Source organism: Massilia rhizosphaerae (assembly GCF_016093545.1).
GTDB classification, from domain to species: domain Bacteria; phylum Pseudomonadota; class Gammaproteobacteria; order Burkholderiales; family Burkholderiaceae_D; genus Telluria; species Telluria rhizosphaerae.
The window spans coordinates 227696-458381 of the sequence record NZ_JADKYX010000001.1 but is presented as its reverse complement, the minus strand read 5'-3'; the positions used below and the strand labels follow the sequence as shown (position 1 = coordinate 458381).

Sequence of the window (230686 nt, the reverse complement as noted above, 5' to 3'; positions counted from 1 at the left end):
CGATGCCGCGGCCAGCAAGTCTTCGTAGCACAGCAAGTTGGCGATCTTGCCGTCCGCGGGCAGGTGGGCCCGGTCGCTCATCAGCACGAAGGCCTTCACCGACGGGCAGCGCGGCGCGATGGCCTCGACCAGCGGCAGGAAGGTCAGGTCGAAGAACAGCAGCTGGTCTTGCGCGTGATCGACGATGTAGGCGATCTGGTCCGGGTGCAGGCGCGGATTGATCGTGTGCAGCACGGCGCCCGAACCGGACACGGCATAGTACAGCTCCAGGTGCCGGTAACCGTTCCAGGCCAGCGTGCCGACGCGTTCGCCCATCGCGACGCCCTGCGCCCCCAGCACGTTGGCGAGCCTGCGCGCCCGCGCGGCGCAGTCGCGGACCGTGTAGCGGTGCACGTCGCCTTCGACGCGGCGCGACACGATCTCGCTGCCGCCGTAGTGGCGCGCGGCGAACCGGAGGATGCTCGAAATGAGCAGTGGCTGATCCATCATGCCGCCCATGAGCGGCGGCGCTGCGTTCGTCATGGTGTTCTCGAAAACTTGTCGGAATGCCCAGTTTCGAACGAGCGTGCGGATAAGGTCAACGACATTCGATGCTGCGGCGCAGCAAGCGGTCCGGTTCCGCATTACAGAACCGTTACGGAATGTAACCCGGATAGGCCACGCACGGCCCTCGCCCATAGAATCCGCGCGTGTGGGGTAAAATCCGCGCACCGAGAACCAATGCAACCAAGGAAGCGTTATCAGCACCCGCACCGCCGACGACCTGCCATTCGACAATTCCTTTGCCGAATTGCCGCCCGCGTTCTACACGCGCCTGATGCCGACGCCCCTGCCCGCGCCGTACTTCGTCGCGGCCAGCGGTCCGGCCGCGCGGCTCGTCGGTCTCGATCCGGTCGACCTCGCGCACGACGATTTCGTCGCCGTCTTCACGGGCAACCAGGTGCCGCCCCGCGCGCAGCCGCTGGCCGCCGTCTATTCCGGCCACCAGTTCGGCCACTGGGCGGGCCAGCTGGGCGACGGCCGCGCGATCCTGCTGGGCGACGTCGCCGGCCTTGACGGCAGGATCGAGCTGCAGCTCAAGGGCGCCGGCATGACGCCGTACTCTCGCATGGGCGACGGCCGCGCCGTGCTGCGCTCGTCGATCCGCGAATTCCTGTGTTCGGAGGCGATGGCCGCCCTCGGCATCCCGACGACGCGCGCGCTCATGGTGACGGGCTCGAACCAGCGGGTCGTCCGCGAAACCGTGGAGACGGCCGCCGTCGTCACCCGCATGGCGCCCAGCTTCGTGCGTTTCGGTTCCTTCGAACACTGGCGCTACCGCGACAAGCCGGACGAATTGCGCACCTTGGCGGACTACGTCATCGAGACGTTCTATCCGGAGCTGGCCGGCACCCCGAATCCCTACCTTGCCCTGCTCGAGGAAGCGACGCGCCGCACGGCGCGGCTGATCGCGCACTGGCAGGCCGTCGGTTTCATGCATGGCGTCATGAATACGGACAATATGTCGATCCTGGGCATCACCCTGGATTATGGCCCGTTCGGGTTCATGGAAGCGTTCGACGTCGACCACATCTGCAACCACACGGACCAGGGCGGCCGCTACTCGTACGCGAACCAGGTGCCCGTGGGCCACTGGAACTGCTATGCGCTCGCCAACGCCCTGCTGCCGCTGATCGAAGACCAGGACGCGGCGCAGGCCGCGCTCGACGTCTATGTCGATGCCTACGGCGAAAAGTTCGATGAACTTGTCCATGCCAAGCTCGGGCTCAAATCCGTGCAGGAGAACGACCGCGCGCTGGCCGACGATATGTTCAAGCTCATGCAGGAGAACCACGTCGACTTCACACTGTTCTTCCGCCGCCTGGGCGAGTTGCAGGTGGACGTGCCCGATGCCGGGCGCGACGCGGCCGACGCGCCGCTGCGCGACCTGTTCCTCGACCGCCCGGCGTTCGACGCCTGGGCGGCAAGCTACCGCGCGCGGCTGCGCCAGGAAGGAAGCGTCGATGCGACGCGCCGGGTTGCGATGCACGCCGCCAACCCCAAGTATGTTCTGCGCAACTATCTCGCCCAGGTCGCGATCGAAAAAGCGCAGAATGGCGACTACTCGGAAGTGCACAGGCTGCTGTCCGTGCTCGAGCACCCGTTCGACGACCAGCCGGAGCACGACGACTATGCGGCACTGCCGCCGGACTGGGCCGCCCAACTCGAAGTGAGCTGCTCTTCCTGATTCCAAGACGACAGAGACATCATGACCGAAAAAGTGACAAAAGTGACCAAGGCGGACGCCGAATGGCGCGCCCAGCTGGATCCGATGGAATACCAGGTGACGCGCCACGCGGCCACCGAACGCGCGTTCACGGGCAAGTACTGGGACCACCACGAGCACGGCATCTACCGCTGCGTGTGCTGCGGCACGCCGCTGTTCGAGTCGGACGCCAAGTTCGAGTCCGGCTGCGGCTGGCCCAGCTATTTCCGCGCCCTCGATCCGGACAACGTGATCGAGAAGACCGACCGCAGCCACGGCATGGTGCGCACGGAAATCATCTGCGCCGTCTGCGACGCCCACCTGGGCCACGTGTTCCCGGACGGCCCGCCGCCGACCGGCCTGCGCTATTGCATCAACTCCGCCGCGCTACGCTTCGAACCGATCTGAACGAAACCGAGTCCCCCATGAAATTCCTGTTCGACCTGTTCCCGGTCATCCTCTTCTTTCTCGTCTACAAATTCGCGGACGGCCACCAGGACGCGGCGCACGCGCTCGCCGTGCAATATATGGGCGGCCTGATCTCGGGCGGCAACGTCACGCCCGAACAATCGCCGATCATGCTGGCCTCGGCCGTCGGTATCGTCGCGACGATCCTGCAGATCCTCTACCTGCTGGCCCGCGGCCGCAAGGTCGACGGCATGCTGTGGCTGTCGCTGGGCGTCATCATCGTGACGGGCGGCGCCACCATCTACTTCCACGACGAGAGCTTCATCAAATGGAAGCCGACGATCCTGTACTGGGCGTTCGCGCTGGCGCTGTTCGTCGCGCAGGTCGGATTCCGCAACAACCTGATGCGCAAGGTGATGGAAGCGCAGATCAAGCTGCCGGACGCCGTCTGGGCCAAGGTCGGCTATGCGTGGATGACGTTCTTCGCCGCCATCGGCGTGCTGAACCTCGTCATGGCCTTCATCGTCTTCAAGGGCAATACGGGCGCCTGGGTGAACTTCAAGCTGTTCGGCATCACAGGCATATTCTTCGCCTTCATCGTCGTGCAGACGCTGATGCTCTCGAAGTACATCGACGAGCACGAACAACCCGATCACGGCAAGGGGGACGCATGAACGCGCCGGCACCGCGGGACGACCGCGTGGAACGCATCCGCCAGCTTCTCGCGGCCGCATTGAACCCGTCCGTACTGGAAGTCGGCGACGACTCGCACCTGCACGCCGGCCATGCCGGCGCGGCCTCCGGCGGGGGGCACTACAGAGTGAAAATCGTTTCTGAACGCTTCGAAGGACTGAGGCTGGTCATGCGTCATCGACTGGTATATGATGCCGTGCAAGGTATGATGCACCTCGATATACATGCCCTGGCGATCACCGCCATCGCACCGTCCGAATTGTCGTAACGGCGCGATTTTCAGGTAGGTTTAAGTTAGCTGTCCCAAAATCCGCTACGCATCACAATAATTAATCCAATCTTCGTCCAAGCAACCCCCTCACAGGAATCGAAATGACTTTTAAGCCAGCGCGGCTGCTGTTAGCCCTGATCGCCATCGCCGCATCCTTTGCATACTCGCCTTCGTTCGCACAGAACCTTGCCGTGGTCAATGGCAAGGCGATCCCGTCCTCGCGCGCCGACGCCATCGTCAAGCAGGTCGTGGCGCAAGGCCAGGGCACGGACAGCCCGCAACTGCGTGAGGCGATCAAGAAGGACCTGATCTCGCGCGAAGTGTTGATGCAGCAGGCGATCAAGGAAGGCTACGACAAGAAGCCCGAGGTCAAGGCGGCGCTGGAAAACGCCCGCCAGACCATCGTGATCAACGCCCTCGCGCGCGACTACATCACGAAGCACCCGGTCACCGACGCCGACATCAAGGCCGAGTACGACCGCTACGCGAAGCAGACGGGCGACAAGGAATACCACGTCCGTCATATCCTGTTCGCGACGGAAGACGAAGCGAAGGCCGCCATCGCCAAGCTGAAGGCCGGCGCCAAGTTCGAAGACCTGGCCAAGCAGTCGAAAGACACCGGCACCGCCAACAACGGCGGCGACCTGGATTGGGCGAGCCCGTCGTCGTTCCCGCCGGAATTTGCCGCCGGCTTCACCAATCTGCAGAAAGGCGCGATCACCGACACCCCGGTCAAGACTCAAGTCGGTTACCACGTGATCAAGCTGGACGACGTCCGCCCGGCCAAGCTGCCGAGCCTGGACCAGGTCAAGCCGCAGATCTCGGAAGCGCTGACCCAGCAAAAGCTGGCCGCGTACCAGCAAGAAATGGTCAAGAAGGCAAAGGTACAGTAACATTGCAGCGCCGGCGGCCCTGGCCGCCGGATTTCGTCGCCGCGGCGACTTTTCGTGTTGACCACCGGCACCACCACCGGTTTTAGATAGGATCGAATAAATGATTGTGAAGCCAGCCAGCCTGTTGTTAGCCATGACCGCGATGGTAGCCCTGCCGTCGTTCGCGCAGAACGTTGCGACCGTCAATGGCAAGCCCATCCCCGCGGCCAAGGTTGACCAGGTGGTCAAGCAGGTCGTCGCCCAGGGCAAGGCAACCGATTCCCCGCAATTGCGCGAGGCAATCAAGAAGGACCTGATCGGCCGCGAAGTCCTGATCCAGGAAGCCGACAAGCAAGGTATCGGCACCCGTCCGGACGTCAAGAACGCAATCGACAACGCCCGCCAGAGCATCATCATCAATGCGATGCTGGCCGATTACATCAAGAAGAACCCGGTCAAGGATGCCGATATCAAGGCCGAGTACGACAAGGTCAAGGCACAGGCCGGCGACAAGGAATACCACGCCCGCCACATCCTCGTCGGCACGGAAGACGAAGCCAAGCAGATCATCGCGAAGCTGAAGGGCGGCGCCAAGTTCGAAGACCTGGCCAAGCAGTCGAAAGACCCGGGCTCGGCGCCGAACGGTGGCGACCTGGACTGGGCAAGCCCGGCCTCGTTCGTGCCTGAGTTCTCGAAGGCCATGACCTCGCTGCAAAAAGGCCAAATCACCGAAACCCCGGTGCACACCCAGTTCGGCTGGCACGTGATCAAGCTGGAAGACGTGCGCCCCAGCAAGTTCCCGAAGCTGGAAGAAGTCAAGCAGCAAGTCGCGGAACAACTGCAGCAGCGCAAGCTGGCCGCATACCGCGAAGAACTGATGAAGAAAGCCAAGATCCAGTAAGCTGGTTCTACAAACGAAAGCGCTCCGTCGGGGCGCTTTTTTTTGACGAATTTGTTCGACCAAACAACGAAATAAGAGACGCCATGACCCTCCGCCATTCTACCGCCCTGATCCTGTCCGCCCTCGCCGCGACGAGCGCGACGGCCGCCATGGCCGCGCCGGCCGCGCCCACCCTGCCCCTGTACGTGGGCCAGCCCCTCGCGGGCGCCCGCGTGATGTTCGGCGACTTCGACGTCCAGCAACCGTTGACGGCAGAAAGTGGCCGCATGGACCATGACGCCAAGCAGCCGAAAGCCGTCGTCGAAGCCCGCCGCACGCGCAAGGACGCCGACGGCGACGCGCTCGAACTGACATGGAAAGACGCCTGGTTCTCGACCGCGCGCCTGGAAACCGCCCCGCTCGACCTGCGCCCCTATATGGCGAAGGGCACGGTATCGTTCGACCTGAAGGTCAACGAACTGGCCAAGGGCGGCCTCTCCTACCGCCTCAATTGCGGCCATGACTGCGAGCGCAAGGTCACCGACGTGATCGACGCGCGGGCCGCCCAGGGCAAGGGCTGGCGCCACCTGAGCTATGCGCTGTCGTGCTTCTACCGCAAGGGCGACGACTTCAGCGCCGTGACGACGCCGTTCGCGCTGGACGGCACGGGCGAAGGCGACGTCGAGATCGCCAACATCCGCATCGACAAGGCCGGCAAGCCGAACGCGACGTGCCCGGACTACCGCACCGTCAGCGTGACGCCGTCGCCGCTGAACGAATCGTGGTCGCTCGACTGGTGGATGCCGCGCCACAAGGAAAAACTGGCGGAGATCGCGCGCCGCAAGGCCGCCGGCGAGCCGACCGACCTGGTGTTCATCGGCGACTCCATCACCCATAACTGGGAAAAGGACGACAAGGCGCTGTGGGACCAGTTCTGGGGCAAGTACCATGCGTTGAACCTGGGCTATGGCGGCGACCGCACGGAAAACGTCCTGTGGCGCCTGCAGCATGGCGAGATCGACGGCATCGCGCCGAAAGTCGCCGTCATGATGATCGGCACGAACAATACCGGCCTGCGCCAGGACGCACCCGAGACGATCTATGCCGGCATCAAGCGCGACATCCAGGAAATCGAGAAGCACCTGCCGCACACCAAGATCCTGCTCCTGGCGATCTTCCCGCGCGGCGAAAAGCCTGACGATGCCCTGCGTCTGAACAACGAAAAGGTCAATGCGATGCTGCCCAAGCTGGCCGACGGCAAGCACGTGTTCTTCCTCAACATCGGCAAGGCGTTCCTGGCGCCGGACGGCACGCTGTCGAAGACCATCTTCCCCGACCTGCTGCACCCGAACGGGGACGGCTACAAGATCTGGCAGCGTGAAATGCAGCCGGAGCTGGACAAGCTGATGCGCTGACGGCATGCCTGGAGCCAACGGGCCGTCGGCCGGCCGCAGGGCCCTCTTGTGCGCGGGCCATGCCGCGGCAACGCTCGGCAGGCCGTGCTTCGCCCTGGCGCTGACCGCGGCGCCGCGCCAGCGGGTCATCGTCGACAACGATTTCTCCGGGGATCCCGACGGCCTGTTCCAGCTGGCCCATCACCTGGCCTCGCCGTCGGTCGAGATTCCGTTCGTGATCGGCTCCCACATCCACCCGGGCGACTTCCTCGACAGGTCGGCGCGCCAGCCGGACAACGCCGTGGCGAAGGTGCGTGCGCTCTATGCGGCGATGAACCTGGCGCGCCGACCGCCCGTCGTACCGGGCCGCAACGGCGCGTTGTCGAAGGGTGAAGCGCCCGCGATGAACGAGGCGGCTCGCCGCATCGTCGCCGAGGCGTTGCGGACGGATACCCGCCTGCCGCTCTACTATGCCGCCGGCGCGGGCCTGACGGACCTTGCCGCGGCGTTGATGCTCGAGCCCCGCATCGGCGGCAGGCTGAAGCTCGTGTGGATCGGCGGACGGGAACACGACGACATGCTGCCGGGCGTGCCGCCGCGCCGCGACGCGGAATACAACTTCACGATCGACCCGGTGGCTGCGCAGTGGATCTTCAACCGCAGCGACGTCGAGATCTGGCAGGTGCCGCGCAATGTCTACCGCCAACTCATCGTCAGCCACGCCGAACTCGCGGCCGGCCTGCGCGGCGCCGGCCGGCTCGGCACCTTCCTGTTGCGGCAACTGGCGCGCGTCGACGCACTCATGCGGGGTGGCTTGGGTGAAACCTATATCCTTGGCGACAGCCCGCTCGTCACCCTCACGGCGCTGCAGTCCTCGTTCGACCCGGACAGCGCGTCGAGCGCCTACGACGTCCGCCCCACCCCGCGCATCGCGGACGACGGCAGCTACGAGCCGCGTCCGGACGGACGGCCGATGCGCGTGTACCGGACGATCGATACCCGGTTGACCTTTGCCGACATGAACGCGAAGTTCGCGCGCGTCGGCGGGCACTCGGAGTCCCACAGGCGCGCCCGGATACGGTAGAGTACATTCATCGTACTTTCTGGAATGTCCATGCTGCTGATCGCCACCGTCCTCACCGCCGTCGTCATCGCCATCCACGTCTACATCGTGCTGATCGAAACCGTCCTGTTCCGCACCCGCGGCAGGAAGGTGTTCGGCATCAAGGAAGGCCAGGTGGACGCGCTGGCCGCGCTGATGTCCAACCAGGGCTGCTACAACGGCTTCCTGGTGGCGATGCTGGCGGTGGGATTGCTGCATCCGGACGCGCACATCGGTCGCGCCTTCGTCATCTTCGGGCTCGTCTGCGTCGCGATCGCGGGCGTGTGGGGCGCCGCGACCGCGTCGCGGCGCATCCTGTTCGTGCAGACCGTGCCGGCGGGGCTGGCGCTCGCCGCCTGGCTGGCCGCGTGATCCTCAGAGCTTGCGCTGGAGCTGCTTGCCGGGGTAGCTGTTCGCTTCGCGATACAGGTCGTCCACGCCGATCGTGACCGGCGACATCTCGTCGCGGCACGCGAACCAGTGCAGGTCGCACGGCTGGGCGAGCGAATCGGCGATGCACGACAGGCGTGCATACCACGCGTCTTCGGAGCGTTCCTTGACGGCGTAGAAGCCGCCATCGTGCATATTGGCGCCGATATAGGCCGGCGCCTTGATCGGGTGCATTTCCTTGAAGTTGGCGGTCGAGCTGATGCCGCCGGGATAGGTCAGCCAATAATCGATGCAACGCTCGCCCGGCCGGCATACCTGGTGAACATAGTCGCGGTGCACGGGCTCCTGCCCCTCCTTCAGCGGCCATTCCCAGCTGCTGTCGAACTTCTTCTGGTGCTTGCAATAAAAGTGGATCGTGACGCCGGCCGGGACCGTGAACCAGCCTTCCTGCGTGTTCCAGGCCCCATGACCCACGAGATAAATATTCATATATGTCTCCTCATAAACATTGCGTCAATGCAACTTGATGATGGTAGACATGTAATTACCGCAAGTCAAATACCTTTCGTACTCTCTTGACGCGGCGCACGCGAGCGAAACACGGTCCAAGGTGCTATCGGTGACTGCGGACAACATGGCGAAACAACGATAACCGAAAGCGCCCGGGCCTCCAAGCGCCACGAGCACGCGGCCGCGGTTTCAAAAAAAAGCGCCCCCTCGGGAGCGCTTCAGGCAGACCGACGAATTGGACTCAGCCCACCCACTTCCGCGCATTCTGGAACATCCGCGCCCACGGCGACTCCTCGCCCCAGCCATCCGGATGCCACGACATGGTCACCGTACGCGCCACCCGCTCCGCGTGCGGCATCATGACGGTGAAGCGTCCGTCCGGCGTCGTCACGGCCGTCAGGCCTTCCGGCGAGCCGTTCGGGTTGAACGGATACACCTCGGTCGCGGCGCCGCGATTGTCGATGTAGCGCAGCGCCTTGACGACCTTGGACAAATCGCCCGTCTGCGAGAAGTCCGCGAAGCCTTCGCCGTGCGCGATCGCCAGCGGCGCGTGCGTGCCCGCGAGGTCCTGGAAGAAGATCGACGGCGAATCCATCACCTCGACCATGCCGAAGCGGGCTTCGAACTGTTCCGACTTGTTGCGGGTGAACTTCGGCCACGCCTCGGCACCCGGGATGATGGACTTCAGGTTGCTCATCATCTGGCAGCCGTTGCAGACGCCCAGGCCGAACGTGTCGCCGCGGCCGAAGAATTGCGCGAACGCGGCCTTCAGCTCGGCGTTGAACAGGATCGTCTTGGCCCAGCCTTCGCCGGCGCCCAGCACGTCGCCGTACGAGAAGCCGCCGACGGCGATCAAGCCCTGGAAGTCGCCCAGCGTCGCGCGGCCGGCGATCAGGTCGCTCATGTGCACGTCGACGGCGTCGAAGCCCGCCTGGTGCATCGCCCATGCCGTCTCGATGTGCGAGTTGACGCCCTGCTCGCGCAGGATCGCCACGGCCGGACGCGCGCCCGTCGCGATGAACGGCGCCGCGATGTTGACGGTCGTGTCGTGCACCAGCTTGGGCGTGAAGCCCGGGTCCTGCTCGTCCAGCAGGCGGTCGTATTCCTGGTCCGCGCAAGCCGGATTGTCGCGCAGGCGCGCGATGCGCCAGCTCGTCTCGCTCCACAGGCGGTGCAATTCGCTGCGGCGCTTGCTGTAGATGACCTTCGTGTCGCGCGTGAATTCGACGACGCCGCGGTCGTTCACCTTGCCGATGATATGGCTGCAGGCGCCCAGGTCGAACGAGCGCAGCACGTTCATGACGTCCGACTTCTCGGCCGTCTTCACCTGCACGACGGCGCCCAGCTCTTCGTTGAACAGCGCGCGCAAGGTCAGGTCGTTGCGGCGCTCGCCCACCTGGCTCGCCCAGTTCTTGGCGTCGCCGTGGTCGGACGCGTGCTCGCCTTCCATCGTCAGGATGTCGAGGTTGACGGAGACGCCGGCGCGGCCCGCGAACGCCATCTCGCACAGCGTGGCGTACAGGCCGCCGTCCGAGCGGTCGTGGTAGGCCAGCAGCTTGCCGTCGCCGTTGAGCTTCTGGATCGCACCGAAGAAGGCCTTCAGGTCGGCCGCGTTGTCGACGTCCGGCGTGTCGTTGCCCAGCTGCTGCGTGACCTGCGCGAGGCTCGATGCGCCGAGGCGGTTCTTGCCGCGGCCCAGGTCGATGAGGATCAGCGACGTGTCGCCCAGGTCCGTGCGCAGCTGCGGCGTGAGCGTCTTGCGTACGTCGGTGACGGGCGCGAAGCTCGACACGATCAGCGACACCGGCGACACCACCGCCTTGCCCTCGCCGTCGTCGTTCCCGCCGTCTTTCCATGTTGTGCGCATCGACAGGGAGTCCTTGCCAACAGGGATCGACACGCCCAGCGCCGGGCACAGCTCCATGCCGACGGCTTTCACCGTGTCGTACAGCGCCGCGTCCTGGCCCGGCTGGCCGCACGCGGCCATCCAGTTGGCGGACAGCTTGATGGCCGAGATGTCGGCGATCGGGGCGGCCGCGATGTTCGTGATGGCCTCGCCGACGGCCATGCGGCCCGACGCGGCGGCGTCGATGACGGCGACCGGCGTGCGCTCGCCCATCGCCATCGCTTCCCCCTTGTAGCCTTCGAAGCTCAGCGTCGTGACGGCGCAGTCGGCCACCGGCACCTGCCACGGGCCGACCATCTGGTCGCGCACGCTCATGCCGCCGACGGTGCGGTCGCCGATGGTGATCAGGAACGACTTGTCGGCCACGGTCGGCAGCAGCAGCACGCGGCGCGCCACTTCTTCCAGGTCGAGGCCCGTCACGTCGACAGGCTTGAACGCGTTGGTCACGTGCTCGACGTTGCGGTGCATCTTCGGCGGCTTGCCGAGCAGGACGTCCATCGGCATGTCGACCGGCGACGTGTTTGTAATGGGGTCGATGAGGCGCAGCTGGCGCTCTTCCGTCGCGACGCCCACGGCCGCGAACGGGCAGCGCTCGCGTTCGCAGATGGCGGCGAAGCGCGCCAGGTCGTCCGGCGCGATGGCCAGCACGTAGCGCTCCTGCGACTCGTTGCTCCAGATTTCCTTGGGCGACATGCCGCTTTCTTCCAGCGGCACCTTGCGCAGGTCGAACGTGGCGCCGCGCTTGGCGTCGTTCGTGATTTCCGGGAAGGCGTTCGAGATGCCGCCCGCGCCCACGTCGTGGATCGAGATGATCGGGTTCGCGGCGCCCAGCTGCCAGCAGCTGTTGATGACTTCCTGCGCGCGGCGTTCCATCTCCGGGTTGCCGCGCTGGACCGAGTCGAAGTCCAGGTCGGCCGTGTTGGTACCGGTCGCCATCGACGACGCGGCCGCGCCGGCCATGCCGATGCGCATGCCCGGTCCGCCCAGCTGCAGCAGCAGGCTGCCCACCGGGATGTCGTTCTTGTGCGTGTGCTCGTTCGAGATATTGCCGATGCCGCCCGCGATCATGATCGGCTTATGGTAGCCGTACACCGTGTTCGCGCCGATGGCGGTCGGTCCCACGTTCTGCTCGTAGACGCGGAAATAGCCGCCGAGGTTGGGACGGCCGAATTCATTGTTGAACGCGGCGCCGCCCAGCGGGCCCTCGACCATGATCTGCAGCGGCGACGCGATGCGTTCCGGCTTGCCGTAGACCTTGTCGGCGCCCGCCTTGTCGGCGGAATTCACGTCGGCCGCGTTTTCCCACGGCTGCACGGCATCCGGCAAATACAGGTTCGACACGGTGAAGCCGGTGAGGCCCGCCTTCGGCTTGGCGCCGCGGCCCGTCGCGCCCTCGTCGCGGATCTCGCCGCCGGCGCCCGTCGAGGCGCCCGGGAACGGGGAGATCGCCGTCGGGTGGTTGTGGGTCTCGACCTTCATCAGCGTGTGCGTCAGCTGCGTCACCGGCGCATAGGCCTGGCTGCCGGCCTGCGGGAAGAAGCGCATCGCCTCGGCGCCTTCCATGATCGCCGAGTTGTCGCTGTACGCGACGATCGTGCCCTTCGGCTGCAGCTGGTGCGTGTTCTTGATCATCTGGAACAGGGACTTGTCCTGTTTCGCGCCGTCGATGGTCCACTCGGCGTTGAAGATCTTGTGGCGGCAGTGCTCCGAGTTCGCCTGTGCGAACATCATCAGCTCGACGTCCGTCGGGTTGCGCTGGGCGCGCGAGAATGCGTCGAACAGATAGTCGATCTCGTCCTCGGCCAGCGCCAGGCCCATCGTGCCGTTCGCCTCCACGAGGGCGGCGCGGCCCCGGCCCAGCACGTCGATCTGGTCCAACGGGCGGCTCTCCAGGTCCGTGAACAGGGCCTGCGCCTGGTCCGCGCTGCGCAGCACCGTTTCCGTCATGCGGTCGTGCAGCAACGCGGCGACGGCCGCCACTTCGTTCCCGGCCAGCTTCTTCGGCGCGCCGAAGCCCGTGCCGAGGATCCCGCCCTTCAGGACGACCTGGAAGGCGACGCCGCGCTCGACGCGGTGGATGTGCGCCATGCCGCAGTTGTGGGCGATGTCGGTGGCCTTCGACGCCCACGGGGAAATCGTCCCCAGGCGCGGGATCACGAAGAATTCCTCGGTCACGCCCTCGTACTGCGTTGCCGGCACGGGCTCGCCATAGGTGAGCATGGCCGTCAGGCGCTCGGTGTCCTCCGTGGTGAGGGGCACACTGGCGTCGATGAAGTGGTAGTAGCGCGCCGACACGCCGGCAATCGTCGGGGCGACGGCTTGCAGTTGCGCGAGGAGGCGTTGGCTACGGAAGGCGGAAAGGGCGTTGGAACCCGGCAGAATCAACATGGCTTGAAAGTCGGTTGATGCAGCGTGGCTGCGGGTGAAAGAAGCCCGGTATTATACAGCGTCGGCCCCCTCCTGGTCTCCCGCCCGCCACGCACCGGTGGCGAAAAGTTGCCGACCTTTCAGCTTACCGGTATCGTAGTGCTGAAATAGGGCCCGACGGATACCGACACGCATGCCAGAAAATAGCTCATCCAGCCAGACCGGCACCTTGCCGAACAATCAGTTGGGCGCTCAGCTGAGCGTACTGATCGTCGACCCCAACCCCGGCGTGCGCGCGAACCTGCAGAACATGCTCGCCCAATCCGGCGTCACGCGCGTCGAATCGGCGGTGAACGCGAGCACCGCGATCAAGGCGCTCGGCCGCAAGTCCTTCGACATCATCCTGTGCGAGTATGAACTCGGCAGCGGGACGACGAGCGGCGAAGGCCAGGACGGCCAGCAACTGCTCGAGGACCTGCGCCACCACCGCATCATCCCGCCCTGGGCCATCTTCATCATGCTGACGGCGGAAGGCACGTACGGCAAGGTCGTCAGCGCGGCCGAACTGACGCCGACGGACTACATCCTGAAACCCTTCACGGTCCAGGTCCTGCACGAACGCATCCAGAAGGCCGTCGCGCGCCGCGCCGCGCTGCTCCCCGTCTACCAGCTGATCGCCCAGGCGCGGCCGCGCGAAGCGATCGACGCCGCCATCGAATCGGCCCGCACGCGCCCGGGGTACGCCCTCGACTTCGCCCGGCTGCGCGCCGAACTGCACGCGTCGCTGAAGGAATACGAACTGGCCGAAACCGTGTACCGCGACGTGCTGGCCGCGAAACCCGTGGGCTGGGCGCGGCTCGGGCTCGCGCGCGCCGTCGCCGCCCTGGGCCGCATGGACGAGGCGATTCCCCTGCTCGAACGCATCGTCGCGGACAACCCGCGGCTGATGGCCGCCTACGACCTGCTCGCCCGATGCCAGCAGGAGATGGGCGACGCGGCCCTGGCCAAGAAGACGCTGGAAAACGCCGTCGCGATCTCGCCCTACGTGGTGCGCCGCCTGCGCCGGCTCGGCGAAGTGGCGCTGGAGACGGGCGACGCGGACGGCGCCGAAAAATCGTTCCGCCAGGTCGTCACGCGCTCGCGCTACTCGGAATTCCGCAATCCCGAGGACCACGTCAACCTCGTCCGGGCGCTCGTCGTCAAGGGCGATCCGGCCGCCGCGTCGACCGTCGTGCGCGACCTCGAACGTTCGCTACGCGGCACGCCGGCGGCGGATGCCTGCCGGTCGATCTCGGTGGCGCTGCTGCACGACGCGGCCGGCGACGGCGCGGCCGCCGTCAAGGAACTCAAGCAGGCCGTGGGCGCCGTGCGCGCGGGCGGCGCGCTGTCGCCGACCATGCGCGTCGGCCTCGCGCAATCCTGCCTCGCGCACCGCCTGGACGACGAGGCGGCCGAAGTCGTGCTGGGCGCGCTGAACGGCGACGACGCGCTTTCCGCCCAGCAGGCGCTGAACGTGTTCGTGCGTGCCGGCCGGCCCGACCTGGCGGACGGCATGGGCAAGCAGTTGCGCGCCCAGGCCCAGATCCTGCTCGGCGTGGCGGACGAGAAGCGCAACATGGGGGACGTGCGCGGCGCCGTCCAGACCCTGCTGGAAGCGCTGCACATGGCGCCGAACAACCTGCAGGTGATGATCGCCGTCGTCGGCGGCGTGCTCCGCCAGATCATGGAGATGGGCTGGGACCACCCGCTCGCCGCGCTGTCGGAAGAACAGCTGGAACACATCCGGGCGCTCGACCCGGCGCACCCGCGCCTGGCCGCGCTGGACGCGGAGATGGCGGCGGCCAAGCGCAAGTACGGCATCTCCACGTAAGCGCCGCGGTCACGGGGGGCCGTACCCGCCCCCGCCCGGCGTCTCGATCACGAACACGTCGCCGGCCCCCATCTCCACCTTGCCGATGTGGCCCAGTTCCTCGACGCGCCCGTCGGCCCGCTCGACGGTGTTGCGCCCGCGCGCGCCCGGCGCGCCGCCGGCCATGCCGAACGGCGCGTGCACGCGGTTGTTGGACAGGATCGCGGCCGTCATCGGCTCCAGGAAGCGGATCCGGCGCACGCCGCCGTTGCCCCCGTGCCAGCGCCCGGCCCCGCCGGAACCGGGACGGATCGCATAGCTGTCCAGCCGCACCGGGAAGCGGAATTCCAGGATTTCCGGGTCCGTGAGGCGCGAGTTCGTCATGTTCGTCTGCACGACGTCCGTGCCGTCGAAACCGGGTCCCGCGCCGGAGCCGCCGGAGATCGTCTCGTAGTACTGGTAGCGCGCGCTCCCGAACGTGAAGTTGTTCATCGTGCCCTGCGCCGCCGCCATCACCCCGAGCGCCCCGTACAGCGCGTTCGTGATGCACGTCGACGTCTCCACGTTGCCGGAGACGACGGACGCCGGATAATGCGGATTGAGCATCGATCCCGGCGGAATGATCACCTTCAGCGGCTTCAGGCAGCCAGCGTTCAGCGGGATCTCGTCGTCGACGAGCGTGCGGAACACGTACAGTACGGCCGCCATGCACACGGCGGACGGCGCGTTGAAGTTGTTCGGGAGCTGGGCGGAGGTGCCCGTAAAATCGATCTCCGCGCTGCGCGCCGCGCGGTCGACGCGGATGGCGACCTCGATGCGCGCGCCGTTGTCGAGTTCATTGACGAAATGCCCGTCCGACAGGGCCGTGATCACGCGTCGCACCGCTTCCTCGGCATTGTCCTGCACATGCCCCATGTACGCTCGCACGACGGGCAGGCCGAAGTGCGCGACCATCTTGCGCAATTCCTCGACGCCCTTCTGGTTCGCCGCCACCTGGGCGCGCAGGTCCGCCAGGTTCTGGTCCGGATTGCGCGCCGGCCAGCGCGCGCCGGCCAGCAGCGCCCGTGCGTCGACCTCGCGCAGCACGCCGACCGCGCCCTCCACGAGCTTGAAGTTGTCGATCAGGACGCCCTCTTCCTCGATGTGCGCGGAATCCGGCGGCATCGAGCCCGGCGTCGTGCCGCCGATGTCCGCGTGGTGGCCGCGCGATCCCACGTAGAACAGGATCGTGCCGCCGGCCGCGTCGAACACGGGCGAGATCACCGTCACGTCCGGCAAGTGCGTGCCGCCGTTGTACGGGTCGTTCAGCACGTAGACGTCGCCGGGCTGCATCGTGCCCGCGTTCTTGCGCATCACGGCCTTGATGCTTTCCCCCATCGACCCCAGGTGCACGGGCATGTGCGGCGCGTTGGCGACGAGGTTGCCGTCCGCGTCGAAGATCGCGCAGGAGAAGTCGAGACGCTCCTTGATGTTGACGGAGTACGCCGTGTTCTGCAGGCGCAGGCCCATCTGCTCGGCGATGGACATGAACAGGTTGTTGAAGATCTCCAGCATCACCGGATCGACAGTCGTGCCGATCGCATGCCGCGGCGGCGGCGCCGTGACGCGGCGCAGCACGAGGTGGTTGTGCGGCGTGACCTCGGCCTGCCAGCCCGGTTCGACGACCGTCGTCGCATTCGCTTCCGCGATGATGGCCGGGCCGGCGACGACGTGGCCCGGCGCGATGTCCTGGCGCCGGAACAGGCCCGTGTCGCGCCAGGCGCCGTCGGCGTACATCGGGACAATCTCGAACGGCGCCGGCGTCCCCGTGCGGGGCGTGCCCGCCGCCGGCTGCCCGGGCGGCGCGTCGGCGCGCCCCAGCGCCTCCACCGACACGGCCTCCACGACGAGCGCCTTGCCCGGCATGAGGAAGGAAAAGCGCCGCCGGTACGCCTCTTCGAACCGGGCCCGCAGCTGCGCGCGGTCGCCGTCCGTCACGACGATGGCGGCGTCCGTGCCCTCGTAGCGCAGGTGCACGCGGCGCAGCAAGTCGATGCGCTCGGGCGGCACGCCCTGCGCCAGCAGCTCGTCCCGCGCCGCGGCGGCCAGCGCGTCGAGTTCGGCCGCCAGCGCGCCGGCGTCGAGGTCGTCGAGCCGGCGCTCGACGGCCCGCTCGCGCAACGCACCCTGGTCCGCGAGGCCCATGCCGTACGCGGACAGCACGCCCGCCAGCGAATGGATGAACACCGTCTTCATGCCCAGCGCGTCCGCCACGAGGCAGGCGTGCTGCCCTCCGGCGCCGCCGAAGCTCGTGAGCGTGTAATCCGTCACGTCGTGGCCGCGCTGCACCGAGATCTGCTTGATCGCGTTGGCCATATTGCCCACGGCGATGCGGATGAACCCCTCGGCCACCGCTTCCGGCGCGGGCCGCGTGCCGGTCGCGCGTTCGACGTCGCCGGCCAGCGCCGCGAAGCCGGCGCGCACGGCGTCGGCGTCGAGCGGCTGGTCCCCGCCCGGGCCGAACAGGTGCGGGAAGTGCCGGGGCTGGATCTTGCCCAGCATGACGTTGCAGTCGGTGACGGCCAGCGGCCCGCCGCGCCGGTAGCTCGCCGGCCCCGGGTTCGCGCCGGCGCTGTCCGGCCCGACGCGGTAGCGGCTGCCGTCGAAGTGCAGGATGGAGCCGCCGCCCGCCGCGACGGTGTGGATGCTCATCATCGGCGAGCGCATGCGCACGCCCGCCACCTGGGTCTCGAACGCGCGCTCGAATTCGCCGGCGAAGTGCGAGACGTCCGTCGACGTGCCCCCCATGTCGAAGCCGATGATGCGCTCGAAGCCGGCCAGGCGGCTCGCGCGCACCATACCGACGATGCCCCCCGCGGGGCCGGACAGGATGCTGTCCTTGCCCTGGAACGCGCGCGCGTCCGTCAGCGCGCCGCTGGACTGCATGAACTGCAGGTGCACACCAGGCAGTTCGGCCGCCACCTGGTCGACGTAGCGGCGCAGGATCGGCGACAGGTAGGCGTCGACGACGGTCGTGTCGCCGCGCGCCACGAGCTTCATCAGCGGGCTCGCTTCGTGCGAGACCGAGACTTGCGTAAAGCCGATGTCGCGCGCGATGCGCGCCACCGCGTCCTCGTGCGCGTGGTGACGGTAGCCGTGCATGAACACGATGGCCAACGCGCGGATGCCGGCATCGTACGCGGCCTGCAGGTCGCGCCGCGCGGCCGCCTCGTCCAGCGGCGTGACGACGTCGCCGTGCGCGCCCATGCGTTCGTCGATCTCGACGACGCGTCCGTACAGCAGCTCCGGCAGCACGATGTGGCGGTCGAACAGGCGCGGCCGGTTCTGGTAGGCGATGCGCAGGGCGTCGCGGAAGCCTTTCGTGATGGCGAGCACGGTCGGCTCGCCCTTGCGCTCGAGCAGCGCGTTCGTCGCGACCGTCGTGCCCATCTTGACGGCGTCCACCTGTCCGGCCGGGATCGCGGCGCCCGGCGCCAGCCCGAGCAGGTGGCGGATACCGGCGACGGCCGCGTCGCGGTATTGCTCCGGATTTTCCGACAGCAGCTTGTGCGTGACGAGGTTGCCGTCCGGCCGGCGGGCCACGATGTCCGTGAAGGTGCCGCCGCGGTCGATCCAGAACTGCCAATCCATCGGTTTTCCTCGTATAGTCAAGCCAGCGGCTATTGTAGTCGCGCCCCGCCGTGAATTTGGCAAAATGCACGCTTTTGGAACACCCTCGTCTTTGGAGCCCGCATGGACAAACCCCTCTACAGCGTCGCGCAGATCCGCGCCATCGAACAGGCCGCGCAAGCGCAGCTTCCGCCCGGCGCGTTGATGCAGCGCGCGGGCGAGGCCGCCTCCACCTATGCGCTCGAAGTGCTGGGCGGCCTGCCGACGGGGCGCATCCTCGTGCTGGCCGGGCCCGGCAACAATGGCGGCGACGCGCTCGAAGTCGCGGCAAACCTGGCCAACCTGGGTGCCTGTGTCGACGTCGTGCACCTGGCGGGCGCGGCGCCGTCGCCGGAGGCGCAACGCGCGCTCGAGCGCGCGCAGGCCAGCCGCGCCCGCTTCGTGGAAGGCATCGACGACGCCCATGGCTGCTGCCTCGTCGTCGACGGCCTGTTCGGCATCGGCCTCGCGCGAGCGCTCGCGGGACGCGCGCGCGAGCTGGTCGAACGCTCGCACGGCATAGCATGCCCCGTGCTGGCGCTGGACGTGCCGAGCGGCCTCGATGCCGACACCGGCGGCGTCGTCGGCCCGGACGGCGTCGCCGTGCGCGCCACGCACACGATCACCTTCCTCGGCAACAAGCCGGGCCTGCACACGGGCGACGGCTGCGACCACGCGGGCCGCGTCCACGTCAACCGCCTCGGCACCGCCACCCTGCACATGGAGGTGGCGCACGCGCGGCTCAACGCGCCCGCGCTGTTCGCCGGTCTGCTGGCGCCGCGCCGCCGCAATTCGCACAAGGGCAGCTTCGGCGACGTGGCCGTGCTGGGCGGCGCGCGCGGGATGGCCGGCGCGGGCATCCTGGCCGCGCGCGCCGCGCTGTATGCCGGTGCGGGCCGCGTGTTCGTGGCCGCCGTCGATCCGGGGCCGGGCCTCGATCCCCTGCAGCCCGAGATCATGTTCCGCGACGGCGCCGGCTTCGCGTTCGACGGCCGCACCGTCGTCGCCGGCCCGGGCATGGGCGAATCGGCGGGCGCCACGCATTTGCTGTCGAAGGTCGTCGACGGCACGGGGCCGCTGCTGGTCGATGCGGACGCGCTGAACCTGTGCGCGGCCAGCCCCGACCTGGCCGCGCGCCTGACCGCCCACGACGGCGCCACCGTGCTGACCCCGCACCCGCTGGAAGCGGCGCGCCTGCTGGGCGTGACGGCCGCCGTCGTCCAGGCCGACCGCCTGGAGAATGCGCGCGAGCTGGCGCAGCGCCTGGATGCCGTCGTCCTGCTGAAGGGCGCGGGCAGCGTCATCGCGCGTCCGGACGGCGAAGTGGCGATCAATACGACCGGCAATCCCGGCCTCGCCACCGGCGGCACGGGCGACGTGCTCGCGGGCTTGATCGGCACCTTGCTGAGCCAGGGCTGGCCCGCGTGGGAAGCGGCGCTGGCGGGCGTCTGGCTGCACGGCGCGGCCGCGGACCGGCTGGTCGCGAGCGGCGCCGGGCCCGTCGGGCTGACGGCAGGCGAGCTGCCGCGCGCGATCCGCGCCGAGCTCAATGCCCTCGTCGAGGACGCCTGTCGCACCTGAGCGTCCGCACGCGGCACCGGCCCGGCGCCGCCGCGCTTAGCGGCCCCGCCGCCGGCGTGCCAGGGTGCCGGTCATGAGCACGCAACCGGACAACAGCAGCAGCACCGAGCCCGGCTCGGGCACCGTCCGGATCCGGCCGTCGAAGAAGACGAACTCGTAGAGCTGGTCGTGCGGCACGGCCAGCGAACCGTCCGCCGCGTGGATCGCGAGGACGTTGGTGCCGTTGCGCAGCAGGCTCGTGAAGTCGGCCAGCAGCGGGTTCGGCTGGCCATTGGCGCGCTTGTTGTCGGACAGCGCCGTCGAGCGCCCGAAGTCGTACCGGATGCCGTTCACGAACATCTCGAACTCGTCGTCGGCGATGACGAGCGCCTGCGCGAGCACCGGCAGCGCGTCCGGCGTCAGCGCGAGATCGAACGTGTAGCGGAACCAGGCCTCGTTCGGACCGTTCTGGCCGTCCGGCACGCCCGGGCGGGGCCAATCCCACATCAGCTGGGCCGCCGTCGGCCCGCCGACGATGTCGGCAGGCGTGGTGACGCCGTTCGGATATGGCGCGTACGCGTGGTCCCACGCGCTGTCGTCGAAATTGATGGCGGTCCAGTCGCCCGGCGCGACGCTGGTGCTGCGCCAGGTGCTGTCGCTGACGATGGGCAGGTTGATGGGAGCGGCCTGCGCATGGGTCACGCACAGGAATGCGGCGGCTGCGGCGAGTTGTTGCACGCGATTGCGGAATCGCTTGGTCATGTCGACATCCTCCAGAAGGTTGCTACGGCAACACGCCCCATCGTCGGGGCGAACGGGAGTCCATTGTCAAATTTGCAAACGAATCCGGCTTGAGAAGAGTCAGTCGAGCGCAGAAATGCGGCGTGCATCGGCACGCGCACACCGGACAACGCAATCAGGCGACGAGCCGGCCGGCCGAAATGGTGAGGATGCGGCCGCAGCGCGCGGCCATGGCGGGGTCGTGGGTGACGAGCACGAGCGTGGAACCCCGCTCGCGGTTCAGGTCGAACATCAGGCGGATGACGGCTTCGCCGGTGGCGGCGTCGAGGCTGCCGGTGGGCTCGTCGGCGAACAGCAGCGGCGGTTCCGTGACGAAGGCGCGGGCGAGCGCGACGCGCTGCTGTTCCCCGCCCGACAGGTACTTGGGATAGTGGCGCAGGCGGCTGCCCAGTCCCACGCGGCCGAGCATCGCCTCGGCCTTCGCGCGCGCGTCGCCGTCGCCGCGCAACTCCAGCGGCAGCATCACGTTTTCCAGCGCGTTCAGGTGCGCGAGCAGCTGGAACGACTGGAACACGAAACCCAGCCTGGCCTTGCGGAACGCGGCGCGGCCGTCCTCGTCGAGGGCGAAGATGTCCGTGCCGTCGAGCACGACCTTGCCCGAGGACGGCGTGTCGAGACCCGCCAGCAGGCCCAGCAAGGTGGACTTGCCGGACCCGGAGGCGCCGACGAGGGCGAGCGTCTCGGCCGGTTGCACGGTAAAATCCACGTCGTGCAGGATGGTAAGCTCGCCGCTGGCATCCGCCACGCGCTTGGACAGGCCGGCGACTTCGATCGCGGGCCTGCCCGTGCCGCCTTGTCCTGCACCGCCTTTTGACGCCTCGGGAATATCACGCATGCTTGCTCTACTCAGGAAATGGACGATCGTGGCCATCGCGGTCCTTGCGATCGCCGCGCCGGGAAGCGCCTATTCTGCCCCAAAAACCGTGCTCGTGGTGGGCGACAGCCTGTCGGCCGAATACGGCCTCGCGCGCGGCACGGGCTGGGTCGCCCTGCTCGAACAGCGCCTGAAGCGCGAGAACATCGACGCCCGCGTCGTCAACGCCAGCATCAGCGGCGAGACGACGAGCGGCGGCCGCACCCGCCTGCCCGCGCTGCTGCGGCAGCACAAGCCGGACGTCGTCGTGCTGGAACTGGGCGCCAACGACGGCTTGCGCGGCCTGCCGGTGCCGGCCGCGGAAGACAATCTGCGCACGATGATCCGGCTGGCGCAGCAGAACCGCGCGAAAGTCCTGCTCGTCGGCATGCGCATGCCGCCCAACTACGGCCGCGCCTACACGGAGCGCTTCGCCCGCATGTACAAGGAACTCGCCGGCACGTACAAGGTGCCGCTGGTGCCGTTCATGCTGGACGGCGTCGCGCAGAACATGGCCAACTTCCAGGCCGACCGCCTGCACCCGCTGGCGGCGGCGCACCCGACCATCCTCAACAACATCTGGCCGCAATTCGCGCCCCTCGTAAAACGATAATGAAATACCCCGCAGTCCTCGGCGTCGACGACGTCCTGCCCATGCTCGACCAGTTCGACACCATCATCGACGCGCGCAGCGAGTCCGAGTTCGCGCTCGACCGCATCCCGGGCGCCATCAATTGCCCCACCCTGGACGACGCCCAGCGCATCCTCGTCGGCACGACCTACAAGCAGGTGGGCGCGTTCGAGGCCAAGAAGATCGGCGCCCCGCTCGTCGCGCGCAACATCGCGCACTACGTCGAGACGCTGTTCGCCGACAAACCGAAGGACTGGAAGCCCCTCGTGTACTGCTGGCGCGGCGGCAACCGCAGCGGCTCGATGGCGCTGATCTTCGCCAAGATCGGCTGGCCCGTCGTGCAGCTGGACGGCGGCTACAAGGCATATCGCGCCTACGTCGCGGCCGCGCTGGACGCGCCGCCGCCGCTCGGGTTCCGCGTCGTCTGCGGCACGACGGGCAGCGGCAAGAGCCGCCTGCTGGAGACGCTGGCGTCCGTCGGCGCGCAGGTGCTCGACCTGGAACGCCTCGCGGCGCACCGCGGCTCCGTGCTGGGCCACTTGCCGGGCGAACCGCAGCCGAGCCAGAAGATGTTCGAGACGCGCATCTGGGATACGCTGCGGCGCTTCGACCCGGCCCGGCCCGTGTTCGTCGAATCGGAAAGCAAGAAGGTGGGCAACCTGCGTGTGCCGGACGCGGTCATGGAACGCATGCGCGCCTCGCCCTGCATCGCGCTGCAGCTGGAGCGCCCGCTGCGCGTGCAGCTGCTGATGGAAGACTACGACCACTTCTGCGCCGATCCGGCCCTGCTGAACGCCCAGCTGGATCATCTCGTGCAACTGCACGGCCGCGCGCGCATCGATGCCTGGCACGAACTCGCGAACACGGGGCGGATGCCGGAGCTGGTGGACCAGCTGCTCGTGGAGCATTACGATCCCGCCTACCTGCGCTCGATCGACCGCAACTTCGCGCAGTATCCGGATGCGCAGGTGCTGACGCTGCCGGGCATCTCGAAGGACGACTTCCTCGCGGCCGCGCAGCGCCTGCACGCGCCGTCGGCCATTTAGAGCCTGTTCCAGTAGGGTGGGCACCCCTGTGCCCACCATGCGTTACTGCGGCGCATACGGTTGGTGGGCGGGGGCCGCCCACCCTACGAGTTCGAGACTACCGAGATAGGTTATCAAAACGGTTCAAGATAGCCGCGCGCCACGGCCTTGTCCGGGTCCGCGAACACGGCCATCGCCGTCGTCATGCGCCGGAAGCCGTGGCGCGCATAAAAGCCTTCCTTGCCGGGCACCGCGTACAGGATGATCTTCGCGTGCCCGCGCGACAGCTCGACCAGTTGCGCAATAAGGTCGTTGCCGAGACCGCGCCCCTGGTGGCTCGGCAGGATCGCGACGTCGCAGATATACGAGCAGTCGTAGCCGTCGGCCAGCGCGCGGCCTGCGGCGACCAGCACCCCGTCCTCGTACGCGAAGCGGCGGAACATGCTGTTCGAGAACACGGTCCGGAGGCGCTCCGGCGGTTTGTCGCCCAGCGGCGCCTTGCGGTACAGCTCGGAAAGTTCATTCCAGTCGACGGTGTCGAGCGCATCGGTCCAGACCAGGGCCATGGCATCCCCAAACGTGATTGATCGAAGGGCGATTGTAACGGCCGCTCGGCCCAAACAAAAAGCCCGGTCCGCTCGCGCGGCCGGGCTTTTTGTCGTGACGCGTCGGCTTATTCGGACCTGGCGCCCAGGTCCGCCGCCTTGACGTTGATCTTGGCCTTCGCCTTGTGCTTCAGCGCTTCGACGAAGCCATAGGTCTCGCCATTGCCGATGGCGCGGCCGATCTGTTCCGCCTCCTGCTTGCGGCGCGCCACGTCCGGCTGTGCCGGCTGGCCCACCTTGACGATGCGGTAGATGCCATAGCCCTGGCCCGGGATGTCGACGCCCACATACGCCGGCAGCTTGCTCACGTCGGCCTTCAGCACGGCGATGGCGGCCGTCTCGTTGATCGGCGGCTGCTTCGTACGCGTGACGGTCTTCGCCTCGCCGAAGCCGGCCGCGTCGCCCGACGCCTTGACGGCCGCCAGCTTCGCTTCGCCGGCCTGGCGTGCCAGCTTGGCCGCCTCTTCCTGCGTGACGCGCTGACGGATCTGCGCTTCGACGTCGGCCAGCGGACGCTTCGACGCCGGTTTGTATTGCACGACGCGGCCGGACACCAGCACACTCGGCGCCACTTCGACGGCTTCCGTGTTGTGCTTGTTCTTCACGGCGTCGTCGGAGAAGATCGCCTTCAGGAATTTCGGGTTGTTGACCGGCGAATTACCGAGCGCGGGGTTCGGCGTCGGGGTCAGGCCGTCGGCGGTCTGGATGGTCAGGCCCAGCTTGTCCGCCACCGGCTTCAGGCTGTCCGACTGCTCGTACACGGTGTTCGTGAACGTCTCGGCCAGTTCCGAATACTTGGCCGACATCTTGGCCTTCTTCAGCTCGGCGACGATTTCCGGCTTGGCGTCTTCCAGCGACTTCTGGCTCTCCGGCACGACCTTGGTGATCTTGATGATGTGGTAGCCGAATTCCGAGCGCACGAGGCCGCTGACTTCGCCTTCCTTCAGGCCATAGATCGCATCTTCGACGGGCTTGACGAACACGCCCTTCTGCACGACGCCCAGGTCGCCGCCCAGCTCGGCCGAGCCCGGGTCCTGCGACTGCGCCTTGGCGATCTTGGCGAAGTCGTTCGGGTTCTTGCGCACTTCGTCGAGGATGGCTTGCGCCTTGGCCTTCGCGGCGGCGTCTTCGGCGGCCGAGGCACCCTTCTTCACATTGATCAGGATGTGGCTGGCAGTACGCTTTTCCGGCGTGGTGAAGCGCGCCTTGTTCTTGTTGTACGCGTCGGCGACTTCGGCATCCGTCACGTTGACCTGTTTTTCGACGGCGGACGGGTCGAAGACGACGTATTCGGCCTTGATCGTCGCCGGCACCTGGAACTGGGCGGCGTTCTTGTCGTAGTACGCCTTGATCATGTCATCCGTAACCTTGACCTGCGACACGTAGTTCGCCGCCGGGAACAACATTTCCTGGACCTCGCGCTCCTCGGAGTTGATGTCCGACAGGCGGTTGGCGACGGTACGCGGCGCGAACGCGGTCTGCTCGACGGAGCCGACGAGCTGCTGCACCGCCAAGTCGTGGCGCATGCGGGCGTCGAACATCTCCGGCGTCATGCCCTGGGCGGCAAGCGCGGCCTTGTAGCGGTCCATGTCGAACGAGCCGTCTTCCTTGCGGAACGCCTGGATGTCGAGGATCGCCTTTTGCAGCGCGGCGTCGCCCACGGTCAGGTGGTTGCGCACGATCTCGGCATTGATGGCGCGCTCGGCCACGAGCTGGTCGAGCACGGCCTGCTTCGCTTCCGGCGTATCGAACAGCTTCTGGTCGAAGCGGTCGCCCATCATCTGGCGGGCCTGGTCGAGCTGGCGGCGCTGGGCGGCCTCCCACTCCTGCTGGGTAATCGCTTTCCCGTCCACGGTCGCCACGCCATCATTGCCGCCGCTGCCGCGATTGTTGTAGCTGCTCACCCCCACCAGCACGAACGACGGCACGATCAGCAACAGCAGCAGGAACTGCATCAGGCGCTGGTGAGTACGGATAAATTCAAACATGGTCAGCCAATCAAGGTTGAAAATGCGTTATCGAAAACTTAAAAAAAAAGGCGAACCGAGGTTCGCCTGTTTTTCTATATCTGGCGGAGCGGACGGGGCTCGAACCCGCGACCCCCGGCGTGACAGGCCGGTATTCTAACCAACTGAACTACCGCTCCAAATTCGTGTATTTCGCAACCTCGAAATCGAAGCCGACAAGGCTGGCGATTCGTGGCGGAGCGGACGGGACTCGAACCCGCGACCCCCGGCGTGACAGGCCGGTATTCTAACCAACTGAACTACCGCTCCACGAAATACTGGGTACTGCGTCAACTGGACAGGCTCGCCGAAAGGCCCGCCGCCAGATGCTTCCTGCTGCGTGTCAGCGCAGCGGAGGCATTAGTTTACTGCATCTTTCAATGCTTTACCAGCCTTAAATTTCGGGACCTTGGCCGCCTTGATCTTGATGGCTTCCTTCGTGCGCGGATCGCGGCCCGTGCGCGCGGCGCGCTCGCCGACGGTGAAGGTGCCGAAGCCGACCAGGGTCACGCTGTCGTTGTTCTTCAACGTGGCCGTCACGGCATTGATCATGGCATCGAGGGCGCGCGCCGCAGAAGCTTTGGTCAGGTCCGCGGACTTCGCGATTTCTTCGATCAGTTCAGTTTTGTTCACTTTCTTCCCTCGTTGTACGTCGGCAAAAAAACCGCAAGGGCGTATTAAACAAGCCGACAATGCGTTGTGTCAAGTAACGCACGAGCAATAGCCGGCAATAAAAAACGGCACCCGAGGTGCCGTTTTCGTGGTGCGCGTCAGGCTCAGTGCTTGACGACGCCGCCCTGCCCTTCGGTCGTCGCGGCGGCCACCGAGGAGGTCACCGCCGGCACGTCGACGATCGCCTCCGGCTGACGCTCCAGCGCCACTTCCAGGACCTTCTCGATCCAGCGCACCGGCACGATCTCGAGCTTGTTCTTGACGTTGTCCGGGATGTCGGCGAGATCCTTCACGTTCTGCTCGGGGATCAGGACGGTCTTGATGCCGCCGCGCTGGGCCGCCAGCAGTTTTTCCTTCAGGCCGCCGATCGGCAGGACTTCGCCGCGCAACGTGATCTCGCCCGTCATCGCCACGTCGGCGCGAACCGGGATGCCGGTGAACACCGACACCAGCGCCGTCGTCATCGCGATACCGGCGGACGGGCCGTCCTTCGGCGTCGCGCCTTCCGGCACGTGGATGTGGATGTCGGTCTTCTCGAACACCTCGCCCTTGATGCCCAGGCGCGACGCGCGGCTGCGCACGACGGTGCGGGCGGCTTCGATCGATTCCTTCATCACGTCGCCCAGCGTACCGGTGCGGATGACGGCACCCTTGCCCGGCACCTGCACGGCTTCGATCGTCAGCAAGTCGCCGCCGACTTCCGTCCACGCGAGACCCACGACCTGGCCGACCTGGTTTTCCTTCTCGGCCACGCCGAAGTCGTAGCGGCGCACGCCCAGGAATTTATCCAGGTTCTTCGACGACACGATGACGCGCTTGTTGTCCTTCTTGAGCAGCAGCATCTTGACGACCTTGCGGCAGATCTTCGAGATTTCGCGCTCGAGCGAACGCACACCGGCTTCCCGGGTGTAGTAGCGGATGATGTCGCGGATCGCGGCCTCTTCGACCTTGATCTCTTCGTCCTTCAGGCCGTTCGCCTTGATCTGCTTCGGCAGCAGGTAGCGCTGCGCGATGCTCGTCTTCTCGTCTTCCGTGTAACCCGCCAGGCGGATCACTTCCATCCGGTCCAGCAGCGCCGGCGGAATGTTGAACGAGTTCGACGTGGCGACGAACATCACGTCCGACAGGTCGAAGTCCACCTCGACGTAGTGGTCCGAGAACGTGTGGTTCTGGGCCGGATCCAGCACTTCGAGCAGCGCCGACGACGGGTCGCCGCGGAAATCCGCGCCCATCTTGTCGATCTCGTCCAGCAGGAACAGCGGATTGCGCACACCGACCTTGGCCAGCGACTGCAGCACCTTGCCCGGCATCGAGCCGATGTAGGTACGGCGGTGGCCGCGGATCTCGGCCTCGTCGCGCACGCCGCCCAGCGCCATGCGGACGTACTTGCGGTTCGTCGCGCGGGCGATCGATTCGCCCAGCGACGTTTTACCGACGCCCGGAGGACCCACGAAGCACAGGATCGGCGCTTTCAGCTTGTCGACGCGCTGTTGCACTGCGAGGTATTCCAGGATGCGTTCCTTGATCTTGTCGAGGCCGTAGTGGTCGGCTTCCAGCACTTCCTGGGCCTTTTCCAGGTCGATCGTGACCTTGGATTTCTTTTTCCACGGCAGCGAAACGAGCGTGTCGATGTAGTTGCGCACGACGGTGGCTTCGGCCGACATCGGCGACATCAGCTTGAGCTTCTTGATCTCGGCCTGGGCCTTTTCCATCGCTTCCTTCGGCATCTTGGCGGCGATGACTTTCTTCTCGAGCTCCTCGATGTCCGCGCCCTCTTCGCCTTCGCCCAATTCCTTCTGGATGGCCTTGACCTGTTCGTTCAGGTAATACTCGCGCTGCGATTTCTCCATCTGGCGCTTGACGCGGCCGCGGATGCGCTTTTCGACCTGCAGGATATCCAGTTCGCCTTCCAGCTGGCCGAGCAGATGCTCCAGGCGCTTGGCGACGTTGAAGATCTCCAGGATGACTTGCTTCTGCTCGAGTTTCAGCGGCAGGTGCGCGGCGACGGTGTCGGCCAGGCGGCCGGCGTCGTCGATACCGGCCAGCGATGCGAGAATCTCGGGCGGAATCTTCTTGTTCAGTTTGACGTATTGGTCGAACTGCTGGACGATCGCGCGGCGCATCGCCTCGACTTCGGAATCGTCGCCGATTTCCGAATTGATCGGGGTCAGATCGGCGATGAAATGGCTGGGATCGTCGTTGATGTGGTCGATGCGTGCACGCTGCGCGCCTTCGACCAGCACCTTCACGGTGCCATCGGGCAGCTTCAGCATTTGCAGAATATTTGCCACGCAGCCGATCTCGTAGATGTCTGCGGCGGAGGGTTCGTCCTTGGCAGCAGCCTTTTGGGCTGCGAGCATGATGCTCTTACCCTGTTCCATGGCGGCCTCGAGCGCCTTGATGGATTTCGGGCGGCCGACGAACAGCGGTATCACCATATGCGGAAACACCACCACGTCGCGCAGGGGCAGCAGGGGCAGCGTCATTTGCTCGGTCAATTTGGAAGTTGTCATGGCATACCTTATAGAAAGCGTGTTGACGATGTGGGAGCACACCTTCGAATCACAAGACCGGCCCAATAAAAATTTTCTACAAGTAAAAAAACTTTAACTTGATACGAATACTAGCCGTTTCTACAAAAGCGGCCGATTCAAATAAAAAAGCCACTTCACAGCATCGGCCGCGAGTGGCTTTTCGATTGAAGCCGTCTTTTGTTGAGATTGATTGTACCGCCTCAACTCAGCGATTCAATAGCTTTGTTGTGTTTGCGCCCGGAAATTTTTCAGTTTTCGCCCGCTGCCTTCGGCGATTCACTGTAAATCAGCAAAGGTTTGGCGCCATTCGTGATCGTATTTTCATCGATGACGACTTTCACGACATTTTGCTGGCTCGGCAATTCATACATGACGTCGAGCAGAGCGTGCTCCAGGATGGAACGCAGGCCGCGCGCGCCGGTCTTGCGCGCCAATGCCTTCTTGGCAATCGCGTGCAGGGCCGCCGGGCGGATTTCCAATTCGGCGCCTTCCATGTCCAGCAGTTTCGAATACTGCTTGATGAGGGCGTTTTTCGGCTCGACCAGGATCTGGATCAGGGCTTCTTCCGTGAGTTCGCTCAGCGTAGCTACGACCGGCAGACGGCCGACAAGTTCCGGAATGAGGCCGAATTTGATCAGGTCTTCCGGTTCCGCTTCCAGCAGGATGTCGCTGACGGAGCGCTGGGTCTGGCTCTTGACGCTGGCCGCGAAGCCGATGCCGCTCTTTTCGGAACGGTTCTGGATGATCTTGTCCAGGCCGTCGAATGCGCCGCCGCAGATGAACATGATGTTCGTGGTGTCGATCTGCACGAAATCCTGGTTCGGATGTTTGCGGCCGCCCTGCGGCGGCACGGAAGCCATCGTGCCTTCGATCAGCTTCAGCAGCGCCTGCTGGACGCCCTCGCCCGACACGTCGCGCGTGATGGACGGGTTGTCGGACTTGCGCGAGATCTTGTCGATCTCGTCGATGTAGACGATGCCGCGCTGGGCCTTCTCGACTTCGTAATTGCAGCTCTGCAGCAGCTTCTGGATGATGTTCTCGACGTCCTCGCCGACATAGCCGGCTTCCGTCAACGTGGTCGCGTCGGCGATCACGAACGGGACGTTCAGCATGCGCGCCAGCGTCTGCGCGAGCAAGGTCTTGCCGGAACCGGTGGGACCCACGAGCAGGATATTGCTCTTGGCCAGTTCAACGTCGTCCTTCTTGCCCAGGTGCTTCAGGCGCTTGTAATGGTTGTACACCGCCACCGACAGGATGCGCTTCGCGGTCTGCTGGCCGATGACGTATTGATCGAGCAGTTCGGCGATCTCGTGCGGCGTCGGCAGGTCGGACTTGGCGCCCGCCACCGATTCCACGTTCGAGGTCTCATCGCGGATGATGTCGTTGCACAAGTCGATGCACTCGTCGCAGATGAAGACCGAAGGTCCCGCGATGAGCTTCTTGACCTCGTGCTGGCTCTTGCCGCAGAACGAGCAGTACAGGAGTTTTTCGCCGCTAGAGGATTTTTTGTCAGACATGGGGCAGGTTTCTGTTGAATTGCTATGAATATAACGCTAATACGAGGGCGCAACAAGTGCGCACGACACCATGCTACCCGATTTGAAAACAAAACGCCCGAAGCGCTGTCGCGTCCGGGCGTATTTGAGCAACAGTTGTCGGGTATCCCGCGCGCAGTCGAAAATCGCGCGGACGTGCCTCAACCGCGGTTCGTGAGAACCTTGTCGATCAGGCCATACTCCACGGCCTCGTCGCTCGACATGAAACGGTCGCGATCGGTATCCTTGTGGATCTGCTCGATCGTCTGGCCCGTGTTGTCCGCCATGATGCGGGCCAGGCGTTCGCGCAGGTACAGGATTTCCTTGGCCTGGATCTCGATGTCCGACGCCATGCCCTGGGAGCCACCGGACGGCTGGTGGATCATGACACGGGAGTTCGGCAGCGAGAAACGCTTGCCCTTGGCGCCGGCGGCCAGCAGGAACGCGCCCATCGAGGCGGCCAGGCCGGTGCACAGCGTCGACACGTCGGGTTTGATGAAGTTCATCGTGTCGAAGATGGCGAGGCCGGCCGACACGGAACCACCCGGCGAGTTGATGTACAGCGAGATGTCCTTGTCCGGATTCTCGCTTTCCAGGAACAGCAGCTGGGCCACGATGAGGTTGGCCATCTGGTCGTTGACAGGACCGACCAGGAAAATCACGCGCTCCTTCAGCAGGCGCGAGTAGATGTCGTAGGCGCGCTCGCCGCGGCCACTCTGCTCGATCACCATCGGCACGAGGCCGAGGGCTTGGGTATCCAATGCCGGATTACGATTCATACCTGTCAATTCCTTTCGAGAAGTTTCGAAGCCGTACTATCTCAGATTTCCCACGAGAATGTCGTTCGGCTTCATCAAGGATTACGCCTGAGCGACGCTACCCATCAGCTCGTCAAAGGCGATGTCCTTGGTCGTCACCTTTGCCTTGCCGAGCACATAGTTAACGACGTTTTCTTCCAATACAAGAGCTTCGACTTCACCCAGGCGGCGGCGATCGCTGTAGTAGTACTTCAGCACTTCGCGCGGATCTTCGTAGCTCTGCGAGAAGTCTTCGATCTGCGCCTTCACCTGCTCTTGCGTCGCTTGCAGACTATTTTCCTGCACCAGTTGCGACAGGATCAGGCCCAGGCGCACGCGGCGCTCGGCCTTGGTGGCGAACAGGTCGGCCGGGAACGGCAGGCTCTTGACGTCCATGCCGCGCTGGGCCATGTCCTGGCGGGTCTGCTCGGCCAGGCGCTGCGAATCCTGCTCGATCATGACCTTCGGCACGTCCATCTCGGTGTGCTTGACCAGCGCGTCCATCACGGCTTCCTTGTTGCGGGCCTTGATGCGGGCGCCGACTTCGCGCTCCAGGTTGACCTTGATGTCGTCGCGCATCTTCTCGATGCTGCCGTCTTCGATGCCCAGCGACTTCGCGAACTCGGCGTCGACTTCCGGCAGGTGCGCCCACTCCAGCTTCTTCAAGGTGATGGTGAACTCGGCCGTTTTACCGGCCACGTCCTTGCCATGGTAGTCTTCCGGGAACGCCAGCGGGAAGGTCTTCGACTCGCCCACTTTCAGGCCGACGGTCGCGGCTTCGAATTCCGGCAGCATGCGGCCTTCGCCCAGCACGAACGCGTAGTCTTCCGCTTTACCGCCCGCGAATTCGACGCCGTCGATGACGCCGACGAAGTCCACGGTCACGCGGTCGCCGTTGGCCGCGACCGGCTCGCCGCCATCGCCATGCTCACCGGCTTCGCCCTTGGTGTGGTAGTGCACGCGCTGCTTGCGCAGGATGTCGATGGTCTTGTCGATCTCGGCGTCGGTGACGTCGGTCTTGACGGTCTCGATCTCGATGTCGGCCAGGCTCGGCAACGACACTTCCGGATAGACTTCGAACGTCGCGTCGAAGGACAGCATGCCTTCCGGCGCGTCCTGCTTCGGCTCGATTTTCGGCATGCCGGCCACGCGCAGCTGGGCTTCGTTGGCGGCGTCGTTGAAGGCCCGGCCCACTTTGTCGTTCAGCACGTCGGATTCGATCTGGTAGCCGTACTGGGCGGCGACCATCTTCAGCGGCACCTTGCCCGGACGGAAGCCCGGAGCGCGAGCGGTCTTGGCCTGCTTCTTGAGGCGCTTTTCAACTTCCGTACGTACGTCGCTCAGCGGAAAAGAGAGAGTCAAGCGACGCTCGAGTTTACCCAGGTTTTCGACAGCAGTTGCCATTGTAAAAATCGTCCAAAAAAATGAATTGTTCGTGGTGCGAGGAAGGGGACTCGAACCCCTACACCATTGCTGGCGTCAGGACCTAAACCTGGTGCGTCTACCAATTTCGCCATCCTCGCGCTGGATTGCTGATCTTGCCACAAAAACAAAGGGCGCCCGACAATGAAACCGGCCGCCCTGCATCCAATGTCTAGGGGCTACAACTTCAACCCGATATTTTACTGGATTTTCTGACACGATTGGGCACATTTTAATTCGTACGTACCCACAAAGGATTCAATTCGTAGGGTGGGCGCCCCGCGCCCACCATAACGTCAGCGTATCGCACGCGTAGACGCGTGGAACGCAAGTTCATACGACGGTCGAACGCGTGGACGGCAAGCCGTCCACCCTACCGCGCACCGGCCGCTTGACGCGGAACCACGCCGCGTACAGCGCCGGCAGGAACAGCAAGGTCAGCGCAGTCGCGACGAGCAGGCCGCCCATGATCGCCACCGCCATCGGCCCCCAGAACACGGAGCGCGACAGCGGGATCATCGCCAGCGCCGCCGCAGCCGCCGTCAGCAGGATCGGGCGGCAGCGCCGCACGGCGCTTTCGACGATGGCGTCCCACGCGGAATGGCCCGCCGCGATGTCCTTCTCGATCTGGTCGACGAGGATCACGGAGTTGCGCACCACCATGCCGAACAGCGCGATCACGCCCAGGTTCGCGACGAAGCCGAACGGCTGGTGGAACAACAGCAGCGCCATCGCCGCGCCGGCGATGCCCAGCGGTCCCGTCAGGAACACCATCACGGATCGCGAAAAGCTGTGCAGCTGCAGCATCAGCAAGGTGAACACGATGAACAGCACCAGCGGCACGTTGGCCGAGATCGAGTCTTCCGCCGTCGAGCTGTTGGCGGCCGCGCCTTCCAGCTTGATGCGGTAGCCGGCCGGCAGCTTCGCACGCAGCGCCGCCAGCTTAGCGTTGACCTGGTCGGACACGGTCGGCCCCTGCACGCCGTCGACGACGTCCGACTGGACCATGATCGCCCACTCGCGCCCGTAGCGCTGCACGACACCAGGCTCCCACACGAATTCGATGCGCGCGAGCTGCGACAATGGCACGGCCTTGCCCGACGGCGTCGCCACGTTCGTGTTGGCGAGCACGGACATGTTCGAGCGCTCGTCCAGCGGCTGGCGCACGACGATGTCGATCAGCCGGTTGCTTTCGCGGAACTGGCCCACCGTCGTCCCCGACAGCACGGTCGCGACCGTGCGGCGCACCGCCTGCGACGTGACACCCAGCGCGCGCAGCTTGTCCTGGTCGAGGTCGAGGCGCAGCACCTTGATCGACTCGTTCCAGTTGTCGTTGACGCCCACCGTGTTCGGGTTGGCGATCATGATCTCCTTCACCTGGTCGGCGAACTTGCGCACGACGCCGATGTCCGGCCCCATCACCTGGAACTGGACCGGATACGGCACGGGCGGCCCGTTCGGCAGCAGTTTCACACGGCCGCGCACTTCCGGGAAGTCAGTCTTGAACACGTTCTCGATCTTGCGGCGCAAGGCGTCGCGCTGGTGCACGTCCTTCGGCAGCACGACGAATTGCGACACGTTAGACGCCGGGAAGATCTGGTCCAGCGGCAGGTAGAAGCGCGGGCTGCCGGTGCCGATGTACGACGTCACGCTGTCCGTCTCCGGCTGCGCGCGCGCGAAGGCTTCGAACTTCTTCGCCAGTGCCTCGTTGACGGCGAAGCTCGTGCCTTCCGGCGTCCACATCTCGACCATCAGTTCGGGGCGGCTCGAATCGGGGAAGAACTGCTTCTCGATGAACTTGAAGCCGAACACGCCGAGGAAGAACACCGCGAGGGACAGCGCGATCGTCGTCTTGCGCCATTCCACGCAGCGGTCGACGAGGCGGCGGAAGCGCATGTACGCCGGCGTGTCGTAGACGTCGTGGTGGCCGTCGCCATGCGGTTTGACGCGCAGGAGGATGAAGCCGATGTACGGCGTGAACGTGACGGCCACGACCCACGACACGATCAGCGCGATCGCGTTCACCGAAAACATCGCGAACGTGTATTCGCCGGCCGCGGATTTCGCGAGCCCGATCGGCAGGAAGCCCGCCGCCGTGATCAAGGTGCCGGTCAGCATCGGGAATGCCGTCGACGTGTACGCGAACGTGGCCGCGTCGAAGCGCGACATGCCCTCCTCCATCTTGCGCACCATCATTTCGACGGCGATGATGGCGTCGTCGACGAGGAGACCCAGCGCGATGATCAGGGCGCCCAGCGAGATCTTGTGCAGCGAGATGTCGAACACGCGCATGAACAGGAAGGTGATGGCAAGCACCAGCGGGATCGTCAGCGCGACGACGAGGCCCGGCCGCACGTCCAGCCGCAACTTCGGCTTGCGATGCAGGCCCAGAGCGACGAACGACACGCCGAGCACGATGACGATCGCCTCGATCAGGCTGTCCATGAATTCGCTGACGGACGCCTTGACGGCCGCCGGCTGGTTCGACACGCGCTCCAGTTCGATGCCGACCGGGAGCTGGCTCTTGATGCGATCCACCGTCTTTTCCAGGCCCTTGCCGAGCTGGATGATGTTGCCGCCCTTTTCCATCGACACGCCCAGGCCGATGACTTCCTTGCCGTTGTAGCGCATCTTGTCGTGCGGCGGGTCGGCGTACGCGCGCTGCACGGTGGCGAAGTCGCCGAGGCGGAACGTCGTGTTCCCCGCGCGCAGGCTCAGGTCTTCCAGCTGCTTGATGGTCTTCAGGCCGCCCGTCACGCGCACCTGCAGGTTTTCCTGCGGCGTGACGAGGACGCCGGCTGATTCGATGCCGTTCTGCGTGGCGATCTGGTTCACGATCTGCTCGAACGGGATCCCCAGCTGGGCGAACTTCTGCTGCGAGAACAGGATGTTGATCTTCTCTTCCTGCACGCCGAACTCCTCAACCTTCGCGACGAGCGGCACGGCGAGCAGTTGCTGGCGCACGAAATCGGCGTAGTCGCGCATCTCGGCGTAGGTGAAACCGTCTCCGGACAGCGCGAAGATGGAGCCGTAGGTGTCGCCGAATTCGTCGTTGAAGAACGGCCCGACGACGCCAGGCGGCAACGTGCCCGCGATGTCGCCGACCTTCTTGCGCACCTGGTACCAGATGCCCGGCACGTCCTTGGGCGGGGCCGATTCGCGCAGTTCCAGGATGATGGTGGTCTCGCCCGGCTTGGAAAAGCTGCGCAGCTTGTCGACGTACGGCGTCTCCTGCAGCTTGCGCTCCAGCTTGTCGGCCACCTGCTGGGCCATCTGCACGGCGGTGGCGCCGGGCCAGTACGCGGTGATCACCATCGCGCGGAACGTGAACGGCGGGTCTTCGTCCTGGCCCAGCTTGCCGTAGCTGACGATGCCGCCGATGAGCAGCGCGGCGATCAGGTAGCGGGTCAGCGGGATGTTCTCCAGCGCCCAGCGCGACAGGTTGAACCCCTTCATTTGGCCGCCCCGCTCGCCGGCACGGGCTTACCGCTCGCTTCGGCCTCCGCGTCGCCGCGGCGCGCCACGTCGGCCGTCAGCACTTTCACTTTCTGGCCCGGCTTGAGCAGGTTGACGCCGGCCGTCACGATGGTCTGGCCGGGCTTGACGCCGCCCGCCAGCAGCACGTCGTTGCCGGACACGCCGCCCACCTGCACGGGCACGAGGCGCACGGCGCCGTTCTCGATCACCCAGACCGACGTCACGCCCTTGTCATGGTACAGCGCGGACAGCGGCACCTTGAGCGCCGCGCCGCCTTTTGCATGGGCCAGCTGGACGACGGCCGTCATGCCGAGGCGGATGTCGTCGCGGGGCGGAATCGACACCTTCACCGTGTACGTGCGCGTGGCCGGATCGGCCACCGGCGCGATCTCGCGGATCTTGCCCGGAATGCTCTGGTTCGGATCGGCCCACAGTTTTACCTTCACGTCGCTCACGTCGCGCAGCTCGTCGACCTGGTCTTCCGGCACGCCGATCACGACTTCCTTCTCGTCGGTCCGGGCCACGCGCACGACCGGCGTGCCGGCTTGCACGACTTGCCCCACTTCGGCGTCGATGCCGGTGACGACACCGTCCGCGTCCGACTCCAGCGTCGCATAGCCCGTCTGGTTGGCCTGCTCGCGCAGCGCGGCGCGGGCCGCCTCCACGGTCGCCAGGGCGGAGTGCGCGGCCGCCGTTTTCTGGTCGAGCACGGCCTGGCTGACGAAGTTCTGGCTGCGCAGGTCCTGGTAGCGCTTGAGGTCCGCGCGCGCCAGCTCGTAATTCGTCTGCGCCGCGCGCAGGTTCGCCTGGGCCTGGGCCTGGCCGAGCCGCAGGTCCTGCGGGTCCAGCTGCATCAGCACCTGGCCGCGCTTGACGACCGTGCCCACGTCGACCTTGCGCGCGCTGATCTTGCCGCCCACGCGAAAGCCCAGGCGCGATTCGTAGCGCGGGCGGACGTCGCCGGAGAATTCCGTCGTCGAACCGACGGCGCCCGTCGCCAGGGTGAGCGCGCGCACGGGACGCACGTCCGCGGGCGGCGCTTCGTTGCGCGAACAGCCGGCCAACAGCGCCGCGACGAGGGTCAGGGGGAGGACGAACGGTGCGGCGCCGCGCGGCCGCAGGGACATCGAGAGAAAAGCAGGCATTGGTTTCCTACTGTCGTGGATTTAACCTACCAATTATAATCATGCAATTATCGCCAGTAAATGACTTTAGAGTCAGCAATCGAAAGCGTGGCCGTCGACCATTACGAAAACTTTCCTGTCGCCTCGATCCTCCTGCCGCGCCGGCTCGTGCCCGCGGTGGAGGCGATCTATGCGTTCGCCCGCAGCGCCGACGACCTCGCGGACGAAGGCGACGCCACGCCGTCCGAACGCCTGGCCGCGCTGCAGGCCTACGAGGCCGCGCTGGACGGCATCGCGGCCGGCACGCCGCCCGACGATCCGATGTTCCGGCGCCTGGCCGCGGTGCTCGCGCAATTCGCGCTGCCGCTGCAACCGCTGCGCGACCTCCTCTCCGCATTCAAGCAGGACGTCGTCACGACGCGCTACCCGGATTTTGCGCGCCTCCTCGATTATTGCCGACGTTCCGCCGATCCCGTCGGACGGTTGATGCTCGGGCTGTACGGCGTCGGCGACGCGGCGAGCCTGCGCGAATCGGACGCGATCTGCACGTCCCTGCAACTCATCAACTTCTGGCAGGACGTGGCAGTCGACATCGCCAAGGGCCGCATCTACCTGCCGCTGGACGACCTGGCCCGCTTCGGCGTCACGCAGGACGCCATCGAACAGGGGCGAACTAGCCCCGACTGGCGCGCGCTGATGCGCTTCGAGGTGGACCGGGCGCGCGCACTGATGCTGGAAGGCGCGCCGCTGGCGACGCGGCTGCCGGGGCGCATCGGCTGGGAATTGCGGATGGTCGTGCAGGGCGGCCTGCGCATCCTGGAAGCGATCGAACGCGTGGATTTCGATGTGTTCCGGCGCCGCCCGCGCCTCAAACGCCTCGACTGGCTCGCCGTCGGTTGGCGCGCAGTACGAATGTGATGCGGTATGTAACGCCCCATCGGCTAAGATAGCGGACTTGGTCCGCGCGATAACAACACTTCATATGTCCCCCGACGAATACTGCCAACAAAAGACCGCGCAAAGCGGCTCCAGCTTCTACTACAGCTTCCTCTTCCTGCCGCCGGAGCGCCGGCGCGCGATCACGGCGCTGTACGCGTTCTGCCGGGAAGTCGACGACACCGTGGACGAGGCGACCGACCAATCCGTCGCCCGCATCAAGCTCGCGTGGTGGCGCGGCGAGGTCGCGCAGATGTATGCGGGCACGCCGACGCATCCCGTGATGCTCGCGCTGCAGCCGCACATCCAGCCGTACGACCTGAAACAGGAACACCTGCAGGCCATCATCGACGGCATGGAGATGGACCTCGACCAGTCGCGCTACCTCGACTATCCGAACCTCAGGAAATACTGCTGGCACGTGGCGGGCGTGGTCGGGATCCTGTCGGCCAGCATCTTCGGCGTGACCAACCCGCGCACGCTGCAATACGCGGAAACGCTGGGCCTCGCGTTCCAGCTCACGAACATCATCCGCGACGTCGGCGAGGATGCGCGCAAGGGCCGCATCTACCTGCCGATCGACGAACTGCAGAAATTCAACGTGACGGCGGCAGACCTCCTGAACGCGCGTCACAGCGAGAAGTTCGAAGCCCTCATGCAGTTCCAGGCCGCGCGCGCCCAGCAACTGTACGACGACGCCTTCGCGCTGCTGCCGAAGGAAGACCGGCGCGCGCAGCGTCCGGGCCTCATGATGGCTGCCATCTACCGCACCTTGCTCGACGAGATCGAGCGCGACGGCTTCCACGTCCTCGGCCAGAAGATCTCCCTGACGCCGCTGCGCAAGCTGTGGCTGGCCTGGAAGACGTATGTCCGCGGCTGACAAGCGGCGCGTCGCGGTCGTCGGCGGCGGCTGGGCCGGTTGCGCGGCGGCCGTCGCGCTGCTGGACGCCGGCGCCGACGTCACGCTGTTCGAAGCCGCACGCATGCTGGGCGGCCGCGCCCGCGCCATCGAGACGAACGGCCGCATGCTCGACAACGGCCAGCACATCATGCTGGGCGCCTATGCCGCCACCTTGCGCCTGATGCGCCGCGTCGGCGTCGCCCCGAGCCGCGCCCTGCTGCGGCTGCCGCTGCAGATGCGCTACCCGGCGGGCGACGACGGCATGGACTTCGTCGCGCCGCGCCTGCCAGCGCCGCTGCACATGCTTGTCGCGCTGCTGCGCGCGCGCGGGCTCGCGCGGGCCGACAAGATCGCGCTGGCCCGGTTCACGACGAGCGCCCGCTGGATGGGCTGGCAGTTGTACACGGATTGCAGCGTGGCGGAACTGCTGGTCCGCTTCGACCAGACCGAACGTCTGGTGCGGCTGATGTGGCGCCCCTTGTGCCTGGCCGCCCTGAACACCCCGCCGGAGCGGGCGTCGGCGCAAGTCTTCCTCGCCGTGCTGCGCGACAGCCTGGGTGCGCGCCGTGCCGCGTCCGACATGCTGATCCCGCGCGTGCTGCTCGACGCGCTGTTCCCGGAAGCGGCGCGCCGCCACCTGGACAGCCGCGGCGCGGCCGTCCGCACGGGCTGCCGCGTCGATGCGCTGGACCTCGAGGACGGCACCTGGCGCCTGCGCGCGGGCGCCGACGCGCAGTCATTCGACGCCGTCGTGCTCGCGACACCGCCATGGCAGACGGCCGCGCTGCTGCGGCCCCTGGACGGCGCCGCCGCCACCGTCGCCCAGCTGGACGCGCTCGCCTACGAGCCCATCGCCACCGTCTACCTGCAATACGCGGCCGGCACGCGGCTGCCGCTGCCGTTCTGCGCGCTCGCCGATGCGCCCGCGGACGGGCGCTGGGGCCAGTTCGTGTTCGACCGCGGCCAGCTGGACCCTGGGCAGGATGGGCTGTTGGCCGTCGTGATCAGCGGCGCGGATCCGGCTGGCGACGTCGGCCAGGACGCGCTGGCGGCGGCCGTCGCGGCCCAGCTGGCGGCCGCGTTCGGGCAGCCGGCCCTCGCCGCCCCGCTGTGGAGCCGCACGATCACGGAAAAGCGCGCCACGTTCGCCTGCACGCCCGCCCTCGACCGGCCCGCCAACGACGCCAAACTGCCCGGCCTCGCCCTCGCGGGCGACTACACGGCCGGCGACTACCCCGCCACCCTGGAGGCGGCCGTGCGCAGCGGGGTGGCCGCCGCGGCCGTCATTACGGGAGCACGGCCGCGATGACGGCCCGCCGGTCGTCGCGCCGGGCTGCGCCCTGCCCCGCGAAATCCGCAGCCTGTCGCACGCCGGTGGCGCGCGCCGGCCGGGTTCCGTACAGTGTCAACATCAAAACGAGTGTTGACGGAAATGCAAATGAACATCCATCTCGGCGTACGCACCCTTGCCCTGCTGGCCGTCGTGGCGGCGGCGACGTTCATCCTGGTCCACTCCGGCGTGGCGTCCGATCCGGCCATGAACGCGATGCTGTTGCTCAGCCACAACTGATGGCGCCCAGGAAGGAATCGTGATGGGCAAACTGGAATACCTCGACGCGCTCAAGCGGGCCATGCTGGGCCTGCCGCCGGACGTCCAGGCCAAGACGCTGGCCTATTACGAGCAGCGCTTCGTCGACGGCGTCGCCGCCGGCCGGGGCGAGCCGGACGTGGCGCGCGAGCTCGACGATCCGACCCGGATCGCCATGACCCTGCGCGCCAGCGCGCACCTGAATTCGTTCAACGAAAAAAAGAACCCGGCCAACCTGCTGCGCCTGATGGTGTCGGCCGTCGGACTGGCCATCTTCAACCTGTTCATGATCGTCCCGGCGCTCGTCTATGCGGCGCTGGTGCTGTGCCTGTACGCGAGCGCGCTGACGTTCTACCTGGCCGGCATCGCCACGACCGCCAGCGGCCTGGCCGGCGCCAACGAGCTCGTGCTGGACTGGCCGAGCCGCTTCGTCACGATCGACGACGACGGCCGCGGACGCCAGATGCGCGTCGACATCGGCAGCAACGGCATCATCGTCACGCAGGAGCGCCCGCAGGTCGCGGACCCGCTGCCGCCCGCGGACAAGGCCGACCCGGACGGCGATGCCGGACGGATCGAACGCTCGCGCGCCCTGCGCGGCGCCGAGGCGCTGGCCGACAGCACGCTGCGCATCCGCACCGACATGGACGCGGAATCGCGCACGACGCAGACGCTGTTCGGCGGCGGCCTCGTGCTGGGCGGGATCGCGCTGTTCCTGCTGTCGCTCGTCGTCACGCGCTACACCTTCATCGGCGCCAGACGCTATTTCCAGATGAACCGTTCCCTGCTGAAAGGCAGCTGAGGCCACCATGCGCGCGTTACTCAAAGTGGCGTTCAGCCTCCTGGTCCTGGCCGTCGTGCTGATCGGCGTCTCGTACAGCATGCTGCGGGCGCACGGCACGGACGGCCCGTCCAGTCCGGGCAGCCGCCTGATCGCCACCGAACGCCGGCCGCTCGACAAGGCGGTCGCCAAGATCGACCTCTCCGGGCCCGTCAACCTCACCCTGCGCCAAGGGCCGACCCCGACGCTCGAAGTGCGCGGCGAACAGCGGCTGCTGGCCAACATCGACACCAGCATCGACGGCGACATGCTGCGCATCGGCCCGCGCGGCATCCTGCTGCGCCACCGCACGCCGCTCGAGGTCACCGTCACCTTGCCGGCGCTGGAATCGCTTGCCGTCAACGGCAGCGGCGCACACACGGTCAGCGGCTTCGCCGGCGACCACCTCGACGTGGCGCTGGACGGATCCGGCAGCATGCGCTTCAACGGCCGCTACCGCGACATCACGGCGGCCCTGCACGGCAGCGGCGACCTGGAACTGACGGGCGGCATGAGCGACACCGTCGACGCCGCCGTCGTCGGCACCGGCCGCCTCACCCTGGTCGGGTCGACCCGCCAGCTGCACGCCGAGATGCGCGGCTCGGGCGACCTGGACGCGCGCCACCTGCGCGCCGACGACGTCGACCTGTCGCAGCGGGGCTCCGGCGAAAGCGCCGTCTACGCCGGCAAGCGCCTGCACGCCGACATCTCCGGCAGCGGCGAGGCGCGCGTGTTCGGCAATCCGGACGAGCGCTCCGTCAGCCGCAGCGGTAGCGGCAGCGTCAGTTTCGACGACAAGAATTGACGAGCCACTCCAGGGCCGCGCGCCCCGCCACGCGGCCGCCGCCGAAACAGGCCGTCAGCAGGTAGCCGCCGGTCGGCGCTTCCCAATCGACCATCTCGCCGGCGACGAACACGCCGGGCAGGCCGCGCAGCATCGTCCCGCCGGCCAGCGCTTCGAAGCGCACGCCGCCCGCGCTGCTGATCGCCTCATCGATCGGACGCGGGCACCGCAACACGAGCGGCAAGGCTTTCAACGCCCGCGCCAGCTTGACCGGGTCGGCGTAGTCCGCCTTGCCCAGGCACTCGTGCAGCAGCCCCGATTTCACGCCCTTGATGCCGAGACGGCTCTGCAAATGGCTGGACATCGAACGCGTGCCGCGCGGCCGCGTCACTTCCTCCAGGACGCGCCGCGGGTCGTGATCCGGCAGCAAGTCCACGCGGACGTTCGCCCGGCCGTCGCGCGCGATGCGGTCGCGGATGGGCGCGGACAGCGCGTACACGAGGCTGCCCTCGATGCCCGTCCGCGTAACGACGAACTGGCCCTTGCGGAAAGTGTCGCCCTCGAGCGCCAGCGCGACCGTCGTCAGCGGCGCGCCGGCGTGGCGGTCCGCGAAGTGGGCGCTCCAGTCGGCATCGAAGCCGCAGTTCGCCGGCGCGAGCGGCGCCACGTCGACGCCGCGCTCCGCCAGCAGCGGCACCCAGGCGCCGTCGGAACCGAGCCGCGCCCAGCTCGCGCCGCCCAGCGCCAGCACGGTGGCGGCACCCGCCGGATCCACCTCGATCTCCCCGTCCGGCGTGGCGAAGACGAGCGCGCCGGCGCGCCAGCCCAGCCAGCGGTGCCGCATGTGGAACGTGACGCCCGCCTCGCGCAACCGGTGCAGCCACGCGCGCAGCAGCGGCGCGGCCTTCATGTCGGCCGGGAACACGCGGCCCGACGTGCCGACGAAGGTGTCGATGCCGAGGCCGTGGATCCACGCCCGCACCTGCTGCGGCGGGAATGCGTCCAGCCACGCCTTCACGGCATCGGCGCGGGCGCCGTAGCGGGCCACGAACGCGTCGTAGTCTTCCGCATGCGTGATGTTCATCCCGCCCTTGCCGGCCAGGAGGAATTTGCGCCCGACCGACGGCATCGCATCGTACAGGTCGACCCGCGCGCCGCCCGCGGCCAGCACTTCGGCCGCCATCAGGCCGGCGGGGCCGCCGCCGATGACGATGGCGTGGCGGGGACGGACTGTGGCGGGGGACTCGGACATGGCGCGCTCAAGGAAAACGGAGGCGTGCATTGTAGTCGAACGCGCGCCGGAACAGGATGTAAAGGGTGCTTGACATCGGCGCCCGGCCGACCTACGATGTAAAGCATCCTTTACATGATTCCCTTTGACTGGAGGTGTGCAATGCACGAGAAACGCGTCGCGCGGGCCTACCGCTTCGAACTGTGGACGGCCATCGCCGCCTATGTCGTCCTGCTGGTGGCGTCGATCCGCTACGGCCGGCCGCTTCCGGACGGGCTGCCGCGCACGGTCGTCCTGCTGTCGCCGATGATCGGCTTCGGCCTGATGATCCGCGCCGGCGCGCGCCACATCGCCCGCATCGACGAATACCAGCGGCTGCGCCTGCTGGAAAGCCTGGCCCTCGCCTTCGCCATCACGGCCGCCGTCACGTTCAGCTACGGCTTCCTCGAGACGGCCGGATTCGCCAGGCTGTCGATGTTCAGCGTGTGGATGGTGATGTGCGCCAGCTGGGGCATCGCGAACGTCGTGCTCGCGCTGCGCGCCCGCCGCGCCGCCGGATCATGAAGAACGCCATCCGCGAACTGCGCGCGGCGCGCGGCTGGAGCCAGGCCCACCTGGCCGAGCTGCTGGACGTGTCGCGCCAGACCGTCATCGCCATCGAGACGGGCCGCTACGACCCGAGCCTGCCGCTGGCGTTCGCGCTCGCCAGGCTGTTCGAACAACGCATCGAAACCATCTTCTTTCCCGACCAGGAGACTGCATGAACATCCTTCGCAACAAGGCCGCACTCGCCGGCATTTTCGTCGCTCTCGTCCTCTGCGGACATCATGACAGCCGCGCGGCCGACGCCGCGCCCGAACCGAACCGCTACGCCGCCGCCATCGCGCCAGCCGAGCGCTTCGAGGTGGGCGGCGTGCTCGTCGAACGCCACGGCAGCGGCGGCCGTCCGCTGATCCTCATCCCGGGGCTGGCCAGCGGCAGCTGGGTATGGCAGGAGACGATCCGCGCGTTCGCGCCCGACCACGCCGTCTACGTGCTCACGCTGCCCGGCTTCGACGGCCGTCCGCCGGCCGGGCCGGCGCCGTTCGCCGCCGCGCGCGCCGCCGTGGAAGAACTGATCGCCAAGCGTCATCTCGACAAGCCGGTCATCGTGGGCCACAGCCTGGGCGGCATCCTGGCCCTCGCGGTCGCCGAGGACAAACCGTCGGCGCCCGGCGGCATCGTCAGCATCGACGGCCTGCCCGTCATGCCGGGCACGGAGGACATGACGCCGATGCAGCGGGCGCAGTTCGCCGACAAGATGCGGCTCCAGGTCGGTAGCCAGCCGCCGGACCGCTTCGCGCAACAGCAGCAGGCCTATATGCGGACGATCGGCGTGATGGACATGTCGCAAGCCGACGCGCTGGCCCGGCTGACGGCGAAAAGCGACCCGAAATCCGTCGGTGCGTGGGCGGCGGACGTGCTGACGCTGGACCTGCGCCCCGGCCTGAAGACGATCCAGGCGCCGGTCCTGGCCATCGTGCCCTACCTCGACCTGGACAGCGCCCAGCAAGGCCTCACGCCCGCCGCCAAGGCCGACTACTACCGCGCGCTGATGGAAGGCACGCCGAAACTGCAGGTCGTCACGGTAGCCCCGTCGCGCCACTTCGCGATGTTCGACCAGCCGCAGGCCGTCGTCGCGGCGATCCGGACCTTCCTCGGCACGCTGTGACGCCTGCCCGGCCGGCGGCGTAAAGCTTCCCGACCCCGCCGCCGTCAGGTACAGTGCATGCGGCGGCGGCCGCCGCGCATCCCAAGGAGTCCCATGCCCCCCGTTTCCAAGACCCTCCTCCCCATCCTGCTGCTGGCCGCCGCCGGCGCCGGCGCGCACGCCGCGCCGCTCGCCGATACTGCGCTGCCCGCGCGCCAGGCCGAGATCGACGCCATCGTGCGCGAGATCTCGCCGGCGCGGATCGGGGCCTACGTCGACAAACTGGCGAGCTTCGGCACGCGCCACACGATGTCCGAGACCGAGTCGGACACGCGCGGCATCGGCGCCGCGCGGCGCTGGATCAAGTCCGAGCTGGAACGGTGCGGCGGCGGCAGGCTGGACGTGCAATTCCAGAGCCACGTCCACCCGGTCGCGCCCCGCATCTCGCGGCCGACGGAGATCGTCAACGTGGTGGCGACGCTGCCCGGCACGCAGGCGGCGTCCAGGGACCGCTACTACATCGTCAGCGGCCATTACGATTCGCGCGTGACGGACGTGATGAACGCGACGGCCGACGCGCCGGGCGCCGACGACGACGCCTCCGGCACCGCCGCCGTCATCGAACTGGCCTGCGTGATGGCGCGCCACAAGTTCGACGCGTCGCTCGTGTTCATGACGGTGGCGGCGGAGGAGCAAGGCCTGTACGGCTCCGGCGACTATGCGGCGAAGGCGAAAGCGGCCGGCATGAACATCGGCGGCATGCTGAACAACGACATCATCGGCAGTTCGCACGACGAACACGGCAAGGTGGACAACGCGGAAGTGCGCCTGTTCGCGGAAGGCGTGCCGCCCGTGCAGGAGACGACGCCGGCGCTACGGACCTTGATCCGGACCGGCGGCGAAAACGACTCCATCACGCGCCAGCTCGCGCGCCACGTCAAGGAGACGGGCGAGCGCTACGTCCCCGGCTTCAAGGTGAACATCGTCTACCGGCGCGATCGCTACCTGCGCGGCGGCGACCACAGCCCGTTCCTCGACGCCGGCTACGCGGCCGTGCGCTTCACGGAGCCGCACGAGAACTTCGACCACCAGCACCAGGACCTGCGCACGGAACACGGCAAGAAGATCGGCGACCTGCCCGAATTCGTGGATCCGGAGTACGCGGCGCAGGTCGCGCGCGTGAACGCGGCGTCGCTCGCGTCGCTGGCGCTGGCCCCGGCCGCGCCGCGCGACGTCAAGATCGTGACGGCCAACCTGGACAACGGCACGGACCTCGCGTGGAAGGCGAATGCCGAGCCGGACCTGGCCGGCTACCGCGTCGTCTGGCGCGAGACCACCGCCCCGCAATGGCAGGGCAGCCGGTTCGTCGGCAACGTGACGCACTACCGTCTCGACCTGTCGAAGGACGACCTGCTGTTCGGCGTGCAGGCCGTCGACAAGGACGGCAACGTCAGCCCCGCCACCTATCCCGTCCCCGCCCGCTGACGCCTCCCATCCTGCATCGTCTGTCGAAAAACGCCGGCGGCGCAGCAAGCAACGGGGTTCGCATTCGCGGCGGCGCAGCAAGCGCCGGCCGCGCGCACTTCAGATCCAGCGCAACAAGCGTCGACTTCGACGCGCGATACTGCAACCCTGCCCGCTCGATGCATCCCGCATTTTTTATGCTGCGACGCATCGTTTTTTATTGCAATAATTTCTTGACAAGCCCACAGCTGGGCCTATTCTTATACGCACAATAAATGGGGACCTCGAAAAACCGTTAGCGAGCGGCCGCAGTTGCGGTTGAGAAGCGCAGCTGTACGAGGAGTACAGCGAGCATCGCAAACCGCAAATGCAACGCGCAGCAGGTTTTTCGAGCTTCCCAAATGTTAAATGCACGAACGATGTACGCCTCGAGCGTCGTCCAGAGGGGTCCACGATTCGTCCGGAAGTCCGCAATATCATCTTGGAGGATGTTTATGTCGGTTTTGACGCGTAGGACGTTGCTGGTCGGGATCGCGGCCAGTCCGCTGTTGCTGCATGCTGCATGGGCCCAGCCCACGAACCTCAAGATTTCCCATCAATTCCCCGGCGGCAGTGTCGCCGAAGGCGATTTCCGCGACCGCCTGTGCCGCATGTTCGCGGCCGAGGCCGAGCGGCGGACCAAGGGACGCATCAAGTTCTCGATCTACCCCCATTCCTCGCTGATGGCGAGCGAGGCCCAGATCCCGGCGCTGGCCAAGGGCGCGCTGGACATCTCGCTGGTCCCGCTGTCCTACGCCGGCGCCGACCTGCCCGAAGTGAACATCGGCCTGATGCCGGGCCTCGTCACGTCGTACGATCAGGGCTATGCCTGGAAAAACGAGGAGATCGGCAAGGAATTCAACCGCGTGCTGGCCGAGAAAGGCCTCGTCCTGCTCAGCTGGATCTGGCAGGCCGGCGGCATGGCGTCGCGCGGCAAGCCGATCGTCGACCCGGAAGACGTGGCCGGCCTCAAGGTGCGCGGCGGCTCGCCCGAAATGGACATGATCCTCAAGGAAGCGGGCGCCAACGTCGTTTCGATGCCGTCGAACGACATCCGGGGCGCGATGGAAAAGGGACAGCTCGACGCGGCCATGACGTCGTCGTCGTCGCTGATCTCGTTCCGCCTCGACGAAGTGAGCAAGTCCGTCACGACGGCGCGCGGCGGCACGTACTGGTTCATGCTGGAGCCGCTGATCATGTCGCGCGCCGCCTTCGACCGCCTGCCGCGCGACCAGCAGGCCGTGCTGCTGTCGGTGGGGGCTGACCTGGAAGCGTTCGCACGCAAATCGGCCCAGATGGACGATGCGGCCGTGGCCGCGCTGTTCCAGGGTGCCGGCGGCCGCACCGTGGATCTCAACGGCGACTCGCTGCGCAAGTGGCAGGACGTCGCACGCCAGACCGCGTGGCGCGAGTACGGCGAGCGCAATGCCAATTGCGCGAAGCTGCTGGAACTGGCGGAAAAGACGATCGTCTGACCGTCCCGGCGGGCGGCGTCAGCCGCCCGTCACCGGCGGGAAGAACGCCACTTCGCCGCCTTCGGCGATGGCCGTTCCCGGCTCGCACATCACGTGGTTGAACGCCATGCGCAGCGCGCGCTCGTGCGCCAGGGCTTCGGCCCAGGCGCCGCCGCGCGCGATCAGGAAGTCGCGCACGGCGCCCACGGTCGCCACGTCGGCCGGCAAGTCGACGGACTCGCCCGAACTGCCCACGGCTTCGCGCACGCTGGCAAAGAATCGCAGATTGATTTTCATGGTTGTCTCAGTACTGCAGCGCGGCGAACGGGATGAAGCGCACGATGTCGCCCCGCGCGATCGCCTGGCCCGGCGGATTGTCGATGAGGCCGTCCGCCCACACGGTCGACGTGAGCACGCCGGAGCCCTGGTTGGGGAACAGGTCGAGGCCGCCGGCGTCGTTGATGCGGGCGCGCAGGAATTCGTTGCGGCGGTCCGGCCTGATCCAGTCGAAATCCGCGCGCAGCGGGAGCGCGCGCGCCTCCACCGTCCCGGTCACGCCCTGCAGACGCAGCAGGAACGGCCGCACGAACAGCAGGAAGGTGATGAAGCTCGACACCGGATTACCCGGCAGGCCGAGAAAGAACGCGCTGCCCTGCCCCGCGGCCCGGTCGACTGCGCCGAACGCGAGCGGCTTGCCCGGCTTGACGGCGATCTGCCACATGTTCAGGCGCCCTTCCGCTTCCACGGCCGGCTTGATGTGGTCTTCCTCGCCGACGGACACGCCGCCCGACGTGATGATCAGGTCGTGGTTTGCGGCGGCGGCGCGCAGGGTGTCGCGCGTGGCCTGCAGCGAGTCGGGCACGATGCCGTAGTCGCTGATCTCGCAGCCGAGGTTTTCCAGGAGGCCGCGCAGGGTGAAGCGGTTCGAGTTGTAGATGGCGCCCGGCGCCAGCGGCTCGCCCGGCATCGCCAGTTCGTCGCCGGTGAAGAACACGGCCACGCGCACGCGCCGGCGCACGGGCAGGCGCGCGAGGCCGACAGAGGCCGCGAGCCCCAGCTCCTGCGCGCGCAGCCGCGTGCCGGCCGGCACGATCACGCTGCCCGCGACGATGTCCTCGCCGGCGCGGCGGATCCACTCGCCCGGCTGGGGTGCGTGCCTGACGGTGACCTGGTCGCCGTTCGCCTCGCACTGCTCCTGCATGACGACGGCGTCCGCGCCTTCCGGAATCAGCGCGCCGGTGAAGATGCGCGCGGCGGTGCCCGAGGCCAAAGGCTGGCCGACCGTGCCGGCCGGGATGCGCTGGGCGATGCGCAGCGTGGCCGCTCCGCTCGCGCAATCGGCCGCGCGCACGGCATAGCCGTCCATCTGCGTGTTGTCGGCGGCCGGCACGCTCAAGCCCGATACCTGGTCGGCCGCGAGCACGCGGCCGTTGGCGGCCAGCGTGTCGACGTCCTCGACGCCGTCGACGACGCGCGCCGCGGCCAGGAGGAAGTCGAGCGCCTCGCGCACCGGCATCAAGGGCTTGCGCGCAGGCTGGTTCACTTGGCCAGCCCCGTGTGCGCCGCGATGAATTCCTTCATCTGGTCGACGTTCGCATGCATGACGACGAAGCGCTGCGGCAGCGTTTCGATGTCCTCGAAACCGGCCGGACGCGCCGCGTCGGTGCCCAGCGCTTCCAGGATGGTCTCGTTGAACTTGGCGGCCAACGCCGTCTCCAGCACGATCATCGGAATGCCCGGCTCGACGTGCTCGCGCGCGACCTTGATGCCGTCCGCGGTATGCGTGTCGATGGTGATGCCGTAATCGTCGAACACGTCGCGGATCGTCGCGAGGCGGTCGTCGTGCGTCGAGCAGCCCGACTGGAAGCCGTAGTTCGCGACGAGCTTGAATTCGTCGCCGTCGCTGCCCGGCGCACCCGACAGGTCGAAGCCGCCGTGCGTGTCGACCTTGCGGAACAGCGCGTGCGTGCGGTCGGCGTCGCGGCCCACGAGGTCGTACACGAAGCGTTCGAAGTTCGACGCTTTCGAGATGTCCATCGACGGGCTCGACGTGTGATAGGTCTCGGACGATTTGCGGACGCGGTAGACGCCGGTACGGAAGAATTCGTCCAGCACATTGTTTTCGTTCGTCGCGACGACCAGCTTCGCGATCGGCAGACCCATCATGCGCGCGATATGGCCGGCGCAGATATTGCCGAAGTTGCCCGACGGGACCGTGAACGACACTTTCTGGTCGTTCGACGTGGTCGCCTTCAGATAGCCGCGGAAGTAGTACACGACCTGGGCCACGACGCGCGCCCAGTTGATCGAATTGACGGTGCCGATCTTGTGGCGGGCCTTGAATTCGAGGTCGTTCGACACGGCCTTGACCATGTCCTGGCAATCGTCGAACACGCCTTCCACGGCGATGTTGAAGATGTTCGGGTCCTGCAGGCTGAACATCTGCGCGGTCTGGAACGCGCTCATCTTCTTGTGCGGCGACAGCATGAACACGCGGATGCCGCGCTTGCCGCGCATCGCGTATTCGGCCGCGCTGCCGGTGTCGCCGGACGTGGCGCCGAAGATGTTCAGCTCGTCGCCGTTCTTCGCCAGCGCGTATTCGAACAGATTGCCCAGCAACTGCATCGCCATGTCCTTGAACGCGAGCGTCGGGCCGTTCGACAGGCCTTGCAGGATCAGGGTGCGCTCGGGCGACTGCTCCAGCACGCGCAGCGGCGTGATCTCGACAGCAAGCTCGTCGGCGCGGGCGTTCTTGTAGACCTCGGGCGTGTACGTTTTCGCGGTCAGCGCCTTCAGGTCGGCGTCCGGGATGTCGGTGGCGAACTTGCGCAGGATTTCGTAGGCCAGCTCGGCATACGACAGCGTGCGCCATGCGTCGAGCTCGGCACCGGTCACCTGCGGGTAGTCGGCCGGGAGATACAGGCCGCCGTCCGGCGCCAGGCCGCCCAGCAGGATGTCGGAAAATTGTTGGGGATTACGTGCTGCGGACGCGCTCGTCGCGCGGGTGGACACATATTGCATACGGTAGAAAAGATCGGAGTTGGCTGGCGTTGGATATTTATTATAGTCTGGACCGGGCAATATTGTCTTTTTGCCGAATATTGTTCAGCAAATATGGGCGTTCGTGGTGGGTTTGTGGTTTGGTGGGCACGGGGTGCCCACCCTACGCCCGAAAATACCGTTCCAGGTCAAATATCGTAGGGTGGGCGGCCCTCCGCCCACCGCGCGGCACCCGCTCAACACGCGGCGTGATTCACCGTCACGACGTGGATCGCCAACCCGCCCAACGACGTTTCCTTGTACTTGGCCTGCATGTCGAACCCGGTCTGGCGCATCGTCTCGATGACGTCGTCCAGGCTGACGAAGTGCGTGCCGTCGCCCTTCATCGCCAGCGACGCCGCCGTGATGGCCTTGATGGCGCCCATGCCGTTGCGCTCGATGCATGGGATCTGCACGAGGCCGCCGATCGGGTCGCACGTCATGCCCAGGTGGTGCTCGATGCCGATCTCGGCCGCGTTCTCGATCTGGCCGTTCGACCCGCCCAGCGCCGCGACGAGGCCCGCCGCCGCCATCGCGCACGCGACGCCGACCTCGCCCTGGCACCCGATCTCCGCGCCGGAAATCGACGCGTTTTTCTTGCACAGCATGCCGATCGCGGCGGCCGTCAGCAGGAAGTCGTGGATGCCCTGCCGGGCGTCGCTCGGACGGCAATCCTCGGCGTAGTAGCGCAGCACGGCCGGGATGATGCCGGCCGCGCCGTTCGTCGGCGCCGTCACGACTCTTCCGCCGGCCGCGTTCTCTTCGTTCACCGCCATCGCGTACAGGCTGACCTGGTTGACGGCGTCGTGCGGCAGGTGGTTCGTCGCGTTGCGCGCGGCCTGCTCCTGGCGCCACAGTTTCGCCGCGCGGCGCTTGACGTTCAGCCCGCCGGGCAATTCGCCCTCGGTGACGAGGCCGTGCGCGATACAGCCGCGCATCACGTCCCAGATGCGGTCCAGGCCGGCATCCAGTTCCTCGTTCGTCATGCGCGCGCACTCGTTGGCGCGCAGCATGGCGGGAATCGTCAGGGCGGCGCGCTCGCCATGGTCCAGCAGCTCGCGCATGGTCTTGAACGGGAACGGCACGGGGACCGCCGCGCGCGCCGCCTGGGTTTCGCCCGGGGCCGTGATGAAGCCGCCGCCGACCGAATAATAGATGCGCTCGACGACGCTGCCGTCCGCCAGTTTCAGCACGAAGCGCATGCCGTTCGGGTGTTCCGGCAACGTGGACTGCTTGTGCCACACGAGGCCCGTGCGCGCGCTGAACGGCACCGGCCGGGCGCCGAGCAGCGCCAGGACGCCGTCCAGTTCCGCCTCGGCGAGCTTGTCCTCGACCGCGTCCGGGTCGACGCCGTGCGGCGTCTCGCCCATCAAGCCGAGGATCACGGCCTTGTCGGTGGCGTGGCCGACGCCCGTCAACGCCAGCGAGCCGTACAGGTGGGCTTCCACGCCCACGGCGGCGTCGAGCGGGCCGCATTCGACGAGGAAGCGGCGCGCGGCCACCATCGGGCCGACCGTGTGGGAACTCGACGGGCCGATGCCGATCTTGAATAAGTCGAATACGCTCATGTCCATGCGCTGTCTCCTAGGCGGCCTTGCTCATGGCCGGGTCGACGTTGGCCAGCATGTCGTCGACCATCTCGTCGAGCGTCACGCGCGCCTTCCAGCCCCAGTCGGCGGCGGCGCGGCTGTCGTCCAGGCTCTGCGGCCAGGAATCGGCGATCTGCTGGCGCGCGTCCGGCTTGTACGCGATGCGGAAGGCCGGCAGCCTGTTCTGGATCGCAGCGGCCAGCTCGCGCGGGTTGAACGACACGCCCGCCACGTTGTACGACGAGCGGACGACGACCTGGTCGGCCGGCGCGTCCATCAGTTCGACGGTGGCGCGGATCGCGTCCGGCATGTAGATCATCGGCAGCGTGGTGTCCGGACCGAGGAAGCATTCGTAGGTGTCGCCGGCGCGCGCCGCGTGGAAGATCGCGATCGCGTAGTCCGTCGTGCCGCCGCCCGGCGGCGACTTGTAGCTGATGATGCCCGGGTAGCGGATGCTGCGCACGTCCACGCCGTACTTCGCGTGGTAGTACTCGCACAGGCGCTCGCCGGCCAGCTTGCTGATGCCGTAGATCGACGTCGGATCCATGATCGTCGTCTGCGGCGTGTTTTCCGCCGGCGTATTCGGGCCGAACGCGGCGATCGACGACGGCCAGAACACCTTCAGCGGCTTGCCTGTCTCGCCCCGCTCGCGCGCGATCTCGAGGATGTTCAACAGGCCGTCCATGTTCAGCGTCCATGCCTTCAAGGGCGCCTTCTCGCCCGTGGCCGACAGCAGCGCCGCCAGCTGATACACCTGGGTGACGCCGTCGGCTTCGATGAGCTGCGCCACGGCGTCCTTGTCGAGCACGTCGAGGCGGACGTAGCGCGCCGCGCCGTACAGGTTTTCCGGGCCGATGTCGGCGGCGATCACGTTCGCCGCGCCGTGCTGCTGCGCGAGGGCGGTCACCAGTTCACTGCCGATCTGGCCGTTGGCGCCGATGATGAGGATGCGTTCCATGCTTGTTTTCCTTGCTTTGTCCGGCTTGGTGAGCCTGCTTCCGGCGGCGCGCTTCGTGGGCGGCGCCAACCGCCGATCGATGTTCCGGCGCCGTGTCAGGCGGCCTGGATGATGCCCAGTTCGCGCCCGGCCTGCTCGAAGGCGGCGAGGACCTTGTCCAGCTGTTCGCGGGTATGCGCCGCCGACAGTTGCACGCGCACGCGCGCCTGCCCCATCGGCACCACCGGATAGAAGAAGCCCGACAGCAGCACGCCCAGCTCGAACATGCGCGCCGCGAATTTCTGCGCGACCGGCGCGTCGAACAGCATCACCGGCACCACCGGGTGCGTGCCCGGCTTGATGGTGAAGCCGATGCGCTCGATCTCGCGGCGGAAATAGGCGGTGTTCTCGTGCAGGCGGTCGCGCAGTTCCGTCGATTTGCTGATGCGGTCGAGCACCGCCAGCGACGCGCCGGCGATCATCGGCGCCAGCGTGTTCGAGAACAGGTACGGACGCGATTTCTGGCGCAGCGTCTCGATCACCTCCTTGCGGCCGGACGTGAAACCGCCCATCGCGCCGCCCAGCGCCTTGCCGAGGGTGCCCGTGATGATGTCGATCTTGCCGATCACGCCGCAGTGCTCGTGCGTGCCGCGGCCGGTCTTGCCCATGAAGCCGGACGCGTGCGATTCGTCGATCATCGTCAGCGCGCCGTATTTCTCGGCCAGCGCGACGATCCTGTCCAGCTGCGCGATCGTGCCGTCCATCGAGAACACGCCGTCCGTGACGATGATCTTGTGGCGCTTGCCGGCATCCGTCGCGGCTTGCAGTTGCTGTTCCAGGTCCGCCATGTCGTTGTTGGCATAGCGGTAGCGCGCAGCCTTGCACAGGCGGATGCCGTCGATGATCGACGCGTGGTTCAGGGCGTCCGAGATGATGGCGTCGTTTTCGTCGAACAGCGGCTCGAACAGGCCGCCGTTGGCGTCGAAGGCGGCGGCGTACAGGATCGTGTCTTCCGTACCGAGGAATGCGGACAGCTTGCGCTCCAGCTCCTTGTGCACGGTCTGCGTGCCGCAGATGAAGCGCACGGACGACAGGCCGTAGCCGTATTTCTGCAGCGCCGCTTCGGCCGCCTTCTGCGTTTCCAGGTCGCCCGACAGGCCGAGGTAGTTGTTGGCGCACATATTGATCAGGGTGCGGCCGTCGTCGGCGACCACTTCGGCACCCTGGCGCGACGCGAGCACGCGTTCGGGCTTGAACAGGCCTTCGGTCTTGAGCGTGTCGAGTTTCTGCCGGAGGCCGCTATAGAATGCTGGGTCGCTCATGTTTCCTCGTCCTTGTCGGTTGGCGAATGATATAGTGTGGATGCGTTCGATGTATGGAACTTGTTCTCTATGTCGAACAGAAATTCGATATATTGAATATTACTCCCCGCTATTGAACTTGGCAAGCTAGCTCCATGAACAATACCAGTGCTCCGCCGGAAGTCGGCGCCACCCTGCAGCGCCTCCGTCTCGCACGCGGCCTGACCCTGGAAGACCTGTCGCGCATCGCCGGCGTCTCGAAGTCGATGTTGTCGCAAATCGAACGCGAAAAGGCCAACCCCACCATCGCCATCACGTGGCGCCTGGCCAATGCGCTCGGCGTGCAGATCGGCGAGCTGCTGTCGTCCGGGGTGCGTGCGGTCGACCTGATCCGCGTCGTCGACGCCCACGAAATCCCCACCTTGCCCGGCAACCACGCGGGTTATTCGCTGCGCATCCTGGGACCGATGGACCTTGCCGGCAAGTACGAGTGGTATGAGTTGACGTTGCAGCCGGGCGGCGAACTGGCGTCGCAGGCCCACGATCCCGGTACCAACGAGCACTTGACCGTGGTAACTGGGACGGTGGAACTAGAGGTCGGGGCCGAGAAGCGAAAAATCAAGCACGGCGCGACGGCGCGTTATCCGGCCGACCAGGATCATGCCATCCGGAATTCGGGGAAGACGGAGGCGAAGGCGTTGCTGGTCGTCGTGCACCGGTAGGCCAGGCGCAAAAACAAAACCCCCGCTCGAGGCGGGGGTCGTTCGTGGTGGCTGCTGCGCTGCGCTTACAGCGGCGTCAGCGGGCCATTCCGGTAAGAAGCGCCGACGAGCTCGATGGCGCGGAAGGCTTCCCGGCAAAACGCGCGGAACAGGCGGCCCAGCGTGCCGTCGGTGGTCTTGCGGGACGAGATCGTGGTATAGGCGTTCATGGCAACTCCGTTCTTCATGTCGTTCAGTGATGAAGGAAGTTTACGCCCGCCGCAGATATTAATCCAATTTCGGTTCCAAATCCCCCCGATACGTTTTCATGATTTCTCAGCGATCGGCGCACACCGACGCATGTTGACGGCAATCACGGCGGCTTATATCACGCGGCGCGCCGCTCCGGCCCCGCGTACAGCCGGGCATCCCGGCCCCGGCGCCGCATGTCGATGGCGCTCTCGATCTGCGGCCGCGACAGCCGGCGCGCCACGGCGGACTTGCCGGCGGCGTGATCGCCGGCGTCCGCCGCCAGCAACATCCACATGTACGACCGCACCGTGTCGCGCGCGACGCCGCGGCCGCTGTTGTACATGCCGCCAAGATTGTACTGGGCCAGCGCATGGCCCTGCTCGGCCGCCAGGCGATACCAGTGCACGGCGAGCTCGTCGTCCTGCGGCACGCCCTGGCCGTTCGCGTACATGATCCCGAGATTGTTCTGCGCGCTCGCATCGCCCTGCTCGGCCGCGCGGCGATACCATTCGGCCGCCACCACCTCGTCGCGGCACACGCCCTGCCCGTTCGCATACATGACGCCCAGCGTGAACTGGGCCTTGGCGGCGTCCTGCTCGGCCGCGCGCCGATACCAGTGCAGCGCCCGCTCGGGATCGCGCGCGACGCCTCGTCCATGCGCGTAGCGGTGCGCGAGATTGACCTGGGCCAGCACGTGGCCCTGCTCGGCCGCCGCCAGGGTCCAGGCGAGCGCCGCGCCGCCGCAATGCACGGACGCATCAGCACCGTCGTCCGCACCGCCGCGGGCGCCCGCATGCACATCGACATCGGCCGCGCCCAGCAACTGGGCGAGGCTGAACTGGGCTTCCGCGTCGCCCTGCTCGGCGGCGCATTCCAGCCACGCCCGGGCGCCCATCGCGTCGGCCGGCGCGCCGTGGCCCGCCAGGTAGGTCAGCCCCAGCAAGCGCTGCGCGGGCGCGTGGCCGCGCGCCGCCGCGCGCCGGAACCAGTACATCGCCTCCGCCTCGCTGGGCGCCACGCCCTGGCCGCGCCGGTACATCAGGCCGAGACAGACTTCCGCCTCGGCATCGTCGAGCAGCGCCGCCTTGCGGAACCAGGCCATGGCGAGCGGATGGCTGCGTCCGACGCCCGCGCCGTCCAGGTAGCAGGCGCCGAGCAGGCGCTGGGCGCTGGGCAGGCCCTGCTCGGCCGCCTTGTAGTACCAGGCGACGGACAGGGCCGGATCGCACGGGACGCCGCGCCCGGTCCGGTACAGGTCGCCCAGGTTCTGCTGCGCCGAGGCATCACCCTGGGCCGCGGCCAGGCGAAACCAGTACGCCGCCTCGTCGTCCGACTGCGCCACGCCCCGTCCCTGGAAATACATGCCGCCCAGGTGATTCTGGGCAAACACGATGCCCTTGCGGGCGGCTCGCTCCAGCCAGCGGCAGGCCAGGACGTCGTTTTGCGGCGCACCATCGCCCTCCTTGTACATCATGCCGAGGTTGAACTGCGCATACGGATTGCCGCGCGCGGCGGCGCGGGCGAACCAGGCGAGCGCGCCGGCGCGGGGGATGGATTCGTGACTATGCATGCTGTGCTCCTGAGGGCAAGCGTGGCCGGCTCCGCGCGTGCGCCGCAACAATCCGGGCGGCCGCGCATGGAGTCAAAGAATTGCCAAAAGTGTAATGATGCGATGCATCATGGATTTGACTTGCGCCAACGTGAAGGGGATGGACTGGCGCGAAATCGATGTCGGCGCGACGGATCGGACGACGGGGCCTGCGTCATGCGACGAAGTGAGGCGGACCCGGCCTCTTGCTTACATGCAGGGAAACATGTACGTACGCCGGATCTCGACAGGCCGCTGCTTTTGGGCCACAAGCGGTCATCCACCTCAGAAAAGTTCGTTGGTTTAAGCGAGCGGACAAGTGATTCGAAAAGCAGTCTGCTTTATCCTGAAGCAAGATGGATGGCTTATTCCATTCATTGCGCTTCTCGTGTGTATTTCTGAGATGGGTCGAAAGTTGCCGTACACTGGACGGCAATACCCAGCCAGAAGCAGACCTACCCCAAAAAGAAACATGTGATCTTAGGTTCGGCGAAAGTGCTCTGTAGCGCGATTTCGAAGATGAGACATCGATATCGCCAGGCAGTTCGTCCAACATGACACTGCTGGCGCTGAATTGGGTGCTTTTTTCTGGCCGATAGCCGATCAGTGAATGCCGAACGCCTTCCTTAATTCAGCTTGATCTGGCTGGTAGATCAGAAATTGAGCATTGACCCTGATCGCTTCCTCTCTGGCCTCAAGCAGGGCGCCGCCTACCGCGGCGCCCAGTCCCGCCCCAATCCCTGCTTGAACCGGTGACAGGCCAGGCGTCGTGGCAACAGTATTGAGCGCGGCCGTATTAGCGTTGTCGTACGATGAAGGCTTACCGGCAATTAGATGCTCCGGCTGACCAGGAATATGAGTCGTCGTACCGAGGTTGTAGTAATAAACCTTTGCCGAACCCGTGGTTTTGGGCACATAGATGCCGCACCGCTGTGTCCACGTCGAGCCCACGATCCAGCCGTCAATATTGGTCGACGCTACTTTTTTCACCAGACAGTTTCCTGCCCCCTCGTAAAAAACACCGCCGGCATCTTCGCGGCTGCCCGTGTAGTTCCCCGCTGCCATCGTGTACTCGAATGTCAGCTTGCGACCAAAAGCCGAGGAGACATCAACCCAAGTATATGGCTGTGTTAGCACGATGCTCTCGGGTTTAGCAACCGCGACAGTAGCACTCTGGGGCACGCCCGTACAGCCGACAAGAGCGGACACAACGAAAGCGATAGCACTTGTCCTGAATAGCAAAGCTGCAGGCAACATATTATATTTACGTTTCGTAAACGAGTGAGCGGACGAGAAGGACGGTCGCTTTTTCGGTCGAGCGTTAGCAGGAACACGTGAAAATCAATCGACGGCCAGAATACCGTCCAATCTACGGCGAGTATTTCCTAAAAGGAAGTCCTCGCTGTTCTAACGCTGGGCCGTACACTGATCCTTGCGAACGGCCGAGATCGCCCAGGAGCAGTCATTCGGGTTCAGCACAATTGAGGAGTAAATGGACGCACCAGACGCGAAGATTGCATGTAGGGAAGTCATTGATGCTTGGTCAAACCTTGTTCAGTTAGTTGACTTCGCTGAGCAACGGCATGGATTCGGCGATAGCAATGGCGGATTCGGTGCTATCTACCCTGACGACGTAGATGAATACATGGCGGAGGTAGAGGGCGTCCGTGTCCCCGATGGGTCGGTTCTACTATACGGCTATGCGTTTGCCATCCCGCCAGGGTACGAAATTCTGATTGAAGAGCCGGTCTACCTCCGCAATCTAGTAGACGTATTGCGAGAGCATGGACTGACCGCTGAGGCCAAGCGAGTTACTGTTCTGCTGAACACCCTATCGCCTACGTCCAGTTGAGACTTCGCGACCGTCTGCTTCGGCTCGATTCCGGACGGCTGCGAAAAGACCGACCACGACGCCAGCCGTCAGGCCGGCACGCGCCGTCCCGCCGCGTACACACCCATGAACGCCTCGACCTTGGCCGCCGCCACCCGGTTGAGCGCCACGAGCAGGTCCGGATCGACCCCCGCCAGGCCATAGGCCTCGCCCAGGTGACGTCCGATGTGCATGAGCAATTGCGCCGCGACTTCCGCGTCGGCCTCGGCCCGGTGGGCGCGGCTGTTGAACCGGATGCCGAGCCCGCGCGACAACTCTCCCAGCTTGTAGCTCGGCAGCCCCGGAAACACCCGGCGCGACAGTTTCAACGAGCACACGAGGCCGCCATGCCGGCAGGCATGGCCCAGCCGCGCGCCCTCGGCCTTGAGGAATTTTTCGTCGAAGCTGGCATTGTGCGCGGCCAGCACGTCGTCGCCGATGAAGTCGATCAGCGCCGGCACAACGTCGGCCGCGGGCGGCGCGCCGTCGACCATCGCCTGCGTGATGCCCGTCAGCTGCGTGATGAACGACGGCACGCGCACGCCGCAGTTCACGAGCGACACGTAGCGCTCGACGACCCGGCCGTCCGCGATGCGCAGCGCCGCCACTTCCGTGATGCGGTCGCCGGCGTCGGGCGACAGGCCGGTGGTCTCGAAGTCGAGCATGACGATGGGACGTTCGAACACGGGGTTTCCTTTCTAACCGAATTTACGGGCGGCGTCGATGGCCAGGCCGGCCCCGATGCTGCCGAACAGGTCGCCCTCGACACGGCGGGCGTCGGGGACGATGGCGGCGATCCGTTCGCGCAGGCTCGCCACGCCGCTGGAACCGCCCGTGAAGAACACGGTGTCGACGCGCTCCGGCGCGATGCCGGCGTCGCCCAGCAGGCGCTGCACGGTCGCGCCGACGTTGTCGACCAGCCCGGCGATCGACGTCGTGAACATTTCGCGTCCCACGCGCAGCGACTCGGGCGGGTCGAGACGGTCGAGATCCAACGCCACCTCGGGCGCGTCGGACAGGGCGATCTTCGCCTCTTCCACCTGCATGGCGAGCCAGTGGCCGGCGCGCTCGTCGATCAGGCGCTGCAGGCGCTTGAGCTTGTCCGGCTCGGCCGCGTCGCGCACGAGGTCGGCCAGCTGCGCGATGCTCTTGCGCGTGTAGGCCTGGTTGATCGTGTGCCACGTCGCCAGGTTGAAATAATAGCTCGACGGCACCGCGGCGCCCGACAGCAGCGCGCTGCCGTGGCCCAGCAGCGGCATGACGGAAACGAGGCTCAGGTATTTGTCGAAGTCGGTGCCGCCGATGTGCACGCCGCCGGTGGCGAGGATGTCGTCGCGCCGGTCCGCGCGGTCGGTCCGCCCGGGACCCAGCCGTACGAGCGAAAAGTCGGACGTACCGCCGCCGATGTCGGCGATCAGCACCAGCTCTTCGCGGTCGATGCGCGATTCGTAGTCGAACGCGGCGGCGATCGGCTCGTACTGGAAGCCGATCTCGCAAAAGCCGACGGAGCGGGCGACCTCGGCCAGCGTGTCCTCGGCCAGCCGGTCCGCTTCCGCGTCGTCGTCGACGAAGTACACGGGACGGCCGAACACGGCGCGGTCGAAGGTCCGGCCCGCCTCGCGCTCGGCGCGGCGCTTGACTTCGCCGATGAAGTGCGCCAGCAGTTGCCGGAACGGCAACGCGCGCCCCGCGACCTCCGTCTGCCCTTCCATCAGGCTCGTGCCCAGGAGACTCTTCAGCGAGCGCATCAGGCGCCCCTCGTAGCCTTCCAGGTAATCCGCCAGCGCGGCGCGGCCGTAGCGCACCTGGTCGTCGTCCGCGTTGAAGAAGACGACGGACGGCAGGGTCGGCTTGCCGTCCTCGAGGGGCAGCAAGGCGGGTTGGCCGGGCCGCACCCAGCCGACGGTGGAGTTCGACGTGCCGAAATCGACGCCGCAAGCGTTCGCCATGGAAGTCTTTCGATGAAAAGGGGCGAAATGTTACCAGATTACGGGCACGGAACCAACGCCGGGCCGGCTTGTCTCATGGTGACAACGCCACACCAAGAACCTATCCCGGTAGGGTGGGCACCCCTGTGCCCACCAAACGCAGGCCGTTCGGCGAACGCATGGTGGGCACGCATTTCATGCCCTCGGCATGAAATGCCCCACCCTACCCGTTCGCGCCTACTAGAATAGGTTCGAAGAGCCACGGAGAGCATATGTCGACGACGGCAGGCAGTTCCGATTTCGCACCCGGCGGCAGCCACGCGGGCGCGGGCGCGCACGCCCACCCGCACGGCTGGCGGCGCTGGCTGTTCGCCACCAACCACAAGGACATCGGCACCCTGTACCTGTGGTTTTCGCTCGTCATGTTCATGACCGGCGGTGTGCTGGCCCTGCTGATCCGGCTCGAATTGTTCCAGCCCGGCCTGCAATTCTTCCGGCCCGAGGTGTACAACGAATTCGTCAGCCTGCACGGCCTCGTGATGATCTTCGGCGCCATCATGCCGGCCTTCGTCGGCTTCGCCAACTGGATGATCCCGCTGCAGGTGGGCGCGGCCGACATGGCGTTCGCCCGCATGAACAATTTCTCGTTCTGGCTGCTGCCGCCCGCCGCCCTGCTGCTGCTCGGCTCCTTCTTCAGCGCCGGCGGCGCCACCGCGGCCGGGTGGACGATGTACCCGCCGCTGTCGGTGCAGATGGGTCCCGGCATGGACATGACGATCTTCGCCGTCCACCTGATGGGCGTGTCGTCCATCATGGGCGCCATCAACATCGTCACGACGATCCTGAACCTGCGCGCCCCCGGGATGTCGCTGATGAAGATGCCGATGTTCTGCTGGACGTGGCTGATCACGGCCTACCTGCTGATCGCGGTGATGCCCGTGCTGGCGACGGCCGTCACGATGATCCTCACCGACCGCCATTTCGGCACCACTTTCTTCAACGCGGCCGGCGGCGGCGATCCCGTCATGTTCCAGCACATCTTCTGGTTCTTCGGCCATCCGGAGGTCTACATCATGATCCTGCCCGGGTTCGGCATCATCTCGCAGGTGATCCCCGCGTTCGCGCGCAAGCCCCTGTTCGGCTATGCGTCGATGGTCTACGCAACGGCGTCCATCGCCATCATCTCCTTCATCGTGTGGGCGCACCACATGTTCACGACGGGCATGCCGGTCACGGGCCAGCTGTTCTTCATGTACGCGACAATGCTCGTGGCCGTCCCGACCGGCGTCAAGGTGTTCAACTGGGTGGCGACGATGTGGAAAGGCTCGCTCAGCTTCGAGACGCCGATGCTGTTCGCCGTCGGCTTCATCTGGGTGTTCACCATCGGCGGCTTCACCGGACTCATCCTCTCCGTGGCGCCCATCGACGTCCAGGTGCAGGATACTTACTACGTGGTCGCGCACTTCCATTACGTGCTGGTGGCGGGGTCGCTGTTCGCCCTGTTCGCCGGCTATTACTACTGGGCGCCGAAATGGACGGGACACCTAATCGACGAGCGGCGGGGCAGATTCCATTTCTGGAACTCGCTCGTCTGGGTCAACGTGACGTTCTTTCCCATGCATTTCCTCGGGCTGGCGGGCATGCCACGCCGCTACGCCGACTATCCCGTCCAGTTCACCGACTTCCACGTCCTCACGTCGGTCGGCGCCTTCCTGTTCGGCCTGTCCCAGGTGTACTGGCTGTTCCGCGTCGTGATCCCGAACATCCGCGGCGGCCCGCCCGCGCCGGCCAAGCCCTGGGACGGGGCGGAAGGACTCGAATGGACCGTACCGAGTCCGGCGCCTTTCCACACGTTCGAGACGCCGCCGCTGGTCAAGTGACCCCGCGAGGGCCGCCATGACGCGCGAATGGACATTGCGGCGCAACTGCTCCCTGTCCCCGCGCCAGCTCGCGCACGCCTACGCGATCCTGTGCATCGGCTCGCTGGCCGTCGCCGTGGGCTTCCTGTTCCACGGCATCTGGTTCGTGCTCGGGTTTTCCCTCCTCGAACTGGCGCTCGTCGGGCTCGCCCTCATCGTCTATGCACGCCACGCGACCGATCACGAGCGCATCGCCCTGTCCGAATCCGGCCTGCTGGTCACCTGCGTGCAGGCCGAAAAGCGGGAATCGATCCGGCTCGACCCGCTGTGGACCCGCGTCGTCGTGCCGGACGAGCGTCCGCGCACCCTCATCCAGCTGGAATCCCGCGGCGTGAAGATCGAGATCGGCCGTTTCGTCGACGAGTCCCGGCGCCGCCAGGTGGCGCGCGAGCTGCGGCAGGCGCTGCGCGGGGTGTCCGTCATGCGCTAGCGATGCCTGACTGAGCCGTGTAAGCCGCGTCCGACAGCCACACGGCCAGCGAACCGATGTTTCTCCTCATTTATGCTTTGCATAATGCGGTATCTGCCTTGCCGCGCGGGCTTGATGCGCGCAGGGCAAAAGTATTGCAAGGAGAAAAGAAAAAGATGAGCGTGACGCAAGGATATGCAATCGTCGTGCACGGCGGCGCCGGGAGCCCGCGCGCGTACGACGACGGCTGCGAGCGCGCGGCGCGGCGGGCGGTCGAGGAACTGGCCGTCAGCGCGGATGCGCTCGACGCCGCCAACGCCGCCGTCGTCTCGATGGAAGACGACGGCCGCTTCAATGCCGGCAGCGGGTCCGTGCTATGCCTGGACGGCGCGACGGTCGAAATGGACGCCGCCGTCATGGACACCCGCGGCCGCCTCGGCGCCGTCGCCTGCGTGCAGGGCGTCAGGAATCCCGTTCTGCTGGCGCGGGCCGTCGCGGACACGCCGCACTGGCTGCTGGCGGGCGAAGGCGCCGGCCGCTTCGCCGCCGCCATCGGCCATCCGGCCCACGCGACGATTTCAGACCACCAGCGCGCGGCCCACGAGAAAGTCGTGCGCGAGCTGGCCGGCAGCGTGCCCGCGATGCCGGGGATCGCGCCGGAAGCGAAGGCGTTCCTCCGTTTCTGGAATTACCAGACGCCCCTCGACCTGCCCGCGCACGCAGCCTGCGACACGGTCGGCGCCGTCGTGCGCGGCCCGGACGGCCATGTCGGCGTGGCGCTGTCCACGGGCGGCTCGGCGCCGTCGCTGCTGGGCCGCGTGGGCGACACCCCGATCGTCGGCAGCGGCTTCTACGCCGGGCCGGCCGGCGCCGTCGCCGCCACCGGCATCGGCGAACAGATCGTGCGCCACCTGCTGGCGCGCACCGTGTACGGCTGGATCGAGGACGGCATGCCGCTCGAACGCGCCCTCGAGCGCGGCGTCGACCTGTTCGACCCCAGGGTGCCCATCGGCCTGATCGCCGTGAGCCGCACGGAAGCGGCCGCGCGCAGCAACCAGGACATGCCCCACGCCCGGATCGTCGCCCCATGACCGCCCAGGGCGAACAAGTGGCGGCGAGCCACGGCCACCTCGTGATCATCGGCGGCAGCGAAGACAAGCAGCGCGACATGACGATCCTCAGGCGCTTCGTCGAACTGTGCGGCGGCCCGGCCGCCAAGATCGTCGTCATCACGGCCGCCAGCGCCGCCACGGACCACATGTGGGAGACGTACGACCGCGCGTTCGCCGACCTCGGCGTCACGCGCCACTTGCACCTGCATCTGCACAGCCGCGGCGACGCCAACGACGCGGACCACATCCGCGACGTGCGCGACGCCGACGGCATCTTCATGACGGGCGGCGACCAGAAACGCCTGCTCGCCCTCATCGGCGGCACGCTGCTCGACACGGCGATGCACGCGGCCCTCAAGCTGCGCGGTGCGTGCATCGGCGGCACGAGCGCGGGGGCGTCGGCCATGTCCGGCCACATGCTGGCGCAGGGGCGCGCCGAACTGCATCCCGAGAAGGGCTCCGTGAGCCTGGGCGCGGGCCTGGGCTTCCTGCACAAGATCGTCATCGACCAGCACTTCTCGGAACGCCAGCGCCTGTCGCGGCTGTTGTCCGTCGTCGCCCAGAACCCGTACCTGCAGGGCGTCGGCATCGACGAGGACACGGCGCTCGTCGTCGAGCGCGGCGTCGGCATCGAGGTGCTGGGCGAAGGCGCCGTCACCGTCGTCGACGGCCGCACCATGTCGACGAACGTCGCCGAGATCGCCGACCACGCGACGCCGGAACTGATCGACGTGCGCCTGCACCTGCTGCCCGCCGGGAGCAAATACACGTTGCCCGGCGCCGGCCGCGGCGACGCGGCGCGCATTCCCCCCCCGCTGCTCGAATTCCTGGAACACATCACGAAACGGAATCCCATCTCATGAACATCGCCGAACAACGCTTCCTGCGCGGTCCGAACCTGTATGCCGCGACGCCCTGCCTGCTGGCCGTCCTCGACATCGGAGGCGGGCACGACGCCGCCGGCCTCGGCGCCCGTCTGCTCGCGCTGTTGCCCGCCATGTCCGCGGAAGGCGCGGCGCGGCTGTCCGACTGCCAGGCGGAGCACGAAGCCCTCGAACCCGTCGTGATGGAGCTGCAGCGCCTGGCCGGCGCGCCCGCCGCGTTCAGCATGACCCGGCTCGACACGTCCCGCCCGCGGCGCGCGCGCGTCGTGTGCGGCTACACGGTCGAACAGGTGGCCGCGCAAGCCCTGCGCACGGCCACCGCATTGATCGCGGCATGCGCGCGCCACGAGGCGTTCGACCTGGACGCGGCGCTCGCCGAGCTGCGCGAGACGGCCCGCCGCCACGCCATCGGCACGAGCACGGCGGCCGTGCTGGCGGCCGCGCACCGGCGCGGCATCCCGAGCCTGCGCCTGACCGAGGAAGCGAACTTGTTCCAGCTGGGCTGGGGCAGCCGCCAGAAGCGCCTGCAGGCGACCATCACGGGCGCGACGAACCACGTGGCGGTCGGCATCGCCGGCGACAAGCAGCTGACGAAGACCCTGCTCGACCAGGCCGGCGTACCCGTGCCCGCCGGCGCCACCGTGACGACGCTGGAACAGGCGCTGCGCGCGGCGCGCCGTCTCAAGGGCCCCGTCACCGTGAAGCCGCTGGACGCCAACCAGGGCAAGGGCGTCACCGTCGCATGCGCGACACCGGCGGACGTCGAGCGCGCGTTCGACTTCGCCCGCCAGTACGGGTCCCACGTCATCGTCGAGGAACACCTGCGGGGCCGCGACTACCGCGTGCTCGTCACGGGCCGCAAGGTGGCCGCGGCGTCGTGGCGGCGGCCGCCGCACGTGACGGGCGACGGCGTATCCACGGTCCGCGCGCTCGTCGAGACCGAGAACAGCAACCCCGCGCGCGGCGACGGCCACGCCAACATCCTCACGAAGATCCCGCTGGACGACCTCGCGCTGCAGGTGCTCGCGCGCCAGGGCTACGACCTCGACGCGGTGCCGCCGGAAGGCAGCCTGGTCGACCTGCGCGGCAACGCCAACCTGTCGACGGGCGGCACCGCCGAAGACGTGACGGACCTGCTGCCGGAAGAAACGCGCGACATCTGCATCCGTGCCGCGCGCACGATCGGGCTGGACGTCGCCGGCATCGACATCGTCTGCGAAGACATCGCCCGGCCGCTGCGCGACCAGAAAGGCGGCATCATCGAAGTCAACGCGGCGCCGGGCATCCGCATGCACCAGTACCCGAGCCGGGGCACGCCGCGCGACGCCGGCGCGGCCATCGTCGACGCGCTGTTCGGCGCGGACGACGGCCGCATCCCCGTCGTCGCGGTGACGGGCACGAACGGCAAGACGACGACCAGCCTCCTGATCGCCCACGCGACCCGCCTCGCGGGCCTGCGCACGGGCGTGACGACGACGGAAGGCGTGTACATCGACGGCGAGCGCATCGTCAAGGGCGACTGCACGGGCTACCGTTCCGCCCGCACCGTGCTCGCGGCGCCCGACGTCGACTTCGCCGTGCTGGAGACGGCGCGCGGCGGCATCCTCGAGCGCGGCCTCGCCTTCGACCACTGCGACGTCGCCGTCGTGCTGAACGTGTCGGCCGACCACCTGGGCCTGGACGGCATCGACACCGTGGAGGAGCTGGCGCGTGTGAAATGCGTCATCGCCGGGCGGGCGCGCCGCGCGGTCGTGCTCAATGCGGAGGACGACCATTGCGTCGCGATGTGCGCGGAACTACGGCAACACGTGGAGATCCTGTACTTCGCGCTGGACGCCGACAACCCTATCCTGCTGCGCCACCTGGAAAACGGCGGCCGCGCCATCTACCTGGAAGACAACATGATCGTGCTGGCGAACGGCGCGCGCCACGAGGCGCTGGTGGACGTGCGCGCGATGCCGTGCACGCTGCAGGGCGCCGCGCGCTACAACATCGCCAACGCGCTGGCGGCGGCCGCCGCGCTCACCGCGACCGGGTTCGGCAACGCGGAGATCGCGGCCGGGCTGCGCACCTTCGTCTCCGACTGGAAGCACAATCCGCTGCGCACGAACGTGTTCGACGTGGACGGCGTGACCGTGATCTTCGACTACGGGCACAACGCGCCCGCCTACGCCGCGCTGGCCGAGACGGCGCGCGCGCTGACGCCGGGCCGGCTCGTGGGCGTCGTCGCGGCACCGGGCGACCGGCGCGACGACGACCTCGTCGCCATCGGCGAGACGTGCGCGGCCGGTTTCGACGAGCTGGTCGTGTACGAGACGGCGAACCGGGGCCGCGCGCCGGGCGACGTGGCGGCGCTGCTCGTGCGCGGGGCGCGCCTCGGCAAGTTCGAGGTGGACCACCTGCGCGTCGAACTGGACGTGCACGAGGCGATCCGCGCCGGCCTCGCGCGTTGCGAACCGGGCGACGTGCTGGTCTTCGGCTGCGGGTCGTCGATCACGGAACTGACCGAGGCGATCCGCCCGACGTCGCCCGCGACGGCGAGCCGGATCGAGGCGCAAGCCGTGTAGGGTCCGCGGTCGCGTCAGCCGCCCGCCTGCGCCGCGATCCACGCGGCACTCTCGGGATCCATCTGCCGGATCGCCTCCACGAACACGTCCAGCGACGAGCCGCACGCGAACACGAGCACGTCCCCGCGCCGGCACAGCGACAGCCCCAGGCGGATCGCCTCGCCCACGTCCGGTTCGCGGTGCAGCGTGTCCGTCTTGCCGACGACGTCCTCGGCGCCCCGCAGGATCAGGTCGACGGCGCCGCCGTAGGGACGGCCGCGGCTGGACGATTCGTACACGACCAGCTCGTCGAAGCGGCCGGCGCACACGCGCCCCACATCGAGCAGGTCGGCGTCGCGCCGGTCGCCGGGCGCCGTGACGATGCCCACCAGCTGGCCCGGCAGCAGCGAGCGCGCCATCGCGGCCAGCGCCGCGTAGGCCGCGGGATTGTGCGCGTAGTCGACGATCACGGTCACCCCGCGCACGTCGAACACGTTGGTGCGCAGCGGGTTCGTCTTGCCGTCGCTGACGAAGGTCGACAGGCCCGTCGCGATCTGCAGGTTCGAGAACCCCGCCGCCATCAGGCCGGCCGCCGCCGCGAGGCCGTTGGCCACGTTGTAGCGCGCCCGGCCGCCTAACGCGATCGGCATCGCCTCGACCCGCAGCAATTCCTGGTGATAGGTGGCGTCGGCGACGACGATCGCATTGTCCTGCAGGTAGACGGCGCGGCCGCCCTCTTCCAGGTGGCGCAGCAGCACGGGATTGTCGGCCTCCATCGAGAAATACACGACTTCCACGTCGGGATGGACGCGGCGCGCCATCGCCACGCACAGCGGATCCTCGGCATTGAGCACCGCGGCGCGGCTGGCCGCCAGCGGTACGACGGCCTTCACCTGCGCCAGGTCCTCGATGGTGTCGACGCCGTCCAGGCCCAGGTGGTCGGCCGACACGTTCAGCACCATGCCGACGTCGCAGCGGTCGAACGCGAGGCCGCGCTTGAGGATGCCGCCGCGCGCCGTCTCCAGCACCGCGAAGTCGACGTCCGGCGACGCCAGCACCGTGCGCGCCGACCAGTAGCCCGTGCAATCGCCCTTCGTGACTTCCTTGCCGGCGATGTGGACGCCGTGCGTGGACGTCACGCCCGCGACCCGCCCCGCCAGGCGCACCGTGTGCGCCATCAGCAAGGTGGTCGTCGTCTTGCCGTTCGTGCCGGTGCAGGCGATGATCGGAATGCGGCCGTCGGAATCGTCCATCAGGCTCGCCGCGATGGCGTCGCCGACGTCGCGCGGCTGGCCGCCGTCCGGCTGCCGGTGCAGGCGGATGTCGGGCGCCGCGTCGACGCCGACGACGGCGCCGCCCTGCTCCTGCAGCGGTACGGCGATGTCGCGGCAGACGATGTCGATGCCCGCCACGTCCAGGCCGATCTTCGCGGCCGCGCGCACGCACAGGCGGCGCGTGCACGCCGGCAGCAGGTCCGTCACGTCTTCGACCGTGGCGCCGCCGCCGTCCCCGGTCCGGCGCAGCGCCGCCGCCGCGACCTTGCCGCCGGCGACGAGCACGCGACAGTGCGCCCCGTCGAGCCAGCCGCCTTCGACCGTGGCCACCGGCTCGCCCTGCGGCACGGGCACGCCCGCCTCATGGAGGAGCTGCCGGGTGAGCTGCCGGTCGGCGGCGATGCGCACGGCGATGGTGCTCGTGTCGCCCGTGACCGTGGTCTGGATGCGCTTCTGCTTCACGCCCCAGCCCAGCTGGAACAGATTGGCGTCTTCCGTGATGCGCGTCACCGGGACGCCCCGCTCCTGCGCGGCCGCCAGCACGGCCGCCGTGCTCGCGTCGATGGCGTAGTGGTCCGCCAGCGCGCGCAGATCGTCCAGCCGCGGCGCCACGTCGAACGGCTGGTCGTGCGCGAGCGCGTCGACGATGTCCACGGCCAGCGCGAACGCCGGCTGGGCGACCTTTTCCAGCTGGTAGGCGCAGACGATGCGGAACTGGCCCGGCTCGCCGGTCACGGGCCGCGTGCGCCCGAACGCGACCTGGGCGCCGGCCAGGCATTGCAGGCCCAGGGTCACGTGCTCGATCACGCGGGCGAGATAGGTGCCTTCGCGCAGGCGTTGCGCGAAGCCGCCCGGCTGGCCCGTGGGCACGAGATAGTCGGCCAGCGACGGCAGCAAGTCGAGCAGCGCGTCATTGAAGCGCGGGAGGTCGCGGGTGGAGACGCCGTACAAGTCGTCCAGGTCGAGCACGGACAGCAGGCACGGGGTGGCGGCATGGATGTTGGGTCCACGCAGGAAGCGTTGTTCGAGTATCTGCACGGGATATCCTCGTGTTGCCTGTCGTCGCGGCGCGGGCCCGCGCCGCCAGGGTCGTTCTTACGCGTCGAGCAGTTGCGAATACATGCGCGTGGCCATCAGGCCGATGGCCGTATGATGCACGGACGGCGCCATCAGCGGCGCCAGCATGGCCATCGCCTCCCGCTTGCCGCGCGTGGCGGCCACGCGTTCCTCCAGGCGGTGCAGCGCCGGGTCGCCCCTGGCGTCCCCGGCACGGTGCCGGATCAGGCCCCGTTCCGCATGGCCGCCGCGCGCGCCGTGCCGCATGACGCCGTCGAGCGCGCGCTGGCGGGCCCGGTGGCTGAGCACCCGGCCCGTGCGCGCCGTCGCCGCCGCGTCGCGCGGCGTGACGCTCCAGTCGCGCAGCACCTGCCGCTCGTAGCCGGAAAACACGCCGAACATCTCGGCGCGCTCGCCCTCGATCAAGCGCCAGAAGCGGCTCCGTTCGACGTCCTCGCCGCGCCGGATCCAGCCCGCGTCTTCCAGCGCCGCCAGGAAGGCGGGGACCTGGCGCGGGTCGGCCAGCCAGTCGTTGACGGTGCGGCCGGCCACGCGGCAGTAGTCCGAATGCATATTCCTGCCGATGGCGGCCTTGGCGCCGAGGATCTCGACGAGCTCCGCTTCCAGGTCGAACGCGCCGATGACGGACGTCGTGCATGCGCCCAGGTCGTTCAGGCGGTAGCCGTCCAGCACGCGCGCGAAGAACGCGGCCGGATCGCTCGCGCGCGCCATCAGGTTGGACAGCGCCCGCACGGCCTTGTGCGCGTGGCCGCTGCCGGCATTGTCCACCGTGACGTGCAAGGTGAAGTAATACGGATCGATCCCCAGCTCGTTCAATTCGTACGACGTGATCAATAGATGGAGCGGGAGCTGCTCGTAGCCGAGGTTGTAGCCGACCAGCTCGGGCAGGAAATCGTCCCCGTGATGGGCCAGCGCCAGCTGGATCGCGCCCTGGACGAAGCGGTCCTCGGGCAGCGTCTCCCAGTCCTCGCAGCCGTGCGCCGCGAGCAGGCGGCGGTACAAGGTGACGTGGTTCTTGTCCGGCACGCCGTCGCCCAGCTCTTCGAGACAGGTCTTGATCAGCGGGTGGAAGTCGGGGTCGTCCCAGCGCGCCAGGGTGCCGTACAGCCAGGCGCCGTCGACGAGCTTCGTCGGCGCGACGCCCCTCAGGAAGTACAGCGCGTGCGAGGTGTTCGTGAAATAGCGGCGCGGGGCGCCGTTCCTGCGCGCCGCGAGGTATTCGCGGTACGCGATGCCGACGGACTCGGCGCGGCCCTGGATCCAGCCCTGCAACTGCCACACGGCGTCCGGCAGTTCGCACGGTTCCGCGCGCGCCAGCGCGACCTGCGCGCGCAGGAAGGCCGGCGCCGCGTCGCGGCAGCCGGCCGCGTCGTCCAGCAGCGCACGATACAGATCCTTGGCGGCCGGCACCCGGGCGGGCCGGCCGCCGCGCGCCATGGCGCGGTCCTGGCTGGCGGCGACAAACATAGAGGTCATAACAAATCTTTTGGTAAATGTTGTACCAAAGATTATGCGGACCCGGCGTTGCCGGCGTAATCGGTACGCTTCCCCCCGGAATGTCGGACAGGGATTACACAGGTCGTTCGATTACGATTGCGCCGCCACGTTCAGCGCGGAACGGGCCCGCGCATAGCCGAAGTAGACGATCAGGCCCAGCACCAGCCAGATCCCGAACGCCATCCACGTGATCGCGGACAGGAAGCACATCAGCGCCAGGCAGAATACGACGGCGATCGCCGGCACGACGGGCACGCCCGGGCAGCGGAACGCGCGCTTCAGGTCGGGACGCTTCTTGCGCAGGACGATCACGGCGATGGACACGAGGCAGAATGCGGCCAGCGTGCCGATGTTGACGAGCTCCGCCAGCACGTTCAGCGGCACGAACGCGGCGATCAGGCCGAACACGATGCCGACCATCCAGGTGGCGAAGAACGGCGTGCCGAACTTCGGGTGCACGGTCGACAGCTTCGGCGGCAGCAGGCCGTCGCGCGACATCGCGAAGATGATGCGGGTCTGGCCATAGGCCATCACGAGGATCACGGTGGTCATGCCGAGGATGGCGCCCAGGTCGATCCAGCCGGAGAACCAGTTTTCGCCGGCGTACTGCAGCGCCAGCGACACGGGGTGGTCGATGCTGCCTTCGAACAGCCTGAACGGGACGATGCCGGTCATGATGGCGGACACGATCACGTACAGGATCGTGCAGATCGTCAGCGAACCGATGATGCCGATCGGGAGGTCGCGTTCCGGACGCTTGACCTCTTCGGCGGCCGACGTCACGGCGTCGAACCCGATGAACGCGAAGAACACGACGGCCGCGGCGCTCATGACGCCGGACGCGCCGAACGGCGCGAACGGATGCCAGTTGGCCGGCGTCACGTGCTTGACGCCCACGAAGATGAACAGGAGGACGACGGTGATCTTGATCGCGACCATGACGTTGTTGACGCGGGCGGATTCGCGCACGCCCCACGACAGCATCGCCGTCAGCACCAGCATGATGCACAGCGCCGGCAGGTTCATGATGGTGTGCACGTTCGGCAGCGCGCCCGGCGCGGCGGACAACGCCTGCGGGATGACGATGCCGAAGCCTTTCAACAGCGACTGGAAGTAGCCGGACCAGCCGACGGACACCGCCGACGTCGCCAGGCCGTACTCGAGCAGCAAGTCCCAGCCGATCATCCAGGCGACCAGTTCGCCCAGGACGGCATAGCTGTAGGTATAGATCGAACCGGCGATCGGCACCGTCGACGCGAATTCCGCGTAGCACATGGCCGCGAAGCCGCATGCGATGGCGGCGACGATGAACGACAGGGTCAGCGCCGGGCCGGCCGTGAGGGCGCCGGTGCCGGTGAGCACGAAGATACCGGTGCCGACGATCGCCCCGATGCCCATGAGGATGAGGTCGGTTGGCCCCAGCACTTTCTTCAGCCCGCCCGGGGTACGGGAGGCCGCGACCATGTTGTCGAGATTCTTGGTTCTGAAAAGACTCACTGCTTTCTCCAATCGATAGTAGATAAAACCCGGTCCCTGATTATTGTGCGCGCGGTGGGCGGGCGGTTGGCCTGCACCTGCATTCGCTCGAGGCGGTCTCCTCCTGGGCTCGGGCCTGCCTGGCCGTCCGGCATGCAAAAACAGTGCCGGTCAGCGAGTTGGCGGCGTGACATTATCGCCATTCTGTTAATTAGAATCAAAGGAAATACTCAATATTTCCATGCGCGGCGCATGGGAAACCGCAAAAACCCTAGCGCAAGGTGCAGATCAGGAGTTCCGGATCGGCGTTCAGCCGCAGCGGGATGCCGGAACAGCCGACGCCGCGGCTGACGATCAGCGGGCCGTTGTCCGGCAGGTCGTAGCGGCCATAGGTGAATTCGCGGGAACACGGGCCGCTGGGCCGGAACAGCGGGGCGCCGTCCGGCAGCGCGATCTGGCCGCCGTGGGTATGGCCGGCAAAGCCGACGTCGAAGCGCTGCCGCTCCAGCCGGAACAGGCCGTCCGGCGAATGCATCAGGTAGATGCGCACGGCCCCCGCGCCGGCGAACGCGGCGCCGGCCGACGGGTCGCCCGTCCACGGATCGTCGATCCCGCACACGCTGACGTGCCCGAACGGCGGCGGCAACGCGGCGCTGCGGTTCACGAGCACCTCCACGCCGCCCGCGCGCAACGCGTCCTCGACGACGGCGCGGCCGTTCCAGATGTCGTGGTTGCCGATCACCGCATACGTGCCCAGCGGCGCCCGCGCGCCCGCGAGGAAGGCGGCCAGCCCGGCGACGTTGTGGGCGTCGAACGACACGTAGTCGCCGCCCAGCAGCAGGACGTCCGGCCGCTCGGCGCGGATCGCGGCCAGCAGGTCGTCGAACAGCGCGGGATGCGTCGTCGGCCCGGCGTGGAAATCGGATGCGAAACCGATGCGCAGCGGCTCGGCCAGGCGCCGCTCCGGCCCCAGCTCGACCTCCTGGTACGTGACCCCGACGCGGCCCAGGCCGCCCAGCCGGTAGCTCAGGCCGGCCAGCCGGCCCGTGCGCAGGACGGTGTTCAGCAAACGTTCGGTGGCGTTGCGGATGGGACGCTGGTGCTTGTGCCTGGACATGCGGTTAAAGCTTGTAAAAATCGCACTGTACACGATAGCCCGCATCCCTGTCGCCCTTGCTCACGCACTGGTGCAATCGATCCGGCCACGGTAATATTGCTTTTCCAACAGGAACCGCCATGCTGACACCGGATCAATTCTTCGCCTTCCTCGCCGCCGCCATCCTGCTGACCCTGTCGCCGGGGCCGGACAACATGATGGTGCTGAGCGTGGGCGTGTCGAAAGGCCGGGCGCGGGGCGTCGCGTTCGGGCTCGGCTGCGCGTTCGGCTGCCTGAGCCACACGCTGCTGGCCGTCGTCGGCGTGTCCGCCCTGATCGCGGCGTCGCCGCTGGCGTTCACGACGCTCAAGGTGTGCGGCGGCCTGTACCTGGCCTGGATGGGCTGGCACGCCATCCGCAGCCGCGGCGGCGCCCGCATCGACACGGCCGGCGCGTCCGCCGACCCGGCCCGCAAGCTGTTCGTCAAGGGCCTCGTGGCGAATGCGATCAATCCGAAAGTCGCGCTGTTCTTCCTGTCCTTCCTGCCGCAATTCGTCGTCGCCCAGCGCGGCGACGCCAATCTGCAGACGGCGCTGCTGGGCCTCACGTTCACCCTGCAGGCCATCGTGCTGTTCGGCCTGCTCGGCTTCTTTTCCGGCGCCATCGGCCAGTGGCTCGCGCGCCGTCCCAAGGCCGGACAATGGCTCGACCGCGCGGCCGGCACCATCTTCATCGCCCTCGGCCTGCGCCTGATCGTCGCCCGCTGACGGGCGCCCTCACCGCGCGGCCTGGCGCTCGCGCACGCCTTCCAGCAGCAGGTGCTGCAGCGCGTCCAGGTCGACCGGCTTGGTGAGATGGTGGTCGAAACCGCTGGCGCGGGTGCGTTCGCGGTCGCCCTCCTGGCCCCAGCCCGTCAGCGCGAACAGCCGCACGCCGTCGTTGCGGGCGTCGGCGCGCAGGACGCGCGCCACCGCGTGGCCGTCCATGCCCGGCATGCCGATGTCCAGCACGACGGCGTCCGGCCGCAGTTGCGGCACGCGGCGCAGCGCGTCCTCGCCGCCGTAGGCGCAATGGGCGTCCACGCCCAGCGATCCGAGCAGGAAGCACAGCGAATCGGCCGCGTCGCGGTTGTCGTCCACGACGAGCACGCGCATGCCCGCGAGGACGCGCGCTCCCGCCGCCGGCGCCTCCTGCGCCGGGAGCGCGGATTCCGGCAGCAGCGGCAGGCGCACGACGAATTCGCTGCCCCGGCCCCGCCCTTCGCTCTTCGCCTGCACGCTGCCGCCGTGCATCTCGACCAGCTTGTGGACCATCGCCAGGCCGATGCCGAGCCCGCCCTGGCTGCGCGCGCCCGCCTCCTCGACCTGGGCGAACATCCCGAACACCTGCCCCAGCTTGTCGGGCGGGATGCCGATGCCGCTGTCGCGCACGGCCACCAGCGCATGGCCGCCGTCGCGCCGGACGCACAGCTCGATGCGGCCGCCGGGGTCCGTGTACTTGGCCGCGTTGTTCAAGAGGTTGGAAAAGACTTGCGTGAGGCGCACCTTGTCGGCATCGAGCACGAGGCGCTCGCCCGGCAGGTGCTGGACGAACGCGTGGCGGGCGCCGTCCAGGGCCGGACGGCTCGTCTCGACGGCGCCGGCGAGGATGTCGGCGAGCGCCACCGGCTGGCGCGCCAGCTCGATCTTGCCGCGGGTGATGCGCGACACTTCCATCAGATCGTCCACCAGGCGCGTGATGTGCTTGACCTGGCGGCTCGCCATCTCCATCACGCGGTCGGCCTTGCGCTTGCCGTCCGCGCAGCGCAGCATCTCGACGGCGTTGCTGATCGGGGCCAGCGGGTTGCGCAGCTCGTGCGCGAGGACGGCCAGGAATTCGTCCTTGCGCCGGTCCGCCTCGCGCAGCGCGTCTTCCGCCTGCACGCCGTCCGAGATGTCGATGCCGATGCCCACGTGGCCCCGGTACGCGCCGTCGCGGGCGAACCACGGCGCGAAATGCACCTCGAACCAGCGCCAGTCCCCGCCCGCGGCGTGCACCCGCAGGCGCAGGTGGAACGGCACGCGGTCGTCAATGGCGTCGCCGGACGCGGTCAGGAAGTACGGCAGGTCGTCCGGGTGCACGCCGGCGCGCCAGCCGTCCGGGAGCAGGCGGTCGAGCGTGGCGCCCGTCACTTCCGCGTAACGCCGGTTCACGTAGACGAGCCGGCCGTCCGCGCCGAATTGCCAGATCAAGGCCGGCGCCGCATCGGCCAGCGCGCGGAAGCGCCCTTCGCTTTCCTGCAGCGCGGCCTCGGCCTGGCGGCGCGCATCGATGTCGATGGCCGCGCCGTACCACGCGCGGATCGTGCCTTCGGGGTCGCGCACGGGGCGCTGGCGCACGAGGAACCAGCGGTAGCCGCCGTCGGCGCCGCGCACGCGGTATTCCAGCTCCAGCTGCCGCCCGCCCGCGACGGCGTCGGCGTACGCGCGGCGCGCATCCGGCAGGTCGCCCGGATGGATGGCCGCCAGCCAGCCGCCGTGCCGGGTGTCCTCGACGGACTGGCCCGTGTACTCCAGCCAGCGCTGGTTCGGCGTCACGTGCCGGCCGTCGGCGTCGGTCTCCCACATCATGACCGGCACGAGGCTGCTGAACGCGCGGTGGCGCAGCTCGCTCTCGCGCAGCTGTTCCTGGGCTTCGCGCCGGTCCGTCACGTCGATGACGAATTCGACGATCGTGCGCGCATCGAGCCGCGCGGCGGCGCACAGGATCCACACGCGGCGCCCGTCCGGCCGCACCCACGCGCACTCGAACGGCTGGCTGCTGTCGTCGTCGCCGTCGCGCCACGCCGGCGGCGCGAATTCGTCGTAGCGCAGCAGGCCCGTCTCCAGCGCCGCGCGCGTGCAGCCGGTGATGGCCAGGAACGCGTCGTTGGCCTGCACGACGGCGCCGGCGGCATCGAAATGGACGATGCCGACTGTGGGAATACGGAGCATGCGGCGCAGGCGCGTTTCGCCCAGGCGCCGCGCGGCGTCGGCACGCGCCCGTTCCACCATCGCCCACGTGCGCTCCGCCACCTCCTGCACCAGCGTGACGTCGTCCTCGCTCCAGTCGCGCGGCGCCGTCGCGTGCACGACCAGCATGCCGACCGGCTGGTCGTGGTACACGATGCCGGCGCCGATCAGCGCGGCCACGCCGTCGCCCGCGCAGGCCGCGCGATCGGCGGCGGGCAGCTCGCGCGCATCGGCCGCATCGCGGACCACGAGCAGGCGCGCGCCCCTGGCCGCGTACAGCGCCGTGGGCCGGCCGGTGCCGGCCGGATAATAGCCATCCATCGGCGCCAGGCCATCGGCCCAGCCCGTGCGCACGTCCACGCCCACGCGCGAGAACTCGGCGAACACCACGCGCTGCACACCCAGGTGGCGCCCGAGCAGGCGGCTCGCCGTGGCCAGCACGCGGTCGGGCTGGACGAGCGGCCGCAGCGCGTCGCTCAATTCGAGCAGGAAGGCCTGGCGCGCGGCGCGCGCGACGGCGGCCCGTTCCACGCGCTTGCGCTGCGTGACGTCGTCGAACACGACGGCGACCTCGCGGCTGCCGGCGCCGCCGACGCGCGCGGCGTACGCCGTGTACCAGGCGCCGCCCATGCCCGCGATACAGCATTCGAAACGCTCCGGTTCGCCCGTGACGGCGACGCGGCCATAGCGGTCGATCACGTCCTGCTCCAGGTCCGGCACGAGCTCGCGCGCGCGCCGGCCCGTGACGCCCGCGAGCCGCGTCTGGCGCTCGAACGCCCGGTTCACCTCCAGGAAGCGGTAGTCGACGCACCGGCCCGCCGCGTCGAAGATCGTTTCGATGAGGGCAAACCCCTCGTCGATGGCGTCGAACAGCGACCGGTACTTCTGTTCGGAGCGCAGCAGCGACTCCTCGGCGCGGGCCCGCCCGACGGCCGCCCACGTGCGCTCCGCCACCGCCTGCATCAGCCGCAGCTCGCGCCGGCGCCACGCGTGCGGCCCCGCGGCCAGGACCGACAACATGCCCAGCAGGCGCCCATCCTTCGCGAGCGGGACGATGGCCCAGGCGTGCTCGCCGTCGACGCCGAACGCGGCGCGGTGCGCGTCGCTCAGCAGCGCGTCGGCCCGGGCGTCCGTGCGGGCGACGATGCGGCCCAGGCGCAGTTCGGCGGCGGGCGCGGCGTCATGATCGGCCATGCGGCAGCGACCCGCGTGCCGGGCCGCGCCGTCCGCGCAGGCGGCGCCGGCCGCGGCGAATTCGCCCTCGCCGCGGGCCTCCCAGAACACGACGGCGGCCGCGCGCAGATGCTCGCGCAGCACGCGCGCCGCCGCGCATTGCATGGCGAGCGGATCGGCCAGCGTGCGCAGGCTGTCCATCAGGCGCAGCAGAAACGCCTTGCGCTCGCGGCTTTCGCGCAGCGCCCCCTCTTCCTTCTTGCGCGCGGAGATGTCGCGGCACAGCACCCCGACCGCCCCGGCCGGACAGCCGCCGGGAACGGGAAACACGTGCACGTCGTAACAGGAAGCGCCGTCCGCCAGGCGGCTTTCGAACCGCTCGCCCGCGCCGCCCCGCGCAACGCGGCCGACGGCGTCGCACCACGCGCGTTCCGGTCCGGCGTCGCCTGCCGACCAGGCGGCGCCGGCCGCGCGCCCGGTGAGGGCCACGCAGGCGGGATTGGCGTCCAGGTAGCGGAAACCGGTGCAGCGGCCGGCGGCGTCCGTGCGCACGTCGGCGGCGACGCAGAACGCGTCGTAGAGCGACGCCGTCAATGCCGCGTACGCCGCCGCGCTGGCGCAACGAGCGTCCGCGTCCGCGTTCCGTTGCGCCTGCCGTGCCGTGTCCTGTTCCATATTCCGTGTCATGTGCCGCGTGCCGGTTCCGATTCCATGAGCCGGCGCGCGCGGAACCGCCCGCGCGCCGCCGAAAAAACCAGAATAGCATCGCGATTCCCCCTCGCCCCGCACGTTACGTGCCGTAACCGCCGGGTCCGGCGCGCGGCATTTACTACGGTCAAGGCTGCGCCGCCCGGCGGCGATTGCCGGGATCATCCATGCAGACAAGCGCACACGGAGGATCATCGCCATGGACACGACTTCGCTCTGGCAAGGCACGGCTGCGCGGACGGCCTGCCTGCCCACCCTGCAAACGGACATCGTCGTCGACGTCGCCATCGTCGGCGCCGGCATCACGGGTCTGACGACGGCCATGCGCCTGGTCGAAGCGGGCCGGCGCGTCGCCGTCCTCGAAGCGGACCGGGTGGGCGGCGGCAGTTCCGGCCACTCGACGGGCAATCTGTACGCGCCCGTCGACATGGGCCTCGCCACGCTCGAACGGGAACGCGATGAGGACGCCGTGCGCCAGGTCGTGGCCGGGCGCGCGGCCGCCGTCGACCTGATCGAGGCGACGGTGGCCCGCCTTGGCCTCGAATGCGGCTTCCGGCGCGTGCCGTGGCATCTGATCGCGGCGGACGCGGCGCACGTGCGCGCCATCGAGATCGAGCACGCGGCGGCCGTCCGCGCCGGCCTGCCGGCCCGCCTCATGGACGGCGCCGCGGTCGGCCTGCATCCGGCCGTCGCGCTGGAACGGGCGCTGCGCATCGACGCCCAAGCCCAGTTCCAGCCGCTGGACTACCTGCGCCAGCTGCTGCTGCGCATCGCCGGCGAGAACTGCCTCGTGTTCGAGAACACCCGCGTGCTGGCCGTCGACGATGCCGCCGGCGCCGTCCGCACGGAACAGGGCAGCGTGACCGCCGCCGCCATCGTGCTGGCGACGCACACGCCGGCCGGCATCCACCTCGTCCAGTCGCAGCTGGAGACGGTGCGCGAATACGCGATCGCCGCGCCGCTGCACGACGCCCAGCCGGCGCCCGGCATCTACTGGAGCCTCGGCGCCGACAATCACTCGCTGCGCAGCCACACGGCATTCGGCCGGCCCTACCTGGTCGTCGTCGGCAGCGCGCACCCGGCTGGCGCCGCCGTCGGCGACGAGCGCTACCGCCGCCTCGACGCATTCGCGCGCGACCGCTTTCCCATCGGTCCGGTCGAATACCGCTGGTCGGCGCAGCGCTACCGCGCGCGGGACAAGCTGCCGTTCATCGGCCGCAACGTCGACGCGGCCCGCACATGGATCGCCACCGGCTTCTCGGCCGACGGGCTCGTATACGGCACGCTGGCCGGCATGCTGCTGGCCGACGGCATCCTCGGGCGCGTGCATCCCTGCCACGGCCTGTACGATCCCGCGCGGCTGCTGTCCGGCGGGCGGCCCGACGGATTCAAGCGCGAAAGCACGGGACCGGCCGCACCGGACCGCCTGCCCGAACTCGACGCCATCACGCAGGCGCGGCTGGCGGACCTGCCGCCCTGCCGGAGCCGCAAGATCGCCGTCGGCGGCCAGCCGGTCGCCGTCTACCGCCGCGCGGACGGCGCGCTGCTGGCCGTGGCCGGCAAGTGCTCGCACATGGGATGCGAACTGACCTGGAACGCTGCGGAAACGAGCTGGGATTGCCACTGCCACGGCAGCCGCTTCGGCCCGGACGGACGGGTGCTGGAAGGACCGGCGCTCGCGCCGCTGGGGGCGGCCGCGCTGGCGCCGGGACGGGACACGCCGGCCTGAATGGGGAACGAGAAAAATTTTCCTCCACGAAATTTGATTATCGGCCACGTTTTTTGCTACATTGGCGGTTTTGCCGGGCCGCGAATGCGCGAATCCTCTCTGTTCAAGCAACTGACCGCCAGTTCGATCGTCACCGTCTGCTGCGTGCTCGGTCTGCTGTATTTCGGCCGTGCCGTCCTGGAACCGCTGGCGCTGGCGGTCATCCTGAGCCTGGTCATCGCCCCGCTGATCCGCACCCTGCGCCGCATCGGCCTGGGCCAGCAGCCCGCCACCCTGCTGTCGGTGCTGATGGTCGGCACGTGCGTCATCGGCCTGGGCATCGTTCTCGCCTTCCAGCTCGTCGCGGTGACGGGCGACCTGCCGAAATACCGCGCCGCGATCCGCACCAAGGTGTCGGCCGTGCGCGAACTGACGGAGCGGCCGTTCGCACGCATCGAGGCCGAGATCAGCGCCGTGCAGCCGCAGGAACGCGGCACGGTCAGCGGCCGGCGCGGCATCAACACGGTGACGGTCAGTCCCACGCAGCCGCTCCCGGTCGAGATCCGCCAGCCGCGCCTGACGACGCGCGACTCGCTCGCCCGGCTGTTTTCGATGGCCTGGGGCCCGCTCGGCGAGGCCGGCCTCGTGCTCGTGCTGCTCGTGTTCATCTCGCTGGAACACGAATCGCTGCGCGACCGCCTGATCCGCCTCGCCGGCCAGACCGAGATCAACCGCACGATCCGCACGCTGGGCGACGCGGCCCAGGGCGTCTCGCGCTTCTTCCTGTCGCTGTTCACCGTGAACCTGACGTTCGGCACGCTGATCGGCGTGCTGCTGTGGCTCGCCGGCGTGCCGCACGCGGGCCTGTGGGGCGCGCTGTCCGGCATGATGCGCTTCGTGCCGTATCTCGGCGTGATGGGGGCCGGCGCCGTCATCGCCGTGTTCGTCGCCGCCATCGACCCCGGCTGGCAGCTGGCGCTGTCGTGCATCGCCCTGTTCGTCGCGCTCGAACTGTTCGTCGCCAACGTCGTCGAACCCAAAGTCTATGGCCACACCTCGGGCCTGTCGCCGCTCGCCGTCATCATCTCGGCCGTGTTCTGGGGCGCGATGTGGGGCCCGGTGGGCCTGTTGCTGTCGACGCCGCTGACCCTGTGCTTCGTCGTCGCCGGCCGCCACGTGCGCGGGCTGGAAGCGGTGACGATCCTGCTGGGCGACGCCCCGAACGTCTCCGGCGCCCAGCGGCTGTACCAACGCCTGCTGACGGCCGACAGCGACACGATCGTGCGCGACGCCCACGCCTACCTGCGCCGCGCCAGCTTCGCGCGCTATTGCGACAAGGTGCTGCTGCCGGGCCTCGCGCTGGCCGGCGCCGACATGCGCGCGGGCCGCATCGACGCAGGCCAGATGGAAACCATGCGCGCCGCCATGGGCCGCGTGGCCGCCACGCTGAACCCGGAAGACCGCGCACAAGCGCGCACGCGGCGCCGGCGCGACGTCTCGCTGCTCGACGCCAACCTGGGCGCCTACCTGCGCCAGATGCGCGAAACGCGCCAGGGCCGCTGGCAAGGCTCGCTCGACGTGCCGGCCCACTCCGTCGTCTTGTGCGCCGCCCTCGCGGCGGAACGGGACGAACTGATGAGCGAACTGCTCGTCTCCGCGCTGCGCGACGCGAACATCGACGCGCGCAGCACGCTGATCGGCTCGGCCGACCGTCCGGGGCCGGACAAGGCCGAACTGATTTCGACGGTGATCCTGCCCTACCCCGTGGAAGAACGGCTGGGCGACTGGCTGAACGCGGCCGCGGAACTGCGCACCCATTTGCCGGACGCGCTGCTGGCCACGGTCAAGCTGCCGTTCGACCAGTCGACCGTGCCGCAGCCGACGGTCGAGGAGCACGTCGACATCGTGCTCCGCTCGTTCGAGGAGGCGCTCGCGTTCGTGGCGCCGGAGCGGGCCGCGCGGGGGTGATAGCTAGCTGATTGTGGCTTGACTCGGTGTTCATTATTTGATGTACAATTTCCATGTAGCAATTCAGCAAATACGAATGCTACGGTATATTGTTCAATCGAAGATAAGGAAATGCACATGGTCCAAAACAAGAAACTGGGTGCAGGGCTGGCGCTGGTCGCCGCGCTGATCGGCATGGGTGCGAGTGGGACGGCGGCGGCGCTGCCGGAACTGCAAGTCGGTTCCCATGTCGTACAGGACAGCTCGACCGTTGATGCGCAAGCGCAGCCGGTCGATCAGGCGACCGATGAAGAAAGCGATTCGACCGCCTCCAATGAGGGTGCGGAAATGACTTCCGACTGATTCGATTCCACTACGGCAATTCGATTCGGAAGGCTTCCGCAGTCAGGTCCGGGGGTTTAGCGCCACACAACAGTAGGACCACACCGCTTGGTAAGGCATCTATAGGGCGGGCGTCTCCCGTCCACGGCGTCCGTCGGCTCAGCGCGTCACTTCTAGCTTGCGCCGACGGCGCGCTCGGCTAACAAGACCAAAGCGCCGGCCTATCTATAAATCGACTCGCCGCCGTTTGCCAACCAGGAGTTCCATAACACTCCATCGTTTCAGTCTTGTCCCTGAGCGGCAGACCGAACGACACCCCCAGGCTGCCGCTCCAGCGGTATCGCGCGAGAAAAATTGTTAACGAACCAATCGCAAAATCGCTCCCATTTAGTTGCACTGTCGCTACAATATTGCTGTAAATCATATTTTTCGGTCATGGCGGCTATCATTCCTCCTGAAGCGACCAGGGCACCGGACGTCATTCCCGGACGTCGTCACCCCGAACATTACGAGCTCCGCGCCCGACTGGGCGAAGGTGGCTTCGGCGAGGTTTACGAAGCCTGGGACACACGTCTGCAGCGCAGCGTCGCAATCAAGACGATCCGCCACGGCGGCTCGACAAGGACCGACCTCGTGCGCGAGGCGCGCTTGGCCGCGTCGCTGCGCCACCCGGCTTTCATCAAGGTCCACGCCGTCGAGGACGACGACAGCGGCCAGTTCATCGTCATGGAACTGGTGCATGGCCGCACGCTGAAACAACTATTGCGGGACGCCCCGGTGCCGCTCGCGACGGCGCTCGACTGGGTGGGCCAGGTCGCGGACGCCATGCGCGACGCGCACGCGTCCGGCCTCGTCCATGGCGACATCAAGCCGTCCAACCTCATGGTCGACGACGACGGCCGCGTGCGCATCCTCGACTTCGGCCTGGCGCTGCGTCACGACGCGCTGGCGACCGAGACCGTGTCGCTGGGCTCGAGCGCGTCCGCCGAGCAGGCCGATCCCCAGGGCACGATCGCCTACATGGCACCCGAGCGCCTGCAGGGCGCCACGCCCGATCCGCGCGCGGACGTGTACGCGCTGGGCGTCATCCTGTACGAACTGGCCTGCGGGACGCGGCCGTTCGCGACGCTGCACGGCCTGGCGCTGGCCGCCGCGCTCGTGCAGACCTCGTCCGACGGGTGGGATTATCCGGACAGCCTCGACACCCGGCTGATCGCCTTGATTCGCGCGATGACGGCGCGGCAGGCGGAACAGCGCATCGGGAACATGGACGAGGCGGTCCGGCGGCTGGCTGAACTGACCGGCAAGCCTGGCGCGGCCGCACCGCGCGTCCACGCAGCCCCGGCGCAATCGCTCCTGTCCCGGCGCGCCGTGCGCATCGGTGCCGGTGCGGTACTGGGAATCGCGCTGCTGGGAGGGCTCTGGTGGCAACTGGCGCCCAGGGTCGGCGCGCTCACGCAGGCGCTCGTCCCCTATTCCGAAGCGGTCGAGATGGAGCAGGGCCTGGCCGCGCTCAAACTGCTCGACCTGCCCGGCAGCCTCGAGAACGCGGAGACGCACTTTAACAGGATACTGGAGCGCAGCCCGGACAACGCTGCCGCGGCTGCCGGCATGTCGCTCGTCCATGCACTCCGCTACGGCAGCGATCGACAGGACGAGACATGGCTGCGCAAAGCCGATGCCGACGCACAACAAGCATTGAAACTGAACGATCAACTGGCGCTCGGTCATATCGCTCAAGGTTGGGTTCGCGATATGCAAGGTCGGTGGGACGACGCGCTCGCGGCTTACGGGCGTGCCTTGCACCTTGATCCATCGAATTTTTTCGCTTGGTACGGCAAGGTGGAAGCCCTTCGGCACGCAAGGCGCTATCCCGAGGCCCGCGCCAACATCGCGGAGGCAATACGCCGCTTTCCGCACGAACGCGTCTTCCTCGATGCGTTGGGTTCCGTGTATTACGAGCAGTCCGATCTACGGTCGGCCGAAGAAGCTTTTCGCCGGAGCATTGCGTTGCAACCGGATGCGGTGAGATCTTATGCCAATCTGACCACCGTCCTGATGCGGCAGAACCGCAACGACGACGCATTACGCGTACTGCAACAAGGCCTGCAAGTTCGTCCAAGTGCCAATCTATATTCGAATCTCGGCAATATCCTGTTCCGTCGTGGCGACTATGTCGGCGCGGCCGAGGCTTTCGAAAACGCTGTCTCTCCGACCCGTGGCGCTCCCGGCTCCTACTTGAATTGGGCCAACCTGGGCGACACGCTGCTGTGGATACCCGGCCGCTCCGAGGAAGCGCGCAAGGCCTATGACAAGGCACGCGACCTGCTGGCCGAACAACTTGTGCGCTCACCGAACGATGTCCTGCTCGTCTCGCGCATGGGTCTGTATGCGGCCAGATCCGGCCACGCTGACGAGGCGCGCAAATTGATCATGCGGGCCCTTACGCTGGCCCCGATGACTGCCGACGTTCAATTCCGTGCCGGCTTCGCCTATGAGCTGCTTGGCGACCGGAAGCAGGCGCTCGCGGCAATCGCCAAGGCCCTGCGCCTCGGCTATCCGGTCAAGTACGTGGAGGCCGAGCCAGACCTGGTTGCGCTGCGTCGCGACCCCGAATATCACGCCAACTGATTCCGACTCATCCCGATCGATCGCAGTCCAACTTTCAACCGAAAGGAGCATCATGCCGCAACAAACACATCAACTCCTGGTTACCTATGTCGAGGGTCAGACCCTGGCCACTTGGAGCCTCGACGGCGTCGCCCAACAGGAAGGGGACCAGTTCAAGGTCCAGCCGGGCGACAAGATCGCATTCCAGTTCGACGGTCCGGGTGACATCGCGGAATGCGTACTGATCAGTGGCCAGATGCAGAGCAGTTGCCACGGCAGCTCCCCGTTCATCGAGGGCAATCGGATCAACCTCAAGGCACACTCCACCGTCAACGTCGGGCAGCAGCAGGGCTTATGGGGGTTCACCGTGTCGTTCTCCGCACACAACGGTGACGGAACCACTTCGTTCTACTATCTTCCGGATCCCGAGGTGGATGTCGGCACCCTGCCGCCGCTGGGCGACTGATCCCTTCCTTCAGTGCGGCGTCAGGCCGTCTGCCGCCAGCCGCCGCACTTCCCGCCGCAACGACTCCGTCGGCGTCTTGAGCACGACCGCGCAGCGCGCGACATCCCCGTCGCACGCCGCCAACGCCCGCTCGATCTCCTCGGCCGGAATCCGCTCGGCCCAGCGGATCTCGCCGTGGCCGTCGAGCAGCTTGTACATCGTGGGCCGCGAGATGCCGAGGGCGCGCGCCGCGGCCTGGATGTTCCAATCGTTGGCGGCCATCGCGTCGAGCACGTCGGCATCCGTCAGCTCGGACGGCTTGCGGCGCGGCGGTTCGGGTGACGCGGACGCGGGCGCCGGTGCGGAAGCCGCCGGCGCGACGGCGTCCGGTGCTGGCATCAGGCGCGCGGCGCTGCCCGACGGCGCCGGCGTCAAGCGCACCAGTTGCTCGAGCTGCGGCGCGCCGCCGTGCTCGACCAGCAGCGCCGCGCGCCGCAGCGTGTGCCCCAGTTGGCGGATGTTGCCGGGCCAGTCGAAGCAGGCAATCTCCACCACCAGTTCCACCGGCAGCACCGGCTGGGCGCCATGCGCCTGCAGCAGGTGCACGATCAGGACGCCGATATCTTCGCGCCGTTCGCGCAGCGGCGGCAGCTGGATCGCGAAGCCTTCCAAGCGGCGCAGCAGCGCCTGGTTGAACGCGGCCGCGTCCAGGTCCTGGTCGGTCGCGGCGATCAGGCGCGCGCTCGACTTGCGGTCCTGGCTCGCGCCCAGCGGGCGGTAGTCGCCGCCTTCCAGCACGCGCAGCAGCATCGGCTGGACACTCGGCGGCGCATTCCCGATCTCGTCGAGGAACAAGGTGGCGCCGTCCGCTTCCGCGAACAAACCCTTGCGTTCCTGCGCGCCCGTGTAGGCGCCGCGCGCGGCGCCGAACAGTTCGGCGGCCGCCAGCGATTCGTTCAAGGCCGCCATGTTCACGGCCACCAGCCGCGTCTGCGCCCGTTGGCCCAGCGCGTGGATGGCGCGCGCCGCGATTTCCTTGCCGGTGCCCGTTTCGCCCAGCAGCAGCACGGGGATGTCCGTCGGCGCCACCATGCGGATCTGGTCGCGCAGCCCGATCGCGGCCGCGCCCACGCCGACGAGGCCCGGCACCGGGTTGTGCTTGGGCAGGCAGTTCATCCAGTGCAGGCACAGCACGACGGCGCGGCCCAGCATCAGGATCTGGCCGCGCGCGACCTCGGCCGCGTCGAACCGCACCTGGCCCGCCGCCGCCCGGCCGTTCAATTCGACCGGCATCCGGGTCGCCGGCAGGTGCAGGACGACGCCGTCGCCGTCGCGCACGATCCGCACGGGGTCGCGCGAGATCGTGCCGTGGCCGAGCGGCAGCCCGGCCTGGCCCGGCCGGTAGAACAACGGCCCGTAGCGGTTCACTTCCAGCGCGCCGGGATCGCCGACGAATTGTTCGCCGATGCGCGCCGGGTCCGGATGCCAGAGGATCGTCAGCGCGAGCAGCGGCCGGGACGGAAGGCCCTGGGCGGACAGCTGTAATGTCTGGGTGTATTCGGTGGAATCGCTCATGTGCGGTACGTCAAGGAATGCGCGCTTTACATGTAAAACAACATGGCAATTTTACACTCAGAAACACGGGAAGGGCCGAAAACAGGACGGCGATCCCCTCCGAGGACGGCCAATCCGCCTGGCACGCCGTTTGCATTACTAGTACTGCCGCCATCGGGGCGGCGTCACTTTGCGAACGTACCATGACACTCAACTGCGCTTCCTCGCCCATCCAGCCCTTCGACGCCCGCGTCATGCTCGACGTGCACAACCTGAAAGCCCTGCGCCTGCGCCGCGGCGGACGCGAGGTCTTGTCGGAACAGTTCCAGGAACGCCGCCAATGCCTCACGCGCGCCGCCATCAAGCGGGCCGAGTCCGGCCGTACCGTCCCCTACCGCACCGTGCGCCACCTGGCCGCGTTCTACGGCATCGGCGTCGAGTCGCTGATCGATGCCGCGCCGGACCACCAGGCGCCGCCCGCGCGCCCGGCGCCGGACCCGTGGGACGTCGAGCGCCTGCAATGCCGGGCCGTCATCGACGCCGTGCACGCCGTCGGCCAGGGACGGGTCATCGACGTGCAGGGCGTGGCCGGTGCCGGCAAGTCGCACCTGCTCGCCTTCGGCGCCAGCGACGCCCGCGCCCGCGGCTATGTCTGCGTCGTGCTCGACGGCGGCAGCGCCGGGCAACCCGCCGCCCACACCGCCACGAGCCTGATGCTCGCCCTCCTCGGCCTGGACCGCCCCGCCGCCCCCGGCGACGCGCCCCTGGCCGACCGCATACGCGAACGCTGCGCCGCGCTGGCCCTGCCGCCGGTTCACGTCGACGCCTGCGTCAGCCTCATCGACGATGTCCCGGAATGGCCCCTGCCCGCCACCCAGCTGCTGCAGACGGCCGCCCTGTGCGCGCTGATCCAGCACCGGGTCCAGCACAACGGCGGCAACCAGCCGCTGCTCATCTGCATCGACGACCTCCAGTGCGCCGACTGGCAACTCGCCATGATCCTCAACGTGGCCGTGCCGGCCACGCTCGACTACCCCGTGCTGTGGATGTTCGCCACGCGCCTGGAACCGGGCCCGATGCGGCGTCCCCTCGGCGTGCGCATGGACGCGCTGGCCCGTACCACGCTGCACCTCGCGCCCCCGGCCACGCGCGCGGGCCGCGCCGACGCCGGCGGCGTCCATCGTCTGGACCGCAGCAGCGCCTAGCGCGCGGGCGACATGCGCCGGTCCGGCAACACGCGCCTGTCGTGCTCGGCCGCGGCGGTCCGTCCCAAGGCGCGCATCCGCACGCCGAGCGCAAGCAGCAGCACGCCCGTGACGAAGGCATACAGGCTCACGAACCACACGAGCGCCACGGCACCGGCGCCCGGCCGGGCGAACACGAGGGCGCCGAACACGATCGAGGCCAGACCCGCCAGCGCCAGCATCCACTCGCCGGCGATAGCCCGGCGCAGGCGGATCGCGGCGAGGATGTCGAGCACGCCGACGACGAGCGCGTTCGCGCCCATGATCAGCACGAGCAGGAGCGCCGTCGCGGCCGGATGGTAGGCCGCCACCAGGCCGGCGCCGATGCTGACCAGGCCGAGGATCACGGCATCCCAGCGCATCTCCCCGCCCGTGCGGTGACGCAGCGCCCCGGCCAGAGACGCGATGCCGCCCAGGATCGCATAGGCGGCAAACAGCGCGACCAGGGTCAGCAGCGTCAGCCCCGGCCAGGCAACGGCCAGGACCGCGAACACGATGCCGAGCAGTCCGCGCAGGGCGGGAACCCACCATGAACGCACAAATATGTTTTCCATGACAATCTCCCGGGCCGACAGGGCGGCCGTCCTGAGATTGGATCGGCCGCCACGTCGACGGTTCCGCGCCCGGGACAGACCTGCGTCAAGGCCGGCTAACCGTGCGTCCCGCAGGATGCGCGCGTACAGCACGGCGTTCACGCCCAGGACGGCGGCGGCCAGCAGCCATTGCGTGCCGCGCGTGAGGCCGGCGGGATAGATCAGCGCGACGAGGTAATGGTCGACGAAGCCGCCGGCGTAGCCCGCCGTCCCGGCCAGCAGCCGCAAGCGGTTCTCGAGGGCGGTCAACGGGCAGGCGCCGCCCATGACCTCGATGGCGATCCCCCACGCGACGGCGGCCACGTGCAGCGGCCACAGGCGGCGCCGGCGCACGACGAGCGCCGCGCCGGCCATGACGAACAGGATGAAACCGAGGTGCAGCAGCAGCACCGCGGCGGCGAGTACGCGATAGATCATCGGCGTGGCTCCGTGCGGCCGGGTGCTCCATGTTACGCCCCGCGCACGACTGATTCATGTCAAACGCATATCCGGGTGCCCCCCTAAGCTCCACCTGAACCGCCGGACCGCCATCCGGCCGCACCGAGGAGATCGCCATGACACAACGCGCAATACCCCCGACTCCGCGCACGGACGGGCGCCGGTCGGCCCTGCGGCATGCCCTGGCCGGCATCGCCGCCCTGCTCTTCGTCGCCTGCGCCTTGCCGGCGGCCACCGCAGGGGCCGCGCAAGCGTCGCGCACCGCCACCCCGGCGTCCGCCAAGACCGCTCACGCCGGGAGCAGCGACACCGCCACGCGGCGCCAGCAGACGGCCGTCAAGCACGTCAGCGATGCCGTCGGCGTCGTGAACAGGATGAGCGCGGAGCCGGGCATGCCGGCGTTGCTGGCCCGCGCCCGCGGCGTCTTCATCGTGCCCACCTACGGCCGCGCGGCGCTGGGTGTCGGCGGGGCCGGCGGCGCGGGGGTGCTGATGGTCAGGCGCACGGACGGCACGTGGGGCAATCCGGCGTTCTTCAACATTGGCGGACTGAGCATCGGCATCCAGGCCGGCGCGGAAGGCGGGCCGCTGGCCCTGCTCCTGATGAACCAGAAGGCCGTGGACAGCTTCCGCAACCGCAACAATTTCTCGCTCAGCGCCGACGCCGGCCTAACCGTCGTGAACTTCGCGCGCATGGCACAAGGCTCGACGGCGGGCGACGTCGTCGTCTGGTCCGGCAGCAAAGGCCTGTTCGGCAACGCGGCCACGGTCGGCATCAACGACGTCCACTACAACCAGCGGCTCACGGAGGCGTATTACGGCAAGCCGACGACGGCGCCGCAGGCCATCGACAGCACGGAGATCAACGCCCAGGCGGACGCGCTGCGCAAGGTGCTCGGCAGTCCGCCGGCGCCGGCTGGAGCCGGCACCGGCAAGGGCGGCGCACGCTAGGGCACGGGGCCATGCGCTCCCTGCATGCACCGTCCCGCGTGACGACCGCCGGCGCACCGTGGCGGACGCGGTACGGCCACGCGCCCGCCCGCGGCGACTTCAGGCCCGGATGCGGCGCCGGACCGCCATCAGGCCGCCGGCCAGCGCCATCAGCAGCAGCGTGGACGGCTCCGGCACCGCGCGCACGGTACTGAACGCATTGTCCGGCGCGGCGGTGAGGCCGCTGCCGACTACCGCCTCGGGATGCAGGTCGATGCTGCCCAGGTTGCCGTCGACGCCCAGATAGTGCGTGTCGTCGAACACGGACCAGCTGAACGTGCTGCCGTCCACGCCGGCGCCGAACAAGAAGCTGACGTCGAAGGTGAAATGGCCGCCCAACTGGATCGCCTGGAACCAGTCGCCGCCGCCGCCATCGTTCGTGAACGTCAGCGTGCCGGTCGGGCCGGCCGTCACCGATCCGGACGCGACCGGGATGCCCAGCAGCGCGCCGGCCAGGTTGTCGACGGTCGCGCTGGCCGGCGTGGCGCCGTCGACGCCGAGGAAATCGAGGCCGAGATACGCCATGCCGGTGCCGAGCGTGGACGTGTCGATGTCGACGTGGTGGTAAGGCACGGCCAGCGCCGTGCCGGCCCACAGGCACATCCAGGTGGCGGCCAGCAGGCGGGCCGCGCGGTGCTTCATGGATTGCATATCGGTCTCCTAGTATTTGACGTTGATGAGTTGCGGCGTGTACCCGATCGCGGCCCGGGCCGGATTCGAGAACGTCGTCGTCACGGTCGCCGACTGTCCCGGCGCCAGTTCGGCTGCGCCCAGGGTGATGTAGGGCACGCCGTCCTGCACGCCCGTCGCATTGTCGAGCGTGACGCCGCTCGTCAGGCCGCCGAGCCGGAACTGCAGCGGGCCGGGAAGCGCCGCCGTGCCCGTGTTCGTGATCGTCACGGTGCCGGTGTACTTCTGCGTGAAGCGGTTCATGGTCAGGCCGGAACGAGCGATGCGCACGCTGCCCGTCACGTCCACGGGCGACAACAGGTCGTAGCGCGTGCCGTAGAAACGGAACTCACCATAGGACGAAATGCCCGGATACGCCGGATCGGTGGGCGGCCCCGGATCGTCCACGCGCACCATGAAATAGCGGAAGCGCTTGTCCTCCAGGCCCGGCAGCACGGGAATGACTTCCATCTGGAAGTTCTGGCCGCTCGTGTCGGTCGTCTCGCGGCTCGTGAGCAGCGTCCAGTTCACGTTGTCGTTCGACCCGTACACATTGGCCCCCTGCGAGCGGTTGGCGAACATGTAGCGCGCCTGGATGCCGAACGCGCCCACGGACACGCGGTAGTTCTCGCCGAAGTCCATATAGATCGGCGCGCGCAGGTCGCCGGAATAACTGTTGTAGTTGCCGTCGACGAGCAGGGCCGGACGGTCGGCGCCGAAGCCGGTGGTCGTCACCATGTTCTTGCTCCAATCGAGGCTGCCGTCGGACGCGACGCGTGGATTGACCAGCTCGAGCTTGCGCACGGCCGCCTGCACGGCCTTGAGCAGGGCCGGGAAATCGGCGTCGGACACGCTCGTCATCGACGCCTGCAGCGGCGCCAGTTCGGCCTTGAACGTGGCCAGCGACGGCGTCGTGTACGCGGCGGACGGGTCGTAGCCTTCGAGCGCGGCCTGGAACGCGGAGGCGCGGTCCGGCTGGACGTTCAGGCGCGCCGTCATCGTGCTGATGGCGACGCCGTCCGTCGCGGCGACGACGACGTCGTGCACGCCGACCTGGTCCGCTGCGGGCGTCCAGTCGAACGCGCCGCTCGACGCGCTCACGATCGCGCCCGCGGGCAGCTTGACGCCTTCGTACGTCACGCTGTCGGCCGCGTTCGCGTCCGTGGCGACGTAGTCCGCGTGATAGGGCATGCCCTGCACGACGATCTCCGTCACGGGGAACACGGGCATGGCAAAGCGCGGCGGCGTGAGCTGGCTAGGGGCGGCCATGTTCACGTAATCCACGTCCACCGCGGTGCCCTCGGGCCCGGAGAAGGTGAAGAACATGATGTTGTCGCCCAGCCAGCGGTTGCCGATGGCGGCCGCCGACGTGTCGGGCACGATGTAGCGCCATTGGCCGTGCGTGTCGGGCACCGTCATCAGCGACCACGGGCTCGCGTCGCGGGCGGCGGCGGCCGACAAGGTCACCGGCCCGGTGGTGCGGACCATGATGCCGACGGGCGCGTACTGCGAGCGGTTCGCGTACTGCACGTCGTGGAACACGATCGTCGCGCCGCCCGGCGTGACGGCGGCGTGGCCGAACGTGCGGTCGCCTTCCGTCTGCATCGCCCAGGTGCCGCCCTCGAAGACCGACTTGCGTTCCGTCTCCAGGATGCCCGGTGTACTCGGCGGCGGCGCCACGCCCGTCAATGCCTGCGGCAAGGTCAGGAAGGCCGTCGGTCCCATGTCCTTGTTGTTGGGCGTCGCCCGGCCCCACGGGATGGCGGGACCGTTGGCGTGGCGCGCGGCCGTCGCCAGGTAAGGCGCTTCCGCGTCGACGTCGACGCCCTCCACGTATTTGTAGGTGTTGTAGATCTCGGCGATGGCATCCACCTCGTACAGGCGGCCGCGGTAGGACGGCGCGATGCCGGACGTGCCGCCCGTCGTGTCGGCCCACGGCGTGTCGTAGCCGAGCATGTACTGGGCGTACGCGTTCGCACCGCGCAGCAGGCGGTCGTCGCCGAAGCGGTAGACGCTGACGGCATCGGTGCCGGTGGACGGCTTGCCCGTGAACGGATCGACTTTCGTGCCCTGGGCAGTCACCAGGCGCAGCAGGCCGCCCAGGATATCGACGTTGTCGCCCGCATGGGCCCCGTCGCGCGACATTTCCTGGATCTCCCAGAACGTGTGGCCGGTCTTGTTGAGCGGGTCGTCCGCGCCGATCCGGGCGATCGCCGACATCAGCGCGCCGTTGATGTCCTGGCGCGTCGACGTCGAGTTCACCGTCAGCCATTCTACGCTTTCGTCGTAGCGGGCGCGGTTGTCCGTGAAGATCGCGCCGGCGATCCGGCCCACGAGCGAATACTGTTGCTGGTTCCTGAACCGCTCGTTACTGGAGAAGAAGGTGCGCTCCATCGGATCGATCAGGTTGTCCTTGAGCTTCTGCGTGTCGGTGTCCGTCCACGCGAGCGGATAGTCGGTGTACGTCGGATCGGCCGGCGTGTAGCGCATGATCTCGGCGGCCATCAGCATGCGCGACAGCGGCACGCCGTTGTGGATATGCGCGTCCGGGAAGTACGCATACCCGTCCGGGTTCATATTGCTCCACGTGCGCAGGATGCGCATCGCGTTGCGCCGGTACTCGTTGCGGCCCGTGACGTAATACAGAATCGCCTGCGTCAGCGCGCCCTGCGAATCGTTGATCATGCGCGTCTGCGCCGTGCTGCCGTTGTAGTTCGGCGTGTTCGGCGTGTCGACCTTGGTCGAATCCCGGTTCGTGGGCTGCAGGTTGATGCTCGCGTAATTGCAGCACACCGTGGACAGGATGTCGTAGTACGTCTTGTACGGCTCGACGTCGGCGCGGATCTGCTGGCGTACGTATTCCAGCTGCTCGGGCGTGAAGCCCAGGTCGGGATGGCGGAAACCGGCGCTGCTGACCACCGGTTGGGCCATCGGCGTGGCGACATACGGCACGGCTTGGGCACCGCCGCCTGGCAACGCCAGCGCCCCCGCCAATGTCAGTACCACGATCTGCTCTTTCGCGTTGCGGCGCAACGCCTTCCACCTCGGATGTGAATGGTTATTCATGGTTGTCCTTATTTTGCTAACCAAATCGATGTGATGCCGTCGACGACACGGTCTCCTCTGCACTGTTGTGTTATCGATAGCGAGGCGATCGTATCACGAGGACAATAAAAGCGAAGGAAATTTGTTATCGTTACCGACACATGTTGTATTTGCGATAAAACACTTATGCATATGACATTCCGGTGGCCGAATTGGGCCTCGCGCAAAAATATATTGATCAATACGATAAGTTTTGTTATCGTTAACTTGCGCTGTAACGGCAATGCCGAAACCGCGATCTCCTTGCGGGCACGTTCCAGGCCCGTATTCGACCTGCCTCTCGCTGGGGGCAGGTTTTTTTTTGCCCGGCCCCGGCGGTGCAAATTTGACTTTTCGAAATACCCTGATATCATTGTTATCGATAACCGCAGACCGATAACGAACGACGAGGAGAGACCAGTGTTCGAGAAGACGTATTACGCCACCCACCCGGACATGATGGCCGGCACCAGCAACGATCAGCTGCGCCAGCGCTACCTGATCGACCGCATGTTCGCCCAGGACGCCGTCACCCTGAACTATTGCCACGACGAGCGTTTCGTCATCGGCGGCGCCGCGCCCGTCCGCGGTCCGGTCGCCCTGCCCGTCCAGACCGAGCCCGCGTCCACCGCGGGCCAGCCGTTCCTCGCCCGGCGCGAGCTGGGCATCATCAACGTGGCGGGCGGCGCGGGCCGCGTCACCGTCGACGGCCAGGCGTTCGACCTGGCGCCGCGCGACGGCCTGTACGTCCCGATGGGGAGCAGCAACGTCGTGTTCGAATCGCTGGACGCCGCCAACCCGGCCCGTTTCTACCTCGCGTCGACGCCGGCGCACGTGCGCTGCGAACTGACCAAGATCACGCATGCCGAGGCGATCCCGCTGGAACGCGGCAGCGCCGCGACGTCGAACGAACGGACGATCTACCAGTACGTGATCCCGGGCGTGTGCAAATCGGCCCAGCTGCTGCTGGGCCTCACGATCCTCAAGACGGGCAGCGTCTGGAACACGATGCCGCCGCACGTGCACGAACGCCGCTCCGAGGTCTATTTCTATTTCGACCTGCAGGACGACCAGCGCGTCTTCCACTTCATGGGCGAACCGGATGCCGCGCGCCACATCGTCGTCGCCAACGAGCAGGCCGTCGTGTCGCCGCCGTGGTCGATCCACATGGGGTCCGGCACCGCCAACTATGCCTTCATCTGGGCGATGGGCGGCGAAAACCTCGACTACACGGACATGAAGGTCCTGGACATCTGCCAGCTCAAGTGAGGAATCCCATGCTCGACCTCTTCAACCTCGCGGGACGCACGGCGCTCGTGACCGGCGCCAACACGGGACTCGGCCAGGGCATCGCCATCGCGCTCGCCGCGGCCGGCGCCGACATCGTGGCGGTCGGCCGCAGCGCCGCCGACGAGACGCGCGACCGCGTGACGGCCCTGGGCCGCCGCTTCCTGGACGTGCGCGCGGACCTGTCGGCCACTAGCCCGGTGCGCGAAGCCGTCGACGCCGCCATCAAGTTCAACGGGCGGCTCGACATCGTCGTCAACAACGCGGGCATCATCCGCCGCGCCGACAGCCTCGACGTCGAGGAAGCGGACTGGGACGCCGTGCTCGACACCAACCTGAAATCCGTGTTCTTCCTGGCGCAGGCCGCGGCGCGCCACATGGCCGCGCACGGCGGCGGCAAGATCGTCAACATCGCGTCGCTGCTGTCGTTCCAGGGCGGCATCCGCGTGCCGGCCTACGCGGCCAGCAAGAGCGCCGTCGCCGGGCTCACGCGGGCGCTGGCCAACGAGTGGGCCGCGCAAGGCATCAACGTGAACGCGATCGCGCCCGGCTACTTCGACACCAACAACACGGCCGCGCTGCGCGCCGATCCCGTGCGCGAGCCGGCGATCCTCGCCCGCATCCCGGCCGGCCGCTGGGGCCAGCCGCAGGACCTGGCCGGCGCCGCCGTGTTCCTGGCGAGCCGCGCGAGCGACTACGTCCACGGCATCGTGCTGCCCGTCGACGGCGGCTGGCTCGCCCGATGAGCGCGCATCCCGACCTGCCGGGCCGCATCGTCTGCTTCGGCGAGATCCTGCTGCGCCTCGCCGCGCCGCCGGGCCGCATACCGCTGCAGACGCCGGCCTTCGACGCCGGCACCGACGGCGCGGAAGCCAACGTCGCCGTCGCGCTCGCGCTGCTCGGCCACCGCGCCGCGATGGTCAGCGTCCTGCCGGACAACCCGCTCGGCCGCGCGGCCCTCGACGGCCTGCGCGCCCACGGCGTCGACACGGCCGGCATCCGCCTGCAGCCGGGCCGCATGGGCCTCTACTTCCTCGACCCCGGCGCGGGCAAGCAGCCCACCGACATCATCTACGACCGCGCCGGCTCGGCCTATGCGCTGGCCGACCCCGACCTGTACGACTGGTCCGCGCTGCTGGACGGCGCCGCCTGGCTGCACGTCTCGGGCATCGCGCCGGCCGTGGGCGACGGCCCGGCGCAGGCCGTGCTGACCGCGATGCGCGCGGCCCGCGCGCGCGGCGTGCGCGTGGCGTTCGACGGCAGTTACCGGGCGCCCCTGTGGGCGGAACGGGGCCAGGACGGCGCGCCGCTGCTGCTCGAGGCCATGCGCCAGGCGGACGCGCTGTTCGCCGGCCCGCGCGACATCGCCCTCGTGCTGGGCCGCCCCGAACTCGCCGACCCGGCGCGCGACGCCGAGGTGGCCCGCACCGCGTTCGCCGCCTTCCCGAACCTGACGCTGCTCGCGTGGACGCGCGGCGTGCAGCACGGCGCCGGCAACCACGAACTGTCGGCCGTGCTGCACACGCGCACGAAATCCGTCACGGGCGGCAGCTACCGCCTGTCCGGCACCGTCGACCGCATCGGCACGGGCGACGCCTTCGCCGCCGGCGTGCTGCACGGGCTGCAGACCGATATGGAACCGGCCGACGTGGCCGGGTTCGCGCTGGCCGCGGCCGCGTTGAAGCACGCGGTCACGGGCGACGTCAACCCCGCGCGCGCCGAACGGATCGGCGCCGCGCACACCGGAGCCCACGATGCGCGCCGCTGACTACCGGAGGACCGCGTGACCGGCCGATGGCGCCTCGCCTGGGAGCACGGCAGCGCGGAAGTGCAATCGTTGGGCGCGATGCTCGGTCCGGTCACCTTGCGCATCGGCGACGAGCGCGAGCTGGACATCATGCACGTGGCGCCGTGGGCGGGCATGACGCGCGCCGGCAGCCTGCCCGGCATCATGCGCCGCCTGCGCGGCGAGTGGCCATGTCTGCCGTTCGGCTGCACCGAGCCGCCGGACGGCCTGCCGGCCACATGGCGCACGCACTTGCCGTCCGACGAATGGAACCACGGCTACGCGGCGAACCACCACTGGCGCTGCGTGTCCGCGAGCGAGACCCGCATCCATCTCGCCATCGATTACCCGCCAGGCTCGCCGATCGAACACATGGAGCGCGAGATCGCGGCCGATCCGCACGCTCCCGCCGTCGACATCGTGCTGCGCGTGTGGGCGCGGCGGCCGGCGCGCGTGCCCGCCGGCCTGCATCCGACGTTCCGCCTGCCGTCGGCGGCGGGACGGGTGCGCGTGGTCCTCGGTCCGCACGACGGCATTTTCAGCTACCCGGCGCATCCGGCCGGCGCCATCTCCCGCCTGCTGTCCGACACGCGCTCCGAATCGCTCGCCAGCCTGGCCGGCGTGGACGGCCCCGTCGACCTGGCGCACCTGCCGTTCGCCGCGCCGGCCGAGGAACTGCTGCAGGTGCGCGCCATCGGCGGCACTGGCGCCCAGGCCCCGCTCGCGCTGCACTACCTCGATTACGACGCCTGCGTCGGCCTGTGGTGGGACACGGCGCAGCTGCCCGACCTGCTGCTCTGGGTGAGCAACGGCGGGCGCATCCACTTCCCCTGGATGAGCAGTCACCTCGCGCTGGGCGCGGAACCGGTCAACAGCCTGTTCGACCTGGGCCGCGTCGCCACCGCGCCCGCCGACCATCCGCTGGCCGACCGGCTGGGCATCGCGATCGGGCCCGACGCCCCGTGGGAAACCCGCTACCGCATCGCCGCCTGGCCGCAGGCGTCCATCACCAACTCCGACTAGACAACGAACGCCATGGCACCCGACTTCCGCTCCTCCGATTTCCTGCTGGGCCACATCGCCGCCACCATGCGGTTCTACCATCCGCGCTGCATCGACCCGCGCGGCGGCTTCTATCACTTCTTCCGCGACGACGGCACCGTGTACGACCGCACGACGCGCCACCTCGTCAGCAGCACGCGCTTCGTCTTCAACTACGCGATGGCCTACCGCCGCCTCAAAGATCCGGACTACCTGGCGGCCGTCAGGCACGGCGTCGACTTCCTGCGCGGCGCGCACCGCGATCCGCACACGGGCGGCTACGCCTGGCTGCTGACATGGGATGGTCGCCGCAAGGACGTCCTCGACGGCGACAACCATTGCTACGGCCTCGCCTTCGTCATGCTGGCCTATGCCCATGCGCTGCAGGCCGGCCTGGCGGAAGCCCGCGCATACATCGACGAGACGTTCGCGCTGATGGAAGCTCGCTTCTGGCTGCCCGACCACGGCCTGTACGCCGACCAGGCCAGCGCCGACTGGTCCCGGCTCGACCCCTACCGCGGCCAGAACGCCAATATGCACGCCTGCGAAGCGCTGCTGGCGGCGTACGAGGCGACGCAGGAAGTGCGCTACCTGCACCGCGCCGAAGTCCTGGCCCGCAACATCACGGTGCGCCAGGCGGCACTGGCCGGCGGCTTCGTGTGGGAACACTACCGGCCCGACTGGTCGGTCGACTGGGACTACAACCGCGACGACAAGACCAACATCTTCCGCCCCTGGGGCTACCAGCCCGGCCACCTGACGGAATGGGCCAAGCTGCTCCTGCTGCTCGAACGCCACCGGAATCACCTGGCCGGCGGCGCCGACTGGCTGGCGCCGCGCGCCGTCGAACTGTTCGACGCCGCCCTGGCGCGCGCATGGGACGCGGAGCACGGCGGCATCTGCTACGGCTTCGGGCCGGACGACGCGATCTGCGACGGCGACAAGTATTTCTGGGTGCAGGCCGAGAGCTTCGCGGCCGCCGCGCTGCTGGCCGTGCGCACCGGGAACGGGGCGTACTGGGACCGGTACGACCGCATCTGGACGTACAGCTGGAATCACTTCGTCGACCATGAACACGGCGCCTGGTATCGCATCCTCGGCCAGGACAACCGCAAGCTCTCCGACGAAAAGAGCCCGGCCGGCAAGACCGACTACCACACGATGGGCGCCTGCTACGACGTGCTGCGCGCGCTGGAGGCGACGCGATGACGGGGCTGCCCCGCTTCGTCGCGGCCGGCGAGGCCTTGACGGACCTGCTCACGACGGGCCCCGGCACGTGGGAAAGCCGCACGGGCGGCTCGACGTGGAACGTGGCCCGCGTCGTCGCCCGCCTCGGCATCCCGAGCGCGTTCGCCGGCGCCGTCAGCCGCGACGTGTTCGGCAACGAGCTCGCCGCCGCCAACGCGGCCGCCGGCCTGGACGGCCGCTTCCTGCAGCAGGTCGACCAACCGCCGCTGCTGGCCGTGGTGCACTCGCTGCATCCGCCCCGCTACTTCTTCGTCGGCACGGACAGCGCCGACCTGCACTTCGATCCGCGCCGGCTGCCGGCCGGCTGGCAGGACGGCGCCGCGTGGGTCCATTTCGGCGGCATCAGCCTCGCGCGCGCGCCGCTCGCGGACACGCTCGTCGGGCTCGCGCAAGAGCTCAAGCGGCACGGCGCGAAGATCAGCTACGACCCCAACTTCCGCGCCCTGATGGACGAGGGTTACGACGCGACGCTGCGCGCGATGACCGCCGTGGCGGACGTCGTGAAGGTGTCCGACGAAGACTTGCGCGGGCTGTTCCGGCACGACGACGTGGATGCCGCCTTCGCCGCGCTGCGCGCCCTGAACCCGGCCGCGACCTATCTGTACACGCGCGGCGGCGACGGCGCCCACCTCGTCCGCCCGGACGGCGCGTGGCGCGCGGCCGCGCCGCACGTGACGGTCGTCGACACGGTCGGCGCCGGCGACGCCAGCATCGGCGCGCTGCTCTACAGCCTCATGACGTGGCCCGAGCGCGCCGGCGGCAGCCACCTGCGGTTCGCGGTGGCGGCCGGCACCTGCGCGTGCCGCCTGGCGGGCGCGCAGCCGCCCGCACTGGACGCCGTGCTGGCGCTCGCCGACGTCATCGCCGTGCAGCGCGAAGAGGTCCGGGCATGATCCGCCGGATCGATGCCGGCCTTGACTTCCCGGCGCCCGGCAAACAGTATCTCGCCACAGGCGGCGCAATAACGATAGCGAGGAGACAACCATGACAACGCGACAATCGCACTTCCGGTTCCTGTGCGGCTTCGTCTACATCTACTTTTTTGCCCAGGCGATGAGCATCTCGCTGCTCGCGCTGTGGCTGCGCTCGACGCTGAAGCTGTCGGGCACCGAGACGGGCATCGTCTTCTCGGCCAACTTCATCGCGGCCATGTGCTCGCAGCCGATCTACGGCTTCGTGTCGGACCGCGTGGGCACGCGCCGCAACATCCTGTGGACGGTGGCGGCGCTCGTCGCGTTGTCCGGCCTGTTCTTCACCTTGGTCTACGCCCCGCTGCTCAAGACGAACATCCTGCTGGGCGCGGTCCTCGGCGGCCTGTATCTCGGGGTCACCTTCATCGCGGGCAGCTATGCGATCGAGTCGTACGTCGACCGCATCGGCCGGCGCGACGGCTTCGAATACAGCCGCGTGAGGTTGTGGGGGTCGCTCGGATTCGCCAGCGCCGCCGTGTTCAGCGGCCGGATCTACAACGTCGACCCGGGCATCAACTTCGCGCTCGCCTCGTGCGCCGGCGTGCTGATGCTCGCCCTGCTGGCCGTGTGGCGCACCGGGCCGGCCGGCGACGACGTCCGCGCCAAGGACGGCGTGCGGCTGGCCGAAGCGTTCGCGCTGCTGCGCATGCCCGGCTTCTGGCGCTTCATGGTGTTCGTGCTGGGCGTCACGAACCTCTACCTCGTGTTCGACCAGCAGTTCTCGAATTATTTCGCGTCGCTGTTCCCGGACGTGCAGACCGGCGCCGCGATGTTCGGCTACCTGAATTCCACGCAGATCTTCCTGGAGGCGGGCGGCCTGTTCCTCGCGCCGCTGCTGGTGCGCCGCATCGGCGCCAAAAACGGCCTGCTGCTGGCCGGTTCGATCATGCTGGTGCGGATCGCCGGTTCCGGCCTCGCCGCCGGCCCCCTGTCGATTTCGGCGATGAAGCTGCTGCACTCGGTGGAGCTGCCGATCCTCGCCGTCTCGATCTTCCGCTACATCGCGCGCCACTTCGACAACCGCTTCGCGTCGACCGTGTACATGGTCGGCGTGAGCTTCGGCCACTCGATCGGCCTGGCCGCGCTGTCGCCGCTGGCCGGCATCGGCTACGACCGCATCGGCTACTCCGCCACCTATCTGGCGATGGCGGGCCTGGGCCTCGTCTTCCTCGTCCTGTCCGCCGTGTTCCTGCTGCCCACGCCGCCGGAGACCGTGACACCCGAGGCGGCGCCGCTGGCGGAGCCGGCCAAATGATTCATCAAGGAGCAAGCATGACCCGTCCCCTGAACCCGGCCACGATCGAGCCGCTGAACACCGCCGCCCTGCCGGCCCACTGGACCGCCGCCGTCGACAAGGCCGCCATCGACCGCGCGATCGACCGGGCGCTGGCCGCCATCGACCGCAACCTCGCGCACTTCGGCGACGCCTTCCCGATGCCGTCGTCCAAGAACGGCGTGTACGCCGCGATGGACAACACGGAATGGACCAACGGCTTCTGGACCGGCATGCTGTGGCTCGCCTACGAGCTGACGGGCGCCGCGCGCTACCGCGATGCCGCCCTGCGCCACGTGGCGAGTTTTCATACGCGCCAGCGCGAGCGCATCAACGTCAACCACCACGACCTCGGCTTCCTGTACAGCCTCTCGTGCGTCGCGGGCTGGCAGCTCACGGGCGAACCGCTGGCGGCGGAAGCGGCCCTGGGCGCCGCGCGCCTGCTGCTGGAACGCTACCTGCCGGGCGCCGGCATCATCCAGGCCTGGGGCGAACTGTCCGATCCGGCCCAGCGCGGCCGGATGATCATCGACTGCAACCTGAACCTGCCGCTGCTGTACTGGGCCGCCGACCACACGGGCGATAGCTCGTTCCGCGCGGCGGCCGACCGCCACATCGAGGCGGCCGCGCGCCACATCGTGCGCGCCGACGGCTCCACGTTCCACACGTTCTTCTTCGACCCGGCCAGCGGCGCGCCGCTGCACGGCAAGACGCACCAGGGCCACGCGGACGATTCGTGCTGGGCGCGCGGCCAGGCGTGGGGCATCTCGGGCTTCCCGCTCGTCTACCGCCACAACGGCGACGGCCGCCTCGTCGACCTCGCGAAGGTGCTGGCCAACTACTTCCTGAACCGCCTGCCGGCCGACGGCATCTGTTACTGGGATCTCGTGTTCACGTCCGGCGCCGAGCCGCGCGACAGCTCGGGCGCCGCCATCGCCGCCTGCGGCCTGCTGGAACTGGCGCGGCAACTGCCGCTCGCCGATCCGCTGCGCGCCACGTACGAGCACGCGGCGGCCGGGATGGTGGCCACGCTGGCCGGCGATTATGCCGACACGAGCGGCACGCCCGGCGCCGGCCTCCTGAAGCACGGCGTGTACCACAAGCCGAACGGCGTCGGCGTGGACGAGGCGTGCATCTGGGGCGACTATTTCTACCTGGAGGCGCTCGTGCGGCTCACGCGCACGTGGCGCCCGTACTGGTAACGGCGCGTCACTCGTGCGCCTCGGTCGATTCCCGCTCGACGAGCGTGAACGGCATCAGCCGGTGCTGCGGCATGTAGGACTGGCCGGCGCGGCGCGCACGGATATGCTCCACCAGCAGGGCCACGGCGCTGCGCGCCATTTCCGTGATCGGCTGGTGGATCGTCGTCAATTCCGGCCACACGGTCGTCGCGACGGGCGTGTCGTCGAAGCCGCAGACGGCGATGTCGTCCGGCACCTGCAGGTGCATGCCGTGGGCGACGGCGATGACGGCCGCCGCCATGTCGTCGTTACTGGCGAAGATCGCCGTCGGCCGCGTCGGCTGGGCCAGCAGCTCGCGCGCCGCCAGCAGGCCGGAACGGTACGTGAACATGCCCTGCGCCACCCGCTCGGCCGGCACGTGGTGGCCCGCCTCGCGCATGCCGTCGATGAAGGCCTGGTAGCGCAGCTGCGCCGGCGTGTGTTCCGGGTCGCCCTTGATGAAGCCGATGTCCGTGTGGCCCAGCGCCAGCAGGTGCTTCGTCATCGTCAGCGCGCCCTCGTAGTCGTCGATGCGCACGGCCGACATCTGCGGCGACGGTTTCGCGGTCGCCACCGCGACCGACGGAATGCCCAGCTCCCCCAGCTGCTTGAGGGCGGCCTTGGAGTCGCACAGCGGCGGCGGCACGAGGATGCCGTCGGCGCCGTCCGCGATCAGGCGCTCGATCGCCTTGCGCTGGCTGCGCAGGTTGTCGCAGTTCTCGAGGATCAGGTGGGCGCCCGTCTGGCTGCACTCGCCGAGGGCCCCGACGAGGAAGGCGCTGAGGAACGCGGCGCTGGGGTTGCTGTACAACAGGCCCACGCGCAGCGTGCCGATGCGCGCCGCGCGCGCCGCCACGTTGACCTGGTAGTTCAGTTCGCCGATCGCGCGGTTGACCTTTTCCCGCGTCTTGTCGCTGACGCTGGCGTTGCCGTTGATGACGCGCGAGACGGTCATCGCGGAGACGCCGGCCTTTTGAGCCACGTCCCATACCGTCGCACCGCCTGTCGGGCGGTCGCCCTGCTTGGATTCACTACTCATCGAATTATTGTCCTGTTTTGCCGGCCTGGCGATGTTATCGATTTCAAAGAATACATCCGGTGCCACATCATACCGCCGGGCCAGCGGAAACGCCACTTCTGACAACCAGTCATGGCGGACGTATGTATGCGTTCCAGGTACCGTTATGCGGCCTGGATTTCCTTGATAGCGTCAATCCCGCAATGCTAACATGAGATCGATAACAGCCCCAAATGAAGGAGACTTGCTTGCCCACCCTGCCGCTTTCCCGTCAACCTGACCGCCAACCCGCCCGCACGCGGACCGCCGCCGCCCTGCTGCTCGCCCTGGCCGCCGTAGCCGGATGCCCCGGCGCCACCGCCGCCCCGGCTGCCGCCGGGCCTGCCGCCGCCGCGAACGACCTGGCCGGCGCGCCCTGGATCGCCGACCTCGGCGACGGCCGCTACCGCAATCCCGTGCTGCACGCCGACTATTCCGATCCCGACGCGATCCGCGTCGGCGACAAGTTCTACATGACGGCGTCCAGCTTCAACAACGCGCCCGGCCTGCCCCTGCTCGAATCTCCCGACCTGGTGAACTGGACCCTCGTCGGCCACGCCCTGCCCCGCCTGGAGCCGGCCGCCGTGTTCGCCCGCCCGCAATACGGCAAGGGCGTGTGGGCGCCGTGCCTGCGCTGGCACGACGGCCGCTTCTGGATCTTCTATCCGGACCCCGACTACGGCGTGTACGTGATCACGGCCGAGCATTTCGCCGGCCCGTGGAGCGCGCCGCGGCTGCTGTTGCCGGGACGCGGCATCATCGACCCCACGCCGCTGTGGGACGACGACGGCAACGCCTACCTGCTGCACGCGTGGGCGAAAAGCCGGGCCGGCATCAACAACGTGCTGACCCTGCGCCGCATGGACCGCGGGGCCACGCGCATGCTGGACGACGGCGGCAAGATCATCATCGACGGCGCGCGCTATCCCGGCTACCACACGGTCGAAGGGCCGAAGTTCTACAAGGCGCACGGCTATTACTATGTGTTCGCGCCCGCGGGCGGCGTGGAGATGGGCTGGCAGGCCGTGTTCCGCTCGCGCACCATCGACGGTCCGTACGAGGCTCGCCGCGTCATGGACCAGGGCGACACCCCGATCAACGGCCCGCACCAGGGCGCCTGGGTCGACGCGCCGGACGGCAAGGATTGGTTCCTGCACTTCCAGGACAAGGGCGCCTACGGCCGCGTCGTGCACCTGCAGCCGATGCGCTGGCACGACGACTGGCCGATCATCGGCGCGCCCGGACCCAAGCCGGGCGTGGGCGAACCCGTGATCACGTACACGAAGCCGGTGCAGGGCTTCGGCCCCGCCGCGCCGGCCACCAGCGACGCGTTCGCCGGCCCGGCGCTCGGCCCGCAATGGCAATGGGCCGCGAATCCGGCGCCCGGCTGGTATTCGCTGACCGAGAACCCTGGCCACCTGCGCCTCGCCACCCAGGTCGTGCCGGAAGCGGACGGCTATGTGCGGGCGGCGGGCGCGATCCTCACGCAGAAGGCGCCGGCCACGCGCTTTATCGTCGACACGCGCGTGCGCCTGGCGAACGCCGTCGACGGCGACCGCGCGGGCCTGATCGTCAACGCCATGCAGTACACGTGGCTGGGCCTGCGCCGCAACGCCGGCAGGACGGAACTGGTGCGCACCGTGTGCGGCCCGTTCGGCCCGCGCTGCCGCGAGGAGTCCACCGTCGTGCTGGCCGACGCGCCGGACTCGCTGGTCCTGCGCATGGCGATGAACGAGAACGCGTTCGTCGGCTTTTCGTACAGCCTCGATGGCCGCACGTTCAAGCCGGCGGGCGACGCGTTCCCCGTCACCCGCGGCACGTGGGTCGGCGCGCAGGTGGGCCTGTTCAGCGTCGGCTCGCGGGCGCGCGCGCAGCACTCGTTCCTGGAAGCCGATTATTTCAACGTGACGGCGCCGGGCCCGGGCCCGTACTGACAGCACAGGTCGCGGCCGGGACGACCCGGCCGCGACACTCACGGCGCCGGCGTCGGTGTCGCCCGGATCGCGACGACGGCGATCGATCGCGCCGGCAGGGTCATGTGCAGCTTGCCATGCGCGGCGCGCGGCGCGAATGGAACGGGTGCCACCGATGGCGGGGCCGCCAACGTCTTGTGCGCATCCACCGCTGACGCAGTCAGGATGCTTCCACTTGCACCGCGGGGCCTGGAGCCGATCACGCCGACGTCGACGGCCACCGCATCCGGCTTCGTGTTGACGAGCGAAAGGTACAAGGTACCATCCCTGGACCGTGCCGCCGAGGCGCTGACCGTCGGTGCAGCGGAGGCGCCGATCGCCCGCGTACCCTGGTCGACCCGCACGGGCAGCGCGACCGCCCCCTGAAACGGCACATGCATCCGGAATGCGTAGTAGGCCGGCGTCAAGACGACCCGGTCGCCTTGCGCCAGGAACAGCGCCTGGTCCGCCTGCGCCAGGCTCGCCATGGCCACGCGACCGGCAAACGCGTGGAAGACGTGGAATCGCAGTGCCACGGCGAGCGCATCGCCCAATGCATCCTGGCGCCGGGCGAACGCCCGGTCGGGTCGGATACGCCATTCGTCGGCGACAAGCCGCAATTTCCTGGCTGGATCGTTGCCGTCGAGCGCGGCGATATGCTGCGCAATGCCGCCCTTCTCGCCGTCGCGGATGCCGATCGCATCGCGGTAGTCGCGAATGCGTTCGTTCTTGCTGATCTCCCCTGTCCACGCCGCATCGCCGCCGCTGGCGACGAGCCTGGGCGGCGTGCCGCTTCTCGCCTTGACGAACACCGCGTACTGGTTGTACAAGTCGGCGTAGTAGTCGGCCTTCATGCCGCCGCCGCAGCCCCAGCTCTCGTTCCCGATACCGAAATACGCTACCTTGAACGGCATGGGATGCCCGTTCTTCGCCCGCAGTTGCGCCAGCGTCGACTCACCCCCCGAAGTCATGTACTCGATCCAGTCCGCCGCTTCACGCGGCGAGCCCGTGCCGACGTTCCCGACCACGTGCGCGTCCGCTCCGATCGACTCGACCAGGTCGAAGAATTCATGCGTGCCGACGGCATGCCCGTGTTCGCGATCGTCACCGTGCGCACCGATGCCGTCGCGCCAATGGTAGGTGTCGGCGGCGCATCCGCCCGGCCAGCGCACGACCGGGACATGCAGATCCTTGAGCGCATCGACCATGTCCTTGCGCCAGCCGCGGATATTTGCGACCGGCGACCCCGGCCCGACCCACATTGCGCCGCCCGACAGTCCGATGGACTGGCCGTAGAGGTCCTTGTTGATCACCGGCCCCGGGTGGACCGCGTCGATGGTGACGGCGACTTGCGACGTGGCGGCGGCGCTGGCGGCGGCCGCGAGCATCGATAACCCGAGCACCGCATGCTTGATCGATTTCATGCTGATTCCCTCTGAAAAAACCTTGGCCGTGCGCCGGCGCCCGCGCACGCGCGCCGGCGCCCGGCTCACTCGTCAATCGCCAGTACCGCAACGGACTTCGCGGGCAGCCTGACAACGAGCTTGCCATGGTCCGCATCGGACCGTAGGGGCGCAGGAAACACGGCATCAGGCATGGCGAAGGAGTTGTGCGCGTCCATCGCGGGCGCAGTCAAGACGCTCCCCTCCGCCGACACCGCCTTCGCGCCCGCGACCCGCACCGTCACGTCGACCGCGTTGTGCGGATCGGCATTCACCAGGCCGAGATGCAGCTTGCCGTCCTTGCCGCGCGCGGCCGAGACACTGACGGCCGGGATGGCCGTCGGGCCCAGCCTGTATTGCGGATTGCCATCGACCTTCACCGGCAACGTGGTCGCATCCTGGAACGGCACGTACATCCTGAAAACGTAATAGGTCGGCGTCAGCACCATTCGATCGCCATCGGTCAGGATCATCGCCTGCAGCACGTTCACCATCTGCGCGATATTGGCCATGCTCACCCGTTCGGCGTGCGCGTGGAAGATGTGGAAGTGCAACGCCGCCACCAGCGCGTCGCGCAGGGAATTCTGCTGCTGCAGGAAGCGCGGGTTGGTGCCGGGCGTGGGATCGTACCAGGTACCCCATTCGTCGACGGCGATGGTGTACTTCTTCCCGGGATCGGTCTTGTCGAGCCTGGCGACGTTCGCGGCAATGAGTTCGTCCATGTGCAGCGCGTCCTTCAGCGCCGAGATCCATTGGTCCTCGCCGAAGCCGGTCGCCGCACCCTTCGTTTTCGTGCCGCGGCCCGGCACCGTGTAGTAGTGCAAGCTGATCGCGCTCGCGTTCGCGCGAATGTGCCGGCTCAGGTAATCGGTCCAGGCGACGTCGCCGTCCAGTCCGCCGGCGGCGATGAGTGCCGGCATGGCGTCCGGCGTGGTACGGACGAACGTCGCGTAATGGTTGTACAGGTCGGTGTAGTGCCGCGCTGTCATATTGCCGCCGCATCCCCAGCTCTCGTTGCCGAGACCGAAGAACGCCACCTTGAACGGTGCGGGGTGTCCGTTCTTGGCGCGCAACCGGGCGAGGGCCGACTGCCCGTTCGCCGTCATGTACTCGATCCATTCCGCCATGTCCCGCGCCGAGCCCGTGCCGACGTTGCCGTTGACGTAAGCCTCGGCGCCGAGCTGGTCGACCAGGTCGAAGAACTCGTGGGTGCCGACCGCGTTGGTTTCCTTGACGCCGCCCCAATTGGCGTTGATCTTGACGGGCCGCTGGTCGCGCGGACCGATACCGTCGCGCCACGCATAATCATCGGCGAAACAGCCGCCCGGCCAGCGCACCACCGGCACGTGCAAAGCTTTCAGCGCACCGACGGCGTCGCTGCGCCAACCGCGGGTGTTCTCGATCGGCGATTCCGGGCCCACCCACAGGCCGCCGTACACGCCGGTGCCGAGATGCTCGACAAACTGGCCATACACATTCTTGTCGATGACCGGCCCCGGACGTGTCGCGTCGATCAAGACGTGCACTTGCTGAGTTGCACAAGCCATCGTCGCGGCAAACACGCCGGCGGCAATGACGGGCAGACGGATCCACTTCATGACGCAGTCCTCGGGTCGCGGAGATTTTCAGGAGCAAAAACGGCCGGACCGTACCGGTGGCAATCGCCCGGTACGGTCCGGCGCCGGCCGCGGGATGCGGCCGGCGGGGTCGCCACGATGGCGTTCCCTCTATCAGAACTTGTAGCGCAGGCCGACGCTGAACGTGCGCCCGTTCTCGAAGTGCTGCAACTCGCGGCCCGTCTCGTACGTCTGCGCTTCGCCGATGAAGCGGTTCGGCGCCTTGTCGGTGAGGTTGGACGCGGTGAAGGCGAGGGTCGCGTGATCGTCGATCGCGTAGTTGAGCGACGCGTCAAGCAGGCCATAGGCCGCGATGTAGCCGCTGCCGAGCGGCGTCATCGGGTTCACGCCACCCCACAGCTGGGACGAACGCCACGTGTACACGAGGCGCGCGGACAGTTTCTTGTCCTCGTACATGCCGGAGAGGCTGTAGCTGTTCTTCGACACGAACGGCTGCTGCGTCGTGAGGTAGAGCGGCTTCGTCGCCGTACCCGCGTTGACGGGATTGGCAGTATCCACGTAGGTGTACGAACCCGACACACCGAAGTTCTTCAGCCACTCGTAGCTGCCGTTGAAGAACCATTGGCCCGACAATTCGATGCCGCGTGCGAAACCGGGCTCCGCGTTCACCGGCCGAGTGACCAGGTATTGGCCGTCCGAGCAGGAGTTGGACGACGCGCCGGCATAGGGCACGGCGAACGGCACCGTCATGCATTGCGCGAGGTTGCTGAAGAAACCCTTGATCTTCTTGTCGAACACGGCGGCCGACACGTAGTTCGTGGCGTTGAAATAGCGCTCGAGCGAGAAGTCGAAGCTGTCGGCGACCTGCGGATGCAGGCTCGCATTCCCCATGTTGCCCGAACCGTCGGCGTAGACATTAATGTGCGGATTCAGCGAACCGAGGTCGGGGCGCGTCATCCCGCGACCATAGCCGAAGCGCGCCAGGAAATCCTTCTGGATTTCATAAGTCGCGTTGAACGTCGGCAGGACGTTGGTGTACGACGTCGATTGCGAGTAGTCGACATACGTCGTCGTCGCCGCCGTCAAGTCCTGGTTGCGCGCCGTAGCCGCCGACTTCGTGCGGACCACGCGCACGCCGACATTGCCCTTGAGACGGTCGTCCAGTCCAGAAAACTCGCCGACGAGATAAGCGGCCAGCGTGTTCTCGCTCATCAGACGGTGCGCCGCCTGATTTTCCGGGAAGCTTCCCTCGGCCGGGATGCCGGCATTCGGGAACTGTCCCCTCACCTGGTTGCCCAGCAGGGCATCCGGGTTGTAGACCAGATAGCCGCCCGAATAGCCTGCGGTGCCGTCCATATAGTTCGTCGGTGCGGTCTGCAGCACACCCGTGTTGCTCGCCACCGAGATCCCATTCGAGCGATCCGCCGCGAGCGCCTTGCCATTCGTCGTCAACAAGCGACCGAAGCCGTGGTCGGTGAACAGGCTTTGCTGGTGCGCGAAACGCGTACCGAATTTCAGCTTGTCGAAGAAACCGCTGTCGAACGTGTAGGCGCCGTCCAGCGCGGCCGCGCCCCCTTTGTCGTCCCAGGTCAGGTAGGTGACCGGATACTGGTTATAGACGAAGTTGCCCGGATCGGACAGGCTCGGCCCACTGATGGCGATCTGGTGCGGCAGCCCGTCCGCGACACGCGCCACGTCCCACGACAGGCCCGCTGCACCGGCCATTTCGACGCGGCGGTTGTCCTGCTTGCGGTCCGCCTTGATGTACGAGACATCGGCCTTCAGCGACAACGCGCTGGTCGGGCTCCACTCGACACCGCCGGCCCCGATCCAGGTCGAGTAAGGGCTGTGCTCGTCGCCACCCCACGGCCGCACCTGAGAGTTGAGGAATGTCCCGCTCTGCAGGCGCTGGGTCGTCAGCACATCGTCGCTGCCGCCGTTTATATTACGGTTGGCAAGGCCTTCGGTCACGGCAAACGGCGCAGTCTGCAGGTTCTGGACATTGCCGCCATTGTCGATGAACACGAAGCGATAATTCTGGTGGTAGACGTAACCGGTGTAGTTGGTCTCCACATAGAATCGCAGGGTGTTGTCGACGCGGTAGTCGGCCGCGAGATTCAGGCCCTTACGCTGACGCATGATGGTTTCTTCGAACACGTGGGTGTTCACGGCCGGCGTCGAGATGATGTTGGCGACCTGGTCCGGCGTGAGTCCGGCCGTGTTCGGCACATTGACGCCCACGGTCGACGAAGTCGCGAGGGTCGGCACGCTGGCAAGGTAGCTCACGTCGTTACGGCCGACGTACTTCGCCATCGGCTTGCCGGCGTCGTTCGTCGTATTCGACGCGGCCAGGTTCGCGTATTCGGCGCTGTCGGCGCGGACGACGCGGCGGTAATCCGGCGCACGGTTGGCCGGCGTGCTGTCGGAACGTCCGGTACTCTTCTGGAAAGCGAACGCGGCCATGACGCCGATGCGCGAACCGCCACCGAGATCGAAGCGGTTGGCGAGCAAGCCGAACAATTCCGGATCGGTTTTCTTGGCCACCTCGTTATAGCGCGCATTCGTGCTCAGCGCGGCGGTCAGGCCCTTGAAGTCGCTCGGATTGCGGGTGCGGATATTCACCAGGCCGCCGATGGCGCCTTCGATGTGTTCGGCGGACGGATTCTTATAGACGTCGACGCCGGCGATCATGCCGGGGATCGCGTCCTCGATGTTGAACTCCCGTGCGCCGGCGGTAAAGTAGGCGCGGCCATTGACCTGCGATGCGGTCTGGCCCGCCAGGCCGCGGATGGTCAGGCCCGAGCCGTAACCGGCCGGCGACGCACCTTCGCCGCCGTAGCGGTAGCCCTGCACGCCGGGAAGACGGGTCAGCGTCTCCGCGACGTTCGGGTCGGGCAGCTTGCCGATATCCTCCGCCGTGATCGAGTCCACGACTTCCATGGTATCGCGCTTGATCGCGACGGACGACTGGGCGCTGGCGCGCAGGCCGGTCACGACGACGGTGTTGGCATCCGCCTGCTGTGCGAACGCGTTGCCCGCGAAGGCTTGTGCGAGCGCGACCGCCACGACCGACATCTTCGGTCCGATGTGATTCTGCTTCATTCTGTTCTCCTCTGTAGTGCCTGGTGGTATGTGCCGGCTTCGTATGGCCGGCGCTTTAGGTATCGATAACAAATCCGTTTTGAATTATACGTGCCATCCTTCCTTGTATTAATGCATTTACGAAATATTATGTGGCGTGTGGTATCGACGCCACGGCCCGGGACGCACGCGTCCCGGGCAATGGATCACTTTTCCGCCACGCGCTGCGCACGCACGGGGGCGAGCACGAAGCGGTAGCTGGCGGCGCGAAGCGGGATGCGGTACTTCACATGCGGACGGCCGTCCAGGCTCCAGCCCGTGTCGCCGCCCACGCCCGCCTGGGCCATGTCGACGAGGACCGAACCGTCGCCGTGCGGCGCGATCTCGGAACTCTTCCACGTGCCGCGCGGCCGCAGATACAGGTCTTCGTACGGGAACGCCAGCGCGTTGAACGAGAACGGCGTGTCGGCGGCCACCCGGATGCCGGCGCCGTCGGCGCCCTTCAGCTGGAACCAGCGCACGTCCGTCTTGTTGCCGCTTTCCTGCGGACGGATATAGCCGTGGTACTGGTCCGCCACCTTGCCCTCGTACAGGCCGAGGGCCGATCCGGTCTTGCGGTCCGCGTACGATTCGTACGGGCCGCGGCCATACCACGACAGCATGTCCAGGGCCGGCAGGCTGTCGAAGCGCAGGCCCAGGCGCAGCGGATCCGGCAAGTCGTCGCGCAGCGGCGTGAACGTGGCGGCCACCTCCACGGCGCCGTCCCGGCGCATGCGGTAGACGTTTTCCCAGTGCGCGGCGCCGGCGCCGAAGCTGTACAGCACGCGCACGCCGTCCGCCGTCACGGCCACGTCGCGCACCTGGCGCTGCTCGGTAAAGGTCTGCCACACCTTGTGGCTCTTGTCGACGCCCGCCCCTTCGTCGTTGTCCGTCAGGCCGCGCCAGAAATTCGGCGCGCCGCCCTTGAGCACCGTGCGGCCGTCCACCGTGTACGTGACGAGGCCCGTGTCCGGCGCCAGCCGCAGCACGGCGCCGGCCGCGCGCAGTTCCACCGCGCCGTCCGTGCGCACGGGCGCCACGGACGCCGGTGCCTGCTGCGCGACCCGCTGCGACGGCAGCACGAACTGCGACCAGCCGACCACCGCGCCCTGCGCCACGCCCGGCATCGCCATGCGGGTGCGGGCGCGCACGGTGAGCACGCGTTCGCCGCCGGTGCCGACATCGGGCAACGCGAGCGCCAGTTTCTGGCGGGCGCCGGCCGGCGTCGCCGCGTCGGGCAAGGTGCCGCGGGCGACGACGACGCCGTCGCGCGCCAGCTCCCAGTCGAACGCCAGGTGCGACAGGTCGCGGAAATCGTAGCGGTTCACGACGTCGATCGCGCCGCTGGTCGGATCGCCTTCGAACACGACCGGCGAATAGACTTTCTGCAGTTCGTAGTATTCCGGATCGGGCGTGCGGTCGGAGCGCACGACGCCGTCGCCCACGACGCTGTTGTCGCCCCGCGCCGGATTCAGGTCGAAGCCGGACGCCCAATAGGTGCGGCCCTTGTCGTCCTTGGCGATGATGCTCTGGTCGACCCAGTCCCACACGAAGCCGCCCTGCAGCTTGCGGTGCGCGCGGATGACCTGCCAGTAGTCTTCCAGGTTGCCCAGCGAATTGCCCATCGCGTGGGCGTACTCGCACTGGATCATCGGCTGGCGGTAGTGCGGATCGAGCGCGTAGTCTTCCATCTTCTCGATGTCGTCGTACATGGGCGCGTAGATGTCGACGTAGGCGTTCGGCAGGTGTTCCTCGCCGATGGTGCCGTGGCCCAGGTAGCTGATCAGGCGCGTCGGATCGTTCTTGCGGATCCACGCGGCCGCGTTCTCGAAGTTCGGTCCCGTGCCGGCCTCGTTCCCCAGCGACCAGATGATGACCGACGGCGAGTTCTTGTCGCGCTCCACCATGCGCGAGATGCGGTCCAGGTGGGCGATGCGCCAGTGCGGCTTGTAGCCCAGCTGGATCGCCGCGCGCTTGGCCGGATCGCCCGCGTTGTCGCCCAACTGCATGTAGCCGTGCGACTCGAGGTCCGCCTCGTCCATGATGTACAGGCCGTATTCGTCGGCCAGGTCGTACCAGCGCGGATCGTTCGGATAGTGCGACGCGCGCACGGCGTTCACGTTGGCTTGCTTCATCAGCTCGATGTCCTTGCGCATCGTCGCCATCGACATCACGCGCCACGTATACGGATCGTGTTCGTGGCGGTTGACGCCCTTGATCATCACGCGCTTGCCGTTCACGCGCACTTCGCCGTCCGCCACTTCGACGGTGCGGAAACCGATGCGGCGCGCCGTCGCCGACACGAGCCGGCCCTGCCCGTCCTTCACTTCGACGAGCAAGGTGTACAGGTTCGGCGTCTCGGCCGACCAGGGCTTGACGGCCGGGATGGCGCCGGTGAGGACGGCCTTGCGGTCGGCGCCCGGCCTGCCCTGCACGCGCAACACCTCGCGCGCGCCGTCCAGCACGCGCGCCTCGACGTCCACGCTGGCGGGCGCGCCCGCCATCTCGGCCACCAGTTCGAAGCGGCCGTCGCGGTAGGCCGGCTTGTCCAGCCCTGCCGTCACGCGGTAGTCGCGCAGGCGCGTCTTCGGCTCCGCATACAGGTAGACGCTGCGCTCGATGCCGTTGACGCGCCAGAAATCCTGGTCTTCCAGGTACGAGCCGTCGGCCCAGCGATACAGCTCGATCGCGATCGTGTTGCGGCCCGCGTGCACGTAGCGGGTCAGGTCGAATTCCGCCGGCAGCTTGGAATCTTCCGAATAGCCCACACGGCGGCCGTTCACCCACACATAATAGGCCGCGCCGGCCGCGCCGACCTGCAGGAACACGTCGCGCCCGTTCCACCCGGCCGGCACGTCGAAGTCGCGGCGGTACGAGCCCACCTCGTTCAGGTCGTGCGCGATGTACGGCTCGTTGGCCGGGAAAGGATAGCGGATGTTCGTGAAGATCGGCTTGCCGTAGCCCTGCGCCTGCAGCATGCCGGGCACCTGGATGTGGCCCCATTTGCTCACGTCGTACGACAGCTTGTAGAAATCCTTCGGGCGCGTTTCCGGCGTCTTCGAATACGCGAACGACCACGTGCCGTCCAGCGACAGGTAGTACTGCGACGCGGCCTTGTCGCCCGCCAGCGCCTTCTCGCGCGACTCGAAATTGAAGAACGTCGCCTTCATCGGCTCGCGGTTGACCGCCACCACTTCCGGCTGTTCCCACTCGGCCCGCGCCGGTTGCGCCGCCTGGGCGGCCAGCGCCGGCAGCGCCGCCGTCGCCAGCATCACGGTTGCGATGATGTTTGCCGATGCCATGAAGTACCCGCCTTTGTCTTGTTGTCGTTGCATGGTGGTCGCGTCCTTCAACGGAAATGGAGGCCGTCGACGAAGTCGTTCACCTCGAGCAGCCCGGCCGCCGGCGCGCTCAAGCGCTTGCCGCCGACGGTGACGTTGTCGATCGTGACGTTCTTCACCTTGCGCGCGCCGTCCCATCCCGTGATGCGCGCCGCGCTCGGCGAACCCTTGCCCGTGTAGTGGACGTCGCGCAGCGTGACGTTCTCGATGCCGCGGCCGGGGCTCGTGTTGTACTTGGCGGTGTACGCGATCTTGAAGTTGAACAGCTTGCCCTCCTCGATGCGGTCGACGCGGATGTTCTCGAACAGGACGTCGCGCACCAGGTTGTCGTCGCCCGCCATGATGCCGAGCGCGCCTTCGTACTCCGGCTCGTCCTCGTCGTGCTCGAGGATGTCGATGTTGGAGAAGCGCAGCCGTTCCAGCACCTCCGCCTCGGGATGGGCCGGCGTCGGCGTATTGCCGTGGATGCCGATCATGACGGCGTGCGCGATGTCGGCCCACAGGGTCGTGTCCTTGACGACGACGTCGCGGGTGTTGCCCCAGATGTCCCAGCGGTGGTTGTAGAACGTCAGGCAGTCGTCCGACGTGCGCACGAAGCTGTCCGCGATCGTCACGCGCTCGCAGGCGAAATGGCCGAGGCCATCCGACCACTGGCCGGCGCCGATCGTGCGGATGCTCTTTTCGACGAGGTCCTGCGACATGATGCAGCGCATCGTGCCGTGCGGCTGGTTGATGACGATCGGTCCGTCGATGACGATATTGCGCGAGTTGCGGATGGTCGCCACGTCGACGCCGTCGAACAGGCCGTCGCTGATCACCTTGACGTCCTCCACGCCGTCGATGACGAGGGGACTCTTCAGCATCGCGGAGCCGTCGATGTAGACCGTCGTGTGCGAGCGCAGGCGGAAGTCGCCGCTGTGGATGCCGGGGCCGAAGAACACGACGGGCTGCGTGAAGTCGGGCGTCGTCCCGGTGCCGATGTCGTACGAGGACAGGTTCGCGGGCACGGCCGGCATGCCGGCGCGGATCGCATGGGTGAACACGTGCAGGTTGTGCAGGTGGTCGTCGTCGAATTCGACGCTGAGGTTGTCCGGGCGGCGCAAGGTGAAATACACGATGCCGTCGCGCACCGCCGGCTTGACGCCCTTGGCATCCGGCCGCACCGTCACCTTGGAAAACATGCCGTTGTTCTTCTGGACCGCCATCTCCACGGTGCCGTCGAAATTGAAGTAGACCATCGACGCGTCCCGGGGCTTGTCGAGATCGACCTTGACGTTGTATTCGTACAGGTCCTGCCACGCCCCGCCCGGCACACGCACGCGCACCGTGTAGTCGTCGTTGTGGTGGGAGTAGCGGATGGGATTCGGGAACGGGTGCACCTGCAGCCGGTTTTCGGCGGCGCGGGCCGGCGCCAGCGCCGCGAACAGGCCGGCAAACAGCAGGATGAACGGTGCGGCAAACGGCGCGGCACGGCGGCGCACGTACGCACGTAACGTGGACAACAACATAGTCTCCTTTACCCATGCGCACGTGGCGCCGGGCTTATCGTTCGATTGCGGCGGGTCGGCAAGTCCCGCATTACTTGGTATCGATAACAGCCATGATTGGATTTATATCACGGCCGTCACCATTGTCAAGCTGCCCCCCATCGGAGGACAGGCAGATTGACGTCCCCATCTTAACGGAGCCCGCAGACTTGGAGCCATATGTTTTTTATCGAAACGGATATGTTTTGCACATGGCGTACATTGACGCACGACAGGGTTAACGATAACAAAACACGAGAAATCCGTGCTAGCATCGGCGCGGCAGTACGGAAGCAATCTTCGATCGCAGTCCAACACACGCCATTTAGCATGGAGACAACATGAAAACAACAGAACTACAAGACTACAACGGATCCGCCAGCAACACGTCTACCTCCCGCGCGCCGTCGGCGCAACTCGACGACGTCGTGCACGCCGACCTGGGACGCCGCAACTTCCTGATGAGCCTGGGCGCCCTCGCCCTCGCCGGCTGCGGCGCGGGCGGCGGCGGCAGCCCCGCCGCCAGCCTGCTGTCGACCGGCACCATGAGCGCGACCGCGGCGTCGACAGGCGCCTTCGTCCACCCGGGCCTGCTGCATACGCAGTCCGATTTCGACCGCATGGCGGCGAAGTACACGACCTCCCCGTGGTCGGGCAGCTGGAACCTCCTGATCAACAACTCGCACGCGAGCCTGTCCTACACGCCGCACCCGGTAAGCATCGTGTACCGCGGCAACGACGGTGTCCATCCGCAGAATTACAGCAACTTGTACAACGACGTGGCGGCCGCCTACGCGTGCGCGCTGCGCTGGAAGATTTCGGGCGACACGGCCTACGCCGACAAGGCCGTGCAGATCATGAATGCGTGGTCGTCCACGCTCACCGGGATCTCGGGCACGACGGACGCCGACCTTGCCGCCGGCATCTACGGCTACGAATTCGCCAACGCCGGCGAAATCATGAGGACTTACAGCGGCTGGGCCGCGGCGGACTTCACGAGCTTCCAGAACATGATGCGCAACGTGTTCTACCCGATCAACCACGACTTCCTCATCCGCCACAACAACACGGACATCACGCACTACTGGGCCAACTGGGACCTGTGCAATATGGCGTCCATCCTCGCCATCGGCGTGCTGTGCGACGACCGCACCCTGTTCGACGAAGCGGTCACCTATTTCCAGTCGGGTCCCGGCAACGGCGCCGCTGCGCAGGCCGTGTACTACATCCACCCGGGCTTCCTCGGCCAGTGGCAGGAGTCGGGACGCGACCAGGGCCACAGCACGCTCGGCATCGCACTCATGGGGGCGATCTGCGAGATGGCGTGGAACCAGGGTGTGGACCTGTACGGCTGGGACAACAACCGCTTCCTGATGGGCGCGGAATACGTGGCGAAGGGTAACCTGATCCAGTCCGGCACGACGTATTACACGGTGCCTTACGTCCCGTACAACAACGTCGACAACGTCTACTACAACGTGTTCTCGACCAACAGCCAGGGCAATATCCGGCCGTGCTGGGCGCTCGTGTACAACCATTACGTGAACCGCAAGGGCCTGGCGGCGCCGTACTCGAAGATGTTCGCCCTGCAGATCCAGCCGGAGGGCGGCGGCGGCAATTACGGCTCGAACAGCGGCGGCTACGACCAACTGGGCTACGGCACCCTCACCTGCACGCGCGACCCGATCGCTGCCGGCGTCCCGCCCAGCGGCCTCAAGGCCCGCGCGCCGGCCGGCCAGGTCGAGTTGTCGTGGTGGGGCAGCGCCTACGCCACCAGTTACAACGTCAAGCGCGCCACGTCCACCAGCGGCCCCTGGACCGTCATCGCGAGCGGCATCACCGACCTGCTGACGTACACCGACAATCCCGGTGACGGCACGTGGTACTACGTCGTCTCCGCCATGACGCCGAGCGGCGAGACGGCCGATTCGAACCGCGCCACCGCCAAGATCGGCAAGACGCTGCACACCTACCTGGCCTGCAACGAAGGCACCGGCACGACGGTTTCCGACGCCAGCGGCCAGGGCCACGCCGGCACCTTGAACGGCAGCGGCGCCTGGGGTTCCGGCAAGTCGGGCAGCGCCGTCGCGCTGAACGGCAGCACCGACTACGTGAGCCTGCCGTCCAACCTGGTGACGGACCTCACCGATTTCACGGTGGCCACCTGGGTGTACTGGAACGCGGCGCGCACGTGGGAACGGGTGTTCGACTTCGGTTCGGGCACGGGCCGCTACATGTTCCTGACCCCGCGCTCGGGCGGCGGCACCGTGCGCTTCGCGATCACGGTCGACGGCGGCCACGGCGAGCAGGCGGTGAACGGCACGGCCGCGCTGCCGACGGGGCAATGGGTGCACGTGGCCGTCACGCTGTCGGGACGCCTGGCCACGCTGTACGTGAACGGCACGGCGGTCGGCAGCAACAGCGCCGAGTTCCTGCCGCCGTGGCAGTTGGGCGGCACGAACCAGAACTGGATCGGCCGCTCGCAGTACTCGGGCGACCCGTATTTCAACGGCCGGGTCGACGAGTTCCGCATCTACCGCGGCGCCCTCACCGCGGCCGACATCGCGGCGCTGATCGCTTCCAGCTGACCATGTAAAAAGGCCGGCCCCCGCGACGGGGGCCGGCCTTGTTTTCAGTGCGACATCAGGACCGGCGGCGGCGTCCCAACGCCAGCGCCCCCAGCCCGATCCCCGCCAGCAGGAACGAAGCCGGCTCGGGCACCGCCGTCACGGCGGGATCCGACACGGTGCCGCCGACAGTCCCCTGCACTTGCGCGCTCGTCGACGGCGTCCACGCGAAGTCCGCCAGTGCGCCCGTCACCGGATCGAAGTGGCCCAGCGGCGTGAACCCGTCGCTGTCGTACGCGGACACGACGAAGTGCGACACGTACGCGGTCAGCGGGTCCGGCTCGCCCGTGAACGTCAGGTCGAACGACAGCACGCCGCCCAGGTCCACCGAGTGGAACAGGTCGTTCGACGTGTCGTTGCGGAACAGGTATCCGCCCGTGACCGGCGTGACGCCCCAGGACTCGATGTCCGTCGTGTTGTCGAAGCCGACCATATTGTCGACCAGCGCGGTCGCCAGCGGCACGCCGCTGCTGGCGGAAAGCTGCATGTCGATGAAGCCGGTGGCGGCGCCGAACGTCGACGTGTCGATGGCCACGTGGATCGTGTCGGCCGACGCCGCGCCGGCCGCCAGCGCCAGCGCCGCGGCCAGGGCGGAGAGGGATTTCTTGAATCGGATCTGCATGTCGGTTCCTTAGAAATGGGGTTGGTACAGCGCCGGCGTGTAGGCGATGACGGCGCGGGCCGGATTGGTGAAGGTCAGCGGCACGGTGAGCGCGGCGCCCGGGTTCAGCGGGCCGCTCACGACGACGTACGGTGCGCCGCCGTTCGTGCCGGCGGCATTGTCGAGCGTGACGCCGGTCGTCAGGCCGTTCAGCGTGAGCCACAGCGGGCCGGCCAGCGCCGTCGCACTGGTGTTGGCGATGGTCACGCCGCCCACGTACTTGCCCGTCATGCGGTTCAGCGTGGCGCCCTGCTGGGTCATCTTGACGCTCGCGCTCACGTCGGTCGGCACGGCGTGCAGCGAACCGTGCAGTCGCACTTCCGCCATGTTGCCGTACCACGCGCCGCCGTTGACGATGCGGATGTAGCGGTATGGCGTCGAGTCCGCGACCGCGAAGGTCTGCCAATCCGGCGTGGCCCCGGCGGGGTTGGTCAAGGTCGTCCAGTTCGTGTTGTCGTTCGAGCCCTGCACGACGGTGCCCTTGATGCGCGTGTAGTACTGGTCCTGGCGCGCCGCCAGTTCCACGCCGGACAGGTTGACCTGGTTGCCGGACTTGAAGTCGAAGACGATGTAGCTGCCCGTGCCGGAATTATTGCTGCCGATCCGGAAGTCCGAGATCGAGCCCAGGTTCGCGTCGAACAGGTTGTTCACGTTGCCCACGGTGGTCGACGCCGGGCGGTTCACGCTCGAGTCGATCAGGTCGGCCACGGTCGACACGTTGCGGATCGTGTCCGACTCGTCCACCAGGGTCAAGCCCGTGCTGTCGGTCGTCGACGTGCTCGTGAAGCCTTCCTGGCCGTTGGCCTGCTTGTAGCTGATGGCAAACTTGACGGCGCCCGCCGCCACGCCCTGGTTCATCGTCGCGGTGGCCGTGAAGTTGACGTTGTCGGTCGTCGTCACGGTGGCAGGCACGCCCTGGATCGCGACGTCGACGTCGCTGATCGCTTCCTTGGCCGTGAACGTCAGCTTGACCGTATCGCCCGGCACGATGCGCTTGCGCAGCGCCTGCGGGGAGCTGATCGACGCAGTCGCGATCTTGTTCGTCGATTGCGCGGTGCCGTACAGGCGCAGCTCCTGCATGTTGCCGTACCAGTTGCCGCCGTTCGTGACGCGGATGTAGCGGTAAGGCTGCGGGTTGGCCACGGTCAGCGTCTGCCAGTCTGCCGTGTTCCAGGCCGCGTTCGAGATCGTCGTCCAGGACGTGTTGTCGTTCGAGCCTTGCAGCACGGTGCCGTTGATGCGCGACGAATACTGGTCCTGGCGTCCGATCACTTCGGCGCGCTGGATCGTGCCCGTGCCGCCCTCCTTGAAGTCGAACGTCACCCAGGCACCCCAGCCGGCGCCGTTCAGGCGGAAGTCGGTGCCCGAGGCCAGGTTGCTGTCGAACAGGGTGTTCACGGTCGCCAGCAGGTCGGTCGCGTTGCGGCCGCTGGAATCCTGCAGGCTGGTGATGGCCAGCAGGTCGCTCATGTAGTTGGTCTGGTCGGCGATGAACAGCGACGTGCTGTCCGTCGTGAACAGCACGGGTTCCGCATCGGCGCCGGCGGCCGTCTTGTAGTTGAGCAGGAACTTGACGGGGCCCGTCTTGACGTCGCCCGGCATCACGGCGCTGGCCGTGTAGTTCACGTTGTCGGTCGTCGTCACCTGGGCCGGCTGGCCCTGGATCGTGGCGGTCACCGTGTTGATGGGCGCCGTCGCCTGGAAGTTCACCTTGACCGTATTGCCCGGCACGATGCGCTTGCGGAGCGCCTGGTCGGACGCGATCGACACGGACGACAGCTCGTTGACCGTCTCGTGACGGGTGCCCTGGATCCGCAATTCGCCCAGCTCGAACATGGTGCTGGACGGCTCGATCATCTGCAGCTTCAGGAAGCGGAACTGCTGGTTCTTCAGGTCGTCGCTCACGTCCAGCGTCTGCATGTCCTCCGTGACCGTCGTCATGCCCGGGGTCAGGCGCACCCAGTTCTCGTTGTCGTTCGAGCCGTACACGGTGACGCCGCCGATGCGCTCGGGGAAGCTCGTGCGCACCTGCAGCTGGAAGGCGCTGGCGTTCACCTTGTAGCTCGGCCCGAAATCCATATAGTGCGTCAGGTTCTGGGCCTGGCCGTAGAACACGAACGAGTTCGGCGTGCCGTCCAGCAGGTTCGGGACGGCCGTGCCGAACGTGGACGACACGAACATGTTCGCGAAATTCATGCTGCCGTCGGCGAGCAGCGGCGTCAGTTCCGCGAGGCCCGTCGTCGCCGTCTGCAGCGCGCCGAGCTTCTGGTAGAACTGGTCGTCGGTGGCCGTCGTCACGGCGTTCGTCGCGTCCGCGTAGGCCGCGTTGTAGGCGGCCAGCGTCGGGGTCGTGTACAGCGTGGCGGGCTTGTACGCGGCCGTGACGGCGGCGATGGCGGACTGGCGGTCCGCGCTGACGACGATCGTCGCCGCCTTCGACGTGACCACGGTGCCGTCGGTGGTCGTCACGATGAACTTGTAGGTGCCGGCCTGCGTCGGCACCCACGAGAACGCCCCCGTCTGGGTGTCGAACTGGGCACCCGGCGGCAGGTTGTCGATCTTGTACGTGAGGACGTCGCCGGTCCCGGCGTCCGTCGCCGCGAAGCTGTACGCGACGGTGGCCGTCGAACCGGCGTTCGTGTACATGCTCAGGTCCGCGTCGCCGTTCGTGAACACGGGCGGCGTGATCGAGGCGGCCGGGTTGACGTTGATGTGGTCGATGTCGACCGTCGTGCCGGCGCCCTTGATGGTCAGCGGCAGATAGTCGCCCAGGCCCTGGTAGGGGTTGAACGCATAGTCCACGTAGCGCCATTGGCCCTGCGTGTCCGGCAGGAGGATGGTGTCGCCGAACGCATCCATCGACGCTTCGCCGTTGGTGCGGAAGCGGAACGCGACGCTGCGGGTGCCGTTGCCATAGCCGAACACCGCGAGCCGGCTGCCCGCGCCCGTGGCCGTCACGCGGGCAAAAGCGCCGGTGTCGTCCTGCATGGCGGCGCCGTTGCCGTCCAGCGAAGTGAAGCGGTCTTCCACTTCGCGCAACGGGTCGACGATGGGCTTCACGAGGAATTGCGTGCCCTCGGCCTCCGCCGCGGGCGGGATGAAGATCCAGAAGTCGCCGCCGCCGTCCACGCCGTCCCAGTTATAGGTCGTGCGGTCGGCGAACATGCGCGTGTAGTTGGGGGCGCGCTGGTTCATGTCCATGCCGCGCTTGTACTTGTAGTAGTAGTACGGCTCCCAAGTGTTCTGCGTCAGCCGGCCGCGGTAGCCGCCCTGCAGCGTCTTGTAGACCACGGTGGGCACGCCGTTCGCGTCCGTGTGCGCGGCCGTCGGCACCCAGGGCGTGTCGTAGCCCAGCATGAAGCCGGCGAAGTACTCGGTCGCGTCGAGGATGCGGTCGTTCAGGAATTCGTACGGACCCACCGCGTTGGCCGCCGTCGACGGCGTGCCGTCGACCGGGTCGACCTTCTGGTCCTGCGCCAACAGGAAGCGCGCCAGGATGCTCATGTTGGTGACGTCGCCCGCGCCGTGCGCCTGGTCGCGGCCCATCTCCACGTGCTCCACCATGGGCGTGACGTCCTCGCCCGTCAGGTCGTTCTTCGTGACGAGCCGGAACAGCTGCTTGATGGCGCCGTTCTGGCCCTGGTCGACGGCCGTCTTGTTGATCGTGAACCACTCGACGCCCTCGTTCCAGCGCGCCCGGTTGCCCGTGAAGATGTAGCCCGACATGGAACCGATCAGCGCATACAGGTGCTGGTTCATGAAGTGGTTCGGGCTGTAGTTGAACGTCTCGGTGACGGGCACGATCAGGTTGTTCGTCAGGTTCGCCGTGTCCTGGTCGGTCCAGGCCAGCGACGCCGTCTGGCAGCTCGAGTAGCGCATGATCTCGGCCGCCGCCATCATCCGGCTCATCGGAATGCCCGTGTGGATGTGCGCGTCCGTGTAATAGACGTACTGGGTCGGGTCCATCTGTTCCCAGATGCGGATCAGGCGCATGGCGTTCGCGCGGTAGGTCTCGTCGCCCGTCACGTAGTACAGGATCGCCTGCGTGTAGGCGCTCAGCGAGTCGGCGATGAACTTGGATTCGACGCCCTGGCTGTTGAACGCCACCACCGCCGGCTTGGTCGGATCGGTGCTGCTCTGGTTCTTGGACTGCACGGTCTTCGACGCCGCGCCGGACAGCAGCATGCGGTTGAAATACGTGTTCCAGGGCTCCTTCTGCGCCTGCACCTCGGTGCGCATGTTCTCCAGCACGTCCTTCGTCAGGCCGACGCCGGGATGCTTGAAGCCGCTCGCGTCGATCGTTTCGCTGATCGTGGGTTGGTAGCTCGTGACGATGGTCTGGATCGTGTCGGCCGCGACGGCATCGTGCGCGGCCGGGACCATCGCCGCGACGGCGAGCGACACGGCGAGCGCCGCCGCCCGCAACAGCGGGGTGCTGTTACCGGATTTTTTCATTTGTAGTCTCCTCTGCGGTATTGTATTTGCGGGTTTGCCGACAACGTTTATGTTATCGATCCCAGATTTGCAGTCTAGCATGAGGAAACCGCGCGGCAACCACCTTTCATGAAATTTTTGGGATCGATAACGGACGCCGCTTCGCACGGCCGTCCGCCGCCGGCCGATCCGTCAGGCGACCGCGAGACCCGCCGCGTGCGCGCCCGACGCCAGCGTCTCGAGCCGGCGCATCTCCAGGATCTCGATCTCGCGCCGCTCGAACTTGATCACGCCGTTGTCGCGGAAGCGCGCCAGCAGGCGGCTCACGGTCTCGATCTGCAGCCCGAGGTAACGGGCCATGTCCTGGCGCGACATGCGCAGCTGGAAGCGGCGCGGCGAGAAGCCCCGCATCGCATAGCGTTCCGACAGGTTCAGCAGCAGACTCGCCAGCCGCTCGTCGGCGCGCAGGTTGCCGAGGAAGCGGATGGCCGACTGGTCGCGCAGGATTTCCTGGCTCAGGGTGCGGTGGAAGTGCGCCATCATCCGGGGCATCTCGGCCAGCACGGTCAACAGGCGCGCGTACGGGATCTCGCAGACTTCGCTGTCTTCCAGCGCGATGGCGGTGCTGGCGTGCGTGCCGTTGGCGATGCCGTCCAGGCCGAGCAGGTCGCCGGCCATCTGGAAGCCGGTGACGCAGCGTTCGCCGGCCTGGTCGCCGCGGCAGGTCATGAAGTGGCCGAAGCGGATCGCGTACAGATTGCCGAACGCCTGGCCGCCGCGGAACAGGACGTCGTCGCGCGCGACGCGGCGCCGGCAACCGATCGTGGTCTCGACCTTGGCCAGGTCCTGTCCGTTCAGGCCGAGCGGCAGGCACAGGGACCGGTAGGCGCACTGCCCGCACTTGCTGTCCGTGTCCCTCGTGGCGGTCGCGCGGTCGGCGCTCGGCGCCGCGCGGAAGATCTGTACAGTCATCGCTTCTCCTTGGATTGTGTGTCCGGCATGAGAAGCAGTATCGATCGATCCCGGCCGCACCGCCAGCGCGCATCCACGCAACCGCAGGTCGGTGTCCCTTGACGTGCCGGTGTCGGGTTTCCCCTACACGGCGGGGCGAAACTCAGATGAGGCCGTACTCCAGCGCGTAGCGCGTCAGTTCCGCATTGCTGGCCAGGCCCATCTTGTCGAGGATGCGGGAGCGGTAGGTGGTCACCGTATTCGGGCTCAGGTGCAGGCGTTCGCCGATCTGCACCAGCGGCTCGCCGCGGGCGATCAGCTTGAACACTTCGAGCTCGCGGTTCGACAGCGCCTCGTGCCCGCACGTCGCGGCGTCGCCGCTGACCATCGAGGCCAGCTTTTCGACCAGCGCCGGGCTCACGTACTTGCGGCCGGCCGCCGCGCGCCGCACGGCGTCCACGAGGACCGGGGTCGGCACGTCCTTGGTCAGGTAGCCGGCCGCGCCCAGCTTGAGCGCGCGCACCGCGTAGATTTCCTCGGAGTAGGTGCTGAGCATGAGCGCGGCCATGCCGGGCCGCAGCTCGTGCAGCTGGCGCAGCAGGTCCAGGCCGTTCATGCCCGGCATCGTGATGTCGAGCAGCGCCACGTCGAACGTCCGTTCGCGCACGAGCGCGAGCGCCTGCTGGGCGTCGCCGGCCTCGCCGGTCACGGCGATGTCGTCCGCGGTGCCCAGCATCAGGCGCACGCCGTTGCGCGCGATCGCGTGGTCGTCCACGAGCAGCACGCGGATGGGATCAAGGCACATGGCACGCCTCCATCGGGACCAAGAGGCGCAGGACCGTGCCGCCGCCGGGCCGCGGCGCCAGCGTCAGTTCGCCGCCCAGGCTGCGCGAGCGTTCCTGCATGCCGAGGATGCCCCACGACGTGCCGCTCTGCTGCGCATCGGCGGGGATGCCGCGGCCGTCGTCCTCCAGCGTGAGCAAGATGCCGCCGTCCGCATGGCGGACCTGCAGGCGCACGCTGCTGGCCGCCGCGTGGCGCTGGACGTTGGTCATGGCTTCCTGGACGATGCGGAACACCATGATGCTGCGCTCCGCGTCGAGTTCCAGGCGCGTGGCCTCCGGGTCGGTGTCGCACGTGTAGGCGAGGCTGGATCGCCGCGCGCCCTGGCTCACGCACCAGTCCAGCGCGGCCCAGATGCCCAATTGATCCAGCACGCTGGGACGCAGGTCGGCGATCACGCGCCGCACCGTGTCCATGGCGTCCTGGGCCAACGCGGCGGCGTCGCCCAGCAGCGGGTCGGGCACCTGGCCGGCCTGGCGGCACCGTTCCGCGACCACCGAGATATACGCCTTGATGCCGGTGAGCAGGCCGCCCAGCTCGTCGTGGATCTCGCGCGCGATGCGCCCGCGCTCGTTTTCCTTGATGCGCTCCTGGTAGGCCGCCAGCGCGCGCAACGCCTCGCGCGACTGGGCGAGGTTCTGTTCGGCGACCTTGTTGGCCGTGATGTCGATCAGCGTGCCCTGCATGAACTGCGGCCGGCCGTCCTCGTCGCGCACGACGTCGGCCTGGTCGCGGAACCACAGCACCTCGCCGGCGCGGCTGCGCAGGCGGTATTCGATGCGCAGCGGCGCGCCCTGGACGCGGCTGCGGGCGATCGCCGCCAGCGCCGCGTCGCGGTCCTCGGGGAGCATGCAGCCGGCGTGCAGGCCGGGGTCGGCCAGCCACTCGGCCGGCGTGTAGCCCAGCACCCGGATCTGCGGGCTGATGTAGCGCAGCCGTTCGAGCCGGTCGGGCGCGACGATGTAGCTGATCGCCTGGATCTGCTCGATCAGAGTCTGGAACTTGGCCTCGGCCTGGCGCTTGTCGCGCAGCAGGCGTTGTTCCCGCAACAGGCGTTCGATCGCCGCCGCCACGTAGTCCAGGTAGCGGCCGTCGGCATCCTTGACGAGATAGTCGCGCGCGCCGGCCCGCAGCGCTTCGGTGGCGACGGCCGCGCTGTCGGCGCCCGTCAGCATCAGCACCGGGATCGCCCGCACGGTCTCGTCCGGCTCCGCGGCCAGCCGCGCGAGGAATTCGAGGCCGGTCATGTCCGGCAGGCGATAGTCGAGCAGGATGCAGTCGGGACGGCGCGCGCGGGCCAGCGCCAGGCCGCCCGCGCCGTCGTCGGCTTCGAGCAGCGCGTAGCGCGCGCCGGGGTGGGCGCCCAGGCGGCGCCGGCAGGCCATGCGGTCGACCAGGTCGTCCTCGACGATCAATACGGCGACGGCGTCCATGTCAGGGCAACTCGCTCAAGGTCCAGTACTGGTCGATCGAGCGCATGACCTCGACGAAACGGCGGTAATCCACCGGTTTCGCCATGTAGCCGGCGGCGCCGAGATCGAAGCTGCGGCGCTTGTCTTCCAGCTCCTCGGACGTCGTCAGCACGACGACCGGCATCCGGCGCAGGCGCGCGTCGCCCTTCACGTTGCGCAGGAATTCGATGCCGTTCATGACCGGCATGTTCAGGTCGAGCAGCGCGATGCACGGCAGCTCCTCGGCTTCGCGCAGGTGGTCCAGGGCCAGCTCGCCGTGCTCGCACACGACCAGCGGATTGGTGACGTGGATTTCCTTCAGCGCCCGGCGCGTGGTGATCACGTCGACCTGGTCGTCCTCGATCAGGAGGATGGGTTTCGCGGATGATTTCATTGGCTGTCCTGCCGCGCCGCGCGCGGCCCCTTGGGATGCGTGAAATGGAAGACGCTGCCGCGGCCGGGCGTCGATTCGACCCAGACCCGTCCGCCGTGCATCTCGACGATCTTCTCGACCAGCGCGAGCCCGACCCCGGTGCTCTCGATGCGGTCGCGCGGCGCCAGCGTCTGGAACAGCTGGAAGATGCGCTCGAAGTGGCGCGCCTCGATGCCGGGACCGTTGTCCTCGACGGAAAAGCGCCAAGAGTCGCCGTCGTCGGACCAGCCGACGGCGATCCTGCCCTCGGGCTTGTCCATGTACTTGATGGCGTTCGAGATCAGGTTGTGGAACACCTGGCGGATCCGCGTCGGTTCGGTCCACAGCGAGGGCAGTCCTGGCGCGATCGTCACCCGGATGTGCGGCGGCGGCGCCTGCAGGTCCACGATTTCGGGCAGGGCCACGTTCAGGTCCACCTGGCGCAAGGTGCCGCCGTCGCGTCCGAGGCGCGAATATTGCAGGATGCCGTCGATCAGGTTGCCCATCCGGTGCACGCGGTTGTTCAGGAGGCGCAAATGCGCCCTGCCCTCGTCGTCGAGGCGGTCGCCGTAGTCGGTCGACAGCCAGTCGGCCAGGGTCGCGATGGCGCGCAGCGGCGCCTTCAGGTCGTGCGACACGACGTAGGCAAAATTGCTCAGCTCCTCGTTGGCGCGGCGCAGCTCGCGCAGCAGGCGTTCGGATTCGCGCTCGGCCTCCCGGCGCACCGTGATGTCGCGCGCCAGGCCCGTGAACATGCGGCGCTTGCCGATGCGCATCTCGGTGACGGCCAGCTCGATCGGAAAGATCGTGCCGTCCTTGCGCATGCCGTACACCTCGCGGCCCTTGCCGATGATGCGCTGCTCGCCGGTGTGCAGATAATGGCGCAGATAGCCGTCGTGGCGTTCCCGGTCCGGCGACGGCATCAGCACGCTGACGTTGCGGCCGGCCAGCTCCGCCTCCTGGTAGCCGAACATCTGCTCGGCGGCCGGATTGACGCGCTCGATCACGCCGCGTTCGTCGATGGTGATGATGCCGTCGACCACGGTTTCGAACACGGCCCGCATGCGCGCCTCGCTGTCGCGCAAAGCCTGTTCCGCGCCCATGCGGGGCCGCAGGTCGTGGATCGTGGCCAGCACCAGGCGTTGTCCCGCCGGGGACGTCAGCGGCGCCAGGCTGATCTCGACCGGAAACTCGTTCCCGGCCCGGTCCACGGCCGTGAACTGGCTGTCGGTCATGGCGCGCGCGGCGGGGTCGGCGCGGCGGCGCAGGTCGGCGTGCCGGCTGCGCAAGGCCGCGGGCACCAGCACTTCGACAGGTGAGCCGACCAGCTCGGCGAGCGGCCAGCCGAACAACGCGCACGCGGGCGGATTGGCGCGCACGATCGCGCCGCCCGCGTCGCACACGAGCATGGGATCGCGGGCGGCGCCGAGCAGCCATTCGAGGCCGGTCACGGTATGGTCTGGGTTCACGGATCGTCTTAAAATGAATCGGCGCGATCAATATACTTTGTAAATTGCCCTGAAAGAAATACTCCAAAATAGCTAGTTCCCGGTCCTTGACTTAAATTCGGACAAATTTGATTTCAGTCAAGTGGGCTCCTGACGTCCGAGGGCACCAGGATTTAGAGTGAATCCCACGCGTCCCCCGACCACCCGCGACCCACCCACGACCCCACAGGAGAACAGCATGTACAAGACCATCCTCGTCCACGTCGACGGCAGCCCCCAGCAGGACAGCCGGCTGCGCGCCGCTGCCCTGCTGGCCAACGAGCATGAGGCCCACCTGGTGGGGAGCGCCGTCACCGGCTTCTCGTGGCGCAGCTATGCGCTGCTGGCCGGCTCGATGGGCGGCGGCATGCTCACCGAAGATTTCGAGGCGCTGCGCCGCACGGCCGGCGCCCAACTGGAACAATTCAAGGAGCAGGCGGCCCGCCTCGGCGTGCAATCGCTGGAGGCGCGCCTGTTCGAGGAAGAGGCCCGCTACGCCCTGCTGCTGCAGTCGCGCTATGCCGACCTGGTCGTCGTCAGCCAGGACAGCGCCCCCGAGGCGGCGCCCGCCACGCCCGTGCCCGACCTGCCCGAGCACATCGCGCTCCGCGGGGCGCGCCCGGTGCTCGTCGTGCCCGACAACTACCGCGGCCAGCCGCTGGCGGGCAGCGTGGTGATCGGCTGGGACGGCAGCATGCAGTCGATCCGTGCGATCCAGGCGGCGCTGCCGCTGCTGCAGCGCGCCGACACCGTCAAGCTCGCGCTCGTCAATCCCCACGAACTGTCGGAACTGCATGGCGAGGAGCCGGGCGCGGACATGGCGGTCTACCTGGCGCGTCACGGCGTGCCCGTCGACGTCGTGGTCGAGCGCACCGCCGTCGGCGCGGGCGAAGTGCTGCTGACGCTCGCGCGCGACAGCGGGGCCGGCCTGATCGTCGCGGGCGCGTATGGCCACAGCCGGGTGCGCGAATGGGCGCTGGGCGGCGTGACGCGCGACCTGCTCGAGTGCGCGTCGATTCCCGTCCTGCTGGCCCATTGACCCATGGCGAGCCAACCGCTACCCGTACCCTCCAGCGAGCAACGGCGCGAAGCCAGCAGCTGGCAGGGCCGCGCCCGGCCGGGCTATCCGGAAGCCAGCGTGGAGCACGCGTCGGCGGACCTGGTGCTGAACGCCTGGCTGGGACGCCTGACCGCCTACCTGTCGCCCGCCGCGCTGGCGGGCGCCTGGCTGGACTGGGCCAGTCATTTGATGCTGTCGCCCGACAAGCAGTTCGAACTCGTGCTGCAGGGCCAGGCCAGCTGGCTGCGTTGGCATCAATATTGCCGCAGCGCCGTCGACAACGGGCTGGCCAAGCCGGTGGAACCGCTGGCGCAGGACAAGCGCTTTTCCGACCCGGCCTGGCAGGCCTGGCCCTACAACGCGATCAGCCAGGGCTTCCTGCTCACCCAGCAGTGGTGGCACCGCGCCACCACCGGCGTGCGCGGCGTCTCGCCCCACCATGGCGACGTGGTCAGCTTCGTGGCGCGCCAGGTGCTCGACGGCTACGCCCCGTCGAATTGCGTGTTCACCAATCCGGTGGTCCTCCAGGCCACCTTCGCCAGCGGCGGCCGCAACCTGCTGGACGGCGCGCTGCGCGCCGCCGCCGACGCCCGCCGCGCGCTGGACGGCGCGCCGGCCCCGGTCACCTTCCGTCCCGGGCATGAGGTGGCGATCACGCCGGGCAAGGTCGTGATGTCGAACCGCCTCGTCGAGCTGATCCGCTACGATCCGCAGACGCCCAAGGTACACGCCACGCCGCTGCTGATCGTGCCGGCCTGGATCATGAAGTACTACATCCTCGACCTCTCGCCCGCGAATTCGCTGGTGCGCTACCTGGTCGAACACGGCCACACGGTGTATATCATTTCCTGGAAGAACCCGGACGCCGCGGACCGCGACCTGTCGCTGGAAGACTACCGTCAGCTCGGCATCATGGCCGCGCTGGACACGATCACCGCCCAGACCGGCGCGGCGCAGGTCAACGCCTGCGGCTACTGCCTGGGCGGCACCCTGCTCGCGATCGCCGCGGCGGCGATGGCGCGCGACGGCGACGAGCGCCTTGCCAGCGTGACCTTGCTGGCGGCCCAGGTCGACTTCACCGAGCCGGGCGAACTGTCGCTGTTCATCGACGACAGCGAAGTCGCCTTCCTGGAAGCGGCCATGTGGCAGCAGGGCTACCTGGACACGCGCCAGATGGCCGGCGCGTTCCAGCTGCTGCGCTCCAACGACCTGATCTGGTCGCGCCGGCTGCGCCACTACCTGCTCGACCTGCCCGACCAGGACAACGACCTGGCCTCGTGGAACGCGGACGCCACCCGCATGCCCTACCGCATGCACTCCGAATACCTGCGCAAGCTGTTCCTGAAAAACAGCCTGGCGAGCGCGCGCTACATCGTGGGCGACCGGCCGGTGGCGCTCACCGACATCCAGATCCCGGTATTCGCCGTCGGCACGCTGACCGACCACGTGGCGCCGTGGCGGTCCGTGTACAAGATCATGCTGCTCACCGACACGGAAGTCACCTTCCTGCTGACGTCGGGCGGGCACAATGCCGGCGTCGTCTCGCCGCCCGGCACGCCCCATCGCGGCTACCAGGTCGCGACCCACGCGCACGACGCGCCCTACGTCGATCCGGACAGCTGGCAGGCCCGCACCGAACAGCACGAAGGCAGCTGGTGGCCGGCCTGGGAAGCCTGGCTCGCGCGCCACGCGGGGCCGCTGGCCGCGCCCCCGCCGCCGGTGGTCGGCTGTGCCGACGCGCCCGGCAGCTACGTGTCGCTGCCTTGAACGTCAGGCCAGGTACTGGCCGCCGTTCACGTCGATGGTCGCCCCGGTGACGAACCCGGCGGCCTCGTCGGCCAGGAACGCCACCACGCGGGCGACGTCCTCCGGCGTGCCGAGGCGGCCGACGGGGATGCCGGCGACGATCGCCTGCAGCACCTCGGGCCGGACCGCCGCCACCATGGCCGTCTCGCAATAGCCCGGCGCCACCGCGTTGACGGTGACGTTGCGCCCCGCGTTCTCGAGCGCCAGCGACTTCGTGAATCCGAGGATGCCGGCCTTCGCCGCCGCATAATTGCACTGTCCGACCTGGCCCTTGCGGCCGTTGATGGAACTGATGTTGACGATGCGGCCGAAGCGCCGCTCGCGCATGTCCTCGATCACCTGGCGCGTCATGTTGAACATGGAGCCGAGATTGGTGCGCAGGACGTCCCACCACTGCGTCTCGCTCATCTTGTGGAGCGTCGCGTCGGCCGTGATCCCCGCGTTGTTGACCAGGATGTCGATGGCGCCCAGCTGCGCGCGCACCTGCGCGACGCCCGCCCGGCATGCCTCGAAGTCGGCGACGTCCCAGTAGAACGCCGGGATGCCGGTCTCGTCGCGCAGGCGGCGCGCCTCCTCGCCGTCGCGGCGGCACGTCACCGCCACCCGGCATCCGCGCTCGTGCAGCGCCATCGCGATCGCCTTGCCCAGTCCGCGGGTTCCTCCGGTTACCAAAGCCAGCCTGTCCATGTGCTCTCCTTTGCGTGTGGTTTGCGGATCGGCGGCCGTTCGCGTCCGCCGGTTTTCAACTATGCGCCGCGGCCGCGGTGCGCGCCAGTGGGGCACCGCCCAAGAGCGATGTCGGATATCTCCTACGTGCGCACGCGGGGCGCACCTACCCCTGGCGCATCCCAGTGGCGAAGCGCGCCAGCGACAGGCCGAACAACGTGCCGCCGATCGCCAGCAGCGCGAGGCACGGCGCCCAGACGGTCTCCAGGCCGGCGCCGCGGAACAGGATCGCCTGGCTCAGCTCGACGAAATGCGTGGTCGGCGCCGCCAGCATGAGCTCGCGCAGCACGTAGGGAATGCTCTCGCGCGGCGTCGTGGCGCCGGACAGCATCTGCAGCGGCAGCAGGACCAGTACGACCAGCATCCCGAACTGCGGCATGCTGCGCGCCAGCGTGGCCAGCAGGATGCCGAGCGACGTCGTCGCGAACAGGTGCAGCACGGTACAGGCCAGGAACAGCGGGATCGAACCGTTGATGCCGACGTGCAGCACGCCGCGCACGATGCCCAGCAGCGCGACCACCGTCGCCAGCAGGACCACGGCCGCCATCGACCACAGCTTCGCCAGCATGATCTCGAGCGGCGACACCGGCATCACCAGCAGGTGCTCGACGGTGCCGTGCTCGCGTTCGCGGATCAGCGCCGCGCCGGTGAGGATCACGGACAGCATCGTGATGTTGTTGACCATCTCCATCAGCCCGCCGAACCAGGACGGCGTCAGCGCCGGGTTGAAGCGCGCCCGCACCGCCAGGTCGACCGGCGGGCGCGCCTGCACGCGTATCCCCTGCAGGAAGGCCGCCACCTCGCCCAGCGCGATCTGCTGCACGTAGTTGCTGCCGGTGAACGCCTGGCTCATTCGTGTCGCGTCCACGTTCAGCTGCAGCGTCGCGCCGCGCCCGGCCAGCACGCGGCGCTGGAAGCCGGCCGGGATCACCAGCACGAACGTGGCGCGTCCCCGGTCCAGGCGCGCGTCGGCCTGGTCGAGCGTGATCAGTTCGGGCGGCAGGAACTGCGGCGGCATGAAGGCCGCGCGCACGCGCAGCGACAGCGGCGACTGGTCCTCGTCGACGATCGCCAGCGCGGCGCGCGTGAGCGAGTCCGGCTGGGCCGTGGCGGCGATGTAGACGGCGGCCGTGAAGGTGTAGACGATCAGCAGCAGCATCACCGGATCGCGCAGCAGGCTCCACCACTCCTTGACGCCCAGCCACCCCACCTTGCGCAGCGAGATCGGCCGCATGTCAACGCTCCTGCTTGGGCAAGGCGGAGATCGCCAGGCCCATGATGACCGGGACGGCGGCCAGCAGGGCCAGGAAGTCCGGCGCCAGCGCGCCGAAGCCGAGCGCCTTGCCGAACACGCCGCGGTCGATGGTCAGCATGTGCGAGGCGGGATACAGCTCGCCCACCACCCTGCCCGCGCCCTCCAGCGCCACCACCGGGTTGATCAAGCCGGCAAACTGGATGGCCGGCACGATGGTACCGATCATGGTGAAGAACAGCGCCGCGATCTGGCTGCGGGTGAAGGTCGAGGCCAGCAGGCCGATGCCGGTCGAGCAGACGCAGTACAGGAACACCGCGACGGCCAGCGCCGCCACGCTGCCCTTCAGCGGCACGCCGAACAGGGTCACGGCCATCCCCGTCATCAGGACCGCGTTGCCCATCGCCAGCACCACGTACGGCGCCTGCTTGCCGAACAGGAATTCGCTGCGCCGCACCGGGGTCACGTACAGGTTCACGATCGAGCCCATCTCCTTTTCGCGCACCACGGCGAGCGCCGCCTGCATCGCGGGCAGCATCAGCAGCAGGAGCGCCATGATCCCGGGGACCATGGCCGGCAGGCTGCGCACGTCGGGGTTGTAGCGGAAGCGCGTCTCGACGGTGGCGGCGGCCGGCGCGTGGACGCCGGCCAGCGCGGCGCGGCCGCGCAGCCACTCCTGGTGCATGCCCTGGACATAGCCCTCGACGGTCTCGGCGCGCACCGGATTGGCGCCGTCGATCCACGCGCCGACTTGCACCGCGTCCCCGCGCTCGACGGCGCGCGCGAAGCCGGGCGGGATCTCGAGCGCGAGCGACAGCTCGCCGGAACGCATGCGCCGGTCCATCTCCGCATAGCTCGACAACGCCGGGCGCTCCAGGAAATAGCGCGAGCCGACCAGGTTGAGCGTGTAGTCGCGGCTGAGCGAAGTCTGGTCGCGGTCGAGCACGGCGAAGCGCAAGTCTTCCACGTCCAGGCTGATGCCGTAGCCGATCACCACCATCAGCAGCAGCGAACCGAACATCGCCAAGGTCGCGCGCACCGGATCGCGGCGCAGTTCCAGCGCTTCGCGCCAGCAGTAGGCGGCCGCGCGCCGCAGCCACTGGCCGCGTGCTCCGGCAGGGGACGGCGCAAGCGGCTGGGCCGGCGGCGAGGCCGCCACGACGGCGCCGCCGGCGTCCGCACCGGCGCCGGCCTCCCTGAGCCAGCCGATGAAGGCCTGCTCCAGGCTGGCCGCGTTCCGCTGCGCGCGCAGTTCGGCCGGCGGGCCGCTGGCAAGCACGCGCCCGGCATGCATCAGCGCCACGCGGTCGCAGCGCTCGGCCTCGTTCATGAAGTGGGTCGAGATGAAGATCGTGACGCCGTCCTCGCCGGACAGCTTGAGCAGCTCGGCCCAGAACCGGTCGCGCGCGATCGGATCGACACCCGACGTCGGCTCGTCCAGGATCAAGAGCTCGGGTTCGTGCACCATCGCCACCGCCAGCGACAGCCGCTGGCGCAGGCCCAGCGGCAGCCGGCCCGGCACGGCGTCGAGGACGTCCTCGAGCCCGAAGCGCGCGGCCAGGGTCGCGCAGCGCGCCGCGGCGTCCGTCTCGGACAAGTCGAACAGGCGCGCGTGCAGCAGCAGGTTCTGGCGCACCGTCAGCTCCTGGTACAGCGAGAATCCCTGCGACATATAGCCCACCCGGCGCCGCGCCGCCGCGCCGCCGCCGCCCGCGGCCTGGCCGAAGAGCCGCGCCTCGCCGGAGCTGGCCGGCAGCAGGCCGGTCAGCATCTTCATCGTCGTGGTCTTGCCGCAGCCGTTCGAGCCGATGAAACCGAAGATCTCGCCGCGCGCGATGCGGAAGCTGACGTCCTGCACCGCCGTGAAGTCGCCGAAGCGGCGCGACAGGTGCGCGGCCTCGATCACCGTGTCTTGCTCGCCGGCGGCCGGGCGCGAGCGGGCCGGCAGCACGGGCTGGCCGGCGCGCCGGGCCGGCGGCAGCAGGGCCACGAAGGCCTGTTCGAGGTCGGCGCTGCCGGTGCGCTCCATCAGCGCGGCGGGCGTGCCGGCGGCGAGCACCCGCCCGCCGTCGAGGGCGACCAGCCAGTCGAAGCGCAGCGCCTCGTCCATGTAGGCCGTCGCCACCAGCACGCTCAGGCCCGGGCGGGCTTGCCGGATCGTGGCGATCAGGTCCCAGAACTGGCTGCGCGACAGCGGGTCGACGCCGGTGGTCGGCTCGTCCAGGATCAGGAGGTCGGGATCGTGCACCAGCGCGCAGCACAGCCCCAGCTTCTGCTTCATGCCGCCGGACAGCTGGCCGGCGGGCCGGTCCAGGAACGGCAGCAGGCCGGTGCCGCGCGCCAGCACGTCGATGCGGGCGCGCCGCTCGGCCGCGTCGTGGCCGAACAGGCGCGCGAAGAACTGCAGGTTTTCCTCGACCGACAGGCTCGGATACAGGTTGCGCCCCAGCCCCTGCGGCATGTACGCGATGCGCGGGCAGACGGCGGCGCGGAAGCGCGCGTCCGCCATGTCGCCGCCCAGCACCCGCACCCGCCCCGATCCGATGCGGCGGGCGCCGGCGACGATCGCAAGCAGGGTCGACTTGCCCACCCCGTCCGGGCCGATCAGGCCGCTCACCTGCCCGGCCGGAAACGCCAGGTCGACCCCGTCCAGCGCGACGGTCGCGCCGTAGTGGACGCGCAAGCCTTCCACCACCGCGACACCGCCCAGGCCGGCATCCGGTGCGCCACGGTTCACGGCGCGCTCCGCAGCGCCAGCTCGGGCGGCCAGGGACGCGACGGGTCGGTCCGGATCCACGCCACGCCCGGCACGCCGGCCTTGACCTGGCTGGCGTAGCGTTCCAGCACGCGCCGGTCGACCTGGGCCTTGACCCGGAACATCAGCTTCTGGCGCTCGCTCGCGGTCTCGACCGATTTCGGCGTGAACTGGGCCGTGCTGGCCACGTAGCTGACCGTGGCCGGGACCACGAAGTCCGGCGCGGCATCGAGCTTCAGGCGGACCTCGGTGCCGAGCGCGATCCGTCCGGCCACCGTCTCGGGCACGAAGAACGTCATGTACACGTCGCTCAGGTCGATCAGGTTGACCACCTTGCCGCCGCTGCCCAGCACTTCGCCGGGCTGGGCCACGCGGTACTGGATGCGGCCGGCACGGGGCGCGACCAGGTCGCCGTCGCGCAGGTCGACGTCGATGCGGGCCGTCGTCGCGACCGCCGCCTCCACCGCCGACCGTCCCTGGACCACCTGGGCCTGGGCCGCTTCGACGGCGGCGCGCGCCGCTGCCGCCTGGGCCCGGGCCGCGTTCAGCGCCGCCGCGATGCCGTCAACGCGGGCCCGGTCGTCGTCCAGTTCCTGCAGCGATGCCGCGCCGTCGCGTGCCAGGATTTCCGAGCGGGTCAGGCGCCGGCGTGCCGCGTCGAGTTCGCTCGCGCGCTGCGCCACCACGGCGCCGGCGGCGGCCAGGTCGCTGCGCCGCATCGCCAGTTGCGCCTGGGCGCCCGCCACCGCGTCGCGCGCCTGCTGCTCGCGCGCCAGAGATTCCACCTTCTGGGCGCGCAGCGAACCGGGATCCATGCGCGCCACGACCTGCCCCGCCCGCACGACGTCGCCTTCGTCCACCAGCACTTGCGCCACACGACCCGGCAGCTTGGTGGCGATGTCGATCTCAGTCGCTTCGATCCGTCCGTTGCCGCTGACGAAACCCGCGCCGGGCCCCTGCCGGTGCGTCATGCGCCAGGCCTGGGCCGCGCCCGCCGTCAACAGCAGCACCGCCAGGCCGGCGGCCAGGCGCTTCATCGTGGTCTTGGTCATCATCGTTCCATTCGGGGTTCGCATGTCTCGGGGGCCGCCGCGGCGCCGGCGCCGCCGCCCAGCGCCAGGTACAGCGCCACCTGGCTCGACAGCAGCGCGCGGCGGTTCTGCACCTGCTGCTGTTCGACCTGCAGCAGGTCGCGCTCCGCGTCCAGCACGTCGAGGTAGGTCACGGCGCCGCGCTCGTAGCGCAGCTTGGCCAGGCGCGCCCGTTCGCGCTGGGCCGCGAGCGCCCGCGCGCCCACTTCGACCTGCCGCTGCACGGTCGCGCGCACGGTGAGCGCATCGGCCACGTCGCGGAACGCCTGCTGCACGGTCTTCTCGTAGGCGGCCAGCGCGATGTCGCGCTCCACCTCGGACCGCGCCAGCGCGGCCCGGCTCCGGCCGCCGTCGACCAGCGGCTGCGCGAGCGACGCGCCCACGCTCCACGCCGCGTTCTGCCCGTCGAACAGCGCGCCCAGCGCCGTGCTGGCGCCGCCGCGCGCGCCCGTCAGCGCGATGCGCGGAAAGAAGGCGGCGCGCGCCGCCCCGATGTTCGCGTTGGCGGCGCGCAGCCGGTGTTCCGCCGCCGCGATGTCCGGCCGCGCCAGCAGCAGCGCCGAAGGCGTGCCGGACTCGAGCGGGACAAACGTCTCGTCGAACCACAGCGGCGCCGGCGGCGGCAGCGCGGCCGCGCCCGTCAACAGGGCCAGCGCGTGGCCGAGCCGCGCGTGTTCCTGGCGCAGGGTCAGCAACAGCATCTCCGCCTGGGTCTGCAGGGTTTCCACCTGGGTCAGGTCGAGCCGGGTCGTCGCGCCCACTTCGTAGCGCCGGCGGAAGATGCGCAGGGATTCGTTACGGCTGGCCAGCGCCGCCTCGGCCAGCGAACCGGCCAGCAAACCGGCCGCAAGCGCCAGCGCGCCGAGCCGTCGCGCCTGCTTGACCTTTGATCTATGCATCGACTACCTGTCCTGGCAAGGAAACGCTGGCTCCGCGTCAACACATGTCACTATAAGAGCCACCGTCGGATGAATGGTATGACTTAAGTCAATTCGATCCGCATCGGCTGCACCACACGGCGCGCAGACTTGTCGAATACTTCTTGCCCGTGCCATGCGGCTCGCCGCGAGGCGCGATCGGACGTTTTTGACCAAGGTCATACATTTGCACGATGGATAAGGGCTAGGATAGGTCCGGTCGCCAGCACGACGCGCCGCCGGCGGCCCGGCGGCGGACACAGGAGAACAATCGTGACCGCATTCACGCAAGCCGAAGCATCGCCCGCGGCGCCCATCGGCACCGTCGAGGAAGCCTACGGCCCCGTCATCGACGTGCGCTGCGCCTACCTGCCGCCCATCGGCCAGGCGCTCGACCTGGGCGGCGACGGCAAGCCGCTGATGGTCGAGGTGCACCAGCACCTGAGCATGGACCGCGTGCGCACGATCGCCCTGCACCCGGTCGCCGGCGTGCATCGCGGCATGCCGGTGCGCGACCTCGGCGGCCCGCTGCACGTGCCGGTCGACCGGACGTGCCTGGGCCGCATGCTCGACGTGTTCGGCGCCCCGCTGGACGGCGGCCCCGCGCTCCCGTCCGCCGAGTTCCGCCCCATCATGCACAAGCCGCCGGCGCTCGCCAGCGTGCTGCCGCCGGCCGCCATCCTGCCCACGGGGATCAAGGTGATCGACCTGCTGTGTCCGTTCGTCCGGGGCGGCAAGACCGGGCTGTTCGGCGGCGCCGGCGTCGGCAAGACCGTCCTCATGATGGAATTCATGCAGGCGGTCAGTTCCATCCTGCACGGCGTGTCGGTATTCGCCGGCGTCGGCGAGCGGATGCGCGAGGGCCACGAGCTGTGGCACGAGATGCGCGACGCCGGCGTGCTCGACCGCGCGGTGCTCGTGTACGGGCAGATGAACGAGTCGCCCGGCGTGCGCTTCCACGCGGGGTTCACGGCACTCGCCTACGCCGAGTATCTGCGCGACACCCTCGGCACCGAGGTGCTGTTCCTGATGGACAATGTGTTCCGCTTCGTGCAGGCCGGCAGCGAGATCTCCGGCCTGCTGGGGCGCATGCCGGCCACGGTCGGCTACCAGCCCACGCTGCTGACCGAGGTGGCGTCGCTCGAGGAACGCATCGTGTCCACGCGCGGCGGGGCGATCACGGCCGTCCAGGCCGTGTACGTGCCGGCGGACGACATGTCGGACCCCGCCGTCGCCACCATCCTCGGCCACCTCGACAGCACGGTGATCCTGTCGCGCCAGCAGGCGGCGAAGGGGCTGTACCCGGCCGTCGATCCGCTGCAGTCGAACAGCCGGATCATGGACCACCGCGTGATCGGCGAGCGCCACTACCGCATCGCGCGCGCCGTGCGCGAGCACCTGGCCCGCTACGACGAGCTGGAAGACATCATTGCGATGCTCGGCATCGAGGAATTGTCGGCGGACGACAGGCGCACCGTCGAGCGCGCGCGGCGCCTGCAGCGCTACCTGACCCAGCCGTTCCACGTGGTCACCGACCACAGCGGCATCGAGGGCGCCAGCGTGCCGCTGGAACGCACGCTGGACGACTGCGAAGGCTTCCTCGACGGCCGCTTCGACGCCCTGGCCGAGGCCGATTGCTACATGCGGGGAGCGATGCCGGCATGAGCGGATTCTCCGTCGTCTTCTGCGGCGGCGCCGACAGCGAACGCTTCGACAGCGTCACGCACTTCATCGGCGCCGACGACAGCGGCGCCTTCGGCATCCTGCCCCACCACGAGACCACGCTCGCGGTGCTGCGCTACGGCCTGGCCCGCTTCGTCGACACGACCGGCACCTGGCGCTACGCCGCGCTGCCCGGCGGCGTCCTGCGCTTCGCCGGCGACGCGCTGGTCGTGGTGGCGGCCCGGTATGTCATCGGCACCGACCGCGACGCCCTCGCCGACCGGCTCGCCGCTGACATGGCGCGCGAGGACTCCGACCTGCGCACCATGCGCGAGACGCTGGCCGGGATCGACCATGCGCTGCTGCGGCGCCTGAACGCGCTGGGCCAGGCCGGAGGTACCCGATGACCGATCGCGACGAGCTCGTGCGCAGCGTCCGGCGCGACGCCAAACGGCTGGCGCGCCATGAGCGCGGCCGCCCCACGCTGATCGGACTCGCGCTGTACGGCGGCACGCTCGGGCTGCTGTTCGTCGTGCCAATCGTCGGCGGCGCCTACCTCGGCCGCTGGCTCGACTCCGCACTGGCCGGCTATTCCGTGCGCTGGACGATCAGCCTGATCCTGCTCGGCATCGGGCTGGGCGCCTACAACGTCTACCGCTTCGTCCGGGACCGGCTATGAACCTTTCCGCCACCATCCTCACCACGTGGGCCATCATGGCCGTGCTGGCGCTCGCGGCGGGCTGGACGTCGCGCCGCCTGCGGCCGGCGCCGTCGCGCTGGCAGGCCGCGGTCGAGGCCGCGACGAGCCTGATCGAGAACGCCGTCGCCGACGTGGTGCCGGCCGCCGCCGTGCGCACCGTGATGCCCTTCGTCGGCACGCTGTGGATCTTCATCCTGTTCTCGAATCTCGCCGGCCTCGTGCCCGGGCTGCACGCGCCCACCCAGGACCTGTCCGCGACGGCCGCGCTGGCCCTGCTCGTGTTCCTGTCGACCCACTGGTTCGGCATCCGCACCAGGGGCCTGAAAGCCTACCTGCGCCATTACGTGGAACCGAGCGTCATCCTGCTGCCGTTCCACGTCATCAGCGAACTCACGCGCACGCTCGCGCTCGCGATCCGCCTGTTCGGCAACATGATGAGCCTGGACATGGCCGCCATGCTGATGCTGCTGATCGCCGGCTTCCTCGTGCCGGTGCCCCTGCTGCTGCTGCACGTGGTCGAAGCCCTGGTGCAGGCCTACATCTTCGGCATGCTGGCGCTGATCTACATCGCGGGCGCGATGGAAGCCGGCCCCGAACTGCCCCCACCCCAAGAAAAGGAAACGTCATGAGCGACCTGCACTGGTTCACCCTCGTCTCGACCGTCGTGGCCGGCCTGGCCATCGCCATCGGCACCATGCTGCCCGGGCTGGCCATGGGCCGGGCGATCGCCAGCGCGCTCGATGCGCTGGCACGCCAGCCCGACGCCGAGAAGTCGATCTCGCGCACCCTGTTCATCGGCCTGGCGATGATCGAGTCGCTCGCGATCTACTGCCTGGTCGTCGCGCTGATCATCCTGTTCCGCAATCCGTTGCTGGAATACTTCCTGAAATAAGCCACCGGGACCACGCCATGCAATTCGACTGGACGACATTCACCCTGGAAATCGTCAACTTCCTGGTGCTGCTGTGGATCCTGACGCGCTTCCTGTACCGCCCGGTGCTCGCCAACATCGACGCGCGCCGCGCCGCGCTGCAGCAGCAGGAAGACGCCGTACAGGCGCGCCGGCGCGACGCCGACGCGGCGAAGGCCCGCTACGACGCGCTGGTGGAAGAATGGAACGGCCAGCGCGAACAGGCGCGGCATCAGCTGGACGAGGAGCTCGCCCGCCAACGGGCCGCCGGCATGGACGCGATCCGGCGCGAACTCGGCGCCGAGCACGAGAAGGCCGCGGCGCGGGCGGCGGCGACGGCCGCCATGCGCGAGGCCGAACAGGCCCGGCACGCGGCCGAGACGGCGTACGGCCAGGCGTCGGCCATGCTGCGCCGGCTCGCGTGGCCGGGCCTGACCGAGCGCATCGCCGACGTCTTCCTGGAAGACCTGCAAGGCCTGCCGGCGCCGGACCGCGCGGCGCTCGCGGCGGCCGCCGCCGCACTGGCGGACGACGGCGCCACCGTCGAGATCGCGCATCCGGCCGACGCCGAGACCGGCGCACGCCTCGCGCACGCGCTGTCGGACGTCGCCGGACGGCCGCTGGCGCCGCGCTTCGCGGTACGGCCGGACCTGATCGCCGGCATGCGGGTCGCCTTCGGGGAATACCTCCTCAAGGCCGACCTTGCGGACGAGCTGCGCTTTTTCCAGGAACGGGACGCGCATGCCTGACACCATGGCGCCATCCGGCCAGACGGCACAAGGCTACCGGTTCGGCCTGCGGCTCGAGGAGCGCGGCCAGGTCGTGGCGGTGGGCGACGGCATCGCCTGGGTGCGCGGCCTGCGCTCCGCGCAAATGGACGAGGTGCTGCGCTTCGACGACGGCAGCAGCGGGCTCGTGTTCCAGCTCGGCGCCCAGCGCCTCGGCGCGATCCTGCTGTCGCAGACGCACCGCCTGACGGCCGGCATGGGCGCCCGCCGCAGCGGCGCGCGCCTGACCGTCGGCGTGGGGGCCGGCCTGCCGGGACGAGTCGTCGACCCCGTCGGCGTGCCGCTGGACGACCTGCCGCCGCCGGCCGTCGAGACCCGCATGCCGCTCGAGGCGAGCGCGCCCGCCATCCTCGAACGCGACTTCGTCGACGCACCGCTGTACACCGGAAACAAGATCGTCGACACCATGATCCCGATCGGCAAAGGCCAGCGCCAGCTGCTGATCGGCGACGACGGCACGGGCAAGAGCGCGCTCGCCCTCGACGTCGTGGCGAACCAGCGCGGGCGCGGCGTGCTGTGCGTCGTCGTGCTCATCGGCCAGACGCGCGCCGCCGTCGCCGCCACGGTCGACACCTTGCGCAGCGTCGGCGCGCTCGACTACACGGTCGTCGTGGTCGCCGAGGCGAACGCGCTGCCCGGCCTGCGCTATCTCGCGCCGTTCGCCGGCTGCGCCATCGCCGAGCACTGGATGCGCCACGGACACGACGTGCTGGTCGTGTACGACGACCTGACCCGGCACGCGCAGTCGTACCGCGAGCTGTCGCTGCTGCTGCAGCGTCCCCCGGGCCGCGAAGCCTATCCCAGCGACGTGTTCTACCTGCACGCGCGGCTGCTGGAGCGCTCCACCGTGCTGGCGCCGGCGTGCGGCGGCGGCAGCATGACCGCGCTGCCGATCGTCGAAACCCGGCTCGGCGAGATCTCCGCCTACATCCCGACCAACCTGATCTCGATCACCGACGGCCAGATCTATTTCGACAGCAAGCTGTTCGCGGCCGGCTTCCTGCCCGCGATCGACATCGGCCGCTCGGTCTCGCGCATCGGCGGCAAGGCGCAGGCGAACGCGATCAAGCGGGCCGCCGCGCGGATCCGCCTGGACTACCTGCAATTCCTGGAGCTCGAACTGTTCGCCCGTTTCGGCACGCGGCTCGAAGCCAGCGTCGAGGACAGCCTGCGGCGCGGCCGGCTGCTGCGCGAACTCCTGAAGCAGGACCGCCTGTCTCCCCTGTCGGAGGCGGAGCAGCTGGCCTGGCTGCTGGCCTACGGCGAGGGCCTGCTGGACGCGGTGGCGCCCGACCAGGTCGCGGCGACGGTGCCCCGCCTGTTCGCGGCGGCCGGCGCGCACCGGCTCGGCCTGGATACGCCGAAGGACGCCTGGCTCGCCGCCCTGCGCGCCGCGTTGAAGGCCACGCCATGACGCGTCCGCGCGACATCGAATCGCGCCTGGGCCTGTTCGACGACCTGTCGGGCATCCTCAACGCGATGCGCAGCTTCGCGCTGGCAGAACTGCGCCGCGTCGGCCGCCACGAGGCCGCGCAGCGCGCCGCCGACGCGGCCCTCGCCCAGGCCGTGGCCGACGTCGCCCCCGCCCTGCCGCAGCCGCCGGCCGGCGCGCGCCGCGACGTGTGGGTGCTGCTGGGTTCCGTGCGCGGCTTCTGCGGCAGCTACAACGAGGACGTGGCGCGCCACTTCCGGCAGCGGCGCGCCGCCATCGGCACGGCCATCGTCGTCGGCGAGCGGCTGGGCGCCTTGCTGGCCGAACCGGACGACGTGGTGCGCGTGGCCGGGGCCGTCGGCGCGGCCGACGCGGCGGACACGATCGAACGCATCGTCCGCGCGCTCGACGATCCGCGCGCGCGGCCGGACCCGGCGCAAGGCCTCGTGATCTGCTGGCGCGACGAGGGCGGCGTCGCCGAGCGGCGCATCCTGCCGATCGACGTGCCGGCGCAGGCCGCCGCCGGCAACCGTCCCGTCACCTTCGCGCCGCTGCCGCAAGTGGCGGCCGGCGTGGCCCGGCACTACGTGTTCCACCGCCTGTTGTCCAGCCTGGTGGGCGCGTTGCGGGTCGAAAACCAGATGCGCCTGCTGCTGATGGAAAACGCCTTGCGGCACATCGAGCGCAAGCGCGAGGACCTGCGGCGCAGCCGGAACCAGTTGCGCCAGGAAGAAATCATCGAAGAAATCGAGCTGGTCGGCGAACGGCGCCCACCGGCGGAAAGCGAACCTTGACACCACTGCAACCGGACTACCCCGTGATGGAGACGACATGAACCCTTCACCGATCGATTTGCGCGGCAAGCGCGGCCTTATCCTCGGCATCGCCAACGCGGACAGCATCGCCTACGGCTGCGCGCGCGCCATGCGCGACTGGGGCGCAGAGCTGGCCGTCACCTACCTGAACACCAAAGCGGAACCCTTCGTCCGTCCGCTGGCCGAGCAACTCGGCTGCCCGCTCATCCTGCCGTGCGACGTGCGCGAACCGGGCCAGCTCGACGCCGTGTTCGACGCCGTGCGCGGCACCTGGGGCAGCCTCGATGTCGTCGTCCACTCGATCGCCTACGCGCCCAGGGAGGACCTGCGGCGGCGCGTGGTCGACTGCAGCGCCGCCGGCTTCGCGCAAGCGATGGACGTCTCCTGCCATTCCTTCATCCGCTGCGCCCAGCTGGCGGAACCGCTGATGAAAAACGGCGGCTGCCTGCTCGCCGTCACGTTCTACGGCGGCGAAAAGGTGGTCGCGCACTACAACCTGATGGGCCCCGTGAAGGCCGCGCTGGAAGCCTCGGTGCGCGCGATGGCGATGGAACTCGGGCCGCAAGGCATCCGCGTGCACGCGCTGTCGCCGGGTCCCATCAAGACCCGCGCCGCCTCGGGCCTGGACCGCTTCGACGAACTGCTGGACGAGGCACGCCAGCGCGCGCCGCAACACATGCTGGCGACGATCGCCGACGTCGGCAACGTGGCCGCCTTCCTCGCCAGCGACGCGGCGCGTCTCCTGACCGGCAACGTCGAATACGTCGACGCCGGCTATCATGTCATGGGCTGAATCTTGAAAGATAACCAATCAATGGAAACCATCGAAAACCGCACCTTCGACGACCTGCGCATCGGCGACAGCGCCAGCCTCACGCGCACGTTGACGCACAAGGACATCGAGCTGTTCGCCGTGATGTCCGGCGACGTCAACCCCGCCCACCTGGACGAGGAATACGCGAAGAGCGACATGTTCCACAAGGTGATCGCGCACGGCATGTGGACGGGCGCTCTGATCTCGACGGTGCTCGGCACGCAGCTGCCGGGGCCGGGCACGATCTACCTGGGCCAGTCGCTGCGCTTCCTGAAGCCGGTCGGCCTGGGCGACCTGGTGACCGTCAAGTTGACGGTGACGGAACTGCACCCGGAGAACCGCCGCGTCACCCTCGACTGCCTCGTGACGAACCAGGACGGCAAGCCGGTCGTCACGGGCACGGCGGAGATCATCGCGCCGGGCGAAAAAGTCTCGCGCCCGCGCGTGGCGCTGCCCGAAGTCCGGCTGCGCGAACCCGGCGGCCGCTACCGGGCGCTGCTGGCCGCCGCCCGCGAAGCGCCGCCCGTGCGCACGGCCGTCGTGCATCCGGTCGACACGGTATCGCTGCTGGGCGCCGTCGAGGCGGCCCATGCAGGGCTGATCGAACCCGTGCTGGTGGGCCCCGAAGCGAAGATCCGCAAGGCGGCGCAGGACGCCGGCGTCGACCTGGCCGGCTTCGAGCTGGTGCCCACTGCGCACAGCCAGGCGGCGGCCGAGGCGGCGGTGGCGCTGGCGCGCGCCGGCAAGGTCGGCGCGCTGATGAAGGGCGCGCTGCACACGGACGAGTTGATGCATCCCGTCGTCGCCAAGGACAGCGGCCTGCGCACGGGCCGGCGCATCAGCCACGTGTTCGCGATGGACGTGCCCTCGTACCCGCGGCCGCTGTTCATCACGGACGCCGCGATCAACGTCTACCCGACGCTGGAAGACAAACGCGACATCGTGCAGAACGCCATCGACCTCGCGCACGCGCTGGGCATCGCGGCGCCGCGCGTGGCCATCCTGTCGGCGCTCGAGACCGTGTATCCGAAGCTCGCGTCGACGATCGAAGCGGCCGCGCTGTGCAAGATGGCCGAGCGCGGCCAGATCGCAGGCGGCATCGTGGACGGCCCGATGGCCTTCGACCTCGCCGTGTCCGAGGATGCGGCCCGCACCAAGGGCTTCGTGTCGCCGGTGGCGGGCCAGGCCGACATCCTCGTCGTGCCCGACCTGGAAGCGGGCAACATGCTGGCCAAGCAGCTCGAATACCTGGCCGACGCGCAGGTCGCCGGCATCGTCGTGGGCGCGCGCGTGCCGATCATGCTGACCAGCCGTGCCGACGGACCGCTGGCGCGGCTCGCCTCCTGCGCCCTGGCGGCCCTGCTGGTGCGCCATCTGCCGCCGTCCGCCGTGCTGGGTGCGGCATGAGCCGCGGCTTCGTTTGCTTCAACGCGGGCTCGTCCAGCCTCAAGTTCGCGGTGTACGCCGAATGGGACGGCGCGCTGGCGCTCAGCAGCCGGGGCCAGGTCGACGGCCTGGACCACGCGCCGCGCCTCGTGGCCCGGGCGCCCGACGGCAAGACGATCGAGGAACGGCAACTGGATGCGCGGTCCGGCTATGCGGCGATCCTGAGCGCGGTCGTCGGCTGGGTCGAGCACCACCTCGCGCCGGCGCAGCTGGCGGCGGTGGGACACCGCGTCGTCCATGGCGGCAACCGGCATGCCGGCCCCGCGCTCGTCACGCCTGGCCTGCTGGCCGAGCTGGCGGCGCTGTCGCCGCTCGCGCCGCTGCACCAGCCGCACAACCTGGAAGCCATCGGCGCGATGGCCCGGCTGCACCCGGGCCTGCCGCAGGTCGCCTGCTTCGATACCGCGTTCCACCTCGGCAATCCCCGCATCTCGCGCCTGTACGCGCTCCCCGGCGACCTGGCCGGCGACGGCCTGGTGCGCTACGGCTTCCACGGCCTGTCGTACGAACACGTCGCCACCGCGCTGCCTGCCGTCGAGCCGCGGGCACGGGGCCGCGTCGTCGCCGCCCACCTGGGCAGCGGCGCCAGCATGTGCGCGCTGGTGGACGGCAAGAGCGTCGCCAGCACGATGGGCTTTTCCGCCCTCGACGGCCTGCCGATGGCGACCCGCTGCGGCGATATCGACCCCGGCCTGCTGCTGTACCTGCTGCAGGAAAAGCAGATCGCGCCCGAGGTCCTGGAACGCCAGCTGTACCACGACGCCGGCCTGCTGGGCGTGTCCGGCGTCAGCGGCGACATGCGCGAACTGCTCGCCAGCGCCGAACCGCGCGCCCGCGACGCAGTCGATCTGTTCGTGTACCGGATCGGGCGCGAACTGGGCTCGCTCGTCGCGGCGGCGGGCGGATTGGACGTGCTGGTCTTCACGGGCGGTATCGGCGAGCATGCGGCGGCCATCCGTGCACGCGTGTGCGAGCAGGCGGCGTGGCTGGGCGTGCGGCTCGACGCGGAGGCAAACGCCGCGGGCAGCCCCCGGATCCATTCTCCGGACAGCGCCGTCGCCGTGTGGGTCGTCGCGGCGGATGAGGAAGGCGTCATCGCGCGGCAGACGCGGACGGTGGTCGACGGGCGCGCCCGCTGACGTAGACGATCGCTTGACCTGGATCAATGACCATTCGGCGGACTTGCGACGACACTGGCCTTTACGATTCCATCGAGAGACCCGTCATGTCCCTAGCTCAACAACCCGTCCACATCGTGCTTGGCGAGCCGTCGCTCGACGCATCCCATCACGATTTGTTTGCCGCACTGGCGCGCCTGCCCGCGCTGCCGTCGCCGGACTTCTCAAGCGCCTTCAACGAATGCGTCCGCGCGATCGAACGCGACTTTCGCGCGGAAGAAATGCTGATGGAGGAGTTCGGTCTGCCGATGCCGCCGGTGCACCTCGAACAGCATGCGCGCATGCTGGCTGGCCTGCATCACGCCGCCGCCGCGCTGGACGACGGTGACGCGCGACCGGCCCGTTATGCGGTCGCATTGCTGGGCGACTGGCTGCCGGTCCACATCGGCACGATGGACAAGGCCCTCGCCGACGCCGTGTGCAAGGTGCGAGCGGACATGCAGCGCGCGCGGCGCTGACACGTCGGATTCGAGCAGGGTGCAGCGTTACTTCTTCGCTGCCTTACGGCGCGCGGCGACCAAGCCCAGGAGGCCCATGCCGACGATCGCAAGCGATGCCGGCTCCGGCACTTCGGACGTCACCTGGAACTGTGCACCTTGCGAGTGCAGTGCCCAGCCCGGATAGCCGATCGTAGACGAGCGCACTTGCATTTCCACGTTCGGGGCCGACGACCAATCGATGCCCGCCAGCGCGGCATTCAAGCTGGCCAGGTGGTCGTTCGAGACCGAATACGCCTGGAACGTCGCACCACGGGCGCCGCCGGCGAAGAAGTCGCTCCACAGGCTGTGACCATTGTCCATCAGGGTAATGTACAGCCTGTTGCCATAGAAATCATTGCCACCCCATCCCTGATCATAGGTCGTCGACGAACCGGACAGGGAATCGATACGGCTGGTGCTCGGCGCGAGCGAAACCCCCAAGAGTTCGTCGTTATGCCAGCCGCTCCAGGAATCGTAATTGACCGGGCCAGCGGACTGGGTGACCGGCGTTGCCATTGCCGTGCCGGTGAAGGCAGCGAAGACTGCGACTGCGGAGACGACTTTGCTCAGTTTGGACATGAAGAACCCCTATCGAAAGTATTGTACTTTCCTATAAGCACATATCATGCCTACCGTAAATTATCATTTCCAATCAACAACGTAAGTTTCCGTAGTAGCCATATCTTCCGCTACCTGTAAAGTTTTCCGACACCGCTTCGCGCCCTTCGGAGCACGTGCAGCTCAAACTGGCGAGTTGGCATCTCCAAGATTGATTGCGCTGAAACGCGGACCTTCAACCAGTTGAGTCTCGGCAGTTCTACAATCGTCGCCTGCGGATTGCCCTGCAGTGCGCTGCGTGCAGCCAGACTACTTGCCCCGAGTTTCTATTCGTGAGGGCCACGGGCAACCGTGTGGGGCGGCTTTTTAACAGGTCGCGCTCCTCTTCCAGACGACGGATCTGGGCACGCGAGCGCAGGATCTCGCTTTGGCCTCGACCAGCTCGGCGTTTTGCTTCTCGTCCTTGGTCGGCACGACCGCTTTAACCCACATGCCGCTTCTACTTTAAATTCCGGCATATAGCGCCGTGTACTCATTCATTCCTCCTCTGCTCGAATCATCGGCCAGGAATGTCTACCGGAGCGAGGGGAAGTCCAATTCACGATTACGAAGATTGAGTAATTATTGACAGAACACACATTTCCGTGAGATGTTGTCAAATAAATACAATAAAAATAGGCACTCGCCATACAACTCTGGGGAATGAGATGATCCAACTTTACAAAAATTCCGCAGCGGTGACTGCGGTCGTTCTGGCTCTCACGGGATGCGCAACGCCAATGACGGACTGGCGCAAGACCTACAACCGATATCCGCAGACCGGACGAATAACAAATAGTTCTGGGGTAGGCGCGCAGCGAGGCGACGACAAGAATGACGGTTCATCTACCGGCCATGCCACGAACGCGCGGCTGAATAAGGCAAGCAATGGCGGCGGAGATGCCTCGACAGACCAATGGTCCGAGTCGACCGTGGAGCCTCTGCCTGTCGAGCCGAGGGACCCCGGAAGGTCAATGGATGACGCCATTCTCTACTTGAAAACGGCAAGAGTTGCGTACCAGAAGGCAATTTCCGACCAAGCCAGCACCGAAGCCAATATGTCGCAAGGTTTGCTGGTCGGAACGGGCGCACTACTCGCAGCCGCCGGACTGAGGGCACATGCGGACACCTTCGTCGCGGGAGGCGCGGCCCTGTCGACGAGCTATGCCATGGGTGCAGCTGGGATGCCTCGTACACGCATACTTGCCTATATGGCCGGTGTCGATGCACTCAATTGCGCTGAAGCAAGCGTCGCGCCGATCCGTACCTTCCAACCGGCCGCGCTCAAGGATGCCAACGAGAAGTTGCGTACTGCTGCGGGCAAGCTTAAATCAGTGCTAGAGGGCGCCGATAAAGAAAAAAATCTGCCCAAGGATTTTATAGGGGCCAGCCAGTCGGCTGAAGAGACGTTAAAGGCGGCTAATGGAATGGTTGCCAGTACCGACGACTTTCTAGCCAAAACGCAAGCAGCAGCTTATTTGCTCGCCAATCAAGTCGATAAAGTGGATGCGGCGGTGACACGTTCAATCGTCAATGGAATGCCTAACTTGGCCGATATAAAAATCCTCTCAGGCGCTATCGGGAGCGACATCACTGGAATCGTCGGCAAGGCGGCCAACGACGCGAACAGTTCAAAGCAGGCCGATGGCGGAGCGCCGGGAAGCGACAAATCGCGGAGCCACCAGTCGGAAAAAGCAGCAGAAATAAGGGGGCAACAGGACGCGGTCATCGATGCCATGCAGAGCGTTCGCACACAACTCCCCGTAAACGCAAGTAATATAAACATGCAGGCCATGACTGACTGCGGCCTGCCATCCATTCCGGCGCCGTTAATGACAGACACCACGATCGCCACGTTTTTCACGAAAACGGCGATGACGAAATCCATTGAGATCCGAGGAGGCACCAAGGAATATGTGGCCGACGTCAAACAATTGCCCGTGGGGTTAACTGTCAAGCAACCTGGCCCCACGGGGACTACGCTCGAACTCGTCGCCACCGACGAGCTTGCCGACGTAGGAACCTACAACCTGCACATCCATGACCAGACCCAAGGCGGGAACGGTGTTGTTGTGCGAATTACGGTCGCCCAGCACCCCGAAAACGGAACAAATGGCTCTGCCTCGGCAGTGCGCGCTCGCACGGCTGAGAAACGGAAGCGCAAATAGATGGCTTGGGTGCCATTTCGCGCCATGATTTGTGGATTCCACCTGAGCATCCATTCGAAGCAGCGAGCAAGCGCACCGTGCCGATGTCGGATGGTGCCGGGAGCGAGACTCCAGCTTGCTGATGCGCGGAGCGAACCCGCTCTACGTTGCGACGCAGCTTGGGCACGTGGACACTACGCTCGACTTCCGGACGTACGGATGTTGGATCGCTGCAGGCCTGAACGACGACAAGCGGCAACGCCTGCTTCGCCCGTACTCGAGAACCAACGTAGCCGCCGCGAATGAATTTCCGCGGTTTGGCTGGAACGTCGAATCTCTGCATTAGGAACGGCCGCGATCGGCCGGCGCAAACGAAAAAAGCCAGCTTATCGCTGGCTTTTTTTGTTCCGACTCCCCAAATTCCCCAAGTTGTTTTGCCCAACTCGCTGATGGAACCCAAGTCCTTGAATCGAAACCTGAAATTCTGGTGGGCGGTGCAAGTTTCGAACTTGCGACCCCAGCAGTGTGAATGCTGTGCTCTACCCCTGAGCTAACCGCCCTACTATCTACTATCGACTGCTTTGCTGCGATTGCGTCGCTGCAATGACGAGCATTATAGGGGGAGTTTTGCGTTTTGTCACCCCTGCGGAGAATATTTTCTCCAAACACATTCTCCCTTCACACCCTTGTCGAGCGCGGCCAGCATGCTCTCGTGCTCGGCGAGTTCGTCGGCGCTGGGCGGCAGGACGAGAATGTCGCCCAGCGGACCGGCTTCCAGCACGAGGCCGCCGCCGCTCGCTTCGATCTCGACGTCCATCGACAGCGTGTTCTGGCCGCGCGTCATCGCCAGGTAGACGTCGGCCAGCAGTTCCGAGTCCAGCAACGCGCCGTGCAGCTTGCGGTGCGCGTTCGAGATGCCGTAGCGGTCGCACAACGCGTCCAGCGAGTTGCGTTTGCCGGGGTGCAGTTCCTTCGCGTGCACGAGGGTGTCGATGACGCCGGCGCAGTGTTCGACGAACGGCGGCAGGCCCAGGCGCTCGAATTCGTGGTTCAGGAACGCGAGGTCGAACGGCGCGTTGTGGATGATGACCTCGGCGCCCTGCACGAATTCGCGCAGTTCCTCGGCGATCTCGTGGAACTTGGGTTTGTCGCTGAGGAACTCGGTCGTCAGGCCGTGGACCGCCAGTGCCGCCTCGTCCGAGTCGCGCTCGGGATTGATGTAGCGGTGGAAGTTATTGCCGGTCAGCTTGCGGTTGAAGATTTCGACGCAGCCGACCTCGATGACGCGGTCGCCGGTGCGCGGATTCAGGCCTGTGGTTTCGGTGTCGAGGACGATTTGGCGCATGCGGAGCAGATTCGAAAAAGCGTTGGAATGGACCGGTCAGTATAGCAAAATCAGCGCTTGACCGATGCCGCGCCCAGGTTCGCCAGCGCGTCCGCCCGCTCGTTGCCGGGATGGCCGTTGTGGCCGCGCACCCAGCGCCATTCGACGGCGTGCTGCTGCTGGGCGGCGTCCAGCGCCTTCCACAGGTCGTCGTTCTTGACGGGTTCCTTCGTCGACGTCTTCCAGCCGCGCGCCTTCCAGCCGTGGATCCATTCCGAGATCCCCTTTTGCACGTACTGGCTGTCCGTGTGCAGCACGACCTGGCACGGGCGGTTGAGGACGGTGAGCGCCTCGATCACGGCGCGCAGTTCCATCCGGTTGTTGGTCGTGTTCGGCTCACCGCCGAAGATCTCCTTTTCATGGCCGCCATCGGCCACGAGCAGCGCGCCCCAGCCGCCGGTGCCCGGGTTTCCCTTGCAGGCGCCGTCGGTATAAATCTCAACTTTGGTCATGCCGCGTGTTCTTCCTTGTACGTGTTACTTGTGATGTTCGTTGCGGTTCGTGGCCGGCACCGCCTGCGGCGCCTTGGCCGCCTTCTTGTTCCAGGCCGGACCGATGATGTGCATGCCCTTCACGCGCTTGATCGCGTGCACGATGTACACGGCGCCGAGGTAAGGCCACCAGCGCCGCCCCGCCCCTTCGACGAAGGCGAAGCGGTTCAGCCACTGCGCGGTCCGGAACGGCGGCGCGTAACAGCCGAAATGGCTGCGCGTGACGCCGAGATTCAACAATTTTAACCAGTCTTTCAGGCGGGGCATAGAGATGAACTCGCCGGCGGCCGGCAGGTAGTCGTTGCTCATCATGCGCCCCATGCCCTGGCGCACGCCCCACAGGCTGGCCGGATTGAAGCCGCAGATGATCACCTGCCCTTCCGGAATCAGTACGCGCTCCACCTCGCGCAGCACCTGGTGCGGCTCGGCCGCGAATTCGAGCACGTGGGGCAGCACGACGAGGTCCAGGCTCTGCGACGCGAACGGCAAGTCGGCGAAGTCGAGCGCCACCGCGATCTGCTTGCCCGTCGCGGCATAGGCCAGCTCGTCCGCCGTCGACGTGCGCGTGGCCGCCTGCCACTTGTTCGGCATGCGGTTCGCGGCCAGCGCGTCGATCTGCGGCACGCCGATCTGGATGGCGTTGAAGCCGAAGATATCGACCGTCAACTCGTCCAGGCACGCTTGTTCCCAGGCGCGCACGTACCCGCCCGCCGGCGATTGCAGCCAGCGGTCGAGCGCTATAATGGATTTTTCGGATGCCGCGCTGTCCATGCCCAACCTTTTCCCCTACCCATATGACTCCCGCGCCCACTGAACCGACCGTCCTGACCGTGCCCGCGTTCAAGGATAATTACCTGTGGCTCATCCATGACGGCGTCCATGCGGCAGCGGTCGACCCGGGTGACGCCGAACCGATCCTCGCGGCCCTGCAGGCGCACGGCCTCACCCTGACCGCCATTCTACTCACCCATCACCATGCTGACCACATCGGCGGCGTAATGCGCTTGCTGGAGCACAGCAACGTGCCCGTGTTCGGCCCCCGCAACGACGGCATCGCGACGGTCGGCCATCCGCTGGGCGAAGGCGATCGCGTCAAGGTGCCGGGCCTGGCCCTCGAGCTCGCCGTACTGGACGTTCCCGGCCACACGAAGGGCCATATCGCATACGTGCGCCAGGACCCGGGCGCGCACTGGCTGTTCTGTGGCGACACCCTGTTCGGCGCCGGCTGCGGCCGCCTGTTCGAAGGGACGCCCGCGCAGATGGCCGCGTCGCTCGCCAAGCTGGCCGCCCTCCCCGACGATACGCTCGTCTATTGCGCCCACGAATATACGCTGTCCAACCTGCGCTTCGCCGAAGCGCTGGAACCGGACAACCGGGCGCTGCAGATGCGCGTCGCCAACGACAGCCAGCTGCGCGGCACGCACCTGCCGACGATCCCGTCCACCATCGCCATCGAAAAAGCGACGAACCCCTTCCTGCGCACGCGCGAGCCCGCCATCGTCGCCAGCCTGGCGGCGGCCGGCCGCCTGCCGTCCGGCGCGGACCCGGTGGCCGTGTTCGCCGCGCTGCGCGAATGGAAGAACGTGTTCTGAGCCCGCGCAGACGCCGGGCGTGAAGCAGGCATTGGCCGCTGCGACGGCGCAAGCTGCGGGAGATGGCGTGTTCGGCGTGCCGACGTTCCGGGTGGACGGCGACGACGAATTGTTCTGGGGGGCGGATCGGGTCGATGCCTTGCTCCGGCGCTTGCGGGGCAACGGGATCGATTAAGCGGTGTTGCAGGAGTTTCTCGCACGGGCGCCGTTGGCGTAGCGCCGGCGTTGACGACGCAGCCGCCAGGGACAGGCGGCCGCGTCGGCGTTACGGTCAGATTTCTTCGTACAGCGGCAGCGTCAGGAACTCGGCGAAGTCTTCCGACGTCGACATCTGTTCGAAGATCTGCGCGGCGCGGTCATAGGTCGGGCTGTCGCCGTTCGGTGCGGCCGCCTTCGCGTTGGCCAGCTCCTGCGGGATCATCGCGCGCACCATCTCGGCCGTGACCTTGCGGCCGTCGTCCAGCACGCCCTTCGGCGAGCGGATCCATTGCCACACCTGCGAGCGGCTGATTTCCGCCGTCGCCGCGTCTTCCATCAGGTTGTGGATCGGCACGCAGCCGTTGCCGGCCAGCCAGGCGCCCAGGTAGTGGATGCCGACGTTGATGTTGTAGCGCAGGCCCGCTTCCGTGATCGGCGTTTCCGGGCGGAAGTCCAGCAAGTCCTTGGCCGTCACGTCGACGTCCGGACGCTGCTTGTCGATCTGGTTCGGACGATCGCCCAGCACCTTCTTGAACTCCGTCATCGCCAGGTCGACGAGGCCCGGGTGCGCGACCCAGCCGCCGTCATAGCCGTCGGTGGCGTCGCGCGCCTTGTCGGTGCGCACGCCGGCCATCGCGACTTCGTTCTTCTCCGGATCGTTCTTGATCGGGATCAGCGCGGACATGCCGCCGATCGCCGGCGCGCCGCGCTTGTGGCAGGTCTTGAGCAGCAGCAGCGCGTAGGCACGCATGAATGGCGCCGTCATCGTGACTTTCGGACGGTCGGCCAGGCAGAAGTCCTTGTCCAGCTTGAACTTCTTGATGCACGAGAAGATGTAGTCCCAGCGGCCCGCGTTCAGGCCGGCGCTGTGCTCGCGCAATTCGTAGAGGATCTCGTCCATCTCGAACGCGGCGACGATGGTTTCGATCAGCACGGTCGCCTTGATCGTGCCTTGCGGCAGGCCCAGTTCGTTCTGGGTCATGACGAAGATGTCGTTCCACAGGCGCGCTTCCAGATGCGATTCCATTTTCGGCAGATAGAAGTACGGACCGGCGCCGCGGGCCAGTTGTTCCTTGGCGTTGTGGACCATGAACAGCGCGAAGTCGAAGATGCCGCCCGAGATGCGCTTGCCGTCGACGAGCACGTGCTTCTCGTCCAGGTGCCAGCCGCGCGGACGCACGACCAGGGTCGCGACCTTGTCGTTCAGCTTGTACTGCTTGCCGTTCTGTTCCAGCGAAATCGTCTTGCGCACGGCGTCGCGCATATTGAGCTGGCCCGTGATCTGGTTATCCCAGTTCGGCGTGTTCGAATCCTCGAAGTCGGTCATATAGCTGTCCGCGCCCGAGTTCAGCGCATTGATGACCATCTTGCGCTCGACCGGGCCCGTGATTTCCACGCGGCGGCATTCCAGCGCCTGCGGGATCGGGGCGATCTTCCAGTCGCCGTTGCGGATGTGCGCCGTTTCCGGCAAAAAGTCGGGACGCTCGCCGGCGTCCAGGCGCTTGGCGCGCTCGACGCGGGCGGCCAGCAGCTGCTGGCGGCGCGGTTCGAATTCGCGGCTCAGTTTCGCTACCAGCGCAAGCGCTTCCGGCGTCAGGATCTGTTCGTAGCCGGGCTTGATCTCGGCCCGGATTTCCATTCCGGCTGGGGTGGCGATGGTCATTGCTTTCTCCTGTTCTAGTATGAAATTCGGCTTGGCGGGCAGGCTTAGTCACAAGCTGCCTTGGCGTTTGATATTGCTTCAAGTATATTCACTATTAATCGCCTAAACGAGACAAAAAATACATTCATTTGTGCGTTTTTGTCACAGATGACGATCAGAATCGAGGATTTCCTTTGGACCATTTCCGTCAGATATCGACCTTCGTCGAAGTCATCGCCCGCGGCAGCCTGTCGGCCGCGGCACGTGCCGAAGGCATCGCGCCCGCGATGATCGGACGCCGTCTGGACGCGCTCGAGGCGCGCCTGGGCGTCAAGCTGTTACAGCGTACCACGCGCAAGCTGGCGCTGACGGACGAAGGTGCGGCGTTCCTTGAGGATTGCCAGCGCATTCTCGCCGAGCTGGAGGAAGCGGAAGCGGCCGTGTCCGAACGGAGCGCCCGGGCGACGGGGCACCTCGTCGTCTCGGCGCCGGCCGGTTTCGGGCGCCAGCACGTGGCCCCGCTCGTGCCATCCTTCCTCGCCGAACATCGCGAGGTGAGCGTCAACCTGAACCTGTCCGACCGCGTCGTCGACGTCATCGGCGAAGGCGTCGACATCGCGATCCGCATCGCCAGCCTGAGCGATTCGAACCTCGTCGGCGTGAAACTGGCCGACAACCACCGCGTCGTCGTCGCCACGCCCGGCTACCTGAAGCGCCACGGCACGCCGCAGACGCTCGATGACCTGGGCAAGCACAATTGCCTGGCGATCAGCAGCCAGGGCAGCCAGCGGGGCTGGACGTTCCGCGACCACGGCAAGATCGTCACGATGAAAGTGGGCGGCAATATGGTGTGCAACGACGGCGCCGTGCTGCACGACTGGGCGATGGCCGGGCGCGGCCTCGCGTGGCGGTCGATGTGGGAAGTGAGTTCGGAAATCGAAGCGGGCCTATTGGTGCCCGTGCTGGAGCAGTTTGCGGCGCCCGGCAGCGATATCTATGCCGTGTTCGCGCAGCGCCGTCACCTGCCGCTGCGCATCCGCGTATTCGTGGATTTCCTGCGCCACGCGTATTCCCAGGCGGATTACTGGCGCAACAGTGCGGGCAAGCCCCGCGAAATATGACGGGACGATGACCGTCCCGGCGAAATGTCGAGTTAACGCGACAGAAAACGGGAGGACGGGAAACGCACGGGGCAAAAAAAAATCCCCGGAAATTCCGAGGATTTTTTATCAGACACTCAGCGGATTACAGCGGCTGGATGTTCGATGCTTGTTTGCCTTTCGGACCAGAGGTCACGTCGAAAGAAACGCGCTGGTTCTCTTGCAGCGACTTGAAGCCTTGAGTTTGGATCGCCGAGAAGTGCGCGAACAGGTCTTCGCCGCCTTCGTCCGGGGTGATGAACCCGAAGCCTTTGGAGTCATTGAACCATTTTACGATGCCAGTTGCCATTACAATTTCCTATTTCAGTTGAAGTGGACCGAAGTCCGTTTACGATCGTTTGAAGAAGCAAGAAACAAATGACAGACTAACTGCACTGCTACCGCGAATCCAACGATCCCTAATTATACCGAATAAACCCGCATGTACACGGTTTTCGCAAAATAAAACCGGGAGCCGTGACAATTCCTATCGTCAAGCTTTTACCGATCCCGTTTGCGTCGGCAGTACGCAAAATATAGGGCATGGAAGCAGATAAAGTTTGTCCTAAATCAAACGATTTCGGGACAGGTGCTTTGTTGTAGCGCTAAACGGCCGCGTCATCGTTGGGATAAGCGGCTTTCGGGTCAGCCGTACCCCAGGCAACGAACACATCCAGCTCGGACATCCAGGCCTCCCACTCCTGCGGAGCGACGCGATCGAACGTCATCAGCACGCGCAGGCGCTGTTCCAGCATGCGCGCCTGTTGCCCGAGGACACGGAAACCGAAGGTGGCGGACGAGCCGGCCAGCGTATGCAGCACCGCGTGCATCTGCTCGATCAACGCCAGCGGCGGTTGGTGCGTGTCGAATGCGTTGCGCGCCGCCGACAGGCGTCCCAGCGTCTGCGGAAGGCTCGCCGCGAATTTATCGTTCAGTTGCGCCAGGCGCGCGAAGAACTCCGGATCCGCGCTCGTGCTCATTTGGTGCCGAAGATGCGGTCGCCGGCATCGCCCAGGCCCGGCACGATGTACGCGTGGTCGTTCAGCTTGTCGTCGAGCGAGGCGACGTACAGCTTCACGTTCGGGTGGGCCTTGTGGAACACCTCGACGCCTTCGGGCGCCGCCACGAGGGCCAGGAACAGGATCTGGTCGTCCGTCACGCCGCGTTTCTTGAGCACGTCGACGGCGTACACGGCCGAGTTGCCCGTCGCGACCATCGGATCGCACAGGATGAACGTGCGCTCGGTCGTGTCCGGCAGGCGCACGAGGTATTCGACGGGCAGGTGCGTCTCCGGATCGCGGAACACGCCGATGTGGCCGACCCGGGCCGACGGCACCAGTTCCAGCAGGCCGTCGCTCATCCCGACGCCCGCGCGCAGGATCGGCACGATGGCCAGCTTCTTGCCCGCGATGACGGGCGCGGCTATGGTCATCAACGGGGTGTCGATCGTGCGCGTCGTCAGCGGCAGGTCGCGCGTGATCTCGTAACCCATCAGCAGCGTGATCTCCCTCAACAGCTCGCGGAACGTGCGCGTGGACGTGCCGCGGTCGCGCATATGCGACAGCTTATGCTGGATCAGGGGATGGTTCAGGATGAACAGGTTCGGGAAGCGCGGATTGGTTTGCATTGTTGAGAATCAATACTAAAGCCGACACTTGTGGCAGCGGCATGGTTTTAGGTAAATGGCGAACATTATCCCAGCCACGGGTCCGTTTGTCCCGTCCTTTGTCGAAGTTTTATCGTCCCTCATTCGACGAGCGCGCGGGCGAGGATCGCGGCGCAGTCGACGCCGTCCGGCAGCCGGCCGAACGCGCCGCCGACGTCCACCGCGATGCGCGACGCGACGAACGCGTCGGCCACCGCCGGGGGCGCATGGCGCAGCAGCAGGCCGGCCTGCACCGCCACGACGAGATGCTCGGCGAGGCGGCGCGCGCCGAACTCGTCGGCCGCGAGCGTGCCCAGGCCGTCGAGCAGGCGCGCGCAACAGGCGTCGAAGCGCTCGTCGCGGCCGGCCGCCAGCGCCAGTTCCGCGGCCAGGGCGTCGCGCGTTTCCGGTCCCTTGGCGAACGCGCGCAGCACGTCCAGGCACATCACGTTGCCGGAGCCTTCCCAGATCGAGTTGACGGGGAATTCGCGGTACAGGCGCGCCAGCGGGCCGTCCTCGACATAGCCGTTGCCGCCCATCACTTCCATCGCCTCCGCGCCGAACGCGGGCCCGCGCTTGCACAGCCAGTACTTGCCGGCCGGCGTCAGGATGCGGCCCAGCATGACTTCGCCCGGATCGACGGCGCCGTCTGCCCCCACGTCGAAGCAGCGCGCGAGGCGCAGCGCGAACGCGGTCGCCGCCTCCGATTCGAGCGCCAGGTCCGCCAGCACGTTCTGCATCAGGGGTTGTTCCGCCAGGCGGCGGCCGAAGGCGCTGCGCGCGCGCGCGTGGTGCAGCGCATGGCACAGGGCGGCGCGCATGATGCCGGCCGAGCCCGTGACGCAGTCCAGCCGCGTGTGGCTGCCCATTTCGAGGATGGTCGGGATGCCCCGCCCTTCCTTGCCGATCAGCCAGCCGAAGGCGTCGCAGAACTCGACCTCGGACGACGCGTTCGACTTGTTCCCCAGCTTGTTTTTCAAGCGCTGCACGCGGATCGCGTTGCGGGTGCCGTCCGGCAGGTAGCGCGGCACGAAAAAGCACGACAAGCCGGTGCCGCCGCCCTCGTCGGTCTGGGCCAGCACGAGGTGGGCGTCGGACTGCGGCGCCGAAAAGAACCACTTGTGGCCGACGAGGCTCCACGCGTCTTTCCAGTCCACGCCGAAACGCTCCTGCGCCACGGACGGGTTCATGCGCGTGGCGCGCGTCGTGTTGGCGCGCACGTCCGTGCCGCCCTGCTTTTCCGTCATGCCCATGCCGATCAGGGCGCCCCGTTTCTGCTCGACGGGCAGCGAACGGGGATCGTAGGCGCGCGCGAGGATTTTCGGCAGCCAGTGCGCCGCAATGCCGGGATGCTGGCGCAGCGCCGGCACGGCGGCATACGTCATCGTCACCGGGCATTGCGAGCCGTTCTCGACCTGGCCGAACATCAGGTAGGCGGCCGCGCGCGCGACCTGGGCGCCGGGCCGGGCCGCCTCCCACGGCAGCGAATGGGCGCCGTTCTCGATCAGCAAGCGCATCAATTCATGCCACGCGGGATGGAACTCGACCTCGTCCACGCGATGGCCGCCGCGGTCGAAATTCACGAGACGCGGCGGGAACTCGTTGGCCAGCCGGCCCAGGTCGAGCACGCCGGCGCGGCCCAGTTCCGCGCCCAGCCGCTCCAGGTCGGCGGCCGCCCAGCCCGCGCCCTCGCGGACCAGTCCTTCCCGCAGCGCGGGATCGCAATCGAACAGGTTGACGTCACCGAACGGCGGCGCCTGGTTGAAAACCTCGTGGGTATCGAATCGGTTCATGGCGACCTCCTCCAGATTGACCAGATGGGCGCGATCGTGGCCCGTACAGTGGGTTGTTGCAGCCGAGCATCATACGAGCGGCGCAAAAGTTTCCTCTTTGCACTATATCGGCGACAATAATCCCTCAAGCCGCAGTTCCGCGTTATCGGTTAGGCAACAAGGCTAGCGTAAAGCTTCTTGCCCGGCAAGCGCGACCCGCGTCGTGCCGGAACTGCGACGTATCAAGCACGGGTGGAAAGATGCGAGGCATTGTCCTTTTTAGTGCTCGTTGGCATCTTTAGGTGATACATTGCTTGTTGATTTGGTACACTCGAGCATTACCCCAGGCAGATCCTGCCAAGAATAGAAAGCAGATATTTCGACAATGCGCGCCAGTTCACCCGCAGCAACGAACGATCCGCGCCATGCGGCCCCGGCGGCGAGTCCGGATGCCTACATGGAAGCGGTGGGCGACGTCGCGTTCCGCCTCGATCCCGCCGGCCTGATCCGGCATGCCAGCCAGCGCGCCCAGCGCGCGTTCGGCACCCAGGCGCTCGCCGGCACCGTGTTGACGACCCTCGCCGTCGACGCCGACCAGGCCGCCCTGCGCAATGCCCTCGTCGATGCCGGCACGGCCAGCGAGCCCGTGCTCGTCGAAGTGCGCCTGCACTGCGGCGGCAAGGACGTCTGGTACGAACTGCGGCTCGCCGTCCTCCCGGGCGGACATGAATTGCTGGCCGTCGGCCGCGACATGTCGGCCCAGCGCGCCACCGAACAACGCCTGCGCCACATGGCCACGCACGACGCGCTGACCGAGCTTCCGAACCGCCTGCTGCTGTCCGACCGCATCCGCATGGTGATCGCCAACGCGCGCCGCTCGGGCCAGGGCTTCTGCATCGCCACCATCGGCCTGGACGGCTTCAAGAAGGTCAACGACGGCCTCGGCCACCCGGTCGGCGACGCCGTGCTGCGCCAGGCCGCGAGCCGCCTGCGCAAGACGCTGCGCGACAGCGATACCCTGGCCCGGGTCGGCGGCGACGAATTCGTCGCGGTCCTGCCGGGCACCTTCACGCCGGACCAGATCAAGCTGGTCAGCGGGCGCCTGCTGGCCGCGCTGCAGTCGCCGTTCGAATTCGACGGCCATACCGTGTACCTGGGCGCGTCCGTCGGCGTGTCGATCTATCCCGACCACGCCGAGGACGAGATCCGGTTGGTCGCCCTGGCCGACGCCGCCATGGGCCGCGCCAAGGAAACGGGTAAAGGTCGCACGGTCGTCTACAGCGTGCGCGAAAGCGGACCGCCGCAGCACGACATCTCGCTCGAGGCCGCGATGTTCCACGCCGTGCGCGAAGGCGAGTTCCTGCTGTACTACCAGCCGATCGTCTCCAGCCGCACGCGGCAAATCGAAGGCTTCGAAACGCTGATGCGCTGGAAGCACCCGACGCTCGGCATGGTGCCGCCGGTGCGCTTCATTCCGATCGCCGAGACGAATGGCCTCATCAACCTGCTGGGCGCCTGGGCCCTCAAGGCGGCGCTCGTGCAACTGCGCCAGTTCGAGGAAGTGGCCAAGCGCGACCTGTACATCTCCGTCAACATCAGCCCGCGCCAGTTCCGCAACGACCGCTTCCTGAGCGTGCTGGACGACGCCCTCGGCTTTTCCGGCACGCCGGGCGACAAGCTGGTGCTCGAGATCACCGAAGGCACGCTGATGATCGACCCGGTCCACGCGGAATCCATCCTGACCAAGATGGCCGAACGCAGCGCGCGCATCGCGATCGACGACTTCGGCACCGGCTATTCGAGCCTCGCCTACCTGAAACGATTCCCGATCTCGGTGCTCAAGATCGACCGCGCCTTCATCAAGGACCTGCCCGCCTCGGCCAAGGACGCGGCGATCTGCAACGCCGTGCTCGACCTGGCCAAGCACCTCGACCTGTCCGTCGTGGCCGAAGGCGTCGAGACCGAAGAACAACTGACCTACGTCGAGTCGCGCGGATGCGACTACGTCCAGGGCTACCTGACCGGAAAACCGATGCCGGCCCACGTCGCCATGGCCGCGCTCAAGGAAAACCTGTACACGGAACTGCTGCCGGACGAACTACGGGCGGGCCTCACATGAACCACACTGCTACCATCGAACGATCGCCGAAAGCCGACAAGACCCTCGCCCTGCTGTGGGAGCGGATCCGCCGGCGCGGCGACATGCCCGGCTTCACCAAGGCCATCAACGCCATCCTCGCCACCATGCGCGGCGAGGACGAGCGCGACTTTTCCATGACGCAGACGGTGCTGTCCGATCCCGTGCTCACGCAAAAGGTGCTGCGCCTCGCGAACAGCGGCATGTACTCGGCGTTCGGGCAGCGCGTCAACACCGTGTCGAAGGCGATCCTCGTGCTGGGCACGGAAGCCATCGGCCACCTGGCGCTGGGCCTGAAGCTCATCGAGGAGCTGTCCAAGTCCACGCCGGATTCGCTGCAGGCCCACATCGAGATGGAAAAGGCCGTGCTGGCCGGAATGGTGGCGCACCAGGTGGCCAGCGAAGCGGCCACGCGCGACCCGGAAGAAGCCGTCGTGTGCTCGATCCTGCATTCGCTGGGCCGGATGATGGTCACGTTCTACCTGCCCGAGCACTGGACCTTGATGCAGCAGGCCGCGGGCGCGGGCGACATCGATGCCGTGGCCATCGCCCACCTGGGCCTGTCGCTCGAGCAGATCGGGCGCGCGACGGCCGAGCACTGGGGCCTGCCGCGCAACCTGATCGCCGGCATGCGCCGCGTGCAACCGGGCGAGCGCGCCGCCGATTTCGGCCACGACGACTGGCTCGCCGCGCTCGGCACCATGTCGTCCCAGTGCGCCGACAGCCTGTGGAACGGCGACGAAGCGGGCACCGAACAAGTCAAGATGCTGGCGGCCGACTTCGCGCCGCTGATCGGCATCGAGCCGGCCAACATCGTGGGCGCCATCGAAAAGGCGAAGGTCGAGGCGGCCGCGGACCTGTCGATCGCGCCGCTCGCGAATCCGCCGGAAAAGCGCGCCCGCGCCGCCGCCGTCACGCGCCTGCGCGAAGCCGGCAACAAGATCCTCATGAACGGCGTGGCCGACATGCGCGACGCCGCCGGCACCGCCACGCCGGGCCAGATGGTGTCGATGGCGATCGAGACCGCCTACCACGGCCTGTCGTTCACGCGCGCCTTCGGCTTCCTGCGCAACCGCCGCGACGGCCGCTACACGGCCAAGATCGGCCTGGGCGACAACGCCAAGACGCTCGTGCCCAAGCTCGCCTTCGACGACGCCTACGAGCCGAACGTGTTCTTCGCCGCCCTCGGCAGCGACCGCGTGATCTTCATCGAGAACGCGCGCGATCCGAAATTCTCGAGCAAGCTGCCGGGTTGGTGGAAGGGCGCGCTGCTCGAGGCGCGCTGTTTCGTGATCATCCCGCTGTGCACGCACGGCGAGCCGGTCGGCTTCATCTACGGCGATTGGGACGACCGCTTCCCGTCGGTCTATCTGAGCCAGACGGAATTCTCGCTGCTGAACGAGCTGCGCGGGCTCGTGGTGAAGAGCGTCGAGCGCCGGCAACCGCTGGAAGCGGTGGCGAGCCGGGCCTGAAAGCTTGACGTCGTTCCCGCGCGGGCGGGGAACGACGCCCATTCGGTATTAACGCAGGCGCGGCGTGGCCACGTGCACGTCGCCGCACTGGGCCCGGTGCATCAGTGCGTGATCGATCAGCACCAGCGCCAGCATCGCCTCCGCGATCGGCGTCGCGCGGATGCCCACGCACGGGTCGTGGCGGCCGAACGTCTCCACCATCACGGGGTTGCCCTGCTTGTCGATCGACCGGCGCGGCGTGCGGATCGACGACGTGGGTTTGATGGCGATGGACACCGTGATGTCCTGGCCCGTCGAAATCCCGCCCAGCACGCCACCGGCGTGATTACCGACGAAGCCTTGCGGGGTCAGTTCGTCGCCATGCTCGGAACCCTTCTGCACGACCGCATGGAAACCGGCGCCGATCTCCACGCCCTTGACGGCGTTGATGCCCATCATGGCATAGGCGATGTCGGCGTCGAGCTTGTCGTAGATCGGCTGGCCGAGACCTACCGGGACATTTTTCGCGACCACGTCGATGCGGGCGCCGATCGAATCGCCGGCGCGGCGCAGTTCGTCCATCGCCGTCTCCATGCGCGCGATCAGCGCGGCGTCCGAAGTTGCGGCAAAGAATGGATTGTCGTGGACGTGCTTGAAATCCTGGAACGGCACGACGATGTCGCCCAGCTGGCTCATGCAACCCATGAATTCGGTGCCGAACGTTTCACGCATCCATTTCTTGGCGACGGCGCCGGCGCCCACGACAGGTGCGGTCAGGCGCGCGGACGAGCGGCCGCCGCCGCGCGGGTCGCGCACGCCGTATTTGTGCCAGTACGTATAGTCCGCGTGCCCCGGGCGGAACGTGTCGGCGATGTTGCCGTAGTCCTTGCTGCGCTGGTCCGTGTTCTCGATCAGCAACGCGATCGGCGTTCCCGTCGTCACCCCCTCGTAGACGCCGGACAGGATTTTCACCTGGTCGGCTTCCTGGCGCTGGGTCACGTGGCGCGACGTGCCCGGCTTGCGGCGGTCCAGCTCCGGCTGGATGTCGGCCTCGGACAGCGCCAGCCCCGGCGGACAGCCATCGATCACGCAGCCGATCGCGGGACCGTGCGACTCGCCGAAAGTGGTTACGGAAAACAGCTTGCCAAAAGTGTTGCCGGACATGGAATCTCGTTGGGTTGTGCGAATGGAATGAAAGATTTTACCAGCATGGACAGATGGGCGGTGAACGACCAACTATGCGTCAAGAAAAATGTTTCCACATGGAATTTTATTTCCTGAATTGATACCATTCCATATATACTGGTTCGCAATCACCGAGCTTAACCTGGAGACGTAGCACATGCCCGCACCGCACACGCCCTCAGGCGCCGCGCAGGACGACGACCTGGTGTTCGCAGACGAGACGCCGGCAGTCGCGCCCCATGGCAGCGGCGCATGGCGCGTGCTGATCGTCGACGACGACGCGGACGTGCATTCGACGACGACGTTCGCGTTGGGCAGCCTCGAGATGCACGGCCGGCCGCTGGCCTTCCTGCATGCCTATTCGGCGGCCCAGGCCATGGCCCTGCTCGAGCGCGAGCGCGACATCGCGGTGATCCTGCTCGACGTGGTGATGGAACAGGCGGACGCCGGGCTGCAGCTCGTGCGCCACGTGCGCGACACGCTGGGCCGCCACGACGTCCGCATCATCCTGCGCACGGGCCAGCCCGGCTATGCGCCCGAGATGGACGCGATCCGCGGCTACGACATCAACGATTACCGCACCAAGTCCGAACTCACCCGCACGAAGCTGTACACGAGCGTGGCGGCGGCGATCCGCGCCTACCAGCAGATCCACGCGCTGGAAGACAGCCGCACGGGGCTGGCCGAAGTCGTGCGGGCGAACACCGAACTGATGGCCCTGCATTCCGTCGGCGAGATGACCCTGGGCATCCTGCGCGAAGTGGCCGCCCTCGCCGGCCAGCCGGCCGACGGCCTGTTGTGCGCCTGCCCGCCGGGCACCCCCGCCGTAGGCTGGCAAGTCCTGGCCAGTTGCGGCCCCAGCGCGAGCTATACGCACGACGGCATGCTCCTGCGCGGTGCGCAGGGGCCGGCCGCCGCCATCGCGCAGGCGCTGGCCGAGCGCCGCAACCTGGTCCGCGACGACCACCTGGCCCTCTACTTCAGCGGCAAGGCCCACTGCGACTTCGCCGCGTGGGTGCGGCTCGCGCGGCCGCTGGACGGCCTGCGCCGCGGGCTCGTCGACGTCTTCACGAGCAGCATCGCCGTCGGCCTCGACAACGTCGCGCTGATGACCGACCTGCACCGCGCCGCGTTCTACGACCCATTGACGGGCCTGCCGAACCGCACGCGCCTCGTCGAACTCGTCGACGACAGCCTGCAGACGCGCGCCGACGCCACCTTGTGCCTCGTCGACATCGACCAGTTCGCCGAGACGAACGACGCCCTCGGCCACCAGTTCGGCGACGCCCTGCTCGTCGCCGTGGCGCAGCGCCTGCGCCAGCGCCTGGACGCCCGCCTGGCGCTGGCGCGCATCGGCGGCGACATCTTCTGCGTGCTGGGCCAGGACGACCTGATCGACCCGCCCGCCGTGCAGGACCTGTTCGCGGCGCCGTTCTCCATCGAAGGCCAGGACGTGCAGGTGTCGGCCACGCTGGGCCTCGTGCGCCTGCGCGAACACGATGCCGGCGCGGCGGACGCGCTGAAGGATGCCGACATCGCCCTCAAGCGCGCCAAGAGCCTGCGCCGCGGCGGCCACTTCTATTTTTCGCGCAGCATGGGCGTGGAGATCCGCGAACGCGTGCGGCTCATGCACGCGCTGCGCAGCGGCTTCGCGCGCGGCGAACTATTCCTCGCCTACCAGCCGCAAGTCGAACTGGCCGCGCGCCGCGCGTTCGGCGCCGAGGCGCTGCTGCGCTGGCGCACCGAAGACGGCCGCTTCGTGCCGCCGGACCGCTTCATCCCGATCGCGGAATATTCGGGCCTGATCATCGACATCGGCGCGTGGGTGCTGCGCGAAGCGTGCGCGGAACTCGTGCGCGTGCGCGCGGCCGGGCACCTGGACTTCACGATGTCGATCAACGTCTCGCAGGTCCAGTTCCGCCATCCGCACTTCGTCGACATGCTGCGCCAGGCGCTGCTGGACACCGGCGCGCCGCCGGAGCGCGTCGAGCTGGAGATCACGGAATCGATGGCGATGGAAGAACCGGACCTGCTGATCGAACGCCTGGCCGAGATCAAGCGCACGGGCGTGTCGATCGCCATCGACGATTTCGGGACCGGGTTCTCGTCGCTGTCCTATCTGCAGCGGCTGTGCGTGGACCGGCTCAAGATCGACCGCGCGTTCGTGACCGAAATCACGGACGCGGCGCGCGGCAGCAGCATCGCCGAGATGGTCATCGAACTGGGGCGCAACCTGGGCCTGTCGATCATCGCCGAGGGCGTGGAGGACGAGCGCCAGGCGCAGATCCTGCAGACGCTCGGGTGCCCGCTGGCGCAGGGCTATCTGTTCGCACGGCCGCTGGCGCCCGAGGCGCTCATCGAGTGGTTGGGCAGCGACGTCCTGACCCGGGCCGCGTGACACGCTTGGTGGGCACGGGGTGCCCACCCTACGATTTAAGCGGTGCCGTAGGGTGGGCGCCCCGCGCCCACCATTTCAAACGCGTACCGGCAACCGGGAGGGTCAATCCTCGGCCATCTGCTCCGCGGGCCAATCGCGGATGTAGGCCTTGAGCATGCGGTTCTCGAAGCTCTGCGCTTCCAGCACGGCCTTCGCGACGTCGTAGAACGAGATCACGCCCAGCAGCGTGCGCGCGTTCATGACGGGCAAGTAGCGCGCGTGCTTTTCCAGCATGATGCGGCGCACTTCGTTGACTTCGGTGTCCGGCGTGACGGTGATCGGACTGTCGTCCATGTGCTTGCGCACGGTGCCCGCGCTCTCGAGCGAACCGCCATGCGCGTGCAAGGCCTTCATGACCTCGCGGAAGGTCAGCATGCCGACCAGGTCGCCGTATTCCATCACGACGAGCGAACCGATGTCGCGCTCGGCCATCGTGGCGGCGGCGTTGGCCAGGTCGGTGTCCGGCGACACGGTGTAGAGAATGTCGCCCTTGACCTGCAGGATTTCCGATACCTTCATTTGGACCCCCTTGATTGGAGATGCTTGCTGCGTTGTGTATTTCATAAATTTGACTCTAGCCTAAGCTCTCGGAAAAATCCAGCTTTATGCCCTGCAACCGTGCACGACACATGATCTTGATGATTAAATGTAACGGTTAGCGCTATCGGGTGCTAGCATGCGCCGTCTTCGTCTTTCAGGAACAGCATGCCATGAGCGGACCCAGGTATCCCGGCTTTACCACCCTCGCGCTGCACACCGCCGCCGGCGCGCACACGCAGGCCGCGGCGGTCGCCACGCTGGAAGAACGCAGCGCCGCCCTCGAAGGCGGCGTGGCCGGCATCGCGGCCGCCAGCGGCCAGGCCGCCCTGCACCTCGCGCTGGCCACGCTCGCCGGCGCGGGTCACCACGTCGTCGCCGCGAACAACCTGGGCGCCGGGCACGCCGCGCTGCTGGCCCACGGCCTGGGGCGCTTCGGCGTCGCCGCGACCTTCGTCGACGCGCGCGATCCCAGCGCCTGGCGCGCCGCCATCCGGCCCGAGACGCGCCTGCTCGTCGGCGCCGCCCTCGGCGGTGACAATCTCGACGTGCTCGACATCCCGACCGTGGCCGCCATCGCGCACGAGCACGACCTGCCGCTGGTGGTCGACGCGACGCTCGCCACGCCGTGGCTGCTGGCGCCAGTCGACCACGGCGCCGACCTCGTGGTCCACGGGGCCGGCTTCCTCGCCGGGAAAGCGGATGCGGCGGGCGGCCTGCTCGTCGACGGCGGCACGTTCGACTGGCACGCGGCCCACGGGCGCACGGGGCGCTTCGCCGCATTGTGCGAACCGGATCCGGGCTGCGACGGCCGCGTGTTCGCCGAGGAGTCGACGGTAGGCGCGTTCGCCCTGCGCGCCCGCCACGCCGCCCTGCGCGATTTCGGCGCGACGCTCGGCGCCCACGACGCCGGCGTGATCCTCGACGGCCTGGAGACGCTGGGCGTGCGCATGGACCGCCACGTCACCGGCGCGCACCGGGTCGCGGAAATGCTCGCCGCGCACCCGGCCGTGGCCGGCGTCGCCTATCCCGGCCTGGACAGCCACCCGGACCACGACCTTGCGCGCCGACTGCTGCCGCGCGGCTGCGGCGCCGTCGTTCCGTTCACGCTGCAGGGGGGCATAGCCGCCGCCGGACGCTTCCTCGACGGGCTGAAGATCTTCGGCCGCGACGCCGGCTGCGGCGGCGCCCGTTCGCACGCCGCGCCGCTCGGCGCCGGCGCGATCCGCCTGACGGTCGGGCTGGAAGACACGGACGACCTCTTGGGCGACCTCGACCGCGCCCTGAAACTGGCGCAGAAAGGAGCCTGACATGCTGATCGACGTAAACGGCAATACCGCCTACGCCTACACCGCCGGCACGGAACCCGCGCCGGACCGTTCCGCCGTCGTCCTCGTCCACGGCGCCCAGAACGACCATTCCGTGTGGACGGCCCAGGCCCACGCGCTGGCGCGGCAGGGCCACGCCGTGCTGGCCGTCGATCTGCCCGGCCACGGCCGCAGCGCCGGCTCCGCCCTGGTGACGGTGGAGGCGATGGCCGACTGGCTGCTCGCCCTGCTGGACGCGGCCGGCATCGACCGCGCCGTGCTCGCCGGCCACAGCATGGGATCGCTGATCGCGCTGGAAGCCGCGTTCCGGCAACCGGCGCGGGTACGCGCCCTCGCCCTCGTCGGCAGCACGTGGCCGATGAAGGTATCGGATGCGCTGCTGGCAACGGCGCTGTCGGACGAAGCGGCCGCCATCGACATGGTGAACCTGTGGTCGCACGCGGGCATCGCGCCGGCGGCGCCTGGCAGCCCGCAGGGCTTCTGGGTGCCGGGCGCGTCGCGCCGGCTGATGCAGCGCCTGTCGGAGATCCATCCCGCGCAACTGCTGCACACGGACTTCGTCGCGTGCAACACGTATGCGAACGGCGCCGCGGCCGCCGGGGCCGTCGCGTGTCCGGCGCTGTTCGTGCAGGGCCGGCGCGACGTCATGACCCCGCCCCGCTCGGCGCAGGCGCTCGTGGCGGCGATCCCGCACGCGCGCGTGGCCGCGTTCGATTGCGGGCATGCGTTGATGACGGAGCGGCCGGACGACGTCGCGGCCGCGTTGGCGGACTTCGTGCGCGGCCTGAATTGATCTACACTGGGCGCAGCGGGAACCGATCGGGAAACATCGGAAAAATCAGGAGACACGCCATGGCCGCCGTACGCTACGACAGCTTCGCGCAGTTCTATCCCTATTACCTGGCCCAGCACGAACACCGCCTGTGCCGGCGCGCCCACTTCCTCGGCACGTCGTCCGCCATCGCGGGAGTTGCCCAGTACATCGACAGCCTGAACCCGTGGTGGCTGCTCGTGGCCGTCGTGACGGGGTATGGCGGCGCCTGGATCGGCCACTTCCTGTTCGAGAAAAACCGCCCGGCCACGTTCGACTACCCGTGGTATTCGTTCCGCGCCGACTGGGTCATGTACTGGCAGATGCTGACCGGCAAGCTCACCTGGTGACCGGCGCCGCCGTGCGCTCGAAATGCTCGGCCAGCGTTTCGTCCAGTCCCCGCTCCACGGCGGCCTCCACTTCGCGCGCCAGCGCGGCCGTGTCCAGCGCCAGCGGCGCCTGCGCCGCGTCGCCCACGGGCCCCGCCTCGCTGCCGATGCCGCCGAACACGAACAGGCGGTAGACGTCGGCCAGGCGGATCAGGCGCGGATCGACGAGCAGCACCCAGCACTGGGTTCCCGCCGGCGCGCCCTTGCCCCACCGCAGCGCGACTTGCGTCTCGGCCTGCACCCGGCCCACCCAGCCGGCCGCCAGCATCTGCTCCAGCAACGCCGTCATCTCGTCGTAGCCGATGCGGGTCGAGGCCCGGATCTGGGCGCTCGACACCATGGCGGTGCCCGTCAGCCGCGCCCCGCCCTGCAGGACTTTCAGCACGGCCATCGCGTCGACGAAGGCGCCGCCCGGCACGGGCTCGTACCACCACCGTTCGTACTTGACGATCGGCAGCGCGGCCGTGAGCAGCGCGCCCACCAGGGTGATCATCCACGACAGGTACATCCAGACGAGGAACAGCGGCAGGGCCGCCAGCGCGCCGTAGATGATGGCGTAGGTGGGAAACTGGCGGATGAAGACGGCGAACACGCGCTTCGCCACCTCGAACGCGATGGCAGCGACGAGCCCGCCCCACATGGCGTCGCGCCAGTCGACGTCGCGGTTCGGCACGATCATGTACAGCAGGACGTAGGCGCCCGTCGTCAATGCGACCGACACGACCGTGTAGAACACGGCGCCCAGGAACGGCACGAGGCTCATCAGGCTGTTGGTGGCGGAAAACAGCTGCGACGTCAAGGTCAGCGAGATACCGAACGCGAGCGGGCCCAGCGTCACGAGCGCCCAGTACACGAGCACCCGCTGGACGAGGGGCCGCGGCTGGCGGACTTTCCAGATCTGGTTGAACGCCCGCTCGATCGTGCCAATCAGGGCGACCGACGTGAACACGAGCGCGATACCGCCCACCGCCGACAGACCCGTCGCCTTGCTGGCGAATTGCGTCAGGTTCGACGTGATCGTGTTCGCGATCGCCCTGGGCATCAGCATCTGGACGAAGTAATTGTCGAGTGCCGTGCGCAGCTTGCCGAACATGGGAAAGGTCGTGAAGACGGCGAGCACGATCGTCAGCAGGGGCACGATGGCCAGCGTGGTCGTGAACGTGAGGCTGCCCGCCACCTGGGGAAGCTTTTCTTCGGTCAGGCGGCGGCGCGCGAAGCGCACGAGATCGCGCGCCTCGTTCCACGTCAGCCCGCGCACCCGGTCGACGCCCGTGTTGATCATCTCGGTCGTGCTGCGGGAAAGATTGGTGACGGTCTTGGAAAGCATCGAAAAAGCGCTCGTGGCGGGCGTGTCATCTTGTAAAGCGCCCTATAATACCAACGATGAACCCAACCAATCGGATTATCCTCGTGTTGTATTACTCACGTCATGGCAAGACGCGCCGGCTGGCCGAACTGATCGGCCAGGGCGTCGACAGCGTGCCCGGCATGGAAGCCCGGCTGCGGACGGTGCCGGCCGTGTCGACGGTCGCCGAAGCGACGGCACCCGACATCCCGCGCGCAGGCGCGCCGTACGTGGAACTCGAGGACCTGGCCGAATGCGCCGGACTGGCGCTGGGTTCGCCCACGCGCTTCGGCAATATGGCGGCACCGATGAAATATTTCCTCGACGGCACCTCCGCGCAATGGCTGTCCGGCACCCTGGCCGGCAAGCCGGCGGCCGTGTTCACGTCGACGGGCAGCCTGCACGGCGGCCAGGAATCGACCTTGCTGTCGATGATGATCCCGCTGCTGCACCACGGCATGATGGTGATGGGCCTGCCCTACACCGAGCCGGAACTGATGACCACCGCCAGCGGCGGCAGTCCCTACGGCGCGACCCACTGGTCCGGCGTGGACGGCACCCGCCCGGTGACGGAAGACGAGAAGCGGCTTGCGATCGCGCTCGGCCGGCGCCTCGCACAAGCAAGCCGCAAACTGCAGGGGATGGAATAGGCGATGCAAGTGTTAAGGGTGTTTCATACGGGCGCGGTGACCAGCCTGGTCCTGCTGCTCGCCTGGCTGCTGGCCTGGGAGATCGTCGTGGCGCCGCTCCATCCGGGCGGCTCGCTGCTGGCCCTCAAGGCCCTGCCGCTGCTGCTGCCGCTGCGCGGCGTGCTCAAACGCGACCTGTACACGCTGCAGTGGTCGTCGATGGTGATCCTGATCTACCTGGTCGAAGGCATCGTGCGCGCCTGGAGCGACCGCGCGGAACTGTCGCGCATGATGGCCCTGGGCGAAACCCTGCTCGTGGCCTCGTACTTCCTGTTCGCACTGCTGTACCTGCGGCCGTACAAGAAGCAGGCGCAGAAACTGGCCAAGGAATTGCTGGACAAGGTCAAAGTGCCGCATGACTGACCCGCATGACTGATCACCTTATCGAACGCTGCGGCGCCATCGTCGGCGCGGTCAACGTCCTCGTCGACGAGCACGACACCGCACCCTATCTCACCGACTGGCGCGGCCGCTTCACGGGACGCTCGCGCGCCGTCGTGCGCCCCGCCGACACGGCGCAGGTCGCCGCCGTCGTGCGCCTGTGCGCCGAGCTTGCCGTGCCCATCGTCCCCCAGGGCGGCCGCACGGGACTCGTGCTGGGCAGCGTGCCGGACGCCTCGGGCGCCGCCGTCGTGCTGTCGCTGCGGCGCCTGAACCGCATCCGGTCCGTCGACCCGTTCAACCGCACGATGACGGTGGACGCCGGCTGCATCCTGCACGACGTCCAGCAGGCGGCAAGCGAACACGGCATGCTGTTCCCCCTGTCGCTCGCGGCCGAGGGCAGCTGCACCATCGGCGGCAACCTGTCGACCAATGCCGGCGGCACGGGCGTGCTGCGCTACGGGAACACGCGCGAGCTGTGCCTGGGCCTGGAAGTCGTCACGGCGCAGGGCGACGTGTGGGACGGGCTGCGCGGCCTGCGCAAGGACAATACCGGCTACGACCTGCGCGACCTGTACGTGGGCGCGGAAGGCACGCTCGGCGTCATCACGGGGGCCGTGCTGAAGCTGTTCCCGCAACCCAAGGCGGCGCTCACGGCGCTCGTGGCGCTGGCCACGCCGCGCGACGCCCTGGCCCTGCTGAAGCTCGTCGAGGCGGAATGCGGCCCCACCTTGACGGGCTATGAATTGATGAGCGACGTCAGCCTGCGCCTCGTCGCCACCCACTTCCCCGACCTGCCGCAACCGTTCCCGGAACGCTATCCGCACTACGCGCTGCTGGAATTGTCCAGCCACGAATCCGAGGCGCACGGCGTCGCCCTGCTGGAGCGCGCCATCGAACGTGCGCTGGAGGAAGGCGTCGCGCGCGACGCCGTCGTCGCGACGTCGATCGCCCGGGCGCGCGCGCTGTGGGCGATCCGCGAGCACATCCCGCTCGCGCAGGCAGCCGCCGGCAAGAACATCAAGCACGACATCTCGGTGCCGATCTCGCGCATCGCCGACTTCATCGAGGCGACGGACGCCCGCCTGGAAGCGGATTATCCGGGCGTGCAGGTGGTCTGCTTCGGTCACCTGGGCGACGGCAACCTGCACTACAACGTCGCGCCGCCGGAAGGCGTCCGCCACGACGACTTCCTCGCGCAGCAAGGCCCCATCAACCGCATCGTGCACGACAGCGTGGCGGCGCACGGCGGATCGATCTCGGCCGAACACGGCGTCGGCGCGCTCAAGCGGGACGAACTGCCGCGCTACAAATCCCCGATCGAACTGGATCTGATGCGTGCCATCAAGGCCGCCCTCGACCCGCTCGGCATCATGAACCCCGGTAAAATTCTTTGACCGGGAGACCGCGATGAACCGTTTGATCCCCCTGCTGGCGGCCTGCGCGCTGTCCAATGCCCTCGCCCAGCCCGTCTACAAGTGCACGCACGCCGGCAAGACGAGCTATGCCGACCGACCTTGCGCCGCCGGCAAGTCCGTCGAACTGCCGCCGCCCGCCGGCGTGCGCCCGGAAGGCGCGGAGACGGTCGCCGCGCGCGATGCGCGCACGCTCGTCGAACTGGAAAAGCTGCGCCTCGCCCAGGCCAAGGAAGAGCGGCGCAGCGCCAGGGCCGACGCCCGCGCGGCGCGCACGGCCGGGGCGCACCGCAAGCAGTGCGCGCGCCTGCACCTGCGCAAGCGCTGGGCCGACGAAGACGCCGCCCGCCTGACGGGCCGCGGCCGCGTCGCGGCGCAGCGCCGGGCACAACGGGCGCAGGAAGCGCTGGCGCTGGAATGTCCGGCGTGATGTCCGGCACCGCCCCGCTGGCGCGCTGGCTGCTGTTCGGCGAATGGCGCGCGCACCCGATGCGCGCCGTGCTGGCCGTCGTCGCCATCGCCGTCGGCGTCGCGATGGGCTTCGCCATCCACCTGATCAACGCGGCCGCCTTCAACGAATTCAACGCGGCCGTGCAAAGCCTGTCCGGCCGCGCCGACGTCCAGGTGACGGGGCGAGAGGCCCTGTTCGACGAAGGCATCTATCCGCGCCTGGCGCAGCACGAGGGCGTCGCCGTCGCCTCGCCCGTGCTGGAAGTGGACGCGGCGCGCGCGGACGATCAGGGACGGACGGCGGGCGCGCTCAAGATCGTCGGCCTCGACGCCTTCCGCGCCGGCTACATCGCGCCCGACCTGATGGGCGTGCCGGATCCGGCCCACCCGTACGACGTGCTCGCCGACGACGCCGTATTCCTGTCCCCGGCCGCCCAGGCCTGGCTGGGCAAGACGCGCGGCGACGTCCTCGTCCTGCGCGCCGGCACGGACAACGTGCGGCTGCGCGTGGCGGGGCCGATCCTGCACGCGCGCAGCGGGCAGCGCCTGGGCGTGATGGACATCGGTGCGCTGCAATGGCGCTTCCACCTCGTCGGCAAGCTGTCGCGCATCGACCTGAAACTGCGCGACGGCGTCGACCGCGCCGCGTTCGAACGGGCGCTGACGGCGGAACTCGAGCGCGATTATCCGGGCCGCTTCACGGTCGGCCGGCCGGGCGACGCCAACCAGGAAAGCCGCAGCAACAACCTGAGCCGTGCCTACCGCGTGAACCTTACGGTGCTGGCCCTCGTCGCGCTGTTCACGGGCGCGTTCCTCGTGTTTTCCACGCAAGCCCTGTCCGTGCTGCGCCGGCGCGGGCAGTTCGCGCTGCTGCGCGTGCTGGGCCTGCCGCGCCGCGGCCTGCTGCGCCAGGTGCTGCTGGAAGGCGCGATCCTCGGCGTGCTCGGCGCCCTGCTCGGCATCGCGGCCGGCTACGGCCTCGCCGCCGCGGCGCTGGCGCTGTTCGGCGGCGACCTCGGCGCCGGCTACTTCCCCGGCGTGAAGCCGCGCGTCGCGTTCGCGCCCGGCGCCGCCCTCGTCTACTTCGCCCTGGGCCTGGGCGTCGCGCTGCTCGGCTGCGCGGCGCCGGCATTGGAGGCGGCGCGGGCCCGTCCCGCCATCGCCCTCAAATCCGGCAACGACGAAACGGCCCTGGACCGCCTGAACCGCGTCTGGCCCGCGCTCGCCTGCCTGCTGCTGGCCGGCGCCTGCGCGTTCGCGCCGCCCGTGTTCGGCCTGCCGCTGTTCGGCTACTTTGCCGTCGCCCTGCTGCTCGTGGGCGGCATCGGCCTGATGCCCCGGCTGGCCGCGTCTGCATTCCGCCACCTCGAACGCCTGCTGCGGGGCCGCGAAGAGCGCTCGCCCGTGCTGGCGCTGACCCTCGCGCGCCTCGCCAACGCGCCCGGCCAGGCGTCGATCGCGCTGGGCGGCGTGCTCGCGAGCTTCAGCCTGATGGTCGCGATGGGCATCATGGTCGCCAGTTTCCGCGTCTCCGTCGACGACTGGATCCTGCACATCCTGCCCGCCGACCTGTACGTGCGGAGCAGCGGCGGCGGCAACACGGGCGGCTTCGGGCCGCGCGAACAGGCCGCCATGGCCGCCGTGCCGGGAGTCGCGCGCAGCGCCTTCCTGCGCACGCGGCCCTTGTCGCTCGATCCCGCGCGCCCGAACATCGTGCTCATCGCGCGCGACATCGATGCCGCCGATCCCGGACGGATGCTCGCCCTCGTCGGCGCCGGCGCGCCGGTCCCGGCCGGCAGCCGGCCCGTGTGGATCTCGGAAGCGATGACGGACCTGTATCGCCTGCGCGTCGGCCAGGTCCTGACGCTGCCCCTGGGCGGCCGCCCGCAACCCTTTTTCATCGCCGGCGTGTGGCGCGACTACGCCAGCCAGAGCGGGGCCGTCGTCGTGCGCCTGGCCGACTACCGCGCCCTCACCGGGGACACGACCGTCACGGACGCCGCATTCTGGACCGCGCCCGGCGTCGACGCCGCGCAACTGCAAGCGGCGTTGCGCCGCCTGCCGTTCGGCGCCGCGCTGCAGATGGCGCGCCCCGGCGACATCCGCGCCATGAGCCTGAAGATCTTCGACCGCAGCTTCGCCGTCACGTACCTGCTGGAGGCGATCGCGATCGCCATCGGCCTCTCGGGCGTGGCGGCCACCTTCTCCGCGCAGACGCTGGCGCGCGCGAAGGAATTCGGCATGCTGCGCCACGTGGGCGTCACGCGCGGCCAGGTGCTCGGCATCCTCGCCGTCGAAGGCGGCGCCCTGACGGCGCTGGGCGTCGCGACCGGGTTCGTGCTGGGGCTCGTCATCAGCCTGATCCTCGTCTACGTCGTCAATCCGCAGTCGTTCCACTGGACCATGCAGCTGCACCTGCCCTGGCCCTTGCTGGCGAGTGTCGCGACCGTGCTGGTGGCGGCGTCCGTGGCGACGGCGCTCGTGTCGGGCCGCTACGCGCTGTCCGGCGGGCCGGTGCGCGCCGTCCGGGAGGACTGGTGACGATCATGATATTGCGCGTCCTCGTCCTGTGGCTGTTCGCCGCCTGCGCCCAAGCCGCGCCGCCCGTCTTCGCGACGGTCACGCCGGGCCGCGCCCTGGTCTTCCCGGCCGACTACGGCGCCCATCCCGACTACCGCACGGAATGGTGGTACGCGACCGGCTGGCTGCAAACGCCCGACGGCAAGCCGCTGGGCTTCCAGGTCACGTTCTTCCGCAGCCGCACGGAGACCGATTCCGCCAACCCCAGCGCGTTCGCGCCCAAGCAGCTGATCATCGGGCACGCGGCCCTGTCCGACCCCGCCGTCGGCCACCTCGTGCACGACCAGCGCAGCGCCCGCGCCGGTTTCGGCCTCGCCCACGCGGCCACGGGCACGACCGACGTCAAGCTGGACGACTGGAGCATGCGGCGCGAGCCGGACGGCCGCTACCGCGTCGTCGTGCGCGCCGGCGACCTGTCGTTCACGTTGCGCCTCGCGCCCACGCAACCCTTGCTGCTGCAGGGAGACGCCGGTTATTCGCAAAAAGGTCGGCAGGCCGGGCATGCGAGTTACTACTACAGCGAGCCGCATTTGCAAGTCGACGGCGAGATCGTCCGCGCGGGCCGCAAGCAGGCAGTCACCGGCACCGCGTGGCTCGATCACGAATGGTCCAGCCAGGTGCTGGACACGAACGCCGCCGGCTGGGACTGGACCGGCATCAACCTCGACGACGGCGGCGCCCTCATGGCCTTCCGGATCCGCGCCAAGGATGGTAGTACACTGTGGGCCCACGCGACCTGGCGCGACACGGCCGGCCGCGTGACGCAGTACGGCCCGGACCAGGTGCGCTTCGCGCCACGACGGACCTGGACCTCGCCCCGCACCAACGCCGCCTACCCGGTGGCGACGGTATTGACGACGGGGACAACGAAATGGCGCATCGAGCCCCTGCAACCCGACCAGGAACTCGATTCGCGCGCATCGACCGGGGCCGTGTACTGGGAAGGCGCCGTCACCGCCTGGCGCGACGGCCGGCCCGCCGGCCGCGGCTATCTCGAACTGACGGGCTACGTATCCGCCATGAAGCTATGAAGCTATGAAGCTATGAAGCCATGAACACGCAAGCATCCGCACCTCCACGAACGACGCACAACGACATGAGCAACGGTACCGCCACCGAGACCCCCACGCCCGCCGCGCGCAGAAGCGCCCTCGCCGCCCTGAAAGGCCTGCTGCCCTTCCTGCGCCCATACCGCCGCCAGTTCCTGCTCGCCGGCATCGCGCTGCTCGTCGCGGCCGGCGCCACGCTCGCGATCCCGGCCGCCTTCAAGCAGATGATCGACCACGGCTTCGGCGCCGCCGGCGCCGGCCGCGGGGGCGGCGGCGCGAGCGCGGCCAACGTCAACGCCACGTTCCTCGCGCTGTTCGGCGTCGCGTCCGTGCTCGCGGTCGCGACGGCCGCGCGGTATTACATGGTGTCGTGGCTGGGCGAGCGCGTGACGGCCGACATCCGCAGCGCCGTCTACCGCCACGTCGTCGAACAGAGCCCGGAATTCTTCGAGACCACGCGCACGGGCGAAGTGCTGTCGCGCCTGACGACGGACACGACCCTCATCCAGACCGTCGTCGGCACCAGCATCTCGCTCGCGCTGCGCAACACGCTGCTGTTCGTCGGCGGCCTGGCCATGCTGTTCGTGACGAGCGCGAAGCTCACCTCGATCATCCTCGGCCTCTTGGTGCTCGTCGTCGTGCCGATCGTCCTGTTCGGCCGGCGCGTGCGCAAGCTGTCGCGCGACTCGCAGGACCGCATCGCGGACGCGTCGGCGATGGCCGGCGAGATCCTCAACGCCATGCCGACCGTGCAGGCGTTCACCCACGAAAAGATCGAGGCGCGGCGCTTCGGCGCCTCGGTCGAAGGCGCGTTCGCCACGGCGATGCGGCGCATCCGCGCGCGCGCCATGCTGACCTTGGTCGCGATCGCCCTCGTCTTCGGCGCCATCGTGTTCGTGCTGTGGCTGGGCGCGCACGCCGTGCTGCAGGGGACCATGACGGGCGGCGACCTCGGACAGTTCATCCTGTACGCGTCCCTCGTCTCCGGCGCGCTCGGCGCGTTGTCCGAGGTGATGGGCGACGCCCAGCGCGCGGCCGGCGCCACCGAACGCCTGCTGGAACTGCTGGCGGTGCGCTCCGACATCCGCAACCCCGCGCACCCGACGCCGCTGCCCGCGCGCGCGGCCGGCGGCGCCGCCCTGAACCTCGCGCAGGTGCAGTTCTCGTACCCGTCGCGGCCCGAGACGGCCGCGCTGGACCACGTGAACCTCGACGTGAAGCCCGGCGAGACGGTCGCCGTCGTCGGCCCGTCCGGCGCCGGCAAGACGACGCTGTTCCAGCTCCTGCTGCGCTTCTACGACCCGCAGTCGGGCGCGATCCGCCTCGACGGCGTCGACATCCGCGACCTCGACCTGCACGTGCTGCGCGACGCCATCGGCATCGTCCCGCAGGATACGGTGATCTTCTCCGCCAACGCGCTGGAAAACATCCGCTACGGCCGTGCCGACGCGACGGACGAGGAAGTGATCGCCGCCGCGAAGCTGGCCGCGGCCCACGAATTCATCGAACGCCTGCCGGAAGGCTACCAGTCCTACCTGGGCGAGCGCGGCGTGCGGCTGTCCGGCGGCCAGCGCCAGCGCATCGCGATCGCGCGGGCGCTGCTCAAGAACCCGCCGCTGCTGCTGCTGGACGAAGCGACGAGCGCCCTCGACGCCGAGTCGGAACGCCTCGTGCAGCGCGCACTCGAAGCGGCGATGGTGGGCCGCACGACCCTCATCATCGCGCACCGCCTGGCCACCGTGCAGCGGGCCGACCGCATCATCGTGATGGAAGACGGCCGCATCGTCGAGACGGGCACGCATGCGTCGCTGGTGGCACTCGGCGGCATCTATGCGAACCTGGCGGCTTTGCAGTTTCACAACGTCCAGGTCGAACACTGAGTTAGCGGGTCGGCAACATTGAAAGCGATTTCACGGCAGTTCGTGCCATCCTGGCAAGATTTTGTTGCTTGAGGACGTCGAAAACGCGCGCTCTTTTTGTTTCCTAGCGGATAGCTGACGTAACATAGGCCAACGTCAGCCTCCTCACATTCGCCATGAACAAAAAATCGTTCAATGTCGCCAACTGGACCGTCGGATCCAAGATCACGGCGTTCTCGTTTGCCCTCGTCAGCGCCATCCTCGCCGGCCTCGTCGTCACCATCACCTGGACGACCACCTCGATGCTGCATGCGCGCGCCATCGCCCACGTCGAATCCGAACTGCAGAGCGTCGTCAACGCCGTCGAGATCTTCGACAACGCCGTGAAGCACCAGGCCGTGAGCTACGGCCGCATCTTCGCCTCGCAGTTCGTCGGCGAGTTCACGCTGGACACGGACGCGCTGGTCACGGTGGCCGACAAGCAGGTGCCGACGCTGAAGCTCGCCGGCAAGCCGCTGAACCTCGACTTCACCCTGCCCGACCTGTTCACGCACGAGACGGGCGGCAACGCGACGATCTTCGCCGCCAGCGGCGACGACTTCGTCCGCGTCAGCACGTCCGTGAAAAAAGAGGACGGCTCGCGCGCCGTGGGCACGATCCTCGACCACGCCAGCCCGGCCTATGCGGCCATCCGCGCCGGCAAGCCATTCGTCGGCATGGTCACGCTGTTCGGCAAAAAATTTATGACCGACTACGAACCGATCCGCGACGCCGCCGGCAAGGTCATCGGCATCCTGTACATCGGCCTCGACGTCGAGTCCGACCTCTCCACCCTGCGCGAGCGCATCAGGAAAATGAAGGTGGGCGACACGGGTTATTACTACGTGCTGGATACGACGCCCGGCAAGTCCTACGGCAACCTGATCATCCACCCCGCCAAGGAAGGCAAGAACATCCTGGGCAGCCGCGACGCCAGCGGCCGCGAATTCATCAAGGAGATGCTCGCGACGGGACACGGCCTGATGGCCTATCCGTGGATGAACGCGGAAGCCGGCGAAACGGCGCCGCGCATGAAGGTCGCCGCGTACACGACGTTCAGGGACTGGAACTGGCTGATCGCCGGCGGCACCTACGAGGACGAGATCACCAAGGAAGCGTCGAGCCTGCGCAACCGCTACATCGCCATCGGCCTCGTCGGGCTGGCGATCTTCGCGGCGATCCTGCACGCCGTCATGAAACGCACCGTCACCCGGCCCCTCGTTCGGGCGCGCGACGCCGCCGTCCGCATCGCCGAGGGCGACCTCACCGTGCGCATGGACGTCGACCGCAGCGACGAGATCGGCCTGCTGGCGGAAGCCATGAACAATATCAGCGGCAGCCTGTCGACCGTCGTGGGCCAAGTGCGCCGCGGCGCCGAGCAGATCGCCAACGCGTCCGGCGAGATCTCCAGCGGCAATCTCGACCTGTGCTCGCGCACCGAGCAGCAGGCGGCCAACCTGGCATCCACGGCGAACTCGATGCAGGATCTGACGGAGACCGTGCGCCGCAACGCGGGCGATACCCACGAAGCGAATCAGCTCGCGGTGAACACGTCGATGGTGGCGCAGGAAGGCGGACGCATGGTGCGCGAGGTGATCGCCACGATGGACACGATCAAGGCCTCGTCCGGCAAGATCGGCGACATCATCGGCGTCATCGACGGCATCGCGTTCCAGACCAATATCCTGGCGCTGAACGCGGCCGTGGAAGCGGCCCGTGCCGGCGAACAGGGCCGCGGCTTCGCCGTCGTGGCCACCGAAGTGCGCAACCTCGCGCAGCGCAGCGCGGCGGCCGCCAAGGAGATCAAGGGCCTGATCGTCGCCTCGACGGCCGAAGTGGACGCCGGCAGCCGCGTCGTGCAGGAAGCGGGCGTCACGATGAATGAAGTGCTGGCCAGCGCCGAGAAGGTGACGACCATCATGGCGCGCCTCAGCTCGGCGAACGCGACGCAGAGCAGCGGCATCGAGCACGTCAACCGCTCGATCGGCGAAATGGACCAGGTGACGCAGCAGAACGCTGCCCTCGTCGAGGAAGCCAGCGCCGCCGCCCAGGCCATGCAAGAGCAGGCCGACGAACTGGCGCGCGCCGTGCGCCTGTTCAAGCTGGACCAGTCGGACGCGCCCACGCTGGCGTCCGCGGCGCGCCCGGCGCTCGCGCAATATTAATCACGAGAGCCACACGCCGTAGGGCGGGCACCCCGAGCCCGCCATGCATGCGGCGCCGCGGCAGCGTTCGAAGTCCGCCCTTTCCCGTCCGTCCGCTTGGGTGTAGAGTAGCGCGGTCCGCTACCCTGGAGCCCCGATTGACCGACACCGAACTGCTCGCGCGCTGCACCACGATCTTCCCCGGCCACCGCGCCCGCCCCCCGGCGGAGATGTTCGCCGCGATGGCCGCCTGGTGCGACGCCAACGGCATCGCCCACGACACCTACGGCGACGGCGCCCTGATCCACGGCTTCGAGCGCCGCGTGGCCGAGCTGCTCGGCTTCGAGGCGGCCGTGTTCTGCATCAGCGGCACCCTGGCCCAGGTGACCACCTTGCGCCTCGCGGCCGACGCCCGCGGCCGCGCCCCGGTGGCGCTGCATCCGACCGCGCACATCTTCGTCCACGAACGGTCCAACTACCAGTTGCTGGGGCATTTCGACGCCCTGCGCGTCGGCGATCCGTATCGTCCGTGGGCCGCGGCCGACATTACGAACATCCCGGACCGCCTGTCCGCCGTCGCGTTGGAGATACCCATGCGCGAGATCGGCGGCCAGCTGCCCCGCTGGGACGACCTGCAGGCGATCAAGGCGCACTGCCGCGCCCACGGCATCCACCTCCACATGGACGGCGCGCGCCTGTGGGAAGCGGCGGCGGGCTACGGCCGCCCGGTGGCCGAGATCGCGGCCGGTTTCGACACCGTCTACACGTCGCTGTACAAGGGCATCGGAGGCCTCGGCGGCGCGATGCTGGCCGGCAGCCGCGCGTTCGTCGCGCAGGCGTCCGAATGGTTCAAGCGCCAGGGCGGCAACGTGATCCACCGCTCGCCCTACGTGGTCGCGGCCGCGATGCAGTTCGAGCAGCGGCTCGCCGCCATGCCCGCCTGCTTCGAACGGACCCGGTTCCTGTACGACGTCCTGCGCGACCATCCGTCCCTGCGCGTGAATCCGGCGCAGCCCCAGGCCAACATGCTGCACGTGCACCTGCCGGTGGGCCGCGACCGCGCGCTGGACATCCGCCGCGAACTGGCGCGCGACCACGGCGTCTGGCCGTTCAACCGCGCGAGCCACGGCATGCTGCCGGACACCTCGTTCTTCGAGATCTACGTGGGCGACAACCTGCTGGACGCGCCGGACGGACGCGTGCGCGAGGCCGTCGCGCTGCTGGCGGACGCCGTGGAACGCGCGGCGTAAACATCCCAATGCGATCGCAACGCGGGCCCGTGCCGCATCGGTTAAAATGCGCGGGTTTTCAATCTTTCATTGCGAGCCATCCCGATGCGTCAATACCTCGACCTGATGCGCCATGTGCTGGACCATGGCACGGTCAAAACCGACCGCACCGGCACCGGCACCCGCTCCGTGTTCGGCCACCAGATGCGCTTCGATCTGCGGGAAGGATTCCCGCTGGTGACGACGAAGAAGCTGCACCTGAAGTCGATCATCCATGAGCTGATCTGGTTCCTGGCCGGCTCCACCAACATCGCGTACCTCAAGGACAACGGCGTCTCGATCTGGGACGAGTGGGCGGATGCCGACGGCGAGCTCGGTCCCATCTACGGCTACCAGTGGCGCAGCTGGCCCACGCCGTCGGGCGAGCACATCGACCAGATCGCGCAGGTGCTGGACCAGATCAAGCACAATCCGGACTCGCGCCGCATGATCGTCTCCGCGTGGAATGTGGCGGACATCCCGAAGATGAAGCTGCCGCCCTGCCACGCGCTGTTCCAGTTCTACGTCGCGGACGGCAAGCTGTCGTGCCAGCTGTACCAGCGCAGCGCGGACATCTTCCTCGGCGTCCCGTTCAACATCGCGTCGTACGCGCTGCTCACGCACATGATGGCCCAGCAGGCCGGCCTGGACGTCGGCGACTTCGTCTGGACCGGCGGCGACTGCCACCTGTACGCGAACCACATGGAGCAGGTCGAACTCCAGCTGTCGCGCCCGGAACGCCCGCTACCGCAACTGGTCATCCGGCGCAAGCCAGAGTCCCTGTTCGACTACAAGTTCGACGATTTCGAGATCGCCGGCTACGATCCGCACCCGGCCATCAAGGCGCCGGTCGCGGTGTAAGGAGAAGCGCATGGCGAAGCACCTGTCCATCGTCGTCGCCATGGATGCCAACCGCGGCATCGGCGTCGACAACAAGCTGCCCTGGCACCTGCCGGAAGACCTCGCGCACTTCAAGCGCGTGACGCTCGGCCATCCGATCGTCATGGGCCGCAAGACGTTCGAATCCATCGGCCGGCCGCTGCCCGGCCGCCGCAACATCGTCGTCACGCGCAACCGCGACTGGCGCCACGACGGCGTCGAGACGGCGGGCTCGCTGGAGGAAGCCGTCGCCCTCGTCGGCATGGATTCCGCCAGCATCATCGGCGGCGCCCAGATCTTCGCCGAGGCCATGCACGTGGCCAACCGCCTGATCGTCACGCACATCGACAAGGCCTATCGCTGCGACACGTTCTTCCCCGAGATCGACGGCGCGCGCTGGGCGGCCGTGTCGAGCGAACCCCTGCATTCCCCGACGGCGGACGTCGATTACGCCATCGTCACCTACGACAAAGTCGAGTAAAACCATGTCCGGACACGGCTTTCATGTACATGGACCGCACGACCACGCGGTCGAACACGCCGCCCAGCACGGCGGCGACAGCTTTTCCAACAACATCGCGGTCATGACGGCCATCCTGGCCACGGCCGGCGCGCTGTTCGGCTACCTGGGCGGCGACACGCAGAACGACGCGGCGCTGTTCAAGAATAACGCGGCCATCGCCAAGACGGCCGCCGCCGACGCGTGGAACTACTACCAGGCCAAGTCGATCAAGCAGAACATCGCCGACATGGCGGCCTCGCTGCCGGGAGCGGACCGGGAGCGCTTCAAGGCCCTGGCGGCCCGCTACGATCTTGACAAGGCCGCCAACCGCAATGAAGCGGAAAAGCTCGACAAGCAGTCCGACGAGTGGAACGAGAAATCGGAACACGCGCTGCACACCCACCACCAGTGGGCGCTGGCGACGACGGCCGAGCAGATCGCCATCTCGCTGGCGGCCATCACGCTGCTGACGCGCCGGCGCTGGCTGCTGTCGGTCACCTATGTCGTCGCGGTCATCGGCTTCGCGCTGGGGGCGTTCGCGGGGCTGCACGTCGATCCGCTGGGTGCCATGATGGGTTCGCATTGACGGCCGCGCGGCGGCCATGTCACCGCGCTTAAACAAGAGTGCGCCACAATCTCGCCCGTGTAGCTAACCTAATAAAAATTTTTGCACGGGACCACGCAATTTCTGCGAAAATCCGCTTCTTCATTTTTCCGGTGCCGTGCCCGGCCGCCCTCCACTTCCAGGAAGGCGGCGCGCACGGCGCTTCGCTTTGGAGCTGTCCATGAAATTTCGTTTCCCAATCGTCATCATTGACGAGGATTTCCGTTCCGAGAACACGTCCGGTCTCGGCATTCGCGCGCTCGCGGCCGCGATGGAAAAAGAAGGCATGGAAGTGCTGGGGCTGACCAGCTACGGCGACCTGTCGCAGTTCGCCCAGCAGCAGTCGCGCGCCTCGGCCTTCGTGCTGTCGATCGACGACGAGGAATTCGGCGGCGGCACCATCGAGGAAACCAACTTCGCACTGGCCGGCCTGCGCGCCTTCGTGCAGGAGATCCGCCACAAGAACTCGGACATCCCGATCTACATCTACGGCGAGACCCGCACGAGCCGCCACATCCCGAACGACATCCTGAAGGAGCTGCACGGCTTCATCCACATGTTCGAGGACACGCCGGAATTCGTCGCGCGCCACATCATCCGCGAAGCGAAAGCCTACCTGGACAGCCTGGCGCCGCCGTTCTTCCGCGCCCTGGTCCACTACGCCAACGACGGCTCCTATTCCTGGCACTGCCCCGGCCACTCGGGCGGCGTGGCCTTCCTCAAGTCGCCGATCGGCCAGATGTTCCACCAGTTCTTCGGCGAGAACATGCTGCGCGCCGACGTCTGCAACGCCGTCGAGGAACTGGGCCAGCTGCTGGACCACACGGGTCCCGTCGCCAAGTCGGAACGCAACGCCGCCCGCATCTACAACGCCGACCACTGCTACTTCGTCACCAACGGCACGTCGACGTCGAACAAGATGGTGTGGCATTCGACGGTGGCGCCGGGCGACATCGTGGTCGTCGACCGCAACTGCCATAAATCGATCCTGCACTCGATCATCATGTGCGGCGCGATCCCCGTGTTCCTGATGCCGACCCGGAACAACCTCGGCATCATCGGCCCGATCCCGCTGGCCGAATTCTCGCCGGAGTCGATCCGCAAGAAGATCGAGGCGAACCCGTTCGCGCGCGAGGCCAAGAACAAGAAGCCGCGCATCCTCACGCTCACGCAGTCCACGTACGACGGCGTCGTGTACAACGTGGAGACCCTGCGCGAACTGCTGGACGGCGAGATCGACACGCTGCACTTCGACGAAGCCTGGCTGCCGCACGCCACGTTCCACGACTTCTACCGCAACATGCACGCGATCGGCCGCGACCGCCCGCGCGCCAAGCAGTCGATGATCTTCTCGACGCAGTCCACGCACAAGCTGCTCGCCGGCCTGTCGCAGGCGTCGCAGGTGCTCGTGCGCGAATCCGAGACCGTCGCCCTCGACCAGGACGCGTTCAACGAAGCCTACCTGATGCACACGTCGACGTCGCCGCAGTATTCGATCATCGCCTCGTGCGACGTCGCCGCCGCGATGATGGAGGCGCCGGGCGGCACCGCGCTCGTCGAGGAATCGATCTACGAAGCGCTGGACTTCCGCCGCGCGATGCAGAAGGTCGACGAGGACTACGGCGCCGACTGGTGGTTCAAGGTCTGGGGTCCGCAAGTCACGAGCGAGGAAGGCATCGGCACGCAGGCCGACTGGATGATCCACGCCGAGGACGACTGGCACGGCTTCGGCAAGCTGGCCGAAGGCTTCAACATGCTCGACCCGATCAAGGCGACGGTCGTCACCCCGGGCCTGTCGCTGGACGGCTCGTTCGGCGACTCGGGCATCCCGGCGTCGATCGTCACCAAGTACCTGGCCGAACACGGCGTGATCATCGAGAAGTGCGGCCTGTACTCGTTCTTCATCATGTTCACGATCGGCATCACGAAGGGCCGCTGGAACACGCTCGTCACCGCCCTGCAGCAGTTCAAGGACGACTACGACCGCAACCAGCCGATGTGGCGCATCATGCCCGAGTTCACGGCCGCGAACCCGCGCTACGAATCGTGGGGCCTGCGCGACCTGTGCCAGCAGATCCACGACTTCTACAAGTCGCGCGACGTCGCCCGCCTGACGACCGAGATGTATTTGTCGGACATGATCCCGGCGATGAAGCCGTCGGACGCGTTCGCGAAGATGGCGCACCGCGAGATCGAGCGCGTGGCGATCGAGGACCTCGAGGGCCGCATCACGGCGATCCTGCTGACGCCTTATCCGCCGGGCATTCCGCTGCTCATTCCGGGCGAGCGCTTCAACAAGACCATCGTCGACTACCTGCGCTTCGCGCGCGATTTCAACGAGCGCTTCCCCGGGTTCGAGACGGACGTGCACGGGCTCGTCAAGCGCGAGATCGACGGCAAGCTGGGATATTTCGTGGATTGCGTCAGGCAGGACTGACCGCGCGACACCGCGACTGCAAGCCCGGAGCGCTCCGGGCTTTTTTTCGTACGTTTGACGGGGCGCAATCGTCCGTTGTCGACAACGACGATGCCCGAACCGTCCACCATGCAGGCGGTCAAATTGCAGGTCAATCACGCCTTCCCTCGGAGGATGTCATGAATCCGCAATTTACCGATTGGGGAACTTCCCTGATGGCCTCGCTCGCCGCTGCCGTCAACCTCCTGTTCGCGGCCGTGCCCCGCATCCTCGGCTTTCTCGTCATTCTCGCGATCGGCTGGATCGTCGCGGCGCTGATCGCGCGGCTGCTCGTGGCCGTGCTGCGCGCCGTCCACTTCGACGGCCTGGCCGAGCGCGCCGGGCTCGCGGGCATGGCCCGCACGCTCAAGCGCGAACCCTCCGCCATGCTGGGCCTGATCGTCAAATGGTTCGTGCGCCTGATCGCCCTCGTGGCCGCGTTCGACGCGCTCGGCGTCCCGGCCGTGTCGCAGGTGTTCCAGCAGTTGCTGTTGTGGCTGCCTAACCTGGCGGTGGCAGTCGTCGTGCTCGTCATCGGCGGCATGGCCGCCAATGCGTTGGGCGAACTCGTGAACCGCGCCGCCGCCCGCGCCCAGGTCGGCAACGCCGACGCCCTCGCCCTGGCCGCCAAATGGGCCGTGTGGGCGTTCGCCATCCTCATCGCGATCAACCAGATCGGCGTCGCGAGCGCCCTCGTCACCGCGCTGTTCGTGGCCGTGGTGGGTGCCGTCGCACTGGCCCTCGGGCTGTCGTTCGGTCTCGGCGCGCGCGATACCGCGGGCACCATCGTGCGCCAGATCTACGAACGCAGCCGGCTGCACGGCGGGGCCACGCTCGACGCCGCGTTCGGCGAGCAGGGAGCCGGACAGGTGGCCTATACCGGCGTCGAACATCGCTACGGCTTGAGCGACCGCCGCATCAATCCGAACGGGCGGCGTGCCATCGGCTGAGCCGGCGGGCGCCGCCACGGACATCGACGGCAAAGGGGGCCGCAGCCCCCTTTGTACTGTCACCCGTGTGCGGAACGACGTCCGCCGGCAACCATTACGTCTTCGGCAACGTCACCCCATGCTGGCCCTGGTACTTGCCGCCGCGGTCCTTGTACGACGTCTCGCAGATCTCGTCGCTCTCGAAGAACAGCACCTGCGCGCAGCCTTCGCCCGCGTAGATCTTGGCCGGCAGCGGCGTCGTGTTCGAGAACTCCAGCGTGACATAGCCTTCCCATTCCGGCTCGAACGGCGTCACGTTGACGATGATGCCGCAGCGGGCATACGTCGATTTGCCCAGGCAGACGGTCAGCACGTTGCGCGGGATGCGGAAGTATTCGATCGTGCGGGCCAGCGCGAACGAATTCGGCGGGATGATGCAAACGTCGCTCTTCACGTCGACGAACGAATTCGAATCGAAGTTCTTCGGGTCGACGATCGTGCTGTTGATGTTCGTGAACACCTTGAATTCGTCGGCGCAGCGAATGTCGTAACCGTACGACGACGTGCCCCACGAAATGATCTTGCGGCCGTCCGTTTCGCGCACCTGTTTCGGCGAGAACGGTTCGATCATGCGGTGTTCGTCCGCCATCCGGCGTATCCATTTGTCGCTCTTGATACTCATCGCTGGGCTTCTTCTCAAAAAAGGGGAATAACAAACCCGCAATTCTACGCGAAAGTGCCACAGGCTAGGCGAAAAGCGCCGCCGCCCGGCCCCCTTTTTCGTCGGCCTGGGCCAACAGCCGCGCGATCATCGCGCGCGTCAAATCGGCCGTCAGCTGCGGTTTCTCCATCGGGTACAGGTGCGTGCCCTCGATGGTGGCGAAGTTGTCGCCCACGAGCCGGCGCGTGCCGGCGAGGCCCGCCTGGCGCAATTCCTCCGAATCCGTACCCGCGATAAAGCCCACCGGCACGGGAAACGGCGCACGCAGCACGCGCTCCATGTCGTGCGGCAGCGTGCTGTAGATCGCGGCCTCGACGTCGCGGTCGAAGCGCAGTTGCACGCCGTCCGGGTGCGGCGCCAAGCCGTGGTCGAGATAATCGTCCAGCGCGCCCGGCGCCCAGGCCTGGAAGATGGGCTTCGCGATGAAGTGCGCGTAGGCGTCCGCGCGCGACGGCCACACGTTGCGCCGGCGCCGCGCGATCGCGCCCGGCGACAGCCGCTCGCGCAGCCCCAGCGCCTTCACGACGCGCCAGACGCCCGCGCGCCAGCCCGCGACGACGGGCGAATCGAGCATCACCACGCAGCGCGCGAGATCCGGCCGCCGGTGCGCCGCCAGCATGCCGACGGCGCCGCCCAGCGAGTGTCCGACGAGGATCGCGGGCTGGCCATACGCCTCCAGTTGCGCGATCAGTTCGTCGATCAGCGTGTGCCAGTTGTCGCGCACGGGATAGCGGGGATCGTGCCCCAGCATATCCGTCGTGCGCACGTCGAAATCGCGCCGCAACTCGTCGAGCAGGCGGCCGTACGATCCCGCCGGATAGCTGTTCCCGTGGGTGAAATGGAGTAATGGATGGGCCATCGAAAAGGGCATGGCGCGGCGGCGCCGAGTCGAAACGAGGCCCATTGTAATGTCAATATCTCCCCGGGTTTAGAGGGAAACGCCTACACGCGGCGGCTCAGCGGCGCTCCGGCGGGCCGTCCGGACGTTCGCCGCCGTCGTGCCGGCGCATGCGGCGCTGGCGCAGCTGTGCGCGCTGCTCCGGCGTCAGCACGGCCAGCACCTGGGCTTCCGTGTGCGCCCGCAGCAGGGCGTCGGCCGCCACCGCCTGACCCAGCTCGCGCGCCGCCGCGCCGGCCTTGGCGTCGTCGAACTTGTCCGCATGGCCCAGGTCGCGCAACGCTTCGTGCGCCTTGCGCATCGCCTTGCCGTGCTCGCGGTGTTGCGGCGCCTGGGCGTACAGGATCGCGAACACCTTGTCCTGCTGCGCTTCCGTGAGCTTCAGGCCGTGCAGCGCCATCATCGGGCCGAACGGCATGTCCGGACCCGGCGCGCCGGGTCCGTGGCCGCCGAAACCGAATTCTTCCGGACCGTGGCCGCGTGGGCCGCGCGGGCCGCGCTCGTGGTCGCCGTCCGGCGCCGGGCGGCCGGCGGCCGGGGGCGCGTCGGATTCGGCGGCCGCGCAGGCCGGCGTGACGCAGGTGGTGGCGAGGGAGGCGGCGAGCAGCGCGGCCGCCGTGGAAAGGCTCGTGAGTTTCATGTCGGTCATCCTTTTTTGTTTGGAGATCCCATTCTCGGATTCCCTCGCGTTAAACGGTGTTGTCGCCATGTAAAACGAAGTAAAGAGAACCCGCCTGCCGTGGCCGCCGCCGCCGCCCTGCGCTAAGATGCGACCATGAACCAAGTCCTGCTCATCGACGACGACACCGAACTCACCGGCATGTTCTCCGAATACCTGGAACAGGAAGGCTTTCGGGTCGCCTGCGCCCACGACGGCGAGGCGGGCGCGCGCGAAGCCCTCACCGGCCAGTTCGCCATCGCCATCCTCGACGTGATGATGCCGCGCATGAACGGCATCGAGACCCTGCGCCGCATCCGCGCCGCCAGCCGCATGCCGATCCTGATGCTGACCGGCCGCGGCGACGACGCCGACCGCATCCTCGGCCTGGAACTGGGCGCCGACGACTACGTCACCAAGCCCTGCACGCCGCGCGAGCTCACGGCACGTGTGCGCGCCATCCTGCGCCGCACGCAAGGCTCGCCGAACGACGGCCCCGGCATCACGCTCACGGTCGGCAAGCTGACCATGCTGCCGGAACAGCGCCGCGCCACGTGGGACGGCCGGCCGCTGGAACTGACCAGCACCGAATTCAACCTGCTCGAAGTCCTGGCCCGCAACGCCGGCCGGCCCGTCAGCAAGAACGACCTGTCCGAGCAGGGACTCGGGCGCCCGCTGGCCCGCTTCGACCGCAACATCGACGTGCACCTCTCGAGCCTGCGCCACAAACTGGGCACGCTGTCCGACGGCCGCTCCTGCCTGCAGACCGTCTACCGTCTCGGCTACCAGCTGATCCGCGAGTAGCGATGGGCCGGCTGTTCTGGAAGTTCTTCCTGTCCATCCTGCTGGCCCAGGTCGCCGCCACGGCCGGCATCGGCGGCACGTTGTGGCTGCGCGACCAGGCGCGCCATCGCAACGGCGACCCGACGCTGGACGCGAGCCCGCCCGCCACGATCATGCTGGATGCCGCGGCCGCCACGCTCAAGCACGGCGGCATCGACGCCCTGCGCGACCTGGCCGCCACCAGCCACCGCATGCGCCTGTACGTGCTCGACGAACAGGGCCACGAGCTGCTCGACCGGCCCGTGTCCGCCAAGCTGCGCGATGAAGTGATGCGCAGCCTGAACGGCGATGGCCCGACGCACGCCGTCGCCCGCCTCACGGGCGAAGACGGCCGCAGCTACGTCGCCTTCGCCTCGCGCGCCTGGCATCCGCCGGGCATGGACGGCCTAGGGCCGCGCGGATTCGGCCCCGGGCCGGGGCCTGCCGGACCGCCGGACGGCGGCCCCCGCGACGGCGGCCGGGACGGCCCCGGCCCGAGGATGGACGGCGGCCCCGGTGGACCCGGGGGCCCGGCCGGACCGGGTGGTCCCGACGGTCCCGGCGGCCCGGGTCGCGGCTGGTTCGGCCTGCCGCCGGAATTCGGGCGCCACATGGGACCCTGGCTGCCGAGCATCGCCGCCACCCTCGCGAGCCTGCTGTTCGCCGCCCTCCTCGCCTGGTACTTCTCGCGCCCGATCCGCGCCCTGCAGCGCGCCTTCGACGCCGCCGCGGCCGGCGACCTCGCGCCCAAGTTCGCCCACGCCGGACCGCGCCTGATCGGCGACGAACTGGCGGAACTGGGCCACGATTTCGACCGCATGAGCGCCCAGCTGCGCGCGCTGATGGAAGGCCAGCGCCGCCTGCTGCACGACGTCTCGCACGAACTGCGCTCGCCGCTCGCGCGCCTGCAGGCGGCCATCGGCCTCGCGCACCAGCAGCCCGAGCGCGTGCAGGCCTCGCTGGAACGCATCGAACGGGAGAGCGTGCGCATGGACCGCCTCGTCGGCGAGCTGTTGACGCTGTCGCGCCTGGAAGCCGCGACGTCGCTGCCTGCGGCGGAAGCCGTCGACGTCGTCGAGATGGTCGACCAGATCGCCGACGACGCCCGCTTCGAGGCCGGCGCGGCCATCGAGGTCGACGCGCCGGAACCCGTCACCGTGCGCGGCGCGCCGGACCTGTTGTGGAGCGCCGTCGAGAACATCGTGCGCAACGCCGTCAAGCACGGCGCGGGCGGACGCGTGGACGTGCGCGTCCATCCGGACGGCGGCCTCGTTCACATCGAAGTCCTGGACCAGGGTCCCGGCATCGCCCCGGAACACCTGGGCGACGTGTTCGAACCCTTCTTCCGCTCCAACCCCACGCGCAACAACGTCGACGGCCATGGCCTCGGCCTCGCCATCGCCAAGCGCGTCGTCGAGACGCACGGCGGCCGCATCTCGGCCGCGAACCGCGCCGAGGGCGGGCTGCGGATGACCATCACGCTGCCGCGCGCGGCCTGACTAACGGCCGTACCAGTAGCGCGCATGCTCGCGGCGATAGCCGCGCCAGTCGACGGCGGCGTCCAAATCCAGCGTCAACGCGCCGGCGTCGTCGGTACGCAAACGCTGCGCGCCGAGCATGCCGTAGCGTGCATACACCTCGGCCTTGGGGTGGTGGAAACGATTGCGATATCCCACCTGGAAGATCGCGACCTCGGGCCGTACCGCCTGCAGGAAGGCCGGCGTGGACGACGTGCCGCTGCCGTGGTGCGGCGCCAGCAGGACGTCCGCGCGCAGGCGGTCGCGCGCGCGCTCGAGCAGCGCCGCCTCCTGCGCCGCTTCGATGTCGCCGGCCAGCAGCACGGTGCGCCGGCCATTGCCGACCCGGAGCGTGCAACTGCGCGCATTGGTCTTCAGGCCCTCGTCGCCGTAACTGGCCGCCGTCGGGTGCAGCATGTCGAACATGACGCCATCCCATTCCCAATGCTGGCCGGCGACGCAGCGCACGTGATGCCGCGCCGCGCGCACGATCGGGTGACCGTCGGGCAGCGACGACGCGAGCCAGCCGGCGTCGACGCCCTCCAGCAGCGCCAGCGCGCCGCCGGTGTGGTCGGTGTCGGCGTGGCTGATCACGATGCCGTCGAGCGCCGCCACGCCGCGCATGCGCAGGTACGGCAGGATCACGCGGCTGCCGCCGTCCGCGCCGGGCGCGTACGCGGGGCCGGTGTCGTACACGAGCCGGTGCCGCGCCGTCTCGACGAGCAGCGCCATCCCCTGTCCCACGTCGAAGGCCGTCACCCGAAATGCGCCGGCGCGCGGATGGTCGGGGACCTGCAGCAGCATCGGCAGCAACGCCGCCGCGCCGGCCCAGCGGTGCGGCCAGCCGCGCGGCATCAGCATCCACAGCGTCCCGCCCAGCCCCAGCACGAACACCCACGCCTGCGGCGCCGGCGCGCTCCACACGGCGCCGGGCCAGCCGGCCATGAACCGCAGCAGCGCGGCGAGCAGCGCGACGGCCCCGTGCGCCATCAGGAGCAGCCAGTCGCCCGGCGGCCCGGGCAGCAGGCTGCCGGCCAGAGCGAGCGGCGTCACGACGAAGCTGACGAGCGGGATCGCCACCGCGTTCGCGAGCGGGCTGACGATCGACACCTGGCCGAACAGCAGCAGCGTCAGCGGCACCAGCCCGGCCGTGACGGCCCATTGCGTGCGCCCTGCCAGCAGCAGCGCGCCGCGTGGCCCGGAGGGCGCCGGCCCGACCCGGCCATGTCCCGCGAACAGGATCACTGCGACGGCGCCGAACGACAGCCAGAACCCCGGCCACAGCACGGCCCACGGATCGAGCAGCACGACGACGCCGAGCGCCGCGCACAGCACGTGCGACACGGCCGCCAGGCGCCCCATCCACAGCGCCAGCGCGACGACGGACAGCATGTACAGCGTGCGCTGCGCCGGCACGCCGAAACCGGCCAGCAGTACGTACAGCAGCGCCACGGCGGCCCCGGCCAGCGCCGCCGCCTTCTGCGCCGGCAGCAGCAGCGGCAGGCGCGCATCGGTGAAGAACGACCGCCGCCACAGCGCGGACGCGGCCCATGCGGCCAGGCCGGCGATCATCGTGATGTGCAGCCCGGAGATCGAGATGTCGGGATCATCGATACGCCAACGCTCCGTACTATTTTGGCACCGTACTTATGAAAGGCATGTAAGATTCGCATCTGTTCCCTAACGACAACAAATATCGAGCTTGAGGAAACCCGATGCTCATCGTCCCCGTAGAAAACCGGCCCGATTGGAAGAATCCGCCGCTGGCAACCCTTCTGCTCATCATCATCAACGTGCTGGTGTTCTTCGTCTACCAAGGCAAGGACCCGCAACGAGTGGAGCAGTCCTACCAATGGTACGTGGAATCCGGCCTGTTCGAGCGCGAGCAACAGCCATTTCACGATTACCTGAACCGCACCGGCCGCGAACAGCCGCAAGATATCGACCAGAACGTCGATACCGATACCGATACCGATACCGATACCGAGAATCTGCAGCAGGCAACATGGCAACGCGATGCACAATTCCACCATGCGGCCTACGATCCGGCATTCGCGCGGGCCTTGCATCAGGAACTGGACGGCGACCCGCAGTGGCGCGCGAACCGCAGCCGGTTCGAAGCCTTGGTCAATGACCTCAGCGACCGGGCCTACGCATTCAACGCTCGGGACGCGCGGCCAATCACTTGGATCACCAGCATGTTTTTGCACGGAAGCGTCATGCACCTGCTGGGGAACATGGTCTTCCTGTTCCTGTTCGGCTTTGCACTGGAGATCGCGGTCGGGCGTGGCATTTTCCTGCTGCTCTACCTGTGCAGCGGGTTGGGTGGCACTTTGCTGTATTGGGTGTCGGAACTTGGAACCAACAACAGTGTATTGGGCGCCTCGGGCGCCATATCCGGATTGATGGGCATGTATATCGCCCTCTACGGTTTGAAAAGAATCAGCTTTTTCTATAACGTGATTTTTTTCAGCGGACACGTGCGTGCGCCGGCACTCATCGTCTTGCCGGTCTGGGTCGGCTATGAATTGCTGGGAGCGCGGTACGGCGAGGACGGTGTGGCACACTGGGCCCATACTGGCGGACTGTTGTTTGGCTTCGGGCTGCTTGCCCTGTGGATGCGCTTCGGCCTCAAGGTGAACCGCGATTATGTCGAGAAGACCGACCACGATGCCCCGTTCAAGTCGGCGCAGCACCAGATACAGGAACTGGTTGTAGCGATGAAGCTGGATGCCGCGCGCCAGGCGGCTGAACGGCTACTGAAGGCACATCCGCGCGATGCCCGGGCCTGGCGCACCTGGTATGGCGTCGTGAAGATCTCCCCCTCGAGCCGGGAATATCACCGGGCCGTGCACATCTTGTTCAAGCAGGCCGGCAACACCCCACGTTACCCGGCGCTACAGACCCTGATCGAAGAAGTGGCGCATGAATACGTCAGGATCGGTGGCGATGCGCCAGCATTGACGGAATCGGTGTCGCTCGTGCTGGCGCAGCGCCTCGGACGGGTCGAGCACATCAAGCCGCTCGCCTTCGTGGTCGACCGTCTCCTGGCCAGCCAATGCCGGCAAGAGGCGATGCCAAGAATTCTGCAGGCGGCCGCCAACCTGTCGGCCAAGGCAGCGCTGACGGCGCAAGCGCACCGCTACCGCGAGCAGCTGCGGGCACGCTTTCCCGATTCGGAAGAGGCCCGTCAGGTGGCAGCGCACGCCCCAGGTTGATCGGTCTTGCCGAGCGACAGGATCACCTTGCGGTATTTCTCGATCTCGCCCGTCATCGCGTGGCCGGGAAAGTGCTTCAGCAGGAAATCAAGGACCATGACGGCCTTGGCATCGTCGCGCACGCCTTCCGAGTAAATGCGCGCCAGCAGATAGTAGGCTGCCGGGAGCTCGTCGCTCGTGGGAGCCTCCTTGTGCAGCATGCCAATCAGTGCGATCGCTGGCTTGAATTGCCTCTGGAGAAAATATTCCTCGGCCAGCGCCCTGCGCACGGCAATGCTCCCCGGCCGGTAGTGCGGTACGACGCGGCGTGCCGCTTCCAGGGCGCCAACCAGGCTGCTCTTGCGCTGCGCGCCGACCATGGCATTCAGGTAGCGCTCCGTATGTTGCACGACCCGCTCCGGATCGCCGCCCAATTCGCACAGCAGCTTATGGTGGTACTCCAGCACCGGAATGTCGTTCGGGTAGTCGGCGACCATGCCAGCCATATGCCGTAAAGCGTCCTCGTAACGCGACTCCCGCACGAGGATCACCGCGCGCGCCAGATCCAGCGCGCGCTTGTCGGCTGGCGCCGTTGCATGCTCGTCGTCGGGCACGATACCCAGGTCTTGGTGGTGCTGAAACAACAGGTAGCCCATCATCGCGCCCATGACCATATTGAAATAGGCGGTGCTGACGACGAACATCACCAGCAACACATGGGGACTGTGTTCCGACAACTGCCTGAGTGTCGCGGCAGGCAACAGCGCGATCACCCGATTCGGCCCTTGCGCCGTAGTGATCAATACCAACACCAGGCCGAGATACGACCAGCCCGTGCGCACTGCCAACTGAATGACCTGGACCGGACTCAAAGCCTCCCGCAACGACCCGTGGACCGCAAGCAGCATGATGCTGGCCGGCAGCAGACCCGACAAGCAAACAATCGCTCCGAGCCCGAACCAGCCGAGATGGCCCAGCGAGCGCACCAACATGCTGTAGGCGAGTATCAGGCCGAGCATCTTGAGCGTCGTGGGATTGCCGTCAAATAAATCGGGGATGCTGGGCGGTCGCGACTTCCCCTGGCTGCAAAATTCAATCACGCGTAAGCCCTGCCGGATGGCCAGAGAACCGAGAATAAAGATCGGTAACAAGACCAGGAGGCCGGACGGGTCGAACAGTTTTACCGATGCGATGGTCAGCGCCGCGAGCAAAGCGAGGAAGATCCCGCCGTTCACGGAGAACGGGTAGGCAAAGAAACGCGGCATTTGCGACCAGAACGGCGGCAGCGAATTAGCGACGCCAAGATGATGCATGTTGCCGCCGCACAGGGTGCAGTACGGCCGGCGCATGGGCTCGGGGGCGGCCGGGAAACATTCCTGGCACAAGAGCGAACCGCAAGATAGACAATTCCAGTTCGCAGCCTTTTCCGTGTGATACCCACAATAGTCTTTCGCCACGCTGTTTCGCTTTCCCGTTGAGTCATCAAAATTTACCTTGGCGATATTACTATTAAACTTTAGCAAAGTTAACTTGCTTGACATTGCGGCTAGCGGTCGTGCCAGTAGCGTGCCCGATCGGCGCGCCAGGACGCGACTTCGACCGCCGTGCCGAAATCCAGCGTCACAGCACCCGCCTCGTCGGTACGTATGCGGCGAATGCCGAACTCCCCATAGCGCGCATATACCTCCGCTTTCGGGTGATGGAAGCGATTTCTCCACCCGACCTGGAACACACCGACCGACGGATGCACCGCCTGCAGGAATGCCCGGGTCGACGAGGTCCCACTGCCGTGGTGCGGCGCCAGCAAGACGTCGGCGCGCAGCCGCTCGGCACCATCCAGCACCAGGCGCGTTTCCTGCGCCGCCTCGATATCGCCGGCCAACAGGATCGCCGTGTGGCCGTTCGTGATGCGCAGCGTGCAGCTGCGGGCGTTCGCCTTCATGCCAGGCTCCGCGTAGCTCGATGCGGCCGGATGCAGCATCTCGAAGCGCACGCCGTCCCATTCCCAGTGCTGACCGGCTGCGCAATGCAGGTGACGCCGCGCCACGCGCACGATCGGATGCCCCTTGGCCAGCGAGGAGGCCACCCAGCCTACTTCCTGCTCGCCCAGCACGGCCAGCGCGCCGCCGGTATGGTCGGTATCGCTGTGGCTGATGACTATTCCGTCGAGCTCACCGATGCCGCGCATCCGCAGGTAAGGCAGCAGCACGCGGCTGCCGGCGTTCGCGCCCGGCGCGTACGCGGGGCCCGTGTCGTACAGCAGCCGGTGACCGGCGGTTTCGACGAGCAGCGCCATCCCCTGCCCCACGTCGAACGCCATCACCCGAAATGCGCCGGCGCGCGGATGCTCGGGCGCCTGCAGCAGCATCGGCAGCAACGCGGCGGCGCCGGCCCAGCGGTGCGGCCAGCCGCGCGGCATCAGCATCCACAGCGTGCCGCCCAGCCCCAGCACGAACACCCACGCCTGCGGCGCCGGCGCACGCCACACGGCGCCGGGCCAGCCGGCCATGAACCGCAGCAGCGCGGCGAGCAGCGCGACGGCCCCGTGCGCCAGCAGGAGCAGCCAGTCGCCCGGCGGCCCGGGCAGCAGGCTGCCGGCCAGCGCGAGCGGCGTCACGACGAAGCTGACGAGCGGGATCGCCACCGCGTTCGCGAGCGGGCTGACGATGGACACCTGGCCGAACAGCAGCAGCGTCAGCGGTACCAGCCCGGCCGTGACGGCCCATTGCGTGCGCCCTGCCAGCAGCAGCGCGCCGCGTGGCCCGGAGGGCGCCGGCCCGACCCGGCCATGTCCCGCGAACAGGATCACTGCGACGGCGCCGAACGACAGCCAGAACCCCGGCCACAGCACGGCCCACGGATCGAGCAGCACGACGACGCCGAGCGCCGCGCACAGCACGTGCGACACGGCCGCCAGTCGCCCCATCCACAGCGCCAGCGCGACGACGGACAGCATGTACAGCGTGCGCTGCGCCGGCACGCCGAAACCGGCCAGCAGCACGTACAGCAGCGCCACGGTGGCCCCGGCCAGCGCCGCCGCCTTCTGTGCGGGCAGCCGCAGCGGCAGGCGCGCATCGGTGAAGAACGACCGCCGCCACAGCGCGGACGCGGCCCATGCGGCCAGGCCGGCGATCATCGTGATGTGCAGCCCGGAGATCGAAATGAGGTGGCCGATGCCGGTGCGGTTGAACACCTGCCAGTCGGCCTGGTCGATGCCGCGCTGGTCGCCGATCACGAGCGCCACGATGACGCCGGCGTACGTGCGTCCCGCGAGCGCGCGCTGGATGCGCGAGCGCAGCGCCGCCCGCGCGCGCTCGACGACGACGCCGGGACTGGCCACGAACGCGTCCCGCAGTGCGTTGCCGCTGCCGGCGCGGACATAACCGGTGGCGCGCACACCCTGCTCCAGCAGCCAGGCCTCGTAATCGAAGCCGCCCGGATTCGCGTTGCCGTGCGGGCGCTGCAGCCGGACCGTCAATTGCCAGCGCTGGCCCGGCTGGACGTCGCCGACGGCCTGGCGTGCGCCGTACCGGCCCGCATACCACGACAGCGCGACGTGCGGCGGCACGCGCACGCCCGCGTCGAGGCTGCGCTCGACATGAAAGTTGAAGCGCACGCCCTGCTCGAAGCGGTAGGGCAGCGTCTCGACGATGCCCACGACCTGCAGGTCGCGCCCTTCGTCGCGCGGTGCGAGCGATGGGGCCAGCGCGGTCTGGGCCAGCAATGCCGCCCAGGCGAAACCGGCCAGCAGGCCGGCGGCGGCGCCGGCCGCGATCCGCGCCGCCGGGTGGCGGAGCGTGCGGGCGCAGGTCAGCACCAGGAGCATGGCGGCGGCGACGCAGGCGGCCATCCGGTTCGTCGATGGCAACGCTGCGGCGGTTTGCAGGCAGGTGACGCCGGTGACGAAGCCCAGGATGAAGCTGCGCATGGTGGACTGTCACTCGGTGGCAGAGTTACGGTGGGCGGGAGATCATGCGTGGTCGGGGTTGCCGGCTATGGACATGTCAAGCGGAGGGTGATAATTCGTTGGCGTGACCGGCCTGGGACGAATGGTCGATGAGATCCGGTCCCACAGCGCCAGCACGGCATCTTCGTGCAAGCTGGTTTCGACAGGCTTACCGCCCGGACGTGGACTGATTCCGCCTTGTAGTTCCAGCGACAAGAACGGATGCAGCAGGTCCCCTCGCGCGCCCTGCGTTTCCCACGTGAAGCCATACGTGGATGCGAAATTTTGCTCGCGGATCCGCTCAAGAACTTCTTCCCCATTGATGCCATTGATGCGGCGCTTCCCTATCCTTAGCTTGGTCACACGCAGCAACTCGTCGGCACTGGCTTCGGTGTCCATGTCCGCGAAACGCCCAAGCAGGCTTCGATCCCTGCCGCCGCCGGGCAGGCTGGCCAATGCGAGGGCCACATCCGGGTGATCCCGGAACCCAACATGCATTGCGATATGCTCCGTTTTATGAGGAGGCAGCGGGTCCGTGAAGATGGCGCGTCCGATACAAAATCCCGGAACGGATGGAATTTCGGTCTCCCCACGCAGACGTAGCCGTGCCAGCAAGGCTTCCGCTGTACGCCCATCGGGCACGTCCGCGTACTGCATCGACAGCGAAAAACTCACGCCGTCCAAATGCGCGTATGCGCCGACTGATACCCACTCGTCGTCAACGCGCCGGCTGCCTTCCATCGAATAGCTGCGTGTGCGCCCGTGAATGAATAGACGCCCAATCATGCCGGGCACCTGCAGATCACGGGCCGCGACCATGCCGTCTTGCGCCGTAATCTCGGCCTCGCGCGCAGCGACGCGTTTGCGGAACGACGCTTCATCTTCTTCGACGGTATCGATGTCGAATCCGTCCATCATCTCACGCGACAGACTGACTTCTGCCTGAGATGGCACGTCGACCAAAAAACGTCCAACGCAAATCGTCTTCATCTTTTCCGTCATTTTCTCCACCTCGGATCTGTCCCGTATGCTCCGGACCTCGCCAGCAGCCCAGGTTCCGGCACAGGCCAGCGATACGAACAGTACGATAGTCGACCGCCATCCGAGCATTCTTGACTGGCTCATCACTGTCATCCGTTCAGAAGGTGTCCAAACGCACTATCCGCTCACGCGAGCGTCGAGGGGCCGTCCGCCGGACGAGCAGCACCGTCCAGTCCTTCCTTTCCGGCATCCGCGAGAAGCGCGACGCCTTCTGCCTCGGCTAGACGCATCAGTTGCCACGTGCTGCGACGCTGAATCACTTCGGGACCGGCAGAGCGACCGAACATGCCCGCTGGTATCTGAAAGGTCGCGGCTGGGAGCGTACTACCGCGCGGGAACCAGCGCGTCCCATCAAGGGCATGCGCCTCCCCGCAGCGCCACCAGCCGCTCGCCGGGCACACTTCCCCAGTTCTCACATTCGTACCGAGGGCTACCGCCGGACCGGCATCGGCCGGCGCGTCCGCGATGACCATGACCGGCCCAGGCGAGGCGAGTGCTACCAAAGTCGGCGTACGCGGGCGCAGACGCTTGTCGACCAGCTTCCAGGTAGTCAGCTGTGAAGGTTCGATGCTTGGCTGGAGACCCCGCAACTTCTGCCACATAGTCTGGCGCGGCAGAAGCAGCGCCTGCGGCATGCGGTCGCCCTTGCGGATCCACTGGACGGAACCGCCCTGGACATCCACGCCGGGGCCGCCTTCGCGGCACTTCCACCAACCCGACTGCGGACAAATTTCTCCGGCAGTTGCCAACGCACCCAGCTTCGGACCCGGCGGTTCGGATGACGGATCGTTCGACGGCGGCGCATCAGCCTTGCGTAGGCGGATGCTGGACGAGATGGTGTCCCATAGAGCCAGAACGGCGTCCTCGTGCAGACTGGAGTCGACCGGCTTTCCGCCAGGTCGCTCACTGTTCCCAGTAAGCAACTCCAGGGAGAGAAATGGTCGCAAGAGGTTGTCATCCGTGCCGGACACTTCCCAGTTAAAGCCGTACCCGGTGGTGAAATTCAGTTCGCGCACACGCTCCAACACTTCCTCACCATCGATGCCATTAACACTCCGTTTGCCTTCACGAAGCTTCGACACACGTAATAGCTCATCCGCGGTGGCGGCGGCATCCACCTCGGCCGTGCGTGCCAACAGTCCCGGAGCCGGCTTACCTCCAGCTAAGCTGAAAAAAACAAGAGATAAATCAGGGTGGTCAGGCAAGCCGAGTGACATCGCGACTTGCTCGTTGCTGTGTGAGGGCAACGGTTCAACAAAGATCGCTTGCTCAATGCAAAAACCCGGTACGGTTGGAATCTCGTGCTCGTCACGCAGGCGCAGCTGTGCCAGTAGAGTTTCGGCTAGTTTCGCATCGTCTTCGCTTGCGTACTTCATTGACAATGTCAAGCTGAGACCGCCCAGGTGCGCGTGGCTCTCTACCGATACCCAATCGACATCAACGCGCCGACCTCCTTCAAATCCATATGTACGATCTCTGCCATATATGAATGTCCGCCCGATCAACCCCGGCACGCGCAGATCTCGCGCTTCAACCATACCCCCGGGCTGGGCCGAATCCACTGTTTTGCGGGCGCCGATCATCGCTTCACGTTCCGCAACGCGCTCACGGAAGACTGCCTCCGGTTCCTGGACGGCATCAATCGTGAAGCCCGATATCATTTCGCGAGATAAGCCTACGGTGGCCTGATTCGGCACATCGATCAGGTAGCGTCCGACACATACCGTTTTCATCTTTTCCGTCATTTTTGCCACCTCGGTTCTGTCTCGTACGCTGCGAATGTGATTGGCGGCCCAGGTACCCGCACAGGCGAGAGCTGCGAGCAAGACAACAAGCTCACGCCATCCGCGCTTCCTCGTTCGCGTCATGGCAACGTCGATACCAGCTTAGCGATGGAATTGGGTGCCAACGACCAAGTGGTTTGCAGCTTGAACCTTGTCCGGTCGGCTAACTCACGTTTATCAGACATTACATCGCTTGACACACGCAGATTATTGTCCGATTGTAAGAAATCCCGGTCAGAAAACGGCACCGGTTTCGATTCGTGAACACTTGGGATTACGCGCGTCGGCCGACGTCGGATGGACAACGTGATGTAGTCCCACAGCGCAAGCGCTGCGTCTTCATCCAAGCTCGACTTGACTGGCCTACCGCCCGGACGTGGATTGGTCCCAGTTTCCATGTTCATCAGCAAATATGGCTGCGACAAATCGTCTGGGGACCCTTGCGACTCCCGCACGAAACTGTACCCGGTCGTGAAGTTCAACTCACGTACACGCTCGATCTCTTCCTCGCCATCGATACCATTGATACTGCGCTTGCCCGAGCGCAGCTTAGTCACTCTTAACCTCTCAATGATCCTGGCTTCGGCATCAGTATGTTCGATACGCTCGAGCAACGTACTATCCGTGCTGGCACTAGCTGCGCTGCCGAAGGCCATCCCGACGTCAGGATGACCGGGCAGGCCGACATGCAGCGTTATCCACTCGGATTTGTGCTTAGGTAGCGGTTCAGCGAAAACTGCGCGCCAAATACAGAAGCCCGGCGCACTAGGAATTTCATTTTCACCACGAACCTGTAGTCGTGCCAACAAAGCTTCGGCTTCCTTGACCCTGTCTTCTTGAACACTTGTCGCCGAAAGCGTAAAACTTAGACCTTTTAAGTGCGCATGGGATTCGACCGATACCGACTCCATATCAATGCGTCGGTCGCCGTCCATTAGGTAACCTCGGCTGCGCCCATAGATAAACGAGCGTCCGAAAAGACTCGGAACAGGTAAGTTATGAGCGTCTATCATCCCGCCTTCGCCGGTACGGTCGTCAGTTGCGTCATGTGCCCTGATCTCAGCTTCGCGAGCTGCCACGCGGTCCGTGAACGCAGCTTTGCTCTCCTCGACCGTGTCAATTTCAAAGCCGGCAATCCGTTCGCCCGACAGGCTGAACTCCGTCGCCGTAGGCAAGTCAACCAAAAACCGACCGACGCATACCGTTTGCTTCTGCCCCATCATATTGGTCACCATGGCCCTGTCACGCGAACGTCGTAGTTGCCCTGCCGCCCATGCAGCGACAAAGCCCGCTGCAAACAGCAGGACCGCCAGTTTTTTCCGCCCATGTGTCATCGTCCCTTTCATGGCAGCTTTTGAACGAGCTTGACGATAAGATGATGAGTCAGCAACAGGACCGCGTCATTATTGAACGCGCCCTGGTGGTCGAAACCACGAACATCGAATAACTGACCGACTTTTCCGCGTGGCCCGGCGCCAGACTGGTGCGGAACGGTACCGTCCCCAGCCACGTCTTGACGAGCAGGGACGAAGTGAAGATTGGTGCGCCCCTCGACCCGCACGCGCCGCCCTCCCGTGGAGTCGTAGCCAATGCCAACGGCGCTGCGCAAATTTGATTCTGTAAAAACTGCACCGGCAACCGGATCACGTGCCACCCATCGAACCGCTCCGAAAGACATGTGCGCGGGATCGGCGCCGTAGAAAGCATATGTGTTAGGGTGGTAATACGTGCCCAACGTCTCACGATGAAATTTTTCAGCGCTACTAATCGCCTTCCATGTGGCTCCGCGAGCGCCCGATTTGCCCTTGTATCTGCGCGCGGGATCCACCAAATCTGGGTCGACCAACCGATACCAGGCGTCCAAATCCCGATACATGTCGTACGGGTTGCCGACCGGTAAATGCACGACATCACGTGGTACGTCTTTGTTATTGATCCGACTCACCAGAGAAATGTGCAACCAGGGCTGCGGATACAGATGGTTGGGCAACAATTGCAAGGCGCCTGGCGATGTTGCCATCACGGCCATAGTATCTTTCGGCATTTCACCCAAAATTTCGGCCACATAGCCAGCCTTCACATTATCGACATCGCTATTACTTGGGCTCCATTTCTCAGTTCCGCAGGCAATACGTCGGTAACAAACCGGCGCTCCGAGGGCCGGCATCGCGCCGTGAATGACCCCTAAGATGCGGTGCGGAATCTGTTTTGCACATGCGCGCGCGACCAACCCACCCATCGAATGAGTCACCAGAATCACTTGCTTGCATTCGCGCTTGCGCTCAGTCCAGAACGCCATAATGCGTTCAATGCGCTGACGCAGCCACCTGGCCGAGTCCTCGCAGGAATCCAACCAGTTGTAACCACAGGCATAAACCGGATAGTAATAGCCTGCGTACTTCTCCAGTTCAGGTTCGGTAAGTTTGTCGATATTGCGCACTCCCCACTTCACTGGATCACATTCCATTACGGCTTTCCAGTGACTGCATATCACGCGCACATTATCGAGTGGATCCATCTCAAAGGTATGATTGAGGCCGACATGCAGGCCATACAGCAAGGCACCATAAGAGTCCCAATGAACCTCGCCCCACCAGCGCTGGCGCACCTCCGCCTCGGTCGTGCCATAGTTGCGCGCCTCCAGCGGCAAATGGATGTCGCCACGGTTGTCGACTTCAAGTGTGCCCGGATCCAGAATATTTTCACGTCGATATGGATCGATTCTCCTCCAACGGCGCGCCGTATTCAGCCCCTCGAACGTCCCATTCGGCGCCCGCCACGCCGGTTCTCCTGGACTGAGCACCTCATTCGCCCTCTTCGCCGGACTGGTCGCCGCCCTCAAATTCGTCCCCATGATGCCCGGCACGACAATAACCGGAATGACCTTCGACGACGGCAGCGTGAACAAGCCGCGCGTCGTGAACGAGGTCGGTGTCAGGACGGTTCGGCCGGTCCAGCTGCCGTCCGGCTGCGGGACGAGGTTCGGCAAGGGGCGGGTCGGGTCTGGCATGCGCGCTCCGTGGTCAAGGGTTCGGGCCCGGGTCAGCGGGCGGTGTCGTCGTCGGGGAGGAAGGTCATCGCCACGCCGCCGATCATTTCGCCGATCAGCAACGAGGTGCGGCCTTCCGCGTCGGTGCGTCCGGTGACGGTGCGGCCGTCTTCGAACGTCGCCTGGTAGCGTTGGTTCGGGACCGGCTTGCCGGTCTGCTCGTGGCGGAGCACCACGTATTCGTCCGTGTGCAGGTGCGACGTCGGCATCCGGACGCCCTCCGGCGTCGCGCCGCTCGGCCCGAGGTGGTCGAAGCCGGCGGCCTTGAACACCTGGCGGCCGCTCGTCTGCTGGGTCACCGTGCCGCCCGCCCAGTCGGTCTGGGCGCCCGGCGCGATGATTTTCACGTCCGGCGCCTCCAGCTCGATGCGCTCGGCGGCGACGAGGCTGATGCGTCCCGCCGATTTGATCTGGATATTGCCCAGGTGCGTGTGGATGACGATGTCGCCGCGGCCCGCGACGAGCCGCACGCCCAGCTCGTGGGCGAACAGGCTCAGACGGCGGGCCGCGCGCACGAAGATGTTCTTGCCGGCCGCGATCTCGGCGTCGCCCGCGCTGACGACGTCCACCTTGGCGCTCGCGCCCAGTGCAAGGCTGTCGTTGCTGGCGATGATGATGCCGTTCGGGGCCGTCGCCGCCAGGATGGGTTCGCCGCCGCCGGCCGCGCCTTCCGCCACGTTGCTGCCCGCGTGCCAGCGTTTCAGCTTGTCGACGAGGGCCGCGAGGCGCTTGCCGGTCGGTTCGTCGTCCGTGTGGACGGCGGCCAGCTTGCCCACTTCGTCGAGGATGCCCTGCATGACGTCGGCGAGGCCGGCCAGGCCTGCGCGGTCGAGCTGGCCGCCCTCCGCGTGCGGGCTCGCCTCGGCGCTGATCAGGACGCCCTGGGCGCCGCGCACCGCGACGGCGAGGTCGCTGCGCAACTCCGCGCCCTCGCCGCGCGGCGTGCCGCTGCCGTCGGCGCGGGGGCGCGTCATCCAGCCGAGGTTCAGTTCCGACGTGCCGTGGTCGCTGGCCAGTTGCGCGCTGATCTCGCCGCGCGTGTCGTCGAAGCGCAGCTGGTTGCCGCGCGCGCCCTGGACCTCGTGCGTGCGCGTGCCGGACACGTAGCGGTTGCCCGGCAATGCGCCCGTCTGGCTGAACGCGGGCGGCGCCGTGCGCTGGTTGTACAGCTGCGCGAGGATGATCGGGCGGTCCGGGTCGCCCCCGAGGAACGCCACCAGCACCTCGCTGCCCACGCGCGGCAGCGACAGCGCGCCGGCCTGCTGCTGGCTGCCGTTGCCGTTGCCGGCCCAGTTCGAGGCCACGCGGACCCAGGCCGAATCGGCCGGCGAACCGGACGCGCCGGCGCCGTGCGCGTGGCGATGATCGACCGAACGCATGCCCGGGAAGCGGATCTTCACGCGGCCCAGCGCATCGCAATGGACGTCCTCGCCGGCCGGGCCCACGACGATGGCGCTCTGCAGCTGCGGGTGCGGCAGGTCCGTTCGCGGGTCGTACGCCGGCACGATGGGAATCCCGCGCCGCACGGCGGTGAAGCTGACGCGCACGCGCGCCTGGCCGTCGCCCGCGCGCGGGGGCGGCAAGGCGCTCAGCGCGGGGTCGGCGGCCAGGCGCGCCGCGTGGCGGTCGAGGTCGCGCGGCAGGTTGTTGTCGGCCACGACGTGCAGCTCCGTGATCACGAAGTCGCGCTCGGATGCCGGGTGGGTGTCGATTTCGGGATGACCTTCGAGCGCGAAGTACTGGCCGGCGCAGAAATCGCGCACGCTGCCCTCGCCCTGGAAGCATTTCGATTCGAATTCGTGGCGGCTCATGCGCACGTGGCCCAGGCGCCAATGGTCTTCGACATCGTTGCCGGCATGCGGCATTTCGATCAGGTAGTCGTCCAGCGAGGCGGCCAGCGTGTTGCCGCTGGGGCCCTGGTCGACGTTGCTGCGCGCGGTGGCCGTCATGAATTGAAAGGCGTCGGGATTCTTGTAGTCCCAGCTGTGGCGCGTGGCGACGCCCGGCTGCAGGCGGCGCGCGGCGCGCCAGGAAGAGACGGTGTCGCGGCCGTCGGCCATGCTGTCGCGGTGGTAGCGCACGGTGCCGGCCGCGTTGCGCGGCAGGCTGTTCGGGTCGTTGAACAGCACCAGCGTGTGCGCGGGCGTGCGGTCGTGCGCGGGGTCGACGGGGCTGCCGCGGCTGCGGCCCGGCCGGAACAACCACGCGATGCCGCGCCGCTTGAGCAGGCGGCGCACGAAGGCGGCGTCGGATTCGTTGTACTGCATCGTCTGTTCGCGCGGCGGGAACTGGCGCATGTCGAACAGCGGGTCGAGCTCCAGCTCGAACGCATTGGCCAGCACCGTGTTCGATTGGCGCCATTCGTCGCACAGCACCTGCACGATCTCGAGCTCGTTCTGGTAGCGGAACACGCGGCTGTTAGTGCGCTTTTCCATCACGGCGAACACGTCGCGCAGCACCAGTTCGTAGCCGGCCAGGCCGCCGTCGGCGTCGCCGGCCCGTGCCTCCGTGACGATGCCGCAGACGCTGCGGAGCTGGCCGCGGTCGGTGACGAACTGGAGTTCGGCCGGCAGCGCGATGAGATCCTTGAGCGCGATGTGCGGGCTGCTGGCGAGGCAGCCGATGCGGTAGTCGATGCCGCCGCAGACCGCTTCGCTCCCGGCCACCCGCTGGGGCAGCAGCACGTCCTCGGCGAGCTGGCCGCCGTGGGCCAGGCGCAGGCGCAACGGCCGGTGCGCGGTGCTCAGGACCTTTTCGTGCTGCAGAACCCGCAGGAACTCGCTCGCGCTTTCCACTGTCTCTCCCGTGAACACGCCGCAGGTGCGGCACGAGAATCGATTCTTCCATGCTTCAACCGGCGCGGGATTGGTTTGGGTCAGAGTGCACCGGGGCGAACTTGGGCGCGTGTGGATGGTCGCACGCGCCGCGCCGCTGGGTGTCGCGCGATGCGCTGGTGCGAACAGGCGGGAACCGGGACGACGCGCACACGGTCGCGCGGCGCGGCGATCGGCGCCGGGTACGACCCATGTGCATCATGCGCGCCGCATGCGCGGGCGGTGCTCAGGCCCGCAGTGCGGCCAGGCGCGGCAGCGCGGCCAGCGCGTTGGCGTGGGTGGCCGCGCGCACGGCCTCCGCGTCGACGGCGCGCAGTCCGGCCAGCACGGCGCCGATCGCGGGCAATTGTTCAGGGCTGTTGCGGCCCGGCTGGATCCAGGCCGGCGCGATGTCCGGCGCGTCCGTCTCGAGCACGATGGCATCGAGCGGCAGGTCGGCCGCGAGCCGGCGGATCTGCAGCGCGCGCGTAAAGGTCATGGCGCCGCCGAAGCCGAGGTGGAAGCCCGCGTCGATGAAGGCCCGCGCCTGCTGGAAGCTGCCGTTGAAGGCGTGCGCGATGCCGCCCGGGGGCCGGATCTGGCGCACGTGCTTGAGCACCTGGTCCTGCGAGCGCCGCACGTGGGTCAGGACGGGCAGACCGAAGTCGCGCGCGATGCGCAGCTGCTCGCGCAGGAAGCGTTCCTGCTTCGCCCGAAGTTCGGGTTCGCACAGCATCGGGATGAAGAAGTCCAGGCCGATCTCGCCGATGGCCACGAAACGCGGATCGGCCAGCGATGCCTCGGCCTGGCGGCGCAGCTCGAGCAGGTCGTCGTCCGTCGCCCGCGGCACGTAGATCGGGTGAATGCCCAGCGCATAGCTGGCGTTCGGGACGGCGGCCGCCAGCGCGCGCACGACGTCGAAATTGCCCCGCTCGACGGCCGGGATCACGATCATCCCGACGCCCGCCGCCGCCGCGCGCCCCGCGATGCCGGCGGATTCCGCGCCGAATTCGTGGGCGTCGAGGTGGCAGTGGGTGTCGATCCACATGGGATGTCGGCTCAAGCCGGCTGCAGGCCGTGTTCCGTCATGCGCAGCATGCGATCGCAGCGGCCGGCCAGTTCCGGATCGTGCGTGACGATCACGAAGGCGGTGCCGAGGTTCTTCGACAGTTCCAGCATCAGGTCGAAGATGCCCTGCGCCGTCGCGTGGTCGAGGTTGCCGGTCGGTTCGTCGGCCAGCACGCAGGCCGGTTCCGTGACGAGGGCCCGGGCCAGCGCCACGCGCTGGCGCTCGCCGCCGGACAGTTCGCCCGGCCGGTGGATGCCCCGCTTCGTCAGGCCCACGCGGGCGAGGATGGCTTGCGCGCGCGCGAGGGCTTCGTCGCGCTTCACGCGCCGGATCAGCAAGGGCATCGCGACGTTGTCGAGCGCCGTGAATTCGGGCAGCAGGTGGTGGAACTGGTAGACGAAGCCGAGCGAGCGGTTGCGCAGTTCGCCCCGGCGCGTCTCGGACAGGGTGGCGAAATCCTCGCCCTGCAGGGTGACGATGCCCGTGCTGGGCGTATCGAGGCCGCCCAGGATGTGCAGCAGGGTCGACTTGCCGGAGCCGGACGCGCCGACGATGGCGACGCGTTCGCCGCGGCCGATGGCGAAGTCGATGTTGTCCAATACCTGCACGGCATAATCGCCCTGGCGGAAGGTCTTGCCGACGCCGCGGCAGGCCAGGACGGACGTGTTGAGGTTCATATTACTCATGTTACTCATAACGCAGGGCCTCCGCCGGTTTCACACGCGACGCCGACCAGCTCGGGTAGATGGTCGCGACGAAGGCCAGCAGCACCGAGACGCCGCCGATCTTGAAGACGTCCGGCCAGCGCAGGTCGGACGGCATTTCGCTGATCAGGTAGATGTCCTTGGACAGGAACTGCACGCCCAGCAGGTGTTCGATGAACGGCACGATGACGTCGATGTTCAGCGCCACCAGCACGCCCAGCCCCACGCCGGCGGCCGTCCCCATGATGCCGACGAGCGCGCCCTGGATCATGAAGATCTTCGTGATCGAGCGCGGCGACGCGCCCAGCGTGCGCAGGATGGCGATGTCGGGCTGCTTCTCCGTCACCGTCATGACGAGGGTCGAGACGAGGTTGAACGCGGCCACCGCGATGATGAGCGTCAGGATGATGAACATCATGCGCTTCTCGGTCTGCACGGCGGCGAACCAGTTGGCGTTCTGCTGCGACCAGTCGCGCACGATCAGGTCGCCCGACATGCCGCGCTTGAGTTCCTGGGCCACGAACGGGGCGTCGTGCATGTCGGCGATGCGCAGGCGCAGGCCGTTCGGCGCGTCCAGGCGTTCCATGCGCTCGGCATCCTCGATGTCGATGAACGCGAGCGACGAGTCGAACTCGTAGTGGCCCGCCTCGAAGATGCCCGTCACGGTGAACACGCGGGAGCGCGGCACCATGCCGGCCGGCGTCGTCTCGCCCTGGGCCAGCATCATGTTGACCTTGTCGCCGATGCCCACGCCCAGCGAACGCGCCAGCGCGTAGCCGAGCACGATGTTGAACTCGCCCGGTTTCAGGGTGTCGATACTGCCCTGGCGCATCTGCTTGGCGACGTCCGAGACCTTGGGCTCTTCCGACGGCAGGATGCCGCGGATGACGGCCGGCTTCATCGCATCCTCGCGCACGAGCAGGCCCTGGGTCTCGACGAACGGCGCGGCGCCGCGCACGGCCGGGTTGCGGAAGGCTTCCTGCTCGGCCTGGCGCCAGTTCGGCATGGCGCCGCTCGCGTCGAACACTTCGATGTGGGCGAGCACGGACAGCATGCGGTCCGTCACCTGCTTCTGGAACCCGTTCATCACCGACAGCACGACGATCAGCGCGGCCACCCCGAGGGCGATGCCGGACACGGAGATCAGTGAAATGAAGGAGATGAAGCTGTTGCGGCTGCTGCGCTTGCCGGCGCGCGTGTAGCGCAGGCCGACCAGCCATTCGTACGGCAGTTTGTGAATGAGGCTCATGGGCTCCGGGGTAAATGCTCGGGTCCCGCAGTTTGCCACACAACGCTCATCCATGTGGGGCATTGTCACAATTGGAAGTACTTTTTCTGTCGCGCACACACCGGAAAATGTCCGGAACTCCGGACGCAAAGGGCTATCGAATGCAGACAGGAGGTCGACCATGGCATTCTCCGTCTTCGATTCCAAGGGCACGCCGCTCGACCGGCAGCGCACCACGTGGCGCGACATGGTGCGCAAGCCGATCAGCAAGCTGGACGACGATGCCTTCACGCGCATGCGCGTCATCCTCATGCACGGCATCGAGCTGGAGGCGCTGCGCTTTTCGCACATGGCGGCGCGCTGCAACCTGGCGCTGCGCCAGCCGCTGGCCGACGTGCGCCGCGTGGAACAGCACCAGGCCACGCTGGTGGGCGGCCTGCTCTCGTCCGACCACTCGCCGCTCGAGACGACGATCGCCCACGAACAGCTGGCCATCGAGCTGACGGCCAGCGTGGCCAAGGCCGAGCCCGACAGCTACCTGTCCCAGGTCTACCGTTTCGGCCTGCTGGAAGACTTCGACCACCTGTACCGCTACGCCGCGTTGCTCGACCGCGTGGAGGGCAAGGATGCCAACAATATCCTGCAGAGCTATACGGACATCCTCCCCGGCCGTCCCACGCTCGAACACCACCGGGCGCCGCGCGACGACCTGCGCATCCCGTACGACCGCAGCATGGCCGCGATGCTCAGCAAGCTGCACGCGCTGACCGTCACGGCGGTCGAGGCGCGGGCCCACGACTATTACATGAACGTGGGGCCGACGTTCGCCGACCCGGTGGCGCGCCAGCTGTACGCGGAGATCGCCTCGGTGGAGGAGCAGCACGTCACGCAGTACGAATCGCTGCTGGACCCCACCGAGACGTGGGTCGAGCAATGGATGCTGCACGAGGCGAACGAGTGCTACACCTATTACAGTTGCGTGGAGACGGAGACGAACCACCATGTCAAGGCCGTCTGGGAACGGTGCCTCGACTACGAGCTGGGCCATTTCCACCTGGCCGCCGAGGCCTTCCGGCGCTACGAACGGCGCGATCCGGCCGAGATCGTGGACGCGTTCCCCCGTCCCATCGAGTTGCGCAGCCAGCGCGACTACGTGCGCAAGGTGCTCGCCAGCGAGGTCGATCTGCGCGCGCTCGGCACCCAGATCGTGCCGAAGGCGCACGAGGACCAGGCCAGCATCGATTATCGCCGCCAGCTGAACGCCGACGGCGCGCCCAGCGAGGTCGTGGCGGCGGGCTACGTCTGGACGCCGGGCACGGAGCTCGTCAGCCATGGCGCGGCGGGCACGACGGCCCTGCAGGCGTCCATGCCCGCCAACCAGGGCGGCGTCGTAATGCCCTGAAGGTCAACGGGAGGTGACATGGCACAGCAAACCGAACACATGGGCATGAACCGGACCGGGATCCAGATGTCACCGATCGACACGGCCGCGATGCAGGGCGGCGAGAACGTCCCCATCCGCGGCGCACCCGGCGACGAGCGCGCGCTCGCGGATGCGCGCGAAGCGTACATCGCGGGCGCGGACGCCATCGGCTCGCTGCCGCTGCCCGGCACGGTGGCGGGCGCCGTCAGCATGGGCATGCACATGCTCAAGGGCGACCGGCCGCAGATCCTGCTCGACAAATTGGGCGAACGCCTCGCCTTCGAACGGACGGGCACCCGGCTGTACGACGCGCTGCTGGCGAAATGCGACGTCGTGCCGCACGGCCCGGCGGGCATGACGCGCGAGCACGTGGCCGGCATCCGCCGCGACGAGGCGCGCCACTTCCTGCTGCTCAAGGACGCGATCGAATCGCTGGGCGGCGACCCGACGGCGCAGACGCCCAGCGCGGACGTCACCGGCGTCGAATCGCAGGGCTTCGTGCAGGTGCTGGTCGATCCGCGCACGAGCCTGGCGCAGTCGCTGCACGCCCTCCTCACGGTCGAGCTGGTCGACCGCGCCGGCTGGGAAACCCTGATCGCCCTGGCGGGCGAGGCGGGCCAGGACGACCTCGTGGCCGGTTTCACCCTGGCGCTGGAGGACGAGCACCGCCACCTGGCGCTCGTGCAGGGCTGGTATCACGAGGCGATCGGCCTCACGCCCGCCACGGGCATGCTGCCGCCGGGCGGGTCGGCCGGCCTGCCGCCCGACGCGTCGACGGCGCCCACCTCCACGCCCGACGTCACGACGCCCCTCCCGGGCACGGACGGCATGCTGGGCGCCGATATCTGAACCGTCCAATTTCGCCTACAATACCGGGATGGCCCACATTTCGCTCGTCCTGCCGTTCGCCCTCCCCGCTCCAGAATTCGCGCCCGACCTGACCCGCGCCCTGCAGGCGCCGGCCCTGGCCACCCTGTTGTCAAAAACATCAACCGACCAATACCGCCCGCTGGACGCCGAGGCGCGCGTGCTGCCGCACGAACTGTGGGTCGCGCGGGCGCTGGGCCTGGCGCGCGGCCTCGTCCCGGGCGTGGCGGCCAGCGCCATGCGCGGCCTGGGCCTGGATCCGGAAGGCGGCATGTGGTTCGTCGTGAATCCGACGCACATCCAGATCGCGCGCACGCACCTGCAGATGGGCGACACGCGCGCGCTCGACCTGCGCGAGCCCGAAGCGCGCGCCCTGTTCGACAGCGCCCGGCCCTGCTTCGAGGACGCCGGCCATGCGCTGGTGTGGGGCGGCCCCGACACCTGGTTCATGCGCGCCGACGACTGGACCGAGATCGCGACGGCGAGCCCGGACGCGGCCGTGAACATGAACCTGACGGACTGGATGCCGTCCGGCCCGCAGGCACGCGCCTTCCGCAAGCTGCAGAACGACGTGCAGGTGACGTGGTTCACGGACCCGGCCAATGCCGCGCGCGAGGCCCGCGGCCAGCTGCCGATCAATTCCTTCTGGCCGTGGGGGAATGCCAGCATCGCGACCGAGCACGCCCAGCAACTGGTCGCGAAGGCGGCCGGCAAGGCGGCCGCGCGCCCGCGCGTGGCCGCGTTCGAGGCGCCGGGCTGGCTGACGGCGCTGGCCGAGCGTCGCCTGGCCGACCTCGCTGAACTCGACGCCCTGCTCGACGACGGCGGCGACTGGCTGCTCGCCTGCGGCAACGTGGCGGCGCCCGGCATCGCGTCCGACTGGAGCGGTTGGCTGCAGCAGATGCAGCGTCTGGAAACCGGACTGTTCGCGCCGCTGCTCGCGGCGCTGGGACGCGGGCGCATCAAGACGGTGCGCCTCGTGCTGAGCCACCGCGACGGCCACCTCGAAACGACAACGACCCCGATGGCGCAGCGTAAATTCTGGCGCCGTCCGACCCTGGAACGACTGCTTTGAAGACCCGCATCTCCATCCGGCCCTGCCCCGTACGACTGTCCGAAATGCTGCGCCAGGGCGGGATCCACCCCGTGCTGGCGCGCGTGTACGCGGCGCGCGGCCTGGCCGATCCGCGCGAACTCGCGAGCGACCTCGCGGCCCTGGTGCCGCCCGGCGCGCTGCGCCAGATCGACGCCGCGGCCACCTATCTCGCAGACGCCATCGCGGCCGGCAAGAAGATGACGATCGTCGCCGACTACGACTGCGACGGCGCCACCGCCTGCGCCACCGCCCTGCGCGGCCTGTGGGCGATGGGCGCGAAGGTCGACTACATCGTGCCGAACCGCTTCGAGTACGGCTATGGATTGACGCCGGAGATCGTCGAACTGACGGCGCGGCAGACCGCCCCGGACATCATCATCACGGTCGACAACGGCATCGCCAGCATCGACGGCGTGGCGGCCGCGAAGGCGCGCGGGATCGACGTCGTCGTCACCGACCACCACCTGCCGGGCGAGGCGCTGCCGGACGCGCGCGTGATCGTGAACCCGAACCAGCCGGAATGCGGCTTCCCCAGCAAGCACCTGGCCGGCGTGGGCGTCGTGTTCTACGTGCTGCTGGCGCTGCGGGCGGAACTGCGCCGGCGCGGCGTGTTCGACGCGCAGACGCAGCCGAAGCTCGACAACCTGCTCGACCTCGTCGCGCTGGGCACCGTCGCGGACGTCGTCAAGCTCGACACCAACAACCGCATCCTCGTCGCCCAGGGGCTGAAGCGGATGCGCGCGGGCCGCATGCACGCGGGCGTGGCGGCGCTGTTCCGCGTGGCGGGGCGCGAGGCGCGCTGCGCGTCGCCGTTCGACCTCGGCTTCGCGCTGGGCCCGCGCCTGAACGCCGCCGGCCGCCTGGACGACATGTCGCTCGGGATCGAGTGCCTGATCACGGACGACGAGGGCCGCGCGTGGGCCATCGCCCAGCAGCTCAACGACATCAACCTCAAGCGGCGCGAAATCGAGGCCGACATGCAGGGCACGGCGCTGCTGCACCTGGACGATTTCGATCCGGCCCACGCCAGCACCATCGCCGTGTTCGACGACGGCTGGCACCAGGGCGTGATCGGCATCGTCGCGTCGCGCCTCAAGGAAAAATTCTATCGCCCGACCATCACGTTTGCACCCGCCGGCGAAGGCTGGATCAAGGGCTCCGGGCGCTCGATCCCGGGCTTTCACCTGCGCGACGCGCTGGACCTCGTGTCGAAGAAGGTGCCCGGCCTGATCGACAAATTCGGCGGCCACGCGATGGCGGCCGGCCTGTCGATCCGCGCCGACCATTTCGCCGCGTTCGCCGACGCCTTCGAGGCCGTCGGGCGCGCCTGGCTGACGGAAGCGCAGCTGGAACGCATCGTCGAGACGGACGGGCCACTGGAAGACGATTTCTACAGCACCCAATTCATCGAACTGCTGGACGGCCAGGTGTGGGGCCAGGGCTTCGCGCCGCCCGTGTTCTGCGACGAATTCCGCGTCGTGAGCCAGCGCATCCTGAAAGACAAGCACCTCAAGCTACTGCTGGAACGCAACGGCCGCCGCTACGACGCCATCTGGTTCGGTCACACGGACGTGCTGGGCGAAAAGGCACGCGTCGCGTTCCGGCTGGACGCCAACGAATACAACGGCGTCACGAAAGTCCAGCTGCTGGTGGAGCACGCCGAGCCGGCATAAAAACCCCTCCCCAAAAATTCGGGGTCAGAGCATTTATTCGGGGTCAGAGCACTTTTTCGAACAATGTTTTCGAGTGAAGCTTGGCGACCGTTTCAGAGGCATGCGGCTTGGGTCGCCCACGCATGCGACGCTGGCGGACCGGAAGCGTTGCTCTTCATACATTGATTATAAATGTGCTCTGACCCCGAATTTCGCCACAAATGTGCTCTGACCCCGAATTTCAGGGGGTGCAGTTGCACGGCGGTGCTTCGCCCCGGTCGAAGACGATCTTCCAGCGGCCCGGGGCTTCCAGGCGCCAGATCGAGTTGAAGCGTCCGATCACCTTGCCGCCCGCATCATAGACGCGTCCGCCGCTGTAGGCCAGCGTGCCGGATTCGACCACTTCCACCTGCTCGGGAGCCCAGGAGAACGGCGCGCGGTCGCCCACGTAATATTTGCGCCACGCGTTGGCGATCATCTCGCGCCCGCGCAGCACCGTGGGACCGGACAAGAAGATGGCTTCGTCGGCCAGGAAGGCAGTGAACGCCGCATGGTCGCGCGCCTGCATCGTGGCCGCGAAGGCGCGTTCCGCGGCGGCCACCTCCTTCTTCAACTCGTCGTGCGACGGCCGCGCCGCGCTCGCCATGGCCAGCATCAGCAGGCTGATGCACATGATCCCAATCGACAACAGACGCATCGCGCCCCCTTTTCGTCGTTTGCAAGGATAATGGTTTGATAAGCTTTGCATTCTGGCATGACATGCCGGTTCGCACAAGACGCTTGCGCTATATCCGGAAACGGAGTATATATAATCCAAAACCGGAGGAATCCTCATGAGCTTCGCCTACGCCTACCCCAAGAGCCGGTTCGAACCGGCGGTCCTCGTGGACCTGTCCGCCCGTTCCGAGCGCGAACGGTTGTCGGAATCGGCCCTGAAAGGGTTTTTCCGCCTGGCCGCTGCCTGGCAAGTCCGCGACGACGATGCGCGCGAACTGCTCGGCGGCCTGTCGTCCTCGTCGTTCTACGAATGGAAGAAGCATCCCGCGCGGGTCCTCGAGGTCGACCGCATCACCCGCATTTCCTACCTGCTCGGCATCTACAAGGCCCTGCACATCCTGTACGGCGACCAGCTCGCCGACGAATGGATCCACCTCCCGAACACGAATCCGATCTTCAACGGCCGCACGCCGCTGGCCTATATGCTGGGCGGCGGGCTGCTCGCGATGCAGACCGTGCGCCGCCTCCTGGACGCCCGCCGCGGAGGGCTGTGAGTGAAACTCATCCCCCGCCTGACGGCACTGCGGCAATTCGACACCTGCCGCCTGATCCCGTCGCGCTTCGCCGACCTCGAAGACTCCGTGCTGGCGCCGCTGGCCGACGGCGAAGGCATGCTGCGCGATCTGTTCGACCTCGACAATGCCACCAACGACCGCCTGCGCGGCGAATCCGGCCTGCTGCCCGGCATCGGCGTGGATGAGCTCGTGTTCGGCGTGCCGAATTTCCGCATCATCAACTCCGCCTATACATATGCGCGGCCGGAAGGCAGCCGCTTCAACGATGGCGAACGGGGCGCGTGGTATTGCGCGTTCGACGTCGAGACGGCGCTGGCGGAAGTGGGATTCCACAAGGCCGTCGAATACCAGGAGATCGGCCGCTTCGACGACAGCGTGAACTACCAGGCGCTGCTGGCCGACTTCAGCGCCCCCTTCCACGACCTGCGCGGGTCCGACGCCTGGCTGGATTGCCTCGCGCCGGACAGCTATTGCGCCTCGCAGGCGCTCGCGGCCGACCTGCTGGAGGCGGGCTCGATGGGCGTCATCTACCCCAGCGTGCGCCACCCCGAAGGCACGAATCTCGCCTGCTTCCGCCCAGCCCTGGTCGGCAATGCCCGCAAAGGACATGCATATCGGTTAACATGGGCGGGTTCGCCGCGTCCCGCCGTCGAAGCCCTGTGAATCACGAAGACTGAACCCATGAAGACCGATCCTCTCAAAGACAAGGAACTGCACGACAAGATCAACAGCGAAACCGCCCGCGTGCACTGGTCCGAGCTCGAACGCCACTTCGCCCACGGCAACGTCGTGTACGTGAGCGAAGAACTGGACCTCGTCGAGGTCGCCCTGCGCATCGCCCACGACGACAAGGCCAATGTCGGCCGCTGGATGACCGAAGGCAAGGTTGCCAAGGTGTCGGACGTGCAGGCGCGCACCTGGCAGGCGGCCGGGACGCGGTTGTGGGCGTCCGTCGTGAGCCCGTTCGTGCTCGTCCAGCCGGAAAAACACGCCGTCCATTGAGCCGCGTGGCAGCGTGCGCTACAGTTCGATTGGAAACACATTCCATTGAGCAACTAGTTTTTAGGAAATGTGCCCCTCCGAATCCGCTATACTGGCGTGAAGTGAGGAAGTTTATGCAAAGCAACGTACAAGAAGACGACCCGATCCTGACCACGAGCGAAGTCGCGCGCCTGCTCGGCGTGGCGACGAGCACCGTGCAAATCTGGATGGAAAGCGGCGCCATCGAATCGTGGAAGACGCCGGGCGGACACCGGCGCACGCGGCTGAGCCTCGTGCAAGGCCTGATGCATGGCGACGACCATGCCCGCTCGACCCCGAATCCCAGCACGGACAAGGAATACCAGCCGGCGCCCCAGCCCGGCTACCCGGTCGGCGCCAACGAGCGCGCGCGCCTGGCCGCGCTGGCGGCCACCGGCCTCGTCGACAGCGAAGACGAAGCCCGCTTCGACCGCCTCGTGCGCCTGGCGTCGATGGTCACCGGCTCGCCGATCGCCCTCATCTCCCTCTTGACCTCGACCCGCCAGTGGTTCAAGGCCCGCGTCGGCCTGGCCGCGCGCGAGACGACGCGCGACTGGGCGTTCTGCTCGCACGCGATCCTGAAAAACGAATTGTTCGTTGTCGAAGACGCGCTGGAGGACGAGCCCTTCCGCTCCAATCCCCTCGTGCTGCAGGAACCGCACATCCGCTTCTATGCCGGCGTGCCCCTGCGCGACAAGTCCGGCCAGCCGCTCGGCACGCTGTGCGTGATCGACCGCGAACCGCGCCGCCTGCGCGCGGCCGAGGTGCAGAGCCTCATCGACCTGGCCGAGATCGCCTCGAGCGAGATCCAGGCCACGGGCCGCCACCCGCGCCACTGAGCGCCCTCTTCACTTCGACAGGTCGACCGCGTACAGCGCGTATCCCTTGCCCTGGCCGTCGTCCGGCCGCATTTCCGACACATTCTCGAGCCCCGCCGCGCGCGCCAGCGCCAGCTTGCCGGGCGGCGCGTGGAACACGACGGGACCGGCCGTCGCCACGGGCGCGAAGCGCCAGCTGCGCGCCGCGCCGTCGGCCGCGCGCGTCAGGTGCCTGTGCGCGCGGATGTAGGCGATGAGCACGTCGCGGTTCGTGTCCGGCGCGGCAATGACCGTGCGGCTCCCGTCCAGGCCGGGAAAGTTGCCGCCGCCGCTCGCGCGATAATTGTTCGTGGCGACGAGGAAGGGCTGGTCGCTCGCGACGGGCTTGCCCCGCCACGCGAGATGGCGGATGCGGTCGCCGGGCGGGTGTGTCACGTCGATCTCGTAGCGCAGATCGGGCGACGTGACCGAGTCGAAGTTATAGCTGGGGAAACCGGCGTTGACCAGTTCCTGCGGCGCGGTGCGGGCGGGATCGATGGTGTTGAACCGGCCCGCGGCCCGTTCCAGCCACGCCTTCAGGCCGGCGCCGTCGACTTTCACGGCGGTCAGCGTGTTCGGATACAGGTACAAGTCGGCCGCATTGTTCAGCGCCAGATTACCCGGCGCCACGTCCGTGTAGTCGGCCGGCCCCGCCGCGCCCGCCTTGAACGCGGCCGACACGGACAGCACGGGCACGTCCTTGTACTGCGGCAGGTTCGCCTTCACGTAAGCGCGGACGTAATCCGCCTGCGCCGCGTTGACGACCTGGATCGCGGACGGGTCGCCCACGTCGGCGAAATACGACGCCATCCGAAAATCCGTGCTGCCGACCGGCGTCTGCACGTAGCGGATCGTCGCCTCGTGCTCGGGACGCACGAGGTCCAGCACGGCCGGATCCGCCGCCACGTACGAATGGTCGGGCTGCCGCGTGGCGCGCGTCTCGACGACGGTGCGGCCGCGGTCGATCCGCCAGCCCTTGCCGTCGTGGCGCAGCTCGAAACGGATCACGCCCAGATTCTTGCCCCAGAGGTTGGCCATCACGGCCGGCACGCCGAATACGGTCCCGCGGGCCTTGTCGACGTGCGGCAGGTCGAATTGCGCGACCTTGCTGGCCGGGTTCGGGAACAACTGGTGCGCGTGGCCCAGCAGCAGCGCGTCGATGCCCGCCACCTGCGCCAGATAATAATTACCGTTTTCCATCGTCGGCGAATACGGGCTGCCGTCCAGGCCGCCGTGCGACAGCGCGACGATCACATCCGCGCCTTGCCTGCGCATCTCCGGGATGTAGCGCCGCGCTGTCTCGACCAGTCCTTCCGTGTAGACGCGGCCTTCCAGCAAGCGCTTGTCCCACGACATGATCGTCGGCGTCGTGAAGCCGATGATGCCGACCTTGACCGTCGCCTCGACCGGATGCCCGTCGGCATCCTCGGCCCGCACGCGCTTCTCGAGGATGCGGTAAGGCGCGAACAGCGGCGCGTGCGTCTTCACGCTGTAGACGTTGGCCAGCACGATCGGAAAGCCGGGGCCGGCGCACGGTTTGGCCGGGCGCGGGATGCCGGGCACATCGAAGCGGCTGCCCGTCACCTGGCCGAGGAAGCCGAGGCCGTAGTTGAAATCGTGGTTGCCGACGCCGCCGCCGTCGTAGCCGAGGCGCGTCATCGCCTTGTAGACGGCCAGCACCTGGTCGCACTTGACCGGCGCGACGACGGCCTGGTAATCACCCAGCGCCGTGCCCTGGATCGTGTCGCCGTTATCGAACAGCAAAGTATTCGCGAACTCGCGCCTGGCCTGCGCGATCAGCGTCGCCGTGCGGTCCAGCCCCAGCGACGGGTCGGCCGCCAGCTTGAAATAATCGTAGCCGACGACGTTCGCGTGCAAGTCGGTCGTCTCCAGGATCACGAGCGTGGCACGGGTGCCGGCCGGCACCGGCGCGGCGCAGGCGGCCGACACGGTCGCGGCGAGCGGAAGCACGCGGAACAGAGGGGAAAGGCGGAGCGTCATGGACGGGCATCATAAGCCACGGCCATGGCGCACGGCAAGGCGAGCACGGAAGCGCCGTCCGCTAGGGTATAATTGAGGGTTCGATTTAACCAATAAATTTGCCAAAGACCATGGAAGCTGAACGCATCAATGCCCTCTCCGCCCTGCTGAACGACCTGACCAGCCGTGAAGCCGAACTTCGGAGGTATCTTTGACTTCGACCGCAAAGCGGAGAAGTTAGAGCAAGTCAACCAGGAACTGGAAGATCCCGCGATCTGGAATGACCAGAAACGGGCCCAGGACATGGGCCGCGAGAAGAAAGCGCTGGAAGGCGTCGTGCTGACCTTGGAAAAGGCGCGCACCGACCTCGCGGACGCGTCCGACCTGTTCGAGATGGCACGCGAGGAAGGCGACGACGCCACCCTCGAAGCCGTGGAAGCCGATGCCGCCGGGATCACGAAGGTGATCGAGCAGATGGAATTCCGCCGCATGTTCAGCAACCCGATGGACCACGCCAGCTGCTTCATCGACATCCAGGCCGGCGCCGGCGGCACCGAGGCCCAGGACTGGGCGTCGATGCTGATGCGCCAATACCTGCGCTATTGCGAGCGCAAGGGCTTCAAGGCCGAGGTGATGGAAGTGTCCGAGGGCGAGGTCGCCGGCATCAAGACGGCCACCATCAAGGTCGAGGGCGAATACGCCTACGGCCACCTGCGCACCGAAACGGGCGTGCATCGCCTCGTGCGCAAGTCGCCGTTCGACTCCGCCAACGGCCGCCACACGTCGTTCTCGTCGATCTTCGTGTATCCGGAAGTCGACGAATCGATCGAGATCGACATCAACCCGGCCGACGTCCGCATCGACACCTACCGCGCATCCGGTGCCGGCGGCCAGCACATCAACAAGACCGACTCCGCGGTGCGCCTGACGCACGCGCCGTCGGGCATCGTCGTGCAATGCCAGAACGACCGCTCGCAGCATCGCAACAAGGCGGAAGCGTTCGACATGCTGCGCGCCAAGCTGTTCGAGCTGGAGCTGCGCAAGCGCATGGCCGAGCAGCAGAAGCTGGAAGATTCGAAGACCGACGTCGGCTGGGGCCACCAGATCCGTTCCTACGTCCTCGACCAGTCGCGCATCAAGGACTTGCGCACCGGCTTCGAGACGGGCAACACGAAGAACGTGCTGGACGGCGACCTCGACGACTTCATCTCCGCCTCGCTGAAGCAAGGGGTATAAGCGGATGACGGCCTTCATCTTCGACATGGACGGCACCATCGTCGACAACATGGCGTTCCACCTGGATTCCTGGCTGGCGTTCTTCGCCCGCCATGGCAAGACGTACGAGCCGGACGCGTTCTTCCGCGAAACGGCGGGCGCGCAGAGCCGCGAGATCCTGCGCGAACGCCTGGGCGCCGGCATGTCCGACGACGAGATCGCCGTGCTGGCGCACGAAAAGGACGTCCTGTACCGCGAGATGTACGGCCCGCACCGCAGCGCGGTCCAGGGCTTCGAGGACTTCGTGACCGCCGCGCGCGCGCAAGGCGTGCACCTGGCGGTGGCGACGTCCGCCCCGCCCGCGAACATCGTCTTCACCCTGGACGAGATGGACCTGCGCCGTCACTTCGACGCCGTCGTCGGCGCGGCCGACGTCAAGCGCGGCAAGCCGCATCCGGACGTCTTTTTGAAAGCGGCCGAGAAGCTCGGCGTTGCGCCTTCAGAATGCATCGTGTTCGAAGACGCGCCGATGGGCGTGGAAGCGGCGCGCCGCGCCGGCATGCGCGCCGTCGTCATCACGACGACCCTGCCGGCTTCCGCCTTCCGCGAATTCGACAACGTCGTGCGCATCGTCGCCCACTACGAAGACCTGACGGTCGGCGACCTGCTCGGCACCCCGTGATTCCAAACCAGACCGATATCGATATGAGCACCGAAAACCAAGAACAACAGAATACCGAGCCGTCTTCGCTTGCAGCCGAGGACAACAAGATCATCGCCGAGCGCCGCGCCAAGCTGGCCGCGATCCGCGCCAAAGGCATCGCGTTCCCGAACGACTTCGTCCCGCAGCACAAGGCGGCGGACCTCACCGAGCAGTTCGGCGGCTGGACCCGCGAGCAGCTGGAAGCGGAACCGCAGCAGGTCGTCCTGGCCGGCCGCATGATGCTCAAGCGCGAAGCGGGCAAGAAGGCCGCCTTCGCGACCTTGCAGGATTCGTCGGGCCCGCGCGCCGACGGCCGCATCCAGATCTACGTCACCCTGGACAACACGGGCGAGGAGGCGATGGAAGCGCTGCGCCACTACGACCTGGGCGACATTCTCGGCGTCGAGGGCCTGCTCTTCAAGACCAAGACCGACGAACTGACCGTCAAGGTCACCCTGCTCCGCCTGATCACCAAGGCGCTGCGTCCGCTGCCGGACAAGTTCCACGGCCTGGCCGACCAGGAAACGAAGTACCGCCAGCGCTACGTCGACCTGATCATGAACGAGGAAACGCGCCGCACGTTCAAGGCGCGCACGGCCGCCATCGCGTCGATCCGCCGCTTCATGCAGGACAACGGCTTCATGGAAGTCGAGACGCCGATGCTGCACCCGATCCCGGGCGGCGCCGCCGCCAAGCCGTTCATCACGCACCACAACGCGCTCGACATGCAGATGTTCCTGCGCATCGCGCCCGAACTGTACCTGAAGCGCCTGGTCGTGGGCGGCTTCGACCGCGTGTTCGAAATCAACCGTAACTTCCGCAACGAGGGCGTGTCGATCCGCCACAACCCGGAATTCACGATGATGGAGTTCTACGCCGCGTGGACCGACTACAAGTGGCTGATGGACTTCACGGAAGCCGTGATCCGCCAGGCCGCCATCGACGCCCACGGCACCGCCGAACTGACGTACGGCGGCCGCGCGCTGGACCTGAGCAAACCGTTCCACCGCCTGACGATCGTCCAGGCCATCAACAAGTTCGCCCCGCACTACACGGACGAACAGCTGCACGACACCGCGTTCCTGAAGGCGGAGCTGGCGAAGTTCGGCGTCAAGCCGCACGTGATCTCGGGCCTGGGCGCGCTGCAGCTGTCGCTGTTCGAAGAGACGGCGGAAGCGCAGTTGTGGGAGCCGACGTTCATCATCGACTACCCGGTCGAAGTGTCGCCGCTGGCGCGCGCGTCGGACACGCGCGAAGGCATCACGGAACGCTTCGAGCTGTTCATGGTGGGCCGCGAGATCGCCAACGGCTTCTCGGAGCTGAACGATCCGGAAGACCAGTCGGCCCGCTTCCTGGCGCAGGTCGAAGCGAAGCAGGCGGGCGACGAGGAGGCGATGTACTACGACGCCGACTACATCCGCGCGCTGGAATACGGCATGCCCCCGACCGGCGGCTGCGGCATCGGCATCGACCGCCTGATGATGATCATCACGGATTCGCCGAACATCCGCGACGTGCTGTTGTTCCCGCACCTGCGCAAGGAAGATTAAGCGTCACGCGGCGGCATGGTGGGCACCCTGTGCCCACCAAACGTTCACGTCACCGCACCACGCGATAGCAAGGTACATACTCCTTGCCCGGCAACTTCATGCGGCTCTGCTCCACGAACGACTGCAACAGCGCATCCATCGGCGCCATGATCTCGTTCTCGCCGTGGATCTCGAACTTGCCGAACTGCTCGATCGCGCGGATGCCCTCTTCCTTCACGTTGCCCGCCACGACGCCCGAGAACGCGCGGCGCAGGTTCGCCGCGAGCAGGTGCGTTTCCTGGTTCTTGTGCAGCGACAGATTGCGCATATTGTCGTGCGTGGGACGGAACGGCTTCTGGAATTCCGGGTCGATCTTGAGGCCCCAGTTGAAGTAGTACGCGTCGCTGCGCGACTTGCGGAATTCGCGCACCTGGCGGATACCGGTCTGCATTTCGCGCGCCACGGCGTCCGGATCGTCGATGATGATCTTGTAGCGGCGCTGCGCCGTCTCGCCCAGGGTCAGGCCGACGAAATGGTCGATCTGCTCGAAGTATTCGCGCGCCGTCGCGGGGCCCGTGAACACGAGCGGGAACGGCATTTCCGCGTTGTCCGGATGGAGCAGGATGCCGAGGATGTACAGGATCTCCTCCGCCGTGCCGGCGCCGCCCGGGAACACGACGATGCCGTGGCCCGTGCGCACGAAGGCTTCCAGGCGCTTCTCGATGTCCGGCATGATCACGAGGTCGTTGACGATCGGGTTCGGCGACTCCGCCGCGATGATGCCCGGCTCCGAGATGCCCAGGTAGCGGCCGCCGCCCAGGCGCTGCTTGGCGTGGCCGATGGTGGCGCCCTTCATCGGACCCTTCATCGCGCCCGGCCCGCAGCCCGTGCAGATATCGAGTTCGCGCAGTCCCAGCTGGTAGCCCACGTGCTTGGAATAGTTGTACTCGACGCGGTTGATCGAGTGGCCGCCCCAGCACACGACGAGGTTCGGATTGCGCTGCGGCTGGATCACGTTGGCGTTGCGCAGGATGTGGAAGACGGCGTCCGTGATGCCTTCCGGGCGCGTGAGGTCGAAGCGCGGATTGTCCGTCACCTCGAAATTGACGTAGACGATATCGCGC

Annotated in this window: 182 protein-coding genes, 4 tRNA genes and 3 pseudogenes (2 of these 189 cut by a window edge); 101 read left to right on the top strand and 88 right to left on the bottom strand. The window is 67.6% G+C overall.

Annotated features, from left to right (window positions below; genetic code table 11):
- Positions 1-522 carry the start of a 3-(methylthio)propionyl-CoA ligase gene (locus tag ISF28_RS01955; protein ID WP_229518807.1) on the bottom strand. 1134 nt of this gene lie to the left of the window's left edge, so the window shows 522 of its 1656 coding nt (coding positions 1-522); the start codon lies at positions 520-522; its stop codon lies beyond the left edge, outside the window.
- Between the two features lie 217 nt (positions 523-739).
- Here ISF28_RS01955 and ISF28_RS01950 point away from each other — a divergent pair, with 217 nt between their 5' ends.
- From ISF28_RS01950 to ISF28_RS01910, 9 genes are all read left to right on the top strand, one after another.
- On the top strand, positions 740-2227 hold the full coding sequence (locus ISF28_RS01950) for a protein adenylyltransferase SelO (RefSeq protein WP_198115670.1): 1488 nt from the start codon (positions 740-742) through the stop codon (positions 2225-2227).
- 21 nt (positions 2228-2248) lie between these two features.
- Complete coding sequence (gene msrB / locus ISF28_RS01945) at positions 2249-2653, top strand: peptide-methionine (R)-S-oxide reductase MsrB (RefSeq protein WP_198115437.1); 405 nt, start codon at positions 2249-2251, stop codon at positions 2651-2653.
- A gap of 17 nt (positions 2654-2670) precedes the next feature.
- Complete coding sequence (locus ISF28_RS01940) at positions 2671-3327, top strand: septation protein A (protein ID WP_198115436.1); 657 nt, start codon at positions 2671-2673, stop codon at positions 3325-3327.
- Entirely contained in the window at positions 3324-3614 is a 291-nt protein-coding gene (locus ISF28_RS01935) for a BolA family protein (protein ID WP_198115435.1), read from the top strand. The genes ISF28_RS01940 and ISF28_RS01935 overlap by 4 nt, the downstream gene beginning before the upstream one ends.
- A 104-nt stretch (positions 3615-3718) precedes the next feature.
- Positions 3719-4510 carry a peptidylprolyl isomerase gene (locus ISF28_RS01930; RefSeq protein ID WP_198115434.1) on the top strand — a complete coding sequence of 264 codons (792 nt, stop codon included), beginning with the start codon at positions 3719-3721 and terminating at the stop codon, positions 4508-4510.
- 100 nt (positions 4511-4610) lie between these two features.
- On the top strand, positions 4611-5390 hold the full coding sequence (locus ISF28_RS01925) for a peptidylprolyl isomerase (protein WP_198115433.1): 780 nt from the start codon (positions 4611-4613) through the stop codon (positions 5388-5390).
- An 83-nt stretch (positions 5391-5473) separates the two neighbouring features.
- Positions 5474-6784 (top strand): putative glycoside hydrolase, encoded by a 1311-nt coding sequence (locus tag ISF28_RS01920; protein WP_229518805.1) that lies wholly within the window; start codon positions 5474-5476, stop codon positions 6782-6784.
- Positions 6785-6788: 4 nt separating this feature from the next.
- Positions 6789-7847, top strand: a complete 1059-nt coding sequence (locus ISF28_RS01915; RefSeq protein WP_198115432.1) for a nucleoside hydrolase — start codon at positions 6789-6791, stop codon at positions 7845-7847.
- Between the two features lie 30 nt (positions 7848-7877).
- Positions 7878-8237, top strand: coding sequence for a DUF1304 domain-containing protein (locus tag ISF28_RS01910; protein WP_198115431.1), 360 nt, complete (start codon positions 7878-7880; stop codon positions 8235-8237).
- Positions 8238-8240: 3 nt separating this feature from the next.
- Here ISF28_RS01910 and ISF28_RS01905 read toward each other — a convergent pair whose 3' ends face one another.
- Both ISF28_RS01905 and purL read right to left on the bottom strand, forming a co-directional pair.
- Positions 8241-8744, bottom strand: coding sequence for a putative adhesin (locus ISF28_RS01905; protein WP_198115430.1), 504 nt, complete (start codon positions 8742-8744; stop codon positions 8241-8243).
- Between the two features lie 262 nt (positions 8745-9006).
- Positions 9007-13059 carry a phosphoribosylformylglycinamidine synthase gene (gene purL / locus ISF28_RS01900; RefSeq protein ID WP_198115429.1) on the bottom strand — a complete coding sequence of 1351 codons (4053 nt, stop codon included), beginning with the start codon at positions 13057-13059 and terminating at the stop codon, positions 9007-9009.
- 172 nt (positions 13060-13231) lie between these two features.
- On the opposite strand from purL, the gene ISF28_RS01895 reads away from it, so the two are divergent.
- Positions 13232-14908, top strand: coding sequence for a tetratricopeptide repeat-containing response regulator (locus ISF28_RS01895; protein WP_198115428.1), 1677 nt, complete (start codon positions 13232-13234; stop codon positions 14906-14908).
- Positions 14909-14917: 9 nt separating this feature from the next.
- On the opposite strand, the gene ISF28_RS01890 is transcribed toward ISF28_RS01895, so the two are convergent.
- Positions 14918-18517 (bottom strand): hydantoinase B/oxoprolinase family protein, encoded by a 3600-nt coding sequence (locus ISF28_RS01890; RefSeq protein WP_198115427.1) that lies wholly within the window; start codon positions 18515-18517, stop codon positions 14918-14920.
- A 102-nt stretch (positions 18518-18619) separates the two neighbouring features.
- Here ISF28_RS01890 and ISF28_RS01885 point away from each other — a divergent pair, with 102 nt between their 5' ends.
- The gene (locus ISF28_RS01885; RefSeq protein WP_198115426.1) at positions 18620-20116 is read left to right on the top strand and encodes an NAD(P)H-hydrate dehydratase; all 1497 of its coding nucleotides are present in this window, start codon (positions 18620-18622) and stop codon (positions 20114-20116) included.
- 36 nt (positions 20117-20152) lie between these two features.
- Here ISF28_RS01885 and ISF28_RS01880 read toward each other — a convergent pair whose 3' ends face one another.
- Positions 20153-20857: a PEP-CTERM sorting domain-containing protein gene (locus ISF28_RS01880; protein WP_198115425.1), complete on the bottom strand. Its 705-nt coding sequence runs from the start codon at positions 20855-20857 to the stop codon at positions 20153-20155.
- 154 nt (positions 20858-21011) lie between these two features.
- The gene (locus tag ISF28_RS01875; RefSeq protein WP_198115424.1) at positions 21012-21731 is read right to left on the bottom strand and encodes an ABC transporter ATP-binding protein; all 720 of its coding nucleotides are present in this window, start codon (positions 21729-21731) and stop codon (positions 21012-21014) included.
- Between ISF28_RS01875 and ISF28_RS01870 the strand changes: the two genes are divergently transcribed.
- Entirely contained in the window at positions 21730-22362 is a 633-nt protein-coding gene (locus tag ISF28_RS01870) for an arylesterase (RefSeq protein WP_198115423.1), read from the top strand. The genes ISF28_RS01875 and ISF28_RS01870 overlap by 2 nt on opposite strands.
- Positions 22362-23426: a tRNA 2-selenouridine(34) synthase MnmH gene (mnmH, locus tag ISF28_RS01865; RefSeq protein ID WP_198115422.1), complete on the top strand. Its 1065-nt coding sequence runs from the start codon at positions 22362-22364 to the stop codon at positions 23424-23426. The genes ISF28_RS01870 and mnmH overlap by 1 nt, the downstream gene beginning before the upstream one ends.
- Before the next feature lie 113 nt (positions 23427-23539).
- On the opposite strand, the gene ISF28_RS01860 is transcribed toward mnmH, so the two are convergent.
- The 12 genes from ISF28_RS01860 to ISF28_RS01805 all read right to left on the bottom strand — a co-directional run bounded on the left by ISF28_RS01860 (position 23540) and on the right by ISF28_RS01805 (position 37580).
- The gene (locus ISF28_RS01860) at positions 23540-23971 is read right to left on the bottom strand and encodes a GNAT family N-acetyltransferase (RefSeq protein ID WP_198115421.1); all 432 of its coding nucleotides are present in this window, start codon (positions 23969-23971) and stop codon (positions 23540-23542) included.
- A gap of 107 nt (positions 23972-24078) precedes the next feature.
- Complete coding sequence (locus tag ISF28_RS01855; protein ID WP_198115420.1) at positions 24079-25998, bottom strand: SurA N-terminal domain-containing protein; 1920 nt, start codon at positions 25996-25998, stop codon at positions 24079-24081.
- 81 nt (positions 25999-26079) lie between these two features.
- Positions 26080-26156: transfer RNA gene (locus ISF28_RS01850), tRNA-Asp, on the bottom strand.
- Between the two features lie 53 nt (positions 26157-26209).
- A tRNA-Asp gene (locus tag ISF28_RS01845) sits at positions 26210-26286 on the bottom strand.
- Between the two features lie 90 nt (positions 26287-26376).
- Positions 26377-26694, bottom strand: coding sequence for an HU family DNA-binding protein (locus ISF28_RS01840; RefSeq protein ID WP_198115668.1), 318 nt, complete (start codon positions 26692-26694; stop codon positions 26377-26379).
- A gap of 98 nt (positions 26695-26792) precedes the next feature.
- Positions 26793-29201 (bottom strand): endopeptidase La, encoded by a 2409-nt coding sequence (lon, locus tag ISF28_RS01835; RefSeq protein WP_198115419.1) that lies wholly within the window; start codon positions 29199-29201, stop codon positions 26793-26795.
- Between the two features lie 269 nt (positions 29202-29470).
- Positions 29471-30739 (bottom strand): ATP-dependent Clp protease ATP-binding subunit ClpX, encoded by a 1269-nt coding sequence (clpX, locus tag ISF28_RS01830; protein WP_056129433.1) that lies wholly within the window; start codon positions 30737-30739, stop codon positions 29471-29473.
- A gap of 179 nt (positions 30740-30918) precedes the next feature.
- Positions 30919-31536 (bottom strand): ATP-dependent Clp endopeptidase proteolytic subunit ClpP, encoded by a 618-nt coding sequence (clpP, locus tag ISF28_RS01825; protein ID WP_082548189.1) that lies wholly within the window; start codon positions 31534-31536, stop codon positions 30919-30921.
- An 81-nt stretch (positions 31537-31617) separates the two neighbouring features.
- Positions 31618-32958 (bottom strand): trigger factor, encoded by a 1341-nt coding sequence (tig, locus tag ISF28_RS01820; RefSeq protein WP_198115418.1) that lies wholly within the window; start codon positions 32956-32958, stop codon positions 31618-31620.
- 32 nt (positions 32959-32990) lie between these two features.
- Positions 32991-33077 (bottom strand) — tRNA-Leu (locus ISF28_RS01815).
- A gap of 232 nt (positions 33078-33309) precedes the next feature.
- Entirely contained in the window at positions 33310-36432 is a 3123-nt protein-coding gene (locus ISF28_RS01810) for an efflux RND transporter permease subunit (protein ID WP_198115417.1), read from the bottom strand.
- Entirely contained in the window at positions 36429-37580 is a 1152-nt protein-coding gene (locus tag ISF28_RS01805; RefSeq protein ID WP_198115667.1) for an efflux RND transporter periplasmic adaptor subunit, read from the bottom strand. Before ISF28_RS01805 ends, ISF28_RS01810 begins: the two co-directional genes overlap by 4 nt.
- A gap of 105 nt (positions 37581-37685) precedes the next feature.
- Between ISF28_RS01805 and hpnC the strand changes: the two genes are divergently transcribed.
- From hpnC to ISF28_RS01780, 6 genes are all read left to right on the top strand, one after another.
- Positions 37686-38495, top strand: a complete 810-nt coding sequence (hpnC, locus tag ISF28_RS01800) for a squalene synthase HpnC (protein ID WP_198115666.1) — start codon at positions 37686-37688, stop codon at positions 38493-38495.
- Between the two features lie 64 nt (positions 38496-38559).
- On the top strand, positions 38560-39393 hold the full coding sequence (gene hpnD / locus ISF28_RS01795; RefSeq protein ID WP_198115416.1) for a presqualene diphosphate synthase HpnD: 834 nt from the start codon (positions 38560-38562) through the stop codon (positions 39391-39393).
- Positions 39380-40723 (top strand): hydroxysqualene dehydroxylase HpnE, encoded by a 1344-nt coding sequence (gene hpnE / locus ISF28_RS01790; RefSeq protein ID WP_198115415.1) that lies wholly within the window; start codon positions 39380-39382, stop codon positions 40721-40723. The genes hpnD and hpnE overlap by 14 nt, the downstream gene beginning before the upstream one ends.
- A gap of 129 nt (positions 40724-40852) precedes the next feature.
- Positions 40853-40984, top strand: a complete 132-nt coding sequence (locus tag ISF28_RS30850) for a hypothetical protein (protein WP_267876930.1) — start codon at positions 40853-40855, stop codon at positions 40982-40984.
- Positions 40985-41006: 22 nt separating this feature from the next.
- Positions 41007-41804, top strand: coding sequence for a DUF1700 domain-containing protein (locus ISF28_RS01785; RefSeq protein WP_198115414.1), 798 nt, complete (start codon positions 41007-41009; stop codon positions 41802-41804).
- A gap of 7 nt (positions 41805-41811) precedes the next feature.
- A complete protein-coding gene (locus tag ISF28_RS01780) occupies positions 41812-42627 on the top strand; it encodes a head GIN domain-containing protein (RefSeq protein ID WP_198115413.1) in 816 nt (271 codons plus the stop codon).
- Here the strand turns inward: ISF28_RS01780 and ISF28_RS01775 are convergent.
- Positions 42605-43858: a TIGR03862 family flavoprotein gene (locus ISF28_RS01775; protein ID WP_198115412.1), complete on the bottom strand. Its 1254-nt coding sequence runs from the start codon at positions 43856-43858 to the stop codon at positions 42605-42607. The genes ISF28_RS01780 and ISF28_RS01775 overlap by 23 nt on opposite strands.
- A 141-nt stretch (positions 43859-43999) precedes the next feature.
- Between ISF28_RS01775 and ISF28_RS01770 the strand changes: the two genes are divergently transcribed.
- The 5 genes from ISF28_RS01770 to dctP all read left to right on the top strand — a co-directional run bounded on the left by ISF28_RS01770 (position 44000) and on the right by dctP (position 48505).
- On the top strand, positions 44000-44401 hold the full coding sequence (locus ISF28_RS01770) for a hypothetical protein (RefSeq protein ID WP_198115411.1): 402 nt from the start codon (positions 44000-44002) through the stop codon (positions 44399-44401).
- Complete coding sequence (locus ISF28_RS01765) at positions 44398-44601, top strand: helix-turn-helix transcriptional regulator (RefSeq protein WP_198115410.1); 204 nt, start codon at positions 44398-44400, stop codon at positions 44599-44601. Before ISF28_RS01770 ends, ISF28_RS01765 begins: the two co-directional genes overlap by 4 nt.
- Positions 44598-45548, top strand: coding sequence for an alpha/beta fold hydrolase (locus ISF28_RS01760; RefSeq protein ID WP_198115409.1), 951 nt, complete (start codon positions 44598-44600; stop codon positions 45546-45548). Before ISF28_RS01765 ends, ISF28_RS01760 begins: the two co-directional genes overlap by 4 nt.
- 93 nt (positions 45549-45641) lie before the next feature.
- Positions 45642-47012, top strand: coding sequence for a M20/M25/M40 family metallo-hydrolase (locus tag ISF28_RS01755; RefSeq protein ID WP_198115408.1), 1371 nt, complete (start codon positions 45642-45644; stop codon positions 47010-47012).
- 473 nt (positions 47013-47485) lie between these two features.
- A complete protein-coding gene (gene dctP / locus ISF28_RS01750) occupies positions 47486-48505 on the top strand; it encodes a TRAP transporter substrate-binding protein DctP (RefSeq protein WP_198115407.1) in 1020 nt (339 codons plus the stop codon).
- Positions 48506-48523: 18 nt separating this feature from the next.
- Here the strand turns inward: dctP and moaD are convergent, their stop codons facing one another.
- From moaD to ISF28_RS01720, 6 genes are all read right to left on the bottom strand, one after another.
- Positions 48524-48781: a molybdopterin converting factor subunit 1 gene (gene moaD / locus ISF28_RS01745; protein WP_198115406.1), complete on the bottom strand. Its 258-nt coding sequence runs from the start codon at positions 48779-48781 to the stop codon at positions 48524-48526.
- Between the two features lie 7 nt (positions 48782-48788).
- Complete coding sequence (locus ISF28_RS01740; protein ID WP_198115665.1) at positions 48789-50000, bottom strand: molybdopterin molybdotransferase MoeA; 1212 nt, start codon at positions 49998-50000, stop codon at positions 48789-48791.
- Positions 50001-50023: 23 nt separating this feature from the next.
- A complete protein-coding gene (thrC, locus tag ISF28_RS01735; RefSeq protein ID WP_198115405.1) occupies positions 50024-51505 on the bottom strand; it encodes a threonine synthase in 1482 nt (493 codons plus the stop codon).
- Between the two features lie 215 nt (positions 51506-51720).
- Positions 51721-53097, bottom strand: a complete 1377-nt coding sequence (locus ISF28_RS01730; RefSeq protein WP_198115404.1) for an L-serine ammonia-lyase — start codon at positions 53095-53097, stop codon at positions 51721-51723.
- A 10-nt stretch (positions 53098-53107) separates the two neighbouring features.
- Positions 53108-54070, bottom strand: coding sequence for an NAD-dependent epimerase/dehydratase family protein (locus ISF28_RS01725; RefSeq protein ID WP_198115403.1), 963 nt, complete (start codon positions 54068-54070; stop codon positions 53108-53110).
- 95 nt (positions 54071-54165) lie between these two features.
- Positions 54166-55371 carry a glycine C-acetyltransferase gene (locus ISF28_RS01720; protein ID WP_198115402.1) on the bottom strand — a complete coding sequence of 402 codons (1206 nt, stop codon included), beginning with the start codon at positions 55369-55371 and terminating at the stop codon, positions 54166-54168.
- Between the two features lie 134 nt (positions 55372-55505).
- On the opposite strand from ISF28_RS01720, the gene ISF28_RS01715 reads away from it, so the two are divergent.
- Positions 55506-56072 carry a helix-turn-helix domain-containing protein gene (locus ISF28_RS01715; RefSeq protein WP_198115401.1) on the top strand — a complete coding sequence of 189 codons (567 nt, stop codon included), beginning with the start codon at positions 55506-55508 and terminating at the stop codon, positions 56070-56072.
- 65 nt (positions 56073-56137) lie between these two features.
- Here the strand turns inward: ISF28_RS01715 and ISF28_RS01710 are convergent, their stop codons facing one another.
- The 3 genes from ISF28_RS01710 to ISF28_RS01700 form a co-directional block, all read right to left on the bottom strand.
- Positions 56138-56281, bottom strand: a complete 144-nt coding sequence (locus ISF28_RS01710) for a hypothetical protein (protein ID WP_198115400.1) — start codon at positions 56279-56281, stop codon at positions 56138-56140.
- A 158-nt stretch (positions 56282-56439) separates the two neighbouring features.
- Complete coding sequence (locus tag ISF28_RS01705; RefSeq protein ID WP_198115399.1) at positions 56440-57873, bottom strand: tetratricopeptide repeat protein; 1434 nt, start codon at positions 57871-57873, stop codon at positions 56440-56442.
- 621 nt (positions 57874-58494) lie between these two features.
- A complete protein-coding gene (locus ISF28_RS01700; protein WP_198115398.1) occupies positions 58495-59028 on the bottom strand; it encodes a hypothetical protein in 534 nt (177 codons plus the stop codon).
- Positions 59029-59383: 355 nt separating this feature from the next.
- Here ISF28_RS01700 and ISF28_RS01695 point away from each other — a divergent pair, with 355 nt between their 5' ends.
- Positions 59384-59743, top strand: a complete 360-nt coding sequence (locus ISF28_RS01695) for a hypothetical protein (RefSeq protein WP_198115397.1) — start codon at positions 59384-59386, stop codon at positions 59741-59743.
- Positions 59744-59811: 68 nt separating this feature from the next.
- Here ISF28_RS01695 and ISF28_RS01690 read toward each other — a convergent pair whose 3' ends face one another.
- Positions 59812-60447: a 3'-5' exonuclease gene (locus tag ISF28_RS01690; RefSeq protein WP_370663372.1), complete on the bottom strand. Its 636-nt coding sequence runs from the start codon at positions 60445-60447 to the stop codon at positions 59812-59814.
- A gap of 12 nt (positions 60448-60459) precedes the next feature.
- Positions 60460-61710, bottom strand: a complete 1251-nt coding sequence (locus tag ISF28_RS01685; protein WP_198115396.1) for an Hsp70 family protein — start codon at positions 61708-61710, stop codon at positions 60460-60462.
- 251 nt (positions 61711-61961) lie between these two features.
- Between ISF28_RS01685 and ctaD the strand changes: the two genes are divergently transcribed.
- The 5 genes from ctaD (at position 61962) to cphA (ending at position 68580) form a co-directional block, all read left to right on the top strand.
- Positions 61962-63569: a cytochrome c oxidase subunit I gene (gene ctaD / locus ISF28_RS01680; RefSeq protein WP_198115395.1), complete on the top strand. Its 1608-nt coding sequence runs from the start codon at positions 61962-61964 to the stop codon at positions 63567-63569.
- A 16-nt stretch (positions 63570-63585) separates the two neighbouring features.
- On the top strand, positions 63586-64038 hold the full coding sequence (locus ISF28_RS01675; protein WP_198115394.1) for a DUF2244 domain-containing protein: 453 nt from the start codon (positions 63586-63588) through the stop codon (positions 64036-64038).
- A 155-nt stretch (positions 64039-64193) separates the two neighbouring features.
- The gene (locus tag ISF28_RS01670) at positions 64194-65108 is read left to right on the top strand and encodes an isoaspartyl peptidase/L-asparaginase (RefSeq protein WP_198115393.1); all 915 of its coding nucleotides are present in this window, start codon (positions 64194-64196) and stop codon (positions 65106-65108) included.
- Positions 65105-65992, top strand: coding sequence for a cyanophycinase (locus ISF28_RS01665; RefSeq protein ID WP_198115392.1), 888 nt, complete (start codon positions 65105-65107; stop codon positions 65990-65992). The genes ISF28_RS01670 and ISF28_RS01665 overlap by 4 nt, the downstream gene beginning before the upstream one ends.
- Positions 65989-68580 (top strand): cyanophycin synthetase, encoded by a 2592-nt coding sequence (cphA, locus tag ISF28_RS01660; RefSeq protein ID WP_198115391.1) that lies wholly within the window; start codon positions 65989-65991, stop codon positions 68578-68580. Before ISF28_RS01665 ends, cphA begins: the two co-directional genes overlap by 4 nt.
- 14 nt (positions 68581-68594) lie before the next feature.
- Here the strand turns inward: cphA and ISF28_RS01655 are convergent, their stop codons facing one another.
- The 4 genes from ISF28_RS01655 to ISF28_RS01640 all read right to left on the bottom strand — a co-directional run bounded on the left by ISF28_RS01655 (position 68595) and on the right by ISF28_RS01640 (position 75000).
- Entirely contained in the window at positions 68595-70871 is a 2277-nt protein-coding gene (locus ISF28_RS01655; protein ID WP_198115390.1) for a cyanophycin synthetase family protein, read from the bottom strand.
- Between the two features lie 57 nt (positions 70872-70928).
- Complete coding sequence (locus ISF28_RS01650; RefSeq protein ID WP_229518802.1) at positions 70929-72386, bottom strand: iron-containing redox enzyme family protein; 1458 nt, start codon at positions 72384-72386, stop codon at positions 70929-70931.
- Positions 72387-72497: 111 nt separating this feature from the next.
- The gene (gene bcaP, locus ISF28_RS01645) at positions 72498-73904 is read right to left on the bottom strand and encodes a branched-chain amino acid transporter BcaP (protein ID WP_370663371.1); all 1407 of its coding nucleotides are present in this window, start codon (positions 73902-73904) and stop codon (positions 72498-72500) included.
- A gap of 250 nt (positions 73905-74154) precedes the next feature.
- The gene (locus tag ISF28_RS01640) at positions 74155-75000 is read right to left on the bottom strand and encodes a metallophosphoesterase (RefSeq protein WP_229518801.1); all 846 of its coding nucleotides are present in this window, start codon (positions 74998-75000) and stop codon (positions 74155-74157) included.
- 119 nt (positions 75001-75119) lie between these two features.
- On the opposite strand from ISF28_RS01640, the gene ISF28_RS01635 reads away from it, so the two are divergent.
- On the top strand, positions 75120-75746 hold the full coding sequence (locus ISF28_RS01635; RefSeq protein WP_198115389.1) for a LysE family translocator: 627 nt from the start codon (positions 75120-75122) through the stop codon (positions 75744-75746).
- A 9-nt stretch (positions 75747-75755) separates the two neighbouring features.
- On the opposite strand, the gene ISF28_RS01630 is transcribed toward ISF28_RS01635, so the two are convergent.
- Positions 75756-79817, bottom strand: coding sequence for a PAS domain S-box protein (locus ISF28_RS01630; RefSeq protein ID WP_198115388.1), 4062 nt, complete (start codon positions 79815-79817; stop codon positions 75756-75758).
- Between the two features lie 232 nt (positions 79818-80049).
- On the opposite strand from ISF28_RS01630, the gene ISF28_RS01625 reads away from it, so the two are divergent.
- From ISF28_RS01625 to ISF28_RS01605, 5 genes are all read left to right on the top strand, one after another.
- On the top strand, positions 80050-81579 hold the full coding sequence (locus ISF28_RS01625) for an FAD-dependent oxidoreductase (protein ID WP_198115387.1): 1530 nt from the start codon (positions 80050-80052) through the stop codon (positions 81577-81579).
- Positions 81580-81663: 84 nt separating this feature from the next.
- Positions 81664-83526 (top strand): AI-2E family transporter, encoded by a 1863-nt coding sequence (locus tag ISF28_RS01620; protein WP_198115386.1) that lies wholly within the window; start codon positions 81664-81666, stop codon positions 83524-83526.
- A 117-nt stretch (positions 83527-83643) separates the two neighbouring features.
- On the top strand, positions 83644-83868 hold the full coding sequence (locus tag ISF28_RS01615) for a hypothetical protein (RefSeq protein WP_198115385.1): 225 nt from the start codon (positions 83644-83646) through the stop codon (positions 83866-83868).
- 414 nt (positions 83869-84282) lie between these two features.
- A complete protein-coding gene (locus ISF28_RS01610; protein WP_198115384.1) occupies positions 84283-86478 on the top strand; it encodes a serine/threonine-protein kinase in 2196 nt (731 codons plus the stop codon).
- Positions 86479-86530: 52 nt separating this feature from the next.
- Entirely contained in the window at positions 86531-86923 is a 393-nt protein-coding gene (locus tag ISF28_RS01605) for a hypothetical protein (RefSeq protein WP_198115383.1), read from the top strand.
- A 9-nt stretch (positions 86924-86932) separates the two neighbouring features.
- Here the strand turns inward: ISF28_RS01605 and ISF28_RS01600 are convergent, their stop codons facing one another.
- Positions 86933-88477 (bottom strand): sigma 54-interacting transcriptional regulator, encoded by a 1545-nt coding sequence (locus ISF28_RS01600; RefSeq protein ID WP_198115382.1) that lies wholly within the window; start codon positions 88475-88477, stop codon positions 86933-86935.
- 182 nt (positions 88478-88659) lie between these two features.
- On the opposite strand from ISF28_RS01600, the gene ISF28_RS01595 reads away from it, so the two are divergent.
- A complete protein-coding gene (locus ISF28_RS01595; protein WP_198115381.1) occupies positions 88660-89661 on the top strand; it encodes an AAA family ATPase in 1002 nt (333 codons plus the stop codon).
- Here the strand turns inward: ISF28_RS01595 and ISF28_RS30985 are convergent.
- The gene (locus ISF28_RS30985; protein WP_307727413.1) at positions 89658-90710 is read right to left on the bottom strand and encodes a DUF2784 family protein; all 1053 of its coding nucleotides are present in this window, start codon (positions 90708-90710) and stop codon (positions 89658-89660) included. The two genes, ISF28_RS01595 and ISF28_RS30985, sit on opposite strands and share 4 nt — an antisense overlap.
- 137 nt (positions 90711-90847) lie before the next feature.
- Between ISF28_RS30985 and ISF28_RS01580 the strand changes: the two genes are divergently transcribed.
- On the top strand, positions 90848-91681 hold the full coding sequence (locus ISF28_RS01580; protein ID WP_198115380.1) for a lipid-binding SYLF domain-containing protein: 834 nt from the start codon (positions 90848-90850) through the stop codon (positions 91679-91681).
- A gap of 99 nt (positions 91682-91780) precedes the next feature.
- On the opposite strand, the gene ISF28_RS01575 is transcribed toward ISF28_RS01580, so the two are convergent.
- Together ISF28_RS01575 and ISF28_RS01570 are read right to left on the bottom strand one after the other, a co-directional pair.
- Positions 91781-92371, bottom strand: a complete 591-nt coding sequence (locus ISF28_RS01575) for an NF038129 family PEP-CTERM protein (RefSeq protein ID WP_198115379.1) — start codon at positions 92369-92371, stop codon at positions 91781-91783.
- A gap of 9 nt (positions 92372-92380) precedes the next feature.
- The gene (locus ISF28_RS01570; RefSeq protein WP_198115378.1) at positions 92381-95455 is read right to left on the bottom strand and encodes a putative Ig domain-containing protein; all 3075 of its coding nucleotides are present in this window, start codon (positions 95453-95455) and stop codon (positions 92381-92383) included.
- 438 nt (positions 95456-95893) lie between these two features.
- On the opposite strand from ISF28_RS01570, the gene kduI reads away from it, so the two are divergent.
- The 8 genes from kduI to ISF28_RS01530 all read left to right on the top strand — a co-directional run bounded on the left by kduI (position 95894) and on the right by ISF28_RS01530 (position 104281).
- A complete protein-coding gene (gene kduI / locus ISF28_RS01565) occupies positions 95894-96742 on the top strand; it encodes a 5-dehydro-4-deoxy-D-glucuronate isomerase (protein ID WP_370663370.1) in 849 nt (282 codons plus the stop codon).
- A gap of 8 nt (positions 96743-96750) precedes the next feature.
- A complete protein-coding gene (gene kduD / locus ISF28_RS01560; RefSeq protein ID WP_198115377.1) occupies positions 96751-97506 on the top strand; it encodes a 2-dehydro-3-deoxy-D-gluconate 5-dehydrogenase KduD in 756 nt (251 codons plus the stop codon).
- A complete protein-coding gene (locus ISF28_RS01555) occupies positions 97503-98528 on the top strand; it encodes a sugar kinase (RefSeq protein WP_198115376.1) in 1026 nt (341 codons plus the stop codon). Before kduD ends, ISF28_RS01555 begins: the two co-directional genes overlap by 4 nt.
- Positions 98529-98543: 15 nt before the next feature.
- Entirely contained in the window at positions 98544-99569 is a 1026-nt protein-coding gene (locus ISF28_RS01550) for an aldose epimerase family protein (protein WP_198115375.1), read from the top strand.
- 12 nt (positions 99570-99581) lie between these two features.
- Entirely contained in the window at positions 99582-100796 is a 1215-nt protein-coding gene (locus tag ISF28_RS01545; RefSeq protein WP_198115374.1) for an AGE family epimerase/isomerase, read from the top strand.
- Positions 100793-101728 (top strand): carbohydrate kinase family protein, encoded by a 936-nt coding sequence (locus tag ISF28_RS01540; RefSeq protein ID WP_198115373.1) that lies wholly within the window; start codon positions 100793-100795, stop codon positions 101726-101728. The genes ISF28_RS01545 and ISF28_RS01540 overlap by 4 nt, the downstream gene beginning before the upstream one ends.
- A 91-nt stretch (positions 101729-101819) precedes the next feature.
- Complete coding sequence (locus ISF28_RS01535; protein WP_198115372.1) at positions 101820-103061, top strand: oligosaccharide MFS transporter; 1242 nt, start codon at positions 101820-101822, stop codon at positions 103059-103061.
- A gap of 17 nt (positions 103062-103078) precedes the next feature.
- Positions 103079-104281: a glycoside hydrolase family 88 protein gene (locus ISF28_RS01530; RefSeq protein WP_198115371.1), complete on the top strand. Its 1203-nt coding sequence runs from the start codon at positions 103079-103081 to the stop codon at positions 104279-104281.
- A gap of 7 nt (positions 104282-104288) precedes the next feature.
- Here the strand turns inward: ISF28_RS01530 and ISF28_RS01525 are convergent, their stop codons facing one another.
- A complete protein-coding gene (locus ISF28_RS01525) occupies positions 104289-105338 on the bottom strand; it encodes a LacI family DNA-binding transcriptional regulator (protein WP_198115370.1) in 1050 nt (349 codons plus the stop codon).
- A 227-nt stretch (positions 105339-105565) separates the two neighbouring features.
- Between ISF28_RS01525 and ISF28_RS01520 the strand changes: the two genes are divergently transcribed.
- The gene (locus ISF28_RS01520) at positions 105566-107290 is read left to right on the top strand and encodes a glycoside hydrolase family 43 protein (RefSeq protein WP_267876929.1); all 1725 of its coding nucleotides are present in this window, start codon (positions 105566-105568) and stop codon (positions 107288-107290) included.
- A gap of 38 nt (positions 107291-107328) precedes the next feature.
- Here the strand turns inward: ISF28_RS01520 and ISF28_RS01515 are convergent, their stop codons facing one another.
- The 5 genes from ISF28_RS01515 to ISF28_RS01495 all read right to left on the bottom strand — a co-directional run bounded on the left by ISF28_RS01515 (position 107329) and on the right by ISF28_RS01495 (position 118290).
- A complete protein-coding gene (locus tag ISF28_RS01515; protein ID WP_198115369.1) occupies positions 107329-108732 on the bottom strand; it encodes an alpha-L-arabinofuranosidase C-terminal domain-containing protein in 1404 nt (467 codons plus the stop codon).
- A 65-nt stretch (positions 108733-108797) separates the two neighbouring features.
- Positions 108798-110348 (bottom strand): alpha-N-arabinofuranosidase, encoded by a 1551-nt coding sequence (locus tag ISF28_RS01510; RefSeq protein WP_198115368.1) that lies wholly within the window; start codon positions 110346-110348, stop codon positions 108798-108800.
- A 132-nt stretch (positions 110349-110480) separates the two neighbouring features.
- Entirely contained in the window at positions 110481-113429 is a 2949-nt protein-coding gene (locus ISF28_RS01505; protein ID WP_198115367.1) for a TonB-dependent receptor, read from the bottom strand.
- A gap of 185 nt (positions 113430-113614) precedes the next feature.
- Entirely contained in the window at positions 113615-116749 is a 3135-nt protein-coding gene (locus ISF28_RS01500) for a glycoside hydrolase family 2 TIM barrel-domain containing protein (RefSeq protein ID WP_198115366.1), read from the bottom strand.
- Positions 116750-116796: 47 nt separating this feature from the next.
- Positions 116797-118290 (bottom strand): glycoside hydrolase family protein, encoded by a 1494-nt coding sequence (locus tag ISF28_RS01495; protein ID WP_198115365.1) that lies wholly within the window; start codon positions 118288-118290, stop codon positions 116797-116799.
- Positions 118291-118775: 485 nt separating this feature from the next.
- On the opposite strand from ISF28_RS01495, the gene ISF28_RS01490 reads away from it, so the two are divergent.
- A complete protein-coding gene (locus ISF28_RS01490; RefSeq protein ID WP_229518840.1) occupies positions 118776-120902 on the top strand; it encodes a LamG-like jellyroll fold domain-containing protein in 2127 nt (708 codons plus the stop codon).
- 55 nt (positions 120903-120957) lie between these two features.
- On the opposite strand, the gene ISF28_RS01485 is transcribed toward ISF28_RS01490, so the two are convergent.
- The 7 genes from ISF28_RS01485 to ISF28_RS01455 form a co-directional block, all read right to left on the bottom strand.
- A complete protein-coding gene (locus ISF28_RS01485) occupies positions 120958-121563 on the bottom strand; it encodes an NF038129 family PEP-CTERM protein (protein ID WP_198115363.1) in 606 nt (201 codons plus the stop codon).
- Between the two features lie 9 nt (positions 121564-121572).
- Positions 121573-126057 (bottom strand): discoidin domain-containing protein, encoded by a 4485-nt coding sequence (locus ISF28_RS01480; protein ID WP_198115362.1) that lies wholly within the window; start codon positions 126055-126057, stop codon positions 121573-121575.
- Between the two features lie 171 nt (positions 126058-126228).
- The gene (locus tag ISF28_RS01475) at positions 126229-127008 is read right to left on the bottom strand and encodes a helix-turn-helix domain-containing protein (RefSeq protein ID WP_198115361.1); all 780 of its coding nucleotides are present in this window, start codon (positions 127006-127008) and stop codon (positions 126229-126231) included.
- Between the two features lie 142 nt (positions 127009-127150).
- Positions 127151-127792 (bottom strand): response regulator, encoded by a 642-nt coding sequence (locus ISF28_RS01470; RefSeq protein ID WP_198115360.1) that lies wholly within the window; start codon positions 127790-127792, stop codon positions 127151-127153.
- Complete coding sequence (locus ISF28_RS01465) at positions 127782-129263, bottom strand: response regulator (protein ID WP_198115359.1); 1482 nt, start codon at positions 129261-129263, stop codon at positions 127782-127784. Before ISF28_RS01465 ends, ISF28_RS01470 begins: the two co-directional genes overlap by 11 nt.
- 1 nt (position 129264) lies before the next feature.
- On the bottom strand, positions 129265-129675 hold the full coding sequence (locus ISF28_RS01460; protein WP_198115358.1) for a response regulator: 411 nt from the start codon (positions 129673-129675) through the stop codon (positions 129265-129267).
- Entirely contained in the window at positions 129672-131162 is a 1491-nt protein-coding gene (locus tag ISF28_RS01455) for a PAS domain-containing sensor histidine kinase (RefSeq protein ID WP_370663369.1), read from the bottom strand. Before ISF28_RS01455 ends, ISF28_RS01460 begins: the two co-directional genes overlap by 4 nt.
- Before the next feature lie 217 nt (positions 131163-131379).
- Between ISF28_RS01455 and ISF28_RS01450 the strand changes: the two genes are divergently transcribed.
- Both ISF28_RS01450 and ISF28_RS01445 read left to right on the top strand, forming a co-directional pair.
- Positions 131380-132219 (top strand): universal stress protein, encoded by an 840-nt coding sequence (locus ISF28_RS01450; RefSeq protein WP_198115357.1) that lies wholly within the window; start codon positions 131380-131382, stop codon positions 132217-132219.
- Positions 132220-132222: 3 nt separating this feature from the next.
- Positions 132223-134007: a PHA/PHB synthase family protein gene (locus ISF28_RS01445; protein WP_198115356.1), complete on the top strand. Its 1785-nt coding sequence runs from the start codon at positions 132223-132225 to the stop codon at positions 134005-134007.
- A gap of 3 nt (positions 134008-134010) precedes the next feature.
- Here the strand turns inward: ISF28_RS01445 and phbB are convergent, their stop codons facing one another.
- From phbB to ISF28_RS01420, 5 genes are all read right to left on the bottom strand, one after another.
- A complete protein-coding gene (gene phbB, locus ISF28_RS01440) occupies positions 134011-134733 on the bottom strand; it encodes an acetoacetyl-CoA reductase (protein WP_198115355.1) in 723 nt (240 codons plus the stop codon).
- Positions 134734-134878: 145 nt separating this feature from the next.
- A complete protein-coding gene (locus tag ISF28_RS01435) occupies positions 134879-136006 on the bottom strand; it encodes an ABC transporter permease (protein WP_198115354.1) in 1128 nt (375 codons plus the stop codon).
- A 1-nt stretch (position 136007) separates the two neighbouring features.
- On the bottom strand, positions 136008-138761 hold the full coding sequence (rbbA, locus tag ISF28_RS01430; RefSeq protein ID WP_370663368.1) for a ribosome-associated ATPase/putative transporter RbbA: 2754 nt from the start codon (positions 138759-138761) through the stop codon (positions 136008-136010).
- A complete protein-coding gene (locus ISF28_RS01425) occupies positions 138758-139831 on the bottom strand; it encodes an HlyD family secretion protein (RefSeq protein WP_198115656.1) in 1074 nt (357 codons plus the stop codon). Before ISF28_RS01425 ends, rbbA begins: the two co-directional genes overlap by 4 nt.
- Positions 139831-140769 carry an efflux transporter outer membrane subunit gene (locus tag ISF28_RS01420; RefSeq protein WP_198115353.1) on the bottom strand — a complete coding sequence of 313 codons (939 nt, stop codon included), beginning with the start codon at positions 140767-140769 and terminating at the stop codon, positions 139831-139833. Before ISF28_RS01420 ends, ISF28_RS01425 begins: the two co-directional genes overlap by 1 nt.
- Before the next feature lie 291 nt (positions 140770-141060).
- Here ISF28_RS01420 and atpD point away from each other — a divergent pair, with 291 nt between their 5' ends.
- The 12 genes from atpD to ISF28_RS01360 all read left to right on the top strand — a co-directional run bounded on the left by atpD (position 141061) and on the right by ISF28_RS01360 (position 150990).
- The gene (atpD, locus tag ISF28_RS01415; RefSeq protein WP_370663367.1) at positions 141061-142452 is read left to right on the top strand and encodes a F0F1 ATP synthase subunit beta; all 1392 of its coding nucleotides are present in this window, start codon (positions 141061-141063) and stop codon (positions 142450-142452) included.
- The gene (locus tag ISF28_RS01410; protein WP_198115352.1) at positions 142449-142856 is read left to right on the top strand and encodes a F0F1 ATP synthase subunit delta/epsilon; all 408 of its coding nucleotides are present in this window, start codon (positions 142449-142451) and stop codon (positions 142854-142856) included. Before atpD ends, ISF28_RS01410 begins: the two co-directional genes overlap by 4 nt.
- Positions 142853-143128 carry an AtpZ/AtpI family protein gene (locus tag ISF28_RS01405; RefSeq protein WP_198115351.1) on the top strand — a complete coding sequence of 92 codons (276 nt, stop codon included), beginning with the start codon at positions 142853-142855 and terminating at the stop codon, positions 143126-143128. Before ISF28_RS01410 ends, ISF28_RS01405 begins: the two co-directional genes overlap by 4 nt.
- Positions 143125-143778: a F0F1 ATP synthase subunit A gene (locus ISF28_RS01400; RefSeq protein WP_198115350.1), complete on the top strand. Its 654-nt coding sequence runs from the start codon at positions 143125-143127 to the stop codon at positions 143776-143778. Before ISF28_RS01405 ends, ISF28_RS01400 begins: the two co-directional genes overlap by 4 nt.
- Positions 143775-144041 carry a F0F1 ATP synthase subunit C gene (locus ISF28_RS01395; protein ID WP_198115349.1) on the top strand — a complete coding sequence of 89 codons (267 nt, stop codon included), beginning with the start codon at positions 143775-143777 and terminating at the stop codon, positions 144039-144041. The genes ISF28_RS01400 and ISF28_RS01395 overlap by 4 nt, the downstream gene beginning before the upstream one ends.
- 17 nt (positions 144042-144058) lie before the next feature.
- Complete coding sequence (locus tag ISF28_RS01390) at positions 144059-144808, top strand: F0F1 ATP synthase subunit delta (RefSeq protein ID WP_198115348.1); 750 nt, start codon at positions 144059-144061, stop codon at positions 144806-144808.
- A complete protein-coding gene (locus tag ISF28_RS01385) occupies positions 144801-146261 on the top strand; it encodes a F0F1 ATP synthase subunit alpha (RefSeq protein WP_229518799.1) in 1461 nt (486 codons plus the stop codon). The genes ISF28_RS01390 and ISF28_RS01385 overlap by 8 nt, the downstream gene beginning before the upstream one ends.
- The gene (locus ISF28_RS01380) at positions 146258-147073 is read left to right on the top strand and encodes a F0F1 ATP synthase subunit gamma (protein ID WP_198115347.1); all 816 of its coding nucleotides are present in this window, start codon (positions 146258-146260) and stop codon (positions 147071-147073) included. The genes ISF28_RS01385 and ISF28_RS01380 overlap by 4 nt, the downstream gene beginning before the upstream one ends.
- 52 nt (positions 147074-147125) lie before the next feature.
- The gene (fabI, locus tag ISF28_RS01375; protein ID WP_198115652.1) at positions 147126-147887 is read left to right on the top strand and encodes an enoyl-ACP reductase FabI; all 762 of its coding nucleotides are present in this window, start codon (positions 147126-147128) and stop codon (positions 147885-147887) included.
- Positions 147888-147908: 21 nt separating this feature from the next.
- A complete protein-coding gene (locus tag ISF28_RS01370) occupies positions 147909-149315 on the top strand; it encodes a bifunctional enoyl-CoA hydratase/phosphate acetyltransferase (protein ID WP_198115346.1) in 1407 nt (468 codons plus the stop codon).
- Positions 149312-150493, top strand: a complete 1182-nt coding sequence (locus ISF28_RS01365) for an acetate/propionate family kinase (RefSeq protein ID WP_198115345.1) — start codon at positions 149312-149314, stop codon at positions 150491-150493. The genes ISF28_RS01370 and ISF28_RS01365 overlap by 4 nt, the downstream gene beginning before the upstream one ends.
- Before the next feature lie 86 nt (positions 150494-150579).
- Positions 150580-150990 (top strand): bacteriohemerythrin, encoded by a 411-nt coding sequence (locus ISF28_RS01360; protein ID WP_198115344.1) that lies wholly within the window; start codon positions 150580-150582, stop codon positions 150988-150990.
- A 27-nt stretch (positions 150991-151017) separates the two neighbouring features.
- On the opposite strand, the gene ISF28_RS01355 is transcribed toward ISF28_RS01360, so the two are convergent.
- Complete coding sequence (locus ISF28_RS01355) at positions 151018-151590, bottom strand: PEP-CTERM sorting domain-containing protein (protein WP_198115343.1); 573 nt, start codon at positions 151588-151590, stop codon at positions 151018-151020.
- Positions 151591-152582: 992 nt separating this feature from the next.
- On the opposite strand from ISF28_RS01355, the gene ISF28_RS01350 reads away from it, so the two are divergent.
- Positions 152583-153776, top strand: coding sequence for a hypothetical protein (locus ISF28_RS01350; RefSeq protein ID WP_198115342.1), 1194 nt, complete (start codon positions 152583-152585; stop codon positions 153774-153776).
- Positions 153777-154240: 464 nt separating this feature from the next.
- On the opposite strand, the gene ISF28_RS01345 is transcribed toward ISF28_RS01350, so the two are convergent.
- From ISF28_RS01345 to ISF28_RS01330, 4 genes are all read right to left on the bottom strand, one after another.
- Positions 154241-154315 (bottom strand) — tRNA-Val (locus ISF28_RS01345).
- Positions 154316-154392: 77 nt separating this feature from the next.
- A complete protein-coding gene (gene dnaQ / locus ISF28_RS01340) occupies positions 154393-155100 on the bottom strand; it encodes a DNA polymerase III subunit epsilon (RefSeq protein ID WP_198115341.1) in 708 nt (235 codons plus the stop codon).
- Between the two features lie 50 nt (positions 155101-155150).
- Positions 155151-155591: a ribonuclease HI gene (gene rnhA, locus ISF28_RS01335; protein ID WP_198115340.1), complete on the bottom strand. Its 441-nt coding sequence runs from the start codon at positions 155589-155591 to the stop codon at positions 155151-155153.
- 24 nt (positions 155592-155615) lie between these two features.
- Positions 155616-156401 (bottom strand): class I SAM-dependent methyltransferase, encoded by a 786-nt coding sequence (locus ISF28_RS01330; protein ID WP_198115339.1) that lies wholly within the window; start codon positions 156399-156401, stop codon positions 155616-155618.
- A 23-nt stretch (positions 156402-156424) separates the two neighbouring features.
- Between ISF28_RS01330 and gloB the strand changes: the two genes are divergently transcribed.
- Both gloB and ISF28_RS01320 read left to right on the top strand, forming a co-directional pair.
- Positions 156425-157222 carry a hydroxyacylglutathione hydrolase gene (gloB, locus tag ISF28_RS01325; RefSeq protein WP_198115338.1) on the top strand — a complete coding sequence of 266 codons (798 nt, stop codon included), beginning with the start codon at positions 156425-156427 and terminating at the stop codon, positions 157220-157222.
- Between the two features lie 19 nt (positions 157223-157241).
- Positions 157242-157397, top strand: a complete 156-nt coding sequence (locus ISF28_RS01320) for a DsbA family protein (protein WP_198115337.1) — start codon at positions 157242-157244, stop codon at positions 157395-157397.
- A 96-nt stretch (positions 157398-157493) separates the two neighbouring features.
- Here the strand turns inward: ISF28_RS01320 and aceB are convergent, their stop codons facing one another.
- Positions 157494-159083 (bottom strand): malate synthase A, encoded by a 1590-nt coding sequence (gene aceB, locus ISF28_RS01315; protein ID WP_198115336.1) that lies wholly within the window; start codon positions 159081-159083, stop codon positions 157494-157496.
- 173 nt (positions 159084-159256) lie between these two features.
- Here aceB and ISF28_RS01310 point away from each other — a divergent pair, with 173 nt between their 5' ends.
- The gene (locus ISF28_RS01310; RefSeq protein WP_198115335.1) at positions 159257-160183 is read left to right on the top strand and encodes a LysR family transcriptional regulator; all 927 of its coding nucleotides are present in this window, start codon (positions 159257-159259) and stop codon (positions 160181-160183) included.
- A gap of 124 nt (positions 160184-160307) precedes the next feature.
- On the opposite strand, the gene ISF28_RS01305 is transcribed toward ISF28_RS01310, so the two are convergent.
- From ISF28_RS01305 to ISF28_RS01290, 4 genes are all read right to left on the bottom strand, one after another.
- The gene (locus ISF28_RS01305; protein WP_036231758.1) at positions 160308-160511 is read right to left on the bottom strand and encodes a cold-shock protein; all 204 of its coding nucleotides are present in this window, start codon (positions 160509-160511) and stop codon (positions 160308-160310) included.
- A gap of 295 nt (positions 160512-160806) precedes the next feature.
- The gene (locus ISF28_RS01300) at positions 160807-161181 is read right to left on the bottom strand and encodes an Hpt domain-containing protein (protein ID WP_198115334.1); all 375 of its coding nucleotides are present in this window, start codon (positions 161179-161181) and stop codon (positions 160807-160809) included.
- Positions 161178-161828, bottom strand: a complete 651-nt coding sequence (upp, locus tag ISF28_RS01295; protein ID WP_198115333.1) for a uracil phosphoribosyltransferase — start codon at positions 161826-161828, stop codon at positions 161178-161180. The genes ISF28_RS01300 and upp overlap by 4 nt, the downstream gene beginning before the upstream one ends.
- A gap of 119 nt (positions 161829-161947) precedes the next feature.
- Entirely contained in the window at positions 161948-163639 is a 1692-nt protein-coding gene (locus ISF28_RS01290) for an isovaleryl-CoA dehydrogenase (RefSeq protein ID WP_198115332.1), read from the bottom strand.
- A 364-nt stretch (positions 163640-164003) separates the two neighbouring features.
- Between ISF28_RS01290 and ISF28_RS01285 the strand changes: the two genes are divergently transcribed.
- Together ISF28_RS01285 and ISF28_RS01280 are read left to right on the top strand one after the other, a co-directional pair.
- On the top strand, positions 164004-165737 hold the full coding sequence (locus ISF28_RS01285; RefSeq protein WP_370663366.1) for a putative bifunctional diguanylate cyclase/phosphodiesterase: 1734 nt from the start codon (positions 164004-164006) through the stop codon (positions 165735-165737).
- The gene (locus ISF28_RS01280; RefSeq protein WP_229518797.1) at positions 165734-167227 is read left to right on the top strand and encodes an HDOD domain-containing protein; all 1494 of its coding nucleotides are present in this window, start codon (positions 165734-165736) and stop codon (positions 167225-167227) included. The genes ISF28_RS01285 and ISF28_RS01280 overlap by 4 nt, the downstream gene beginning before the upstream one ends.
- Positions 167228-167275: 48 nt before the next feature.
- Here the strand turns inward: ISF28_RS01280 and aroC are convergent, their stop codons facing one another.
- Complete coding sequence (aroC, locus tag ISF28_RS01275; protein WP_198115331.1) at positions 167276-168370, bottom strand: chorismate synthase; 1095 nt, start codon at positions 168368-168370, stop codon at positions 167276-167278.
- Between the two features lie 178 nt (positions 168371-168548).
- Here aroC and ISF28_RS01270 point away from each other — a divergent pair, with 178 nt between their 5' ends.
- A complete protein-coding gene (locus ISF28_RS01270) occupies positions 168549-170789 on the top strand; it encodes a putative bifunctional diguanylate cyclase/phosphodiesterase (protein WP_198115330.1) in 2241 nt (746 codons plus the stop codon).
- A 102-nt stretch (positions 170790-170891) separates the two neighbouring features.
- On the opposite strand, the gene ISF28_RS01265 is transcribed toward ISF28_RS01270, so the two are convergent.
- Positions 170892-171347 carry a CBS domain-containing protein gene (locus tag ISF28_RS01265; RefSeq protein ID WP_198115329.1) on the bottom strand — a complete coding sequence of 152 codons (456 nt, stop codon included), beginning with the start codon at positions 171345-171347 and terminating at the stop codon, positions 170892-170894.
- A gap of 191 nt (positions 171348-171538) precedes the next feature.
- Between ISF28_RS01265 and ISF28_RS01260 the strand changes: the two genes are divergently transcribed.
- The 3 genes from ISF28_RS01260 to ISF28_RS01250 are packed head-to-tail and all read left to right on the top strand — an operon-like array spanning position 171539 to position 173854.
- Complete coding sequence (locus ISF28_RS01260; RefSeq protein WP_198115328.1) at positions 171539-172675, top strand: PLP-dependent transferase; 1137 nt, start codon at positions 171539-171541, stop codon at positions 172673-172675.
- Between the two features lies 1 nt (position 172676).
- Positions 172677-173486 carry an alpha/beta fold hydrolase gene (locus ISF28_RS01255; RefSeq protein ID WP_198115327.1) on the top strand — a complete coding sequence of 270 codons (810 nt, stop codon included), beginning with the start codon at positions 172677-172679 and terminating at the stop codon, positions 173484-173486.
- A gap of 59 nt (positions 173487-173545) precedes the next feature.
- Positions 173546-173854, top strand: a complete 309-nt coding sequence (locus ISF28_RS01250; protein ID WP_198115326.1) for an Mpo1-like protein — start codon at positions 173546-173548, stop codon at positions 173852-173854.
- Here the strand turns inward: ISF28_RS01250 and ISF28_RS01245 are convergent.
- Positions 173844-175220 (bottom strand): YihY family inner membrane protein, encoded by a 1377-nt coding sequence (locus ISF28_RS01245; protein ID WP_229518796.1) that lies wholly within the window; start codon positions 175218-175220, stop codon positions 173844-173846. The genes ISF28_RS01250 and ISF28_RS01245 overlap by 11 nt on opposite strands.
- A gap of 56 nt (positions 175221-175276) precedes the next feature.
- On the opposite strand from ISF28_RS01245, the gene wrbA reads away from it, so the two are divergent.
- The 14 genes from wrbA (at position 175277) to ISF28_RS01175 (ending at position 192502) form a co-directional block, all read left to right on the top strand.
- A complete protein-coding gene (gene wrbA / locus ISF28_RS01240; protein ID WP_198115325.1) occupies positions 175277-175888 on the top strand; it encodes an NAD(P)H:quinone oxidoreductase in 612 nt (203 codons plus the stop codon).
- Between the two features lie 3 nt (positions 175889-175891).
- Positions 175892-176290, top strand: coding sequence for a DUF2069 domain-containing protein (locus ISF28_RS01235; protein WP_198115324.1), 399 nt, complete (start codon positions 175892-175894; stop codon positions 176288-176290).
- A gap of 5 nt (positions 176291-176295) precedes the next feature.
- Positions 176296-177705 carry an FAD-binding oxidoreductase gene (locus tag ISF28_RS01230; RefSeq protein WP_198115323.1) on the top strand — a complete coding sequence of 470 codons (1410 nt, stop codon included), beginning with the start codon at positions 176296-176298 and terminating at the stop codon, positions 177703-177705.
- Positions 177706-177718: 13 nt separating this feature from the next.
- Entirely contained in the window at positions 177719-178153 is a 435-nt protein-coding gene (locus ISF28_RS01225; protein WP_198115322.1) for a DUF4124 domain-containing protein, read from the top strand.
- On the top strand, positions 178153-180714 hold the full coding sequence (locus tag ISF28_RS01220; protein WP_198115321.1) for an FtsX-like permease family protein: 2562 nt from the start codon (positions 178153-178155) through the stop codon (positions 180712-180714). Before ISF28_RS01225 ends, ISF28_RS01220 begins: the two co-directional genes overlap by 1 nt.
- Before the next feature lie 5 nt (positions 180715-180719).
- On the top strand, positions 180720-181784 hold the full coding sequence (locus tag ISF28_RS01215; RefSeq protein WP_198115320.1) for a lipocalin-like domain-containing protein: 1065 nt from the start codon (positions 180720-180722) through the stop codon (positions 181782-181784).
- A 65-nt stretch (positions 181785-181849) separates the two neighbouring features.
- A complete protein-coding gene (locus ISF28_RS01210; RefSeq protein WP_229518795.1) occupies positions 181850-183682 on the top strand; it encodes an ABC transporter transmembrane domain-containing protein in 1833 nt (610 codons plus the stop codon).
- 155 nt (positions 183683-183837) lie between these two features.
- Positions 183838-185865: a methyl-accepting chemotaxis protein gene (locus ISF28_RS01205; RefSeq protein ID WP_198115318.1), complete on the top strand. Its 2028-nt coding sequence runs from the start codon at positions 183838-183840 to the stop codon at positions 185863-185865.
- Between the two features lie 137 nt (positions 185866-186002).
- A complete protein-coding gene (locus ISF28_RS01200; protein WP_198115317.1) occupies positions 186003-187094 on the top strand; it encodes a threonine aldolase family protein in 1092 nt (363 codons plus the stop codon).
- Positions 187095-187178: 84 nt separating this feature from the next.
- Positions 187179-187973: a thymidylate synthase gene (gene thyA, locus ISF28_RS01195; protein ID WP_198115316.1), complete on the top strand. Its 795-nt coding sequence runs from the start codon at positions 187179-187181 to the stop codon at positions 187971-187973.
- A gap of 10 nt (positions 187974-187983) precedes the next feature.
- Positions 187984-188472 (top strand): dihydrofolate reductase, encoded by a 489-nt coding sequence (locus ISF28_RS01190; protein ID WP_198115315.1) that lies wholly within the window; start codon positions 187984-187986, stop codon positions 188470-188472.
- A gap of 4 nt (positions 188473-188476) precedes the next feature.
- Positions 188477-189079, top strand: coding sequence for a DUF4337 domain-containing protein (locus tag ISF28_RS01185; RefSeq protein WP_198115314.1), 603 nt, complete (start codon positions 188477-188479; stop codon positions 189077-189079).
- A 199-nt stretch (positions 189080-189278) separates the two neighbouring features.
- A complete protein-coding gene (locus ISF28_RS01180) occupies positions 189279-191534 on the top strand; it encodes an arginine/lysine/ornithine decarboxylase (protein ID WP_198115313.1) in 2256 nt (751 codons plus the stop codon).
- A 158-nt stretch (positions 191535-191692) separates the two neighbouring features.
- Positions 191693-192502 carry a mechanosensitive ion channel family protein gene (locus tag ISF28_RS01175; protein ID WP_198115312.1) on the top strand — a complete coding sequence of 270 codons (810 nt, stop codon included), beginning with the start codon at positions 191693-191695 and terminating at the stop codon, positions 192500-192502.
- A gap of 94 nt (positions 192503-192596) precedes the next feature.
- Here the strand turns inward: ISF28_RS01175 and dcd are convergent, their stop codons facing one another.
- The 3 genes from dcd to ISF28_RS01160 form a co-directional block, all read right to left on the bottom strand.
- Positions 192597-193163, bottom strand: coding sequence for a dCTP deaminase (gene dcd / locus ISF28_RS01170; protein WP_198115311.1), 567 nt, complete (start codon positions 193161-193163; stop codon positions 192597-192599).
- 64 nt (positions 193164-193227) lie between these two features.
- Positions 193228-194073, bottom strand: a complete 846-nt coding sequence (locus tag ISF28_RS01165) for an alpha/beta fold hydrolase (RefSeq protein WP_229518794.1) — start codon at positions 194071-194073, stop codon at positions 193228-193230.
- An 85-nt stretch (positions 194074-194158) separates the two neighbouring features.
- Complete coding sequence (locus ISF28_RS01160) at positions 194159-194740, bottom strand: Spy/CpxP family protein refolding chaperone (protein ID WP_198115310.1); 582 nt, start codon at positions 194738-194740, stop codon at positions 194159-194161.
- Between the two features lie 135 nt (positions 194741-194875).
- Between ISF28_RS01160 and ISF28_RS01155 the strand changes: the two genes are divergently transcribed.
- Together ISF28_RS01155 and ISF28_RS01150 are read left to right on the top strand one after the other, a co-directional pair.
- A complete protein-coding gene (locus ISF28_RS01155; RefSeq protein ID WP_198115309.1) occupies positions 194876-195562 on the top strand; it encodes a response regulator transcription factor in 687 nt (228 codons plus the stop codon).
- Between the two features lie 2 nt (positions 195563-195564).
- On the top strand, positions 195565-197079 hold the full coding sequence (locus tag ISF28_RS01150) for an ATP-binding protein (protein WP_198115308.1): 1515 nt from the start codon (positions 195565-195567) through the stop codon (positions 197077-197079).
- Here ISF28_RS01150 and ISF28_RS01145 read toward each other — a convergent pair.
- A pseudogene (locus ISF28_RS01145) lies at positions 197080-198696 on the bottom strand (DNA internalization-related competence protein ComEC/Rec2); the annotation flags it as partial.
- A gap of 116 nt (positions 198697-198812) precedes the next feature.
- Between ISF28_RS01145 and ISF28_RS31135 the strand changes: the two are divergent.
- Positions 198813-199700 (top strand): annotated as a pseudogene (locus tag ISF28_RS31135) (rhomboid family intramembrane serine protease); the annotation flags it as partial.
- Between the two features lie 587 nt (positions 199701-200287).
- Here the strand turns inward: ISF28_RS31135 and ISF28_RS01135 are convergent.
- The 11 genes and pseudogenes from ISF28_RS01135 to ISF28_RS01090 all read right to left on the bottom strand — a co-directional run bounded on the left by ISF28_RS01135 (position 200288) and on the right by ISF28_RS01090 (position 215949).
- Positions 200288-201643 (bottom strand): tetratricopeptide repeat protein, encoded by a 1356-nt coding sequence (locus ISF28_RS01135; protein ID WP_198115306.1) that lies wholly within the window; start codon positions 201641-201643, stop codon positions 200288-200290.
- 33 nt (positions 201644-201676) lie between these two features.
- Positions 201677-201835, bottom strand: a pseudogene (locus tag ISF28_RS31130) (hypothetical protein); the annotation flags it as partial.
- 5 nt (positions 201836-201840) lie between these two features.
- A complete protein-coding gene (locus ISF28_RS01130) occupies positions 201841-204222 on the bottom strand; it encodes a DNA internalization-related competence protein ComEC/Rec2 (RefSeq protein WP_198115305.1) in 2382 nt (793 codons plus the stop codon).
- Positions 204223-204264: 42 nt separating this feature from the next.
- Positions 204265-205242: a T6SS immunity protein Tli4 family protein gene (locus tag ISF28_RS01125; RefSeq protein ID WP_198115304.1), complete on the bottom strand. Its 978-nt coding sequence runs from the start codon at positions 205240-205242 to the stop codon at positions 204265-204267.
- Positions 205243-205406: 164 nt separating this feature from the next.
- On the bottom strand, positions 205407-207026 hold the full coding sequence (locus ISF28_RS01120; RefSeq protein WP_198115303.1) for a T6SS immunity protein Tli4 family protein: 1620 nt from the start codon (positions 207024-207026) through the stop codon (positions 205407-205409).
- Between the two features lie 119 nt (positions 207027-207145).
- On the bottom strand, positions 207146-208411 hold the full coding sequence (locus ISF28_RS01115) for a T6SS immunity protein Tli4 family protein (RefSeq protein ID WP_198115302.1): 1266 nt from the start codon (positions 208409-208411) through the stop codon (positions 207146-207148).
- The gene (locus ISF28_RS01110) at positions 208408-210075 is read right to left on the bottom strand and encodes an esterase/lipase family protein (protein WP_198115301.1); all 1668 of its coding nucleotides are present in this window, start codon (positions 210073-210075) and stop codon (positions 208408-208410) included. Before ISF28_RS01110 ends, ISF28_RS01115 begins: the two co-directional genes overlap by 4 nt.
- Before the next feature lie 32 nt (positions 210076-210107).
- The gene (locus ISF28_RS01105; protein ID WP_198115300.1) at positions 210108-212909 is read right to left on the bottom strand and encodes a type VI secretion system Vgr family protein; all 2802 of its coding nucleotides are present in this window, start codon (positions 212907-212909) and stop codon (positions 210108-210110) included.
- Positions 212910-213174: 265 nt separating this feature from the next.
- Positions 213175-213975 carry a TatD family hydrolase gene (locus ISF28_RS01100; protein ID WP_198115299.1) on the bottom strand — a complete coding sequence of 267 codons (801 nt, stop codon included), beginning with the start codon at positions 213973-213975 and terminating at the stop codon, positions 213175-213177.
- An 11-nt stretch (positions 213976-213986) separates the two neighbouring features.
- Entirely contained in the window at positions 213987-214682 is a 696-nt protein-coding gene (lolD, locus tag ISF28_RS01095) for a lipoprotein-releasing ABC transporter ATP-binding protein LolD (protein WP_198115298.1), read from the bottom strand.
- Between the two features lies 1 nt (position 214683).
- Positions 214684-215949 carry a lipoprotein-releasing ABC transporter permease subunit gene (locus tag ISF28_RS01090; RefSeq protein ID WP_198115297.1) on the bottom strand — a complete coding sequence of 422 codons (1266 nt, stop codon included), beginning with the start codon at positions 215947-215949 and terminating at the stop codon, positions 214684-214686.
- A 160-nt stretch (positions 215950-216109) separates the two neighbouring features.
- On the opposite strand from ISF28_RS01090, the gene ISF28_RS01085 reads away from it, so the two are divergent.
- From ISF28_RS01085 to recJ, 4 genes are read left to right on the top strand one after another with little or no spacing between them, the layout of a single operon-like run.
- Positions 216110-217330 (top strand): hypothetical protein, encoded by a 1221-nt coding sequence (locus tag ISF28_RS01085; RefSeq protein WP_229518792.1) that lies wholly within the window; start codon positions 216110-216112, stop codon positions 217328-217330.
- A gap of 18 nt (positions 217331-217348) precedes the next feature.
- Complete coding sequence (locus ISF28_RS01080; protein WP_198115296.1) at positions 217349-218200, top strand: ferritin-like domain-containing protein; 852 nt, start codon at positions 217349-217351, stop codon at positions 218198-218200.
- 28 nt (positions 218201-218228) lie between these two features.
- On the top strand, positions 218229-219293 hold the full coding sequence (locus tag ISF28_RS01075) for a hypothetical protein (RefSeq protein WP_198115295.1): 1065 nt from the start codon (positions 218229-218231) through the stop codon (positions 219291-219293).
- Between the two features lie 44 nt (positions 219294-219337).
- A complete protein-coding gene (gene recJ / locus ISF28_RS01070; RefSeq protein WP_198115647.1) occupies positions 219338-220987 on the top strand; it encodes a single-stranded-DNA-specific exonuclease RecJ in 1650 nt (549 codons plus the stop codon).
- Positions 220988-221207: 220 nt separating this feature from the next.
- Here the strand turns inward: recJ and ISF28_RS01065 are convergent, their stop codons facing one another.
- Positions 221208-221639 carry a YybH family protein gene (locus ISF28_RS01065; protein ID WP_229518791.1) on the bottom strand — a complete coding sequence of 144 codons (432 nt, stop codon included), beginning with the start codon at positions 221637-221639 and terminating at the stop codon, positions 221208-221210.
- A 160-nt stretch (positions 221640-221799) separates the two neighbouring features.
- Between ISF28_RS01065 and ISF28_RS01060 the strand changes: the two genes are divergently transcribed.
- From ISF28_RS01060 to ISF28_RS01045, 4 genes are all read left to right on the top strand, one after another.
- Complete coding sequence (locus tag ISF28_RS01060; RefSeq protein ID WP_198115293.1) at positions 221800-222237, top strand: MbcA/ParS/Xre antitoxin family protein; 438 nt, start codon at positions 221800-221802, stop codon at positions 222235-222237.
- Positions 222238-222921, top strand: coding sequence for an RES family NAD+ phosphorylase (locus ISF28_RS01055; protein WP_198115292.1), 684 nt, complete (start codon positions 222238-222240; stop codon positions 222919-222921).
- A gap of 18 nt (positions 222922-222939) precedes the next feature.
- Positions 222940-223260, top strand: coding sequence for a DUF2288 domain-containing protein (locus ISF28_RS01050; RefSeq protein ID WP_198115291.1), 321 nt, complete (start codon positions 222940-222942; stop codon positions 223258-223260).
- A gap of 113 nt (positions 223261-223373) precedes the next feature.
- Complete coding sequence (locus ISF28_RS01045) at positions 223374-224117, top strand: GAF domain-containing protein (RefSeq protein WP_198115290.1); 744 nt, start codon at positions 223374-223376, stop codon at positions 224115-224117.
- A 9-nt stretch (positions 224118-224126) separates the two neighbouring features.
- Here the strand turns inward: ISF28_RS01045 and ISF28_RS01040 are convergent, their stop codons facing one another.
- Positions 224127-226136, bottom strand: coding sequence for a bifunctional 2',3'-cyclic-nucleotide 2'-phosphodiesterase/3'-nucleotidase (locus ISF28_RS01040; protein ID WP_198115289.1), 2010 nt, complete (start codon positions 226134-226136; stop codon positions 224127-224129).
- A 110-nt stretch (positions 226137-226246) separates the two neighbouring features.
- Here ISF28_RS01040 and prfB point away from each other — a divergent pair.
- The 3 genes from prfB (at position 226247) to lysS (ending at position 229583) form a co-directional block, all read left to right on the top strand.
- Positions 226247-227351 (top strand): peptide chain release factor 2 gene (gene prfB / locus ISF28_RS01035; protein ID WP_198115288.1). Its coding sequence is split into 2 segments (ribosomal slippage): positions 226247-226327 and positions 226329-227351, totalling 1104 coding nucleotides; the frame shifts between segments, so codons are not numbered across the junction.
- Positions 227352-227355: 4 nt separating this feature from the next.
- On the top strand, positions 227356-228012 hold the full coding sequence (locus ISF28_RS01030; protein WP_198115287.1) for an HAD family hydrolase: 657 nt from the start codon (positions 227356-227358) through the stop codon (positions 228010-228012).
- Between the two features lie 23 nt (positions 228013-228035).
- Positions 228036-229583, top strand: coding sequence for a lysine--tRNA ligase (gene lysS, locus ISF28_RS01025; RefSeq protein ID WP_198115286.1), 1548 nt, complete (start codon positions 228036-228038; stop codon positions 229581-229583).
- A gap of 49 nt (positions 229584-229632) precedes the next feature.
- Here the strand turns inward: lysS and ppnN are convergent, their stop codons facing one another.
- Positions 229633-230686: the 3' portion of a nucleotide 5'-monophosphate nucleosidase PpnN gene (gene ppnN, locus ISF28_RS01020; RefSeq protein ID WP_198115285.1), read on the bottom strand. Its footprint extends 317 nt past the window's final position; 1054 of the gene's 1371 nt are visible here — the last part of the coding sequence; its start codon lies off the right edge, out of view; it ends in the stop codon at positions 229633-229635.

Excerpts from the sequence above, each read along its gene's own strand:
- msrB (WP_198115437.1), top strand. The coding sequence starts at position 2,249 with ATGACCGAAAAAGTGACAAAAGTGACCAAGGCGGACGCCGAATGGCGC.
- ISF28_RS01940 (WP_198115436.1), top strand. The coding sequence starts at position 2,671 with ATGAAATTCCTGTTCGACCTGTTCCCGGTCATCCTCTTCTTTCTCGTC.
- ISF28_RS01935 (WP_198115435.1), top strand. The coding sequence starts at position 3,324 with ATGAACGCGCCGGCACCGCGGGACGACCGCGTGGAACGCATCCGCCAG.
- ISF28_RS01930 (WP_198115434.1), top strand. The coding sequence starts at position 3,719 with ATGACTTTTAAGCCAGCGCGGCTGCTGTTAGCCCTGATCGCCATCGCC.
- ISF28_RS01925 (WP_198115433.1), top strand. The coding sequence starts at position 4,611 with ATGATTGTGAAGCCAGCCAGCCTGTTGTTAGCCATGACCGCGATGGTA.
- ISF28_RS01920 (WP_229518805.1), top strand. The coding sequence starts at position 5,474 with ATGACCCTCCGCCATTCTACCGCCCTGATCCTGTCCGCCCTCGCCGCG.
- ISF28_RS01915 (WP_198115432.1), top strand. The coding sequence starts at position 6,789 with ATGCCTGGAGCCAACGGGCCGTCGGCCGGCCGCAGGGCCCTCTTGTGC.
- ISF28_RS01910 (WP_198115431.1), top strand. The coding sequence starts at position 7,878 with ATGCTGCTGATCGCCACCGTCCTCACCGCCGTCGTCATCGCCATCCAC.
- ISF28_RS01905 (WP_198115430.1), bottom strand. The coding sequence starts at position 8,744 with ATGAATATTTATCTCGTGGGTCATGGGGCCTGGAACACGCAGGAAGGC.
- purL (WP_198115429.1), bottom strand. The coding sequence starts at position 13,059 with ATGTTGATTCTGCCGGGTTCCAACGCCCTTTCCGCCTTCCGTAGCCAA.
- ISF28_RS01895 (WP_198115428.1), top strand. The coding sequence starts at position 13,232 with ATGCCAGAAAATAGCTCATCCAGCCAGACCGGCACCTTGCCGAACAAT.
- ISF28_RS01890 (WP_198115427.1), bottom strand. The coding sequence starts at position 18,517 with ATGGATTGGCAGTTCTGGATCGACCGCGGCGGCACCTTCACGGACATC.
- ISF28_RS01885 (WP_198115426.1), top strand. The coding sequence starts at position 18,620 with ATGGACAAACCCCTCTACAGCGTCGCGCAGATCCGCGCCATCGAACAG.
- ISF28_RS01880 (WP_198115425.1), bottom strand. The coding sequence starts at position 20,857 with ATGACCAAGCGATTCCGCAATCGCGTGCAACAACTCGCCGCAGCCGCC.
- ISF28_RS01870 (WP_198115423.1), top strand. The coding sequence starts at position 21,730 with ATGCTTGCTCTACTCAGGAAATGGACGATCGTGGCCATCGCGGTCCTT.
- ISF28_RS01875 (WP_198115424.1), bottom strand. The coding sequence starts at position 21,731 with ATGCGTGATATTCCCGAGGCGTCAAAAGGCGGTGCAGGACAAGGCGGC.
- mnmH (WP_198115422.1), top strand. The coding sequence starts at position 22,362 with ATGAAATACCCCGCAGTCCTCGGCGTCGACGACGTCCTGCCCATGCTC.
- ISF28_RS01860 (WP_198115421.1), bottom strand. The coding sequence starts at position 23,971 with ATGGCCCTGGTCTGGACCGATGCGCTCGACACCGTCGACTGGAATGAA.
- ISF28_RS01855 (WP_198115420.1), bottom strand. The coding sequence starts at position 25,998 with ATGTTTGAATTTATCCGTACTCACCAGCGCCTGATGCAGTTCCTGCTG.
- lon (WP_198115419.1), bottom strand. The coding sequence starts at position 29,201 with ATGACAACTTCCAAATTGACCGAGCAAATGACGCTGCCCCTGCTGCCC.
- clpX (WP_056129433.1), bottom strand. The coding sequence starts at position 30,739 with ATGTCTGACAAAAAATCCTCTAGCGGCGAAAAACTCCTGTACTGCTCG.
- clpP (WP_082548189.1), bottom strand. The coding sequence starts at position 31,536 with ATGAATCGTAATCCGGCATTGGATACCCAAGCCCTCGGCCTCGTGCCG.
- tig (WP_198115418.1), bottom strand. The coding sequence starts at position 32,958 with ATGGCAACTGCTGTCGAAAACCTGGGTAAACTCGAGCGTCGCTTGACT.
- ISF28_RS01810 (WP_198115417.1), bottom strand. The coding sequence starts at position 36,432 with ATGAAGGGGTTCAACCTGTCGCGCTGGGCGCTGGAGAACATCCCGCTG.
- ISF28_RS01805 (WP_198115667.1), bottom strand. The coding sequence starts at position 37,580 with ATGTCCCTGCGGCCGCGCGGCGCCGCACCGTTCGTCCTCCCCCTGACC.
- hpnD (WP_198115416.1), top strand. The coding sequence starts at position 38,560 with ATGTCCCCCGACGAATACTGCCAACAAAAGACCGCGCAAAGCGGCTCC.
- hpnE (WP_198115415.1), top strand. The coding sequence starts at position 39,380 with ATGTCCGCGGCTGACAAGCGGCGCGTCGCGGTCGTCGGCGGCGGCTGG.
- ISF28_RS30850 (WP_267876930.1), top strand. The coding sequence starts at position 40,853 with ATGAACATCCATCTCGGCGTACGCACCCTTGCCCTGCTGGCCGTCGTG.
- ISF28_RS01785 (WP_198115414.1), top strand. The coding sequence starts at position 41,007 with ATGGGCAAACTGGAATACCTCGACGCGCTCAAGCGGGCCATGCTGGGC.
- ISF28_RS01780 (WP_198115413.1), top strand. The coding sequence starts at position 41,812 with ATGCGCGCGTTACTCAAAGTGGCGTTCAGCCTCCTGGTCCTGGCCGTC.
- ISF28_RS01775 (WP_198115412.1), bottom strand. The coding sequence starts at position 43,858 with ATGTCCGAGTCCCCCGCCACAGTCCGTCCCCGCCACGCCATCGTCATC.
- ISF28_RS01770 (WP_198115411.1), top strand. The coding sequence starts at position 44,000 with ATGCACGAGAAACGCGTCGCGCGGGCCTACCGCTTCGAACTGTGGACG.
- ISF28_RS01765 (WP_198115410.1), top strand. The coding sequence starts at position 44,398 with ATGAAGAACGCCATCCGCGAACTGCGCGCGGCGCGCGGCTGGAGCCAG.
- ISF28_RS01760 (WP_198115409.1), top strand. The coding sequence starts at position 44,598 with ATGAACATCCTTCGCAACAAGGCCGCACTCGCCGGCATTTTCGTCGCT.
- ISF28_RS01755 (WP_198115408.1), top strand. The coding sequence starts at position 45,642 with ATGCCCCCCGTTTCCAAGACCCTCCTCCCCATCCTGCTGCTGGCCGCC.
- dctP (WP_198115407.1), top strand. The coding sequence starts at position 47,486 with ATGTCGGTTTTGACGCGTAGGACGTTGCTGGTCGGGATCGCGGCCAGT.
- moaD (WP_198115406.1), bottom strand. The coding sequence starts at position 48,781 with ATGAAAATCAATCTGCGATTCTTTGCCAGCGTGCGCGAAGCCGTGGGC.
- ISF28_RS01740 (WP_198115665.1), bottom strand. The coding sequence starts at position 50,000 with ATGCCGGTGCGCGAGGCGCTCGACTTCCTCCTGGCCGCGGCGCGCGTC.
- thrC (WP_198115405.1), bottom strand. The coding sequence starts at position 51,505 with ATGCAATATGTGTCCACCCGCGCGACGAGCGCGTCCGCAGCACGTAAT.
- ISF28_RS01730 (WP_198115404.1), bottom strand. The coding sequence starts at position 53,097 with ATGGACATGAGCGTATTCGACTTATTCAAGATCGGCATCGGCCCGTCG.
- ISF28_RS01725 (WP_198115403.1), bottom strand. The coding sequence starts at position 54,070 with ATGGAACGCATCCTCATCATCGGCGCCAACGGCCAGATCGGCAGTGAA.
- ISF28_RS01720 (WP_198115402.1), bottom strand. The coding sequence starts at position 55,371 with ATGAGCGACCCAGCATTCTATAGCGGCCTCCGGCAGAAACTCGACACG.
- ISF28_RS01715 (WP_198115401.1), top strand. The coding sequence starts at position 55,506 with ATGAACAATACCAGTGCTCCGCCGGAAGTCGGCGCCACCCTGCAGCGC.
- ISF28_RS01710 (WP_198115400.1), bottom strand. The coding sequence starts at position 56,281 with ATGAACGCCTATACCACGATCTCGTCCCGCAAGACCACCGACGGCACG.
- ISF28_RS01705 (WP_198115399.1), bottom strand. The coding sequence starts at position 57,873 with ATGCATAGTCACGAATCCATCCCCCGCGCCGGCGCGCTCGCCTGGTTC.
- ISF28_RS01695 (WP_198115397.1), top strand. The coding sequence starts at position 59,384 with ATGGACGCACCAGACGCGAAGATTGCATGTAGGGAAGTCATTGATGCT.
- ISF28_RS01685 (WP_198115396.1), bottom strand. The coding sequence starts at position 61,710 with ATGGCGAACGCTTGCGGCGTCGATTTCGGCACGTCGAACTCCACCGTC.
- ctaD (WP_198115395.1), top strand. The coding sequence starts at position 61,962 with ATGTCGACGACGGCAGGCAGTTCCGATTTCGCACCCGGCGGCAGCCAC.
- ISF28_RS01675 (WP_198115394.1), top strand. The coding sequence starts at position 63,586 with ATGACGCGCGAATGGACATTGCGGCGCAACTGCTCCCTGTCCCCGCGC.
- ISF28_RS01670 (WP_198115393.1), top strand. The coding sequence starts at position 64,194 with ATGAGCGTGACGCAAGGATATGCAATCGTCGTGCACGGCGGCGCCGGG.
- ISF28_RS01665 (WP_198115392.1), top strand. The coding sequence starts at position 65,105 with ATGACCGCCCAGGGCGAACAAGTGGCGGCGAGCCACGGCCACCTCGTG.
- cphA (WP_198115391.1), top strand. The coding sequence starts at position 65,989 with ATGAACATCGCCGAACAACGCTTCCTGCGCGGTCCGAACCTGTATGCC.
- ISF28_RS01650 (WP_229518802.1), bottom strand. The coding sequence starts at position 72,386 with ATGACCTCTATGTTTGTCGCCGCCAGCCAGGACCGCGCCATGGCGCGC.
- ISF28_RS01640 (WP_229518801.1), bottom strand. The coding sequence starts at position 75,000 with ATGTCCAGGCACAAGCACCAGCGTCCCATCCGCAACGCCACCGAACGT.
- ISF28_RS01635 (WP_198115389.1), top strand. The coding sequence starts at position 75,120 with ATGCTGACACCGGATCAATTCTTCGCCTTCCTCGCCGCCGCCATCCTG.
- ISF28_RS01630 (WP_198115388.1), bottom strand. The coding sequence starts at position 79,817 with ATGGAACAGGACACGGCACGGCAGGCGCAACGGAACGCGGACGCGGAC.
- ISF28_RS01625 (WP_198115387.1), top strand. The coding sequence starts at position 80,050 with ATGGACACGACTTCGCTCTGGCAAGGCACGGCTGCGCGGACGGCCTGC.
- ISF28_RS01620 (WP_198115386.1), top strand. The coding sequence starts at position 81,664 with ATGCGCGAATCCTCTCTGTTCAAGCAACTGACCGCCAGTTCGATCGTC.
- ISF28_RS01615 (WP_198115385.1), top strand. The coding sequence starts at position 83,644 with ATGGTCCAAAACAAGAAACTGGGTGCAGGGCTGGCGCTGGTCGCCGCG.
- ISF28_RS01610 (WP_198115384.1), top strand. The coding sequence starts at position 84,283 with ATGGCGGCTATCATTCCTCCTGAAGCGACCAGGGCACCGGACGTCATT.
- ISF28_RS01605 (WP_198115383.1), top strand. The coding sequence starts at position 86,531 with ATGCCGCAACAAACACATCAACTCCTGGTTACCTATGTCGAGGGTCAG.
- ISF28_RS01600 (WP_198115382.1), bottom strand. The coding sequence starts at position 88,477 with ATGAGCGATTCCACCGAATACACCCAGACATTACAGCTGTCCGCCCAG.
- ISF28_RS01595 (WP_198115381.1), top strand. The coding sequence starts at position 88,660 with ATGACACTCAACTGCGCTTCCTCGCCCATCCAGCCCTTCGACGCCCGC.
- ISF28_RS30985 (WP_307727413.1), bottom strand. The coding sequence starts at position 90,710 with ATGATCTATCGCGTACTCGCCGCCGCGGTGCTGCTGCTGCACCTCGGT.
- ISF28_RS01580 (WP_198115380.1), top strand. The coding sequence starts at position 90,848 with ATGACACAACGCGCAATACCCCCGACTCCGCGCACGGACGGGCGCCGG.
- ISF28_RS01575 (WP_198115379.1), bottom strand. The coding sequence starts at position 92,371 with ATGCAATCCATGAAGCACCGCGCGGCCCGCCTGCTGGCCGCCACCTGG.
- ISF28_RS01570 (WP_198115378.1), bottom strand. The coding sequence starts at position 95,455 with ATGAATAACCATTCACATCCGAGGTGGAAGGCGTTGCGCCGCAACGCG.
- kduD (WP_198115377.1), top strand. The coding sequence starts at position 96,751 with ATGCTCGACCTCTTCAACCTCGCGGGACGCACGGCGCTCGTGACCGGC.
- ISF28_RS01555 (WP_198115376.1), top strand. The coding sequence starts at position 97,503 with ATGAGCGCGCATCCCGACCTGCCGGGCCGCATCGTCTGCTTCGGCGAG.
- ISF28_RS01545 (WP_198115374.1), top strand. The coding sequence starts at position 99,582 with ATGGCACCCGACTTCCGCTCCTCCGATTTCCTGCTGGGCCACATCGCC.
- ISF28_RS01540 (WP_198115373.1), top strand. The coding sequence starts at position 100,793 with ATGACGGGGCTGCCCCGCTTCGTCGCGGCCGGCGAGGCCTTGACGGAC.
- ISF28_RS01535 (WP_198115372.1), top strand. The coding sequence starts at position 101,820 with ATGACAACGCGACAATCGCACTTCCGGTTCCTGTGCGGCTTCGTCTAC.
- ISF28_RS01530 (WP_198115371.1), top strand. The coding sequence starts at position 103,079 with ATGACCCGTCCCCTGAACCCGGCCACGATCGAGCCGCTGAACACCGCC.
- ISF28_RS01525 (WP_198115370.1), bottom strand. The coding sequence starts at position 105,338 with ATGAGTAGTGAATCCAAGCAGGGCGACCGCCCGACAGGCGGTGCGACG.
- ISF28_RS01515 (WP_198115369.1), bottom strand. The coding sequence starts at position 108,732 with ATGAAATCGATCAAGCATGCGGTGCTCGGGTTATCGATGCTCGCGGCC.
- ISF28_RS01510 (WP_198115368.1), bottom strand. The coding sequence starts at position 110,348 with ATGAAGTGGATCCGTCTGCCCGTCATTGCCGCCGGCGTGTTTGCCGCG.
- ISF28_RS01505 (WP_198115367.1), bottom strand. The coding sequence starts at position 113,429 with ATGAAGCAGAATCACATCGGACCGAAGATGTCGGTCGTGGCGGTCGCG.
- ISF28_RS01500 (WP_198115366.1), bottom strand. The coding sequence starts at position 116,749 with ATGGCATCGGCAAACATCATCGCAACCGTGATGCTGGCGACGGCGGCG.
- ISF28_RS01490 (WP_229518840.1), top strand. The coding sequence starts at position 118,776 with ATGAGCCTGGGCGCCCTCGCCCTCGCCGGCTGCGGCGCGGGCGGCGGC.
- ISF28_RS01485 (WP_198115363.1), bottom strand. The coding sequence starts at position 121,563 with ATGCAGATCCGATTCAAGAAATCCCTCTCCGCCCTGGCCGCGGCGCTG.
- ISF28_RS01480 (WP_198115362.1), bottom strand. The coding sequence starts at position 126,057 with ATGAAAAAATCCGGTAACAGCACCCCGCTGTTGCGGGCGGCGGCGCTC.
- ISF28_RS01475 (WP_198115361.1), bottom strand. The coding sequence starts at position 127,008 with ATGACTGTACAGATCTTCCGCGCGGCGCCGAGCGCCGACCGCGCGACC.
- ISF28_RS01470 (WP_198115360.1), bottom strand. The coding sequence starts at position 127,792 with ATGTGCCTTGATCCCATCCGCGTGCTGCTCGTGGACGACCACGCGATC.
- ISF28_RS01465 (WP_198115359.1), bottom strand. The coding sequence starts at position 129,263 with ATGGACGCCGTCGCCGTATTGATCGTCGAGGACGACCTGGTCGACCGC.
- ISF28_RS01460 (WP_198115358.1), bottom strand. The coding sequence starts at position 129,675 with ATGAAATCATCCGCGAAACCCATCCTCCTGATCGAGGACGACCAGGTC.
- ISF28_RS01450 (WP_198115357.1), top strand. The coding sequence starts at position 131,380 with ATGTACAAGACCATCCTCGTCCACGTCGACGGCAGCCCCCAGCAGGAC.
- ISF28_RS01445 (WP_198115356.1), top strand. The coding sequence starts at position 132,223 with ATGGCGAGCCAACCGCTACCCGTACCCTCCAGCGAGCAACGGCGCGAA.
- phbB (WP_198115355.1), bottom strand. The coding sequence starts at position 134,733 with ATGGACAGGCTGGCTTTGGTAACCGGAGGAACCCGCGGACTGGGCAAG.
- ISF28_RS01435 (WP_198115354.1), bottom strand. The coding sequence starts at position 136,006 with ATGCGGCCGATCTCGCTGCGCAAGGTGGGGTGGCTGGGCGTCAAGGAG.
- ISF28_RS01425 (WP_198115656.1), bottom strand. The coding sequence starts at position 139,831 with ATGACCAAGACCACGATGAAGCGCCTGGCCGCCGGCCTGGCGGTGCTG.
- ISF28_RS01420 (WP_198115353.1), bottom strand. The coding sequence starts at position 140,769 with ATGCATAGATCAAAGGTCAAGCAGGCGCGACGGCTCGGCGCGCTGGCG.
- ISF28_RS01410 (WP_198115352.1), top strand. The coding sequence starts at position 142,449 with ATGAGCGGATTCTCCGTCGTCTTCTGCGGCGGCGCCGACAGCGAACGC.
- ISF28_RS01405 (WP_198115351.1), top strand. The coding sequence starts at position 142,853 with ATGACCGATCGCGACGAGCTCGTGCGCAGCGTCCGGCGCGACGCCAAA.
- ISF28_RS01400 (WP_198115350.1), top strand. The coding sequence starts at position 143,125 with ATGAACCTTTCCGCCACCATCCTCACCACGTGGGCCATCATGGCCGTG.
- ISF28_RS01395 (WP_198115349.1), top strand. The coding sequence starts at position 143,775 with ATGAGCGACCTGCACTGGTTCACCCTCGTCTCGACCGTCGTGGCCGGC.
- ISF28_RS01390 (WP_198115348.1), top strand. The coding sequence starts at position 144,059 with ATGCAATTCGACTGGACGACATTCACCCTGGAAATCGTCAACTTCCTG.
- ISF28_RS01385 (WP_229518799.1), top strand. The coding sequence starts at position 144,801 with ATGCCTGACACCATGGCGCCATCCGGCCAGACGGCACAAGGCTACCGG.
- ISF28_RS01380 (WP_198115347.1), top strand. The coding sequence starts at position 146,258 with ATGACGCGTCCGCGCGACATCGAATCGCGCCTGGGCCTGTTCGACGAC.
- ISF28_RS01370 (WP_198115346.1), top strand. The coding sequence starts at position 147,909 with ATGGAAACCATCGAAAACCGCACCTTCGACGACCTGCGCATCGGCGAC.
- ISF28_RS01365 (WP_198115345.1), top strand. The coding sequence starts at position 149,312 with ATGAGCCGCGGCTTCGTTTGCTTCAACGCGGGCTCGTCCAGCCTCAAG.
- ISF28_RS01360 (WP_198115344.1), top strand. The coding sequence starts at position 150,580 with ATGTCCCTAGCTCAACAACCCGTCCACATCGTGCTTGGCGAGCCGTCG.
- ISF28_RS01355 (WP_198115343.1), bottom strand. The coding sequence starts at position 151,590 with ATGTCCAAACTGAGCAAAGTCGTCTCCGCAGTCGCAGTCTTCGCTGCC.
- ISF28_RS01350 (WP_198115342.1), top strand. The coding sequence starts at position 152,583 with ATGGATGACGCCATTCTCTACTTGAAAACGGCAAGAGTTGCGTACCAG.
- dnaQ (WP_198115341.1), bottom strand. The coding sequence starts at position 155,100 with ATGCGCCAAATCGTCCTCGACACCGAAACCACAGGCCTGAATCCGCGC.
- rnhA (WP_198115340.1), bottom strand. The coding sequence starts at position 155,591 with ATGACCAAAGTTGAGATTTATACCGACGGCGCCTGCAAGGGAAACCCG.
- ISF28_RS01330 (WP_198115339.1), bottom strand. The coding sequence starts at position 156,401 with ATGGACAGCGCGGCATCCGAAAAATCCATTATAGCGCTCGACCGCTGG.
- gloB (WP_198115338.1), top strand. The coding sequence starts at position 156,425 with ATGACTCCCGCGCCCACTGAACCGACCGTCCTGACCGTGCCCGCGTTC.
- aceB (WP_198115336.1), bottom strand. The coding sequence starts at position 159,083 with ATGACCATCGCCACCCCAGCCGGAATGGAAATCCGGGCCGAGATCAAG.
- ISF28_RS01305 (WP_036231758.1), bottom strand. The coding sequence starts at position 160,511 with ATGGCAACTGGCATCGTAAAATGGTTCAATGACTCCAAAGGCTTCGGG.
- ISF28_RS01300 (WP_198115334.1), bottom strand. The coding sequence starts at position 161,181 with ATGAGCACGAGCGCGGATCCGGAGTTCTTCGCGCGCCTGGCGCAACTG.
- upp (WP_198115333.1), bottom strand. The coding sequence starts at position 161,828 with ATGCAAACCAATCCGCGCTTCCCGAACCTGTTCATCCTGAACCATCCC.
- ISF28_RS01290 (WP_198115332.1), bottom strand. The coding sequence starts at position 163,639 with ATGAACCGATTCGATACCCACGAGGTTTTCAACCAGGCGCCGCCGTTC.
- ISF28_RS01285 (WP_370663366.1), top strand. The coding sequence starts at position 164,004 with ATGCGCGCCAGTTCACCCGCAGCAACGAACGATCCGCGCCATGCGGCC.
- ISF28_RS01280 (WP_229518797.1), top strand. The coding sequence starts at position 165,734 with ATGAACCACACTGCTACCATCGAACGATCGCCGAAAGCCGACAAGACC.
- aroC (WP_198115331.1), bottom strand. The coding sequence starts at position 168,370 with ATGTCCGGCAACACTTTTGGCAAGCTGTTTTCCGTAACCACTTTCGGC.
- ISF28_RS01270 (WP_198115330.1), top strand. The coding sequence starts at position 168,549 with ATGCCCGCACCGCACACGCCCTCAGGCGCCGCGCAGGACGACGACCTG.
- ISF28_RS01265 (WP_198115329.1), bottom strand. The coding sequence starts at position 171,347 with ATGAAGGTATCGGAAATCCTGCAGGTCAAGGGCGACATTCTCTACACC.
- ISF28_RS01260 (WP_198115328.1), top strand. The coding sequence starts at position 171,539 with ATGAGCGGACCCAGGTATCCCGGCTTTACCACCCTCGCGCTGCACACC.
- ISF28_RS01255 (WP_198115327.1), top strand. The coding sequence starts at position 172,677 with ATGCTGATCGACGTAAACGGCAATACCGCCTACGCCTACACCGCCGGC.
- ISF28_RS01250 (WP_198115326.1), top strand. The coding sequence starts at position 173,546 with ATGGCCGCCGTACGCTACGACAGCTTCGCGCAGTTCTATCCCTATTAC.
- ISF28_RS01245 (WP_229518796.1), bottom strand. The coding sequence starts at position 175,220 with ATGCTTTCCAAGACCGTCACCAATCTTTCCCGCAGCACGACCGAGATG.
- wrbA (WP_198115325.1), top strand. The coding sequence starts at position 175,277 with ATGAACCCAACCAATCGGATTATCCTCGTGTTGTATTACTCACGTCAT.
- ISF28_RS01235 (WP_198115324.1), top strand. The coding sequence starts at position 175,892 with ATGCAAGTGTTAAGGGTGTTTCATACGGGCGCGGTGACCAGCCTGGTC.
- ISF28_RS01230 (WP_198115323.1), top strand. The coding sequence starts at position 176,296 with ATGACTGATCACCTTATCGAACGCTGCGGCGCCATCGTCGGCGCGGTC.
- ISF28_RS01225 (WP_198115322.1), top strand. The coding sequence starts at position 177,719 with ATGAACCGTTTGATCCCCCTGCTGGCGGCCTGCGCGCTGTCCAATGCC.
- ISF28_RS01220 (WP_198115321.1), top strand. The coding sequence starts at position 178,153 with ATGTCCGGCACCGCCCCGCTGGCGCGCTGGCTGCTGTTCGGCGAATGG.
- ISF28_RS01215 (WP_198115320.1), top strand. The coding sequence starts at position 180,720 with ATGATATTGCGCGTCCTCGTCCTGTGGCTGTTCGCCGCCTGCGCCCAA.
- ISF28_RS01210 (WP_229518795.1), top strand. The coding sequence starts at position 181,850 with ATGAGCAACGGTACCGCCACCGAGACCCCCACGCCCGCCGCGCGCAGA.
- ISF28_RS01205 (WP_198115318.1), top strand. The coding sequence starts at position 183,838 with ATGAACAAAAAATCGTTCAATGTCGCCAACTGGACCGTCGGATCCAAG.
- thyA (WP_198115316.1), top strand. The coding sequence starts at position 187,179 with ATGCGTCAATACCTCGACCTGATGCGCCATGTGCTGGACCATGGCACG.
- ISF28_RS01190 (WP_198115315.1), top strand. The coding sequence starts at position 187,984 with ATGGCGAAGCACCTGTCCATCGTCGTCGCCATGGATGCCAACCGCGGC.
- ISF28_RS01185 (WP_198115314.1), top strand. The coding sequence starts at position 188,477 with ATGTCCGGACACGGCTTTCATGTACATGGACCGCACGACCACGCGGTC.
- ISF28_RS01180 (WP_198115313.1), top strand. The coding sequence starts at position 189,279 with ATGAAATTTCGTTTCCCAATCGTCATCATTGACGAGGATTTCCGTTCC.
- ISF28_RS01175 (WP_198115312.1), top strand. The coding sequence starts at position 191,693 with ATGAATCCGCAATTTACCGATTGGGGAACTTCCCTGATGGCCTCGCTC.
- dcd (WP_198115311.1), bottom strand. The coding sequence starts at position 193,163 with ATGAGTATCAAGAGCGACAAATGGATACGCCGGATGGCGGACGAACAC.
- ISF28_RS01165 (WP_229518794.1), bottom strand. The coding sequence starts at position 194,073 with ATGCCCTTTTCGATGGCCCATCCATTACTCCATTTCACCCACGGGAAC.
- ISF28_RS01160 (WP_198115310.1), bottom strand. The coding sequence starts at position 194,740 with ATGAAACTCACGAGCCTTTCCACGGCGGCCGCGCTGCTCGCCGCCTCC.
- ISF28_RS01155 (WP_198115309.1), top strand. The coding sequence starts at position 194,876 with ATGAACCAAGTCCTGCTCATCGACGACGACACCGAACTCACCGGCATG.
- ISF28_RS01150 (WP_198115308.1), top strand. The coding sequence starts at position 195,565 with ATGGGCCGGCTGTTCTGGAAGTTCTTCCTGTCCATCCTGCTGGCCCAG.
- ISF28_RS01135 (WP_198115306.1), bottom strand. The coding sequence starts at position 201,643 with ATGCGCCGGCCGTACTGCACCCTGTGCGGCGGCAACATGCATCATCTT.
- ISF28_RS01130 (WP_198115305.1), bottom strand. The coding sequence starts at position 204,222 with ATGCGCAGCTTCATCCTGGGCTTCGTCACCGGCGTCACCTGCCTGCAA.
- ISF28_RS01125 (WP_198115304.1), bottom strand. The coding sequence starts at position 205,242 with ATGACGGAAAAGATGAAGACGATTTGCGTTGGACGTTTTTTGGTCGAC.
- ISF28_RS01120 (WP_198115303.1), bottom strand. The coding sequence starts at position 207,026 with ATGACGGAAAAGATGAAAACGGTATGTGTCGGACGCTACCTGATCGAT.
- ISF28_RS01115 (WP_198115302.1), bottom strand. The coding sequence starts at position 208,411 with ATGAAAGGGACGATGACACATGGGCGGAAAAAACTGGCGGTCCTGCTG.
- ISF28_RS01110 (WP_198115301.1), bottom strand. The coding sequence starts at position 210,075 with ATGCCAGACCCGACCCGCCCCTTGCCGAACCTCGTCCCGCAGCCGGAC.
- ISF28_RS01100 (WP_198115299.1), bottom strand. The coding sequence starts at position 213,975 with ATGTGGATCGACACCCACTGCCACCTCGACGCCCACGAATTCGGCGCG.
- lolD (WP_198115298.1), bottom strand. The coding sequence starts at position 214,682 with ATGAGTAATATGAACCTCAACACGTCCGTCCTGGCCTGCCGCGGCGTC.
- ISF28_RS01090 (WP_198115297.1), bottom strand. The coding sequence starts at position 215,949 with ATGAGCCTCATTCACAAACTGCCGTACGAATGGCTGGTCGGCCTGCGC.
- ISF28_RS01085 (WP_229518792.1), top strand. The coding sequence starts at position 216,110 with ATGGCATTCTCCGTCTTCGATTCCAAGGGCACGCCGCTCGACCGGCAG.
- ISF28_RS01080 (WP_198115296.1), top strand. The coding sequence starts at position 217,349 with ATGGCACAGCAAACCGAACACATGGGCATGAACCGGACCGGGATCCAG.
- ISF28_RS01075 (WP_198115295.1), top strand. The coding sequence starts at position 218,229 with ATGGCCCACATTTCGCTCGTCCTGCCGTTCGCCCTCCCCGCTCCAGAA.
- recJ (WP_198115647.1), top strand. The coding sequence starts at position 219,338 with ATGCTGCGCCAGGGCGGGATCCACCCCGTGCTGGCGCGCGTGTACGCG.
- ISF28_RS01065 (WP_229518791.1), bottom strand. The coding sequence starts at position 221,639 with ATGTGCATCAGCCTGCTGATGCTGGCCATGGCGAGCGCGGCGCGGCCG.
- ISF28_RS01060 (WP_198115293.1), top strand. The coding sequence starts at position 221,800 with ATGAGCTTCGCCTACGCCTACCCCAAGAGCCGGTTCGAACCGGCGGTC.
- ISF28_RS01050 (WP_198115291.1), top strand. The coding sequence starts at position 222,940 with ATGAAGACCGATCCTCTCAAAGACAAGGAACTGCACGACAAGATCAAC.
- ISF28_RS01045 (WP_198115290.1), top strand. The coding sequence starts at position 223,374 with ATGCAAAGCAACGTACAAGAAGACGACCCGATCCTGACCACGAGCGAA.
- ISF28_RS01040 (WP_198115289.1), bottom strand. The coding sequence starts at position 226,136 with ATGACGCTCCGCCTTTCCCCTCTGTTCCGCGTGCTTCCGCTCGCCGCG.
- ISF28_RS01030 (WP_198115287.1), top strand. The coding sequence starts at position 227,356 with ATGACGGCCTTCATCTTCGACATGGACGGCACCATCGTCGACAACATG.
- lysS (WP_198115286.1), top strand. The coding sequence starts at position 228,036 with ATGAGCACCGAAAACCAAGAACAACAGAATACCGAGCCGTCTTCGCTT.